This window comes from Treponema maltophilum ATCC 51939 (assembly GCF_000413055.1).
Lineage (GTDB): Bacteria > Spirochaetota > Spirochaetia > Treponematales > Treponemataceae > Treponema_C > Treponema_C maltophilum.
This window is the reverse complement of the sequence record NZ_KE332518.1, coordinates 1424656-1655341: the sequence shown is the minus strand read 5'-3', so window position 1 is coordinate 1655341 and position 230686 is coordinate 1424656. Positions and strand designations below refer to the sequence as shown.

Genomic DNA, 230686 nt, shown 5'->3' with positions numbered 1-230686 from the left:
ATCTGTTTTATTTTTATAATACGACATTTTGTGATCCGATGTAAAAGGTCCTTTAAAAGAAATTGAGTACAATACCTCTGGCTCGAATTTTTCCCATCCTTCTTTTTTAGGCTCAAACTTACATGAACTGAAAATCGTCATTAAAATTAATGCCGACAATAATAAAACTCTTTTCATAAAATCCTCCTGTATTCAATCTAATTTATCTGCGCTGTACTGTCAATACAAAATTTTCATATGGATGGATAGAACACGGCGGTCTTTGAATTTATGAGGATGATTTTGTAATTGCGCGCAGTTGGAAAACCGGAAAATTAATCAGAGGTCATTTAACAAAGAGGAATTAAGGGACATTCCGATAATAAATCGAATCGTCAACTTTGATTTTCCGATTTTCATCCGTATCTTGTTATTTTCTCTTTACAATGTTATAATCAACGTGTTGAAAATATATAAAAGTACCGATTCTTTTCCGGGATTTTAAACTTGGAGTCGATATGCTTAAAACAAAACAGATTTCCGTGAAAATCGGATTATTTATCGGCGCATGCGTTTCTTTTGCGGTTGTCGCTTTCTTTTTAACGTGGAACAGCGGTATCCTCTTTTCGTTTGTCGCGGCCTCTCTTATTGTGTGCATATTTTTTATCGCTCGCAACGCCGCAGACATTTTTTTTTCCGAACGCATTGAACGAAAGGGCTTGTACGACGGCGAAACGGGATTGCTTTCGCGGTTTATCGAACGCCTCCGTTTTTCGTATACGCTCGACGATTTTATACAAGCCGTGCGAGACGTTTGCGAAGATCGGGGCGGCATTTCCGTTTTATACGTCGATAAGGACGAAAACAGAATTTTGTACAACAGTCCGTCGCATATTGCGTCCGCCGGAGAGACGATCGAAAAACTTGCTTTAAATTTCGGGGCGGATTGGGAGGAAGGCTGTTACTTCTTTGACGGAGAATTGGGGCTTGTTTCGGATCCCGCAGCTTCCCGCGGCTTTTTCATTGCCGCCGACCGCCGCCATGCGTACTTTTTTTGCCGATACACGCGTCTGTTCGATCCGATTATTTTTCCCAAGTTGGTTGACGAATTCAAGCGTTTTCAGCTGTGCGAAAAAACCATCGCAAAGATGTCTGAAATCAGTTCCCTGTCCAAAGAATGGGCGCTTTTAGCCGATACACAAAAAACTTTTTTGCCGCAGACAATGCCGAAAATAAAACGGCTCGATATCGCTTCTTTTTACCGGCCGCTGGTAAACGTGTCCGGCGACTATTATACGGTGCTTCCCGTTACGAACGAAAAAACGCTGGTTATGCTCGGCGACGTATCCGGTAAGGGCTTGTCGGCCGCCCTCATCATGGGGTTGGTTATGAATACCGTTAAAACCATTAAAAACAAAGAGAACTTGAGCCTGCTCGTATCGTCGGTCGATAAAGCCATAAAAAGTATGAGCCTCGAAGATAAGTATACGGTTTTGTTCGTCGCGATTATCGATACGCGTCAGATGACACTGGAATACGTAAACGCATCGATGGCCGATCCCGTTTTAATTTCGCGTTCGCCCGACGGAGGCAGGCTGCGCGCTTTAAAGTCGAACGCAAGCCTCGTCGGTATTATCGATATGGAAGAAATAAAACCGAACGTGCAAAAACTGTATACCGGCGACATGCTGTTTATCGCTTCCGACGGCGTTTCCGAAGCGATGAACGAAACGGGCGTCGAGCTGGGAAATACGGAACAATACGAGCGGCTCTTAAAAAAGAGCTTTGTAAAGTCGGCGCGCGCATTTATAACCGATGTGTCCGATTTGGTGTTTGCATTCAGCGGCGAGGGGCGCATACGCGACGATATAACAATGCTTGCGATTAAAGTGGGAGAAGCCGTATGATTTTTTTTATATTGAACCTTTTGTGCGCGATTGCGGTTTTTTCGCTTTCGTTTTTAATGGATCTTTCTCTTACCGACAGCAGAACACGGTCTTTTGTCAACATGCTTTTGCTGCAGGCTCTATCTTCTCTGGTCGGGGCATTGTGCGTTTTGTTTTTGCTTTTGAATCAGCAGGGGCTCACCGCCGCTTTCAGCCGCTTTTTTCTTTGGCTGCCTTCCGTAGAGTCCGCGCTGATTTTTGTATGGTGCTGTCGTTTTCCCGATTTTAAGCGTGATGCGTTGTGGCGCATCGTTATATTGGCGGCAACGGTGCTTTCTTTTTATGTCGTATTCTTTTTGTTCGATTCTTTTTCGTTTAATGCCGACCGCAATATCGTCGTTGTCAGTAAGTCGATTTGGTTTTTGCCGATAACGTGGTTTTCGTTCTATAAGGCGGTGGTTATCTACGTGCTTCCCTTCGCATCGATTCTCGTGCTGCTTTTTAAGTACGAACTGTTTGCACGCCGCATATTGCGCCAGCAAGCGCTCCTTTTTGCCGCTTCGCTGCTTGCAGGACAGCTGTTCTTTCTTCTCATTTATAGAGCGAATACGATCCCGGGGCACGGTTTGTTTATCATGTTGCTGCCGTTTGCCTATGCGCTCGTGCTCTTTTTGTTTTACCGCATACAGCGGAACTCCGTGCTGCTTAACGCTTCCGCCGCTTTTCGTGACGCCGGAATGTTTACGTTAATGTATATTCTTCCGTCCGTGGGAACGGGTTTTGCTTTTACGCTGCTTTTGCCGTTTATAAAAAACAATCGCCCCGCTTTTTTTCTGTTCGCGATAGCTTCCGCGGCGGTGCTGTTTTTTATCGCGTACAGTATACGTATTTTGCTGTTTCAGTCGGAACGATACGGCGTTTCGTCCTATGCCGATCGAATGGAAGCGGAATTCGCGGCTTTGGACTTCGGCGATATCGACATGCAGATCGACATGCGCTTTGCTCATATTCTGCAAAAGAATTTGAATGCGACCAGTGTTGCCATCTTAACCGAAAACGACGAACACAAGCTTATAACGCGTTATTCGTCAAACGGCAATAAAATCGAACTGGATGTAAACAATTCCGTTTTTTCGTCTTTGCTGAACATTCAGCGGCGCGTCGTATTCAAAACGCACTGCGACACCGTCCACGCGATTTCTCCCTTTGCGGCCAAGCTGTACGACATATTCGAACAAACCGGCAGCGAAGTTATGATTTTGCTGAATGAAGGCGCGTACCTGTTCGGCATGGTGCTGCTCGGCCCCAAAAAACTGGAGCAGCCGTACACCGATTACGATTACGAAACCTTCAACGCCCTCTATTCGCGCTTTTTTTTAACCGGTTATTATCTGAAAAACATCGCGAACGAAGAGCTTATAAACCTTGTCGGCCGCGAAATTCGCTTTTCGTCGCAGGTTATTGAATCGCTGCATAAAAAAACGGACGTTCCTTCGCTGGGCGGCTGCGACGCCGATTCTTTTTCGCTGAGCGCCCGTTCTTTGGGAAGCGGATTTACCGATTTTATAAAACTCGACGCGCACCGGTATATCGGCGTTATCGGCGATTTGAGCGGCAAGGGACTTAACGCCAGTATGCTTATGGCGATCTTAAAAACCATGATTCCCGTGTTTTTGGCCGAAACAAAGGATTTTAAAGCGCTGATACAAAAGGTAAATTCGTTTATCAGAGAAAATCTGCCGCGCGGCACGTATTTTGCCGGCATGTTTTGCCTTATCGACATGCAGTCGAAAATTGTGTATTACGCGAACTGCGCACTTGCCGCACTGTTTATGTACAATAAAACATACAACAATATGATCGAAATTCAGGGAGAAGGAAGGGTTTTAGGCTTTGCCGAAGAGATTTCTTCACTCATAAAGGTTAAAAAAGTGCAGCTGTCTTCCGGCGACCTTCTGGTCGGCGTTACGAACGGCCTTCTCGAAACAAAATCGCTGCGCGGCGATTCGTTCGGCAAGGTCCGTGTTCAGCGCGTGGTGCTGGATAATATCAAACAGCCTGCCGAAAAACTCTGCGGTCTTTTGCGCACGGCTGTGCGTGAATTCGCCGATAAAGAAATGGAAGAAGACGCAAGCGCTCTTATTATAAAGATTGCATAATAAATTGAGGATGATGTATGGAACAACTGATTATTCAGGAAAAAAACGCGCCGAACTATATTTTGCTCGAATTGACCGGCCCCGTGAACTCGTATACCTTTGCCGAATTCGAAAAGCGGGCGTATGAAATTATTAAAGAAACGCACTTGGTGTTGGATATGTCGAAGGTGAGCGCGATCGATTCGTGCGGCTTAAGCGTGCTGTTCGGCTGTTTTAACGACGGAAAGCCCAAAAGTCATACCGTTTTTTTGCTTAAACCGTCGGCCGCCGTTACGGACGCGTTGGCTGCAACCGGCTTTGACGATACGTTCAGGCGCATTCATTCGGTAACGGAGATTGCATGATGAAAGTTTTCGGTTCTTATTCCCCTATTTTTTCCCGTTATGCGGGATTTTCCGGTACGCTTTTAAGCGCGTGTGCACTGTTGCTGTGTTTTTCCGCCTGTTCGCCGCGCAAAAGCGGCGCCGCCGCTTTTGCGCAAACGCCCGCGCAAACGCCCGCGCAAAGTTCCCCGCAAAGTTCCGACGAACAAAAACTTACAAAGATTTTAACGGCAGGCAATCTTCCGTTTTCCGATGCGAAAGGGGAAGCCTCAACGCTTGCCGAGCGTATTCTTGCGAACCGTTCGCTGTTTTTAGCCGATTTACGCGCCGTGCTTGACGCCGATACAGACAATCTGTTGATCCGCGTGGATAAAACGGTGCTGCTCGACGAAAACTTTGTGCCGCCGTCTCTTGTGCCGCTTACCGCCGAAAGTGCCCGCGCGGGCGCCTACGTTATAAACCGTAACGACCTTTCTTTGCGTTCGGACGTTGAAAAAGCGCTTTCGCACATGGCGCATGCCGCCCGCGATCAGGGAATAACGCTTGTGGTCAGTTCAACTTACCGCTCTTACGCTTATCAAAAAAGGCTGTACGAACGGAACGTTGCGCAAATGGGAAAAGAAGCCGCCGACCGCGAATCGGCTCGGCCCGGTGCGAGCCAGCACCAATTGGGAACGGTTATCGATTTCGGTTCGATTACCGACGAGTACGCAAAAACGAACGCGGGAAAATGGCTTACCGCCAATGCGGGAAAATACGGCTGGTCGCTTTCGTTTCCCGACGGCTACGAGTTTATTACCGGCTACCGCTGGGAGTGCTGGCACTACCGCTATCTGGGGCCGCTTGCCGTGCGCTTTCAGCAAAAGTGGTTTAACGACGTGCAGCAGTACATGATCGAATTTATCCACGCGTGGAACGCGGCCGAAAACTCATAGCAAAAAGAAACGGCGGCTAAGGCGGAACCGGACGATAGCGGCTTAGGGGCGTACGACAATGTTTACAAGCTTGTTCGGTACGACGATAACCTTTGCGGGCGTTTTGCCTTCAAGATAGCGCTTGGCGCCTTCGGTTGCCAAAGCCGTCTTTTCAAGATTTTCTTTGCTTTCGTTCACGTCCGCTTCGAATTTATCGCGGATCTTGCCGTTTACCTGCACAACGACGGTGCATGTATCGTCTTTACACAGTTCTTCGTTCCATTTCGGCCAGATCGCGCGCGAAACGCTTTCCTTTCCGCCTGCTTTTTGCCACAATTCTTCGCCCAAGTGCGGCGCATACGCGGACAGCATAACGACAAAGTCTTTCCACGCCGCTTCCGGCAGTTCGTTCAACTTCGAAAGTTCATTGACGAATATCATCATTTGGCTTATTGCCGTGTTGAAGTTGAGCGATGCGGTGTCGGCGCTTACCTTTTTGATTGTTTTGTGCAGGAGCTTGGTTAAGTCGGCACCCGCTTCGTTTTTCGACAGCGGTTTTTCGCCGAGCGCCCACACTTTTTCCAAAAAGCGGTGAATGCCGATAAGGCCCTGCGTACTCCACGGTTTTGAAACTTCCAGCGGGCCCATGAACATTTCGTACATGCGCACCGAATCGGCCCCGTATTCTTTTATAACCTCATCGGGATTTATGACGTTTTTAAGCGACTTCGACATTTTTGCAATGACGCGTTCGAGTATTTCGCCCGTTGCGATTTCTTCAAATACGCCGCTTTTGCCCGGAACCTCGCGCACTTCGTCGGTCGGGACGAGGGTTTTGTTTTTCCGCTGAAACGCGTAGGACGTTATCATTCCCTGATTGATAAGGCGCCGGAAGGGTTCGGTTGTGTTTACCAAGCCCAAATCGTACAGCACTTTGTGCCAAAAGCGCGCATACAGCAAGTGCAAAACCGCGTGTTCGGCGCCGCCCACATATAAGTCTACGGGCATCCAGTATTCTATTTTGTCCTTTGCGGCAAACTCTTTTGTATTGTGCGGATCCAAATAGCGAAGATAGTACCAGCATGAACCGGCCCACTGCGGCATCGTATTCGTTTCGCGCTTTGCGTTTCCGCCGCAGCGGGGGCACGTGCAGTTCACCCATTCGCTTACGTGGGCGAGGGGACTTTCACCGGTGCCGGTCGGCTGATACGACTGTACTTCCGGCTGCACGAGCGGAAGGTCTTTTTCGTCCAAGGGTACGCAGCCGCATTCGGGGCAGTGCACGAGCGGAATCGGTTCGCCCCAATAGCGCTGGCGGCTGAAGATCCAGTCGCGCAGTTTGTAATTCACCGCTTTTTTGCCCAATCCTTTTTGCGTAAGCCGTTCGGTTATGGTTTCTTTACTTTTTTGCGTCGGAAGTCCGGTGAGCATGCCGCTGTTTATACTGTAGCCGTCGGCGGCGGTGCAACGATCGGGTGTCGAAAAAATCTCGGGAAAGCGCTTTTTTAAATCCTCGTACGAGGCGCTCTCTCCCGCTTCGGCTTTTTGACCGGCTTCGCGCAGTATAGCGGCGCCCCGCGCTTCGTCGCCGTCTCCGATACGGGCGACTTCTTCGGTTGACGCGACCGTTTTGATAATCGGCAAATGGAACGCTTTTGCAAAATCCCAGTCGCGTTCATCGTGGGCGGGAACTGCCATAACCGCGCCGGTTCCGTAGGAAATCAAAACGTAATCCGACACCCATACCGGGATTTTTTCGCCGTTTACGGGGTTTATAACGTAAGAGCCGGTAAAAACGCCGGTTTTGGTTTTTGCCAAATCGGTGCGTTCCAAGTCGCTTTTTTTTGCCGCTTGGTCAACGTAGGTTTCGACGGCTTTTTTTTGCGCGCTTGAAGTGAGTTTTTCCACCAGTTTATGCTCCGGCGCGATAACCATGTACGTCGCGCCGAAAAGGGTGTCGGCCCGCGTGGTGTAGACGGTAATCGTATCGTTTTCGCTGCCGTCGATTTTAAAGTCGACTTCGGCGCCTTCGCTTTTTCCTATCCAGTTTCTTTGCATAGCCTTGACGGATTCCGGCCAATCCAAACCGTCCAAATCCTGCAAAAGGCGTTCGGCGTATGCGGTGATTTTAAGAATCCACTGGCGTATCGTTTTGCGCGTAACGGGCGTTCCGCAGCGCTCGCATTTGCCGTCTTTTACTTCTTCGTTTGCAAGCCCCGTTAAACAGCTCGGGCACCAATTGATCGGCGCTTCGGCTTCGTATGCGAGTCCTTTTTTATACAGCTGCAAAAAAATCCACTGCGTCCACTTGTAATAGTCGGGACTGCAGGTTGAAACGCAGCGCTCCCAATCGTACGAAAAACCGAAGGCTTTGATTTGCCGCGTAAAATGCTCGATATTGGCATTGGTTGTAATGCTCGGATGCGTGCCGGTTTTTATCGCGTAGTTTTCGGCGGGAAGACCGAAAGCATCGAAGCCCATCGGGTGGAGCACGTTGCAGCCGTTCATGCGCAAATAACGGCAGTAAATGTCGGTAGCCGTATAGCCTTCCGGGTGCCCGACGTGCAGCCCTTGAGCGGAAGGGTAGGGAAACATGTCCAGCACGTAGGCGCGTTTGTCTTCGGGAACGGCCGGGTCTTCGGTTACGCGGAAAGTTTTATTTTCTTCCCAATAGCGCTGCCATTTGGGTTCAATCGTTTCAAAGGGATATTTTGCCATACAAACCTCGAAGAATGCAATTTACCGAAATTATAACGCAATACGCAAATGTGGGCAAGCGCACGGCGCTACACAAGCGTACTGCATTAAAACACTCCGTAAACATTCCGCAATACTTGACAAAAAAGCGTAAAATATGCAAAATAATACAAGTATATCCGTCGAAATGCAAAAGGAGTTTCCGGTGGAAGATGATATTCTTACTATTGAAGAAGTAGCAAGGTATTTGCGTGTTTCGGAGCGCACCGTGTACGATTGGGCGCAAAAAGGTGAGATTCCGTCGGGAAAAATCGGTACCGTATGGCGCTTTAAAAAGACGGAAATCGAAAAATGGGTAAACGAGCGCCTTTCTTCCGGGAACAGAGGCGTTCCGCCCGGAAACCGGATACAGGTAAAGAATATTTTGTCGCCGGACAGAATCGTATTTCTTAATCATTCCACAAAACACGACGCCCTGCTTGAATTGGCAAAGAATTTGAGTACGGCGCCCCAAATAAAGCACGGCGACGAACTTGCCGACGAAATTCTCAAGCGCGAAGAACTGATGTCCACCGCTATCGGGCGCGGCATAGCGATTCCGCACGTGCGTTTGACTTCGGTAACCGATCTTGTAATGTCCGTCGGCATAAGCAAGGTGGATATTATCGATTTTCAAACGATCGACGACACGCCCGTGCGCCTTTTGTTTATGATCGCCGCCGCCTACAACCAGCATGCATACTACCTGCAAGCGCTTTCGTTTTTCAGTTCAAAACTGAAAAAAAACGATTTGCGCACCGGGCTCTTGGCCGTAAAATCCGCCGCGGAAGCCTACGAACTGCTTATAAAAGAAGACTGACGGTTTACTTTCCCAATCCCGCAATACCGAACCACTTGGTAAGATCGCTCATTTCCCGAGCGACAAGGCCGATGTCCACGCGTGCGGTCGTTTCGCCCAGTAAATACTTTGTGCCGTCCTGTTCAAGATGAGCGCCTGAACTTTCTATGTCTATGCCGAAAAGGGCGTGGCTGTACTGCGGCGAAATAAACAGCATTGTTTTGTAATTCATGTGCGCCATAAGAACGGCGAGCAAAAGGGAGCGGCTGTCGCAATCGGAACCGCTTCCCGTCAGCGTGTCGATAAGACCGGTAAAATCGCTTGCATTGCGCTCCCGCTCGTAGGGAAAAAGCTGCACCCAGCTCAAGAGCGTTTGCGCCAATTTTTTGTCGAAATCCTCTCCGGCTTTAAGTTCCGTTTTAAGCTCGGTTTCGAGCGCATTGTAAACCGAAAAGGAGGTTTTTTCCAAACGCCTGTATGCGTCGCGGTAAATCATGCGGTAATAGCGCTGCCACGCTTCTTTCCACAGCGGCGTGTCGGCAAAGCGGATGAGGACGTCGTATTCGATATCGATAAGCGCATTGTGCGCTTCACTGTCGCTTTTGTCCAATTCAACGGGAATTTCGGTTTTTCCGATTTTTACATTCGTTTGAAAGGATCCCGTTTTCGGGTAGCCGTAATCGGTTAAAATGCCGCTTATATTGCGGTTATTGCTTTGCGGCGAAAAAGAATTCAATGCTGAAACGATAAGCGTTTGAAACTGCTCGAATTGTTGTTCGGGGGTATAAGCTAAAACGAGGGTCAATCCCTTGTCTTCGTCGGCGGGAACGATAACTGCCCGGCCGCGGTTCGTTCGGTTTTGCAAATTCATGCTGAAAAAAGAAAGGGCGCAATTCCGAGAATGCCAGACAAACTCTTGAGTTTGGCCCGAAGCGTTCAGTTTTGCAAGTACCTCTTTCATCTTTTCGCCTGCGGAAATCGTTTGCGGCCATGAACGCACAATCAATGTAAGCGGGAACAATTCGTGTTCAAACTGATAACTGTCGGCGCCTTCTTTATAGCCGAGCCTGAAGCCTTCGGGTATGTCGAGAACATAGCCCCAAGTCGGCGAATACATTTGTTCGGCTGCGAGGCGACAAACGCCGGCGGCCAAAAACAGCGTACAAATGAAAAAAAATGCCCTTTGTTTTGCACGGTTGTAATTCATACGGAGATTATAGAATGAAACGGACGAAAAAACAATCGGAAAACACAGGGATTCAGCATGAACAAAAACCGGTAAAAGAAACTATCCGCTTCCGAATAGACGCGTGAAAAAAAGAGACCGTTCAGGCAATTCACTTCGTTCATAAGCCGTTCTCGGTCTCTTTTTTCACACCTTTTTCATAAACGTGCTTTCTTTTACGGCCTTTAGTCATGTCGAAGCCCTGTCTTCTTAATAAGGGAAAGAAGAATTTCTCATTCAAAATCCACGCAATTCAGACTCAAAAAGTTCTATCCTTTTGTCTTACGCTATACTAAACTTTTCATGCTGAATCCCTGTCGGAAAACACGGCGGGACTTCACTGAAAGCGGTAAATATTCTATTATGTGATACAAATGAAAATTCCCGTTATATTCGAAAACGATGATATTTGCGTCATAAACAAGCCGTCGGGTCTTGCGGTGCAGGGCGGTTCCGGGGTAAGCACTTCGGTGGATACGCTGCTTGCCGAACAGCGGGGCGCCAAGGTCTACCTTGTACACCGCTTGGATAAGGATACTGCGGGGCTTTTGATAACGGCAAAAAATCCCGCTGCCGCAGCCGTATGGACAAAGCTCATCGGTTCTCACTCGGTAAGCAAACGGTACTGCGCTTTGTGTACCGGAATGTTCGCCTCGCAAAAGGGGCGCATCGACGATCCCGTTGTGCATAAGGGGAACGTAAAAGAAGCCGAAACTTTTTTCCGTGTCCGTCGGCAAGCCGATATCGAAGAGGGCGGAATGCGCCTTTGTTTTTCGCTCGTTGATTTGACGCTCGGCACGGGGCGCATGCACCAAATACGCATTCATCTTGCGGGGCAAAAAACGCCGATTGCCGGCGACGATAAATACGGTGATTTTAAATTAAACCGTTTTTTGCGCAAAACTTTCGGCATAAAAAGACTGCACCTCGCAGCGATCCGCCTCGACTTTTCCGAACAGTGCGTAAACGAGGCGGATGTGCCGCCGTATCTTGAAGCGCCGTTTCCCGGCTTTATGAGCGAAACTCTCGCACGTTTGGGCTTCGGCACTTGATAGAATCGTCAAAAATAGATAACATGTGGCGCTATGGAGAGAGCTGATATAACAAGATCGTATCTTGAAACTTTATCTTCGGCCGATTTGAACGATTTGGCCGAAGAATACGGTATCGACATCCCCGAAGATTTAACGCGGCGTTTTGTTATCGCCGAATTGCTTGAAGCGGCGGTCGAAGACGAACGGGCGCGAGCCTCCGATCTGCGCGACATACCGGGCGCCGCAGCGGAAAGCGTTTCAAACAAGGCGCTCGATTTGCCGTCGTCGTACAATGAAAACAGAATAACGGCCGTTTTGCGCAACCCCGCCTGGTGCTATGTATATTGGGACATAAATCGTTCCGATTTTTCGGCCGCGACAAAGGAAAGTTCGTTTAAATCCTTTGTGCTGCGCATTTCGTATTTTAAAAAAGAAAGCGATAAAAGCCCCTGCGACGTGTTCGACATATCGGTCGAAGACGAAGACCGCGAGCAGTTTGTACTGCTGTCTTCCGGAAGCTGCATGCTCAGGGCAGATTTGATTGCCGAATTTTCCGAGCGCCGCCCCATGGAGCTGTGTCAATCCGGGCGTATCCCGATTCCGTACCGTCATCCCGATATCAGTTCGATTTCGTTGCGTAAAAACTTTCCGGCCGTTTTGGCTTTATCCGGTTTGCCGGATTTAATCCGCTCGCAATACAATGAGCACAGACAGTCTTTTTCTTCGGATGATTAAATATGCGGCATAATAAAACAAAAAAACAGCTTGTCATAACTTTGGTTGCAAATCAGGCTTATACGCGCTGCATGCAAAAAGATATTCCCGCTATTTGGCAAAATACGCTTTTTCCGGCGATTACCGACACGTACATTCCGCTTTTAAAAATGATGGAACGCCTCGCAAAAGACAAGGTTCCGTTTGCGCTGTCGCTCGTTTTAAGTCCGACTCTGTGCGCCCTTTGGGACGATCCGGCCGTGCAGGAAGAATACGGTTTATGGCTCGAACGCTTAATCGCTCTGGGCGAACGGGAAATTGAGCGCACAAAACATACGGCCGGTTTTTCGTCTTTGTCAAAATCCTATCTTAAACGGCTGAAGCAAACGAAAAGCTTTTTTGCCGACGAATGCGGCGGCCTCTTGCTGCCCAAATTTGCCGCTTTTGCCGCATCGGGCAATGTGGAATTTTTGGCGACGGCCGCAACTTCATGCTTTTTACCGCATTACCGCGAATTAAACGAAGCCGTCGACGCCCAAATTGAAGCGGGTCTTATATCGCACCGCACTTACTTCGGTTCCGTGCCCGAAGGCTTTTGGCTTCCGGCGATGGGCTATACCGACGGTCTTGAAAAAAATATCCGCAAATACGGTTTTTCGTATACCGTGCTCGACACCCACGGCTTTTTGTTTTCCGAACCACTTCCGCAAAACGGCATCTTTTCGCCCGCTCTCGTGCGCAACGGTCTTGCCGTATTTGCCCGCGACCCGAAAACGCGCTCGGCGGTCAGCGGCGGCTTTGCCAAAAACGAAGTATACCGCAACCAAAACCGCGACATCGGTTTTGAGTTTCCCGCGGACGATTTGGATGTTTTATTGCAGGGACAAAAAGAGCGCTGCGCAACCGGCTTTAAATATTGGTCGCAAAAAGATACGGAAACCGTGTACAGCTCATCCGCCGCCGCAAAGCAAACCGTCCTCGACGCCGAAACGTTTTTAAATACAAAGGCCGAATGCCTCGATCAGGCTTTTTCCGAACTCGGCAAAAAACCGGTTTCTCTTGCCTGCATCTTCGACGCGCGCGATTTGGGGCAAATCTGGTACGAAGGCGTCGATTGGCTCGAACAGGTTTTCCGTCAGGCGGCAAGCCGCACCGATATTGCGTGCGCGTCTTATTCGCGCATCCTTCCCGAACAAAGCGACATGCAAAAAATAACGCCCTTTATGAGTGCCGCCGAAGGTTCCGGCTATGCCGAAAATCTGCTGGACAAATCGAACGGGTGGATTCTCCGCTACGCGCTGAAAGCCGCCGAACGCATGGTCGATCTTGCCGAACGCTTTTCCGCCGACAGCGGGTTAAAAGAACGCTGTTTGAACCTTGCGGCAAAACAAGTGCTTGTCGCGCAAAGCGCCGACTGGCCGCGCATGCTGAATGCCGGAGTGAACGCCGATTACGCCGCCGAGATTTTCAAATACTGCATTCACGGATTTTCCGTTGTCTACGATTCGCTCGGTTCGAACAGTATAAGCACCGAATGGCTTACGCGTACCGAAAAAGATTTTCCGCTTTTTCCGTGGATGAATTACCGGATATTCGGCAAAAAACGATAAAAATATTTTATTTTCGCACGTTCAGTCGAATTCGACCGAAGAAATAATTTGTATGTTATCGCTTTCGCCGTTGTGCGGTTTTACTGATTCGCCAATTTTCGGTTTATTTTATCCCGCCGCGAATTCATGTTGTAGTCGAAAAGCGAATAGCCGAGTGCGTTTATGCGTCTTAGAAATTTTACATATCGTGTTCCCGAAAGAATTTTTTCCGCCTCATCCATAAGCCTGTCGCATTCGGCCGTATTTTTTTCTTCAAAATAAAACTGCGCCAAATTGATGTTCCCGTAGAACTTGTCGTAGCCGCTTTTTGCATGTGTAAGCGCGGCGATAAAAAAATCTTTTGAAAGTTTTTTGCTTCCGCCGCCGACTGCGGGGGCGTAATAATACCACCAGCCGGAAAGCGTGTAGGCGAAACTCATATCGGGATTTTTTGCAATAATGTCGGCGTAGTCCTTTTTTTCCTGCAGCCCGATTTTTACGGATTCCGCTTGCGGCAAAAACTGCATCATAGAATTCAGCACGTCCGCCGAAGTGAGGATGAACCACGGATTCAAATCGGTACCTTCGTTTGCCCGGGTGAATTGCGTAATTTTTTCGTACTGGGGGCGCAGAATTTTTTCCATGTTCGGGGATTTCATGTCTTTGGCATATTCGCAGTTGTAGTGCGCCGTTGCAAGCATGTTGGTGCAGGTGAGCCGCGCTTCTTCGGAAAAGGCTTTTATTTCGTCGGAGATTGAAGTGCGGTATGCGATGATTTTTTCGATGCATTCGTCTTCGGTATCCGATGTTCTGAGGCTGAGCCTGAAGTCGAATATTTTTTGAACAAGCGCATTTTCTTCGGAGCGGAATTCTTTTGCCGACGCCTGAAACACCAAAAGGGCGGAAAGCAGCACCGCCGATATTTTTGCCGATTTTTTCACTGCTGCAGAATACACAAATTTTCGATTTATTTAAAGAGGGGAAGAATACCCGGCTAATGTATGCGGGAAGCACCAGGTCTTCAGCATGAAAAGATTGGTATAGCGTAAGACAAAAAAGATGAAATATATTGAGCCTAAATTGTGCGGATTGTGAATGATTCAAGTAGAGTTCAGCTCGGAAATTCTTCCTTCGCGATTTACGCGGACAGAACTTTGGCGGACTAAAGAGCCTAAAAGAAAATATGCTTATGAGAAATGCGTGAAAAAAGAGGACGTGAATGGCTTATGAGCGAAGCGAATTGCCTGAGCGCCCTCTTTTTTCACGTATCCTTTCGTGAGTAGGTAGTTTCTTTTATTGATTTTAGTTCACGCTGAAGCTCTGACAGAAGTACATCCGTCTATTGCACAGATTTCACAATTCGTGGTAGACTTAATGGATTATGCACAACAACACAGCTGGCAAAAAAGAAATTCCGGTGTTCTTCGCTACGGACAACAACTACGCGCCGTTCATGGCGGTTGCTTTGGCGTCAATGCTGGAACATGCTTCAACAGCGCATTTCTATAAAGTCTATGTTTTAACGACGAACCTTCATCATGAATATACCGAACGGATAAAAAATATCTGCCGCGACACGATGAGCGGTAACGCATCCGTCGAATTCGTTTCTTTGCGCGAAGAAATGGAAAAGACGCCCGGCACCTTTCATTTGCGCGATTATTATTCAAGGGAAACCTACTGCCGAATATTCATTCCGCGTTTTTTTCCTCAGTACGACAAAGTGATTTACCTCGACAGCGACCTTGTGGTGACAGGCGATATTTCCGAACTTTATAATATCGATGTGGGCGACAATCTTGTCGGGGCTGCGATCGAAGAGGTTATGCAGTCTTTCGATGTATTCGGAACGTATGTGGAAAAGGCGCTCGGCATTCGGCGGGAAAAGTACTTCAGTGCGGGGGTGCTTCTTATAAATGCAAAAAAATACCGCGAAGAAAATATTGAAGAAAAATTCATCTCGCTTATGAACCGCTTTACGTTCAGAGTTACTCAGGACGAGGATTATCTGAATGTGCTGTGCAAGGACAAGATTACATGGCTCGATGTGGGCTGGAACAAGTCCGCTTATAAAACCGAAGGCTTTGATGAAAAGAACTTAAAGATAATTCACTACAAAATAGACTGGAAACCGTGGCACTACGACAACGTTCTGTACGCGGACTGTTTTTGGAAATGCGCCGAACGAACTCCCTTTTATGAGGAAATCTTAAAAGTTAAAGCTTCCTACGGTGCCGAACAAAAAAAACGCGACGCCGAAGCGTTTGAAAAACTCAAACGGATGGCGATTGAAGACACGAACGATCCCGACAATTATCGGAACACGGTAAACCGGGCGAACGCCGGACGGAATCCCGAGCGCCTTGCGATCGTAGAAAAGATAAAAGCCTACGAAAGGGAGGGTCGTTTTGCCGAGGACGTCGAGCCGGATCCGCCGACCGTTCCGCTCCGCCCCGAAATGGTCGACTATCTGAATAAAAAGATTTCCAGCAAACTGTGGATGAAGTTTGCGAATATGCTCGCGCGCCGCCATATTAACCGCCTTATGAAATCGGGGCAAATGGTTATAAAAGAAGTTCGCGGGCTTGAAAACTATATTCCGCTGAAAAGAACCGGCGCGATAATCACGTGCAACCACTTCAATCCCATGGACAATTTTGCCGTATACAAGGCGATAGAAAAGCACGTCTATCATCGGGAATTGGTAAAGGTGTGCCGTGAGGGAAACTATACGAATTTTCCGGGATTTTACGGTTTTTTGTTTAAGCACTGCAACACCATGCCTTTAAGCAGTCTGCCTTCGACGATGAAAAACTTTATGGCGGCGGTAAAAACCTATCTTTCGCAAGGAAGGCAAATTCTCATCTATCCCGAGCAGGCGATGTGGTGGAACTACAAAAAGCCGCGCCCGCTTACGCCCGGCGCATACCGTTTCGCCGCCGAAAACAACTCTCCCGTCATTCCGATGTTCATAACTATGGAAGATTCCGACCGCTTGGACGGCTTCGGTTTCCCGGTGCAGGAGTATACGGTTCACATTTTGCCGCCGATCTATCCGAAGGCCGGCCTTTCCGTAAAACAAAATGTCGAGTATATGAAGGACAGAAATTATGAAGTCTGGAAAGAAGTGTATGAATCCGTATACGGCAAACCGCTTTCCTATGCGGAATGATACCTGTGTTTTTTGACTTATGGCAGAGATAAAAAAGATCGTCTATTATTCCGACGAACTCCGCGATGAATTTTCAACCGCTGTTATACAGCCCCGCCCGATTGACGAACACTACGACTACGGCGGGAAAACTTTTTTATGGAAAGCAAAGCGCTTTTTCCTTCACCGAATTATCGCCCAGCCCATCGCCGTTCTCTATCTTAAACTCGCATTCCGCCACCGAATACTGAACCGTTCCGTCTTAAAAAAATACAAAAAAGGGCCCATGTTCGTATACGGAAACCACACGAATGTGTTTGCCGATCCGCTTGTGCCGACCTTTGTGAGTTTTCCGCAGCAGGCTTTTGTAATTGTTCACCCGAACAATGTTTCAATGCCGGTATGGGGAAAGATAATGCCCTATCTCGGAGCACTCCCTTTGCCCGATAATTTTTCTGCGATGAAAAATTTCATCGAAACCGTAAAATATCATGTCGAACACAACAAAAGCATTTACATATATCCTGAAGCTCATATTTGGCCGTTTTATACGAAAATCCGCCCGTTTACGGACGTTTCGTTTAAGTATCCGGTCGACTACGGCTGCCCGGTGTTTTGCTTTACGAACGTCTATAAAAAGCGCCGCTTTTCCGAAAATCCGAAAATGCTCACCTATGTCGACGGTCCTTTTTTTGCCGACGAACATCTTTCGCCGAAGGAACGCCGGCGCAAACTGCGGGACGAAGTGTACAACGCGATGTGCCGAAGAAGCGCTCTTAACGATGTTGAAATCGTTACGTACATCAAAAAAGAAAAGCCTGAACGTACAGGCATATAGGAGCAATCATGAAAAGCATACTGTTTTGCGGAAACGCTAAGGTTTTTGACGGCATGATGACGACGATGCTTTCAATATTCAAAAGAAGCGCTTCGAAGGAAGGGATACGCTTTTACATATTCACGATGAACCTTACCCGGCTCAAGGCGGACTACACGGCGCTCGGCGATGCACAGGCGGAGTTTCTTGACGGACTTGCAAAGTCATACAATCCCGAACATTCCGTCGTAAAAATCGATGTTACCGAAACATACGAAAAAGAATTCGCCTTATGCCCGAACGAAGGCTGCTATTGTTCGCCGTACACGCTCATACGGCTTTTTGCGGACATGGAACCGCGGATTCCCGAAAAATTCCTGTACCTCGACATCGACCTTCTTTTTAACCGCGACATAGACCTCCTGTGGAACACGGACATTGAAGGTTACGAGTACGCGGCTTCACGAGATCACTACGGAAAGTTTCTTGTACATCCGAATTTTATAAACGCGGGCGTGTTGCTGTTCAATATGAAAAAATGCCGCGAAACCGGACTCTTTGAAAAAAGCCGAAAACTCATAAAAACAAAAAAACTGACATTTGCCGACGAAAGCGCGATTATACGCAGCACGGTCAGAAAAAAAATACTTTCGCAGCGGTTCAACGATCAAAAATTCCTTTACAAAAACACCGTAATCCGCCATTTTTCACAGCGCCTTTTTTGGCTTCCGTATCCCCACATCGAAAACATAAAGCAGTGGCACATCACGAAAGTTCATAAAAAATTCGGCTACGAAAATTTCGACGATATCCTCTATGAATACGTATATCAAAAAACGAGGTTCGAGCGCGATTTTAAATAGGCCGCTCGGAAGGTTCTTCTGCGGGCGAAAACTTCGAGCTTAAAAACGCCATGGCTCCTCCGAGAGCCAATGCCGCCGCCGAAGATACGATCGACGGAACGCTTGCAAAACCGGAAAGGGACTGTAAAAAGCCGCCGGTAAATATATGTTTTGTGAGCGGGCAGATGTTCAAAGCCGAGCCGCACAAAAGTCCGAGGATCACGGCATAGGTGTGGTTCGGCGCTTTTTCCAAAAGTTTTTTTACCGCGTTCGCGCCGATTAAAAGTCCTGAAAGCACGCCGACTCCGTTCGGAAGAAGCAGAACAAGCGCGTGCAAAAAAGTTTCCGGTACGAAAAGCGCGGGTATGCTTTTTATGACGATCGGATACACGCCCATAATGAGCATTAAAAGCGAGCCGGAAATACCCGGCACGATCATCGCCACCGCACCCAAAAGACCTGCGATAAAAATCAATAAGGCGAGTTTTACCGAAAAAGCGGGAAGCGGCCCGCCTATGCTTTGTGAAGTGCCGAACGACGATTCGATTACGGAAAACAAAATCATCACGGCGATTCCGATAATCGCGCAGAATACAATGGAGGCGACTGCGGATTTTTCGATTTTCGCGCCCGTTTTCGTTTTTGTCGCAAGGACTGTAAGCATCGGAATGCTGCCGATAATCAAACCCGTAAAGAAAAAATTCGTCTGTACGGGAAATCTTTCATACAGCACGGTTATGATCTTGCTGAAAATCAGCACGCCCGATGCCATGCCCGCAACGATCGGCAGCACGAAGCGTTTGTTGTGCAGCAGTTTTTTTACGTTCAGCGTTATCGCGTTAATAAATTTACCGTAAATGCCGAAAACCACCGCGATGGTGCTTCCCGAAACGCCGGGAATCACGTTTGCCATGCCGATTACAATACCGATTGCAAGAGTCCGAAAAATATCCATGGCGCGATTCTATCACAAAAGGCGGGGAATGTCCCGGCCCGTATGAAAAAAAATTGCATGTTACCGCTTTCGCCGTTTTCTCAAAAATATACAGTGCAGGTACTGAAGGTTTTACAAACGGGTTTTACCGCGCTTTTTTTTGTGCGGCACTTAATTCAGCGTTTGAATGTCGCGTATTCTTTTGTGTAAATCGAGGGTGTTTTGCGCGGTTGCGATTCCTTTTTTTGCCGGGTCGAAGCGGGGGTATAGTTTCAACACTTGGCGCCATTTTTCGATCGCCTGTTCGAATTCGCCCTGCGCGTACAAGCGCATGCCTTCGGTGTACAGCTTGTCGGCAGCCTCTTCTTTTTTTTGTCTGCCGCCGTCGCCCAAATCCATTTTAACGGCCAAGCTGATTTTATTGATCGGACTCAAAGACGAGGTAAGATCGAAAGAATAGGCCGCGTTGAAAATCATCTTTTGCCACGCAAGGGACGAACCGATGCTTATTTTCGGATTGACGCCTTTGAGCAAAAAGCCGGCCTGCACGGCAAAAAAATCGGTTACAAAAAGTTCGGCACCTATGGCCGCGCTCGCACGTTCCGATTTCGAAAAATCCGTCATGTTCAGCGGTTTGCGGAACTCGAAGGCGAGCGTAACCGGTTTTATCATTTTATACGAAACGCCGGCCGACGCATACGAAGGAAGCGGAGCATCCGCGCTCGTGTTTTTGCCGAACCCCGTCCATGCAAAGCCCGCGTTGTGCAGGCTCAGACCGATGTTGAAGTTCGGGTCGCGCGACGCGTAAAATTTTGCCAAATTGAAACGCAACAGCATGCCCGCATCGGCGCTGAGCGCAACGCCCGATTGGCTCAGTCCGCTTTTCGGTATAACCCGCCCCGAAATATTGTCGCTGTAATCGGGGATGCTTCTGAAAGACGTTTTGAGGTTTGTGCCGAGCGCGATGCCTTTGAACGTGTACCCTGCGAAAAAATTGTACGAAATATTGAACGCGGCGGTCGTTTCCGAATAATAGCCGGTTGATGTGCGCTCGCCGAAAATATTGTATTCGGTAAAGGGAATGTAAAAACTTTTTAATGCGCCGCCGTATCCCAAATTGTTCGTACGGCGCGTAAATATGAGCGTATCGACCGCCGAATCGGCTATCCAAAAATTGTGGAATAAAGCAAGTTCGGTTTGTTTAAGCACGGAACTTGCGGCCGGATTGTATTCGAAAAAAGAAACGTCGTCGGTCATTGCGCTGAAGGCGGTTCCCATCGCTTCGGATCGGCCGCCGACGGGTATGTTCAGCGAGCGGAACGAGGTGAGTCCCGCATTGCCGTCTTTTAAAAATCCGAATGCACTCAAAAGCGATTCGTACGGTTTTGCCGTATCCGCCGCCCGTATAAGGGAGGCGCTGCATAAAAAGAGAAGGGCTGCCAGATGTTTTTTCAATTCGGCTTTCAGCGTTTTTCCGCGCATGTTTCCTCAACCGTCATATTATTGAGTATACTCTATTTTCGGTCTTTTTTCATTATTATTTACCGTTAAAACACCGAAAATAATAACGAAAATGGATACTTTTACATATTTCTTTTCTGTGCTACAGTAGTAATCGGGAGCGTACTATCAGTAAAAGGTTTTTGTCCGTCATATGCATTCTTCTCGCCGTATCCGGTCTTTTTGCTTCCGGCCGAAAAGATGCGAATTTAAGTGCGGCCGACGACCTTATTGCGCAGGGAAAACTGAATGAAGCGATACTGTTTCTTGAAGAATACATCAAACGCCGGCCGGAGAACTTTGACGGTGCGCAGCGCCGAATCGATAGAATTTTCGCTTTACGCAATAAATACACCGACGCGGCAAACGAATTGATTGACGTTATCATCGAAGAGCCGTTGAACGATGAAAAAAAGCTGGCTCTTGTTGACCGGCTCGAAAGGCAGGAAAGCGACCCGACCGAAACCGAACGCGCCTTTGTAGCCGAAACGAAAATCGCTTCGCAGTTTACGTATTACCGCGCCGTATTCGATTCCATTATGAAAGAGGGTGCCGCGCTTTTAAACGGCAGGCGCTTTACCGGAGCGGCACGGCGCTTTGCCGACGGGCTTACCTTATACCGCAGCGATTTTTATGAAGATTTTGCCGGTACGGAATTGCTTGAAAAAACCGACGCGCATTTAACCGAAGTATCGAAAGCGCTCGATTCGTACGAAGCGCTGCAAAACACCCTTGCCTCTGCGGCCGAAAGATTCAACGCCGCTTTGGCCGAATACGACACCGACCGCGTCTTGGAATCCTATCGCTCTTACGACGGCGTTTTGCGCGAATATGCCGCGGTGCGCAACGTGTTTATGCGTGCGGGGCTTTATTTTCAAACGAGTTTTGCGCAAATGAAAAAGGACAATCCCGAATTGACCGAAGCCTCCTTTTTGCCCTTTGCTTACCGCTTTTTGCTCGGGCGCACGTCCAATCCCGATACGGGAATCGTGCGCGTATTGGATCGGCAGTGGGAAATCCTGTGTTCTCAATCGCGCGAGTTGTTGACCGCCTTTATCGAAAAAAAATCGACCGACATTGCCGCTCGATTGCCTGATGCCGCGCAAAGCACAACTGCCGACTCGCAAAAACTGACGCGGATCGCCGATATCGGAAAAGAATTTATTTCCTTATATACGCTTTTTGAAGGCGAGGACGCTCCTTCGGTTCCTTCGTTTTATGCATCCTATGATTCGGCACTGGATTACAATAAAGTTCTTACGGCGTACGTGCAAAAATTCATTGCACAAAAGGAGACCTTCGATTCCGAAAAAAAAGCGCATGACGATATATCCAGCCCGCCGCTTCGCGAACTGCAAAAAAATCTGGGCGTTATTTCCTATGCGGATACGCTTACCTCTTATGCCGCCCAAAAAGTTGCTGTCATTCAAACATGCGCCGCCGATATACGCGCTTTGGATGCCGCGCGCAGCCGATTTTCCGCTCCGCCGTGGGAAAGTTTATATACGGCTTTAAGCCGCTCTCTTGCCCGGTTTGCCGGCGAAAACGATGCGGAGACGCTGCGCACATGGGAAAAGCTAAGCTCGTTTGTCGTACGCTCTTCAAGCTTTGTGCGCGAACGATACGAAACGTCTTACGGCGAAGCCCGCGCCCTTATAAACGAAGGTTCGGATCCTTCCGTTTCGTCGCAGCCGGAAGAAGCGTTGACCGCGCTGCAAAAGATACAAAAAGATTTGGCCGAAGACGTAAAGGCCGCGACCGTCCGCTTCGATTTGCTTTCCGGTGCGCCGGCGGAACCGGTATTGCAAAATCCCGGCTCACAGTTGTACGCGGCGAATTTGCGCAGTGCGCGCTCGGATCTTGAGTATTTTAATAACCTTGTGCAGCGCATTGCCGAATCTTCACGGCTCGCTCAAAACAGAATACGCTTGGCGCTGCAGGCGCAAAACGAAGCCGATTTCAGGTACTCGCAGGCGCTTGCCGCTTTGCAGCGTGAAGATTTCGATGCCAGCCGCGAGTCTTTGCAGCAAGCGCGCAATAAGTACAACGAATCTTTGTCGTACCGCGATTCGCAAACGCTTCGTGCACAAACCGATAAAAAGCTGGATGCGCTCGGCGCCGACATCGTCCGGCTTGAAAACAGCAAGGTTGTGCGGGACGTGCGTCTTCTCATTACGAGCGCGCGCAGTTTGTATTACAACGGTGATTTTGAGCAGGCCGAACGGCTCATTTTGCAGGCGGAAGACCGCTGGGCAGTTACAAACGTCGAGCAAAATCCCGAGGTCGTAAACCTTAAAGCGCTTATCGGCAATGCACTTTCCATACGGACGGGGCGCTCCGTGCCGGTTACCGATCCGCTGTACCCGGAAATAAGTCAAACGCTTAACGCCGCCTATCAGTACTTCGAAGAAGGACGACAAAAAATCAATTCGGGTTCCCGAAGTGCCGGCATGGAACTGCTCAATACCGCACGCGAAAAAATAAAAGACGTGCAAGTGCTGTATCCGCTCAATCAGGAAGCGAACCTTTTGGCGCTCCGCATAGCGAAGTTTATCGATCCTGCCGGATTTGAAGAATTGTTCCGCCAGCGTTACAATACGGCGCGCAGCGAATACCGGAACCCCGCTACGGTAAACAGAGCCTATGCGGACTTAAAAGACTTATATGAAATCAATCCCAAATATCCCGGCTTAAAGAAGCTTATTTACGATATGGAAGTCGAATTGGGAATTATCGTACCGCCGCCCGATCCGCAAAAAATCGCGCGTGCCGCCCGATTGGTAAACGAAGCGCGGCGCCAATACGAAGCGAATCCGCGAAACGAAATCGTTCTTAACGGCGTTTTAAGCAAGCTGGACGAAGCGCTGACGCTTAATCCTGAAAACAGCGAAGCCGCTATTCTTGTAGACCGCATAAAAACCGGTATGGGCGGGCAATCGCTGGTCGTTTTAACCGCCGATGATGAACTGCTGTACCAAAAGGCCGTCCAAGAGCTTTCGAAGGGAAATACGATTACGGCTGCCGCCCTTGTCGCCGAACTGTGGCGGAATACAAAGCTGCGTAAGTCGGCAAAGGTTATCGATTTGAAAAATAAGGTGGATTCGCTGTTATGATGCGCTTAAAAATTGCTTGTGCCTGTATCCTTATTTTTTCCGTTTTTGCATCGGCTTTAGCCGCCGTCGATCTGTATTGGGAAAAACCCGTAACGCTTACCGACGGCGAAAGCCGTTTTCCCGCCTCCTCATACGGTAAAGATACCTCGATTGTCGTATGGCAGGACATAGAAAAAACCTCCGATCAACAGGGACGAATCTGGCTTTCGGCTCAGGTTATGTCTTCCGAAACCGGCAAAAACTGGGTTGCAAAAAGGCGATTTGCCGGCCCGTATGCGTATTCGGGCGAAGTACCGAACCTGTTTTCAGTCGCCGTCAATTCGGCCGGCGTTATCAGCGTATGCGCCCTTGCCGATGCGCAAACGATCGCCGTATTTACGTCCGATAACGGCGGAACATCCTTTACCGAAACAAAGCTGAATCAGGGCGGTATGTCCGTTGTCGCGCCGCGCGTTTTCCGCAGCTATGACGGCGGTTTTGTGCTTTTTGCGACTCAGGGAAACAGTCAAAGTTTTTCTTTAAAGTTTACGCGCTCGCCCGACGGAAAACGCTGGCAGGATTTCCGCGATTTTCCGCCTTCGCAAAAACTGGCCAATTCTTTTGTGCCCGATTTTATCGCGTTGCCGAACGGACGCGAAATGGTTGTTTTTCAGTCCACGTACATCGCGAATAACCGTATTACCTATCAGCTTTATTCGTCGTATTCGGACGACAGGGGCGGAAGATGGTCGGAGCCGGTTCTCGTTACCGACCGAATCGACGGAACCGGACTTGTAACCGACTATACAAACCAGCGGCCTCTTTTGTATCTTTTTGAAAATACGCTCTACCTTGCATGGGAGCGCTCCCGCACGTCGTCCGCCAGATCCGCAGTCGTTGTCGCGCCGTTGGGCGAAAACGACGGCAGAATAAAAGGCGCGATGGAACAGATTTCGCCGCGTCAAGTCGCCGCGTACCAGCCGGTGCTGTTTACGTATGAAGGAAACCTTGCGGCGCTGTGGACCGACACGCGGCGCGGTATCGAAAATATTTATTTCGCGTCGAAAAAAGGCATGCTGTGGGACGAAAGCCGCATTTCCGTCAGCGGTTCATCTTCCGTGTACGGCTCTCCGCTGTTTACCGCCGGCGACAAAGATTTGCACATTTTTTGGGAACAAAAAAGCGGCAAAAGCTACCGCGTAATCCGCCTTTCGGCCGACCGCTCCGTTTCTCCGCCCGTTTTAAAACCCGCATCGTTTAAAGACGGCGAGCGTTCAAACGGCGGAAAACTTTCCGTGCGTTTGCAAATTCCGCAGGATTCGTCGGGAATTGCCGGATATTCGTGGATTTTAACAAAAAACGCCGACGAAGAGCCGCCGGAAACGTTTATGGAATTCCCGTCAAAAACGACCTTTTCGGCTTTTCCCGACAGCGACGGCTTATGGTATTTAAAAGTGCGGGTTACGGATCATGCGGGAAACTGGTCTGAAAGCGCAAGCGTTTCATATTATCGGGATACGACGCCGCCTCAAAAACCGGAGATTGTAAGTCCGCCTTTGGACGATGCAGGCTTTATGACTTCAAATACGTTCCGCATACAGTGGCGCACCCCCGCTTCCGACGACGACCTTATTGCAGGCTATACCTATTCGCTGCAGTATATCGGCTCGCTTCGCGATTACCGGAAAAATCCCGCAGCCTACGGTACGCAAAGTGCGGCGTTTTTAAAAACGAGTGTGCCTGCAAAAATCGTTACCGGCAATTCTTTTGCTTCGTGGACGAATTGGGACAACGGCGTATACGCGTTTTCCGTTTCCGCCGTTGACGTTGCGGGCAATATCGGCGAAAAAGCCGTCATCCCCGTCTATTTAAATAAATACATCCCGTACACGGCCGTAACCGCCGTATATCCGCAAACCGACGTGTACGGCAATGTGTCGTTGAGCATTTTCGGCAAGGGTTTCAGTTCCGACGGCGCGATTTCCGCCGTGTATTTGGACAAAGACGGCAAAGCGCCCTACGATGCGGTATTCGAATATGCAAGCGGCGATTTTAAAATCGTCTCGGACACGAAAATAGGCGGCATAGAATTTGCCGGCTTGGAAAGCGGAACGTACCGCATCGGTATTTTGCATCCGAAGCGCGGTTTATACATGACGCAGCCGATTTTATCGGTAAACGAATTCGGTACGGTAAAAACGGGCGACTATGCCTATCGTTTTGAGCCGCCGTGGAAAGCATACAGCGCACCGTCCCGGTATGCGGTTCAAATAAGCGATATTTTATTGTGGACGATATTTATTTTGGCTGCCGCGGGGCTTTTTTTCGTGTCGCGGCAAATGCTCGTAACGGTGCAGGATGCGATTACGGTAAGGCGTGAAGTGCGCGCTTTTATTTCAGGAGAAGGTATGGTATCGGAACGGAAACAAAAAGAAAAAGAATTGCGCCAGCGCGGAATGAGTTTAAGATACAAGATGATGTTTTTTACGTCGATTTTGGTATTGCTGCTCACGCTGCTCGTATCGGTTCCTTTAGGCTTTATCTTTGTGCGGACGCAGGAAAGCACCCTTGCCAAAGGCTTGGAAGACCGCATTTCGGTTTTGACGGAAAGTCTTGCTTCCGGCGTAAAAAACTATATGCCCGGACAAAACCTGCTCGAACTCGGTTTGCTGCTCAATCAAAGCGAATCGATGAGCGAAATTCAATACGGTACGATTTTGGGTTTGCCCGCCGACGGCAGCAATACGCATGTCGATTATGTGTGGGCGTCCAACGATCCGAATATAGCGAATAAAATAAACAGTCAAACGCTCGTTCTCGGATCTTCGCGCTTTATTCATGAAGAGGCGGCACTTATAGGCGACAGAATCGCTTTATTGAATCGGGAAGCCGAAAACCAAATCGGCGGCATTTCTTCCGATTTGGTTTCTTTAACTGCCGAAGGAATGTCGCTTGCTTTGAAAACGGACGCCGCATCGGTTGAGCGGCGCAACGATATTCAGCAGGCGAGTACGCAGCTTACCCAAACGCTTAATCGCGCTTTAAACGATCTGTCGAAAGCCGGTTCGGGTTCTCTTCCCGAATTCAACAGCGGGCGCCTGTCGCGCGGCGTTACCGACTATCTTTTTTACAAACCCGTTTTGTATCGGCGCGGTACCGAACAGATTTACGTGCGTGCGGTAATCTTGCTTAAAGTCAGCACCGAAGAACTGATCAATACCGTAAACCGGGCGACGCTGACCGTTGTGCTTACCGCTTCAATCATCGCTCTTGTCGCCGTCATCATCGGTATTTCGGGTTCGCTTGTTTTGGCGTCGATTATTATCCGGCCGATCAGGCGCCTTGCGTCCCACGTGGCAATGATCCGCGATACGGGCGACAAAGCCGAACTTGCCGGTAAAGATCTTCCCGTAGATACGGGCGACGAAATCGGACTTTTGAGCGAAAACGTCAACGACATGACCCGCGCACTGGTTGAAGCCGCGGTCAACGAAAATATGCTGCTCGGCGGTAAGGAAGTACAGCGTGCGTTTTTGCCGCTTGACGAAGTCAGTATCGAAGGTAAAAAAGTCAAGCAATCGGTCGGCAGACTCGATACGCCGTATGCGCAGTTTTTCGGCTATTACGAAGGCGCAAAGGGCGTTTCCGGCGACTATTTCGATTATAAAAAACTCGACGAGCGCCGCTTTGCCGTTATAAAGGTCGACGTATCGGGCAAGGGCTCGCCTGCCGCCCTTATTATGGCCGAAGTCGCCGCCCTGTTCACCGAATATTTTACAAACTGGAACATACAAAAAAACGGCGTCGATTTATCGCCCTTGGTGTATAAAATAAACGACCACTTAGTAAACAGAAATCTGTTCGGAAAATTCGCCGCGTTTACCTTGGCTATTTTCGATTCCGTTGCGGGCGACTTTTACTTTTGTAATGCCGGCGACAATTTGATTCACCTATACGATGCGTCCGCCGGACAAAAAAGAACGATTACGTTAAAGGAAACGCCTACGGCCGGCGCCTTTCCGTCCGACCTCGTGGAAATGCGCGGCGGCTATCCGGTCGAAAAAGTCCATGTGGATTCGGGCGACGTACTGTTTTTATACACCGACGGTATTGAAGAAGCGAAGCGGCTTTACCGCGACAATGAAGGCCGCGCTTTAAAATTCCGCGACGAAACGGATATTCCCGTTACCGATGAAGAGCAAAAGGGCTACGAAGAATATTTAAACCTCTATGCCGACGGACAAAAACTGAAAGCGGATAAAGCCTTCCGCGATTTTGAACAAACGCTGCCGGAACCTTTGCGTGTCTTTTTACAAAAAAAGTCGGCCGATATTTCCGATCCGAAAAAATATCTTCAGGGCGTGCGCTCTTGCGACCCGTGGGCACGGGAATACGCCGCTTTTGAAGCCGATTCGGTTCCGCAAGAACAGCGTATCGGCAAAGCGCAAGTGCGCGCGTACATAAAGCGCTACAACCGGCTTACGGTTTCCAAAAAGTTTTTAAACTTTATTGCACGCATGAAAGACGATGTGTATGCTTACATCGTTTATATGAGTAAAAAAGGTTCAAGTGTCGTTGACGGCGAAGAAATGTCCGCCACGCGCGTGCACGATATTATCGAAGCGGTATTCAAACGCAAAACGTATTCGCTTATAAAACGGAGCAACCCGCGCACCTTTGCGTCCGATCAAAGTTTCGACTTCGACTTTTCCGATTGTGCCGGAACGCCCGAAGATGCCGTTATGGCTCTCGTTTCCGTCGAAAAAGTGTTCCGCATGTATAAGTCTCCCGAAGCAAATGCCTACGATCATGCCGTCATCGATAAAAAAGTCGATGCATTTTTGAAAAAGCATTTTGTGCAATATTCGGTATACTGCGCGCAGCGGGCGGAGCACTTTCAAAGTTCTTTGCGCGACGAATACATGTTTTATACGCATATAAAAGAAGACGAACAATTTGACGATCTTACGCTGGTCGGAATTAAAAAAAAGTAGTATATTTGAAGTAGCTTTTATAAAAGAGGAGCAGACTATGAATGATTTTATGAACAAGATGAAAGAACTGATCGACCAGGGGTTCGACGCTTCGCAAAAAGCGCTGGCAAAGGCCGGAAACAAAATTCAGGAATTGGGCGATAAGGGCATAACAAAGATTGAACTGACCCGGCTCGAAAGTCAAAGCCGCAAATGCTTTGCCAAACTCGGACTGTTGGTGTACGATGCCTTTGTATGCGAAGGGAAAGCGTCGATAACGGCAAAAAACGCGGAGGTTGCCGCCGTATTGGACGAAATCGAACGCTTAAAACATGAAATGGAAGTACGTTCCAAAGCGTCCGCTTCTTCCGGAACCGCTAAAAAGGGCTAAAAAGCCGTAAAGAAGCGTAGGAAGAGTAAAAAAAAGCTAAAAAAAGGTAAAAAAAAGCTGTAGAGTGCTTGACACGAAATAGCCGGCTGTGATATATTCAACACACTCGCCGCTTGAGTAAAACGCTCGCGCGGCACATATTTTTTGCCGCCGTAGACGGCAAAAAAAGAGCAACTTGAAATACAAGGGAAGGAAAAGAAAGCTGCAGTAACGTGACGGTTACTGCAAATGCTACAAAGCCGGAAACGGTTTTGTAAGACAGCAAGAGGTTCAATAGTGCGGGTACGAAAGTATCCGGGTTGAAATAAACAAGGGCAGCCGTCTAAAGGACGGCACAGTCAATGCATCGGAAGTATTCTGCATAAAGCGGGGTACGGAAGGTGCAATCCTTGAAATAAAAGCAAGGGACGATTTGAAATGAAATCATTGGTCGCAAGACCTATGAATACAATCATGGAGAGTTTGATCCTGGCTCAGAACGAACGCTGGCGGCGCGTCTTAAACATGCAAGTCGAACGGCAAAAGAGGGGCTTGCCCCTTTTTGAGAGTGGCGGACTGGTGAGTAACACGTGGGTGACATACCTTTTAGTTGGGGATAGCTATTAGAAATAGTAGGTAATACCGAATGTGACCGTATTTATTAGAAGGATACGAGGAAAGGAGCTAAGGCTTCGCTAAAAGAATGGCTCGCGGCCCATTATGCTTGTTGGTGAGGTAACGGCCCACCAAGGCGATGATGGGTATCCGGCCTGAGAGGGTGAACGGACACATTGGGACTGAGATACGGCCCAGACTTCTACGGGAGGCAGCAGTTAAGAATATTCCGCAATGGACGAAAGTCTGACGGAGCGACGCCGCGTGGATGAAGAATGCCGAAAGGTTGTAAAATCCTTTTAAGCCTGATGAATAAGCACAATAGGGAATGATTGTGCGGTGACCGTAGGGCTTGAATAAGCACCGGCTAATTACGTGCCAGCAGCCGCGGTAACACGTAAGGTGCGAGCGTTGTTCGGAATTATTGGGCGTAAAGGGCATGTAGGCGGATAGGCAAGCTTGGTGTGAAATGTTACAGCTTAACTGTGAGACAGCATTGAGAACTGCCGATCTTGAATTACTGAAGGGTAACCAGAATTCCACGTGTAGGGGTGAAATCTGTAGATATGTGGAAGAATACCAATGGCGAAGGCAGGTTACCGGCAGATAATTGACGCTGAGGTGCGAAAGTGCGGGGAGCGAACAGGATTAGATACCCTGGTAGTCCGCACCGTAAACGATGTACACTAGGTGTCTGGCATAACAGCTGGGTGCCAAAGCAAACGTGATAAGTGTACCGCCTGGGGAGTATGCCCGCAAGGGTGAAACTCAAAGGAATTGACGGGGGCCCGCACAAGCGGTGGAGCATGTGGTTTAATTCGATGGTACGCGAGGAACCTTACCTGGGTTTGACATAGTATCTGATGCCGTAGAGATACGGCAGCGTAGCAATACGAGGTACAACAGGTGCTGCATGGCTGTCGTCAGCTCGTGCCGTGAGGTGTTGGGTTAAGTCCCGCAACGAGCGCAACCCCTACTGCCAGTTACTAACAGGTAAAGCTGAGGACTCTGGCGGAACTGCCGGTGACAAACCGGAGGAAGGTGGGGATGACGTCAAGTCATCATGGCCCTTATGTCCAGGGCTACACACGTGCTACAATGGTAGGAACAAAGTGAAGCGAAGCTGTAAAGCGGAGCAAAACGCAAAAAAGCTATCGTAGTTCGGATTGGAGTCTGAAACTCGACTCCATGAAGTTGGAATCGCTAGTAATCGCATATCAGCACGATGCGGTGAATACGTTCCCGGGCCTTGTACACACCGCCCGTCACACCATCCGAGTAGAGGGTACCCGAAGTCGGTAGTCTAACCGCAAGGAGGACGCTGCCGAAGGTATGCTTTGTAAGGAGGGTGAAGTCGTAACAAGGTAGTCGTACCGGAAGGTGCGGCTGGATCACCTCCTTTCTAAGAGAAAGGTAAAAAAACACTGCGTGTTTTTTTACTGCCGGTTTGCCGAAGGCAAACCGGGGTAGAAATACAGCGTGTTTATAAAGTGTCAGATGTACAACACGGGCCTTTGTTTATAAAGCCTCTTGTGCTTTCTTTTCCTCCCTTTTATTTATATGACGGGGATATAGCTCAGCTGGCTAGAGCATCGGCTTTGCAAGCCGAGGGTCAGGGGTTCGAATCCCCTTATCTCCAGTAAAATCAATCATTCGGCGGTTTCGGCCGTAGAATGGTTTTTCATAGATGAAATCCGCATTGAAGCGGAAAGTAATCAGCGCACATTGACAATGAAGGGAAGGAAGAAACGAAGGCGTATGGCGCGGAGCGGAAGGAAGAAAGCCGAGGAAGCTTGACCTGATCCTGAAGCGATGAGGCGTTATACGGAAAGCAAAAAAGATAATATGGTCAAGCGACAGAGGTTTATGGCGGATGCCTGGGAGCTGTGAGGCGAAGAAGGCCGTGGTAAGCTGCGAAAAGCCGGGAGGAGAAGCACACATTCCGTGATTCCCGGATAGCCGAATGGGGTAACCCGGCGACAGAGATGTCGTCATTACGATACCTGAATAAAATAGGGTAGTAAAGCCAGACTAAGTGAAGTGAACCATCTAAGTAACTTAAGGAAAAGAAATCAAGAAGAGGAGCGATCCTCCGGAGATTCCGAAAGTAGCGGCGAGCGAAATCGGAGGAGCCCAAACCCGGTTAAACGGGGGTTGTAGGGCCGCATGGGGATGACCCGAAGAGTTGGTGAGAAAACTTATTTATAGTGGAAAGGTTTGGGAAGGCCTGACAGAGAGGGTGAAATCCCCGTACACGAAATGAATAAGACTCTTTGATGCGGTACCTGAGTACGGCGGGGCACGAGGAACCTTGCCGGAAGCGGGGTCGACCACGATCCAAGGCTAAATACTCCACAGCTACCGATAGTGCAGCAGTACCGTGAGGGAAAGGCGAAAAGAACCCCTGCAAGGGGAGTGAAATAGAACCTGAAACCATAAACTAACAAGATGTTACGGCGCGAAAGCGTTGTAGCGTGCCTTTTGTAGAATGAACCTGCGAGTTATCTTATGCAGCGAGGTTAAGGGATGGGAGTCCCGGAGCCGAAGGGAAACCGAGTCTTAACAGGGCGAAATAAAGTTGCATGAGGTAGACCCGAAGCCAAGGTGATCTAGTCATGAGCAGGTTGAAGCAAGGGTAAAACCTTGTGGAGGACCGAACTATAATCTGTTAAAAAAGGTATGGATGACTTGTGACTCGGAGTGAAAGGCTAAACAAACCTGGAAATAGCTGGCTCTCCCCGAAATGCCTTTAGGGACAGCCTTATACAAATTTAGCGGAGGTAAAGCACTGGATGGACTAGGGGGCGTCACTGCCTACCAAACCCAATCAAACTCAGAATGCCGCAAAACAACGTATAGGAGTGAGACTGCGTGCGACAAGGTTCGTAGTCGAAAGGGAAACAGCCCGGACCAACAACTAAGGTCCCGAAATACCGCTAAGTGTAAAATGAAGTTTGGATGCACAGACAGCCAGGAGGTTGGCTTAGAAGCAGCCATTCCTTAAAAGAGTGCGTAATAGCTCACTGGTCGAGCATACAAGCGCAGATAATGTAACGGGGCTAAGCGGTATACCGAAGTTTTGGATCTAACACGTTTTGTGTTAGGTGGTAGGGGAGCATTCCATGAGCTGAAGAAGCAATACCCGTGAGGGGTTGTGGAGGTAGTGGAAGAGAGAATGCAGGCATAAGTAACGCAAAGACGGGTGAGATTCCCGTCCGCCGAAAACCTAAGGTTTCCTGGGTAAAGGCAATCTGCCCAGGGTAAGTCGGCCCCTAAGGCGAGGACGAAAGTCGTAGTCGATGGGAAATCGGTTCAAAATCCGATACCTCTATCAGTTTCGAGGGCAAGACGCATGAGGTGAAACCCGGCCGGAGAATGGTAGTTCCGGTCGAAGCAACGAGCTTTTGAGAGCGACAGGCAAATCCGTCGTTTGAGGTAAGTTGTGACAGCCAACGGAGAGAAAGTCGAAGTGAAGCGGGTGTAATCAAGGTGCCGGGAAATATTGTCTAAGGCTAGGCTGATAAAGACCGTACCGTAAACCGACACAGGTAGGAAGGATGAGAAATCTAAGGCGCACGAGAGAACTCGCGTTAAGGAACTCGGCAAAATGCACACGTAACTTCGGAAGAAGTGTGGCCCGATTCGGTAAAAGAAGAGGGTGGCACAGAGCAGGCCCAGGCGACTGTTTATCAAAAACACAGCCATCTGCTAATCAGCAATGAAACGTATAGGTGGTGACACCTGCCCGGTGCCGGAAGGTTAAGAGGAGATGTGAGGGGAGCCCCAAAGCATTGAATTGAAGCCCCGGTAAACGGCGGCCGTAACTATAACGGTCCTAAGGTAGCGAAATTCCTTGTCGGGTAAGTTCCGACCCGCACGAATGGTGTAACGATTCTGGGCACTGTCTCAACGCGAGACTCGGTGAAATTTATATACCGGTAAAGAAGCCGGTTACCCACAGTTAGACGGAAAGACCCCGTGAACCTTCACCGTAACTTACTATTGGGATTTTATTTATCATGTGTAGAATAGGTGGGAGACAATGAGGCGTGGTCGTTAGGCTGCGCGGAGTCGCAAAGTGAAATACCACTCTTGATGAATGAAATTTCTAACCTGTGCCGTGAAGCCGGTATAGGGACAATGGTAGGCAGGCGGTTTGACTGGGGCGGTCGCCTCCTAAAGAGTAACGGAGGTGCGCGAAGGTCTCCTCACTCTGGTTGGAAATCAGAGCGCGAGTGTAAAGGCACAAGGAGGCTTGACTGCGAGAGTGACAGCTCGAGCAGGTACGAAAGTAGGTCTTAGTGATCTGGCGGTAGCGAGTGGAAGCGCCGTCACTTAACGGATAAAAGGTACTCCGGGGATAACAGGCTGATCTTCCCCAAGAGTTCACATCGACGGGAAGGTTTGGCACCTCGATGTCGGCTCATCGCATCCTGGGGCTGGAGCAGGTCCCAAGGGTTTGGCTGTTCGCCAATTAAAGCGGTACGTGAGCTGGGTTCAGAACGTCGCGAGACAGTTCGGTCCCTATCTGCTGTGGGCGTTGGATGATTGAGAGGAGCTGCATTTAGTACGAGAGGACCGATGTGGACGAACCTCTGGTGTATCTGTTATTCTGCCAAGAGTAAGTGCAGAGTAGCTATGTTCGGAAGGGATAACCGCTGAAAGCATCTAAGTGGGAAGCCCACCTCAAGATAAATCATCCCTGAGGGTTTAACCCTCCTAAAGACTCCGGAGACACTATCCGGTCGATAGGTTGCAGGTGTAAGTACAGCAATGTATTCAGCCGAGCAATACTAATCAGTCGTGAGGCTTGACCATATTATCTTTTTTACTTACCAAACTATTCGTTTTTTCCTTTTCTTTTGTTTATTATGCCTGGTGGCCATAGTGGAGAGGTCATACCCGTTCCCATCCCGAACACGGAAGTCAAGCTCTCTTACGCCGATGATACTGCTTACGCGGGAAAGTAGGTTGCTGCCAGGCTTTTTTTATGCCCTGAGGCGCACGCAATGCGCCTCAGGGCATAAAATACAGCCTAAAGAAACCTAGCAAGTTTGCTTAACCTCACCTACAAAACCCAACAGCCTTCCCGTGCAAACTTGGTGAGCACGCGCCTCGCGTGCGTCGGTTGCTGCCCGACCTTAGTCGGTATGTCGGGCTTTTTTATTTTAAAGTGCTCCGGCGAAGACAGTCCCCTTTAAAATAAATTATGGCCTAAAGAAAGCTATCAGTTTGCCCCTAAGAAATATCAAACGCATACTTCCTTTGCGCGGGCAAACTGCTGTTAAAACAGCCGTGAAAAACTTCAGCTTTTCACGGCTTTGCATGTATGCGAGTTTGACGCCTTGCGACAAACTCGATGCGTAACGGCAAAATGAATCGACTTTTGCCGTTACGCAGAGTGCTGCCAGGCTTTTTTTTTATTTTGAGCCGCGTATGGCGGCTCAAAATAAAAATACAGTCTAAAGAAGCCTATCAAGTTTGCTTAACCTCACCTACAAAACCCAACAGCCTTCTCTTGCAAACTTGGTGAGCACGCGCCTCGCGTGCGTCGGTTGCTGCCCGACCTTAGTCGGTATGCCGGGCTTTTTTATTTTAAAGGGCTCCGGCGAAGACAGTCCCCTTTAAAATAAACCATGGTCTAAAGAAGCCTATCAAGTTTGCTTAACCTTACCTACAAAACCCAACAGCCTTCTCTTGCAAACTTGGTGAGCACGCTTGCGTGCGACGTGGGCAGGCGGGGGGGCTCAAAAGTTTGTTACTTTTTCGCCGTCCCCGACGAGTTTTAAATTAAGTCTTGGTATACCGTCAGGCGTTAGCGGGTGGCAGCAGTACCCCGCAGAAAGCACGGGAAAATGAGCGGGTGCTTTCGAGGAGTACTGCAGAACACGCGGCCGCAAAAAACGATTTTCTTTTAGCGCTCTCGTTAAATCTTCGTTTTTTGCGGCAACGCCCATATAAACATGTCGTATGAAATTAAGGAAAATGCAGAGAAGGAATTGTTTAAACGGCCGCAAATATTTATAATACGGCAACTGAATTATAAACGGAGGGTAATCAATGAATAAAATTCCGATCCTTACATATCTGGAAAAAAAGATAGGTGAAAACAGAGAGTGAACATGGAAATACTGTAATTATATGCTTTACTATAACTTATTGGCCGCCGGTATCTATAAAATCTTTGCCGTTCCACAAATAGCCTCCGGATTCTCTTTCGGATACCGAAGGCGTGCCGTTTTCCCAGCTTTTAGATATATGCATGACTGTTATCGTGTTTCTATTGCTAAATTCAAAATATTCGACAAACCCGTAATGCATTTTAGATTCAACGTCTGAAAGTGTAGTAAGATATTTCAGTGTGCCGTCCGTAAAATAAAAATACCGCTTTGTATACCAGCCGCCCTCTTCGTCTTTAGAACCGCTGCGGGCAACGCGAAAAGATACTTCCGGTGTCAAATATTCGCATTCCCATATTGAATAGAAGGTATCTCGCGAGATTTTATTTTCATCGAATTCTTCCAAATAGAGTTTCTCCAAGTCGATATTTTTAACCTGTGAGTCTTTTATGAGCACGTGATGTGTGTTTATGTTATAAAAGCTGCTCATATATCTGAAATTTCCGGAAATCGGCGCTCCCTTAGATTCACTGACGCAAAGGCATGCAAAAACCTCATCTTCTCCGTCGTTGTCGAGGTCCCCTACAGCCTCTTTGCAGGAAATATACCGGCCGCATATGTAGCCGGTACCTTTGGCGCAAGAGATTTTGTACCACGGCGCATAGTAGCCTTCCGCCCAAAGCCATTCCCCATCTTCATTCCACTCGAGTATCCTGACTTTATCACCCGCATTCAGCCGGAACAGTTTTTCACCGGAAATGTTCGGCGCCGAGCGGACATTTACTCTGTTATCAATAACATAATGATCACTGTCTTTGTGATAATCGATGGCGACATAATGGCAGCCGGCAATTGCCGAATCGTGTGATAATCGGTACAATAAATAGCCGTGTGCAGCTTTATTTTTCATCTGCACGGTTCGGCAGATTCGGCGGGTATGTAAAAAAAGGATGGCGCAAATGTCGGAACGTAAGCGGTTTTTTACAGACGATACGCAAAGCGGCTTGTACGGCGGAACAGGTCCGGCGAATACGGCTCGGATAGAGAAGACGTGCGCTGCAGGTACCGTTTTTGTTTTTTTTGTTGTAATAACCGCAGTGCGTTTTTTTATGCTGAATACTTCCGAGCATCCTACGGGATTGGACGGCTATTTTTATGCGCTGCAAGCCAAATCGTTTATGCTTACGGGATCGCTCGAAAACCCCGATACGAAAATCGGGTACTATCTGTGCGGACTTTGTTCGCTGATATGCGGTGATGCGATTATCGGTTGTAAACTGTGGGCGGCCGTTTCGAATGCGTTGCTGTCGGTCGGTATTTTTGTCTTTGTGCGGATGCTGTGTTTTCGCGGAAATCGGCAAAACGGCTTATATGCCGCCGGGGCAGCCATGCTGCTGAGCGCTGTATCGCCTGCCGTAACGATTCTGTGCATAAATTATATAAACAATCAAACCGGGGTGGTCTTTTTCTTTTTGTACGGCGCGAGTGCGGTACATGTGCTGCGTATGTCCGCTGCAAAAAATCGCGCCTCGTATGCTTTATATGCGGTACATATAGGTTTGACTTTTGCCTTATGTATTCTGTGCATGATGAGCCATTTGGTTTCGGCATGTTACGCGCTTATCTTTACCGGCATATTGATGGTAAAAAAACTTTCTTTTAAGCTGCGCCCGATTGTCGCTGTCGTCGCAGCCGCAGGCTTTGTCTGTGTCTGCGCGATTCTTTTTACTCAGCTTGCGCGTTTTAAAAACGTTTTCGCGCTTACGCCTGTCCTTCCGCTTTTTTCTCCGTTTATGATACGTTCCTGCGGTTTTGCGTTGTGTTTTGAAATATCCGTTTATTTTGCCGCAACGTGGGTTTTATCCGTTGTGTATGTTTTTCGTACAAAGCGTTTCGACTGCGCTCTTTTGTTCACGCCCGTTCTGTTTTTCCCTTTTTGGCGGCTGGATGTTTTGGACATGGGCTACCGAATGCTTTTGAATGCCGTTCCCGCGGCAATCGTTTTTATCGCATATATGCTTAATGTGATGTTCATGCAGCCGAATGCTCGGCCCGGCGAAAAAATAAACGCCGGCGAAGGAAGGGGCAAACGCGGATTACCCGTTGTGAAGGCCGTCTATTGTGTGCCGTGCGCCGTCTTATGTGTGCTTTTGTTTTGTACGCCCCGATTATACAAAAAAGAACGCGATCCGCCCTACGGCTATTACAGGCGCATAATCGAAAATATTGAACTTGATGACGATTCGCTTTTGATTGCGCATTTGGGCTTAAACCACGTGTATACATATTACAAAAACCTGCGTGACAGCTTGAATTATATTCCCGATTTTTACGTTCCGACGGAAAAACTGTGGCGTTTGGCATACGGCGTACATATGATTTCTTTAGAGCAAAATATACACGCAAGCGGACGGGATTTTGCCGAAAACGTCCGCCGAATCGATTCGCACTATGTTTTAATCCGCGAAGATTATTGGCGTGAATATCTTGCAAACGAAGAAGAAGAAATTGCCGAAACGTATAACAATTGGTTCAATCCGTACACCGTCCGTCCCGCGTTTATCAGGAAAAAGGCAAAGTCTTTTTGATTTCGGCGGGATTTCCCGCGCACAGTACGTTCGGCGGGACATCTTTTAAAACGAGCGACGCCGCTCCGATAACCGCACCCGAACCGATTTGGGAACACAGAACGGTTGAGCGCATACCGATCCATACCCCGCTTCCGATTTTTATATCGTGCGCGCTGCACGTACCCGCCCGATGTTCCGGCGTTCCCGTTTTGTGGCTTTGACAATTAAAACAGGTTTCCGGTCCTATATCGCAGTTTTTTCCGAAGGCGACGGTACAGCCGGGCATTGTGTACAGCGTACAGTTTTTGCCTATCCACGCATTGTCGCCGATATCGACATTGCCCCGGCCGTACACGCGAAACCCTTCGTTAATTTTGGCGGTTTTTGCAATATGTACGCCGGCAAACCGCAAAATAAATCTTCGATATGCAAAGCACGACGACGGAAGCAAATCCGACAGTTTGTTGACTAAAAATCTTTTTAAAGAAATCGGCATACAGACACAATACACTACTTGTGATATAATTTCTACAAATGATGCAAAAGTTTTTATGAGAGGTTTTTATGGAAAAACGATGTATCGAAAAATTCATATTGAGCGCCGTGTTGTGTTTTTTTGCGGCCGGTTTAAGTTTTGCCCAGTCCGATTGGTTTATGGCGCAGACGCGGAAGGCTGATGCAAAATCGGTACTTGCGACCAGCGAGTTGGTGGAAGCGCAGTTTGCCGGAAAATATCTGTATCCGCCGATCAACGTTTTGGACGGCGACTTTGCGACGGTGTGGTGCGAGGCCGAAAAAGACGGGCCGGGAATCGGCGAATCGATCACGATTGAATTTGCAGAGCCGGTCAGTTTTGACGAAATACAAATCGTAAACGGTTTTGCTTACAAAGATTATTACACAAAAAATAACCGCGTAAAATCGATTTTGCTTACACAGACTGCGGGTAAACACTTTCAGCAAAGAGAATACGTTCTTGCCGACGGAGTACAAAACTGGCAGTCGATATGTTTCGGTTTGCCTCAAACGGCACAAACGCTTACGATAAAAATTACGGGCGTATATAAAGGCGCCAAATACGACGACACCTGTATCGGTGATATACGTTTACTCTACAAGGGAAAGGTTATTCCGTTTGAAAATGTTGCGCCGCTCAAAGCCGCGCAGGAAGAAAATTCAAAGCTGATGCTTAAAAACAAAGCCGGCGATTTTGAAAAGGAATTTTTCGCCCTATTCGGAAACGGAAACGAATTGTATTTACGGAATGAGCGGGGCGGCGGTTTTATCATTACAAAAAGCGGGTCTCGTATATCCGACATGGATAATTGCGTTATTTTGGAAGCGCAGTCAAATGAAGCGATTGTCCGGTATTATAAAGAAAAATACGGTGACTACGGTGCCGATACCGTTCAGGAGCAACTGGAAAAGCATAACCGGAAAGATTATGACTATGTTATAATTAGCCGATCACGGGTATGGGAGGAGAGACCTCGGTATAAGCTCGGGAATTATCGGATTCTAAAATACGAAACGATACAGTATGTTGAAACCGTTACGGCAACATTGATAAAACTTGACGGAAAGACCGTGTACGTAAACGGCATAAAATATACCGTTCTCAATCCGAATCGGGTAATAGATGTGAGCTTTGATGCCGGACCCTAACATTCCGTTCCGTTTTATACCGCACAAGCGTCGGTCAAAGTTGCGCCTCTTGTGCGGTATGCTGGTTTTCCGCCTTATGCGCGGCGCGTATTGGGCGCTACACCGCTCCCGCTTTGCAAAGCAGACGAAAATTCCCCTCGAACAAGTAAAACGGGATTTTCCGTACATTGCCGCCTCACATTCCTCACCGATTTTCAGGAATTTGAGTAAAGAAGATGCGGCGCTGCAAAACGGAAAAGCCGAAAACCTTGCGCTTGCGGCGCAGCGAGTAAACGGAACGCTTGTAAAAAGCGGAGAGGTGTTTTCATTTTGGCGCCTGATCGGCAACCCGACAAAGCGGCGCGGCTTTAAGAGCGGCATGATGCTTGTAAACGGAAAACCTTCGGCGCGCATCGGCGGGGGCTTATGTGCGCTTTCAAATCTTATTTACTGGATGACGCTCCATACGCCGCTTACGGTAACGGAACGCTTCCGCCACAGTTACGACGTTTTCCCCGATTCAAACAGAACCGTGCCCTTCGGAAGCGGCGCTACCTGCGTGTACAACTACCGCGATTTAATGATTCAAAACAACACTGCTGCCGATTTTGCGCTTTTTGTGTGGCTGGAAAACGGAATGCTCTGCGGACAGTGGCGGAGTAACGCTCCAATCGGAGACAAGTATGAAGTCTACCAAAAATCGCACGCTATCACCTGCGAAGGTGCCGGCATTTACGTGCGGCACAACACGCTGTACCGCAAACATTTTGCCGTACATTCCGGCGCGCGTACGTTAATCGCCGATGAAAAAATCACCGAAAACCACGCTCTTATGATGTACGAGCCGCTTTTGGAACGCGGTACTGAAAAAGAGCCGTAATATTCGAATGAAGCGCGTCTGCCGCGTTTTTGTCTGTTCCGCCCCCTTTTCCCGTCCGCTGCATTTCGGTATACTTAACGGTATGAATACGCAAAACGCAAAACAACTTATCGATTTTATAGACGCAAGTCCTTCCGCATTCCATGCGGTACACAACGCCGCTTCTCTTTTGGAAAAACACGGGTTTAAGCGCTTAAAGCGCGAAGACGACTTTGCCTTGGAAAAAGGCGGTGCTTACTATACGGAATACAATGGGAGCGCTCTTGTCGCTTGGCGGATGAGCCGCACGGGCGGCATCGAAAACGGCTTCAGAATTATCGCAAGCCACAGCGATTCTCCCGGTTTTAAAATAAAACCGCGACCGGAAATCGCCGTCCAAAATCACTACGTAAAACTGAACACGGAAGTGTACGGCGGCCCGATTTTATCGACGTGGTTCGACCGTCCGCTGTCGGCCGCAGGCCGCGTCGTTTTAAAAAATAAAAACAACGGCGAAAGCATTTTGGGCTGCGAAAGCGTACTGTTCGACTTTGAAAAACCGGTGCTGACGATTCCGAACCTTGCGATCCATATGAACCGCGAAATAAACGAAGGCTTTGCGATCAATAAGCAAAAAGATACGCTGCCGCTTTTAGGCATACTGAACGATGCCTGCGAAGCCGATAATTTTTTGCTTACGCTCATTGCCGAAAAACTGGGCGTTCCCGCCGAGCGCATTTCCGACTTCGACTTGTATCTGTACGATACGCACAAGGGCTGCTTTGCGGGAGCGGGCGGCGAGTTTTTTTCGTGCGGCAAAATCGACAATCTCGGCATGCTGTATCCGTCGGTAGAAGCGCTCGCGCTTGCAAAACCCTGCGATTGCATACAGGTTGCGGTTGTCTTCGATAATGAAGAAGTCGGCTCTGCAAGCGCCCAGGGAGCCGGAAGTCCCTTTTTCCACGACACGTTGAACCGTATCGCTGCTGCCGTGTGCAAGGACAATACGTATGAACGCATGCAGCGCTCGCTTGCAAAATCCTTTATGATTTCCGCCGATCAGGCGCACGCCCTTCATCCGAATTATCCGGAAAAAAACGATGTAACCAATTTTCCGCTTATAAACAAGGGACCGGTTATAAAAAGCGCCGCGTCGATGAGCTATACGTCGGATGCCGTTTCATCGGCCGTGTTCAAAGAAGTGTGCCGCCGCGCAAACGTTCCCTGTCAAATATTCGTAAACCGCTCCGATATAAAAGGCGGCTCGACAATAGGCCCCATTTCAAGTGCTCACGTACACATACGCAGCGTCGATATCGGGAACCCCATCCTGGCCATGCATTCCGTGCGTGAACTCGGCGGCACGCAAGACCAGAAGTATATATCGAAAGCCTTTGCCGAATTTTATACCTGCAGCTGAGGCAGAATTCGGCATGAACGGGAAAGCGTTACGCTTTGGCTTTTTTTACGCCGCCTGAAGCAAGTTCGGCAACGGAGGTAACGATCCCGGCGAGGTTTTGGATGTCCGACGGAATGATAATCTTTGTTGCCTGACCGTCGGCGGCTTTTTCGAGCGCTTCCAAACTGCGCAGCCGGATAACCGCTTCGTCGGCACATACGTCCTTAATCATCGCAAGACCGTCGGCGGTTGCCTTTTGCACTTCGCGGATCGCCTGCGCTTCGCCTTCGGCTTTGCGTATGGCCGCTTCTTTTGCTGCTTCGGCTTCCAAAATAAGCGAGGCCTTTTTACCTTCGGCGACGAGGATGGCGGACTGCTTTTGACCTTCGGCAATTAAAATGGATTCGCGGCGCTCGCGTTCGGCCCGCATTTGCTTTTCCATCGCTTCCTGAATGGAATCCGGCGGAATGATGTTTTTTACTTCAACGCGATTTACTTTGATGCCCCACGGGTCGGTCGCTTCGTCCAAAATGCTGCGCATTCTCGTGTTGATGACGTCGCGGCTCGTAAGCGTACCGTCCAATTCAAGCTCGCCGATAATATTGCGCAGCGTCGTTGCCGACAAATTTTCGATGGCATTCATCGGATTTTCGACGCCGTAGGTAAACAGTTTCGGGTCGGTTATTTGAAAATAAATAACGGTGTCGATCATCATCGTAACGTTGTCTTTGGTGATAACCGGCTGCGGCTTAAAATCGAGCACGCGCTCTTTGAGCGATACCCGGTTTGCAATGCGGTCGATAAACGGAATTTTTACGTGAAGTCCCACCGACCACGTGCACATATAGCCGCCCAAGCGTTCAACGATAAAGGCTTTTGACTGCGGGACGATTCTGATATTCGGAATGATGACAATCAAAATCAACAGAGCGACGGCAATGAATGCGTATAACGACATAGTTCCTCCAAAATATAAACGGTTAAAATATTACTGTACCTTGCGCACGACGCAGGTAACGCCTTCAATTTTTTCGATGAGGCATTCGCTGCCTTTTTCGATACCGGTGCCCGATGCGCTTTTTGCCGACCACCGTTTGCCTTCGATTTTTATTTCGCCTTTTTCAAGCTCGCCTATGGTTTGTGTTACGAGGGCTTTTTGTCCGATAAGCGCGTCGGCATTTGTTTTCGTTTTGTTTGCTTTCAGTTTTTTCAGCGCAAAGGGGCGGGTTAAAATCAGCAGCGCGCAGGCAAGAATTAAAAACAGGCATATTTGGTACACGGCCGCTATGGGCAAAAGCGACACGAACACCATAAAGAGAGCGGCGATCGCAAACCAAATGGTTGTAAGCTGCATTGTCATGCCTTCGGCCGCAAAGCACACTACGGCGAGAACGAACCACACCCACGGAAGATGCTGCGTCAACATTTCTTTCATGCCGCCACTATAACGCTTTTTCGGCTTTTATGCTAGATGCCTTCCTACACCGGCAAAACCTATTACAAGAAGCAGTTCCGGGCGTATTCCGACAGTGCATAAACTAAGCCGATAATTTGAAATTCTTCCGTGTGTAAATCAAATAATACACCGTAAAGGCAAGCGAATGCAAAAACCATGAAAGAGGATAACATACTATAATCCTCATAAAGTCAGCTCCTGTGGCGGCTATATACAGCATCCATAAAACACGCGATCCGCATATTGTAAGCAGCGACACAAGCATTGCCGTAAAGGTTTTTCCCGACCCCCGTATTGAAGCGGAAAATAAATCGCCGAATACATAAAACACATAAAAGGGGGCTATAAAATGCATTATACGCACGGTAATGGCAATCACATCATAATCGTTTGCGCTTATGAACAATTTCGCAAAAGTGTCGCTGTACAAATACAATAGGGCGCTGATAATCAACACGGTGAGCGTACCCGCAAAAATACCGAATAAGGTTCCTTTTTTAACCCGGTCGATTTTTCCCGCACCGTAATTTTGCGCCGCACAAACGGAAACGCCGTCGGCAACCGCCCCGACGGAAAACCATATTAAAAAATCAAGTTTTCCGCACAGTGCCCATGCGGCTATATTGTCGGTACCCGAAGCGTTTATGCCCGATTGAATAAGTATGTTTGCTATAGGATAAAATGCCGATTGAATCCCTATCGGTACGCCGGTTATAAGGATGCGCTTTAATGTTTGGCTGTGAAAGCGCAGTTTTTTCGGGTACAATCTGCCCTCGGTTTTCGATTGTATCAATGCCGCAAAGGCAAAAACCGCACTTATACATTGGGCGATTGAGGTTGCAATGGCCGCTCCGGCGGTACTCCATTTAAAGTACCCTATAAAGAGTATGTCCAAAGCGATATTCGTAAAGCAGGATATTATTAAAATGTACAGGGGTGTTTTTGAATCGCCCAAAGCACGAAGAATTCCTGCACAAATGTTATACAGCATCATAAACACAAAGCCCGCAAAATATATTTGTACGTATGATAAAGCGTAATCGTAGATTTCGGCGGGAACCGCGATAAGATTTAAAATATAAGGGGAGCCGACGATGCCCGCCGCCGATAAAGCAATTCCACCTGTAAGGGCAAATAAAACCGCCGTATGAACGGCAGTGCCGAGCTTTTTAAAGTCTTTTGCTCCGTAGGAATAGGAAACGATGATGGAAGCGCCTGCGGAAATGCCGGCAAAAAACAATACGGGAAGCCGAATCAGGGCATATACGGAATCTATGGCGGCCAAGCCGATTTTTCCCGTATATTTTCCGATAATGACGGCATCGGCAGTAACGTAAAGCTGCTGTAAAACGGTACCTGCAAGTATGGGCAGTACAAAAAGTAAGAGTTTTTTCCGAAGCGCTCCTTCAGTGAAGTCTATGCTTTTTTGTACTGCCGCATTCATTATCCTTCCTTACAATTTTTTGCGGACTATTTCCCGAACTTTTCTATATAACCGAGAATAAAAATCGCGAATACGATTGCCGGCAAAATCCACGTGATGTAAAAACGCAGTTTTGTCGGAAAGCGCAAGCCCTTGCCCGCATCCGCTTCGGCGATAAAGTTGTTCCAGCCCCAGCCGTTTTTGCGGCAGCAAAAAAGCAAAAATACCATTGAACCGAGCGGCAAAAGGTTGTTGCTGACGATAAAGTCTTCCAAATCCAAAAAGCTGGTGCCGCTTCCCATGGGCTGTATGTGCGAAAGCACGTTAAAGCCTAAGGCGCACGGAAGCGACAAAATACTTATCGCAACGGCGTTGACGATGACGGCTTTTTTGCGGCTCCAATGCAGAATGTCTATCGCATACGAAACGATGTTTTCAAAAACCGCTATAACGGTCGTCATTGCCGCAAAACTCATAAATACGAAAAAGAGGCTGCCCCAGAGTCTTCCGAGCGGAAGCGCGTTGAAAATATTGGGCAGGGTTACGAACACGAGTCCGGGACCCGCTCCGGCATCGACGCCGAAAGCCGCGCTTGTCGGAAAGATAATCATGCCGGCCATAAAAGCCGCCAAGGTATCCAAGCCTAAAATACTTAAGGATTCGCCGGTTAAGCTGCGTTCTTTTTCAATGTAACTTCCGAAAATGGTCATTGCGCCGATACCGAGGCTGAGCGTAAAAAAAGCTTGCCCCATGGCGGCGTAAACGGCACTCCAAAAACCGTTCGCAATCATGCGGTTAAAATCGGGTTTCAGATAAAAGGCGATCCCCTTCGATGCTCCCGGCAGCGTTACCGCGCGGATGACAAGCAGCAGCATAATCACAAATAAAAACGACATCATTATTTTTGCGACTTTTTCAACGCTGTTGCGGAGGCCCCCCGCGCATACGAGAAAACCGATCGCGACCGTGATAAGCATCCATACGACGTTTACGGAAGGATTTGCGAGCATCGAACCGAAAAACGATCCGGTCTGTTCGGGGGAAAGTCCTTTTAAATCGCCCTTTGCCATTGCGTAAAAATAGTACAGCATCCAGCCCGCAACCGTCGTATAAAACATCATTAAAAGATAGTTGCCGGCGATGGCAACGTAACCGAACACGTGCCACTTGGTGCCTGCGGGTTCGAGCTTGCGGAAAGCGCCGCCGATGTTTTGCCGCGATGCGCGCCCGACCGAGAATTCCATAATAATGACGGGAAGTCCGAGGATAATTAAAAAAATCAAATACATAATAACAAAGGCGCCGCCGCCGTAAACGCCCGTTATGTACGGAAAGCGCCATACGTTTCCCAATCCGATTGCGCACCCTGCCGACAAAAATAAAAAGCCCAGTCTGCTTGCCAACGTTTCTCTTTGCATGCTCCGTTCTCCTCCGAATCATAAAAAAAGTTGAAAACAGTATACAGGAGTTTGCATAAATATGTAAATACGGAAGTACGGGAATTGCACGCGATGAGGTACAATTCCCGCAGATTGCCGGATGCTTCGGTAGGAAGGTGCTTATCTTGCAGGCGGCGGGAAGGCGAATCCCTTTTGATTACGTCCGCCTTTTATACCGCCCGAACCTCTCTGCATACCGCCGCCGGTTGTAATCGAAGAAAGCGTTACCGATACGCTTTCGTTTCCGGCTTTTACCGTGTACGTTTCGCCGACTTTTAAGTCTTTCGAGCTTACGACAACTGAGCGGAAGCTTTTGCCGCTGTTCGTTTGTACGATTATTTTTCCGGTCTTATCGGTTACGCTTATGTTGCCGCTTACCGTTTTTGAAAAGGTTGCGACAAACGATGCCTGCGTCGATTCTTCGGAAAAACCCTGAGCCATGCCGGCGCTTCCCGAAGCGATAAATTCGCCGCCGGTGATTACCGCCGTCACGTCATAGTCGAGCGCGGCATCATTGTCGGAAGCAGGTCCGAGTATGCGCACGGTACCGCCCGAAACGTACACCGAACCGTTCGAATCGATTCCGTCGGCTTGCGAATCGATGGTGATTTCTCCGCCGGCAATATTCAAATAAGTGCGCATTGCCTGTTCGCTTATGTTTTGCATTCCTCCCTTGTTCCGAGCCGAAGATGATATGGAAGAAGCCGATGCAGCGGTTCCCGCCGATTTTTCGGCTATTTCTTCCTTATCGCTGTATGAAGCATTTATGCCGTCGTCAGACGAAACAAGCGTGATTTTTCCGCCGTTTATATCGATTGTCGTCGCTTCAATGCCTTCGTCGGATTGTACGACGTCGATGTTTCCGCCGTCGATTTTGATATTGTTGATTGCGTCGAGTGCTTCGCCTTCGGCACTGATGACAAAGGTACCGCCTTTAATGTAGATATTGCCCGATTCGGCGTTGTCGTCGTTTTCGCTGTGAATACCGTCTTTGCCGGATGTGAGCGTAAAGCTGCCGTCCGCGATGTTCACATTGTCCTTGCCTTTAAGCGCATGGGAAGAAGCACTGATGCTGAAGGTACCGCCGGTAATTGCCAAATTCTTTTTCGACGCGATACCGCTTCCGTTTTGAGCCGCCGCGTTCAGTGTGCCCGAACCGTTCAGTGTTAAGTCCGATTGCGCAAAGATAACCGCTTCTGCTTTTGCGCCGTCGATTTTTACAAACTCGCCGTTCACCGACAGCGTATTTGTGCTGTTTTCGGCAAGAGTAACATACACCTTGGCGGCGTTTTTTACGTATACGGGTGCCGCCGAAGAATTGCTTATGCTCAAATTGTCGAGTACCAATCGTACTTCGGCGTCCGGCGCATCGACGCTTATGCACACATCGTTTGCACTTCCGGAAAGAATGTATGTTCCCGCAGCGCTTATCGTTGCCGTTTTTCCGCTTACGCGCACGCCGCTTGCCGAAATGTTTGCAAGCGAGGCGATGTTTATCTTCGCGCTTGATGCATTATAGGCCGCATCGAAGTCGTCCCTTGTAAACGCCTGCGACGTGTCCCGCTGTTCGACGGCCGTTTGCGCTTGTACCGTACTTTGTTTTGCCGCCGCTTGGCAGCCCAATATCGCCGTAATCAATAAGACGATTCCGAATGTCCGTACTTTGTTTTTTAACGTTTTCATATTCAACCTCCGGATTTTTTATGTACGATATCGTATCAATTTGCAAAGGCAATCATAATGAATTTTTTTGCGGGCGCATCGACGGTTTCTTTGATTTTAAACCCGACTTTTTCGTAAAGCTGTTTTGCATGCGCGTTGGTATCCGATACGGTTAAGGTTATCGAATGTATGTTTTTGTCGCTGAAGATTGTTTTCATAAATTGCAATAAAGCTTCTTTACCGAATCCTTTGCCCGTTTGTTCCGGATCTATAATAAAGCGGCCGATATGCACGTTGTTATTTTCCGTTTTGATTTTTTGAATCATGCCGATAAAGGCGCCGTCATGAAAAACGGAATACAGGTTTTCCATTTGTTCGAACTGTTCCTGCGTTAACGGAAATGCAAGTTTCGGCCCCGCCCATTGCGCCAAAAAGTCCGCGCCGCGGCTATTGGTCCACTCGATGACACGCTCTTTGTTTTTGCCGCTTATGCCGTTGGTTACTGTAATGTCGTTCATACGTTTTCCCCCGTTTTCTGTATTTTTTTTGTTTCCTTTAGACATTATATAAATACTTTGATATACTGTACATCAAAGCCGTCTTAAAAAAAGATTATAATTTTTTAAGCTGTATTTTTTTATTCGGAGGTTTTGATGAGTACGCATATTGGGGCAAAAGAAGGTCAAATTGCACAAACGGTGCTGCTGCCGGGGGATCCGCTCCGCGCGCAGTTTATAGCGGAAACGTTTTTGGAAGGCGCCGAATGCTACAACAAAGTGCGCGGCATGTTCGGTTTTACGGGAACGTATAAAGGAAAGCGCATTTCCGTTCAGGGAACGGGTATGGGGCAGCCGTCGCTGTCGATTTACGTGAACGAACTGTTTCAGTTTTACGGTGTACAAAACGCAATCCGCGTGGGAACCTGCGGCGCCGTTCATACGAGTACAAAGGTGCGCGACGTTATTCTCGCTTCGAGTGCATGCACCGATTCATCTTTGATGACGCAGCGCTTCGGTTCTTTGCACTTTGCGCCGACGGCGAATTTTGAACTGCTCGAAAAAGCGCGCTCGGTTGCGCTCGAAAAAAAAGTTGCGCATCACGTAGGCTCGGTCGCTTCGAGCGATTTGTTTTATGACGAAAACGAAAACTGGAAGCTGTGGGCGCGCTACGGCGTTTTGGGTATCGAAATGGAAGCCGCCGAACTGTACACGCTTGCGGCAAAATTCGGCAAAAAAGCGCTTGCAATCCTTACCGTGTCCGACCACATCGCAACCGGCGAAAGCACATCTTCCGAAGAACGCCAGCTGACGTTTAAACAGATGATGGAAATCGCGTTGGAAACCGCCGCGGCAGTAACAAACTGATCGGCGTCGGCATAAGTAAGCGTTTTTTACTTGACAATATCCTTTTTCACGCCTTATCATTAAAAGAATAAGGAATAGGAATAAAGGAGCGTTCTCATGGATTTTACAACGAGTCAAATTCGCAATATTACTCTTGCAGGGCACGGCCAAACCGGAAAAACTGCCTTTTTCGAACACTTGCTGTATGCCGGCGGAAGCATTGCCAAGCCGGAAAGCACCGAATCGGGAAAGACGGTCAGCGACAATTCTCCCGAAGAAATTGAACGGAAGATTTCGATATACGCGTCCCTTGCTCATATTACATGGAAAAACATCAATATAAACGTGTGGGATACGCCCGGTTCTTCGGACTTTGCAGGCGAAGTTATCGCGGCGTTCCGCTCGACCGAATCGGCTCTTATGCTCATAGACGGAAGAAGCGGTGCTCAAATAGAAACGATAAAATTATGGCGCGATTTGGATAGGCGCAATAAGCCCCGCATGATTTTTATCAACCGCTGCGAAGAAGACAGAACCGATACGGCCGCCGTTTTAAAAGATATCCGTGAAAAGTTTAAAGTCGAAGTGTGCCCCGTTACGATCCCGATGGGCAAAGGCGCATCCTATAAGGGCGTTATCGACGTCATGCAGGGAAAGGCATACCTTGTTCCGGCGGCCGGCCAAAAAGAAAGCGCTTCCGATATTCCCGATGCCTACATGGCCGATTACGAAGATGCGCGCGCCGTGCTTGCCGGAGCCGCCGCCGAAGGCGACGAAGAGCTTTTGGTAAAATTCATAGACGACGGCGTATTGACGAATGAGGAAATCGAGCGCGGTTTAAAAATTGCTTTGCTGAATAACCGCGTCGTTCCGGCCTTTGTCGGAAGCACGCTGCAGGATTCGGGCTTTGTCCCGCTGCTCGATTTTATCGCCGACATTGCTCCCGATCCGGCGCAGGCGATAGAAACGGCCGTCGGCCCCGACGGTAAAACCGCAGCGGTAAAGGTTTCTCCCGACGGCTCGATGAGCGCGTTGATAATCAAAACCTCAAGCGATCAGTTTTCGGGGCGCTTGTCCTATATTAAAGTTATAACCGGAACTTTTAACGCCGACAGTGAAGTGTTCAATATCGGCGAAAACCGTAAGGAAAAGGTCGGCAAACTGTACCGCTGCACGGGCAAAAAACTTGAAGAAATAAAATCGCTGTGCGCGGGCGATATCGGCATTGCGGTAAAACTGCCTTCGGCACGTACGAGCGATACGCTCGCCTCGGATGCCGCTTGTCTTCCGTTTGTACGTCTTCGCCATCCGGAGCCGGTGTATTCGATGGCGGTTTCGGCAAAAGAAAAACGCGACGAAGACAAGATGAGCGAAATGCTTGCCCGCATTGCCGAAGACGACAGAACGCTTTTTTATAAATACAATCCGGAAACAAAGCAAAATGTCGTTTCGGGCATGGGCGAACTGCACATCAATATTACGCTCGATAAAATCAAAAGTCAAACAAAAATCAATATAGAAACGGCCGTGCCGCGCGTTGCCTACCGCGAAACGGTGCAGCGAAAAGCGCAAGCCGAATACACACACAAAAAACAATCCGGCGGACACGGCCAATATGCGCGCGTCGTGCTTTCGGTCGAAGCGTTGCCGCGCGGCGAAACGTATAAATTTACAAACGCCGTATTCGGCGGCGCCATATCCAAGGGGTATATTCCCGGCGTCGAAAAGGGCGTAAAAGAAGCGATGGAAAACGGTGTGCTTGCCGGTTATCCCGTCGTCGATACGGGCGTTACCGTCCTTGACGGTAAAGAGCACCCCGTCGATTCGTCCGAAATGGCGTTTAAAATCGCCGCACGCAACGCATTCCGCGACGCGATGAGATCGGCCGGACCCATCCTGCTCGAACCGATTATGAACATTACCGTGTGGGTCGAATCGAAGTATTTGGGCGATATTATGTCCGATATGTCGTCAAAGCGCGGGCGTATTTTGGGTCAAAGCCCCTTGGGCGGCGGCATAGAAGAAATCCGCGCTCAGGCGCCGCAAGCCGAACTTTTAAAATACGCGATCGATTTGCGCTCGATGACCAGCGGCACGGGCAGTTTTGAAACCTCGTTCGACCATTACGATCCGATAAGCGGCAAAATCGCCGACGAGGTTATCGCGGCCGCAAAAGAATTCATCACGGTGGCGTCGGGCGAAGATTAAAGCGCTTACACCAGCGTTTGCGCTTTACGCAGCCATTCGGCGCCGATCGAGCGGCTGAAGTTTTTGTACGTTTTAAGAATTTTGCGCATCTCGTCAGTTACGGTACGGGCTTGTTCCGTCTCTCCGTTTTGTGCGAGTACCTGCACGCAATAAAAGCCGGCTTCAAAGTTTTTCGATTCGTTCCACAGCGAAACGAACTCGCCGAGAAGCGGCTTTTCGGCAAGGGAGGAGCGCACCCGCAAATCGAACAGTTTTTCGTCGGTCGACAAAAAAGCTTGCTTTTGCTGCAGCTTTTGCAGGATTTCGGCGGCCGTGCGGACTCCGGAAGAGCCTTGCGCGGCGGTGTTTTGTCCGTCGGCGAAAAGCGCGCGGGCAAGCAGAAAAAGGGTGGGGCGGTCGTCGGCAAAGGGGCCTGTTAAGCACGACTGCAAAAGCGGCACGGCCTTGTCATACTGTTGCGCCTCGATATACGCTTGGGCAAGGGCGGTGCGGTTGCTTACGGTATCCTGATTTTCAAGCTGTTCTTGCAGTTTTTTTATCGCAAGCGAGGGATTGAAGGTGTGTACAATGCTTTGCCCCGTTTGCCGCAATTGCCGGCTGTTTAAAAGCGCCGGCAAAAGCTCTACTATAAGATAGGCAACGCCCCCGACGTACGGAATAAAAATAATCAGATAAATCCAATAAAAGGGCTTGTTCGTTTTTATGCAGTGAATGATGAGCGCAAGCTGCAAAATGTACGGCACGAGGGCAAAAATCATATCAGCCGATCTCCATTATCGACAGGGCAGAATCGGGCATTACGGTGATTTTTTCTTCCGTGCGCAGCATAATGCAGTCTTCGGCTTTTACCGTAAGCGATTCTCCCGCGCTCGATTCAAGCGTGCCCGAACCGGACAGTATAACCAAGCATGCCCAGCCGGATTTTGCCGCCGGCGTGTCGAAGGCGGCTCTTTGTTCTTTCGTCAATTCTTTTTCAAAGCAAATACGGCCCTTTGCCGTATAGTCTTTTTTTTCGAGCGTAAAGTAGGGGCAGGTAAAGCGGCCGGGAAAAGGTTCAAACGCCGGAACGCGTTTATTGCATTCGGGCTTTATGACGTCCAAGCCTTTTTCGATATGCACTTCGCGCCCGCGTCCCCAATCGTAGAGGCGGTAGGTTATGTCGCTCGATTCCTGTATTTCCAAAAGGCGCAAACCGCCCGTAATTGCGTGTACCGTTCCTGCGGGAATAAAAACAAAGTCGCCTTTTTTAACCTGTACACTCTGCAGATAGCCGTCCAGCGAATTGTTTTCGATTGCGTTTCGCAACTCTTCGCGGCCATATTCCCCGTTCAAACCGTATATGAGCGAAGCGCCGGGCTTTGCGTCAAGAATATACCAGCATTCGGTTTTGCCGGCGCTGTTTTCGTGAATGCGGGCATAATCGTCGTCCGGATGCACTTGCACCGACAGCACTTCGTTTGCCTGAATGATCTTTATCAAAAGCGGGTACGAATCACCGATGACGGACGAAAGGTTTTTGCCGCCGATAAATTCGGTCGCCGCGTCTACGGTCGCCTGTCCCGCCGGATGAACCGAGGCGATCCAACGCTCATAGCCCCACACCCGTTCCGAAATAAAAGCCTTTGTTTTAAACATCAATTTTTTTCCCATAATTGTTCGGGATAATAACCTTCGGCTATTTTAGCGGCTATTTCCGATTTTACGATCGCCCTGTCTTCGGGATAGGTCATGCCGAACCAGCGTTCATGTGTCGAATAAAATTTGATTTTTCCCTTGCCCGACGAAACGATGTCGCCTGCGGCCGACGGAAGCAGGGCTTCGGCTTTTTCGGCACTGTTATTTTTTGCGATAAAGTCGTCCCAATAGGCGTGAAAAACTTCAAAGGCCGCCTTTGTAAAGCCGAACAAGTTCATCGACACCCATTCTTTTCCGGTCAGGTTGAATGTGCCGTTTTCAAGTTCGGTTACAATGCCGTTTCCCTTATAGCTTATTTTTGTGTTTTCTTTTATCGATGTAAGATAGCCGTTTTCGACGGTACATACTCCGCGCGACACGGAACCGGAACGGCTCATCGTGTTTTCAAGCACGTAGCCGACCATGGCGTGTTCGGTTGATTTTTCGCTTTGTGCGGCCAAATGGCCGTGTATCGTGCGGAACGCTTCGCGTCCGTAATAGTCGTCGGCATTGATAACGGCGAAGGGCTCTTTTACCGCGTCTTCCGCACACAATACGGCGTGAACCGTCCCCCACGGTTTTTTGCGTTCGGGAGAAATCTTTGCAAGCTGTGCGCTCGTAAACAGCGAATCGGGATTTTGAAACACGTATTCGGCGTTGAAGTTTTTTGCAATACGATCGAACAGGCGCGACCTGAAATCCTTTTCGATATCTTTTCTGATTATATACACGACTTTTGCAAAGCCCGTTTTTTTTGCGTCGTAAGTTGCAAAGTCCAATAAAGTTTCGTTGTGCAGGCCGACCGCGTCGAGCTGTTTAACGCCGCCGTAACGGCTCCCTATTCCCGCAGCCAAAACCAATAATGTAGGATTCATATAAAACATTCTCCTTATTTATAACTGTTCCGATTTATTCTACCAAAATCCGCGCGGAAAATCCAGTGAATTCTTTAGCTGTCAGGGCTTCAGCATGAACTAAAATCAATAAAAGAAACTACCTACTCCCGAAAAGATACGTGAAAAAAGAGGGCGCTCAGGCATGAATTTTGCACCTACTGTACCGAACGGCGTTTTTTGTATATAATGCCCCATAAATACGAAAACCGAATATGAGGAAAAAATGGGCGATTTTGTTTCATGGGATTCAAGCTACGATGTAAAAATCGAAATAGTCGACAAACAGCACAGGCATTTGGTTGCCTTGATGAATGAATTGTATGATGCCTGCCTCGGCGAAAGGGGTGCGCTGGAGCAAAAATTCAAAGACGTTATGAAAGAATTGGTCGACTATGTACTCGTGCATTTTAAAGACGAAGAAAGAATAATGGAATCGATCAAATATCCCCGAATTCAAGAACACCGGCAAAAGCACCAGAATTTTGTAAAGGCGATGCTCGGTTCCGTAAACGCATATACAAGCGGCAAACAATTTGTACCGAATACCTTTGTGCGCTTTTTACGCGATTGGCTTTTTAATCATATTTTGATTGAAGACAAAGAGCTGTCGCGCTATTATTTTTCGGTGAAATCGTAAAGCAGAGTCTAAAGGCGCGCAAGAAATATTTGACGTATCGATATTTTATGAAGTATAATCACTCAAAACATAGCTGAAAAACGGAGGTTGTTATGAACAAAAAAACGTTAAGCGTTTTTGCCGCGCTGCTGTTTTTGATTCCCGTCTTTGCCGCAGGAAACAAGGACGGCAAGACCGCTTCAAAAGAATTGGTTATTTATGCAAGTGTCGATGAAGAAAACACTCAAAAAATTCTGGAGGCTTTTACCGCCGATACGGGCATAAAGGTACAGTCGGTGCATTTGTCTTCGGGACCCGCCCTTGCGCGTATTCAGGCTGAAGCCGGCCGCCCTCAAGCCGATGTGTGGCTCGGAGCGCCCAGCGACAACCACATCAGCGCAAAAGAACAGGGACTGACGATTCCGTATAAAAGCGATGCGTACAATCACTTGAACGCGATGTTTAAAGATCCCGATGGATATTGGCGCTGTTTTTATATGAATCCGCTGTGCTTCGGCGTAAATACGGCCGCGCTCCAAAAAGCCGGCGCGCCCATGCCGACTTCTTGGGCCGACATTTTAAAACCCGAATACAAGGGCATTATTCAAGCGCCCACGCCGCAAAGCGCCGGAACCGCAAAGGTGATGGTGTACTCGCTTATTGAAATAATGGGAGAAGACGCCGCTTACAAGTACATGGCTTCGCTCAGTAAAAACATTCAAACCTATACGTCGTCGGGAACCGGGCCTTCCAAAGGCGTCGGAGTGGGCGACTGTGCGATCGGCATACAGTTTACTCCTGCGTTTTTCAACTTTATTCAGCAAGGCTACCCTGTAAAGGTCGTATTTCCCTCCGAGGGCGTAGGCTTTGAAGCGCCCGCCGTTTCCATTCTTAAAGGCGTTAAAAATCTGGAAGCCGCTCAAACGTTTGTAGACTGGCTGGTCAGCAAAAAGGGACAGGACGCCTTAAGCGAAAAGCAAACCTTTTTTTATCCCGTTATTCCCGAGGCCGCGCTCGGAGCCGGCATGCCGCCTTTCAGCAGCTTAAAGGTTGTTTCCTACAATACCAAATACTACGCCGAGAACACAACCCGCCTTGTAGAGCGCTGGGTAAACGAAGTTCTAACGGCAAAATAAAAACCGTACTTAAACCCGCCGTTTCCGCATCTTTTTAAACCGGGCTGCAGTAAAGCCTGAATTCGCGAAACGGCGGACAAAGCCGGTAGTGCTTGTTCGGCGTCTGCCGGTTTTTATAATCACCCTGCGGCGGCCGCGTGTTGTCGCGGACAAGAGGCCGTATGAAACGTGAAGGTTTGAGCGCAAGCATAAAAGAGCTTAAAAAGCTTGGCAAAGACCCGCTTTTGCTTGCCGTTATTGTCATCTTGATTGCAAGTCTCAGCTTGTTTATCTTGTACCCGCTCGTAAAAGTATGTCTGGTAAGTTTTCAGTCGAAAGGGAAGTTTTCGCTCGAAAACTTTAAAGCCGCTTTCAGCTTTTGGTATTACCGGCAAGCGCTGTGGAATTCTTTACTTATGGGCGTATTAACGGCGGCGCTGGGTACCGTAACGGGCTTTGTGTTCGCCTATGCGCTTGTGCGCGCGAACGTTCCGTGGAAAAAGTTTTTTAACATTATAGCGACGATTCCCATCATAAGCCCGCCTTTTATCGGTGCGTTGGCTATAATCATGCTTTTCGGCAATAACGGTTTTATTTCATCTTCGCTTTTAAAATTGCAGCAGGCGAATATTTACGGTTTTAAAGGTTTGCTTTTTGCGCAAGTACTCACTTTTTTCCCCGTTTCTTTTATTACCGTCCGCGGGGTTTTGGAATCGATTAATCCTACGCTGGAAGACGCGGCTATGGATTTGGGCGGGAACAGGCTTAAAATATTTTTGCGGGTAACGCTGCCGCTTGCCGTGCCGGGGATCGCTTCGTCGTTTTTACTGCTGTTTGTCGAATCCCTGGCGGATTTCGGTAATCCGCTCATTCTTGCAGGCAGCAATTTTCCGATTCTTTCCGTGCAGGCCTATCTTGAAATAACCGGCATGTACAACCTGCCCAAAGGAGCCGCGCTTGCCTTTGTGCTGCTTATTCCTTCGGTGAGCGCTTACATGCTCCAAAAATATTGGATAAGCAAAAAACAGTACATAACGGTTACGGGAAAGCCGGCAAGTTCCACAAACAATGTTGTAAGTCCTGCCGCCCGGTACATCCTTTTTGCCGTGCTCTGTCTTATTGCGCTGACGGTTATTACCGTGTATGCGACGATTATCTGGGGTGCATGCGCAAAAACCTGGGGCCACGACAATTCTTTTACGCTTAATAATTTTATCTATGTTTTCAAAGTCGGATATAAATCCGTTGCGGACACGATAACGATTGCGGGTATCGCCACTCCCGTAAGCGGAATTTTGGGTATGGTGATCGCCTTTCTTGTGGTACGCAAGCGCTTTTTCGGCAGGCGCTACATGGAATTTACGAGCATGCTCAGCTTTGCCGTTCCCGGAACGGTCATCGGTATCGGCTACATTCTTGCGTTTAACAGCGCTCCTTTTTATTTGACGGGTACGCTTGCAATTATAGTTTTGAATTTTATTTTCAGATATCTTCCGGTCGGTATTCAAGGCGGAGTTGCCGTTTTAAAACAGATAGATCCGAGTATTGAAGAAGCGGCAATCGATTTGGGAGCCGACAGTAACCGCACTTTCAGAAAAATCACGCTGCCGTTAATGGTGCCGGCTTTTTTCAGCGGACTTATTTTTGCCTTTGTGCGCAGCATGACTGCGGTAAGCGCGGCGATATTTCTCGTATCCGCCCGCTGGAATTTTATGACGGTTCAGATTATGAGCCAAGTGGAGAGTGGACGTATCGGTGCTGCCGCGGCGTTCAGCGTTATTTTGGTGTGCATTATCCTTGCGGCTATGGCGCTTATTCAAACGGTGCTCAGATTGCGCTATCATACTTCAGGCTCGATCCTTTCGCGCTGACGGTTGGGGAATGGGAGAAAAATATGAGCGTACAACTGGTAAATATTACCAAGATTTTTGCCGACCACGACGATAAGTCGAAGGAATTCGTTGCGGTCGATTCGGTCAACATTACGATAAACGAAGGTGAAATGGTAACCTTCCTCGGCCCTTCGGGCTGCGGCAAAACGACTACTTTGCGCATTATCAGCGGTTTCGAAAATCAAAGTGCCGGAGATGTATACATCGGCGGACAGCTGGTTAACGATCTCCCCGCAAACAAGCGCGATACTTCCATGGTTTTTCAATCTTATGCAATTTTCCCGCATCTGACGGTCGGACAAAATATCGGCTTCGGTCTTGAACTTAAAGGGATGAAAAAAAACGATATCCGCGACGAAGTTCAAAATATAATGGAAATAATGGGACTTACGTCGTTAATAAACCGCCAGCCGAACCAGCTTTCCGGCGGCCAACAGCAGCGCGTTGCTCTTGCGCGCGCTATCGTAAACAAACCGAAGGTGCTGCTCTTCGACGAACCTTTATCGAATTTGGACGCGAAACTGCGCGAACAAATGCGTACGGAAATCCGGAAAATACAAAAACAATTCGGTATTACAAGCATTTACGTTACCCACGATCAAAGTGAAGCGATGACGGTAAGCGACCGCATTATGATAATGAATAAGGGGCGTATAATGCAGATCGGTACTCCGTTTGAGATCTATTCGCGCCCGCAAAATTATTTTGTCGCGGATTTTATCGGCAGGGCAAACTTTATTGACGGCGAAGCCGAAGCGGGCATTTCCGGCGAGCAGGTCAGTGTTACGGTGAACGGAAAAACGGCATTGTATCCGTGCGCTCGGGAAGATATACAAAAGGGCGATAAGGTTTTTATCGTAATACGTCCGGAAGGGTTGCAGCTTTCTTCGAAAGAAACTCCCGGCAGCCTTTTTGAAGCAAAGGTCGCGCACACCGTCTATCTGGGCGCTACAATGGAATATGAACTCGACATAGCAGGCAATGCAAAACCGATTCTCGCCGTGTCGCACAATCCTATACGAGAGGGATTTTACAAAGAAGGCGAGCGTGTATTTCTTTCATTTGATCCGGTCAGCGCATATGTTATTCCGCAACGTCCGTAACGGGCTTACTGCAAAAAAGCGGCATGGTAACGAGCGAATAGAATTGTCTGAACACGCCCTTTTTTTTACGCGTCTATTCGGAAGCAGATAGTTTCTTTTGCAGATTTTTGTTCATGCTGAATCCCTGTTTTTTTCATGCGTACTGTCTATTGACCAAAATATTTGTTTATGATATAGTCTGTTGCGTTATGGGGGCGTAGCGAAGCTGGTTATCGCGTCGGCCTGTCAAGCCGAAGATCGCGGGTTCAAGCCCCGTCGCTCCCGCTAGTCCATCGCCGCTGATGGACTTTTTTTTGCACCGCAATCAGGATTTGAATCGGTGCCGTGTTAAAACCGCCGGAAGATGCGCGACTTATGTTTGCCGTCGGCCTTGCGGTTTTATATAAATCCTGTTTTTATACAGGCCGGAAAACGCATCGCGTTTGAAAGCCGCTTCGGGCAGTAGCGCAGGGGGAGCGCGCCTCGTTCGGGACGAGGAGGCCGTGGGTTCAAATCCCACCTGCCCGACTTTCGGAAGCGCCGATACTGTTATGAAAACAATATCGGCGCTTCCTTGCTTCCCTCGTGGGATTTGAACCGAAGGAGCGCCGAGCGGGAGCGAGGAAAGCCGCCACGGATGGCGGCGCCGGCGACTGAGGCGGCTCGGAGAAAGGTTCAGGAAGAACCTTTCGGAGGGAAATCCCACCTGCCCGACTTTCGGAAGCGCCGAATCTTTTACGTATTGCGGCTATCGTATATCGGTATTACACGACCTTCCCAAGGTTGATAGGTGGGTTCGACTCCCATTAGCCGCTTTTTTCCGCATAATTATGTAAGGATACCATATGTCAGCTGATCAGAGTCCGCAGCCCTTTCCCGCGGAGCATTCCCCCGGCAAAAAGGTTGCTTCGTCATTTTTTAAAAACGATTTACACGGCGCTCACATACATTTTACGGGCATTAAGGGAACCGGTATGGCGGCCCTGGTCGAAATTTGCGCGTACCGCGGAGCGCGCATAAGCGGCAGCGATGTTGCCGAACGTTTTTATACGGACGAAGTGCTCGAACGTTTGGGCATAAAGCCGACCCTTTTCGACGCGGCACACATAAGCGCCGATATCGATGTATTGATTTATTCGTCGGCATACAGTCCCGATACGAATCCCGAACTTATCGCCGCGCGCAAAGCCGGTATTCCGATGCTTTTGTATACCGAAGCGCTCGGCCTTGTGTCCGAAACGGCGTACAGCTGCGGCATTGCGGGCGTTCACGGCAAAACGACGACGACCGGCATGTGCGGTTTACTGCTCAAAGCGCTTGACGTTCCTGCCCAAGTGCTTGCCGGAAGCGTTATTCCCGCGTTCGGCGGCTGCACGCTGAATGTGGGCCGGCGTTTTTTTGTCGCCGAAACCTGCGAATACCGGCGGCATTTTATGTCGTTCCGTCCCCGAAAAATAATTTTAACCAGCGTTGAAAGCGATCATCAGGATTATTATCCTACATACGAAAGCATACGCGACGCCTTTGTCGATTATTGCCTTTTGCTGCCGCATAACGGAGAACTGATTTATTGTGCCGATGATAAAGGCGCCGAAGAGGTTATGCGCATCGTACAATCAAAACGCGCCGATATCCGTCTTACGCCCTACGGCGTAAATGCTTCAGGCGATTACCGAATCATTTTCGGCAACACGGGCGAAGGCGTTCAGCATTTTTCGCTTGCAGCCTTCGATACCGATTTTTGCGTTAGCGTGCCGGGAAAGCATATTGTGCTGAACGGCGCGGCAGCCTGCGCTTTGGCAGTGTCGCTGTATGCCGAATCTTCAGGCGAGGTTTTGAGCGAACGGAATAAAGCGCTCATAGCAAAAAAACTGCAAGCGGGACTTTCCCGTTTCGGCGGTGCAAAGCGGCGCAGCGAAACGGTTGCGCGCTGCAAAGCGGCAAACGGCAAAGATATTTTGATTGTCGACGATTACGCCCACCATCCGACGGCCATAAAAACCACGATAGCCGGTTTCCGCTCTTTTTATCCGGGGTACCGCATCATTGTCGATTTTATGTCGCACACATATACGCGCACCGCCGCCCTTTTGGATGATTTTGCCTCCGCTTTTTCCGATGCGGATGAAATTATTTTGCACAAGATTTATGCGTCCGCACGCGAGCATTATGACGGCTCGGTCAGCGGAAAAGATTTGTACGAAAAAGTCCGTGCGCGGCACGACAATGTGCATTATTTTGAAGAAGTTGAAGATGCGCTTCCCTTTACGCTCGAGCGCCTGTCGGAGCCTTCTTCTCCCGTTCTGTTTATGACGATGGGGGCCGGCGATAACTGGAAGCTCGGAAAATTGATTGCCGAAAAATTGAACGCGTAAAATCGGCGGTTTACGGTAAAGGAAGATCTATGACAAGCATGACGTCTTACGCATACAAAGAAGTGTCGACCGAGCGGATGTTCATTTCGGTTGAAATAAAATCGGTCAATTCGCGCTTTTTGGATTTGAACATTGCGCTGCCGCCGTTTTTGGGTCGATTGGAACAGGATATCCGTGCGCGCTGCGCAAACCGCATGCTGCGCGGCAAGGTTGACGTGTATATACGCGTTAAAGATTTTTCGCCCGACACAAAGGTCGACGTCGATCTTCAGGCTGCAAAAAACTATGCGGAAGCGTTAAAAAAAATTGCCGAAATTTCGAGTCCCGGCTGCGAGATTCCCCTTTCGCTCATCGCATCTCAGGAAGGCGTTCTTTCCGTCCGCCAAAACTGCGATGCCGATATGTACCGCTCGTTTATCGAACCGGTGTTTGCCGACGCGCTTGAAGAGTTTTGTGCGGGAAGAAAACGCGAAGGGGAAAATCTTAAAAAAGATATACTTTTTCAGCTTTCGTCGCTTGAATCCTGCGCCTTGATTTTTAAACAAGCGGTTCCCGAAGCCGAAGCGTTTTTTAAAAATTTGATAGTTTCGCGTTTTAACGAACTCTTGGGCGACAAGGCCGACGAGCAGCGCATTATGAGCGAAACCGCGGCAATGCTTGTAAAGTATACGATAAACGAAGAGGTTGTCCGGCTGTTCAGTCATTTGGAAGCGCTCAAAGCCGAAATCGAACACAACGAAGCACCGGGCCGCAAAATCGATTTTTTGTGTCAGGAATTGAACAGAGAAATCAATACGATCGGCTCCAAAAATCAAACGGCAAAACTCGGTAAAACCGTTATCGACGCAAAAAACGCCCTCGAAAATATCCGCGAACAAAGCAGAAATATCGAATAATGCGGCCGTTCGGGGCAGCCGCAAACAAGTGCGCCGCTTGCACTCCGTCTTTTTTTTCGTTACACTGTGTGCCATGAATACAGCACTTACTACGCTGAAAGAACGCGGTTTTTTTCAGCAATGCACCGACGCCGAAAGGCTTTCCGACCTTATGGATCAGGGGCCGGTTACTTTTTATGTGGGAAGCGATCCGACCGCCGGCAGTTTGCATATCGGGCACTTGGTTCCGCAGTTTGCCTTGCGCCATTTGCGCAAAGCGGGCCATATCGGCATTGCGCTCATCGGCGGAGGTACCGGCCGTATCGGCGATCCTTCGGGCAAAACCGAAATGCGCAAAATGCTCAGCTACGAGCAGCTCGACGAAAACGTCGAGAAAATCAGCGCCCAGCTCGACCGCTTTATCGGCTTCGACGGAAAAACCGCCTTTCCCGAAAACAACAAAAAATGGCTCTGCGATCTCAATTATATAGATTTTTTGCGCGATATAGGTTCCTGTTTTTCCGTGAATAAAATGCTCACCTACGAAGCGTATAAAAAACGCATGGAAACGGGACTTTCGTTTCTTGAATTCAATTATCAGCTTTTGCAAAGCTACGATTTTTTAATGCTGTACCAGCGGCACAACTGCCGCCTGCAAATCGGCGGCGACGATCAATGGGGAAACATCGTTGCGGGCGTCGATTTGATTCGCCGCAAAACGGGCGCCGAAGTGTTCGGTCTTACCTTTCCGTTGGTAACGCGCAGCGACGGCAAAAAGATGGGTAAAAGCGAAAAGGGCGCGCTCTTTTTGGATAAGAATTTAACGAGCGTTTTCGACTTTTTCCAATATTGGCGAAACGTTGCCGATGCCGACGTGCGTAAATTCTTTTTGCTTTTTACCTTCCTTTCGATCGAAGAAATCGACCGCATATGCGCCGGCGACATAAACGCCGCAAAAGAAAAACTTGCGTGGGAAGTTACAAAGGAAATTCACGGCAAAGAAGAAGCCGACAATGCACTCGCCGGCGCAAAAGCCGCGTTTTCCGGCGGCGGCGATAAAGAAGCGATGCCGACCGTATCGTTGGAGCGTTCGGCTTTAGAGGCGGGAATCGGCGTTGTCGATCTGTTCGCTTCGGCCTGCTTGGGCGGATCGAAAAGCGATATCCGCCGCCTCATCGAGCAGGGCGGGGCGGTTGTAAACGGGAAAACCGTAACCGACCTTAAAGCCGTTATCGGCATAAAAGACGCCGATGAAGCGGGTGAATTTGTTCTTCGTGCGGGCAAAAAAAAGTTCGTGCGCGTTGTGCTCGGTTAGCTTCAGTTGCGCCCTTTAGTTTCGGTTTTTAATTTTCTTCGCGGTCGGGTTGAGAAAACTTTTTTTTGCTACCGGCCGTAAAGCGGATAAAAAAGAACAAGCCGTATAAAAAGGCGGCGGCCGATACGACGTTTAAAATCGTGAGCAAAACGTAACTGATGTAGCCGCCTTTGTGCAGTACGCCCGAAAGGATTGCCAGCGCAATGCCGAACAGGGCCGTAAGCGACAGCAGCGCGTTTTTACGCCGTTTGTCGGCGCGGCTTTGCCTTCCGGCTTCAAAAATCACCGCAAAAAAGTTTTTTATCTTGCGTCCGATGCGGCGCAATAAGCCCGGATTTTTCAATTTTTCAAGGGCGGCGTATCCTTCAAGCAATTCTTCTTCGGTAAAATTTGCGCGCTGGACGTTTTCTTCCAATTCGATTTCCATGCGGCCGATTTTATCGCTTGCATCGACAACGGTTGCCGGAATCGACGTCCAGCCCAATCGCTTTGCCGCCTGCAGCCTTCTGTAGCCTGCAAGCAGCACATAATCGTCGTCGAGAATAATCGGCGTTAAAAGGCCGTATTTGCGGATGCTGTCGGCAAGTTCGTCGATGCCTGAAACGTCTTTTCGTATGCGCTTTTTTACCGTAATATCGGAAATATGTACAAGCATCGATCCTCCGATTATTCGAAAAATTTATTGAAGTCGGGAAGCGTTTCTTCTTCGTTCGGCGCGGTGTCCGTTTGCGGCTCGGAATCGGCGCCGTTCAGGAACGATAAATCGAGTTTTAATCCGTCGTCGTCGGACACCTTCGGCCGGGTAACGCCGGACATATAGTATTCGGAAGAAAGCCGTTGCGTGCCGAGCAATTCCGCTCTCTCGCGATCCGTGTGCAATTCGCAAATGCCGGTCGGCTGCGTGCCGTCCAAGTAGTATTTTGTCGTGCGGTTGTTGCCGCATGCGGGCGATAGTATGCCGCCCGATACGGAACACACGGTCGCTTCGGTTATACCGCTTGACGGTTTGGCGAAAGCTTTGTACGGCAGCCCTTCGTTGGCGACTTTCATAAAATCGCCCCATGCCGGGCCGGGAAGGCTGGAGCCGTTAAGGTCGGTTCCCATGGATTCCCCCTTCGCGTCGAAGCCGAACCAAAACGCCGCGGTGTAATAGGGCGTAAAGCCGATTGCCCACGTGTCCGACCAGTTTTGCGTCGTGCCGGTTTTACCCGCTGCAGGAATCGTATACAGTCTGCCGTTCGCATCCTTGTACTGCATTTTTTTGCCCCAGTTTGAACCGTAGCCTAAAGTGCCTTTGGGGTTTGTTATCGTATTCGTTAAAAGGTCGGTCATAATGTAGGCCGTTTGCGGGCTGATAATTTGCGCGGCTTCTCCCTTTGCCTGCTGGGCAACTCGGATGTCGCGTTCGGGATTCAAAATGACTTTGCCGTTCCGGTCTTCAACCGATCGGATCGCCATCGGAACGACTTCTTTTCCCTGATTCGCAAAAATTGCAAAAGCGCGCGCCATTTCTATCGGCCGCACGGAACACACGCCCAAGCCGATCGGGTATACTTTTTCGAGCTTGCGCTCGGCGTATTCTTCGGGCTTTAAGCCCAGCAGTGCTCCCGCCTGATTTATCGCCGCATCGAAACCGATTTCGCGCAGGATTTTTAACGACGGAACGTTCATCGACCTCGTAAGCGCGTACCACAACTGCACCGGACCGTACCATTCGCCCTTGTTGTTTTGCGGAATGTACAAAGTACCGTCATCTTTTTTGAATATGGTCGGCACGTCGTAAATAACGCTGGTGGCGGTAAACTTTTTCGACGCGATTGCCGCCGTGTAATACAGCGGTTTAAAGGAACTTCCCGGCTGCACCCGAGCCTGCACGGCGCGTATAAACTGATTATCCTGTCCGTATTCGCTTCCGCCGACGAGGGCGGTAATATAGCCGGTAGCGTTTTCAAGGGCGATCATCGTGCCTTCGATTTTATTCTTTTTGCGCGTTTCGGTCGTTTGTGCGTTCACGCGGTTTACGACGTCGATTTTCAATTCTTCTATGCCGAACATAAGCGACAAAACGTCGAGCGTCGGGTTTACGGTATTTTTAAAAGCCGCCATCGTAACGACTTCGTTGCGCTGTTCGGAGATTTTCAGCTGCGGAATGTCGAACACGAGCGACAAAAGCTCGGTCATCGGAATATAAGTCGAAACGGCGCTCGATTTTCTGGATGAGCGCGTTCGATTGTAGGAATTGTTTGCCCACGCAATATAACGCTGCATAATGTCCTGTGCTGCGAGTTGTTGCTTCATGTTCATGGTCGTGTGAACGGTGTAACCGCCCGTGTATACGTCCATCGTGCCGTACATCATCTTTTCAAGCTCTTTGCGCACAAATTCGCTGAACCACGGCGCCTTGTCTTCCCGCATAAAATAAGCCGAAGAATTGATTCGGGTATAGTCGAAGTTGAGCCAAAAATCGTCGAAACTTTGTTCCGCTTCATCCTTGGTTAAAAAACCCGTTTTAGCCATTTCGTCCAAAACGTATTTTTGCCGCTCCATTGCGCGGTTCGGATATTCAAAAGGATTGTAATAAACCGGATTCGAAAGCTGAATAACCAAAATCGCCGCTTCGGCCGGAGTGATTTCGCGCGCGCTGTGCCCGAAGTAGTATTTTGACGCGGCATTGACGCCGTAGGTGCCGCCGCCCAAGTATACCTTGTTCAAATACAGTTCCAGAATTTCCTGCTTCGAGTAGCGGCGCTCCATTTGAATCGCCCACCACAGCTCCTTTATTTTGCGCGTATACGTAATTGCGGTACGGTCCGTGTAAAGCGTTCCGGCGATTTGTTGTGTAAGCGTACTGCCGCCGCCCATCTGACGGTGTAAGAGTTTTCCGGCAAAGGCGCGCACAATCGACTTTATGCTGAAACCCGCGTGCTTAAAAAAGATATTGTCTTCGCGCGTTATAAGCGCGTCGATTAAATGCTGCGGCAATTCGTTTAAAGTAATCATTTCGCGCTTTTCGTCCGACGCGAATTCGGTAATGAGTTCGCCGTTTATATCCAAAAGCCGCGTGGGCAGCGCGTTTGTGAATTCGGTAAAGTGTTCGTTATTTTTTATATTTTGAGTCATGCCGAGCAGCGCTCCCAAACCCGCCCCGAACAAAACGGGAAGGACGACGGACAGCGCGCACAAAAGAATTATCACAACTTTATTTTTTCGCATATGCATACGGTATTAGAGTAGTAAACAGGCCGATTTTTGTCAAGGCAGCTGCGCAACCCGGTCATACGAATGGTATGACCGGGTTGCGCGCCGAGTTTAGACCGGCTCGCGCCGTTCTAAACATCGCATACATAAAGCTTTAGGTTCGCAGTTCTGAAGAACCGCTCATAGCCGAAAAAGGGACTAAGGACGTACAATTCTAATTGCTTCGCTCATAAGCCGTTCGCGGACTCTTTTTTTCACGCCGCACCCATGAGCATGTGTTTTTTTAGCTATTTATATATGCAGACTTCCTTTTCCCTCTAAAGGGTGGGGAGACGGCTTTTTATTATCGTTAAATATTTTGTAGCTTGTATTTTCCGGTGCGGTTGCTTTGTCGGGCGGGGTAAATAAAAAAGGCCGGCTTGTGTGCCGGCCATGCCATCAAGGCAATCGAATGAACAATGGGTGGGAGGGGATTTGCTCATCCGACATTTAAAGTATCGGCGGTATCCGGCAAATCTTTAATTTATTCCTCCGTTATATTCACGTCGAAAAGAACCGCTATTTTATATGTGCGCCCGTTTACCGCTTCCAAAACGCGCACGAGTTCATAATCGCCGAGCGAAAAACGCAGCTGGCGGCTGCCCGGCTTTATAACCAGCGGTTTTGAATAATCTTTAATTTCGATATTATCCATAAAAAAGCGCGTGCGCTGCGGGGCCGATACGTACAAAAGCGGCGCGATGTCCGTAAGCTGAATTTCCAGCGCCGAAGTTTTAGCCTGATCGATCGTAAAGCTGCGCACTTCGTTCCGGTACGCTTCGGAAACGATATTCAGCCGGTGCATGCCGACAGGCAAAAGCACATTTTTTTTCACGGCATCGGGACGCGGCACTTCATCTATAAACACCGAAAATTCTTTGTGTTCTTCTTTTTTTTGCTCGCTCGGATACAGTACGGTAAGGGCAAGCAAGCCCTGATCCGTAAGCACGGGTTTTATGTCGATCGAATAAATGGCGTCGAACAGTTCCGGCGGGACACCCTTCATAACCAGCTGAAAGCGCAAAAAAATCGATTTGGGCGGCTTTGAAAACAACAGAGGCATAACAATCGTATACGGACTTTCCTTCATCGTATGTTCTTTGATGAGCGGAATGCGGATATTGCAGCGCAGTTTTCCGGGGAAGGTTGCGATGTTCAAGCGTTTTCCCGTATAATCGATGGTACTTTCGGCGGGTTCCGGGGCAATGTCGGCATACAGCGCATAGGCAACGGCGTCGCGGTGTTCGGCGGCGATTGCGGGAATCTGTATTTCCAAATCGATGCCCTGCAAAAAAAGCGCGTTTTCCGGCAGTTTGATTACGAGCGCATCGTTTATGCCCAAATCCGCATGGACGGAAGACGTTTTTTCGGAAACGGTGCGGACGACGGTTTTATGCACCCTGAATGTTTCGGTAAAACCGAACACGCACATATGAATTGCGAATAATACTGTTATAATCCGTTTGGTTTTCATACGCTTTCAGTATTCCTGCAAAAACTTTCTGATTAAAGATGAAGGATCTTTAGCCCTGCCTCCGACTCGGATTTCAAAATGCAAATGGGGCCCGGTCGACATACCGCTGCTTCCCACCGTTCCTATCTGCTTGCCCTTAACCGCCGGCTGTCCTTTTTGCACAAGGACGGTTTGCAAATGGGCGTACAAACTTTGCGTATTGTTTTCGTGTTGCAAAATAACGTAGTTGCCGTAGCGATCGTCCTTGCCCGTAAAAGCGACAATGCCCGACTTGCACGCAAAAACGGGGCTCCCCGGTGCGGCCGCAATATCTATGCCGCCGTGGAAAGTTTTGCGTCCCGTAATCGGGCTTATGCGCGTTCCGAACGAAGACGAAATAACTCCCTTTGCCAAAGGAGAGGTCATGCTCGAATCGGCAAAGAAAAAACGCTCCGTGGGATTTAACCGCTCGTCGGGTACAAAAAAATAAGAAGAGCCGTTTACGGTATACGTCCCATACTGCTTACTTTCAGGATAGCGCGTTTTTAAAATAAACTCAAGCGGTGTAATCGGTTTTTCGGCGATGAACAAACCGGGGCAGGTCGAAAGATAGAGCATCTTGTCCGCAAGGGAAGAATCCATAAATGCCAGATTGTTTACGAGTGCTATTGTTTCGTACGGAATATTGCATCTGGCCGCTATGTTTAAAAGGTCGTCGTCTTTTTTTGCCGCGTATGTATAGAAAGAAGTTTGAAGCGCTTCGCCTTGCACAATCATGCGGTAATTTTCCTGCACTTCCTGACTGTATTGTTTAAAGAGGGGATCAGACGAATTGAGCGTCTGTATGTGCGGATAAAACGATTCTTGCGCCGCAAACCGTACCGCCGCGAAAAGCAAAGCGGCGGCGCACTGTAAAACTTTTTTGTTCATTGTTTGCCGCGCGGTCGCCGGTTAAAAATAAGGGCTGCCGCGATAAAAAGCGCGCACAAAATAAGCACACAGGTGGAAAATACATTCGGTTTTTTTACGGCGAAAAGCCACAGCGGGTATACAAAGGCAAAAGCGAAAACGGCGCAAAAAAGAATGAGGGCAAGCACTTTTGCAAAAAACAGGGCAATCGAACGCAGCGTCCGCAAAACATTTTTTTTCATTTGTACAGCCATAGGTAATGCGACAATAGCACAAAAATGCAAAAAAGAAAAGGCTTGAAAACCGTACATCCTTGCCGGATTTTTGAAATGTGTTTTTGTAAAGATTAAGATTTTGCAAAAACATCGTAGGACAGAACCGCCGCCATCCGCGGCGGAAAACACGCCGTGCGATCGGTTTCTGCTCAGGGAATTGCATCGTCCCGGACAATTCCCCGGGCAGATTTTTTAGTTATCCCTGAATGATCGCTTCGGTCGGGCAAACGCTTGCGCAGGAACCGCAGTCCACGCAGGCCGCCGCGTCGATTACGCGTGCCGATTCGGCTTCGGATATTGCGCTTACGGGACATTCCCCTTCGCAAGCTCCGCAGTTTACACACGCTTCGGTGATTTTGTATGCCATAATGTACCCCCATAAAAGTGTGATATGCAATAGTAACACCTGAATTTCAGTTAGCGCAAGTTAACAGGAAATTTTTATAAAAACTTTTTGTCGAGTCATTGCAGAAATACGGAATATACCGGATAATATCGATTATCGTATGTTAGTGTTCAACGCGCGGTCGGCAATCGGAAAGCAAAGCGTACTCGGCGAACTTCCTTCCGACAAGGTTTTGTTTGCCGACACCTTGCGCATGGCATGGCCGGCCATAGTCGAATCGTTTTTATCCGCTTTGATTTCCCTTGTCGATACCGTTATGGTAAGCGCGCTCGGAAGCTATGCCATCGCGGCCGTCGGGCTTACTTCCCAGCCGCGATATTTGTGTCTCACGGTGTTTTTTTCGATAAGCATTGCGGTAAGCGCTTTAACCGCGCGGCGCAAAGGCGAGGGCAATCGGGATGAAGCGAACCGCGTACTCGTGCAGTCGCTGGTGATTACATTTTTTGTATCGGCCGCGGTAACGGTTCTTGCCTTTGTGTTTACCGAACCGATTTTGCGCTTTGCCGGAAGCCAAAAAGACACGCACGACTATTCAACCGAATATTTTCGCATAATCATCGCCTCCCTTGTGCTGCAAGCTTTTACCTTTGTCGTCAACGCGGCGCAAAGAGGGGCGGGCAATACGAAGATTGCGATGAAAACGAATTTGCTTTCGAACGGCGTCAATATCGTGTTTAACTTTTTGCTGATTGAGGGGCGCTTCGGCTTTCCCGCCCTCGGCGTAAAGGGGGCGGCGATCGCTTCGGTTATCGGCTTCGGTGCGGGCTTTGTTCTTTCGGCGGCTTCGGTCCTTAAATCGCAGGGCTATCTTTTTTTGTTTTACCGGAACAACAGCCTGCGCTTCGACAGCCGCATTTTATCGGGTTTGTACAAGGTCGGCTCGGGCGCTTTGATCGAGCAGGCGTTTTTGCGCATCGGCTTTTTTTTATACGCAATCGTCGTCGCCAATTTGGGAACGGCCGCCTTTGCCGCGCATCAAATCGGCATGAATATTTTAAGCATATCGTTTGCAATCGGCGACGGACTTTCGGTTGCCGGCGTCGCCCTTGTCGGACAAAGCTTGGGAAAAAAGAGAGCCGACCTTGCAAAAATATATGCAAGCTTTTGCCGGCGCATGGGCTTATTGTGTTCGCTATGTATTGCGCTTATCTACAGCACGCTCGGGCGCGACATATACCGGATTTTTTCATCGGACGCCGACATTCTGTTTTACGGCAGCATTATCATGAAAATTATCGCCGTTACCGTCGTTTTGCAGGTTGCGCAGGTTATCAATTTGGGCTGCCTACGCGGTGCCGGCGACACGCGCTATACCGCGGTCGTTTCGCTTATAAGCGTTGCGATAATCCGTCCGCTTTCCGGCTGGCTTTTAGTGTACCCGCTGCACTTCGGCCTTACCGGCGCATGGCTGGGCCTTTTACTCGATCAGTTTGTGCGCTTTTTCCTCACATGGCTGCGTTTCAAAAGCGGCAAGTGGCAAAAGATTGAGATATAAAAACGGGTGCCTCAAGAGTACGTTCAGTTCTTTTTGCCCGCCTGCACTAAGGTAACGGCCGAGGTGATGACGATGTCTTCGACCGAGCAGCCGCGCGACAGGTCGCTGATCGGAGAAGCAAAGCCCTGCAAAATCGGGCCGAACGCGTCGGCTCCGGCCAAGCGCTGTACCAATTTGTAGCCGATGTTTCCCGCGCCCAAATCGGGGAAGATGAGCGTATTGACTTTGCCGGTAATGGGGCTTCCCGGCGCTTTTTTTTCGGTAACCGAGGGGATGAGGGCTGCGTCGGCTTGGATTTCTCCGTCGAGGCACAATGAAGGGAACTTTTCTTTTGCGATGCGCACGCCTTCCTGCACGCGCAAAACGTTTTCGTCTTTGCCGCCGGAGCCCTTGGTGCTGAACGACATCATGGCGACAACCGGTTCAACGCCGAGCATGGTGCGGCACGATTCGGCCGCAGCGCCCGCTATATCGGCAAGCTGTTCGGACGTGGGGCAGGGGACGACCGCACAGTCGGAAAAAATCATAATACCGTCGGCGCCCCATTTGGGATTGTGCATGTCCATAACAAAGCATGAGGACGCGGTTTTCATGCCCGGCGCCGTTCCGATAATCGTGAGGCCCGCGCGCAGAACGTCGGCGGTTGCCGAAAGCGCACCGGCTACCATCGCATCGGCTTTGTTTTTACGCACCATCATGGCGCCGAAACGGAGCGCGTTTTTCATATCGACGTGCGCTTGTTCCATCGTCATGCCTTTTTTTGCGCGCAGTTCGCAGTATACGGCGGCAAAATCGTCGTGCCATTCGGAGTTTTCGGGGTCTATGATATTTATGCCCGCAAGCGAAACGCCTTTTGCTGCGGCGACTTTTTCTATGTCCGCTTTATTTCCGAGAAGCGTTACCGAAGCGGCAAGTTTTTCTTTTATAATTTGAGCGGCGGCCGCGACCGTGCGCTCTTCAGTGCCTTCGGGCAATACGAGCCGGTTTTGCAGTGCACCGGCTTTCTTTTTCATAACTTCGACAAAATTCATATCGGCATCCTTTATAACAGAGTTTTATCTATCATAATGCCGCACGCCGATTTGTGCAAGGGGCGTTTTTCGTCCTCTTGCGCTTTTGCGGTAAAACCTGTTATACTTCAAACAGGCGTTTGCGTAGAGCGGCGCCGTAATTTTGCCGCGTGCGTCCGAACGGCCGGCGGCCTAAGGAGAATCGTTATGAGAAAATACTATATCGCCGGAAACTGGAAGATGAACAAAACCAAACCGGAAGCGGTAGCCCTTGCCGAAGGCTTGGTAAAGGCGCTTAAAGACGGAAAAAACAAATATATGATAGCACCGTCGTTTACGAACCTTGACGCCGTCGCTCAGGTTGTAAAAGGTACAAATATTTTACTCGGTGCGCAAAACATGTCTACCGAAGAATCGGGCGCTCATACCGGAGAAGTTTCCGTATTGATGCTGAAAGACTTGGGCGTGCAGGCCGTTATTTTGGGGCACTCCGAACGCCGTCATATCTATAAAGAAGACGATGAAATGATCAATAAAAAAGTCAAACTCGCTTTAAAGCACGGTTTGGAAGTGATTTTGTGCATCGGCGAATTACTCGAAGAGCGTCAGGCAGGCAAAGCCGAAAAGGTGTGCGAAGAACAAACGCGCAAGGGGCTTGCCGGCGTAAGCGCGGACGAGCTTAAAAAGGTTACGATTGCGTACGAGCCGGTATGGGCGATCGGTACGGGAAAAACCGCAACCGCCGACGATGCCGAAGCAATCCACTTGTATGTGCGCAACATTATCGCCGATATGTACGGCAAAGCAGCCGCCGATGAAATCATTATTCAATACGGCGGTTCAATGAAAGCGGAAAACGCTGCAGGGCTTTTGGCAAAACCGGATGTCGACGGCGGCCTTATCGGCGGTGCGTCCCTTAAAGTTGAAACGTTCGAGCCTATCTGCAAAACATATTAAATGCAAAATCAAATTGTAAAAACGGACAGCACGACGTATCTTCCCGCAAAGCGCCGCTTCGGAGATCGAGCCGAAGGCCGGCGCATACGGTCTATAGACCCTATGGCGATCGTCGCGCCGTTTATTATGTCGAGCAGGGTCGGCTCGCAAAACCTGTTTCAAGACAGCGTAAATCTTGCCGCCATGGAACGCTTTGTGCATAAAAAAAGGGAAGAAGGCCTTGCCGGTTTCGGCGCGATGCATGTTCTTATCGCCGCCTATGTGCGCACGATTTCTCAGCGGCCGGGCATAAACCGCTTTTTAAGCGGGCTTCGGCTCTATGCGCGCCACAATATCGAAATTGTTATGGCGATTAAAAAGGCGATGAATTTGGAAGCCGAAGAAACGATGATGAAATTCTTTTTCGATCATCGTGCAACGGTAACCGACGTCTTTCTTCAAATGAATAAAAAAATCGAAGAATACCAAACTAAAAAAGAAGAGAAAGAAAGTGCGTTCGATAAGGTTGCGCGTCTGCTCGGTTATATGCCGCGCTTCCAATTAAAAGCCGCGATTGCGTTTTTTAACTGGCTCGACTTTCACAACTGGCTGCCCGAACCCTTGCGCCGCGTAAGTCCGTTCCATTGTTCGGCGGTCTTTTCGTCTATGGGCTCGCTGGGCATTCAGCCCGTTTTTCACCATCTGTATGATTTCGGCAACGCTCCCGTTTTTATTACGTTCAGCACGATGCGCAAATCGACGGAATTCGACCGCGACGGAACCTTGCACCGCATACGCCACCTCGATTTGGCCGTTACGACCGACGAGCGCATTTGCGACGGCTTTTATTACGCATCGGCCTTTCACGAATTGCGCAAATACTTAAAGAATCCCGAATTGCTCGATGAACCGCCCGAGCAGGTTATCTGCGACGTTGATTGATCCGAGCCGGCAGGAGTGAAGGAAAGCATGAACGCTATTCAGATTTTAGGCTATGCCGCCTCGCTGATTGTTTTTATTTCGCTTATGATGAAGTCGCTGGCAAAACTGCGCGTTTTGAACGCGGCCGGCAGCTTGCTTTTTGTCGTTTTTGCGCTCGCGACCGATTCGCTCCCGACGGCTTTTTTAAACATGGGAATTGTCGTCATCGATGTCTTCTATTTTATCCGCATGACGCGCGTAAAAGATAATTTTGAAATTATGACCGTGCAAAAAGACAACGAAATCGTCCGGCGCTTTTACCGTACAAACAAAAAAGAACTTGACGCGCTGTTCGGTGAAGCTTCATTTGTAAAAAGCGAAAAGATTGCGCTGTTTTTCAGAAACGACGACATAGCCGGTCTTTTGGCTTATTCGTCGGTTGTTTTGCCGCCGCAAGCCGATTCTTCCGTGCCGGAAAGCGCCGCCGAAATTCTTATAGACTTTGTCGTTCCCAAATACCGCGACTTTGCCGTCGGCCGGCATTTTTTTGTAAAAGACGTAAGCTTTTGGAAAGAGCAGGGGTATACCTGCCTTTTATCGAACGTTCCCGACAAAAGGCATATTCCCTATCTTGAAAGGCTCGGCTTTGAACGGCAAAACGACTTTACCGTATGGAAAAAATCCTTATAGGCGATCGACTGACGGGTTTTGCGAATTATTTAAGCAAATGTTGAAATTTACCCTCTTTTCGCCAGGGCTTTCATCGACGTCATATAGGCGCGGAGTTTTTTGCCGACTATTTCAACCGGATGTTCCTGAATTTCCGCATTGACCGCCGTCAATTCCGCATTGTCCACTTCGGTATCGACGAGGTCGAGCCCTTTGCCGATAACGTCGAGTTTTTGGCGCGACATAAAATCGGCAAGCAGCGGACGGCACCTGTTGTCGAACAGATAGCAGCCGTATTCGGCCGTGTCCGAAATCACCTTATTCATTTCGTACAGCTTTTTGCGGCTGATAAGGTTCGCGATAAGCGGAACTTCGTGCAGGCTCTCGTAGTAAGCGCTTTCGGCCTTTATGCCCGCATCGGTCATCGTTTCAAAGGCAAGCTCGACGCCGGCTTTAAGAATTGCCGCCATCAATATGCCTTTGTCGAAATATTCCTGCTCGCGGATCGGTGTTTGGCAGGCATCCGTGCGCTCGAATGCGGTTTTTCCCGTTTCTTCGCGCCACTTTAAAAGATAGGCGTCGTTATCGGCCCAGTCTTGCATCATCGTTGCGCTGAAAACGCCGCTTATAATATCGTCCATTTGCTTTTTATACAAATCGGACATAATCGTCTTTAATTCTTTGCTCAGCGCGTGAGCTTTAAGTTTTGCCGGATTCGAAAGCCGGTTCATCATGCCGGTAACGCCGCCCCACTTCATCGCTTCGGAAAGGGTTTCCCAGCCGTACTGCACTAATTTTGCCGCATAGCCGGGTTCGATTCCTTCTTTTACCATTTTATCGAAGCACAAAAGGCTGCCCGATTGCAGCACGCCGCACAAAATGGTTTGCTCGCCCATTAAATCCGACTTTACTTCGGCGATAAACGACGATTCCAAAACGCCCGCGCGGCTTGCTCCGGTTGCAAAGGCGAGGGCTTTTGCGTTTTCCAAGCCCTTGTGTTCCGGATCGTTTTCGGCGTGCACGGCGATGAGCGTCGGAATGCCGAAGCCTCTGACGTATTCCGTGCGCAGTTCCGAACCGGGGCCCTTGGGCGCCATCATAACGACGGTAATGTCGGGCCGTATGCGCATGCCTTCTTCAACAATATTGAAGCCGTGACTGTACCACAAAACCGACCCCTTTTTCATAAGGGGAAGAACTTTGGCGAGCACGGACGAATGCTGTTTGTCCGGCGTTAAGTTGCCGACGACATCCGCATCGGGAATCAGTTCTTCGTAGGTTCCGACCGTAAAGCCGTTGTCCGTTGCGTTTTTCCAACTTGCCCGCTTTTCGGCAATGGCTTCTTTGCGCAGCGCATAGCTTATGTTCAAGCCGCTGTCGCGCAGGTTAAGTCCTTGGTTCAGTCCCTGAGCGCCGCAGCCGACAATAACGATTTTTTTATTTTGTAAAACGTCCGCACCCTTTTCGAACTCGCTTCGTTCCATAAAACGGCAGTGTCCCAATTGCAGCAAAGCTTCCCGCCACGGAAGCGCATTAAAATAATTCTTTTTTTCCATAACAGACTCCTCATAAAAAGTTTCCGCATCAAAGCGGGAAAGCTCGGTTAAAATGCATATGCGTATGATAGCGAAAATGCATTTTATGGTAAAGGGGAAAACGGCTGTTTTTACATAAATACTGTAATAATTTCAGTAATATTAAAATTTTTATGCCTTTTATCTTGACCCTGCGCCCGCTAATCACTAGAATACGAAAAATAGCCTCTTATAACGGATGATAATACGGGAGTTTTTTAATGAAAAGCGATAATGTAACGAAGGGACGCGACCGCGCTCCTCACCGCTCGCTCTTTTGGGCGATGGGATATACCGAAGAAGAATTGAACAGGCCGCTTGTCGGCGTATGCTGCGCAAAAAACGAAATTATTCCCGGGCACATATATTTGGATAAAATCGCCGAAGCGGTAAAAGCGGGCGTGCGCATGGCCGGCGGTACTCCCATTGAATTTCCCGTTATCGGCGTATGCGACGGCATCGCGATGGGGCATGAAGGAATGCGCTATTCGCTGGTTACGCGCGAAATCATAGCCGATTCGGTCGAATGCGTTGCGCGCGCCCATCAATTCGACGCGCTCGTTATGATTCCCAACTGCGATAAGGTTGTGCCGGGCATGCTCATGGCCGCAGGCAGGCTTGATTTACCGACGGTTTTTTGTTCGGGCGGCGCGATGCTTCCCGGAAAAATTTCCGGCTCGGCCGATCAATGCGGTGCGAATCCCTATGCGGGAAAAGGTTTGAGCCTGTCCGATGTTTTTGAAGCCGTAGGGGCTGCCGCATCGGGAACGATAGACGACGCTCAGCTGCGCGAAGTTGAACAAAGCGCTTGTCCCGGCTGCGGTTCGTGTTCGGGCATGTTTACGGCAAACAGCATGAACTGCGTTACCGAAGTTTTGGGTTTGGCGCTTCCGGGAAACGGTACGATTCCGGCCGTCAGCGGAAGACGCATCGCTTTGGCAAAACATGCCGGCATGGCGGTTATGGATATGTTTTTTAAAAACATCAATGCGCGCAAAATCTTAACCGAAAACGCTTTCCGCAACGCCCTCGTCGCCGATATGGCGCTGGGCTGCAGTTCCAACACCGTTTTGCATTTGCCCGCCGTTGCCCGCGAAGCCGGAGTGCGCATCGACTTAAAAAGCATCAATGAAATATCGGAACGCACGCCTAATTTGTGCCGTCTTGCGCCGGCCGGGCACAGTTTTATAAGCGACTTGGACGACGCCGGCGGCATCGGCGCCGTTTTAGCCGAATTGAATAAAAAGAAACTTATCGATACTTCTTTAATAACCGTAACGGGAAAAACGATTGCGGAAAATATCGCCGGCGCGGTAAACCGCAATCCTCGGGTTATCCGCCCTATAGAAAATCCCTATTCCGAAGAAGGCGGCATTGCCGTTCTTTTCGGCAACCTTGCGCCTAAGGGAACGGTCGTAAAGCGTTCGGCATGCGCACGCGAGCTTATGAAGTACACGGGAACGGCGAAGGTTTTCGATTCCGAAGAAGAGTGCTATAAGGCCGTTCAGGAACGAAAAATTCAAAAAGGCGACGTCGTCGTTATCCGCTACGAAGGACCTAAGGGCGGGCCGGGCATGCGCGAAATGCTTGCCGTTACCGCCGCTCTTGCGGGGCAGGGCTTGGATAAATACGTCGCGCTCATTACCGACGGACGTTTTTCCGGCGCCACGCGCGGCGCTTCTTTCGGTCACTGTTCTCCCGAAGCGGCAAGCGGCGGGCCCATCGGCTTGGTAAAAAACGGCGACAAAATTTCATTCGATATACCGAATTATGCAATAAAGCTTGAAGTAAGCGACGAAGAACTCGAAAAACGCCGCTCTGAATGGAAGGCTCCCGAACCGAAGGTATCCGGCTGTTTACGGCGTTATGCACAATCCGTTTCGGGAGCGGATGAAGGAGCCGTGCTGCAATGAAATTAAGCGGAGCGCAAATCGTTATTGAATGTTTGGCCGAGCAGGGCGTCGATACCGTTTTCGGGTATCCGGGCGGAGCGGCCCTGTATATTTACGATGAACTGTATAAAAACGCCCATCGTATCCGCCACATTTTAACGTCGCACGAACAGTCGGCCGCTCACGCCGCGGACGGCTACAGCCGTTCGACCGGAAAAACCGGCGTCGTTATTGCGACCAGCGGGCCGGGCGCCACCAATTTGGTTACGGGTATCGCGACCGCTTACATGGATTCGGTTCCTCTGGTTGCGATAACGTGCAACGTCGCAACGAACCTGATCGGCAAAGACAGTTTTCAGGAAGTCGATATAACCGGCATTACGATGCCGATTACAAAACACAGCTATATTGTCCGCAGCGTCGATCAAGTTGCCGCCGCCGTGCGCGAAGCCTTTGTGCTTGCCGCCTCCGGACGGAACGGTCCGGTTTTAATCGATATTCCCCGCGACGTAACGGTTGCGCTGACCGATTACGAACCAATGGATAAAAAAACGTCGGCAGATATAAACGCATGCATCCATAAAGCCGGCGCACTTAAGCGCGCGCTGCAGCCGCTTCCTGTAAGCGACGATAATGTTGAAAAAGCCGCGCGCATGATAAACGAAGCGCAGCGTCCGGTTATCTGCGCCGGAGGCGGCATCTTGAGCGCCCGTGCATGGGACGAACTGCGCGCTTTGGCCGAAAAAGCATCGATTCCGGTCTGCCAAACCCTCATGGGCATAACGTCATTTCCGTCCAAGCATCCGCTGTGTACGGGGATGGTCGGCATGCACGGAACCAAGGCTTCAAACGCCGCGATAAGCCGCTCCGACCTTATCATTGCGCTGGGTATGCGCTTTTCCGACCGCGTTATTTCCAATCCGGCAACCTTTGCGCCGCACAGCGCCGTTTTGCATGTCGATATCGACAGCGCCGAAATAAACAAAAATGTTCGGGCCGACTGCGCCCTTGTGGGCAACGTAAAAGATATTTTAACGCGTATTATTCCGCTTGTACATAAAAAAGAAGAATCGGAATGGAATGTTCAAGTGAAGGGGTGGAAAAACCATGTTCCCTCCATGTACGCGAAAAAAACGAAACTTCATCCGAAATTCGCGTTCGAATACATGCACGACAAAATCGGCGATAAAGCGATTATTACGACCGAAGTAGGCCAGCACCAAATGTGGACTTCGTTGTTTTATCCTTTTTCGGTGCCGCGCTCTTTTTTAACTTCCGGCGGCTTGGGCACGATGGGCTACGGAACGGGGGCCGCAATCGGCGCCCAATTGGGAAATCCCGATAAAATCGTCGTGCATATTGCCGGCGACGGTTCGTTCAGAATGAACTGCAACGAACTTGCGACTATCGAACATTACAAGCTGCCGATTATCATTATCGTTGTCAACAACGGTACGCTGGGAATGGTCCGTCAATGGCAAAAATTATTCTACGGCGGGCGCTATTCGAATACGACGCTCGACCGGGGTCCCGACTTTGTAAAACTTGCCGCGGCATACGGAATTAAAGCCGCCGCTGCCCGCACGGAAGCCGAATTCGCTTCGGCCTTCGACACGGCGCTTGAATGCGCATCCCGTGCGGAAAACAGCGAACCCTTTTTAATCGACTCTTATATCGATATTGACGAATTGGTGCTTCCGATGGTTCCTGCGGGAAAATCAATAGACGACACGATGCTGGAGGTATAATGGTTTCACGGAATAAGGCATTTGCACATTTAAGCGCGGGATATTTATTCCCCGAAATCGCACAGCGTCGTAAAGCCTTTGAAGCGTCTCATCCCGGATCGCGCGTTATCAGTTTGGGAATCGGAAACACAACCGAACCTTTGACGCCCCACATCAGCGAAGCGATGGCCGATTATGCGAAAGCTTTGTCTACGAGGGAAGGCTATTCCGGCTACGGGGACGAGCAGGGCATGAAAGAACTCAGAAAGCGCATTGCCGATGTTTTATACCCGAATACGGCCGAAGAATCCGAAATTTTTATTTCCGACGGAGCCAAATGCGACATCGGACGTATCCAGTTGCTTTTCGGGCCGGATGTGCGCGTTGCCGTGCAGGATCCCGCCTATCCGGTGTATGTAGACGGTTCGGTGATTGCGGGCGCCGCCGGAGGTCAAAAAGCGGACGGGAGCGGCTATGAGGGCATTACCTACATGCCCTGCACGGCCGAAAACGGTTTTTCCCCCGATTTGTCCCGTGTTGCGCGCGACAGCGTCATTTACTTTTGTTCGCCGAACAATCCGACCGGAGCCGCTTGTACAAAAGAGCAGCTTGCAAAACTGGTCGGTTTTGCGCGCGAAAACGGCTGCATTATCGTTTACGATGCCGCATACGCTTCGTATATACGAAGCGAAGAGCTGCCCAAATCGATTTACGAAATAGACGGCGCGCGTTTTTGCGCGATAGAAATCAATTCGTTTTCAAAACCGGCCGGTTTTACGGGCGTGCGCCTCGGCTGGTCGGTTGTGCCGCACACGCTTGCGTTCGGCGACGGAACGCCGGTTATAAACGATTGGAACCGCATCATGACGACAATCTTTAACGGCGCCTCGAATATAGCCCAACGCGGCGGCTTTGCCGCCCTCGACGAAACCGGTTTGCGGGAAATGCGCGGCCTTACCGATTTTTATCTTGAAAACGCGCGTCTTATAAAAAAAGCTTTGGAAGGCGATAATTTTCGCGCCTTGGGCGTGCGCATATTCGGCGCCGATAACGCGCCGTATTTATGGGTGCAATTTCCCGGCAAAAAAAGTTGGGACGTGTTCGACGATATTTTAAACCGCTGCCGAATCGTTACGACACCCGGGGCCGGCTTCGGGCCTGCGGGCGAAAGCTTTATTCGCTTCAGCGCTTTCGGGTCGCGCGAAAACGTACTCGAAGCCTGTTCGCGCTTACAAGCATTTTAAGCGTAAAAAAACTTAATTTTAAACTCGCCGGCTCGCATTGTGCTTAAAACTGCACCTTGTACGACGCCGTAATCGAAAACATCTTTTTCCAATCGGCATATGCAAGCGGTTTTACGGGAACTTTTACTTTAAATACACCTTGCGGTGCGGTAAATTCGGCAAAAGGCACAACCTGCGCCGAAAGTTTTTGCATACTGAATGCCGACACCAGCGGATTGACGGTTGAAGCGGCAAAAATACAGCCGAATACGCCCTGCGCCGACTTAAAGCCGATCGGAATCGACTTTATCATAAAAGCCGCGCCCAACGGATAATCTATATACGGAATATTTTCGTATACGCTGAGCGGCAAATGAAAGGCGCTGAGCGAAAACACCGCCGCGCGCGTCGAAAAGCGCGGTTCGAAAAACGCGTATAAGTCCGAAAGCGAAAAAACGCTGTCGCCCGGATCGGGGTTGGTTTGTATGCGTGTAACGCCTGCCTGCATAAAAAGGTTTACGAAGGGATTGCCGCCGATCAGCAGCGAAATTCCGGCATGAAAATCGGCGCGGCGTATAAGCAGAATAACATTGTTGCCGTTTGCATCCTTATTTTCAAACGGAAGGCTCGTTCCGAACATAAAATCGGCTATCAGCGCATTGGAGACGCCCGCGATGCGGATGTCCGTGTTCAGGCGGTTTTTCCCGAATTGTTCGTTGTAGTATACATACAAAGCGTTCGCAGCCGGCACGGCATATTTTACCGTAAAAGAGCCGCCCGCGCCGCCGACGGGAATAATCGCCGGCGTTTTAAATCCTATTTCTTTTTCCAATAAATACGAAGCAAAGGCTTTTGTTCCCAAATAGCGCTGCGTAAACGTGTCGCTTCCGCCCGTTTCGTATTCTCCGGCAAAAAGGGCGAATTGCGATGCCGTTTTTTCTATTTTGAAGCGGTACATAAGCGACAGTTCGTCTATATTGAAAAGCGAAGGAATGTCGCGCAGCTTTATGTCGCCGAAAACGTTACCGGTTTTGAGCGAAAACGCCGTGTTCGCCAAAAAACGTTCGCCGATTTGTACCTGCGTGCGGTAAAATCCGCGAAACTGAACTTCGGGGTTGCCCGAAGCTGCGGAAGGCAAAAAGTCGATCGCGCCGCCGCTTGCCGTGTCGGAAAAAATGTCCGCCGAAAAAATCGGCGCAAATGCAAAAACGGAAAAAATAATAAAACCGAAACGTTTTGCGGATTTTAATACATTCATAATCGATTCTCCTGACGGCGCCGGCAATGCGGTATCCCCTCCTATATATCGGCAGAATTCCGCTCAAACTGAACCTAAAATCTCCAAAAAAAATAAAAATAAAAATCCGCCGATGCGGGATTTTCCCCTTGACTTATCCGCATATATGACTAGAATATATCAATATGAGTGATTATCTTGATATTAATAACGAGGAACTGTTAAAGGATTTTTTCAGCGAAGCCGAACAGCAGGTTGAAAATCTTGAAAGCAACATTCTGGTTATTGAGAATGATCCTGCAAATCATGAAGCCATCGACGAGATTTTTCGTGCCGCTCATACATTAAAAGGCGGTTCGGCGACGGTTGAAATGACCGAATTGTCCACGTTCACCCATGCGGTTGAAGACGTGCTTGACGAACTGCGTTCGGACGCGATTCCCGTTACCGAAGATGTAGTCGACGTGCTTTTATCTTCCATCGATGTTATCAAGGCAATGCTCGAAGCCCGTCAAAACGGTTCCGTATATGAAGAAGACGTCGAACCTTTAAAAACAAAGCTTCACTCGTTTACCGCATCCACCGGCTTAAAAAAAGATAAGGGCGCTTCGAAGGCGGCTGCAAAAGAAGCCGCAAAACTGGCGTTCGGACCCGCACTTTCGGGCGATTCCGTTGCAAGCGCCCCGAACGTCCCTGCCTCGGCAGGCGGTGTGCCGGAAAGTCTTCCGTCTCCCGCTTCTTATTTGTCCGAATACGATGTGCTTGAATTAAAGCAGCTGTGCACCGCGGGACAAAAGCTGTGGGGCGTAACGGTCGTGTTCGACGAAGCCAATCCCATGAATTCGGTCGGCGGCATACAGGTGTTTACGGCCCTTAAAGAAAAGGGTTCCGTGCTCAAAACGATTCCCGAATTCGAAGAGTTATATGAAGATACGTTCCATCCTCAAGTTGTCTATTATATTTCGACGGCGCTGACCGGCGATGAAATAGAAGACGCGGCTTTTTTACCCGACGTCGTCCTTGCTGTGGACGCACAGAATATAGGTGAAGGTGCTGCCGGCAGTGCCGCTCCGGCAAAAGGCTCATCGTCTGCAAAGACGGTATCGAGTGCGGCGCAATCGGCTCCCGTTCAGCCGGCGCCTGAAAAAGCGGAAACGGCGTCCGCCCCTTCCGTTCAGCCGGCTCCCCGGAGTGCCGCTCCGGCCGCCGCTTCCGGCTCGTCAGCCGCACAACCCGATGCGGGAAAAGCCGCGCCTAAAAAAAGCCCTCAGCCGGCTGCAAACCATGCCGCCTCTTCGGGCAGTATTTTGCGCGTCGACTCCAAGCGCATCGATTACCTTTTGAACCTCGTCAGCGAAACCGTTATTGCAAAGGCGGCTTTTAACCAAACCGCCGTGCAGGTAAACGAACTGCAGGCCGAACTGCAGGGTATCGAAGGCGCTTATAAAGAACGGCTCCGCTCGCTGTTCGAGCAAATTCCGAATTATTTCGAAAATATCCAGAACGGCAAAAATATGAAGGATATCAAAACGTTGCTGACGCAGGATTTCGGTTCTTTATACACGCTGTTCGACGGCTTCGATTCCGAATTTAAAAACTTTGCGGGGAAATTCCGTTCATATACGCAAAACCTCGGCCGTATCGCCGGCGAATTGCAGGAAGGTGTTATGAAAATTCGCATGGTGCCCATAAGCCAGATTTTCTCCCGCTTTCCGCGCGTTGTGCGCGACCTTTCGCGCGACTTGAATAAAAAAGTCGATTTGGTTATCGAAGGAGAGGACACCGAATTGGATAAATCGGTTGTCGAAGATTTGCTCGATCCGATTATGCACTGTGTGCGCAATTCGCTCGATCACGGCATCGAGCCGCCCGACGTACGGCTTGCCGCGGGTAAAAACGAAACGGGAACCGTTTTGCTTAAAGCCCGCAACGAAGGCAATATGATCGTCATCGAAATATCCGACGACGGAAAAGGAATCGACGTAAAAGCCGTGCACGATAAAGCCATAGAGCGCGGGCTTATTCACCCCGATAAAATCATTACGGATCAGGAAGCCTTTCAGTTTATTTTCGACGCGGGGTTTTCGACGTCGAAAACCATCAGCAATGTTTCCGGCCGCGGCGTCGGACTTGACGTGGTTAAAACGCAAATCGAAAAACTGAACGGCACCGTTATCGTAACGTCCGAAGCGGGCAAGGGCAGTACCTTTACGATTAAACTGCCGCTTACCTTGGCAATCATTCAGGGACTTTTGGTGCGCGTCGGAAACGAAGTGTACTCTATCCCCATCGCGTCGGTCATCGAAAGTCAGCGCATAAAGATGTCCGAAATCAACCGCATCGATAATTACGAAGTGCTGAACGTGCGCAACGAAGTTATCAGTGTACTGCGGCTCGGACGGCTGTTCGGCATACGCAATTCGCAGGAATCGGATACGGCCTTTATCGTTATCGTCGGAACTGCCGATAAAAAATTAGGCATTATGGTCGATTCTCTTATAGGAGAAGAAGATATCGTTATAAAGCCGCTGAAAGATCAGTTCGCCAATTCACCGGGCATTGCCGGCGCTTCGATTTTGGGCGACGGTTCCGTTTCGCTTATTATCGATGTTGCTCAGCTTTTGAATTTGGGCGTCAAGCAGGAATTAAGCGCGCGCGAAAAACAGGCGATTTAAACGGCCGGCTGTAACTATTGCATAGTGGGGTTGTACATGGAAAAGGTGCTGGATAACGTACTTGAAACACAAACGGCGGAAGGCGCGGAAGCAGATAAAAAAGAACAGATTGTCAATATAGATTTTAAGATGGTTACGTTTTCTCTCGCGGGAAAAGATTATGCCATCGACATTCTCAAAATAAAAGAAATTGCAAAAGCGGGGCGCTTTACCTATGTGCCGAACAGCGCGCCGTTTGTTATCGGCGTATACAATCTGCGCGGCGAAATAATTCCCATTATAGATTTGCGCCTGTTTTTTAACATTCCCGTTCCCGAACGCACGGGAGAAGAGCAGGAAAGCATTATCATTATCAGCTTCGGCGAGCAAAAATACGGCGTTGTCGTTGACGGCATAGACCGTGTTATCGGCATTCAAAGTTCGTCGATACAGCCGCCGCATCCTTTGTTCGGCGACATAAACATTAAGTATATTTACGGCGTTGTCGAAACCGGAGACCGCTTGTATATTTTGCTCGATGTCGACCGTATTTTCGGCGTTAAGGGCGCGGAAAAATACGAAGTGCAGGATGTATCGCACGCACAGCTTCCGCCGCAATCGACGTCTTCGGCGGCACAAACGAATAAAGCGCAAAGACCCGCTCCCGTTTCTTTGGAAGAAGCCCTTGCCGCAAATGCGTTGCGCGCTCAAACTTCAGCTAGTGCAACCGCTGCCGGGCCGGCAGCAAAAGCCGCGCCTTCTTCCGCAAGTCCTGCGCCGGCGGCTGCGGCTATATCCGGCAGCGCAAGTGCGAACGGCGAGCCCGAATTTTCATTTATAGCCGACAGCTTGGCGTCGTTCGAGAAATTTTACGTGTCCGATGTGAACGAACAGTGGGCGCGCAAACGCTATACCGAATGGAAAAAGGAACGCTCCGGCGCAAACCTTCAGATTTTAAATAAAGACGATGCGGCAGCTTTCTTAAAGCCGTTTTTTTCGCGCTGTTCCGGCGCTTTATGGACAAACGAATACGCCGATGCGGTGTACGCCGCTTTGCCTGAAACCGGTGCGAAGCAGCTTTTTGTATGGAACCCCGGCTGCGGCACGGGCTATGAATCCTATTCGCTTGCCTGTGTTTTGCGTAAGCGCTATCCCGATGCGAAAATCCGCATTTATGCGCAGGACACCGATTTGCTTGCCGTTTCGAATGCACCGCTTATGACCGTTCAAAAAACGAAGGCGGCAAGCTGGTGCGATTCCTATCTTACGCAAACGGTTTCCGGCGAATGGACTTTTTCGTCCGACATAAAAGACATCGTTTTGTTCGAGTATCACGATTGTACGCACGCAAATCCTATTGCACAAGTGGATATCGTGTTTGCGCGCGACTTTTTGTCCTTTGTGCCGCCGGCAAGCAAGGCGAACGTACTCGAAGATTTTTACGAAAAAATACGCGGCAGCGGTTTTGCTATTCTCGGCGATAACGAAATTCTTGCCGACCGCAATAACTGGTTTGAGGTTATGAAAAATTCGATAATAACATATACAAAGCAATAGTTTTAGGAGGACAATTTGCGTGTAGAATACATCAATCCTTTTGTCGAAACTGCGTACAGTGTTTTAAAAGAGGTGTTAAACGGCGAAGTCAAGCGCGGCGATTTGTATCTTAAATCGACGTCTATGCCGGTTATGGGCGTGGTTGCTCTTGTCGGACTTGCCGGAGATGTTGAAGGCCGTGTTCTTTTCGATATGACGATGGAAACGGCTATGAAAATAGCTTCCCGTATGAACATGGAAGAGCTGACTGCCTTTGACGAATTGGCAAAAGCGACCATTACGGAATTGGCTAACCTGATAACGGCGCAAGCGGTAACAAAACTGCACGATTTGGGTTTTAAATTCGACTTAACCCCGCCGGCGCTTTTTACCGGTGAAAAGATGGAAATCGCCAATCAGGAAGTTGAAGCCTTAATCGTTCCCATGATTACCGAGCAGGGAAAAATCGAAGTCAACGTTGCTATCCGCGAAAAAGCATAAGGAAATCAGAGGAGAAAACAGATGAAAACAAAGCAGGATTTTCCGTCGATAAATGAAAGGCCGCCGGAGGGAGTTAAAGAAGACGGATCGAAGGTTCGTGTGTTAGTCGTGGACGATTCGATGTTCGTTGCAAAACAGCTCGGACAGATTTTGACCAGTGAAGGATATGAAGTTGTCGCGACGGCCGGTGACGGACAGGAAGGCGTCGATAAATATAAAGAATTGTGCCCGAACGTAGATATCGTAACCATGGATATTACCATGCCCAAAATGGACGGTATTACGGCGCTCGAGCAGATTATGGCTTTCGATAAAAATGCCCGCGTCGTTATGATCAGCGCGCTCGGAAAAGAAGAATTGGTAAAAAAATCCCTTCTGTTGGGCGCAAAAAACTATATCGTAAAGCCCCTTGATCGTAAAAAAGTTCTCGAGCGCATTGCCGCTTCCTTAAAATAGATCGAAAGATGCAACGGAAGGCCGATTGGTCTTTATCGCGGTTAATCGGCGTCTTCCGTGCTTTCGAGCGTCAGTTTGTAACATCCCTTTTTTGTTTTTTTGAGCGATTCCGGTCTGGAACCGTTTTTTCCCAAAACGCGGTTTATTCTGTGTATGTATGAATAAAGCGTTTTTATGTGTGCGTCGGTATGTGTACCCCACAGCGCAAAGCTCATTTCCCGTAGCGACAAATCCTCTTCCGCACGATGCTTTAAAAGACTGTACAGCTTTTTTTCGGCGGGGCGGAAATCTTTCGGTATTTCCTTTAAACGTTCCAGCTTTTGTGCCGCGGTATACAGCAGGCGCTGCGCGGCGCTTTTTACGGCTCTATTGCAATAAATGCCCTGAAAGACGGAGCGGCACAGATTATGCAGGTTACCTTTGTCGTATAAAAAGACCGTAAAGTCGAATTTATCGAAAAAAAGAATGGCGCGTATATAGGTTTCGATGCTTGCCTGCGAATCGCCCGGTGCAAACGAAAAAAAGTCTTTGTCCAAAACAATGGCGGCGGGCATCCTCAATCGGATTTCGGTAAATAAATCGCTTAGATTCCGCACGGCTTTGTACGTGCAATTCTCTCCGCTCAGCGCGTATCGCAAAAGGTTTTGTGTTTCCTCATTGCCGGTTAATATAAGAAAATGCATGTGCACCCCGCCGCGGGCGAATTTGCCGTGTCGACCAAAGCGGCGTTTAAGAGGGTAAAATCTGCAGGATATCCGTTTTACCCGCAGAAAATTACCCGCTTGACCAAAATACCGCTATATGTTATGGTAACCGGCATAGGGGCGATTAGCTCAGCTGGTTAGAGTACTACCTTGACATGGTAGGGGTCACTGGTTCGATCCCAGTATCGCCCATCCCGTTGTTTACAGTATAGCACATAAGTTGCAGTTAGACTACAAGTTTTTTATTTTCCGGAAAGCTTTATTTATTCACACGCTCGACGTAATCGTTCGTTTCGGTATTGACTAAAATCTTTTCGTCCTGCTTTATAAACAGCGGAACGCGGACGGTCAATCCCGTTTCGGTTATAATCGGTTTCGTTGCTCCCGACACCGTATCGCCTTTTACGTAGTTTTCGCTTTCGGCAACGGTAAACACCATTTTTTGCGGAATCTTTACGTCGATCGGCTCGTCATCCCAAAGCACGATCGGATACACTTCGCCCTCTTTTAAATAATACTTTAAAGTTTCATTTAAACTTTCGGGAACGTTGATGCTGTCGAACGTTACGGTATTCATAAAAACATGGCTTTCGCCGTCCGAATACTGATACTGGCCGTCTACCGTTTCGACGGTCGCGTCTTCGACAAGGTCGGGCGTTTTAATGGTTTGGGTCAGTACCGAACCGTCTTTTAAGTTTTTCATCTTTACGCGGGCAAAGGCCGTTCCTTTACCGGGATTTACAAATTCGCGCTCCACCACTAAAAAGGGAGCGTTTTTTATTAAAAGAACCGTACCTTTGGCAATGTCTCCGCCTCTAATCATATTATCCTCTCAAAAAAAATATGGGAACATCTCTAAAAAACTCGTCTTGAGCGATTTTTCCGAGATCTTGCTGAAAGCCCCAGTATAATGAATTCTCGCCTTCGTGACAAGGCGCCGCATTACATCACGTTTCTATGAGCCAGCAGCGGTGAATGCGTTTGTTGCGGAAGTCTTCGGGGATCGTTTGCGCGCTTATGTCGGAAACGCCGATTTTCGGTATTCCGGAAGCGCCGCTTTCTTGCAGGATTTTGTTTTCATCGAAGTGCAGGGTTTTGCTGTTTGTCGAAAAATACAGTTTGCCGCCCCTTTCCAAACGGTTCAGGCACAGGCTGCATAAAAGCGGCCAGTCCCGGTTTATGTCGAGCACGGTGCCGGTTTTTTTCGAATTGGAAAAAGTCGGCGGGTCCAAAACGATGATGTCCCATTTTTTTTGCGGCGCGGACAGTGAAGCGTTTTTTAAAAACGTCAGGGCGTCGCTTCTGATAAACGAAAAGCGCGCCTCATCGGCAAATCCGTTCAGCGCCATATTTTTTTGCGCCCGGTTTAAATAAGGCGCCGACAGGTCGACCGAATCGACTTGCCGTGCGTTTCCCGCCGCGGCATATACGCTGAAAGCGCCCGTATAGCAAAAAAGATTTAAAACGCGTTTGTGTTCGGCGCCGGCGCGCACTTTTTCCCGCAATATGCGGTGGTCGAAAAACAAGCCGGTATCGAGATAGGCCGAAAGATTGACCGAAAAGCGCAAGCCGTTTTCGCTTACCGTAATAAAGAAATCTTTTTCGTTTTGTTTTTCGTATTGTGCGGCTTGATTTTGCCTGTTTTTTTGCCGGTGCCTGATTTTCGTAAAAACATTGTTGTACGGAATTTGCAAAACGTCGCAACAGGTGCGCACCGCTTCGTCAAGCCAAAGTTTTTCTTCTTCGGCCGGTTTTTCGTACGGGCGCTCGTACAAATATAACACAAGATACCGTATGCTTTGCGTGTCTTCGTAGAAGTCGATGCACAGCGGAATTTCGGGAATGTCGCGGTCGTAGAGACGGTAACAAAAAATGCCGTTTCTGCGCGCCCATTTTTTTAAGTGAGCTTTTCGTTTAACGAGCCGGTTTTCCAACAGCCGCATTTGGGCGGCTGTTTTTTCGTCCACGCGCTTACCTTTTTACGCGGTGCGGCTTCAGATTGTTCAGCATGATGCTGAGCATGGCGTAGCCGGAAGTTAAATCTTCGCGCTGGCAGACAATGCCTTTCGGTGCTTTTAATTTTACGTTTGTAAAATTCCAAATGGCTTTTATGTCGGTTTCGGCAATTTTATCGGCGGTTTCCTGCGCGTGTGCGGACGGAACGGTAAGGATTGCAATTGTCGCTTTTAAAGCGTGTACCTGTTCTTTAAGCGTGTCGAGCGAAAAGACCGGAACTCCGTGAATGCTGCTGCCGACTTTGCGCCGGTCGGTGTCGAACGCCGCTACGAAATTCAAACCGTGGAATTTAAATTCCTGATAGCCCGTAAGAGCCGTTGCCAAATTTCCCGCTCCGATTATAACGGCGTTTCTCTTTGTGTCCCAGCCCAAAAAATGTTCTATTGCGGCGATGAGCGCGGCAACGGGATAACCTTTTTTCGGCTTTCCGACAATGCCGGTAATCGCCAAATCTTTGCGCACTTGAATCGGTTCCAAATCGAGTTCCTGTGCAATAACCGTGCCCGAAATGAATTCATAGCCTTCGCTTTGAACGTTCTTAATGATATGCAGGTAAAAAGGCAGGCGTCGGATTGACGGCGTCGCCGGTATCTTTTGTCTTAACAAAATAAACTCCGTATTTAAAATAGTATCGTTCAAATATTATATAATAAAAAAAAAGAATTGTGAAGAGAAAACTTTTCTTATTTGCAAAAATATTTAAATATCGGCTGCCGCGAAAGCATTCTGTTTTTATCGATTTTCATTCAATCTTTCAATCGACGAGGCGTTTCCGTATTGACACTACGTATAAAATCGGTTTATATTAAAATAGGTGACGTCATCGTCATCTATTTTAATATTTTTTATACCGGTTTTTCGGGAACGGAAGTTTTCCCGAAACTGTTTATCGGGAGGTTGTTGAAATGACTGATGAGAGAGAAGAGCTTACTTCGGGAAATATGTTTAAGCTCATGCTGAAGTTGGGCATTCCGGGAATTATCGGCATGCTCGTTATAAGTTTGTACAGTTTTGTCGACGCGATTTTCGTGGGACGGTATGTGGGTGATAAAGCGCTGGGCGCTATAAGCATTGCATATGCGTTTACGCTTATCAATAACGGAATCGCCGTTTTGGTCGGTATCGGTTCGGCTTCGGTGTTGTCGCGCGCCGTCGGCAGAAAAGACCAAAAAACAATCGATTCGGTTATGGGAAACGTTTTTGTATTGACGCTGCTTATGTCGTCGGTCGTTACGGTGCTGGGTTATATTTTTGCGCCGCAGCTTTTGCATGTGGTGCGCGCGGAAGGCGAAATGCACGAATTGGGCGTTAAGTATTTACGGATTGTGTATTTGGGTTCGATTTTCGTCAACTTCGGCCAAGCGGCGAATATGGTTATGCGCGGCGAAGGAAAGATGGCGCTTGCGATGGCCATTATGGGTTCCGGCGCCGTTTTGAATATCGTTTTGGATGCGCTTTTTATCATTGTGTTTAAACAGGGAATAGAAGGGGCGGCGATCGCGACGGTTATTTCGCAGGCGGTATTTGCGCTCGCAACCTTTTTTTATTTTTTGTGCTTCAGCAAAAACATTAAATTCAAAAGTTTTAAATTGGAAAAAAGTTTGGTCGGCGAAACCTTTGCGGTCGGCATGTCGGCAATGTTTATGCAAGTACTGTCGCTTGTACAGCAAACGGTTATGTATTCCACTTTGAAAAAATACGGCGGAGAAGACCAAGTGATTTTAATGGGTGCCTTTTTCCGCTACATGATGCTCGCGTTTATTCCGCTGTGGGGGCTGAGTCAGGGTTTTCAACCTTTTGCGGGAACCAATTTCGGCGCGGGACTGTTCGAGCGCGTAAAAAAAGGAACCTTTTTGTTTTACGGTTTCGGCGTTGTGCTCGCGGCGGTTTTTTGGATTGTGTTTTTGGCATCTCCCGAAAGCGTTTTATCGCTGTTCATTAAAGACAATCCCGCTCTTGTTGCCGCGGGAAAAACAAATGCGACCCTTGCTTTTTTGATTTTTCCCCTTATGCCGATTATGATTTTAAACATTACACTGTTCCAAGCGCTGGGCAAGGCGAAACCCGCCGGTTTTTTGGCAATATCGCGGCAGCTGGTGCTCTTTGTGCCGGCCGTGCTCATTTTACCCCACTTTTTAGGCGTCAGGGGCGTGTGGGCCGCGGGCCTTTTTGTAGACGGTCTTTTGGTTATCATATCGATTATTATAACCGCGCGCATTTTTGCGAAAGATTTATCCGCAAAAGCACATTGATTTTGTTCTAAACTCCCGCCGGAAAAATTCCGAAATTTAAAAGGACGGAACCGAGCGAAAACTTCTGTTTTTGAACGGTTTTCGCCCAAATAAGCGAATCAACGGAGGGGAGCTTATGATGAACGGTTTTTCGCGCACGGTCGATATTCTTCACCGTGCGCTCGACGTAAACTCGATGCGCTATCAAGTATCGGCGGATAATCTTGCAAACGCCGAAGTGCCGAATTTTAAACGCACGGAAGTCAATTTCGAAAGCGCGCTTAAAAGAGCTTTCGAATCCGAAACGACGGCTGCCGATCAGGTGCGTTTAATTACAACCGATCCCCGTCACATACATAACGATACGTTTATAGATTACCGCACGGTTGAGCCCCGCCGCGTAACCGATTATTTGAGTACGGTAAAGGCAAACGGCAATAATGTAGACGCCGAACAGGAAGCTATGAATATTTTGAAAATTCAGATGAATTACCAATTGCTGAGCCAATTGGAGAATTTTCAATTTTCGCAGGCAAAGGTTATCTTAAAGTAAACGGCGGCATAAAACAGCCGGAAAATCGGCTTAAAGCAGAGAGGTAGAATTATGGGACTTTTTTCAAGTATAAACATTGCGGCAACCGGTTTGAGCGCTCAAAGGCTCAGAACCGATGTCATATCTGACAATATTGCAAACGCATCGACGACGAGAACGCAGTCGGGCGGGCCCTTTAAAAGGTCGCGCGTTATTTTGGCTTCGGCGCAAAAAAAGCCGACGTTCCGCAGCCCCTTTGTTCCCGAAGACTTGGATAAGGGCATGGGAAAGGGCGTGCGCGTTATGGAAATAAAAAAAGACGACAGCGAAGGCCCCTTGGTGTACATGCCCGATCACCCCGACGCGATAAAAACGGGACCGAACGCCGGCTATGTCGAATATCCGAACGTGAACATCGTAAACGAAATGGTCGACCTTATTTCGGCGTCGCGCGCATACGAAGCCAATACGACGGTTATTCAGGGCGCAAAAGAGATGTTCCAGCAAGCGCTTGTAATAGGGCAGTAAAACGGGGTAGAATAAGGTATGACAATAGATTCTTTGGCTTTAATACGAACGAATCCCGCTCACGCAGGAAGCGGCCCGATGATACGGCCGACGGGTAAACAAACGGAAAATCTTTCCGCAGAAAACCCCGGCATAGCAAAACGGACGACGTTCGACCGCTATTTGCTCGATGCGGTAAATTACGTCAACCAAAAACAAATCGACGTTTCGAATCTTGCGCAGCAGGCGGTAACCGATCCCGATTCGGTCGACCCGCACGATATAACCGTCGCGATGGCAAAGGCGAATCTTTCGCTCAGCATTGCGCAAAACGTTATAAGCCGCCTTACTCAGGCATGGAACGAAATTACTTCCAACAGGTAGACAAATTCCGTAAACCGTGCTATGATAACACATTAGTACAGCGGTAGATTCGTTCACGGAAGCGGAATCCGTTTCCGACGGGAGGGTGCATGAACGAATGGCTCAAAAAGCTTTTTCTTCAGGTAAAAGAATTATGGTCTAAGTGGACCGTAATACAAAAGGTTATTCTTATCGGAATCGTTGCGGCGGTTATCGTCGCCTTGATTCTCGTTTCCGTATTTTCGTCGCGTCCGACAACGGTTCCTTTATTCAGCGTGCCGGTTACCGATCAGGCGATGCGCGATAAAATCGTCTATCGGCTCGAGCAGGAAAACGTAAAAGTATACGTTACCGACGCGGGGATGATTTCCGTCGATAACGAAGCGACCGCGCGGCGCTTGCGGGCCATCCTCGTGCGCGAAGACTTGGTTCCCGGCAATGTGGATCCCTGGGCGCTGTTCGACGTGGAGCGCTGGACCGTCAACGATTTTCAGCAAAACGTCAATTTGCAGCGTTCGATTACGGCGCAGATAACCCAGCATATAGAATCGCTCGACGAAATCGACCGCGCCGAAGTGGTCCTCGGTATGCCCGAAAAAGCTTTGTTTACCGCCGATCAAAAGCCGGTAACGGCGAGCGTTATTTTAACGATAAAGCCCGGAAGCGATTTTGCATCTCCTTCGCAGCGCAAAAAGGTTGAAGGCGTACAAAAGCTGCTTATAAAAGCCATACCCGGTTTAAAGGCCGAAAACATTACGATAGCCGATTCGGCGGGCAATGTTTTAAATGATTTTGACGGCATGGCGGAGATAGACCGGGTTAATATTGTCGCCAAAGAGCAAAAACTTATCGAAAATCTTGAAAACGCGTACCGCGAAAAAATCCTTGCAACCTTGCAGCAAAACTTCGACAAAGACCGCGTGCGCAATTTGAACATAAAAATCGACATGGACATGTCGAAAAAAGAAGTCAATTCCACCGAATATTTTCCGTTTACCAAGCGCCCGGACAACAAGGATACGCCCTACGACGATTCGGAAATTCTCGAATCGGTAACCGTGTCTTCGCAGATTATCGACAAAACATTTAAAGGTACCGCTTATAATCCCGAAGGGCCTGCCGGCGTCGAGGGACAAAATCCTCCCGTGTATTCGGATATGTCGAATTTATACGGCGTTCATCAGGAAAAATCCGAAACGAAAAATCAGGCGATCAATACAAAGCAAACGCAGGAAATAAAAAGTCCGTCGATTGACCGCGTAACCGTTTCGGTCAACATAGACGGTTTGTGGCGGCGCAAAACCGACCCGCAAACCGGGCAGCTGCTTGTAACGCCTGCGAACAGCATCGAGCGCGAGTATATTCCCGTTTCGGCCGAAGATCTTGAAAAAGCGAAAGCGTTGGTGCAGGATGCAATCGGGTATAACCGCGACCGCGGAGATTCGGTTACGGTTACGAATATCGCGGTCGACCGCAGCGCTCAGTTTGCCGCCGAAGACCTCGCGTACATACGCTCGGAACAAACGCGGCGTACAATCCTTTTGTCTATAATAGCGGTTATCGCCGTTTTGATAGCCTTTATTCTGTTCCGCATTATTTCGCGCGAAATGGAACGCCGGCGCCGTCTGCGCGAAGAAGAGCTTTTGCGCAAACATCAGCTCGAGCGCGAAAAAACGCTGTGGGAAGCCGAACAGGCCGGAATGGAAGTTACGATGTCCGTCGAAGAGCGCGAGCGGGCGGAGCTTCAGGAAAGCGTTATGTCTATCGCGCGCGAGCACCCCGAAGACGTGGCGATGCTTATCCGTACATGGCTGATGGAGGAATAAAATGGCAGGACCTCAAACAAAATCTTCCGCATCGCTCGGCGGCGGCAACAAAAAAGGCAAGGATTTCAAAAGTCTCAACGGCCGCCAAAAAGCCGCCATTTTTATGGTTTCTTTGGGCGCCGACATTTCGGCCGAAATTTTTAAGCATTTGCGCGAAGACGAAGTTGAAACGCTTACGTTCGAAATCGCGCGCTTCGATACGATCGACGCCGAATTAAAAGATGCGGTTTTGCGCGAATTTCAGGATTTGATTAAAGCGCAGAATTTTATAACGTCCGGCGGTATCGATTTTGCACGCGAGCTTTTGGAAAAATCGCTCGGCAGCCAAAAAGCCATAGATATTATCAACCGGCTCACCAGTTCGCTGCAAGTGCGTCCCTTCGATTTTATCCGCCGCACGGATCCGGCGCACCTTTTGAACTTTATCCAGCAGGAACACCCGCAAACGATTGCGCTTATTTTGGCGTATTTGGAACCGAACAAAGCTTCCATTATTTTGCAAAACCTGCCCGACGAAATACAAAGCGACGTTGCGCGACGCATCGCGACGATGGACCGGACTTCGCCGGACGTTTTGCGCGAAGTTGAACGCGTACTCGAAAAGAAGCTTTCAACCCTGTCCAGCGAAGACTACACGGCTGCAGGCGGTGTCGAAAGTATTGTCGAAATATTGAACCTCGTAGACCGTTCGTCCGAAAAATCGATTATCGAATCTTTGGAAGAAGACGATCCGGATTTGGCCGAAGAAATCAAAAAACGCATGTTCGTTTTCGAAGATATCGTTATGCTCGACGACCGCGCCATTCAAAAGGTTATGCGCGAAGTCGATACGCAGGAGCTCGCAAAAGCGCTTAAAGCCGTCGATACGGAAGTGCAGGATAAGATTTTCCGCAATATGTCCAAACGCGCGGCAAGCATGTTAAAAGAAGATATGGAATTTATGGGGCCGGTGCGTTTGAAAGACGTCGAAGAAGCTCAGCAAAAAATCGTATCGACAATCCGGCGCCTCGAAGACAGCGGCGAAATCGTTATTGCCCGCTCCGGAGAAGATGAACTTGTAGTGTAGGAGTTGCGTTATGGCAAAAACGGTTTTCCGTCCGACGGAAATAACGAAATCCGATAAAAAAGTTATGCTGCAATTGAATCATAACTTTGTCGTCGAACCCGAAGTGCCCGAAGTCGAACAAGTGCCCGAATATACCGGGCCGACCGCCGACGACCTTCGCCGCGAAGCCGAAGCTTTTAAAAAAGACTGGGAGCAGGAAAAACAAAAACTGTTGTCGGACGCCGAAGCCGAAGCGCAGCAAATCATTAAAAATGCCGAACAAGCCGCCTTTGACGAAGTAAAGCGCAAAAGCGATCTGGCCTCCGTTACGAAAAAACAGGCCGAAGAAGAAGCCGAACGCATCATTAAAGACGCGGAAAAGCGCTCGCAGGACATTATTCAGGAAGCCGAACTAAGCCGCGATAAAAATATCGCCGATGCGCGAAAAGAAGGTTTTGAAAAAGGACACGAAGACGGCTACCAAAACGGGCATCAGGAAGCGCTGCGCCTTATAAACCGCCTGCACGTTATCGTCGAGCGCACGATGGACAGGCGCAAAAATATTTTGGAAGAAACCGAACAGCAGATTGTCGATTTGGTGCTGCTCATAGCGCGCAAGGTTGTTAAAATCATATCGGAAAATCAGCGCAACGTTATTATGTCGAATGTGCTGCACGCGCTGCGCAAGGTAAAAGGCCGCGGCGACGTTACGATCCGCGTCAATCTTGCCGACATGGACCTGACGAGCGAGCACGTTAAGGATTTTATCGAATCGGTGGAAAGCGTAAAGAATATAACGATCGCCGAAGATTCTACGGTAGATAAGGGCGGCTGTATCGTCGAAACCGACTTCGGTTCCATCGACGCGCGCATTTCGAGCCAACTTGCCGAACTTGAGCAAAAAATACTTGAAATTTCTCCGATTAAAAACGTTTCGGGCGCTTCCGTCGTCGAGCGCGAATAAGAGGCCCTTTGCCGATGGAAACGATTTTTACCAAATACATGGAAAGAGTTGAACAAACCGAAACCGTGCATTACATCGGTTCGGTTATCCGCGTGCGCGGTATGCTTGTGGAAAGCCGCGGCCCGCAGGCGGTTATCGGCGAAATCTGTAAAATAGCGATTCCGTCCGCCGGCACGCACGTGCTTGCCGAAGTGGTCGGTTTATACGATACGACCGTTCAGCTTATGGCCTACGGAGATACGAAGGGCATAGAAATCGGCTGTACGGTAACCGCTTCCGGCTCCGTGCTGCAAGTGGCGGTCGGCCGGCAGCTGCTCGGACGCGTACTCGATGCGGTCGGCAAAGCCTACGATAAAAAAGGCGAGATTGCCGCGTCGACATTTTATCCTGCAATCGCGTCTCCCCCCGATCCGCTCGACCGCACCCCGGTCAATAAAAGGATTGTTACCGGTGTGCGCGCAATCGATTCGCTTTTAGCCGTCGGAAAAGGACAGCGGCTCGGTATTTTTTCCGGCTCCGGTGTGGGAAAATCCACGCTCTTGGGAATGATTGCGCGCAACACAAACGCCGACGTCAACGTTATTGCGCTCATAGGCGAGCGCGGACGCGAAGTGGTCGACTTTTTGCAGCGCGACTTGGGCGAAGACGGCTTAAAGCGTTCCGTGGTTGTCGTCGCAACTTCTGACCAATCTCCGATCGCGCGCTTACGCGGCGCGTATACGGCGACCGCCGTCGCCGAGTATTTCCGCGACCAGGGAAAAGACGTTATGCTTATGTTCGATTCGGTTACGCGTTTTGCGCGCGCTCAACGCGAAATCGGCTTGGCCATAGGCGAACCGCCCGCCCAGCGCGGGTATACGCCCAGCGTATTCGAAACGCTGCCCAAACTGCTTGAGCGCAGCGGCACTTCGCAAAAGGGAAGCATTACCGGCTTTTATACGGTGCTGGTTGACGGCGACGATATGGACGAACCCGTGTCGGATACCGTGCGCGGTATTTTGGACGGGCACATCGTACTGAACCGCAAACTTGCGCAAGCCTATCATTTTCCCGCAATCGACGTGCTTGCGAGCATAAGCCGGCTTTCCAAGCGGGTAACGGGGCCGCAAACGCAAAAAGCCGTCGCCGCGATCCGCCGTTCGATGGCGGCCTATGCGCAGTCCGAAGACATGATAACCGTCGGCGCTTATCAAAAAGGTTCCAACGCCGAAGTCGATGCGGCGATAGAACTGCACCCGGCGATCGAAAACTTTTTAATGCAGGAAGAAGCCGAAAAAACGACCATTGAAAAAACCTTAACCGATTTCGGAAAATTGGCCGGCATAGAAATTCCCGCCGAAGAATGGCAAACCGCATGAAGCGCTTTTCGTTCAATTTGCAAAAACTGCTTCAGCTTCGCGAATTTGAAGAAAAGAATGCAAAAACCGCTTTAGCGGCGGCCGTCTCCGAAGCGGAGCGCATAAAAAATGAATTAAAGTCGGTTGCCCTCGAGCGCGTTCGCGTAAATAAAACCCGCAACGAAAATGTTGACACGCTTTTTCTTATAACGCTTGAGCATTATGTAAACCGCCTCGACGTGCGCAAAGAAGAACTGCTGGAAAATCTTGCCGAAGCGGAACTGCTCATCGAACAGCGCCGAGCCGTTTTTGCCGCCGCCATGCAAAAGCGCAGCGTTTTGGATAAACTCAAAGAAAAACAATATGCTGCGTGGCGCAAAGAAAACGCAAAAGCCGAAGAAAGCGCATTGGAAGACGCTTTCCGCAAAAACTGAACCCCAAAATGCGGCAAGCCGGCACTTAATACTTAAATTCGCTGCCGCCTATGAATTCGCGTATAATCGATTGACCCGGAACGAAGTTTGCGGGAATGGGCGAAAAGTTGCTTAAAAAACGCAGCAGGCGGCCGGCTTCGGCATATTCGCGCTGCAAGGGCGTTACGCAGCGCAAAAGCGGCTCCGCGTACACCTTGAGTACGGAAAGCTCGTAGTCGAGGGCCGTGTTCAGCATGGCGTTCGCATTGTCCTGAAACGGAAATATGTGGAGCCTCTCGCCCTTTTGCACGTTCGGCCACATTTTTATCGTTTCCGAGGCCGACTTGCCCCTAAACTGCGAATCGCGCACAATGCGGCGGATGAGCCGGTTGTCGCTGGTCGGAATACGGTTGTGGTCGTCCAAATTGAGTTGGGTGAGCGCCGAAAGATATATTTTGAATTTTTGTTCTTTCGGCACCGAGGGCGTCAGCTTATCGTTCAAGCCGTGGATGCCTTCCATAATCAAAATATTGCGCTTTTCAAGCTGCATGGTTTTGCCGCTGTAATAACGCTTGCCTTCCACAAAGTTGTAGGAAGGAATGCGTATTTCCTTGCCGTCGAACAAGTCCTGCAAATCGCGGTTAAGCTGTTCGACGTCGAGGGCTTCGAGCGCTTCGTAATCGTACTCGCCGTTTTCGTCCAGCGGGGTCGATTCGCGCCCCACATAGTACGAATCCAATTCGATGACCTTAGGCTGATAGCCGAGCACTTGCAGCTGCATCGTGAGCTTTTTTGACGTGGTTGTTTTGCCCGAACTTGAAGGACCGGCGATGAGGACGGTTTTTACGTCGCCCGAATCTTTTATTTGGTCGGCGATATCGGCAATGCATTTGTTTTGCAGGGTTTCCGTAACGTTTACAAAATCGCTTACCTTGCGCTTCGAAATCAATTCGTTTAAATCGGCGGCGGACGTAACGCCGAGCAGTTTGCCCCAATCCTTGTACTGTTTGTACACATTAAAAAGCTGCGGGATGTCTTCGAATTTGCCGATGCGGTCGGGTTCGGACGTTTTCGGATAACGCAGCAAAAAACCTTCGCGATAGGGCATAACATCGAAAAGCGTCAGATAGCCGGTCGAGGGCAAAAGGGGACCGAAGTACAAATCCGAAAAACCGTTGAGCGTATTGATTTTAAAATGCGGCGGGCAGATAAAGTTCAGCTGTTTGCGCGTTTCCCGCAAATTCAGTTTTTCAAACAGCACAATCGCTTCTTCATATGAAATAAAACTTTGGCGGATCGGATAATCTTTTGCGACAAGATCTTCCATTTTTGCTTTAAGCATTTTGACGGATTCGGTCGATATGGGAGCGTCCGTGTCGAGCGTGTAGTAATAGCCGTAACCCAAACTGTGGCCGACCGCCAAGCGTTTGCCCGGGAACAGTTCGTTTGCGGCGGCGGCAAGCAAAAAGCACAGCGAGCGCCGGTATATTGCCGACCCCTCGGAAGAGCCCGTGCACACCGCCTCGAGTGTTCCGCTGTTTTGAAGCGGCTGGATTAAAGAACATATTTCGTTGTTAAAGCGCACGGCGATAATCGAAGATGCCGGTTCTTCAAAAAAGTCCAACAAATCGGACGCCTTGCAACCGGCTGCGGCTTGCATCTTTTTTCCGCCCGAAAGCGTCAAAGTAATCGTATTCATACAGGGCATTGTAAAAGAAGACGGAACTTTTGTATAGAGCGGGCGCGGAGTTCATACGAGCGTATTCTTTGAAAAATATTGACTGTCCGCCGCTTACGCTATATACTTCATTGCGAAACGAAAATTCAGCTTGCAGCCGTTGAGCGGCATCCGGCACCGAGGAAAATAAAACAGGATTTTATATGGAAAATCAAATAATGAGGCTGGATGAGCCCGCTTCCGTATGGGAAGAAGCCTTTCCCGTCGGCAACGGCAGTATGGGCGGCATGATTTTCGGCGGCACGGACACGGAACGCATTGCGCTTAATACCGACACCTTATGGTCGGGTACCGGCGAGCAAAAACTGCGCCTGCATTCGGACGGCGTGTTCCGTAAAGCGCAAAAGGCCGCGCTTGAAGGCGATTATGCACAAGCCGAGCGCATCTTGGCCGGAGGTTTTCTTAACGATTGGAACGAATCGTTTTTGCCCTTGGGATCCTTATGTTTTGAATTTACCGGATTAACGGGGAATATCTCGAATTATACACGAACCCTCGATTTTACTAACGGAATATGCCGCGTGTCCTACGATACGGCGGATAGGCATATCGAAAGGCACGTGTATTGTTCCTATCCGCATAATATACTGATAGTAAAAATCAAGTGTACGGGCAAACCGCTTGACCTTTCCGCCCGTTTTGAAAGTTCCATGCCGTGGGAAGGGAAAAATAAAAACGGGTGTTTTTTTATTTCAGGCAATGCGCCGTCAAAAGTGTATCCCAATTATTACGAATGCGATGCTCCCGTTCAATATTATAAAGATAATCCGGGAATGGCTTTTTGCATCGCAGCCGGCGCCGCGGCCGACGGAAACATCACGCAAGGCGAAGACGGAATGTGCCGAATCCGCAATTTTAAAAATGCCGTATTCTATGTGTCGGGTATCTCCGGCTATAATGCCGCAAAGAACCGGCCTATTGTTCAAACAAAAAAAATTGTCGAACGTTGCGTAACGCGTGTATGGGAATGTCTGCGCATCGGCGAAAAGGAGATTTTAAAAAAACATAAAGAAGATTTTTCTTCATTGTTTAACCGCGTGCAGCTTGATTTGGGCGGCGGCTTTGATGCTTCCGTAAAAGACAGGCTCATGCATATGCAAAACGGCGGGGCCGACAACGCTCTGTTTTCTCTATGGTTCCAATTCGGAAGATATTTATTGATAAGCTGCGCACGCGAAGGTACGCTGCCTGCCAATCTGCAGGGAATTTGGAATAATTCCATGCGGCCGCCCTGGAGCGCAAACTATACAACGAATATCAATGTACAGATGAATTATTGGCCCGCCGAAACGGCAAATTTGAGCGAATGTCATATGTCCTTGCTTTCGTTTATTAAAGACTGCGTGAGCGGCGGGACAAAAACCGCAAAAGAACAATTCGGATGCAGGGGCTGGACGGCAAATCACAATATCGATCTGTGGAAGCAAACCTCTCCGGTAGGCGCGCTTGCGAAACGTCCGCCGGTAAAATACGGCTATTTCCCCGCCGCATCGGGTTGGCTGTGCCGGCACATATGGGAACATTATGCGTTCACTGCGGACTATTCGTTTTTGGAAAAGTATTATCCGGTTATGCGCAAAGCGGCGCTTTTTTACCTCGATTATCTGATTGAATCGGACGGGCAGCTTGTAACCGCGCCGTCGACTTCCCCCGAAAACGTATTTATCGATAAAGACGGCAATAGCTGCGCGGTATCCGTCGCTTCGACCGTTGACATTGCAATCATCCGTACGCTGTTTCGGGACTGTATAGCGGCCGCTTCGGTATTAAACCGCGATGAGGCCTTTGTAAAAAAATTGGCATACTGCATAAACAAAATGCCGCCGTATGGACTTTCGCATGACGGTTCTCTTATGGAATGGTCGCGGGATTTCCGGGAAGCGGACAGTAGACACCGCCATCTTTCCCATCTTTACGGACTGTACCCGGCCGACGATTTATGCCGGACGGAAGATCCCGCCCTGTTTGTCGCATGCAAAAAAACGCTGGAAAAACGCGGGGACGAAGGACCGGGATGGAGCAAGGCGTGGAAAGCTTGCCTGCATGCCCGGCTCAAAGACGGAAATAAAGCGTTATCTTTGTTAAAAGATCTTTTGCATCCCGTTTCCGCTTCGGATGTAAGTTATGTCGGCGGCGGAAGCTATATAAATCTTTTGTGCGCCCACCCTCCGTTTCAAATCGACGGAAATTTCGGCGCGGCTGCCGCCGTTGCCGAAATGCTGATTCAAAGTCACGGCGGCCATATCGAGCTGCTGCCCGCTCTGCCCGACGAATGGCCGAACGGGAGCGTAAAGGGGCTTTGCGCGCGCGGCGGTTTTATACTCGATTTCAAATGGAAGGATCGCGCGATTACCGAACTGCGGATTTATTCAAAACAGGACGCGTTGTGCAAACTGTTTTTTAACGGCGCACATACGGAATATTTTTGCAAAAAAGGCAAAACAAAAATGATTGAATAATCAACAAATGTACCGAATTGCCGCATTGACTTTAGAGAAATTCGATTGTAGCCTGTATTTGTCTTTGTTTTGCGAAAAAGCAAAACGGGATAAATACAGGAGGACATATGAAAAAAATTACGGGAATCATTATTGCAGGACTCCTCGCGCTGCTTATGGCGGGCTGTTCCGGAAAACAGGCAGCCGATAAGGCGGCAGCGGGAAATTCAAAAAATCTGGTTGTATATTCGCCTGCGCCTGAAAAACTTTTAAACATGATTATTCAGGAATTCCAGGATAAAACCGGGATAAAAATCGAACTGGTGCAAGCCGGCTCGGGAGAACTTTTAACGAGAATCAAATCCGAAAGCGCAAATCCCCTCGCCGATATCATGTTTGCCGGCGGCGCCGAATCCATGGAAGCCTTTAAGGAATTTTTTCAAGTGTACAAGTCGCCCGAAACGGAATTTGTCAATAAAGAATATATCAGTTCCGAAAACTTATGGACGGGCGTTTTCGTTTCGCCGACCGTTATTATGTACAATAAAAACCTTGTAGCCGAAAAAGATGCGCCGAAGGGTTGGGCAACTTTTGCCGACAGCAAATGGAAAGGTCATTTGGCTTTTGCCGATCCGACTTCTTCCGGTTCGGCTTATACGACTTTGTCGATATTGTTGGCCGCAATGGATAAGGGCGACGGCGGTTGGGGCTTTGTCAGAACCTATGTGAAAGCCTTGGACGGAAATATTTTGTCGAGCTCTTCGGCTCCCCATAAGGGCGTTTCGGACGGTGAATACTATATGTGCATTACGCCCGAAGAGTCCGTTTTGCAGTATTTAAGAGCGGGAGCGCAACATATCGGCATAATCTACGCCGAAGAGGGGACCGGTGCCGTTCCGTCTGCAGTCGGTGTCGTAAAAAATTGCCCGAATGCCGAAAACGCAAAAAAGTTTGTCGATTTTGTTTTGGGAAAAGACGTACAGGGAAAAATTCCCGAGCACTTGTATCGGCACGTTCGCACCGATTTGGCATCTTCGGACGGCTTTAAACCCTTATCCGACATATTAATGAACAACTATGATTTTTTGGCGGCGTCTAAAAACAAAGCCGCAAATATAAAACAGTGGAACGACATTGTAGTCGGAAAATAATTTTTCGGTTTTATAAGATTCGGAAAGCGCCGGTTAGTCCGCACGACGGATGCGCGGCGCTCTTCCGCTTTTACGATAAAAGGAAAACGTTTTGAGTCATAATGTTCATATTTCCGATGCGGTAAAAACGTACGGTAATTTTAACGCCGTAGATCATGTTACTATCGATATAAAAAGCGGCGAATTGTTTACCCTGCTCGGGCCTTCCGGCTGCGGTAAAACCACCCTGCTCAGAATGATAGCCGGCTTTAATTCCATCGAGGGCGGCATCATCTCTTTTGATGAAAAAGTAATCAACGGTATTCCCGCCCATAAGCGGAACATCGGAATGGTTTTTCAAAATTATGCCATTTTTCCGCATTTATCGGTGTTTGAAAATGTCGCATACGGACTTAAAGCGCGAAAACTCAAAAAGGACGAAATAAGGGAACGCGTTCTCGAAGCCCTGCGGATGGTGCAAATTGAAGAGCTTAAAGACCGCTCTCCGGCAAATATGTCGGGCGGGCAACAGCAGCGGGTTGCGTTGGCGCGCTCGATTGTCATTCATCCCGATATATTGCTGATGGACGAACCGCTGTCGAATCTTGACGCAAAGCTGCGCATTCAAATGCGTCTTACGATAAAAAAAGTTCAAAAAAAACTGGGTATTACGACGATTTACGTTACGCATGATCAGGAAGAAGCTTTGGCGATTTCCGACCGGATCGCGGTAATGAAAAACGGAAAAATTCAGCAAATCGGCACGCCGAAAGAAATTTATACCAAACCGGCGAATAAATTTGTTGCATGTTTTATCGGAACATCGAATATTTTGGACGGCCGTGTTGACGAAAATCGCGGCGGCAATGCGAAAATCTCGATAGCCGATAAAATCGTTCTTTCGGCAAAACTCAAAACCGATTATACCGGACCCGTAAAAATTTCGGTACGTCCGGAAGAATTTCAAATAAACAAAGAAAAAAACTCCGCGATTGCCGCGGACGGTATTGCTGCCCGCGTTTCGTTAAAAACCTTTTTGGGCGATTTTATCAATTATGAAGTCGTTTCGGAAAGCGGCGAAACCGTTGAAGTCAACCAATATCTTAAAGATATCGAAAAAGAATTCGAAATCGATGAGACCGTTTCTTTGAATATAGCGGAACATAAATTCAATGTTTTCGATATCTCGGCGGACGGATGGCTGCTTAATGAATAAGGACATAACCGTGAAAAAATTTCATTGGGATATTTGGAAGATAATTTCTTTGTTTTTTTTGGTTTTGCTTTGTGTTTTTTTGCTGTATCCGCTTATAACGATTGCATATAAAAGTTTGTTGAATACGGAAGGACGATTTACTTTAAGCAATTATAAAGACTTTTTTACTTTAAAATACTATACGTCCGCTTTGTGGCACAGCTTTTTAGTTTGTACCGTCGCAACGGTTTTTGCGGCTCTTATCAGCGTGCCGATCGCGTATATTTCGTCGCGCTATAATATTGCCGGTAAAAAAGCGCTTAATATGATTATCATTATGTCCATGATTTCTCCGCCGTTTATCGGTGCGTATTCATGGATCTTGTTGTTCGGCAGAAGCGGCGTTATAACGGTTTTTTTTAAAAGCATAGGAATTACCGTTCCGTCCATATACGGTTTTCCCGGCATTATTTTGGTTTTTACGGTTAAGTTTTTTCCGCTGATTTATCTGTATGTGTGCGGCTCTCTTTCGTCGATCGATGTTTCGCTGGAAGAAGCGGCCGAAAATTTGGGAATGCCCCGCTTAAAACGGATATGGACGATAACCCTGCCGTTAATACTGCCGACGATATCCGCCGCTATGCTCATGACTTTTATGGCCGCTCTTGCCGATTTCGGAACGCCCATGCTGATCGGGGAAGGCTATAAGGTGCTGCCGGTACTTATATACCAGCAATATTTAAGCGAAACCGGCGGAGACGCAACGATGGCCAGCACTTTAAGCGTCATTATTATTTTGTGCGCTCTGCTTGTTTTATTGATACAAAAGTTTATCGTAAACCGCAAAAACTACAACATGAGTATGCTCAGACCGCCTGAGGTAATAAAAATAAGCGGGTGGAAGCGTTTCCTTGCAACGGGAGTTTGTTATGCGGTCGCCTTTATCGGCATTCTTCCGCAGATAACCGTTTTCGTTACCTCTTTTTTAAAAACAAGCGGTCCCCTCTTCGTAAAAGGATTCAGTTTGGCAAGCTATCAAACGGTTTTCGGTAAGCTTGCCCGCGCGCTCACAAACACGTTCAGCTTTTCGCTTATTGCCATTGCGATTATGATCGTTTCCGGCCTGCTCATCGCGTATTTGTCGGTGCGCAAAAAAAACGGTATAAATACCGTTTTGGACGTTTTGGTTATGTTTCCCTATGTTATTCCGGGCGCCGTTTTGGGTATTTCTCTGCTTCTTTCGTTCAATCAAAAACCGCTGTTTTTTACCGGAACGTGGATTATAATGGTTTTGGCCTATGTAATCCGGAAACTGCCGTATACGGTACGCTCGTCGTCTGCGATTTTATACCAAATAGACCCGTCCATTGAGGAAGCTTCGATAAATCTGGGAGTTTCGCCCGTACGCACCTTTTTTAAAACCACCGCACTATTGATGATGCCGGGCGTTTTTTCAGGCGCGATTATGAGCTGGATTACGACAATCAACGAGTTAAGCTCGAGCATTATGCTGTACACCTCAAAAACGGCCACTATTTCGGTTGCGGTATATACGGAAGTACTCCGCGGCAATTTCGGAACCGCAGCGGCTTTGGCGGTTGTCTTGTCGTTTACAAGTATTCTTTCGGTACTCGTATTCAATAAGCTTTCAGGCGGAAAAACCATAAGCTTATAGGCCGTCGAGTCTACTCTATGCTGAATTGCTTTTCTCTGAATTGTTTCGGGGTTAAGCCGGTATATTTTTTGAACAAGACGCTGAAGTACCGTTGATCCGAATACCCGACGCGCTCGGCAACGGCGTAAATTTTTATACCTTCGGTGTTGAGCAGTTCGCAGGCTTTTTTCATGCGCCAATAGGTAAGATATTCGATAAAGGAATATCCGGTGTATTCTTTAAACAGCTTCGTTAAATAGCTTTCGCTTATGACTAAATGCTTGCATGCGTCGCGCATTGTAATGTTGCCGCCATAATTTTGCTGAATGAAACGAATCGCGTTTGAAATGTATTTATTTTTTCGGCCGGCGCTTTGCGGAACGAATTCTTTAAAATGTGCCAAAAGCAGCTTGTTCCCCGCGATAATTTTTACCGGCATGTTTTGCAAGGCTTGGGCTTGTTTACCGGCGATTTTTTTGCAAACTTCGGTTACGGCCGCCGTTAATTCTTTTTCATCGATAGGTTTGCACAAGTAATCGGCCGCTCCCAACCGTATGGCTTTTTTTGCATAGGCAAAGTCGTTATAGCCCGATATGATGATGAATTCCGGCCGATACTGTTCGAGTGTTTTTTCGATTAAAGAAAGTCCGTCCAATACGGGCATCCGTATGTCCGTTATAATTAAATCGGGCTTCAGTTTTTGTATCAAGTCCAAAGCTTGCGCGCCGTTTTCGGCTTCGCCTATAATCCTGCAGCCCAAGGCATTCCAGTCGATCGTCAGCGTTAAACCGCGGCGTAAAATCTGTTCATCTTCGGCAATAAAACAATCGATCATAGCCGCTCCGGAGCATACGGAAGCGTAAGCGTAACCAGGGTTCCTTTCCTTTCGGTGCTTGCGATTTTTATTCCGTAGGATTGTCCGTAATACAGACGGATCCTTTTATGTACATTTATTAACCCGATGTGTTCTTCCGTACCTTCCGATGCAAGCGACGCATGCAGTTTTTTCAGTTCGGTTTTGCTTATGCCGATACCGTCGTCTTCAACCTCAAAAACGACGGTGTTTTCTTTTCGAAAACCCCTGAGCGACAACAGCCCCTTGCCGGGCTTTTGCTCCAAACCGTGTACCATTGCGTTTTCCACCAAAGGCTGAAGTATAAGCGCGGGAATTGTATAATCGAACAGCGCTTGTTCCACATCGATGCGGATCGAAAATTTATCCGCAAAGCGTATTTTTTGTATTGCCGTATAGGCGTTCAAATTTTCCAGATTTTCCCGCACGGTCGAAAATTCGTTTGACATGCGGATCCCGTTTCGCAGTAAAAGACTCAGGTTTGCGGTCATTACGTAAATTTCATCCTGACCGTTTAATTTTGCGAGCCACTTTATCGAATCCAGCGTATTGTAAAAAAAATGCGGATGTATTTGGGCTTGCAGGTTTTTGATTTCGGAACGGCGCAATAATTCCTGTTTTTCGTGATCTTTTTTGAATAATTCGCTCAGTTCGCGGCACATGGTATTGAATTGTTTTGCCACATAGCCGAATTCGTCGTTGTCAAAAACCTTTGCCCGCTTATTAAAATCTCCCGATTCCACAATCCGCATGGCGTCGACAATTTCCTGAAGCGGCGTATTGATGCGCTTGGAAACGATAAGCGAAATGCAAATACAAATGAATACCGCGATTAAAACGGTTGCGGCAAGTATGTACAAGCCTGCGGAAATATTTCCGATGATGAGGTTTATGTTAAGGCCGCCTATGATAATCAATTTATATGCGGACGAAGGCCTGAAGGTGTACAAAAGTTCTTTTCCGTCCGCGCTTTCTATAAAATAGCCTTTGCGGTTTGTAAGGGCGCGATGCGGCCAGCTTATAAATTGACTTCGGCTGTTCAAATCCGCATCGTTAAATAAAAAATAGTAGTTATCCGTCATCAGCGTAAAATTCATCGGCAGCGTATCGTAGGTATTGATGAGTTGGTCTTTCAATCTTTCCAAGGGAATATCAAACGCGGCATAGCCTGCGATCGATCCGTTTTGCCGGACTGCCGAAATTACCGAAGATGCCATTTTGGTGCCGTCGGAGTTTACAAAAAGCGTAGGGTAGACGGCAGCCGCATTGCTTTCGTTTGCCGCTCTGAACGGTCCCCAATTCGCTTCGGTTTTTAAGTTGTAAACGGACGGCGTACCTTTTAAAGACGTTATATATGCGGAATCGAAATCGATGAGATGAATGTCGCCGCTTCCGCCCAGGGCTGCCAGGGTTTTATACATTTTTTCGTATAGTTGAGGCAGAAGTTCTGCATCGTTTTCCGTAAAAAAATCGGCAAGCATTTTATCCGCGCAAAAAATATCCAGCGCGGCCGCATATGCGCCGATGAGCGAATCTATCGAGTTCATCGCGCTATCCGTTGCTTTTGCCGATTCGTTCATAAGGCGCCGGCGGATAACGGTATCGACCAGGGTGCCCGAAAATATTCCTATGAATAAGGAAGGAATAACGCTGATTGTTAAAAAAATTGTAAGGAGCTTTTTATAAAATTTTTTATTTCCCGATTTTCCGGATAACCGCATCTTTCCGTCCGCTTGCAAAACGTGAAATTGTTCAAAATAAATTTCCAAAATAAAAAAGGGATTTTCAAAATAATATTTGAAAATCCCTTTTGAGCCATGCCGGCTTCGAACCAGCGACCCACAGATTAAGAGTCTGTTGCTCTACCAGCTGAGCTAATGGCCCTTGCATATCCGTCTTTCTTCGATACGGCGGTTTTTCGCTGCGTCCGACACGATTCGAACGTGCGACCTACGGATTCGAAGTCCGTTGCTCTATCCGGCTGAGCTACGAACGCATTAAACGGATTTTTCGGGTGCCTGAAGGGATTTGAACCCTCGACAACCAGATCCACAATCTGGCGCTCTACCCCTGAACTACAGGCACCATAATTGTAACGGATACGGATTATCCCACCCGATACGTTGTTTACTATATCAAAAAAAACTTGCCTTAGTCAAGCACCCGTCCGCTCTTTCGGATCGGATTTTACCGCTTATACAGTATTTATCGCCCCATATTTCAATGAACTGAAAAAAATAAATTTGACAATACTCCTGCCTTGCAGTATTATTAATACGTGATCAAATCGTTTAAGGATGAGTGTGCTTATAATATCTATCACGGTATGCGCTCTTTAAAGTTTCCTATCGATATGCAAAATGTTTGCCGCCGGAAACTTCGCATGATTGACAATGCACATCAATTAAACGATTTAAAAATACCTCCGGAAAATCGCTTGGAAGCGCTTAAAGGAAAGTTAAAAGATTATTACAGCATAAGAATAAATGATCAATGGCGGCTGATTTTTAAATGGTTGCAGGGAGATGCCTATGAACTCGAAATTGTCGATTATCACTGATGATAAATTACCGAATATTCACCCCGGGGAAATATTGTCGGAAGAATTTTTGAAGCCGATGAATATTTCCGCCTATCGGCTGGCAAAGGCGGTACGTATCCCTCAAACAAGAATATCGGATATTATACACGGAAAAAGAAGAATATCGGCAGATACGGCATTGCGGTTTGCCGCTTTTTTCGGAACAAGTACCCGATTTTGGCTCGGTTTGCAAAATGCCTACGATGTAGAAGAAGAAATAAAAAAACAGGCCGATGAATTGCAAAAAATTGAAAGTTTAAATATACCGGAATCCGAACTTGTTCAAACTTCCCAAGCGATTCCGGCCTATTAAACCGTTTATGTAACCGGCGTTCCCGGTTCGACGTCTTTTTCCGGCTTTAAAAGAACGCAGGTTGCACCGTCTTCGCTTTCGCTGCACAAAAGCATGCCCTGCGATTCGATGCCGCGCATTTTCCGCGGCTTTAAATTGACCAAAACGATAATGCGCTTGCCGACCAGTTCTTCGGCCGTGTAATAATCGACCAGGCTCGACACGATTTGTCGCGGGTTTTCTTCGCCGACATCCACCATTATTTTGTACAGCTTTTCGGCGTTTTCAACCTTTTCGCAGGACACAATCGTTCCCGCCCTCATATCAAGCTTTGCAAAGTCGTCATATTCGATAATTTCTTTCATAATCGCAGTCCTTTATTTTTTGAATTTTTTATTCCCAGCCGAAGGTTGCCGGCGGTTTGTTGGTTATGTCGTAGTAGAGCGCATCGACAAAGTCGAAATTCAATATGCGCTCGACGGCGGCAAGCAGTATTGCGCTTTCCATATGCGCAAAGCGCGCGGTCATAACGTCTTCCGATACGACGGGGCGCAGTACGAGGGCGCAATGTCCGCTTTGTGCCGCATAGGGCAGATTGATTGTCAAATGCTGAAAGATGCTGCCGTAACGGCCGGCTTTCCGCAATTCGTCGAGCATAACCGCATCGGCTTCGCGTATTTGGTCGAGGCGTTCTTTTGTGCAGTATGCTTCGTGCAGGCTGCAGCCGGCTTTTTCGTACAGGGCAAGCACCGTCCGGTTTACCGAAGCGCAGGCGTTTGTAATTGCGGCGGACGATTTTTCAAGTGCGTCCCATGCGGCTTCTTCATGCGCCCGCGAAGAAGCGGCCGATTGTGCGCCGAAGAGTTTTTCGAGCGTGCGAATGCACGCCTTTTTGTCGCCGTATGAGGCAGCGTCGTTTGCGTACAGTACCGCGGGAAAGCGGTAGGTTCTGAAGTCGCCCTGCACGCCGACCGACTTTACCGGAAGCACGCCGATTTTTTGCACGGCGCCGCAGATTTTTTGTACGTTAGGCAAAATCTTTTCGATTTCGTGCAAAGCCGCTTTAAATTCTTTTTCGTCGGTTTTACCGCTGCTTCCCAATACGTTTATCGAAAGGCCGGGGCCGGGGAAGGGGTGGCGCATAATCAATTCGTCGCTTAAGCCCAGTTTTTTGCCGAGCAGACGCACTTCGTCTTTGTATAAATCTTTTAAAGGCTCGATAATCAAGCCTTTGTCGATAAGCGATTGAATGCCGGCGACCCTGTTGTGGTGGGTTTTTATCGTATGCGAATTTTCGGTTCCGCCCGATTCGATTATATCGGGGTAGAGGGTGCCTTGAGCCAAAAGCCATTCGTCTTCGTTTAAGCCGAGTTTTTTAACGACTTCGTCGCGCACGTGTATAAAGGTTTCGCCGACCGCCCGGCGTTTTTTTTGCGGGTCGGTTTCGCCCGCAACGGCTTTTAAAAAGGTTTTTGACGCGTCTTCGGCGATAAAATTGGTAAAGCCGAAACCGCGGTAGCGCTCGGCAACTGAAGCGCTTTCGTTTTTGCGCATAAACCCGTTGTCTATGTGCAGACCCTTTACGCGATCCTGCCCCAACGCTTTATTTAAAAGCGCGAACGCGACGGTGGAATCCACGCCGCCGGATAAAAACAACAAAACGCTGCGATCCTTCGCTCTTTCGCGTATGTCGTCCAAAATTCCTTCAAGCACGGCGTCTTGGTTCCAGTTTTTGTCCATGCCGCACAATTGCGCGAAATTTTGCAAAACCGCATTTCCTTCGGCCGTATCTTTTACTTCCGTATGAAACTGCAAGCCGAATCGCTTTCGTTTTCCGTCCTGCACGGCCGCGTATGCGCAGTCCTTTGTAAACGCCGTACATTCAAAGCCGTCGGGAAGCAGCGTAACTTCATCCTGATGGCTCATCCACACGCGGGTCGGGAACGACAGTCCTTTAAAAAGCGGACAGTCGGCGCCTTTTTTTTGCTCAAGGGAGGCAATGCCGAATTCGGCCGTACGCGCCTTTTCGACGGTTCCGCCGTAGTGCCGGCACATAAGCTGGTGTCCGTAGCAAAGCCCCAAAACGGGAATGTCCAAGCCGAAAATTGCTTCATTGAATTCGGGAATATTTTTTTCGTACACGGACGACGGTCCGCCCGACAGGATAATTCCCTTTGTGTGTTTGAAAACGTCCGTGCCGGAAGAGGGGGAGCGTATCTCCGAATAATATCCCATAAGGCGCAGCCTTTTTGCGATAAGGTGCGCATATTGACTGCCGAAATCGAGAACGGCGATGTTTTCCCGCATGCGTTTACTCCTGAGTACCGGCGTTCGCAAGACTTGCGCCGATAAAATCCCTGAAAAGCGGGTGCGGTCTGTTCGGCCGCGATTTAAATTCGGGATGGAACTGCACTGCGAGCATCCACGGGTGCACGGCCTTGTCGAATTCGACTATTTCGACCAAATTGCGTTCGGGGTTTACGCCGCTTAATTTTAAATCGCCCTTATCGAACAGGGTACGGAATTCGTTGTTGAATTCGTAGCGGTGGCGGTGGCGCTCCCAAATCGTTTTTTCGCCGTAGGCTTTATGCGCAAGTGTGCCGCTTGTGAGCGCGCATTCGTATTTTCCGAGGCGGAGCGTACCGCCGATCGGGCAACCGGCTTTATCCGGCATAAGCGATATAATCGGGTAGGGCGTTTTTTCGTCCATTTCGGTCGAATTCGCGCCTGCCATTTTCATAACGTTGCGCGCATATTCTATAACGCACATTTGCATGCCCAAACAAATGCCGAAAAACGGAATCTTGTGTTCGCGCGCGTAGCGGACGGTTGCGATCATGCCGTCGATTCCACGCGTTCCGAATCCCCCGGGCAAAATAATTCCGTGACAACTTCCGAGTTTTTTACGCAGGCTTGCCGTATCGGTAAGATCTTCCGAATTTACCCATTCGATTTCGACCGCCGCGTTGTGATGGATTCCCGCGTGAGTTAAGGCTTCGGCAACCGATAAGTACGCGTCGTGAAGTTCCACGTATTTTCCTACGAGCGCGATGCGCACCGTAGTCGCGGGGTTGTGCAGCCGTTCAACCGTTTTTTTCCATTCGGTAAGGCGGCTTTCGCCGCTTTCTATATGAAGCGCTTTGCAAATCGCATTGCCCAAGCCTTCTTCTTCGAGCTTGAGCGGCACTTCGTAAATCGATTTTACGTTCAGGTTTTGAATAATGGCTTCGGTCGGAACATTGCAAAACAGCGCGAGTTTTTCTTTTGTTGCAAAATCGATGGGCATTTCGCTTCTGAGAATGATAACGTCCGGCTGAATCCCCAAACCCTGCAAATCTTTTACGCTGTGCTGGGTCGGCTTTGTTTTAAGTTCCTGTGCCTTTTTCATATACGGCATAAGGGTTAAATGAACGTAGGCGCAATTTTCGAATCCGACTTCGTATTTTATTTGGCGGATCGCTTCTATAAAGGGCAACGATTCAATATCGCCGACGGTGCCGCCGACTTCGGTAATGATAACGTCGGCTTCGGTTTCTTTTGCGGCAAGCATCATGCGCCGCCGTATTTCGTCGGTAACGTTCGGAATAACCTGAACGGTTTTTCCGTGGTAGCCGCCTTCGCGTTCGGTATTCAATACGGAAAGGTACACCTTGCCGGCGCTCGTGCTGCTGTTTTTGGAAAGGCTGACGTCGGTAAAGCGCTCGTAATGACCCAAGTCCAAATCGGTTTCGGCTCCGTCATCGGTAACGAAGACTTCGCCGTGTTCATACGGATTCAAAGTTCCCGGATCGATATTCAAATACGGATCGAATTTTTGATTTACGACTTTTAAGCCTCTGCTTTTTAAAATCAATCCGATAGAAGCCGCCGAAATTCCTTTTCCCAAGCCCGAAACGACGCCGCCGGTAATAAAAATGTATTTGCTCATACCCCTCTCCGTAAAAACACGCTGCGCATAATTATAGCATAAAAACAGAGCACTGACAATATTTGAACGTAACCGTACCGAAAAATATAAGGTATAAAAATATGTAATTGTATAAAAAGCCGCCTCCCGGCAGCGTCCTGCCGTTTAACGCGGCTGACCGTAATAGGTATCGGACTGCGCAAAATTTCTGTGAAATTTTGCTTGCCAGCAGAAATTATTACGGTATAGTTCTGTATGATATGAAATAAAAGTTGTGTATCGGTAAGACCTTGACCGCATGCGGGCAGAGGTCTTGCTGTACTCATCAATTTTTGTTGATTTTTCTTTATGCTGAATTGTCGTTACAGACCCACGTTTTCGGTCAAATTGATGTTTCGCGCAAAATACGAAGAAATCAGCGATAAGGTTTTGCGCACGGCTTCGGGGCTGCTGTTTAAAAGTTCGGTGAAGCGCCGTTCGCTTATTTTAATAAGCTGAATGTCCGTGGCCGCGCGCGCGGTCGCATTGCGCGGTTCATTAAGCAAAACGTTCAATTCGCCGAAAAAACTTCCGCGGTCAAGATAGGCAATATTGTTTTCGCGCAGCAGTTCGACCGAACCTTGTGCCAAATAATAGACGTTCGTATCCGTATCGCCCTTTGAAAAAATGAGACTCCCGGCTTTTTTCTTTTCCAACACGGGACGGTCGCCGTTATGCTCGCACGATTCGCCTTGCGCCGCCGCTTTTAAAAACCGGTCGGGCCGAATGAACAGCATGCGCCGTATGCCCAAAAAAATATCGGTTTCGCCGCGATCGGGCAAAAGGTAGAGTTCGGCAAGCAATAGAGAATCGAAAAACTGCGACACGTACACGTATTGGGCGAAAAACAAAAACAGCGAAAAAAATACCGATACCTTAAGCAGCATAACCATCAGAGTGCCCAAAAAACCGTAAATCAGGTTGTATTTCACCGTATCGGTAAAAAGGGTGAATACATAACCGACGAGCGCAAAAATAAGGGCGCACAGCAAAGCCGAAAAGGCGCATGTTTTGAATTCGGGTTTCGTGCCCGATGCGAAGCGGAAGGTGAGCGCGGCAAAAATCCAAATCAATAGGTAGGGAACGGTGTTGAATAAAAGCGGCAGTATTTTTGCAAAACCGCTTCCGATAAACGGTAAAAAAAATGCAAAGTTTTCGGTACTGCGCCTGATCGTATAAAAAAACGGTTTTGCCGCACTTATTACAAAAACGACCGCAGCTGCGATTACAACCAAAAGCACTTCGCCCGCAACGGCGATAAGCTGTGCCAAAAGCGGCCGCGGGTCTATGGGCCCGTGAAAAATTCTGCGCACGGATTGCATAACCGTATAAAAAAAACGGCGTGCAAAGAAAAAAATCGTAATACCGATAATGATTTCAAACAACGTCGGGCGCCGCTGCGCCAAGAGGTAGTTTGCCATCGCATGCAGATTTGCGGTATCGATCCATTTTTTCGCGCTTTCCAAAAATCCGTATAAAAGTTCGGGAGAGGTGTGCAAAAAGCGTATAAGAACCGCCGCAATCATAATGACTATGGGAATAAGCGAAAACAAAAAACCGAACGCGCACGACAAAGCGTACAAGTATAAATTATTTTGAAAATATAAAGTAAAGGCAAAAAAGAACGACTGCGCCGCCGTAACCGGCGAAATTTTTTTCGGTTTCACTCTTTAAAGTATACTTCAGCCGCGCCGATTGTCAAGCGGGGGGGGGAAAAAAAGGCGGATACAAAGTTTTTCCCCGTTTTGCCTCGGAACTCCAAGCAAAACGGGAATAAGACTGCCGTGCTTATTTAAAATTTACGTATCAAACCCAGACCGATATTAAATTTTAAAGTGCCCGCAGACAGTTTTCCTCCGAGAGCTTCCGCTTGCTTTTTTTGCTGTTTTACGGATGCGGGAGTATTCAGTTGAATGCCGAAGATTCCCTGCGGCCGTAAATACAGGGCGCCCGAGCCGAGGGGAATATCCGCGCCGACGCCGAGGTCGAGCCAAAGCGCATTGAATTCTTCTCTTGCGGCGCTGTCGATTTTGTAGTTTGTATTATTCTTTTGATAAGAGATAATGATATCCCAGTCCACACCGACAAGAGGGAATATCTGAATGCTTCCCAGCTCAATCGGATATTTTGCCAAAAGTCCGATATTGAAGTAGCGTATGGTAAGGTCCGTAAGGGTGCTGGTAGAGCCTGATGTTATTTTTTGCTTGGTAATATTCGTATTGATTCCGAAACTCGCCACCGCATATTGGGCGTCAAAAAAGCCTTTAAATCCTATCAGCGATATATCGCCTGAGGATGTCGTTGTCACGGGACCCAATGTTGCCTTGGCATACGCATGTTCATGGGTAAAATCAAACATACCTCCCGCACCGAAATCCAGCGCAAAAACGCTTGCGCACGTCATGCACACAACAAGCACCAGTGCCGCAATCTTTTTCATAGTAAAACTCCTCATTTATTTTTAGACATCTTAATATTCGGCCGGTTCCGAAAGGTCTCCTCGCGGAGATTTGCCGAATATAAAGTTCTTTCTATTATATCCCCCCCCTAAAAAAAGTCAAGTTATAACTTTTTCGTGTGTAATTTTCCGTCTTGACCAAGGCGCTCTTTTATGATAAAAATAAAGTTCGTGCTTTTATTTCATTGACAGGAGGTTTTATGGTACGGATCAGACTTAAAAAGTTCGGAACGAAAAAGCGACCCTTTTTCCGCATTGTCGTACAGGATTCGCGCAAACCGCGCGACGGAACGACCATCGAAGAAATCGGCTTGTATCATCCTATCGAAGTCGAAGACAAGCAGATTGTGTTCGATGCCGACAGAGTGCGCTACTGGCTCGGTGTAGGCGCTCAGCCTTCCGATACTGTCCGCAAAATTTTGAACAAAAAAAACTTTACGAAATAAGTGCCGGAGGTTCGGGAATTGGAAAAAGACCTGATTGAATATATTGCAAAATCCCTGGTCGACGATCCCGCTGCGGTTTCCGTGCAGGAAACGGAAGGCGAACGCGGTCCGGTTATTCAATTGCAAGTAGCCGAAAGCGATATAGGTAAAGTGATCGGCAAATACGGGCGCATTGCAAAAGCTTTGCGGACCGTTTTAAGCGCATCGGGCGGCAGATCCGGCAAACGGTACAGTCTTGACATTCTGGACCGATGAGGACGGATTTTGTTATCGGAATTATCAGAGGGCCCCACGGGCTTTCCGGTAAGGTTAAAGTGGAAAGTACATCCGGTGAGTTTGAACATTTTTTGAACTTGACCGATGTAACTTTGAGGAAGGGTGAAAAAGCCGTAAAGGCGGCGGTCGAATCGGCCGAAATCGGAACATCCTGCCTTTTTATAAAATTCAAGGGTATCGACTGCCCCGAAGAAGCAAAAGAGTTTTCTTCTTGGCATATTGTCGTACCCCGAAACATGGCTTGTCCGCTCGGTTCAGGCGAGTTTTACGCGGAGGACTTAAAAGGGTGCGCTCTGCTGTATAACGGCGACGGGATCGGAAAAGCGGAAAAAGAGCCGGTAAGGGTCGGAATCGTTACGGATGTAGTGGAAGGCGGGAGCGGTAACCTTTTGGAGGTTGCGCTGTCCGAAAGCGCGGACGCTGCGATTGCCCGTACGGATAAAGTAAAACCGTCCGCTAAAGGCGGCAAAACGGTTTTGATTCCTTTTAATAAGGAATTTATCGGTACGGTTGATATTAAAAACGCAGCCGTTCAGCTTATGCACCTCTGGATTTTAGAGTAAAACGTTTTAGGTAAAACGATGAAATTTCATGTGCTGACCTTATTTCCCGAAATCGTGCAAAGCTTTTTCGAAACTTCGATTATGGCTAAGGCGGTGCAAAAGGGAATTATCGCTTACGAATTGGTAAATATCAGAGATTTTGCCTTCGATAAGCACAAAACCTGTGACGACACTCCTTACGGAGGAGGCGCGGGAATGCTGATGATGCCCGCTCCCCTCGACGCGGCTTTGGAATCGGTGTCGGGTAAAAATAACACCGGCAAAAAAGCGGCGAAAAAGCGGAAAAAGGATACTCCGCGCGTAATTTACGTTACGCCGTCGGGCAAGCCCTTTAACCAAAAAACGGCGGTCGAACTGAGCCGCGAAAAAGATTTGGTGATTATCTGCGGAAGGTATGAAGGTATCGATCAGCGGATAATCGACAAATGGGTTGACGACGAAATTTCCGTAGGAGATTTTGTGCTGTCTTCCGGAGAAATAGCGGCTCAGGTTGTTATCGATGCCGTGTACCGTTTGGTCGACGGAGTTATATCCGCCGAGAGCCTTACGGAAGAAAGTCATTGCGGCGGTTTGCTGGAATATCCCCAGTATACCAAGCCGGAAGTGTTTGACGGCATGAAGGTGCCGGACGTTTTGCTGTCCGGCAATCACGAGCGCATCCGCCGCTGGCGGCTGCAAAAACGCGTGGCAAAAACGCTGGCCGTCCGCCCCGATATGATTTGGGCTTCCCGCGAAGCGGGCTTGCTCGGAAAGGAAGCGGAAGACTGCATTGCCGACATAACACGGATACAAGGAGATTGCAATGGATGTGATTAAAACTATTGAAGAATCCCAAAAGCGGGAAGTTACGCCTTTTAATGTGGGCGATACGGTAAAAGTTCACTTTAAAATCATCGAAGGAAAAACCGAGCGCGTGCAGGTCTACGAAGGTTTGGTGCTTTGCTTTAAAAACGCGGGCGTGCGCCGCACCTTTACCGTACGCAAGAATTCTTACGGAGTCGGCGTGGAAAGGGTATTCCCCCTGTATTCGCCGCGTATCGCAAAAGTTGAAGTGCTGCGCCCCGGTAAGGTCCGCCGCTCCAAGCTGTACTATATCCGCGGCAAGGTCGGTAAAGGAAGCAAGATCCGCGAGCTTATCGTAAAAAAATCGGATCAAGCCGCCGCGCAAAACGCATCCGCTCAAGCCGCACAAAGTGCCGCACCGAGCGCACCGCAAGCGTAAATCATTTTTTTAACCTTATAAAATCGCACAAGTGTACGGGCTGTTCGAAAAAGCCTTTTTACACTTGCTGCGGTTTTTTATTTTTCCCCTTTAACACGTATTGACACCTGTAAAAAAGTTTCGATATAATAACATATGACTGCAAATATTGTAAAAACGACAGTATTTGTTTTCGTTTGTGTCGGTATTGCATGTGCAGGACTGTGGCTGTATCGTAAAACGGTAAAAAACCGCGAAGCGCAGGTTCCGTCTTCCGCAGAGGCCCAAAATTATGCAGACCCCTCCGAGCCTTTCCCCGCAAAAGATACACCGAAAACCGAAGTTGCTCTAAAACCGCCTCCTGTAAAAAAGATTTCCCCGGTAAAAAGTCCGGAAGTGAAAAATACGGCCGTAAAGCAAAGTAAACCGGCCGAAGATTCCGAAAAAAGTACCGAAACCGAAAATATAAAAACAATGCCGGAGCAAAAAGACTTTCCCGAAATCGCATCGGCTGCAGAGCAGGTTAAGCCGGCAGACAGTTCCGAACACAGCGCCCCCGTCCGGTCCGATAAAATCGTTCAAGACGCTCCCGCCTTTTTTTTGCCCGGCGGTAAACCGAAGGATTTGACATGGTCGCTTGCTTTTTTTACCGAAGCGAATATGAACAGTCCCGTAAATCCCGCATTCGGAACGGGCTTATACGCCCTTTTTGTATTGCCGTTTGACATAAAGATCGGAAGCTTTTCCGCGGGGGCAAAGGCGCTGTATTCGTACGATTTTAACAAACATCACTTGTACGATGCCGCCCTGTTGTTCCGTTGGACCTTTTACGATCTTGCGGCAAAACCGCGTAAAGATTCGGGCTTTTTTATTCAAGCCGAGGGCGGCGCCGTTTTCGGACAAAACAATAAAAGGGCAGACTCAAAACTTTGGATATTCGGTTTGGGGCAAGCCTCTTTCGGATACCGCCTGATGATAAACAACTTTTTTATAGAACCCTATATTCGGGGCGGCTATCCGATAGCGTGGGCTGTAGGCCTTACAGGAGGAATTAGAATATGAAAAAAATAGTAACCTTTGTTTTTTTGGCTGCGGTTTTTACAACGATTTCCTGTAAAAATCCGTTTTTGCAAAGTATGTTGGAGGGGGAAAATGCCTCTCCCGGTTTCCATACCCCAATCCCGTCCCCGGGAGGCGCCCCCTTTGTCGAAGGGGGCGCCTCGCTCATCTTAAGTCCCGATAAGCGCACCATCTGGGTTAATGCAATAACCTCAGACGGCACCTCCGTAATGGTAGAAGGCTGCATCGAAACGGAGCTTCAAAGCAACAGGGAAACGTATCTGCACGCAAAAGGTACAAAGGTAGTTCTTAAAGGTTCAGGAAACATTATCTCACTGAATTGTGGTAATCGCGGTGTTTCTCCCGCCAGAAATAAACTGGTTGCACTTAACGTACAAGGCTTAAGAAATTTGCAACGGCTGGAATGTGCCTTAACCCAGCTTTCCTCCCTTAACGTACAAGGCTTAAGTGCTTTGCAATGGCTGGACTGCGGCTGGAATCAGCTAACCGCTCTTAATGTGCAGGGCTTAAATGCTTTGCAATGGCTGCACTGTGGTGGCAACCGGCTTACCACCCTTAATGTACAAGGCTTAAACTCTTTGCAAGAACTGTGGTGCTACCACAACAATCAATTAACCGCCCTTGACGTACAAGGCTGCAGCGCTTTAAAAGAGCTGTACTGCAGCTATAACCGCCTTACCGCTCTTAACGTACAGGGCTTAACCTCTTTGCGAAGGATAGAGTGCGAAACCAATCAGCTTACCGCCGACGCATTTAAAAAGCTCTTTACCGATTTACCGGTCCGGGTGGATAGTGATTATACGCACTGTACTCTTTATGGAACGCTTTCTCACATCGAACAACAAACCGGCGTTACCGAAGGCAATCACACAGACTTTAGTACTCCGTCCGACTTAGCCGCAGCCTTTAATAATGCTAAACATAACAAGAAGTGGAAGATGTATAAGCGACTTCGAGTCGGGGGGTTGGTTGAGATTTAACGCCCTGCCCGAGCGCTCACCATGATAGACTGCACCCTTATGGGTAACGAGGCGTAAAAGAACTGCGTGAATAGCGAGAAGTAAATACGCGAAATCGTCTACGGATGCCTGTGTAAAGCAAAAATATAAATAGATATGATACGGCTGTCAAAGACCTTTTGATAGGATTATCAAAGCCTCTTTGTACGCCGTATCAAAGGGCCTTTGCTCGCTGTATCAAAGACCCTCTGATCGCTCGGGCGGGTACCCGGCACTAAGGAACAGAACCGCCCTTAAGAACCGAACGAGGCGTTTACTTCCCGTATAGCGTTTAAAAGATTATCTATATCCTCATCGCAGGTGTGCGCGCCGAACGAAAAACGTACCGAACACAAAGCGCTTTCTTTGTCGATTCCCATAGCCTCCAAAACGGGCCTGCCGGCGTTCGTCCCGCTTTTATGTGAGGAGCATGCCGAGCCGGTTGAAATATAAAAGCCCCGTGCGCTCAAGGCGCGCACCATAACTTCGCCGGGAATGCCTTTAAAACTTGCCTGTACGATCCACGGCGAATAGAGTTCCGGTTCGCGTATGCGGTTTTGCGGTATGATTGTGCATGAGCCGACGGTGCTCAAGCTGCCGATAAAGCGCGCACATCGTTTTTTTTGATTTTCCGCAATGTGTTCGAAGTTTTGCCGCGCGGCGTATTTTTCGAGGCACAATGTTAAAGCCCAAATGCCGAAAAGGTTTTCGGTGCCGCTTCTGATGCCGCCTTCCTGGCCGCCTCCGCGCAAAAAGGGTTCTTGCCGCGCGGCACTGTACAAAAGGCCGGTTCCGCGCATGCCGTAAATTTTGTGCGCGCTTATCGCAGCCGTATCTATTCCCGCGTGCGATAAGTCGAGCGGTATTTTCCCGCATGCCTGTACCGCATCAACGTGGAGTTTCGGCCGTTTTTTCCCCGTGCGCGCACTTAATGCATCGGCGATTTCGTATATCGGCTGGATTGCGCCCGTTTCGTTGTTTACGGCCATAACGCACACGAGGGCGGTGTCGTCACGCAGTTTTTTGAGCACTTCGTCGGGGCCTATGATCCCGCTTTTTGTGCAGCCGGCGGTAAGAACAGTCCAGCCGGCATGTTTGAGCGCGTAGGCCTGTTCGCGCACGGCGGCGTGCTCGGTGCTGCCGATAAGAATACTTCCTGCCGAAGGCCGCGTTAAAAGCGATAAGATCGGTATGTGGTTCGATTCGGTTCCGCCGGACGTAAAAATCAGCGTATCGGCGCGGACATTAAGCACGCGGGCGCAGCGTTTGCGCGCTTCTTCGATTTTTGCATGCGCATCGATTCCGGCTTTATGGACGCTCGAAGGGTTCGCATAGAACTCCTGCGATACGTTCAGGGCTTCAAGCGCTATGCCGCGGTCGGCGGGCGATGTTGCCGCCCAATCAAAGTACTGCGAGTATGTCTTCATCGTTTACTTCTTTTATAAGGGTTGAGCATAAACCGCTTTGGAGTATTAAGCGGATGCGCGCGTCCGAATTTTTTTTATCCTGTTTCATCGCCTGTAAAAGCAGGTCGGCCGCGCAGGTCTTTGCGGAAAGGGCGGGGTGAAGGCAAGCGGTACACCAGCCGTATTGTTCGAGCAGGGCGAATACGCGCTCTTTGTATGCGGCCGCGCAGCAGCCCAAATTTACGCTTACTTGCAGCGCGCGGGAAATGCCCCATGCAACCGCTTCGCCGTGGCTGAGTTTTCCGAATCCCGCGATGCTTTCAAGCGCGTGGGCAAAGGTGTGCCCCAAATTCAATTCCATACGCTTTCCGCGCTCGCTTAAATCCTCTTCCGTAACGGCCGCTTTTGCTTTTGCGCACGAGCGGATTATGTCGGCGAGCACGGCTTTTTCTCTTTTGCAAACGGCGTCTTTTTGTTTTTCGAATACGCCGAAGATATCTTTGTCGTACAGCATGGCGGTTTTAACGGCTTCGGCCAAACCCGAAAAGAATTCGCGCTCGCTTAAAGTCTGTACAAAATCGGGCGCGATGCGGATGGTGCGCGCAGGATAAAAGGTGCCGAGCATGTTTTTGTAGCTTCCGAAATCGCAGCCGGTTTTTCCGCCGATTGCGGCGTCGGTCATTGCGAGCAGTGTGGTCGGAACCAGTTCCAAAAGCGCGCCGCGCTTGAATATTGAACAGGCAAAGGCGCACAGATCGCAGACAACGCCGCCTCCTATGCCGACAAACACCGAAGAGCGATTCAAGTTCGCTTTAAGGGCGCTTTCGCATATGCGCAGCACGGTTTCGGCCGTTTTGTGCGTTTCGCCGGATTCGAGAATAAAAACCGTTTGTTTTTTTTCTTTTTCGGCTTGTAAAAAATCGCGCACGGCCGGAATGGCGGCGACGGCCGTATCTGTTATATACATGCGTTTGCCGCCCGAAGGCGCCCGCTCGGCGCCGGACGTACCGTCGCCGGCGCTTGTTTTTTCGGTACCGAGCGCCTCCTCGGAGGTGAGCGCGGCAAAAAGAGAAGCGGCTCCCGAATAAAATTCAATATCGGTATGCGCCGTTCCGGGATGCACCGGTTCATAATTTATACGGAATGAGGTATTGTCCATACCCCTATTTTAATAGGTATTTTCATCCATTGCAAGGAATGTTTCTTTTACTTTTTGCAAACGCGCAAGTTCGCGGTTTAAAATCGTTTCGTAATTAAGTTCGCCGCGGTCGATCCGCCAGCATTCGTCTTCCCAATTTTGTATGTCTTTTAAGCATAAAAAACGGAATTTTTGCTGGTTTGCTTTTTCCGCCCACAATCGCGCTTCCGTCCAATAATAGAGACCCGCGCGGTAGCAGCGTTCGGCCGTTTCCAAATTCCGCAAGTATTCTTCTTTCCACGGTGCGTCGTAAAAATAGGCGATTTTTTTATCCCATGTGCGTCCGAGGCGCATGTGCTGTTCTATGAGTTTTAAATTGACGTGCATCATAAAAAGATAGCGGTATTTTTCCCAATCCGTTTTGTCGGTAATGCGGGCAAGGGCATATTGCGGATTGGCAAAGTCCGCGGCGACGGCGCGTTCGAGCCAGTAAATGTTTTCCATAACGTCGTCGGGATATTGCTGATAGTGAATGTGGTACAGCTTGTAGTACTGTTCTTTGTAAGAGATCGCATAGGAGCTGAAAAGCAGGGCGCAGGCAACGCACAGCAAGGCCGCTCCCGCGATTTTAAAAAACTTCTTCACGATTCAAATATCGGAAGTTTTTGCAAAGCGCTCCATATGATTTTTTCGATTTCGGCCGCATCCAGCGAAGCGTCTATGCGGATGATGTTCATGCCCGTATTTTTTTTATCAAAGGCGGCGAATATTTTGTCGTAGGCGGCAGCCGTTTTTTGTAAAAAATCAAGCTTTTCGTAAATCTCGACGACGCTTCGGTTTTGAATCCGTTTGAGTGCTATTTCAGGATCTATGCGGAAATAAAAAACCGTTTGCGGCAGCGGAAAATCTTCGTTGAGCTTTGCCGGCAGTTTTTCGCCGCATTCTATACTTTGGTAGGCAAGGCTCGAAAAAAGATAGCGGTCGCAAATACACGCTTCTTTTTTACCGCAGCGTTCGGCTATGCCGCCTTTTCCGTATACGTGCTCGCATCTGTCCGCCGCAAAAAGATAGGCCGCCGTTTGCGCCGCTACGGCAATCTCTCCTTTTAAAACCTTGCGCAAAAATTTACCCGTTTCACGATCGGTCGGTTCGCACGTAAAAAAAACTTTTTTCCCTTCCAAGCGCTTTTTGAGCGCCGCAATCTGCGTGGAAGTTCCCGAACCGTCGATCCCTTCAAAAACAACAAACTCCGATACCGTCATTACTCTCTACCACAATCTTATATTTTTTGCTATTATACCGTAATAAGCGGATGAAAAAAAAGACCTTGTCGCGCACACTCAGTATAATTATTCTCTTGGGCATAACCTTTGCCGCGGCAGCCGCGGTGGTTCCCTCACTTTCCGCTTCGTCGGCGGCATTTAAGCGGATCCGAAGCGACTTTCTTACCTTCGTGCGCGACAAAACCGGCTTGACCCTTTCGTATAAGGCGCTTTCTCCTTCGGTTTTATCGGGCATCCGCATGTCCGACATTACCGTCAGCGATATCGAAACGGACGCGCCGGTGCTGCAAATACGCTCGATAAAACTGCGCTGGAACATTTTGAAGGTATTGACCGGCCGTATGTCCGATGCGTTCGGCGAACTGATTATTTCGGGCGTACAGGCGGATTACGACGATTTGACGCAGTATTCCGTCCGCGATCGCCTTTTCGCGTTGCTGCAAGCATCCGGTGCCGGCAAAGAGCAGGGCGGCAGCGGAAAGGGGCGGTATAGCGGAGGGGAAACCGGACAAGGCGGCGGGAAAAACCAAACTGACGAGGGGGCTTTTGAAGACGTTTTGTTTTCACTTCCTTTGCGGATCCGCGTAAAAAATGCGTCGTTTGTATATGCCGACGCTTCGATCGAAAACGAACTGAAAATTTCAAATCTTAAAATAAACCGTCCGGCGAAAAACGACGCGATTCAATTGCAGCTCTCGGGAAAAAACAGCCTCCGCGCGACCACCAAAAATCCCGTTCAATTCGGTAAGCTCGCGTTGGATTTTTCCGTTCAGGCAAAAATCACCGCCGATACGGAAAACAGTTTTGCCCAGCTGCGCTTTTCGTCGCTCAGAGAATCGGATTACCTTGTGCCCGCGCTGAACCTGTACGCTTCTTATGCGGATCGCACATTCCGCGCATCGGTTATGCAAAACGTTTTGCCCTTTGTGCTGACTTTAAACGCCGATACCGCTTCCGAACATGCGCGCCTTGCGCTCCAAGCACAGCACGTAAACCTTTTCGATTTATGCAAGCCGAAAAAATCGAGCGGTTTTTTGGATACGGTTTCGCGCCTTTTTGTTTCCGGCGAATACGAAGCTTTGTGGAATTGGAAAACGAACGAACTGAGCTATAAGGCCGACGGTTCGCTTGCACTTGAGCGGAGCGCAAAACGGGATGCGGCCAATATATCGTTCCGCTTTTCCGGCAGCGAAGAAAATGCGGATATCGACTTTGTGAAAGTGTCGGCGCCGTTTTTGTCGGCCGATTATACGGGCAGCTTGGACATACGCAACCTTCGTCCTCAGGGAACGGCGCGCATTCATTCGGCCGTGCTGCCGAACGGAAACGCCGTATCGGCGGACGTATATATGGAATCGTTCGGGAATGAAAGTTTGTTTTTCGTACCTCAGCTGTATTTCGGCGAAAACAGCTTAACCGCCTTACAGCTGCGTTTGATCGGTTCCGGCCTTTCGCGCGATTTTACCTTTGAAGCTTTCGATTATTCCAAAGCCGATACGGCAGGAGCCGGCGCTTTACGCGTAAACGGCAGCTTTTCGCTTGCCGAACAAAAAGAACTGCAAATGCAGCTTTCGACGGAAAATCTGTTTTTGGATTCGATCGGCATCGCCGCGCTGTGGTGCGCTCCGAAAAAAAGCTCCGCGGGACTTTCGGCCGTGCTGCCGTTTTTAAGTCCGTACATATGTTCGGCCGATTTGTTTTTTTCGACGGATTTTAAAACCTTCACCTACAACAGCCCGTATGTCGTCGTCGCCAATACGCAAAAGGACGACCAAGTGCTTTTACTGTCGGTCGACGGTACCGAATCGGCTTTTCAGATTTCGCGCTTCGATATGACCGGTTCGGGGCAGTCGGTACGGCTTCAGGCAAACGCCGATCTTTCGTCCGCAAGCGACGAAGTGCTTTTTTCGGCATCGCTTTTTATAAATTCGCTGCCCTATACTTTTTCCGGCGCTTTCGTTCCCTCGCGCTTTTTAAACATCAGCGGCGATTATAATTTCAGCGCGTCGGCTTATGCCGACAAAGACGGCTCTTTAAGCGGCTCGCTGTCGTTCACCTCTCTTCCGCTTGAACTGCGTGATGTGCTGTTTTCGTCATCTTTTTCCGTACAATTCGATGTTCGAACCGCAAGCGATTGGAACGTGCGCATAGAACAGATTGAAATTGCCGAAGTGTCCAAGCGCTCGCGTATATCGCCGCGCATCAGTCTTTCGGGGTCGGCCGACCCTTCGGGACTGTATTTGAACAGAGCCGTGTACGCCGACGAGTTATCGACGCTCAACGGAAACCTCAATGCTTTGTGGAATTTTTCTGACGGCATTTTCGATTCGCTTACGCTGAACGCGGCATTTGCGGATTCATTTTCCGACGAAAAATATTCGGCGGTTTTGCAGCTGCACAATCCGGAACGCATACCGAACGGGCAAATCGATTTTTTTGAGCACATTTATTTTTCGCTTGAAGCCGAAATCCGCTCGCTGCCTGCGGGGCGCTTTATCGCTTTGCAAAACGAAGGTAATACGGTAAGCGGAAGCTTAAGCGCTTTGGGCACGATTTCAAATCCGTCGCTCAGACTGAGTTTGGAGCGGGCGTCTTTTTCCGCGGGGACGACGGGCGTGCTCGTGCGGGGAAATGCGAGCCTCGAAGATAAAAACCTTATTTTTTCCGATTGCGACCTCCGGTACGGAACGCTCAATGCCCGGTCTTTTTCGGGAAATTTTTCGCTTAAAAATTTTTCCGGTAAAGCCGAAGGCCGTCTTGAAGGAAGAGTCGGCAGCGATCAATTTTTCCGCACCAAAACCTTTGCGAGTCCTTTTACCTTTGTTTTTATTCCTTCGCCAAACGAAGAGAAGGTGCCACTGAAGGAAAAATCGTTCCGTGCGGAATTGATGCTCGCAAAACTTGAAGGTTCGTTTTTTGAGCCGCGCAGAAATTATACAATCGCCCTTGAGCGCACTTCCGGCCGCTTCGATTTTACGGCGGGCTCTTCCGAAGGTCTAACGGCCGTGCTGTTCGACGACGGAGAAATATCGGTAAACGCCGGCCGCGATTTTCCCGTGCGTTTTTCCGCTGCGGGCACGGTACAAAAAGGCGAACTCTTTTTAGCGGTCGACACGATAGCGGCCGATGCAAAAACTTTTTCGCGCCTTGTGGATCTACCCGCCTTTTCGCTTTATTCGGGAAGCGCCGAAGGAAGCGGAACGATAACCGGTACTCTCGCGGATCCCGTTATCAATGCCGAGTTTATCGGAAAAGACATGACGATCGGCGTTCCCGATTATATCGGCGAAAAAATGACTTGCAGCGATTTTCGCGTAAAAACGACCGACAGCGTTTTTTCCGCCGCCGACAGCCTCTTTATCGGCGAAAAAAGCGGCGCGCGCCTTAATTTAAGCGTAGACTTGGCCTTAAAAAAACTGCTTATAGACAACCTTTCATTAAAAGTACATACGCTCGACGATACGCGCGCCGAAGTACGGTATGCGATGCCCAACGGCGTGTTTACGGGCAAGGGCAAGGCCGACATCGCCGTTCAGCTCGATAAAGATCTTGTCGATGTGAGCGGTTCGGTTGAAGTTGCCGATCTTGAAGCGGTTATTATACTGGCTGCCGAGCGCGCCCGGGCGCAAAGCGAAAGCGAAACCGATGTAGCCCTCGATTTAACGATAACAACCGATACGAAGGCCCGTCTTTTTATTCCGTCAAAAGTCAATCCGCTTTTGCGCGGGCTGGTAACGCAAACAAGCCCGCTTCGTTTACAAATGGATACGCGCTACGGAACATCTTCTTTTACGGGAGCCTTTTCGATGAAGGGCGGCGAAATTCTGTATTTGAACCGAACCTTTTATATCCGCGAAGCGTCGGCGGTTTTAAACGAAAGCACCGAATCGTTCGACCCGCGCCTGAGCGCCAAAGCCGAAATCCGCGAGCGCGACAAAGACGGGAACCCGGTGCGCATTATGCTTACCGTTGCCGACCAGCCGCTCAGCCGATTAAATCCCTCATTTTCGTCGGTGCCGGTAAAAACGCAGCAGGAAATAATGACCCTTTTGGGACAAATCTTTTTGGGCGACGTAACCGACACGAACCCGCTCGCCCTGATCGGCGGTTTGGCCGACTACGGCGCGCAGATAGCCGTTTTCAGCACCATCGAAAACCGATTGCGCGATTTGCTCAAATTTGATATATTTTCCATACGGACTATGTTTTTGCAGAATGCCTTTGCAAGCGCTTTGAATCTGAATACCGGCAATCAGATGTCGGCCGGTAACTTTTTGGATAACACGACTGTTTATATAGGTAAGTATTTCGGGGATACGCTGTATGCCGATGCCATGATGCATTTGTCCTACGACGATAACCTTAAAAAACGAAACGGAAGCACGGGCGGCTTGGTTTTTCAGCCGGAAATCGGTTTTGAATTGCCGACTCCCTTTGCCGCCATACGTTGGAGTATTGCTCCGGAACTGAATTCGGATTGGAAACTGCTTGTGCCGCATACTTCAATCAGTTTTTCGTGGAAATTTAATTTTTAAGCCGGGAGGTTGTATGTACGGCAAGCGGCGTTTTTTAGCATTGCTTTTTCTCTTTGCGCTCGGCGCATCGGCTGTGATTTTGTCGGCGCAAAGCGACAATAACTGGTATTACGGAAAAGAAATCCGTGCCGTCAAATTCAACGGTGTGAAATTCGTCAAAATGTCCGACTTGAACGCCGTTACCGATTCCTTTATCGGAAAGTCTTTTTCCGACGAACTGTACGCCGACCTGCTCAACAGAATCTACGCGCTTGAATATTTTGAAGATATCGAACCGCTCGCGCTTCCCGCCGACGGTGAAAAAACCGCGGTTATTTTGCAGTTTAACGTGGTCGAGCGGCCGGTTGTGCGCTCTTTGATTTTTAAAGGCAATAGGCGGCTTAAAACGTCGGAACTGCGCGATGCGGCAACCGTTAAAGAAAGCGACGTGTACATCGCCTCAAAGGTGCTGCTCGACGAGCGAAAACTGCAAACCCTGTATCTTGAAAACGGATATACGAATGCGCGCGTCGCTTCCGAAATTAAAGAAGATGACGGCGGCGTGGACGTTGTCTTTAATATAGACGAAGGCCGGCAGACGGTCATCGCGGCTATCCGCTTTCAGGGCAATTCGGCCGTCAGCGAAAAAAACTTAAAAAAAGATATGAAGCTCAAAGAAGCCGGCTTATTCAGCAAGGGCGCTTTTCAGGAAAGCTCCCTCGAACTCGATAAGCAAAGCGTTTTGCTTTACTATCAAACGCGCGGCTACATGGATGCCGCCGTTTCGGACGTCGTGCGCGAAACTTCCTATAACGAAGAAAAAAAGCGTGACGAGCTTACGCTGACTTATATCGTAAAAGAAGGCGTTCAATACGTTTTTAACGGTATTACGCTGCAAGGCAACCTTATCTTTTCGACCGAAGAACTGCTCGCTCTGGTTAAGCTTAAAAAAGGCGCGATTTTCAATCAAACGCGCTTTCAGGAAGGATTGGCGGCAATCGCCGATTTATACTACGAAAACGGCTATACGTCGAACAGTTTTTATCCGGATATAAAAAAAGACGGCGAAAACCGGCTTATTTCGTGCGTTCTGTATATAACCGAAAAAAGCAGAAGCCACATCGAGCGCATCAGCGTTGCGGGAAACACGAAAACGAAGGACTATGTCGTTTTGCGCGAAATTCCGCTGGAAAGCGGCGACATCTTTTCAAAGAAAAAAATAGAAACGGGTTTGCGCAGCTTGTACAATCTCGGCTTTTTTTCGGCGATAGTGCCGCAGATAGTGCAGGGTTCCGACGAAAATCTTATCGATTTGGTTATAAATGTCGAAGAACAGTCAACCACGTCGATAGAATTCGGCATTACCTTTTCGGGCATAACCGAAGCGAATTCGTGGCCGGTTTCTCTTTTTGCAAACTGGAAAGATTCGAACTTTTTAGGTACCGGAAAGGCTATCGGCGCCAACATAACCGGCTCGAACGACGAGCAGGCTTTGTCGTTTTCGTACAACGATCCGTGGTTTTTAAACCGCCTGCTCAACTTCAATACAAGCCTCAACTTTAAGCACCGCGCGGCGAAAACCCTGTATTACAATTATTATCCGGGCGGAGTGAATAAAACCGATTATTATATGAATTACAATGAACTGTCGTTCGGAGCCGACGCGGCGCTGGGTAAGCGTTGGATATGGGATTTTGCCGCGTTTACGCTTACCGGCGGCATAAAAAACAGCTTTAAACGGAATTTTTACGATGCGTCTTTGTATGAGCCGGTCGATACGACGATCAGCGACAAACACGGTAAATTCGGCGTGGAAAATGCGGTGTGGATAAAGGGCGCTTTTAACGCGCGCGATACGCTCTATGATCCTTCGAAGGGTTGGTTTTTCAGTCAACAGTTTTCGTGGACGGGGCTTTTACCCAAGATCGAATCGGAATATTATCTGCGGACCGACACAAAGGCGGAAAAATACTTTACCCTTTTGGATAAGCCGGTTTCCGAAACGTGGAATTTAAAGTTTGTTCTTGCAGGATACACGGGCTTTTCCTTTTTGGTGCCGGCGCCCGGTTCCGTTATCGGTCAGTCGAATCTGTTGATTATTGACGGCATGTTTAACGGCCGCGGCTGGGCTGCAGGCGGAGACCAATCTTCGTCGATTAAAGGGATGGCAATGTGGTCTTCTTCGCTCGAACTGCGTATGCCGCTTGCGCCGGGAATCTTTTCTCTCGACTTTTTTGCCGACATGATTGCGGTAAAGAATTTGCCCCACGAGCTGTTTACGGACTTTTCGGCAAACGATTTGTTTTTCAGTTTCGGCCCCGGATTGCGTTTTTCGCTTCCGCAATTTCCTTTGCGCTTAATGTGGGCGTGGTCGTTTAAAAATACAAACGGTAATTTTGAATGGAATTCGTCGACCAAAAATGCCGGAAGATTCGTTCTTTCGTTCAATTTGGTCAATCAATAATCGATAACGGAGTGATTATGAAACATACAAAAACAGCGCTTTTTATCGGCATTTTTGCCGCTCTTTTCGGTGCAGGCCTTGCCGCCCAGCAAATTACGAACGTCGGCGTCGTCGACACCGGCCGCGTGTATACAACCTATTTTCGCGAATCGGCCGCCGTGCGTAACTATGACAGCAAAAAGGCCGAATTTCAGGCGGAAATCGACCGGCGTACCGCAACTTTAAAAAGCTTGCAGGACAAAAAGCTCGAATACGAAAAAAACGGCAATTCGGCCGCCGCCGTCCGTACCGAAGCGGAAATTGCAAAAGAAGCCGACTATTTGGAAGCGTATACGACTTCAAAAAACGCGGAATTGGAAAAACTGCGCAAAAATCTTTCTTCTTCAAATGCATTTTATCAGCAGTTGTATAAGGTTATAAGCCGCGTCGCCGAAACCGGCGGTTATACCATTATTTTGAGTTTGCAGCAGGCAAACGGCATTTTGTGGTACAGTCCGACGGTCGACATTACGGACAAAGTTATAGCGGAATTGGGCAACCAATAGCCGCCGTATCGGTAAAAAGGCGATGGATGCGCAAAACGGTTCGAACATAACGCCCTTGATGGCGCAGTACCGGAAGATAAAAGCACAGTATGCGGCGGAAGTGCTGTTTTTCAGGCTGGGCGATTTTTACGAAATGTTCGACAGCGATGCGATTGAAGTATCCCGCCTTTTGAATCTTACCTTAACGCATCGCGGCGAAAGCCCGATGTGCGGCATTCCCTATCATGCTTCGCGCGTATATATCGCGCGCCTTTTGCGGTTGGGTAAAAAAATCGCCATTTGCGAACAGATTGCGCTGCCTGAAAACGGCAAGGGGCTTGCCGAACGCAAAGTTATCGAAGTTATTACGCCCGGCACCGCGCTCGAAGAAGAATATTTGGAACAAAGCACGAACAACTTTTTGGCCTCGGTATGCTTTGCTCCCGCCGATTCCGCTTCCGGCGCGCAAAAACCGTCCCGAAACATCGGCGCAAAAAATCTTTCGGTTTCATTCGCGTACATCGATATTTCGACGGGAACCTTTTGCGCGACAAGCTGGAAGTCTTCCGATACCGAAGAAGAGCTCGCAAAAGAATTGGGACGTATTAAACCGCGCGAAATTTTAGTGTCGCGCTCCTTTTCCGAGTCTAAAAAAACGTCTTCCGTGTTTGCGCAGTTTTCAAATTTGTACGTCAACGTCGAAGACGATTGGCGTTTCGACCGCGACAGCTCATACAAACAGCTTTTGCGCCAGTTCGGCACGGTAAATCTTCAGTCGTTTTCGCTGACCGCCTTTTCGCCGGAAATCCTTGCCGCAGGTTCGTTGCTTGCCTACGTGCTGCGAACTTCGGCTTTTTCGCGTTCCGACGGCGTTTTGCCGCAAGTTGCGAACCTTTCCGTGTATTCCGACAGCCAGTATGTTATTTTGGACAACTCGTCGCGGCGCAATTTGGAAATCACCGAAAACCTGCACGACGGTTCCGTACAGTACAGTCTGCTTGAAACCGTGCAGTACACGCAAACGGCTATGGGCTCGCGCCTCTTGCGCAGTTTTTTTGCCCATCCGCTGCGGTCGGCCGAAGCCATACGGCGCAGGCAGGTTCACATAGGACTTTTTGTAAAGGCCGAACAAACGCTCGCCTCCGTGCGCGCCGTGCTGTCGAAGATGTCGGATATAGAGCGGCTTGCAAGCCGCATTGCGCTTGAAAAGGCCCATGCAAAAGATTTGCAGGCTTTGCGTACGGGGCTTGAACAGTGGCTTTCGATCCGTACATTGTGCGAATGTTTTGCGCCGGGCGATTTTTCGGACGCGTTGTACGTATTCGAAACCGACAGTGCTTTGCGCATTATCGATACAATCCGCTCGGCCCTGCTCGGCGATCCTTCAACATCGCTTACCGAAGGCGGTATGATTAAAGACGGCTGGTCGGAAGAATTGGATCATTACCGGGCGCTGCAAACGAATTTTACGCAAATACTCGATGAGTATCTTGACGAAGAAAAACGGCGCACCGGCATAGCGAATCTTAAAATCCGCTTTAACCGGAATATCGGCTATTACATGGAAGTAACGAAGGGCAAGCTCGACGCGGTGCCCGAGCATTTTATTTTGCGCCGCGCGCTCGTAAACGGCGACCGTTATACCTCGGAACGCTTGCAGGAATTGGAACGCGAACTGACCGGCGCGGGAGAAAAAATCGTCGAAATCGAAAAGCGCTTGTTTTTGGAAATCAGAACAAAGCTTGCTTCCGACATCCGTTATTTATTGAGCGTTGCCGCGGAAACCGCGTATATCGACACGATCGCCTCGTTTGCAAAAGCGGCCGTTTTGCACAATTGGGTGTGCCCCGACGTTGAAGAAGGCGAGGCTTTTGAGATTGTCGGCGGCAGACACCCTGTCGTCGAACTGCACTTGCCGGCGGGAGAGTTTGTACCCAACGATGCATCTTTTTCCGAAAAAAACTTTGCCGTCGTTACCGGGCCGAACATGGCCGGTAAAAGTACCTACCTTCGCCAAAACGCCCTCATTGTTTTTTTGGCGCAAACCGGTTCGTTTGTCCCCGCCGACAAAGCGCGTATCGGTTTGGTTGACCGCATTTTTTGCCGCGTCGGCGCATCGGATAACCTTGCACGCGGGGAGTCCACTTTTTTGGTCGAAATGGCCGAAACCGCCCTCATCCTGCGCTCGGCAACCGTCCGAAGCCTGGTGATTATGGACGAAGTGGGGCGGGGTACTTCCACCGAAGACGGCCTTTCCATTGCCTGGGCCGTGTGCGAATATGTGCTGAACGTGCTCAAATCGCGCACCTTTTTTGCAACCCACTACCACGAGCTTACGCGCATTCAGCATAACCGCTTGCAGCTTTTATGTCTCGATGTTCAGGAACGTGAAGGGCAAATCGTGTTTACAAAAAAAATACGACGCGGCGCAAGCGAAAACTCGTACGGCCTGCACGTCGCCCGTTTGGCCGGCATTCCGCAAGCGGTTATAGAGCGCGCTCAGGTTATTTTGGAAAGTTTACAAAAGAAAACGCCGTGGACGCAAACCGACGATTCCCGGTTTATTGAGCCCCTTCCGGCAGCAGCCGGCTCCGCTGCGGTATCGAGGGCAGACTTGCCTGCCGATTGTGCGGGCGGCGCATCCCGCGCCGTTCAAAGTCCCGGTCTTTTCAGCGACGAAGAGCTCATACTCGACGAAATCCTCTCCGCCGAGCCGGATAACCTTACCCCGCTTGAAGCCTTGCAGCTCGTCGCCCGCTGGAAAAAACACCTTTCGGGAAAATAAGCGCTCATCCGCGGTATTCGCGGTTTTTTACTTTGAGCAAAAAATATAAGAAACGCCGATTTTAATTCATACTTGACGCAAAGGTTTAAAATATAGTAAAATGACATTCGGTTTCCGGCCGTCCCCGTTTGCGCCGGATGGAGCGGCAGTTTCCCGCCGCTTGTAAAACCGGTAGTAAAACAGGAAATAGAGGTGTAAATATGTACGCGCTGGTTGAGTATAAGGGCAAGCAGTATAAAGCCGAAAAAGACGGTATTCTTCAAGTCGATAAACTCGACGCCGAAAAAGGGCAAACCGTCGATATCGATACGGTTATAATGCTGAGCGACGGTAAAAAAGTGCAGATCGGAACTCCCTATGTAAAAGGGGCGAAGGTTTCGGCGGTTGTGGAAGATTCGTTCCGCGATAAAAAGATTCTTGTATTGAAATACAAAAGCAAAAAAGATTATCACCGGACTATCGGACACCGCCAGCACTATACGAATATCCGCGTTACCGGCATTACGGCGGGTGCTTCGGCAAAAGAATCCGAATAAAGCGTGATACGGGCCGAGCTTACCCGGGCGCAAAACGGAGAACTGCATTCCTGTATTATACGCGGTCATGCAGGCTTTGCGCCTAAGGGCAAAGACATTGTGTGTGCGGCGGTCAGCATTTTGGCACGTACGGCGCTCGATGTTTTGCACGAACACGGCGGGCTCGAATTGAAAACCGATAGTGCCGAACGCGGAATGCTGTCCTTTACGGTACGGCGCAAAGCGCGTTCTTCGCCGGATCCGCAGTCGACGCGCAATGACGGGGAACTTTCGGCACTGTTGTCGTATACGGCGGATTTTTTGCAAAAAGGTTTTGATTCTTTGCAAAAAGAATATCCGGCGTATGTGTCGGCGGAATTTGTTCTTGCCGACGAAAAAGATATACAATTAACTGGAGGCATATAATGGGACGTAAAAAAGGCGGAAGCGGTGCCAAAAACGGCCGCGATTCAAACCCCAAATATTTAGGTGTAAAGGCTTCCGGCGGAACGTTTGTCCCTGCCGGTTCTATTCTCGTGCGTCAGCGGGGAACGAAAATCCATCCGGGCGATAATGTCGGCCGCGGTAAAGACGATACCCTTTTTGCAACCCAAACGGGCGTGGTGTCTTACCACGAACGCAAGGGCAGAAGACTGGCCTCGATAATTCCCGAACAAGCCTAGTGATCCGGTTTGCCGACGAAGCGCTCATAGAAGTTCGATCCGGTAAGGGCGGCAACGGCTGTATCGCTTTCCGCAGGGAAAAGTACGTTCCCCTGGGTGGTCCGGCCGGAGGCGACGGCGGCCGCGGGGGCGACGTTATTTTTTGTGTAAAGCATAATCTGCGTACTCTTGCCCATTTGCGCAAACAACAGGTTTTTAAAGCGCAAAACGGAGCCGACGGTGAGGGCCGCAAGCGGTTCGGCGCCGACGGAAACGATATCGTTATACCGCTGCCCCCGGGAACAAAGGTAACCGATGCCGAAACGGGCGTTCTTGTCTGCGATTTTACGGGTAAAGAAAACGCGGAACCCTTTGTTTATTTAAAAGGCGGCAAAGGCGGCTGGGGAAACGTTCACTTTAAAAGTTCCGTCAATCAGGCGCCGCGCTATGCACACGAAGGAAAAAGCGGCGAAGTAAAAAAACTGCGTGTCGAACTGAATATCATGGCCGACATCGGCCTTGTCGGTTTCCCGAACGCGGGGAAATCTTCTTTACTCGATTATTTTACAAATGCGCGGCCTAAAATCGCTCCGTATCCGTTTACGACAAAAATTCCGAACCTCGGCGTTTTGCGCATCGATGAAGAACAGGACATCGTTATCGCCGATATTCCCGGCATTATAGAAGGCGCGTCCGAAGGGGCGGGGTTGGGAATCCGTTTTTTAAAGCACATATCGCGTACGGCGGGGCTCGCTTTTATTATCGATTGCTCCGACGACACTTATATCGACGCCTACGAAAAATTGAATGCCGAATTGAATGCCTTTTCGCCGGAACTTGCGGCAAAAAAACGCATTATTTTGTGCAATAAAATCGACGTTGCCGACGCGGCTTTCCGTGCGGCGGAGCTTGCCGAAAAATACAAGGATACGGTAACCGTTCCGCTTTCGCTTCATACGCACGAAGGTCTCGATACAGTAAAAAAAGAACTCATTGCGCTTGTGTACGGCGCTTCGGATACGGGCGCGCAAAACACCGCGAAGAGTGAAAGCGCTTTTCTTGCAAGCCGCGCCTCGGTGGACGAGGTTGACGTGCAGTATCCCGGATCCGAGCGATGAAAATTGCACTGCTGGGCGGTTCTTTTAATCCCGTACACAACGGGCATCTTCTTTTGGCCCTGCAGGCCGCAAACGAATACGGTTATGAGCGCGTGTTGTTTATTCCGGCAAAGGATCCGCCCCATAAATTCATCGCGTCCGGCGCCCGTGAAGAGGAGCGCTGGGCAATGCTCAACTTGGCGCTCGACGAGTTTAACGACGCACGGTTTGCCGCCGATGACTGCGAGCTTCGACGCGAGGGCGTTTCTTACACGATAGACACGGTGCGTGCCCTTGAGCGGCGCTATAAAACGCGGCCGGAAGAAAAGTTCGGTTTAATAATCGGAAGCGACCTGTGCGCCGATTTCGGAAAATGGAAAGAAGCCGACTTTTTGGCCGAAATAACCGACATTCTGCTCGGCAGGCGGCCGCCGCTCGGAGATGAAGACGTTTCCGGAAGTGAAAAAAGCGGGTGGTCGGCGCAGGCGGGAGCGGCAAGTGCGGCATCTTTTGCAGGTGCGGCCGGCACGAGCGCGACAAGCTTGAGTGCAGACGACAGGATCGCGGGCGATGCGGGTTTCCCGTGGCCGCACAAAGATTTGCATAACGATTTTTATGTCGCATCGTCGGCGAAAATCCGGCGCATGATTGCCGAAAAAAAAGACTGGAAAAGCCTTGTTCCTTCGAGCGTTTACAGGTATATTGTTGAAAGGAAATTGTATGGCTTTAACTGACGCCGATATACACGAAGCAACGGCTCTGCTCGACCGCTATGTGTCGGCAATGGTGCATAAAGCGCGCTATGAGCATTCGGTGCGCACCGCTCAAACCGCCGGGGATTTGTGCCGCCGTTACGGTTTACCCTGCGAGCGCGGCTATTTTGCCGGCTTGACGCACGATATGTGCAAAGACATGAACGAAGAAGTGATTTTTTTACTTGCCGTACAGGACAATTTGCCCGTATCGGATTTGGAAGCGCAAAAAAAATCGCTGCTTCACGGGCGGGCGGCGGCGACAGTCCTTAAAAAAGATTTCGGCATCGACGATGCGGATATTTTGGAAGCGGTGCGCTTTCATACTTTCGGTTGTGCGCGCATGGGAAATTTGGCGAAGATTTTGTACATCGCCGATAAAATAGAGCCGGGGCGTCCTCACAGCAGTCCGTCTTACGTGGCGGAATGCATGAAAAAGGACTTGAACACTTTGCTTTTATCCGTCGCGGAAGACAACGCGCGCTATTTAAAAACGCAGGGCAAAACGCTCGCGCCCGAAACGGCGGATTTGATACAATCCTTACAAAAGGAATTATAAAAGAGGCTGCAATGACAAAATATATGCCCAAACTCGGTACGCAAACGCATGTTATTTTTTTGCTGCTTATTGTCGCCGTTTTAGCGGTTTCGGTTTCTTTATTGATAACGTCGCTTAAAACCAATCCCGTAGATAAGGTATTGGAAAGCGATCAAATTATCAAAGCGGTTATTGTGCTTGAAGATGACGGAAACGCGCTTGCTACGATGATTATGGCATATTATCCGGTGTCGCATAAGGGCGCCCTTATCGATATACTCGGCAATACGGGCGCCATATATGCAAGTTTGGGCAGGGTAGACCGCATAGACGCCGTTTACAAAGAAAAGGGGATAGACGCCTACCGCGGCGAAATAGAAAAACTGGTCGGCATGTCGATTCCGTTTTCGCTCGAAATTTCTTTAAAGCATTTTTCGGAATTGACCGACCTTTTGGGCGGGCTTCGCGTTTTTGTGCCCTATCCGGTGGACGATAAAATAGACGATGTGTCGTACCTGCTGCCTTCCGGTTCGGTTACCCTGGACGGCGATAAAATACGCACGTACGTATTGTATGAAAACAAAGAGGCGGCCGCAGCCGATCGTCAAGACCGCCTGCAAAACGCCGTTGTCGCCTTTTTGTCGGCGATCAATGCGCGCAAAACCGACATCTTTAAAAAGAACGTCTTTCCGCTTTACGCTTCGCGCATCAAGGCGAATATCGACTATGACGGCTTATACACCCTTTTGGAAAAGATTTCCCTGATCGACGCCGAACGGCTTTTTCCCCAAGCGATTACCGGCTCGCAGCGCATGGTAGACGGCAAAATGCTTTTGTTTCCGTATTACGACGGCCAACTTATAAAAGACGTTCTTAAACAAACGGTTTCGGCCCTCGTGTCCGAAACGGAAGTCGTTCACAGCCGCATTTATGTTTTGGAAATTCAAAACGGAACGGCCGTTCAGGGGCTCGCAAAAAATACGGCCGCATTGCTGCAAAGTGCCGGTTACGACATTCTTACGATATCCAACGCCGACCGCAACGACTACGATAAAACGTTTATCATCGACCATATCGGCAACGAAGAGATCGCAAAAAATGTCGGCGATTTTATACGCTGTACCGATATCAAAACAGCGGAAGTAAAAAAAGACGACAGCGCCCTTGAAGCCGATACGCTTGTAGACTTTACGATTGTGCTCGGAAAAGATTTTGACGGACGCTATGTACGTTGATTATAACGTACAAAAAAGGATAAAAAGGATTGTCTATGAAAACCGATAAAGAAAAAGCGCTTGAAATAGCGGATATTTTAACCGATTATAAGGGCGCCGATACCGTCGTGCTCGACGTTTCCGAATTAAGCAGTTGGACCGATTTTTTTGTGATTACGACCGTAAACAGCAGCGCTCATTGGAAAGGCTTATACCGGCAGGTAAAGGATTACGCAAAAGAAAACGATCTTGCGATCCGTATTCCCGACAAAAAGCTTCCGTCAGGCGACGATTGGAATTTAATCGATATGGGCACCGTCGTCGTTCACCTTATGACGGCCGAAGCGCGTAGTTTTTACGATTTGGAAAAACTGTGGCACGGAGGCAAAAAGCTTTTATAAGCTTTCATCTCCGGCCGGGGCCTTTATTCGTCTAAATCGTCGTCGTACTGAAAGTCGTCGTCATCATCGTAGTCGAAATCGCCCTCGTCGTCATACTCATCCAAATCGTCGTCCATAAATTCGTCGTCGTCAAAGTCGTCGAGATTGTCGTCGTCTTCAAAGTCGTCGTTGTACGAATCCTCGATTGTATAGCCGGCGGCCGACGAATAATCCTGCAATTCGCTGTCACTGAGCATTTGAGCACTTCCTTAATTTCAGAACTCGATAAACGCGTGCCGGGACCGAATGCACCGGCATCGCTTACCATAAACATAGATGAAGAGTTGTCTTTGTGTCAACTGTTTTTTTTAAAAATGTGATAAAATACGCGGAAAAAAAACTCATTTCCCGCGCGGCAAAGCGCGGCAAACCGTTTGACAAAAAGATATTTTTCTGTATAATAGGCCTATGCCGAATAAAATGCGTATTCGCGCTCCCGCAAAGCTTAACCTGCATTTGCGGGTGCTTTCTTCCGAAGAGTCGGCAAGAGAGGACGGATACCATAGTATTGAAAGCGTGTTTCAAGCGGTCGATTTATGCGATGAATTGACGGTTGAAAAAAAAGCGGGCGGACCGCTGTGCCGGATAAAAACGGACATTGTTCTTCCCGCCGAAAACACTCTTACGACGGCATACGGCGAATTTTGTAATCTTACCGGCATTAAAGAAGGCGTACAAGTCGACTTGGTTAAGCGCATTCCTTCGGGTGCCGGTTTGGGCGGCGGGTCTTCGGATGCGGCGTCCCTGCTGATTGTTTTGGACAAATTGTTTGAAACCGATTTGAGCTTGGAACAAATGATGCAGGCGGCGTGCCGGGTCGGAAGCGACGTTGCTTTTTTCCTGTCGCGCGGCTGTGCCGTGGTGACGGGACGTGGCGAGTTTATCAGGGAAATCGGCTCCCGCAACGACCTTTACTTTGTACTTGTGCATCCTGCGGTTCACAGTTCTACAAAAGAAGCGTATGCGCTTTTGGATGAACGGCTGAACGGGTCGATTCCGGCTGAATTTCCCGGGGTCGCGGAACTGGAAAGCATATACCGAAAGCCGGCTGCTCAATGGACTTTCGGCAACAGTTTTACGGAACCGCTTGCAGAGACCTATCCGGTTATTGCCGCCGCACTGGAAAGTTTAAAAGCTGTCGGTGCCGATTTTGTTCAGATGACCGGTTCCGGTTCTGCTGTGTACGGCGTTTTTCCTTCCGAAAAAGAAGCGAAGAGCGCCTGCTCTCGGCTATTCGGCAGGTGGAAATGTCGGGTTGTGCAAGCCTGCAATCTGCCTGTGTAGTGTGTGCTTCAAGCGCATAGGTTCTGACCAGGAGAGGAGTGGTTATGCAGATTACCGAAATTCGTATCCGTAAAGTGACGGCCGAAGGAAAATTAAAAGCATACGTTACGGTTACGTTTGACAACTGTTTCGTTGTGCACAACGTTAAGATTATTGAGGGCAAAACAGGGCTTTTTATCGCGATGCCCAGCCGTAAAACAAGCAGCGGCGACTATAAGGACGTAGCCCATCCTATAAGCTTGGAATTCCGCACTCAGCTGCAGGATCGCATCCTGGCCGAGTACGAAGCGGGGCATATCGAAGAAGGGCCCGCTTCCGCGGACGACGACTGAACCGGTCGGCCTTGCAGGCTCAGCCGGTCGGCAGCAAACTTTTTTATCTTCTTTGGACCGTCGGCAAGTGGTAAGCCACCGGTTTTTGGTACCGGTATTCCGCTGGTTCGAATCCAGCCGGTCCAGCTATAAGGAAAACTCTGGCGTGATGAACGATGGGGTGTATTCTCTTTCGCTTTTAAAAAGCGGCACCGGTTTTTCGCCGCGGTTTTCCTGAAAATATTTGTGCCATCGCATAAGGAGTTCCGCTATGGAAAATTTGGTATTGAATGCCGTTACGCGCACCGCTACGGGAAAGGGTGCCGCAAAAAAACTTCGTTCGGAAGGAAAACTTCCCGCCGTTATGTACAATTCGAAAGGCGAAGCTTTTCCGCTTACCGTCAATGAAAGCGAATTTACAAAAGTATGGAAGGTCGCAACGCCTACGACACTTGTGTCGCTCAGCGTCGACGGAAAAGAAAATACTTCCGTGCTGATTAAAGCGACCGATTACGATATCATCACCGATAAAAACCGCCATGTCGATTTTCATGCCGTGGATCCGGAAAAACATCTGACGACCGAAATCAATATTTCGCTGACCGGAAATCCCGTCGGAGTCCGCGCGGGCGGCCTTTTGGAGCGCGGTGTACGCCGTATTGCCATTAAATGTTTGCCCAAGGATTTACCCGTGCGCATAGTCGTCGACGTGGGCAATCTTAATTTGAATGAAAAGATTTGCGTTAAAGATATCGTTGCCGGATCGGGCGTAACCGTTCTTACTCCGGGAGATGAAATGGTGGCCGCGGTAAAACCGCTGCGCTGATTACGTGCATCCTTTTTTGCAAAAAGTATCGGCCGGCCTGCAGCAATGCGGGATCGGCCGAGTTCAAGCCGCAAGTGCGCAGGACGTTTGCGAGCCGCTGTCTTTACTGTTGGCCGTATCGGGCGGCATCGACTCTATGGTTATGCTGCATGCGCTGCGCGCGCTGAACACGCTGCCGCACCCGAATGCACCGGAGGGCGGTTCGCTCGGAAGCGCAATTCCGATTCCGAGCGATTTTTCGGGGCGTCTGCGCCTTTCGGTTGTAACGGTAAACCATAACATTCGTCCCGCAAGCGAAACGGAGGCCGACGCTTTATTCGTAAAAGAACAGTGCGCTCTTTGGAATATTCCCTGTACGATTAAAACGATTCCCGAGGGGGCCGTTGCGTCGGCCGCTTTGAGCCGCGGCGGCGGAACGGAAGAAGCAGCCCGGTTTTTGCGTTACGCTTTGCTGCAAAAACAATCCGAAGCCGAACACTGCGATTTTGTGCTTCTTGCACATAACCGCGACGATCAGCTGGAAACGCTTTTGCAGCGTTTTTTTCAGGGCGCTTCGGCAGGGATTTCGGGGTTCGCCGCCGCGGGTATTGCAAAAAGGCGCGGTATTTTTTGCCGCCCGCTGCTCGACATACCGCGATGCGACATAGAAGAATACGCCCGCTTTTTTTCGGTCTCTTTCCGCGAAGACAAAACAAACGGCGATCCGTCGTACTACCGCAACAATCTTCGTCTGCACCTTATTCCGCTTTTAAATGAACACATCCGCGGCTGGGATACGGGCGTGCTTTCCGGCGCACAAAAAGCCGAACGGGAAGCGCTTTTTATCGAAGAACTTGCGTCCCTCATCGAATGGGAGTACGTGCCGGGTTTTCCCGGCTGCAGCTCGGATTTCACTTCCGACTTTGCGTCCGGTGCCGTGCGTACCGCATCCGTTCCGTTTTTTCAAGCGGGTTTTCCCGTGCGGATCAGGGCGCTGTATAAGGCTGCGCAAAAAATCGGCATAGAGCGCCGTATTCCGTACGCGCTTTTTAAAGACTGCGCATCGGGCAAGAGGCGAGTGAGAGGCTGCGGAATCGAGTGCGTAAAGACAAAAAAGTTTTTAACCGTAACGAATCTTCGTTCGGGCACGACTTTGTGCTCAAGCGCTCCGGAAGAAGGAGTCGGCGGACATTCCGATTTTTGCATATCGGTCGATAAAGCCGGCTCCTACGAAGCGCCCTTCGGCCGCTTTGAAGTTCTCGGTGCAAACGAAGCTCACGTGCGGAAAACGCAAAAGCGTGCCGACAATAAATACGGGGAAGTGTGCGCGGGGCCTTTTTCGCTTCCCTTCACAATAAGGAACCGCCGTGCGGGCGACCGCATACAAACGGCCCAAGGCACCCATAAGGCCTTAAAAAAAATATGGAACGAATGGGGCATAGAAAGCCGCTTGTCGCCCCTTGTACCGGTTGTCGAATACGGGGGAAATCCCGTGTGCGTATGGGGCGCCCCTTTCGGATACCCCGACTGGTATGTTAAAGGCTGCGCGCAAAACGGGGGCTGCGTTTTTTTGTTTTACCCGACCGTGCGCACCGTTGCGGTATTTGAGGAATAAAGATGGATCAAAATCGACATTTTCAAAAAAATACGTCCAAAAAAAATGAAAACGAACGGAATAACTTCAATATGCGTCCCGCAGGAAACCGCATCGGTTTACTCGTTTTGTTTTTGCTCGGAGCCTTTTTTATCGTCATGGCTATGATGAATAAAGAAACGAATGTGTATCCGGTTATATCGTACAGCGATTTTTTGACGGCTGTCGGGCAACATCAAGTGAGCGACGTTCAAATACAGGACCAAAAAATCATTTTGGGTACCATGCGCTCGGCGAACATTTCCGACGGTGCGCAATCGCGCTTTCAAACTGTCATTCCCTACAACGATACGTCGCTGATGTCTTTTTTGGAGCAAAACGGCGTGCAGGTTTCGGGGAAGGCGACTAAGCCGAATGTTCTTGCCGAAGTGTTGGACTTTTTGCCGCTTTTTATAATGCTGATTTTTTTGTTCGTTTTTATGCGGCAAATGTCCATGCAGAATTCGCGCGGAATGCAGTTCGGGCGAAGCCGCGCGCGGCTTTTCGATACCAATAAAAAAAAGGTAACATTCGCCGATGTTGCGGGGCAGGAAGAAGCGAAAAAAGAATTGTCCGAAATCGTCGATTTTTTGAAAAATCCGAAAAAATACCGCGAAATCGGCGCGAAAATTCCCGGAGGCGTGCTTTTGGTCGGAAGTCCCGGAACGGGAAAAACGCTTTTGGCGCGCGCCGTTGCGGGCGAAGCGAACGTTTCGTTTTTACATATTTCGGGAAGCGATTTTGTCGAAATGTTTGTCGGTGTGGGGGCAAGCCGTGTACGCGATTTGTTCGAACAGGGAAGAAAGCGCGCACCGGCCATTATCTTTATAGACGAACTTGACGCCGTTGGGCGCGCCCGCGGAGCCGGCTTCGGCGGCGGACACGACGAGCGCGAGCAAACGCTCAACCAAATGCTTGTCGAAATGGACGGCTTCGACGGCAAAGAAGGCGTTATCGTGCTTGCCGCGACCAACCGCCCGGACGTTTTGGATCCCGCGCTTTTGCGCCCCGGCCGCTTCGACCGGCAAGTGCACGTGTCGCTTCCGGACATAAAAGAGCGCGAAGCCATTTTGATCGTTCATGCGAAAAAAATAAAGCTTGACGACGACGTGGACTTTAAACATTTTGCGCGGGCGACGTCGGGCATGAGCGGCGCCGATTTGTCGAACATGATTAACGAGGGCGCTTTGTTTGCCGCGCGTAAAAATAAAGAAAAGGTTTCGTTTACCGAATTGGAACAGGCGCGCGACAAAATCCTTATGGGCGTTGCCCGCGAATCGATGGTTATGCCCGAAAAAGAACGCGTTATGACCGCGTGCCACGAGGCCGGACACGCGCTTCCGTATTATTATTTGAAAAACGCGTCTCCTTTGCACAAGGTAACGATAATTCCGCGCGGCCGCGCGCTCGGCCTTACGGTCGGACTCCCCAAAGAAGATTCGTATTCGCACACAAAAAGCTGGCTTGAAGATCAGCTGGTTATTTTGTTCGGCGGTTATGCGGCCGAATCGATTGTCTACGGCGATACGACGACAGGTACCCAAAACGATATAGAGCGGGCTACCGATATTGCGCGCCGCATGGTGTGCGAGTGGGGTATGTCGGAAGATGTGGGAGCGGTCAGTTACGGCCGCGAAGACGAACCCATATTTATGGGAAAAGAAATCGAGCGGCGCAAAGGCTATTCGGAAGAAAGCGCGCAAAAAATAGACCGCGCCGTAGAAAAACTTTTAAACGAAGCGCGTAAGCGCACGCTTAAAATACTCACCGAACACCGCGATCAGTTGGATAAACTGACGCAGGCTTTGGTGGAAAAAGAAACTTTGGATGATAAAGAAGTGCGCGAATTGCTCGGTTTTAAGCCGTCCGAAGCGCTTGCCGAAAACGAGGCGGAAAAAAGCGCGGGCTTGGAAGGGCCTCATGTCGATTTGCGCCGCCGGACATAGGGGCGGAATAAAAAGTTCCGTCTGATGCCGTACAGTCGATGTTCGATGCAGTGCCGTCTGCTGCAGTGCCGGCGTTTTTATTAAGAGAGGTGTGTATGAAAAAAAACCGTTTCATTTTGCGGCGTCTTTGCATTGCCGCAAGCCTTTGCACCTTTGCCGCTTTTGCGTTTTCTCAAACTCCCGCACCGTATACCGAAACGGCCGTGCGTTGTATCGATATTGCAAAAAAACTTCTCGCAAACGAAGAATATGAAGCTTCTTATTCGCGCGCCGCGCTCGGTTTAACCTATGACAATACGGTTGCCGACCTGTATTATATTCAAGCGCTCGGTATGTCGCAGCGCGGCCTTCCACCGTATAAGATTGAGCCGCTTTTAAAATCCGCTTTGCAAAACAAATGGTACGAATACAACAAAGACGCGGCACGCCTTTTGCTTGCGTCTGTATATACAAAAACGGCGAGGGCCGCCGAAGCCCTTTCCCTTTTGAATGAACGCCCTTTACTTTCTGGAAAAGACGCACTGTACATACGCGCAAATGCGCTCTACCTTTTAGGCAATATCGGCGATGCGCGCAAAACGGTCAGGCAGGGGGCGCTGCGGTTTCCCGAAGATCCGCGCTTTGCACTTTTGTTTTTCGAACGTGAACGGGAACCGTCGCGGGAAAACGGCGGCAATGACGCACAAACTGCCGGCGAAATCGCTGATGCTACCGACAGTGCCCAAACGGCCGGTAGCGCCGATAACGCGGAAACTCCCGGCGGCAATACGGCGCTCAACGGCGGCGATGAATCCGATAAAACCTTTGCGGAACTTTCATCTCTTTTTGTGTCGCGCGCGTATGATTTGCAGGATGCGGATCCCGACGTGTTGCTGAAAGCTTCTGTGTTCGCTTTTTCCGAAGAAGACGGGCGACGTCTTCTTAAAGCGTGGAACGCCTACGGCAAAACCGATCCGCGCTATGCCGTGTACGCGCTTAAAGCGGGACTTATGAGCGAAGAAAAAGCCTTCGATTACGTAGCGCCTTTTTTCAGCGGTACCTCCGATTACACCCTTGTAAAAAGTTTTGTGTCGCTTGTTTCCGGTGAAAAAACAAAAGAGCGCGTACGAAAACTGTATGCCGTCTTTGCCGGTACGCTCCGTTTCGATACGAACGGCGACGGCATTTCCGATATGACGGTGAATTATCGTTCCGGCCGTCCCTCGTTTATCGAATACGACGCAAATCGGGACGGCATTATCGATTGGACGGTCGACTGCGATTACGGCGTTCCGGTAAAAGTGAACCTTGTACGGGAAGATGCCGTGCTGTGGTACGGTACGTGGCCTTCTCTTTCGCGCGTCATATGGTCGGGCGGCACGTATACGCTCAATGAAGATCGATTGTTTGCAAGTCCCGTCAACATGATTAAAGACCCCGTTATGGAAGAGCGCGCCTCCCTCTCTTTTTATCTTCCCGTTTTGCGCGATGACGTGCGGTCCGTGCTTAATGCGGACGATTTGTTTGCGCTTTCGCATACGGTCGAGCGCAAAAGCGCCGAAGGTGAAAACGCCCTTGTACGCTTCAGCCTGTTTGACGGCAAAGCGCAAAACGCGGTCTATACCGACAACGGAACGCCTTATGCCTACGCTTTTTTTGAAAACGGTGCGCTGCGTTTTCGAAACGTCGACCGCGACAAAAACGGCACATACGAACTGACCGAAATATATGCATACGCGGACGAAAACACTGACAAAAACACAGGCGAAAACGCGCTCTTGCACCGGAGTGCCGAAGAAGCGCGTGAACTTTCTTTGCGTTTGTTCGGAGTCGACAATGCGGCAAAGGGTTTGTATTTGCAAAAAGTCGTATCTGATGCCGACGCCAACGGCATAATCGAATTCAGTGAAGAATACAGACCGAACGGAAAAACGACCGCACAATGGAACGATAATGAAACGGGAAGCATGATAATCCGCTATGTGAAAAACGGCGATTCTGAAGAAACCGAATACGTTCATCCGGTAAGCGGCAGGCATGTAAGGCTGATTATACAAAAAGGTATTCCCGTATCGGCGGACGGCATTCCGGTTGAGCGCGATGCGGCCGCACCGTTTTTTTGGATAGGCGTTTCTCCCGGCGGAAATTATGCACAAAAAGTTATAAAAGAGCTTAACCAAAAGGGCTCTTCGGGTGTTATATGTACCGTAACGAATTTGATTTGGCTTAAAGACAAAGACAGGTTTGCAAGAATTTTTGCCGTAAAAAACGGAGATACGTATTTTGGTGAATTGTTGTACGAATAAAATCAAAAACATAAAAACGCACAGTGCCCGGCTGCCGGCGCTTTGTGCGCTGCTTTCGGTGCTTTTATGCGTAATACCCGCGCTTTTTATTTCCTGCGCTTCTTCACATAAAATCGCTTATGTCAAACCGGATTTTACCGACGAGCAGGTGTTCAATAAAGAACTGGAGCGCATCCGGGACAAAAAAAAAGAAAAGCCCGTGTACGCTTTATGGCGCGCCGCTTTGCTTATCGAAGAATGCCGCACCGCTCCCTTTTTAAACCGCGCCGAAACTCTGTTCAAAGAGTGCGCCGCGCATACCGAAGAAGCCTTTTACGATGCGTTCAAAAATGAAAATTGGGCTCAAGCGGCGCGTTTGGGAAAAAGCCTGCAAACCGTGTATGCGGCGACGAGCTTTCCGTTTGAAAATGCCGGAAGTTTTGCCGCCGATTGCGCCGCCGCGCAGGATAAGTTTAACGGTCTTGCCCGGCTTTCGCCGCGGGAAAAAGTTTCGGAGCAAAAGCAAAGGGAAGCGGAGGCAAACACTGTCCGCGATTTTATTCAAGGCTGCGTAACCGTGTGGGTCGATTTGGGCGTAAAAGTCCAAAAGGGTATGGGCTTTGCCTCGCGCGTCATCGGTTCGGGGTTTTTTATCGATGAGCGCGGCTACATCGTAACGAACCATCACGTTATCGCGGATTTGGTCGACCCGACCTACGAAGGCTACGGCAAATTGTATATAAAACTCGCCTCGGATCCGGATACGCGCATTCCCGCGAGGGTTGTCGGCTGGGACAAAACCCTCGACTTGGCTTTGCTCAAAACCGAAATAAAACCGCCCTACGTATTTACGCTCGGCTCTTCCGAAAACCTTTCCATCGGCGAGCGCATTTACGCTATAGGCTCTCCGGCCGGTTTGGAAAGTACCATTACCTCGGGCATCGTGTCGTCGTTCGACCGCAACCTTTTGTCTACGGTGTCGGTTATACAGATCGACGCCGCGGTCAATTCGGGGAACTCCGGCGGCCCGCTTGTAAACGCTGAAGGCGAAGTACAGGGCGTCGTGTTTGCCGGCTTACTCAATTATCAGGGATTGAATTTTGCCGTTCCGGTCGAATATCTTAAAACCGTTTTAAACCGGCTGTATGCTTCGGGCGAAACAAAACATGCGTGGATCGGCGCCTACGGGCGTACGTACAAAAAAAATCCTTCAGACACCGAAGGGCAGGGCGTTCAAATCCTTTACGCAGCCCCCGGCGGTTCGGCCGATTATGCGGGGCTTTGCGCGAACGACATTGTTACGGCCGTAAACGGCAAAGCCGTGCGCTCGATTGAAGAACTGCAACAGTACCTTATCGGCTGCGCGCCGTTTTCTCTTGCGCGCGTTTCGTACCGCAGACCCTTGCTGAAAAAAGATGGCACTGCGCGCGATTCCGTCGCAGCCGCCGATAGCACACGATATTCGGACGGAAACGTTTTGGTGTATTGTGACGAGCGGCCCGAATATCCGGGAAAATACATTTACGAGCGCGAAAGCGAATACCGCATGTTTTATCCGCTGTTCGGCATGGAACTCGTTCCTGCTTCGGTCGGCAATAAACGCAGGTTTTCGGTACAATCGATTATAAAAGGCAGCAGTGCCGACGAATCGGGTTTTTCGGTGCACGATCCGGTGGAAATACTTAAAACGCGGCTCTTTGAAGAGGACCGCGCCCTGTATGCCGAACTGTACACAAAAAAGCGCAAAAGCGGCTATCTTGAAGTCGGCCTTGCCCTGTATGCGCCTCTGGACAGTCTTTATTTTTTCTAATAGAATGGCGCAATGATCGATTTGCAGCAAAAACGCAACTTTTGTATCGTTGCGCACATAGATCACGGTAAATCAACCCTTTCCGACCGCCTTATTCAAAAAGCGCGAATAATCGACGATCGGCAGTTCCAAAATCAAATACTCGACAACATGGACATAGAACGCGAGCGCGGCATCACGATAAAAAGCCAGGCGGTAACCATTCCGTATACGGCAAAAGACGGCAAAACCTATGAACTGAATTTTGTCGATACGCCGGGACATGTGGATTTTTCGTATGAAGTGTCGCGCGCGATTGCTTCGTGCGAAGGCGCCCTGCTTTTGGTCGATGCGTCGCAGGGCGTCGAATCGCAAACGCTTTCCAATATGTATTTGGCGCTTGAGCACAACCTCGAAATAGTTCCCGTCATCAATAAAATCGATTTGCCGGCAGCCGACATTCCTTCGGTTAAAAAGCAAATAGAACATGATTTGGGGCTCGATGCCGAATCGGCCGTTCTTGTGTCGGCAAAAACGGGACAGGGCGTAGACGATTTGTTCGAAGCGATTGTACAGCGCATTCCGTCTCCCGTTCACGATCCGAGCGGAAAAACGCGCGCTTTGGTATTCGACTGCCGCTACGATCCGTACCGCGGTGTTGTCGTTCATCTTCGCATATTCGGCGGATCAATAAAGCCGGGACAGACAATCCGCTTTATGGCTTCGCGCTCCGAATACAAGGTGGAAAGCACCGGCATCTTTAAAATCAAATTGGAAGAAACCGACGGTTTGTACGAGGGCGATGTCGGTTATATAATTGCCGGCATAAAAACCGTTTCCGACGTGCGCGTAGGCGATACGGTAACCTTAGCCGACAATCCGGCCGACACGGTGCTTCCCGGTTTTAAAGAAGTAAAGCCCGTTGTTTTTTCGTCGATATATCCGGTGGACACGAACGATTACGAAGAACTGCGCGACAGCATGGAAAAGCTTAAACTGAACGATGCGAGTTTAACCTACGAAAAAGATTCGTCGCTCGCTTTGGGGCACGGCTTCCGCTGCGGCTTTTTGGGCTTGCTGCATTTGGAAGTAGTGCAGGAGCGTTTGGAGCGCGACTTCGGCCAGTCGGTCATCTTTACCGCGCCTTCCGTGCGCTACAAGGTAAGCTTGTCGAACGGGAGCGAGGTTTTTGTAGACAATCCGGCCGATTATCCGGATGCGGGCACCATCCGCGGTGCGCAGGAACCGTACATAAAAGCGTCGATTATAACGCCTGCCGAATTCCTCGGTTCGATTATGGCGCTGTGCACGGAAAAACGCGGCGTGCAGACGAACATGCAGTATTTGGACGAAAAGCGCGTGGAAATCATCTACGAAATGCCCCTTGCCGAAGTGCTGTTCGACTTTTACGACCGTTTAAAAAGCTACAGCCGCGGCTACGCATCGTTCGACTACGAAGTTACGAACTACAAAGATACGGACTTGGTAAAGGTCGACATATTGATTAACGGCAATAAGGTGGACGCCCTGTCGCTTCTCGTGTTTAAGGGAAGCGCCATTGAGCGTGCGCGTACCGTGTGCGAACAGCTGAAAGAAGAAATCAGCCGCCGCCAATTCAAAATCGCGATTCAGGGTGCAATCGGCGGGCAAATCATCGCGCGCGAAACGGTGAACGCCTTGCGCAAAGACGTGCTTGCAAAATGCTACGGCGGAGATGTTACGCGCAAGCGCAAACTGCTCGAAAAGCAAAAAGAAGGTAAAAAGCGCATGAAAATGGTCGGCGATGTGGAACTGCCGCAAAGCGCCTTTTTAGCCGTTTTGAAAACAAAGTCGGACTGAACTCAAACAGGTAAATCCGGAAAACTCAATATTCAACTAAAAAATTTGTTTTTTGCTCAAAGGTACATTATAATGTATATCAGGTACGGTATCTCGCCGTATGAACTATGAGGAGGTTTTTATGGAACTGTTTGAGACTGTGTACAAAAGTGTACGGGGGGGGGGGGTAAGACAAACCTCCTCTAAGTCGGCTGCGTGTTCCGCAAAGCCGAAAAACCCTGTCGTCGCCGCGCTTACAGTACTTGTCGTTCTTGCGGCATCGTTACTTTTTACTACCTGCTCGAACAATGCGGGCGGAAGTAAGCCGACACCGCCAGTGCCCACTCCGAAACATGCCGTAACGTTCAGAGTGGACGGCACGGGCGGCACGCTCAAAGCGACAGTCGACGGCACCGAAATCCACACGGGAGACTTGGTGGAAGAGGGTAAAACAGTTGAGTTTACCGCAACGCCCGCAAACGAATACTACGCGGTGGAAAAATGGACGGCAGGCGGTACCGATATTGCCGCGGCAGGAACGAACGCAACGTACAGCCACGCGGTAGCGGCGGACGCAACTATCGCCGTGTATTTTAAAACCGCCCCGGTCGACGTGTATGTGTGCGGAACAAGCAATGACGAAGCCTATGTGTGGAAAAACGGCATGCGCACTCAACTGAACGCATACGAAGCTGCGCCCAATACAGTCTATCCGGAGGCAATATGCGCGCAAGGAAAAGACGTGTACGTTGCAGGCTACGAATTTGCCAATGGTGCACCCCGTCCGCTCGCATGGAAAAAAGACGGCACCTTGTACTGGATCAGTGCAATCCGTGACAGCGATGCGTTTGATATTGCCTCTCATAACGGAAAGCTTTTTGCCGTCGGCTACACATATAAGGATTACAACAATAAAGGTGCAAGCCTTACCGACATCAGCGATCCTGCAAATCCCGTCCAAATCTTTTTGTGCGAAATGAATTCCACAATAACCTATGCGGTCGCCCTGTCTCTGTGCCCCGGTACAGGAGAATTGTACGTAGCAGGTATTAAACGGATAGGCAGCAACGATACCGTTTGTTTGTGGACAAAGCCCGATACGGGCACGGTAAGCGAAACGGAATTGGGACTTGAAGGAGCCGACGCTTCTTACGGTGTGTGTACGGCGGGTACTTCGGTCTATGTTGCAGGGGGAAATCTTTGGAAAGTAGACGGTGCAACCTTTACCCCCATTACCGTGCCGGGCTTCAAAGAGGGCTATAAATTGTGCGCTTCGGAAGGTACAGTCTATGCTGCGGGAATAACGACGGCCGGCAAAGCCGCCGTATGGAAGATTGAAGGGACAAACGCCTTTCTGCATAAAGAACTTTCCGCCGATACGAGTGAAGTGTTCGCACTCTGTGCTGCAGGGAACGATCTTTTTGCGGCAGGCACAGTATTCGACGGCGACGAAAAACCCGTGTGGTGGCATATTACCGCAGACGGCACCGTTATCGAGCACAAACTCAGCACAGACAAGGGGAAAGCTCGCGGCATTTGCGTTACCCCACGGTAATAATGGTTTGAACACGGCATACGATAAGGTTCGGCTGCTACGGGTTGAAAAGAGCACCTCCTGAGTGCACTTTTCAATCCGAGTTTGCTCCGCAAACTCGCAAGACTTACAGCGTTCCGGGCATCCGTACCGGGAATTAAATTAGTCTGACTGTCCCAAGCCGGACAAAGCTCCGGCTCTGAAGGCGGTCTTTTTGTGTGCGGGTGGATATCTTTACAAGTTCTACGGTACGTGTAATATAATCTTATTTTCTGTTTTTTCATCAGTCGGCACCTATAATAAGGGTGGAGGTGCATATGAGAAAACACTTTGACGACTTAACCATTGCCGATGACTTTATGTTTTGTAAAATTATGCAGGATGAAAGTATTTGCAAGCAATTTCTCGAAATGATCTTGTCAGATAAAATCGGGAAAATTGTCTACCTGTCGCCGCAAAACAGCGTGACAACCGGCATTGAAGCAAAATCGGTACGTTTGGATATTCTGGTCAAAGACGAAGCCGGTAAATCTTACGATATAGAAATGCAAGTAAGCAATGAGTATAATCTTCCGAAACGCATGAGGTATTATCAGGCGACAATTGACATCGCATTCTTAGACAAGGGTGCCCACTACAAAGCATTAAACGACAGTTATATCATCTTTATGTGCTTATTCGATGCTATCGGGAACGACAAGCCCCTTTACACATTTGAAAATATTTGCCTTGAAGACCGGCAAACACCCTTACGCGACGGGACAAAAAAGGTTATAATAAATGCACAAGCCTTTAGAAAAGCCGAAGACGCGGAACTGAAAGGTTTTTTGGAGTATGTCAAGAAGGGAACGGTGAATACCGAATACACAGGGAGGATAGAAACGATGATACAGGCAGTAAAACACAACGAACAGGCACGGCAAGAATACCGCTTTATGTCGGGGTTCGAAATGGACGCGCGGGAAGAGGGCCGAAACGAAGGCATTGCACAAGGAATCCAACAAGGCTTTGCCGACGGCGCATACCAAACAAAACTTGAAACGGCAAAATTGATGCGTGCTCATAATTACTCGATTACTGAAATTTGTGAAATGACCGGCCTTTCCAAAGAAGAGGTGGAAGCGATTAATTAATTGGTTTCGATAATTACAAGTTTCATCCATAATGTCGAATCCCCGCCTGTCGAATCCCTATCTTGACAAAGCCGAGTCCTTGTTATACCGTAAAAGCCGATATGCGTAACACGATAGAAGAATTCAATCCCAAAAAACTTATTCCGCTGTACCGCCGAAGCCTTACCGATTCCGTGTTGCCGTTTTGGCTCAAATACGGTATGGATCCGGTTCACGGCGGCATATACACCGGTTTGGACCGGGACGGAAACATTTTGGAAACCGATAAATCGGTGTGGTTTCAAGGGCGCGCGTTGTGGACATTCGCGCAAGCCTATATGGCGACAAGTTCATACGGCGAAAAACATCCGGAATATTTGGACGCCTGCCGTTCGCTTGCCGATTTTATCGAAAAATACTGTACCGACGGATCCGACGGCAGAATGTATTTTCGCCTTACAAAGGACGGAAAGCCCGTTATCAAACGTCTGCGCTATTTTTTCAGTGAAGCATTCGCCGTCATCGGCTTTGCCTCATACGGACGGGCATCCGGTAAAAAAGAATACGTGCAAAAAGCCTTCGACTTGTTGAAAAAAATCGAGCGTATCCGCACGCAGCCGGGCTTACTTATTCCCAAATTCGATCAAACGAATGCACGTTCGCGCGGCTTCGGGGTTCCGATGATTTTATTGAACACCGCCGCCGAATTGCGCGCCGCCGTTCGGCACTTCAATATGGACGGGGAAGCCTTTTGTACCGAATACATGGACGCGCTGTTGAACGAAATTAAAACCTATTTTATCCGTCCCGACTTAAAGGCCGTACTCGAACAGTGCGCGAGCGACGGTTCCGTTCAGCGCGATCATTTTGAAGGGCGTCTTTTAAATCCGGGCCATGCGATAGAAGGCGCGTGGTTTATGATGAAAGAAGGACTCGAACGCGGCGACACGGAACTGCAAAAACTGGGCGTCGATATGTTCGACTGGATGTGGGAGCGCGGCTGGGATAAAAAATACGGCGGCATTATCTACTTCCGCGACATCGACAACAAAAGCCTCAGCGAATACTGGCAGGATATGAAATTCTGGTGGCCGCAAAACGAAGCGGTTATCGCCTCGCTGTACGCATATACAATAACCGGCCGCAAAAAATATAAAGACCGCTTTGTATGCGCCCACAACTATTTTCACGAGCGCTTCCCCGACGCAAAATACGGCGAATGCTACGGCTATTTTCACCGCGACGGCACGCTTGCAACGCCGCTTAAGGGCAATATGTATAAGGGCCCCTTTCATATTCCCCGCATGTACATGGAAGGGGCGGCTCTGCTCGAAAAACTGAATAAAAAAACGGAGAAACAGTCTGTATGAAACGTTTTGAAATTGCGCTTAAAATACTGCCCCTTCTTTTACTCTTCTCAGCCGCCTGCGCATTTGCCGCAGGAGCAAAAGGAACTGTTATGCAAACTAAAAATACTTTTTATACCATCAGCGCTCAGGAAGCAAAAAAGCGCATGGACAGCGGCCGGCCGGTCGTCATTGTCGACGTGCGCACGAAAAGCGAATACGACGAAGACCATATTCCGAACGCCGTTCTTATTCCGAACGAAACGATCGGCTCCGAACGTCCCGCAGCTCTTCCCGATTTAAATGCCGAAATCTTGGTGTACTGCCGTTCGGGAGCGCGAAGCCGCGCCGCATCGCAAAAGCTTGCAAACCTCGGCTATACCGCAATTTACAACTTCGGCGGCATCACGGATTGGCCGTACGAAACGGTTAAAACGGCCCGATAAGAAGCTCGAGGTATAATGTTCAGCGATACGCACTGTCATCTGAGCTATCTTGAAAAGCGCGGCATCGATCCTGCGGCGGTTGTGCGCGGTATTGCCCTCAAGGGTATGCCCTTTGTGCTCGACGCCGGCGTCGAAGCGGACGATGTATCGCGCCGCATAGGTTTTGTCGACGAGCGGTGCACCTGCGCCCAATCGCGTTCTTTGTTCCGTTTTGCCGCAGGCATATGGCCCGACTCTCAAGCGGTCGAAAACCGTGCGGAACAGGTCGAAACGCTGCGTTCGCACCTTGCAGATTGCGATGACGGCCGACTGTGCGCAATCGGCGAATGCGGCTTTGACCGCCACCGCCTGCCCGACGATGAAGTCGACGAAGAAGGAGAGCGCGAACTGTTCGACATGCAGCTTGAGCTTGCGCGGGAAAAAGATTTTCCCGTCGTCGTGCATTCGCGCGACGCCTTTGAACCGACCATCGCCGCGCTGCGCGACAATCCCGACTCTACGGGCGTCATTCACTGCTATTCGTACGGTATTGAAGAAGCGCGCGCTTTTTTGGACGCGGGCTGGTACATTTCGCTTGCAGGCTCGGTTACCTACGCCAAAAAAACGCAGATACACGAAACCGAACTCTTAGTGCGTTTTATCCCTTCCGATCGCCTGCTTTTGGAAACCGACGCTCCCTACCTTGCGCCCGTTCCCTTCCGCGGCAAACCGAATACGCCCCTTCTTATTGAACACACCTACCGCTTTGTCGCTCCGCTCCGCTCCGTGAGCGCCGAAGACCTCGCCCGAACCGTTCTGCTCAACGCCCGCCGCCTCTTCGGCTGAATGTAATCGGTATGATAAAAAAAATAGTAAAGAAAGCAGTACAGGTTCTGTTGATTCTCTTGGCCGCATGCATCGGATTATTTTTGATTATGGTGGCGTATGTAGTTATTGACGATAAAAAGCAAGCGGAAGAAGAGCGGGTTGCAGAAAAGACATATACGTATGAGCAGCTGCAGAAATTTACGGACGTTCTGAATCCGCTAGGGACGTATTTTTGGGATGAGTTTCCGGAATTAAAAGCAAAATATAATTTATCTAACGAAGAATCGAGAGTGTTAGGACGTTGGACCGGACTAGAACAGCCCAGTGCTGCAACATATTGGTTTTTCCCGAATAAGCTTTTTTACATGTTGCGTGAGGTATACTATCCTCATGGCAAAAAAAAATATATGGGTGCACTTATAGGTATTTGGTTCATTAATAACGGTATATTAAATGTTAAAATTATTGGAAATCTATATTGGGAAAAAGAAAGTATTTACAAATTTTGCGAACCGACAGAGTCACAGTTAATTAAAGTTGAAGGTATTGATCCGATAGGATATACAAAGACACCTATGGCACTGGCGGCAATCCCGGAAAACATAAAAAAGCAGTTGAGTAAAAAAACACTTAAACAGAAACCTGTTCGGATGGCACGTTCGCTTGTTTCTTATAATCCTTTAAAAGAAGGCGATTTTTCATACGGCTATTTCAAATATGTTGAAGAGATGGCACGAGAGAATCTGAGCGGAGAACAAATAGCGAATAGTCCTGAACTGGTACATCGTTTTTTCGATAACCCGCCGTTTTAATCTTGTCATGATTTATTAGGAGGACACCTTGCGTATACCGGAGGAGATTGGGAGAGAGCCTATGACAACATGGGCGACGCCGATCCCCCGCTGCGTTCGCGTGCAATACGTTCCGCGATGTCCTCGTTATGCTTTGTCGTTTCCGGCGCTTTGATTTCGGCAATGCATTCCCCGTCGGAAGCACCGTTCAGCCTGTACGCTCTTAAAAATACTTTCCAAGTATAATTCATATCGACCTCCGTAACGGCTTCAGGAACAGTATATATCGGTTTTATGCGAAAAACAACTTTACGTGCGGTAGCCGCTATTTTTATATCGCCTGCGCCTATAATAAGGGGCGGGGGTACAGTATGAAAAAACACAATCGCCGCTATAAGGATTCGGTCTTCGTCGATTTATTCGGCGAAGACAAGTGTCCAACAAGGTACGTCCTTGTACCTTGTTGGACGACGAGTTTTTTACAAAAACTCGCTTCCCTATAGCTTACACCGACATCCTGTCGGAACAGATATAAATGCACGGCACACATTTGGACAGCTCGACCGAAATTACCCCCTTACGCCTTGAACATGTCATGTACATGAGTTTTTGTAACGATGTATCCTGCCTCATCGATAATAAAATCATTGTGCTGGTTGAACACCAATCTACGGTCAATGCCAATATGCCCTCGCAAACACCGTACGTCCGTGTACCGTGTTTGCGGCGAGTTTTTGCGCTGCAAAAACATCTCATTCAATGTGTTTTATCGCCAACCTTGGCGACATTAATAAGAAAGCAAATCCAAAACCCGCGCGATCGTTATTTGCGTAAACTCAAACAGATTCCGACGCCCGAATTCTACGTCTTCTACACCGGTGAAGAAAAATACCCGGTACGGACGGAACTCAAGCTCTCCGATGCATTCTCAGTGAAATCCGTAAAACCGAGTCTTGAATTGCTTGTAAAAGTGATAAACATCAATTACAATAAAGACAACAAGCTTTTGGAAAACTGTAAGCCGCTTGAAGAAAACACGCAGTTTGTTGAAGCGGTGCGCCGGCATATTAGGCTCGATGCTGAAAACGGCTTTAGGAATGCGATAAAGGAGTGCATTCAGAATGATATTTTGCGGGATTACTTGGAGCGAAAATCACGGGAAGTGCGATAAAAAGCATCGGCTGAAATAGCGCCTCCGCTTTTTATCTCGAGTTTGCGTCGCAAACTCGATTTTATAGTACGGGTGCGCCATCGCGCACAGAAAAAACTTTTACGTGAAGTTGCAACTTCCCGTAAAAGTTTTTTTGAAAGGAATGAACATGTTGATAGCCGAATATGATTACGATACCGATATTGCAGTTCAACGGGAAGAAGAGAGAGAAACAGCGTTTGCCGAGGGGGAAGAAAAAGGGGCTCATCGCAAAGCGCTTGAAACGGCAAAGGCAATGAAAGTTGAAGGTTTTGCTTCCGGCTTGATTGCAAAAATTACCGGCTTGGATGAAGAAACAATAAACAGAGTATAAAACGCTTGAAGCTTATTGCGCGCCGCGGGCAGTGAAAATCAAAGTTCCCACTCATCAATAAAGCGCTCGTAGGCGGCGATGGTTGCCGCCAGTGTAAGGTCGGCGACGGCTCCGCGGCCCGCGTAGTCGTTGCCCTGACTTATATACAGCGATTCGAGCATATATTTCAATTCTTCGACTGATAAGTTCGGGTCGTAAGCTCTTCGCCGCTCAAGACCCCGCATTTCCTGTTCGAATACGTATCTATATGTTGTATCTTCCCATTCGGTTGTTTCTGCCATGGTTAAAATATACTGTCTTTTTTTTGCAAATACAAGTATAATTGCTTTATGAGCGATACGGAAAAATGCAAAGAAGTTCATACGGACACCGATGTGGTGCGCATCCGCGACGAGGGCTTGCACGAATTGTGTGCGACTATCGCCGGCATGACAAGTGCCCGGGACGTTGAAGATTTTTTCGGTTGCCTGTTTACCGAAGCCGAACGCGAGGATTTGGCAAAGCGCTGGCTTTTGGTGCGCGAAATAGATCGGGGAACCACGCAGCGCGAAATTGCGCGCATGTTTAAAATGAGTTTGTGTAAAATTACGCGCGGCGCAAAGGAACTTAAAAAAGACGGCAGCGCATTCCGCAAAGTGCTGGATTTGCTCAAATCCGATTCGCTTAAAAAGGAGCGTTTGAATGGAACAAAGTAAAAAGACAATCGGCAAAATTTTTTCTCAATATCCTCTGCGAGTATGCATAGCACTGTACCTTTTGTGCTATGCGTTCCGCTTGTGGGAATATTTGGTACTCAAGACGGACGAAAGCGTTATCGGTGAAAACTTTATTCATAAAGTCTGCGGCGTCGTTGTGATTTTCGCCGCGCTTTTCGCATCGGGCTTGCATTGGCGCGACATAGGTTTTTCGCGCGCCGGGCGGCTTAAAAACATCGGCTTGGGCTTGGCTTTGGGCGTCGGCTTTTACACAATCGCCTATGCGGCCGAGTGTATCGCGTTGTACGTTCAGGGCGCCTCTCCTTCTTTGACGATAGCGTCCGGCGGTTTTTCGCTGGTAAACACTACCGAGTTTGTAAGCGTGGGAATCGGTTTTATTCTTTTATTCAATGTGCTTAACGTATGGATGGAAGAAGGTTTGTTCCGCGGACTTTTTACGCGGCTTTTGCGCGAACGGTATGAATTCAAAACGGTTATTTTTATTACCGCGTTATTGTTCGGACTGTGGCATTTGGCAATGCCCGTACGCTCGTTTTTCGAAGGGCAGATGAAGTTCGTCCCGATGCTGCTTTTGGGCGCGGGCTATGTAGTACTCTCATTCGTCTACGGTTTAAAGATGAGCTTGTTATACAGGATAACCGGCTCTTTGTGGGCGGGCATGGCCGACCACTTTTTTAACAACAGCGTTATCAATATAGTACACGTTGTGTCGAGCATGGGAAGCGATCATCTGCAAGTTGTACGGATTGTGACGGCACAGCTGTTGTCCTTTGTTTTTGTATTGATTCTCTATCTGCGCAAAAAGAAAAGAGGGTTCTAAGAAGAAAAACTTTCCCCTTTGACTGAAAAGCCTCGAAAGCGTATACTGCATTAAGAGGTGTATCATGAAAATATCATCGAAACTGATTGCGGCAGCGGCGGGGCTCTTGCTCTGTTTTGCCGGCTGCGCGCAAAAGTCCGCGCTTTCGTTTAAAGCGGGAACCTACCGCGCCGAAGCGCAGGGAAACGGCGGGCCTGTTCCCGTAAGCGTTACGTTTACGAATAAGGCCGTTAAGTCGATTATCGTGGAAGCGAATAAGGAAACGCCCGGCATTGCCGATCCTGCGATCCAAAAGATTCCCGAAGCCATCGTAAAAGGGCAAACGCTTGCCGTCGATACGATAAGCGGATGTACCGTAACATGCAACGCGATTATTGCGGCCGTTACCGATTGCGTTGTGCAGGCGGGCGGCGATGTTGCAGCGATGCAGGTAAAAAAAATCGCCAAAGCGAAAGCCGGAAAACCGATTGAACGCAATGTGGACGTTGTCGTTATCGGAGGCGGCGGAGCGGGACTTGCCGCAGCGGGAAGCGCGGCTCAGGAAGGCGCCAAAGTCGTCCTGATCGAAAAGGCTGCGGCACTCGGCGGAAACACCATCCGCGCAGGCGGTGCGTACAATGCGGTCGACCCCGAGCGACAGGCAAATGTCCCGACGGATGCTTCGCTTAAAAAATCGCTCGAAGATATCCAAAAACTTTCCGCCGATTCGGTCGATCCGGAATACCGCGAAACGCTTGCAACTTTGCAAAAGCAGATCGCGGATTATCTTGCGCGCAATTCGGATAGCCTGTTCGACAGCGTTGAACTGCACACCTACCAAACTTACAAGGGCGGAAAACGCACGGGACTCGACGGCACTCCCATCTACGGAAATTATAAGCTGGTAAACCTGCTTACCTCGCAGTCGCTCGATGCGCTGAATTGGCTTGCGTCAAACGATGAATCGGTGCACATCAACGATAACATCTACACGGTTCTCGGCGGTTTATGGCCCCGCGCACACAAACTGAGTTTGCCTGTCGGCCGCGGGTTTATCGAACCGCTGCAAAAACTTAACGAAAAGTACGGCACTGAAATTATGCTTGAAACGAAGGCGACCGAACTGATTGTTAAAAACGGCCGCGTTGTCGGCGTAAAAGCGGAAAAGAGCGACGGAACAAAGGTAACGCTGAATGCGAAAAAAGCCGTTATTATGGCTGCCGGCGGTTACGGCGCAAACCCGAAGATGGCGATCGAATATGACGATTACTGGGGATGCTTAACCGAAGACATGCCGACTACCAATACGCAGCTTACAACGGGCGACGGCATCGTCATGGGTAAAGCGGCCGGCGCGAATCTTGTGGGCATGGGATTCATTCAGCTTATGCCCAGCTCTCATCCGGTTACCGGTTCCCTCGGCGGCGGTTTGTGGACAAGCGCCGAAAATCAGGTTTTTGTAAATAAGGAAGGCAAGCGCTTTGTGTCCGAATACGAAAGCCGCGACGTTATGGCAAAGGCCGCGCTGCAGCAGCCGGACGGAATGTTTTGGATTATCTGCGATCAGTCAACTGCGGGAAATCCTCAACACGGCGGCCAAAACGGCTGGGGCAACGACATCGACGAACTGATTAAGGACGGCAGCGTTCTTACGTCGGATACGCTTGAAGGCCTTGCCGCGCAGATCGGCTGCGATCCCAAAACGCTTACGGCCGAAATCGCCAAATACAACCGTTTTTGCGAAACGGGCGAAGATACCGACTTCCATAAAACAAAGCTCGGCGAAAAAATAGACGTGGGTCCGTTTTGGGCAACGCCGCGCAAACCGTCGATTCACCATACGATGGGCGGTCTTGAAATCAATGAAAACGCTCAAGTACTCGACGCAAACGGCGCTCCTATTCCCAGTTTTTATGCTGCGGGCGAAGTTACCGGCGGCATCCATGCGGGTAACCGCGTCGGCGGCAATGCGCTCGTAGACATTATGGTGTTCGGCCGCATCGCAGGCAAGAACGCCGCTGCCGAAAAATAATGCAGCTTCAATGTAAGAAATAGGCTATAGTCTAAGACAGTCGTAGATTATAGCCTTCGACTGTCATAGATTACAATCTACGGCTGCCGTAGACCATGTGCTGCGACACACCTAGGGCACGGCAACCGCTGTTTACGGAGGGTAACCGGACGTGCCGAATAAAACCGATAAAGAAATATTCACAGAAATAAGAGCGATAACGAAAGACAAAGCACAGTGGAACACGGCAATCGATGATGTTGCAGCAAAACTCGGCGACCGGTATTCGACGGCTGTAAAAGCAAAAGCGTTGTGGCTTCTCGGTGAAATGGGATTACAGTATCCGTTATCGGTGCAGCCGTATATTGAACAAATCGCCGGTTATTTGCAAAACGATAATCCGAAACTGCGGGAGCGCTCGGTAAACGCATTGGGACGGATAGGCAGGGCAAACAAGGATTTGATTCTCCCTTATTTTGACACAATGATGAATATGCGCTCCGACACAGCAGAAGCGGTACGGCTTGCGTTTGTGTGGGCTTGTGAAAATATTGCAACGAATGCGTCGGAGCTTTTTTGTGATAAATTGGAAATGTTCTATGAATTGATATCGGATAAGGGAGAGCGCGTACGAATTGAGGCGCCTGAAATGTTTCGGGTAATGGGAAAACGGCTGCCGCATTCCGTAGAACCGTATTTGAAAAAATTGGAGCGGTTCGCGGAATATGACGTACACCCTGTTGTCCGTATTCACACGAGCGGTGCAATCCGCATAACGAAAAGAGCGTTGGAGGAAAGTAAAAATGCCGCAAATGAGTAAGGGCGGAAAATATATTTTCGGTTCTTTAAAATTCGACAAACGAAAAGATTATCAAATCTTGAAGATTGTCGAATTCACTGTTTCGTAACGGAGTGAGAAACAGCATATTATAAGCGATGTTTGCGCTTGCGCAAACTCGGCGTTTAACGAGAGCGCGCTATTCCAGCGCTCGAAGTTAAACCTTGGTCAATTAATACGCGAAAACGGAAAAATAACTCTTCCGACACCGGCGGTAGAAGAATATAAGCTGCAAAAAGAACAATATATTTACATCGTTTCCGGCAGCAAGCAAACAGGCGGATTTTGCGTAATGAGCGAACCGCTGCTTTTCCGCTCAAAACTGAATCACATCCTAAAAGAAAATTCCGATTTGGCGGACAGGACCCTAAAAGAAGGTGAGCTGATTTCATACAAGGGAAGAAAATACGGCTGGCTTACTCTGAAAGATAATGGAGTTCACCTTTCGCCGTCTTTAATGCAAATGCTGGATATAAAAGTCGGGGACAAATTGTTGGCAATCCGAAGCAGCGATATTGCCTTTACCTTGGGTGCCAAGGGCGCATTGATACAAAAAGCACATGAATATACGGGAGAAATCGAAGTTTTTTGACGGAGAAGCACGATTTATAAGGTGTTCATATGCCGGACAAATACATCGAACGATAATGCGACATGACAAAGAGCTTAAAAAAGCGAATGTTTATGAAAACAACGTGAAAAAAGGGGACGCGAACGGCTTATGAGCGCAGCGAATTGCCTGAACGTTCCCTTTTTTCATGGTATATTATCAGAAAGAATCGTTTTTTACCGTTTCTTGTCCATGCTGCATTATCGAGGTACTTACGATTGAATTTACCGCTTTTTTCCTGTATACTTTCGGTATGTCTGCAAGCGATACATTGATTGTGAAGGGTGCGCGCGAGCACAACTTAAAAAATATAGATGTCGAACTGCCGCGCAACAAGCTGGTGGTTATTTCGGGTCTGTCCGGTTCGGGAAAAAGTTCTTTAGCCTTCGATACGATATTTGCCGAAGGTCAGCGCCGTTATGTGGAAAGTCTTTCGGCTTATGCCCGTCAATTTTTAGGCAGAATGGATAAGCCCGACATCGATTACATTGAAGGACTGTCGCCTGCAATTTCAATCGAACAAAAAACGACTCACCGCAACCCGCGCTCGACCGTGGGAACGGTAACCGAAATTTACGATTATTACCGTTTGCTGTATGCGCGCATCGGCATTCCGCACTGTCCGATATGCGGGCGCAAAATTCAGGAACAATCGATCGATCAAATCATCGATACGATTATGAGCTGGCCGGAAGGAAGCCGCATTCAGATTTTGGCGCCCGTTATACGCGGGAAAAAGGGCGAACACCAAAAAATTATCGACGATGCGAAGGCGGCCGGTTTTGTGCGAGCGCGCATAGACGGCGTCATGACTTCGCTCGACGAACCGATTAAACTCGACAAGCAAAAAAAACATACGATCGAATTGGTTATCGACCGCATCGTCATCGGCGCCGGTGTACGCCGCCGTTTGGCCGACTCGGTTGAAACGGCACTGAACAGCGCAAACGGCATTTTGGTTGTTGCGCGCAGTCTTCCGGGTGAAAAAGCGGCGGAAAGCGAACACTTTTTTTCGCAAAAGAGCGCGTGCCCCGACTGCGGCGTTTCGTTCCCCGAAATGCAGCCGCGGCTTTTTTCATTTAACAATCCGTTCGGCGCTTGCCCGGAATGTACGGGCTTGGGCGAAAAGATGGAATTCGATGAAGATTTGATTATTCCCGACAAAAGCCTTTCGTTCAATGAGGGCGGCATTGCAGGCTACAATCCCGATTCCGCGTGGAACCGCTGCCGGCTTGAAGCGCTCGCGTCTTATGCGGGATTTTCGCTCGACGAGCCCTTGGGAAAATTGACGAAAAAACAAACGGATATTCTTTTTAACGGTTCGAAGGATTCAATAAAATTCGTGTACGAAAAACAGGACGGCTCCGGCTATTCGTCCTACGATCAAAAATGGCCGGGACTGTATGCCGACTTGCGCCGCCGCTACCGCGAAACGTATTCGGAAGCTCAGCGCGTGAGCTTGGAGCGGCTTATGGCGCACCGCGAATGTCAAAGTTGCGGCGGCCGACGCTTAAAGCCGGAAGCCCTCGCCGTAACCGTCGGCGGCAAAAACATATACGACTTGTGCCGGCTTTCGGTCGGTGAATCGTTGGACTTTTTTGCCGCGCTTAAGCTGTCCGAAACCGAAAAAAAAATTGCCGCCCAAATCGAAAAAGAAATCGTCAACCGCTTAACGTTTTTAAAAAACGTCGGTTTGGATTATTTAACGCTCGACCGTCAGGCGGCGACCTTAAGCGGCGGCGAAGCGCAGCGCATCCGCCTCGCGACGCAAATCGGTTCGAGCCTGGTCGGCGTTTTGTATATTTTGGATGAACCGTCAATCGGCTTGCACCAAAGGGACAATCAAAAACTTATCGACACGCTCGTGTATTTGCGCGACTTGGGCAATACGCTGATTGTCGTCGAACACGACGAACAAACGCTGCGCACGGCCGATTGGATTATCGACTTGGGCCCCGGTGCCGGCGTACACGGCGGCTACGTAACGGCTTCCGGTACGCCCGAAAAAGTCGCGCAGTGCAAAGAAAGCCTGACCGGTCAGTATTTGGCCGGCACCTTGACCATGGCGATTCCCGAAAAGCGCCGCAAAGGAAATTCGCACAGCCTGCGCATAAGCGGTGTAAGCGAGCACAACTTAAAAAATATCGCGGTGTCGATTCCGCTCGGAACATTCACCTGCGTTACGGGCGTATCCGGTTCGGGAAAATCGACCCTCATAAGCGACGTGCTGTTTCCGCTTTTATCCAACAAACTCATGCGCACTTCGCTGCAAGTGGGCGCATATAAATCGATCGAAGGCTTGGAGTTTATCGATAAGGTTATCCACATCGATCAAAGTCCCATCGGGCGCACGCCGCGTTCGAATCCCGCAACCTATGTGGGCGTGTTTAACGGCATACGCGACTTGTACGCCTCTCTTCCCGAAGCCAAGGCGAAAGGTTATAAGCCCGGCCGTTTCAGCTTTAACGTAAAAGGCGGAAGATGCGAAAACTGCGAAGGTGCCGGCACGATTACGATCGAAATGAACTTTTTGTCGGACGTGTACATTACCTGCGACGTGTGCCGCGGCAAACGGTTTAATCAGGAAACGCTCGAAGTGCGTTATAAGGGAAAAAACATTGCCGACGTTTTGGATATGACGATAGAAGAAGCCGCCGATTTTTTTGCCCACATTCCGCACATTGCGCGTAAAATGCAAACCCTGCTCAGCGTCGGGCTCGGCTACATAAAGTTGGGACAGTCGGCTTTAACGCTTTCGGGCGGCGAAGCGCAGCGGGTAAAGCTTGCGAACGAGCTCGCCCGACCGTCTACGGGAAAAACGCTGTACATCCTCGACGAGCCGACAACCGGCCTGCATTTTGCCGACGTAAAGCAGCTTATGGAAGTCATTCACCGGCTGGTCGATCAAGGCAATACCGTCGTTATGATCGAACACAATTTGGATGTGATTTTGCAAGCCGACAATATTATCGATTTGGGGCCGGAAGGCGGCTTTGCAGGCGGTAACGTACTTGCGTGCGGAACGCCCGAAGAAGTTGCGCGCTGCGAAAAGTCCTATACCGGTTTTTATATAAAGGAAATGCTCGAGCGCAAAAGAAGGCCGCGGTGAAACCTTGCTTCGTTACGGGAATTTGTATAAGTATTTTTATCGCGTGTTTTTTTCCGGCATTTTCGCAGGGAGATCAAAATTCCGTCGTAACGATAGAGCAGGCGCTTAAAACCTCGTATGTAAAAGACGAAAAGCAAAATACCGAAATCATTAAGTTTTCGGGCAACGTCGTCGTTTCGGTCGTAAAGGGCGGCAAAAAAACGATTATCCGTGCCGATACAATCAACTTCGACCGCAAACGCAATGAACTGTATGCCGAAGGCGGCGTCGTTTTGGAACAGTTTGAATCGGGGAATTCGACGCAAACGCTGACGGCACAATCCGTTTTGTTTAATACGGCGACGCTCGAAGGAATTTTTTACGACAGCAAAGCGGTACAGCGCCGGCAGGAATCGGTAAAGCTGCCGGAAGGTTCCACCCTCATCGTATTTTCGGATTACTTTGCGAAAGACCGTTCGGATGTCATCACGTTCAAAAACGGACAGCTGACCTTTTGCGACGACGAAAATCCGCATTGGAAAATCAAAGCGAGCCGCATTTGGCTGCTGCCCGGCAACGAGTTTGCATTTGCGAACGCGCTTTTGTACGTGGGCGCCGTGCCGCTTATGTATTTTCCGTTTTTTTATTATCCGAAGGACGAACTTTTTTTTAATCCGTCGTTCGGTTACCGCGCGCGCGAAGGCTACTTTGTGCAGACGACCACGTATTTTATGGGCCGCAAAGCGCTGACTCAGGGAACCGACAGCGGCAAGGGCTTTAATTTTATGCAGCCTTCTTCGCTGTACGAACAGGAATTGGACGGTTTGGTACTGCACAATTTGAATACCGAAGCGTCTATGCCGCCGTATTTTTTAAAGTTTATGGCCGACTATTACAGCACGCTCGGTGGTATGACCGGCATCGCCGGGGACTTTAAATTCAATACATTTTTTAAATCGCTTTCGTTCGACGTACGTTTGGGCTTTTCGAATACGATATATCCGGTGCCCGGCTACACTCAATACATATCGTACAGTTCGCAAAACCGAAAGCATGCGGACTTCGGCCTGTTTTTCGGCATGCGGCTTCCGTTCCGCTATGCGGCGTCTTTTAAAACCGCCGCGCAAGCCGGCGGCTTTTCGCTTTCGGTTGCGCTTCCCCTGTATTCCGACCCGAAATTCGCACGCGACTTTTCCGACCGCAAAGAATCGATGGACTGGATAGACTTTTTTTTAAAGGGCGCTTTTTCGGGGGCGGGAAGGGTAGAAGACGTCGCATCTTCGTCGAGTTCCTCATCCGTTTCTACGATATCGTCGTACACGTGGGACATCGCAGGCTCGTACACGCCTTCTCTCGGCTCCCTGCGCCCTTTGCTCGATTCGTTTTCGATTTCGTCGTTCAATTCGTCGGTGCTGTTTTCGTCGTATAAGATACCCAAAAATACCATGCTCGACAGCGTATTCGCAGGCGACGGCGAGTGGTACGACAACAGCCCGAATCAGGATTTTTTTTATCCGATACAGATAAAGCCGCTTGCGTTTTCAGTGTCGGCGTCGGGTACGCTTTTCGAATGGCCGCCGAAAGAACGGAAAAAGAAAGAACCGTCGGAGCGTGGGCAAGCCGCACAAAAGCTTATGAGCGTGCCGGAGACGTTCGCTTCCGGAAATACCGCCGACGCTGCCGATGCACAAACGGAACAAAACGCACAAACCGCCGGCAGCGTCGTTGCAAAAACCGACTCGCTTTTTGCCGACGCGACGCTTCCGAATATCGATATTCTCAAACCCGCTTCGGCGCAACATGAAGCGCTCACGTACAAACTTTCCTACACGTTCAGGCCGAATTTTTCGTCGCTGCTTACTTTCAGCCCCATTAAAACCGCAGGCGGTTCGAGCGTTGAGAGTACCGATTTTTCTTTGGCCGCGCCGAAGTCTTCGGAAGTGTCGATAAAAGCGCCGCTCGACATAACCGGCAGTCTTGCATGGTACGGCAGCGTGCTTTCGCTTACGAACGCCTTATCTTTTGCGCCCCAGTACCAAACGCACCCGATTCTTTCGGGCACGCAGTACACGGCAAGCGAGCGCGAAAAAATCGTGTTGAACGATTACGCTTCGCGTAAAACCGACATTACGAACACGAACGCTCTGACCGTAAAGCCCCTTGTGTTTTCCCCCGTGTTTAAGAATTCTTCCGTAAGCTGGAACACCGGCGTAAAATTGCTGCAAAGCTCCTTTACCGGCACCGCGGACAATCCCGAATGGACGTATTATGCGCCCAAGTGGGACGAAAAAACGCTTACGAGCCACAACGTGAATGTAACTTTAGCCACGCAGGAAGACGCCTTTTCGCAAACTTTCAGCATTCAGGCAAACCTTCCGCCGCTGGTCGATTCGTATACGGGCAAGCTCGAATTCGCGTTTCCGGCAGGACGCACTTCGCTGGAAGCCGGCTACAAAAAGCGCGACCTGTCGTCGGGTGTATGGTACTTTGCGCCTTGGGTGCAGTCTTCGTCGTGGTCGCTTTTTCAAAAAACGCGCGACGGCAAAGACAACAAAAACAAACTGAATTTTGCGCAGCGCTTCGAGTACAATATAAACGACAAACATTCCGAACGCTTCGATGCCGCTTTGTCATGGCGCAATTTCCGCGTTTCGTACGAAATGCTGTACACGTATTCGTACACGCTGAACACGACAACCGGCTGGGTTTCTTCGTCGGAAAAGAAGTTTTTGCCGTATGCACTGAGCGCTTCGCTCAATACCTCGTCCGCCGAATTTACGAACAAAGCGAAAACAATCAGCGTAAAGCCCTCCGTATCGAGCGCGCTGTCGTGGAACATCGTAAAACCGACCGACAGTTATTTTAACTTCAGCCCGTCGCTTGCGCTTAAAATAAACGATTTTCTTACGCTGACTTTCAGCGCGGAAAGCCGCAACAAAGAATTGCTCCGCTACATGCAAAAGGCGATCGGCTTTACGCCGGAGATTCCCGGCGAGCGCAACGTCTTTGTCGACCTGTGGAATTCGTTCGCCTTTTGGGACGAATCGAAGCGCGCTTCGTCAGGCTTTAAATTGAAGCACATCAATATAAAACTCGAACACGATTTGCACGATTGGACTTTAAAGTCCGAATTCAAAGTGGAGCCGCGCATTATACAGGTTTCGCCCGGCGTGCAAAAATACGATTACAAACCCTATTTTACGCTCTCGGTGCAGTGGAAGCCCATGCAGGGCATACGCACGGTTATCAAAGACGAATACGGCAACTTTATACTGAACCCTGCAAGTTGAATGCGGTTTTGAACTTGCCGAATTTATGTGCATATGCTATAGTATGCGCATGAACAGAGTACTTGACACGCACCGGCGTACCGTACAAAATTCACCGCTTCACCGCTTCACCGCTTCACCGCTTCACCGCTTCGGGCGAACTGTATCTAAAAACAAACATACAATCCTTTCGCACAACAAGCGCACGAAGGACACATCGTCCTTCGTGCGCTTGTTTATTTTTGTCGCAAAAGGAGGTAAACAGAACATAAAAACACAGGTAAACCGTTTGCGCAGCATTGCTCTTCTTCGGGTTTGAAAATCGGGGTTCAGCCACAAATAATTTGGAAGAATTATCATGGCTGAAAGATAAAAACCGCCCGCGTTCTATTCTGCACTGTTTTAATGTACGAAGGAAAGTTGCTTGTTCTCAGTGTGGGAAGAGAGTAGGAGGGTTTGGGAGGAAGAGAGAAACCTTGCTCTGAACAAGGTGTCTCTCTTCCTCCCAAAGGAGAATGCTATGTTAAAGTACGCTCTTCGTGAAAACTTACTGACGGCTGCGCCGGACGACTTTATGGCGCAGGTAACCGATGTGCGTTCGTACACGCTTGACGAAATCATCGACCTTATGATGCAAAAAGGTTCGACGCTTACGAAAGCCGACGTAAAAGCCGTGCTGCAAATCTTCGGCGAAGTGTGTGCCTCACTCATCGCCGACGGCAGCGCGCTCAACACGCCGCTTATGAACACTTCGATGAGCGTTGCAGGCGTTTTTAACGGGGCGAACGATGTCTTCGATAAAAAACGGCACACCGTCAATTTGAACTTGAGCGCAGGCATGCTTTTGCGCAAAGCCGCCGAGCGCGTACGCTGCGAAAAGACGGGTACCGTGAGCACCGATCCGTACATAGGCGAAGTTAAAGACATCGTTACGGGCACCGCGAACGACGTTTTAACCGCCGGCGGTGTCGTACAACTGACCGGCTCGCGTTTGAAGTTTAAGGCGGACGACACTGCGCAGGGCATCTTCTTTGTGCCCGAAACGGGAGAAGCCGTGCGCTGTTCGGTCATTGCCGAAAACAAACCCGCCCGCCTGATGGCAATCATTCCGCAAGACCTTGCCGCCGGCACCTATTACGCGGAAGTGCGCACCAAAATCGCCGAAGGGGGTAAAGCGATTAAGATCTTAAAAACGGGACGGTTCGCCAAACCGCTTACGGTAACGGCATAAAGCGGATTATACCGCCGCGTGTAGGATGCATACACACATACGTGTAGCCATCCTACACCGCTGTGTGTAGACGCCCTACACGCATACGTGTAGACAGCTTACACGGCTGTGTGTAGATCGTTTAATACCGATTAATTTAAGGAGATTTTAGAATGAGTACAAAACAAACGCAAAAAACAAAGCGCTGCTGTTCGGCGGTGCTTATAGGTATTGTGCTTGCCGCTTTATCGGCAGGCTGTTCAAATCCTGCAGGCGGCAATAGCCTTCCGGCGGCAGTGCGGGCGGAGGCGGCACACCGGGCGGAGGCGGTTCGGGAACACCGCCCGCAGCTCCCTTTGTCGAAGGCGGCGCCTCGCTTATCTTAAGCCCCGATAAGCTCGACATCAAAGTTACGGTAACAACTGCCGGCAGTACCCCCGTTACAGTTGAAGGCTGTACCGAAACAATGCTTACAAGCGGCACCGAAACTACACTGCATGCAAAGGGCGCTGTCGTTATCTTTAAAGGCAAGATCATCAAGCTGAACTGCTGGAACAATCAGCTTACCGCTCTTAACGTGCGGGGCTGTACCTCTTTGGAAGGGCTGAACTGCGTGTATAATCAGCTTACCGCACTTAATGTGCAAGGCTTAAACGCTTTGCAATGGCTGCAGTGCGACTTGAATAAACTGACCGAACTTAATGTGCAGGGCTGCACTGCTTTGCAATTTCTGCAGTGCAACCGTAATCAGCTTACTGCACTTAATGTGCAGGGCTTAACCGCTTTGCGAGGTCTGAACTGCAACGGCAATTGGCTTACTGTTCTTAACATGCAGGGTTTAACCGCTTTGCAAAGGCTGAGCTGCTACGGCAATAAGCTTACCGCTCTTGACGTGCAAGGCTTAACCGCATTGCAAGAGCTTGAGTGTTTCAAAAATCAGCTCGCCGAGCTTAACGTGCAGGGCTGCACCGCTTTGAAAACGCTGCAGTGCAACCACAATCAGCTTACCGCAGATGCATTCAAAACGCTTTTTGACAATTTACCGGTTCGAGCGGAAGGCGATCGTGCGAAGTGTTATCTTTACACCGAACAAACCGGTGAAAGCAATCATACGAACTTTAGCGCTCCGCCGGATTTAGCCGCAGGCTTTACTGATGCTAAAAATAACAAGAAGTGGAAGATGTATAAGTTTAATGCAAGCGGGCTTGCGGTTGAGATTTAACGCTGCGTTCGGGCGTTTCGAGCCGCTCTGTTCGAACCGCTCGTACCGCCTTATACGAGAGGCTCGTATCGCTCGGATCGAAGATCTCGTATCGGGCGGAACGAAGGTGTCCGCCCGCTCGGGCAGGTACCTCACACTAAGGGACATGATAAACCCCATCTTATGAGCAACGAGGCGTAAAAGAACTGCGTGAATAGCGAAAAGTAAATACGCGAAATCGTCTACGGCTGCCTGTGTAAAGCAAAAATATAAATAGATATGATACGGCGTACAAAGGACCTTTGATCGCTCGGGTGAGTACCTCACACTAATGCAGAGTACTGGTAATGTCGGGGTGTCCGTCAGCATAGGGACGGAAAACGAGTCTATTTGAAGGAGTGAAAGCGGGCAGGACGTATATTTTTCAGCGACTTTTCCCTTTTGTTCCTATTTTTATACTGTCTTCGCCTATAATAAAAGCGGAGGTGCAGTATGGCAAAACATAACCGCCGCTATAAAGATTCCGTGTTCGTCGATTTATTCGGCGAGGACAAAGACGCAAAGAAGAATTTTTTGTCGTTATATAACGCGCTTCACGGCACTCATTTGGACAGTTCGGCAGAACTTAAACCTTTGCGCCTTGACAACGTCATGTACATGAGTTTTTGCAATGATGTGTCCTGCCTTATCGATAACAAAATCATCGTGTTGGCAGAACACCAATCTACCGTCAATGCCAATATGCCGGTGCGCTTTTTGGAATATATCGCCCGCCTGTACGAGCAAATCCAAAACCCGCGCGACCGCTATTTGCGTAAACTCAAACAGATTCCGACACCCGAATTCTATGTCTTTTACAACGGAGAAGAAAAATACCCCTCCCAGGCGGAACTGAGGCTGTCGGACGCATTTACGGTAAAATCCGCAAAACCGAGCCTAGAATTGCTTGTAAAAGTGATAAACATCAATTACAATAAAGACAATAAGCTCTTGGAAAGCTGTAAGCCGCTTGAAGAATACACGCTGTTTGTAGAAGCCGTGCGCCGTCATATCAAACTGGATAGAAAGAACGGCTTTAAGAATGCCGTCAAAGAGTGTATACAAAACGATATTTTGAAAGACTACTTAGAGCGAAAATCACGGGAGGTTATGAACATGTTGATAGCCGAATATGATTACGATACCGATATTGCAGTGCAAAGAGAAGAAGAACGCGAAACAGCCTTTGCCGAAGGTGAAGAAAAAGGGTCTCATCGCAAAGCACTCGAAACGGCAAAGCTGATGCGTACGCATAATTACTCCATTGCCGAAATTTGTGAAATGACCGGCCTTTCCAAAGAAGAAGTGGAAAATTTATAATTCGTTTTGTTGCCGGCGACGGACATTCCCTTATTCAGATATCTCTTGACTGAATACGCATATTAAGGTTACTATTTATACAGTGGAATCTGCATTTACGATTGTCGTTCCGGACACCGATGTGTTATCGCGCTTGTGCGGCACGAACGACTGCAATTTACGACTCATAGAAGAACATTTGGGCGTTCCCGTTTTTACGAGGGGCAACGAATTGTCGGTTTCCGAAACGGATCCGGACGTGCACCGCCGTTTTAAATATATTATCGACCGCATTGTCGATGAAGTCGCGAACGGAAACGAAGCCGACGACCAAATGGTTTACTCCATTTTGAACGTATCTCCGGCGGACTCGGCGGATTCTTCTCTTTCGGCCCGAGATATGCACGATTTTTTTGTGCGCACGAGCATTTCGGTTCCCGGCACGGTGCATCGCGTATATCCGAAAAGCAAAAATCAGGCCGAACTGGTGAACGCAATGCGCAGCGCCGATATGGTGTTTTGTTTGGGACCTGCCGGTTCGGGCAAAACCTACATCATGGTTGCCGAAGCGCTTAATTTGCTTTTATCGCGCAAAAAATCGAAAATTATTTTAACTCGTCCCGTTGTGGAAGCCGGTGAAAGTTTGGGCTATCTTCCCGGCGATTTGGAACAAAAGATAAGTCCGTACCTGCGGCCCCTGTACGATGCGATGGAATCTTTTATTTCAAAAGACGTGGTGCGAAAATTCATTGAAGCGGGCGTTATCGAAATCGCGCCGCTTGCCTATATGCGGGGCAGAACGCTGTCGGATGCGGTCGTCATTTTGGACGAGGCGCAAAATACGACGTGCCGGCAAATGAAAATGTTTTTAACGCGAATGGGCGAAGGATCGAAGGTTTTTATTACCGGCGATATAACTCAAATAGATTTGCCGAAGCACACACAATCGGGTTTGGTGCATGCGGTCGAAATTCTGAAAAATATCGACGGCATACGCATTATTCAAACCGAAGCCTCCGATGTCGTGCGCAACGCGCTCGTAAAAAAGATTATACAAGCTTATGAAAAATACGAATAATGCCGGAACTTCCGGCGAAAAAATCGGCACACGTGTAAGGCTGTTTTTAAAAACGAACTATTCTTTTTTGATTGTATTCTTTGCGGTATTTTGCTCGCTGATTGCGGTTTCGTTTTTCGACGTCGCGACATCCGAAACGTTTTTTGCATTTTCGCTTTCCGAATACCAAGTCGATCAAATATCCGACCGCACCGTCGTGGCGAAAAAATCCTACGCGCCGACCGAATTGAATCCGGTTGAAGTGCAAAAGGGCGAAGAAGTTATAAAAAAAGGTTTTCCGATCACGCAGGAGCGCTACGATAAGTTAAAAAAAATGGCCGAATCTCCCGGCTATATCGACAGCCGCGCTTTGGGGAACGCCTTTTTGTATTTTATGCTTTTAAGCGCACTTATGTTTTTTTTGTTTTCGCCCGCATTTTTAAAGCGCGCTCTTGAGCTTAAAGAAGCCGTCTTTTTAGGCGTCATGTTCGTAATCGTATACGCCGCGGTCGTCTTTGCACGAAAGGTTCCCTCGTTTTCCGATCCGTTTACGCTCCCGTTTGTGATTCCGGCATCGCTGTTCGTTATGCTGACCGCCATGCTGTTCGAAGAGCGCCTTGCCGTATATTTTTCGTTTTTATTGTTTTTTGCCGTGCTCTACGGTGCGGCGTTCAATACCGTTCCCGCGCTTTTTGTACTGTGCTCGTCATTGTCGGCGGCGCGGATTGTGCGTAAATTGGACAAGCGCATCAATTTGATTTTCGCTTCGGTACTGCTGAGTTTGCTGAACTGGGTGTTTTTATTTACGCTCGAAATTATTTACGACAAAGGCGTTTTTGCGCTGAACGGACTTGCCGTCGCCTTTAACGGATTTTTGTCGGGTATTTTGGCACTCGCCTTATTGACGCCTCTGGAACTTTTGCTGAATACGGCGTCGGTGTTCCGCCTGATGGATTTGTCCGATTTGAACAATCCGCTTATGAAACGTATGCTTTTGGCGGCGCCCGGAACTTACAACCATTCCATGCTCGTTGCAACTCTGGCGGAAAACGCGTGTACGGCGATCGGCGCAAACGGACTTTTGGCGCGCGTCGGCGCGTATTATCACGATGCGGGAAAACTCGAACAACCCGAATATTTTGTCGAAAACCAAAAAGAAGGCAATAAACACAACGACATAAATCCGCGCCTTTCCGTGTCGATAATCCGCAACCACGTAAAAAAAGGGGTCGAACGGGCGCACCAAATGCATTTTCCGCAGCCGGTTATCGACATCATCGCCCAGCACCACGGCAACGGCCTTATCGCATACTTTTACAACGAAGCGAAGAAAAAAGACCCGTCGGTTTCCGAAGAAGAATTTTCGTATTGGGGAACCCCACCGACTTCAAAAGAAGCGGCCGTCGTTATGCTTGCCGACACAGTCGAGGCTGCGTGCCGCACGCTCGAAAATCCGTCGGTTCCCCGCCTTGAGAAATTCATCCGGCAGCTTGTTACGGCAAAATACGAAGACGGCCAACTCGATAAAGCCGACCTTACCTTTGCCGATTTGGATACTATACGCAGTTCGTTTGTAAACATTCTTGCAGGCTATTATCATTCCCGCATTGAATACCCGAACCAAAAAGATCCCGACAGCGGCGAAAAAACGGCACAAAGCGAAAAGACTGCACAAAACGAAAAACAAAGCGACAAGAGCACGCAAAACGAAAAACCGAGCGGTAAGTCTGCACAAAGTGACAAGAAAAATGAAAAGTAAGCTGCTCGTTTCGGTTGAAGGTATAGAAGAACCCGCATGGCTTTCGCGCGCCGAGGATTTTTTAAGCGCCGTTTTGGAAAAGCGCAATCACGGCGATTGGGAATTGTCCGTGCTCTTTTGTTCCGACGACAAAATACGCGCGCTCAACCGCGATTTCCGCGGAAAAGACAGCGCAACCGACGTCCTGTCTTTTGAGCTGGGAACCGTGTACGAAGACGAAGACGGCAACAGTCGGTACGCTGCAGGCGATATAGCGGTCAGTGTCGATTTTCTTTTTAAAAACGCGGCCGATTTTAAGGTTTCTCCCGACGAAGAATTGAAACGCCTGCTGATTCATGGTATCCTGCATTTGGAGGGCATGGATCACGGAGAAAACCATATAGGAGACGCCGTGTACTGCGACATGATTTCTTTGCAGGAAAGGCTGCTGGCGGACTTTGCTTCCTTCAGCATTATTGAGGAAAACTGAAATGGCTTTATTGGAACGATTATTTAAAAAAAAGGACGACGCGTCCGATATTTCGCATCAAACCGATAAGGGCGCAAACGAAGATCAGGAACAGCAGGAACTTCTGAACGAAGAAAAACGCGATATGATACGCGGTATCGAAGAGCTTGCCGAAACCTCGGTAAAAGAAGTTATGATTCCGCGTATCGATGTGGACTTTTTATCGCTTACGACTCCCGAAGACGAATTGATGCAAAAAATAGCCGAAAGCGGACACTCGCGTTTTCCCGTGTACACGGATTCAATCGACAATGTCGTCGGCGTATTGTACGTAAAAGACTTGATAATGGCGTTCGCAAAAAAAGAAGCGGTCGATTTGGAAAAAATTATTCGCAAGCCTTTTTTTGTTCCCGAATCGAAGCGCATCGATTCTTTGCTGCGCGAGTTTAAAAGGCGGCACGTTCATATAGCGATTGCGATCGACGAATACGGCGGTATATCCGGCGTTGTCTGCATGGAAGATATTATCGAGGAAATCGTCGGCGATATTCAGGATGAATTCGACAACGAATGCGAAGATATTTTGCAGCTGGGCGAAAACGTGTGGCTGTGCGATGCGCGTATCAATTTGGACGATTTGAACGAAAGCATCGGTTCGGTTTTTCCGAATGAAGAATTCGATACATTGGGCGGTTTTGTGTTCGACCTTTTCGGTAAAATTCCCGTAAAATACGAAAAAGCGTCGTGGAACAATTACGATTTTATCGTTCAGGATATGGACGGCCATCGGGTTAATCAAATAAAAATCGTAAAACACGCCGAGGAAGCACCGGTATGAAAAAACTGTGTATTTGTATTGCGCTTGTACTTTCAGCGCTTTTTTTAAGCGCGCAGCGCGCTTCTTCCGCGCTCGATTTTTACAATCAGGCAAAAGAGCGGCAAAACAAAAGGGATTGGTATGCCGCCGTCGAATTGTATCAGGAAGCTTTAAAGCTGAATCCTTCGTACGGCGAAGCGTGGTTTTCGCTCGGCGAATGTTCGTACGAATTGGGACAATACGATTTGGCCGTGCAATACTGCGACACGGCTGCAAAATATATTAAAAACCGAACGGATGTTCCGAACTTAAAAGGCTTTGCTCTTATCGGTTTGGAAAGACTTACCGAAGCGCGCGCCGTTTTTTCCAAAACCTTGTCGGCATTCCCGAACGATGTGGAAGCGCGTTTCGGTCTTGCGCAGTTGGATATTTTCGACGGCAAATTTTTAACCGCCGAACAGTACTATCTGGATGCGCTTAAACGTCAGGCGCAAAATAAAAAAGCGCTTATTTCTTTGGCGCTGCTTGCCGACCGCGACGGAAAACATGATAAGGCGCGTACTTACATACGCGAGGCTTTGCGTACGTACAGTGCGAACGCCGAAGTGTATTATTTTGCAGGTTATTTGGCCGCAAAAGAAAACAGACTTTCCGAAGCCGAATCCTACATGCGCACGGCCGTCCTTCTCGACGACGGTTACGATAAAGCCTATAAGCTGCTTGCCGATATTTTATTCGCGCAAAAGCGCTATGCGGAAACCGTCGACATCTGCGATTACCGCATTTCCAAAAACCGTTCGGCCGTGTCGGCGTGGTATTTAAAAGGCCTTGCCGCTTCGGCGCTCGGACAAAACGAAAAAGCCTTGGCCGCATGGCAAACCGGTTCGGACATCGACACCGAAGACGAAATAATGCGCGCCGCATTCGAACTTTTAATCTTCGATGCGACTCAAATAGAAGATTCGCGCCGCCAAAAGTGGGCTTCGTATCACATTGAAAAAGCTCAAGCGCATATGGAAAAATTCATGGCGCCCCAGGCCTTGTACGAGTATCAACGGGCGCTGCGAATCGACCCGCTGAATGTTCCGGCGCGCCTTGCTTTGGCACGCATTTTGCTGAATGACGGGTACCCCGAATCCTACCTTTCGCAGCTGCAGTTTTTAAAAGACAGGGGAAAATCAGATACGGCTACAAACGACACAATCGAGTCCTATACCTCTCTTTTGCAGAATTCACTGCCGCTCCAATGGGGCGTGCAGCCTTTTTATCTGAATAAAACGCGCTGGACAATCGGTTTGTACGGCATGACCGAGCCTTTTTCGCTGCACCACCAAAACGCCGTTCCCGTATGTGCCGGCATGCTTTCGGATATTTTCAATTCAAACTCTTCAGTGTCGCTTGTGAATGCGTCTTTTTCGACGGATTCGTATGCGCAGGCTTTCCGCGACGCCCGTTCAAAAAAGTACGAGTTTTTTGCACTGCTTTCCGTAACGGAAGGTGAGCGGAATATAACGCTGCATTTCGATTTGTATTCGTCTGCAAGCGGCAACAAACTTGCCTCGTTCGACGTGTACCGGACGGGAAACGACCGGCTTGCTTCGGCTATGCAAAAAATACGCGACGACGTGTGCACTGTTTTGCCGCAAAAGGCGAAGATTATCCGCCGCAGAGGTTCGACCGTTTTAATCGATTTCGGAAGTAAAGACGGCGCCGCACCGGAACAAACGTTTGCCGTCTATAAAAAAGACGATGTGCAGCTTGCCGGAAACGGAATCGCTTTAAAATACGACGAAAAAAAATCCGTCGGAGAAGTAAAGCTTAACGGCGTCGGCGAAGATATTTCGCAGGGCGAATTCAAACAAAAAGGTTTTTACGATTTGCTCGCCGTCGGCGACGAACTTATTCCGCTGCAAAAAATCGAAGCCCCGCCGCAGCCGGAAGACCGAAAAGTAAAGAAAAAAGGCGCGGAAAGCGCACCCGTCGCGGTCGAAAAAAGAAAGTCGGTGCTGTACGAGCTTATTCAGTCTATACGGTAAGCGTCGAGTACCCGCGTACTCCAGCGTTTGGACTGTACGGGGTACAATCGGCGCGCGTTTTGAAAGCAGTTGAGCGCTTCGCGGTATTTGCCGCTAAAATAATACGATTGTCCCAAATAAAAGTTTGCGCGCGCGGTCGTTTCGTCGGTTCTGTTTATTTGTAAAAATTGTATCAATTCTTTTTCGGCGGCCTTCCAGTTTTTTGTTTTAACATAGGCGTCTACGATTGCAAATAGGCTGTAATCGTCGCCCGTGGATTCGGCATCGGTTTTTTCTTGAGGCAAAATGTCGGCCGCCCGCTTTTGCGTAAAATCGCGCGGCGCATCAAAGCCTGCGGAAAAATCGTCCGTCGTTTTTTCGGCGAGCGGATCGCTTTCGGTTTGCGAAAAAAGCCTGAGCGTCGGAAGCGGCTGCTCTCTGATTCCGCTGCGCGCTGCCGCATCGGTTTCTTTGTGCGGTGCTTGCGGCACATCTTCGCTCAAAAGGGTTTGCGGATTATCCGTGTCGGCTGCGTCCGCGGGAAGCGCGATCGGAGAAATCGTTGTGTTCGCTGCGGGAATAAGCAAATCGTATACTGCGCCTTTTTCGTCGCGCGCAAGAACGGCATAATAATAATCGGTGCCTTTTTGTATGTTGAAATCGGCGTACGAGCGATCTTCGGGCGAAAGTACCGCTATGTTTTCCGCATCGAGCGAATCGATTCGGGAACTGGTACTGCGGTAGAGGAGCAATTCTTTTATTTCTTTTCGAACTTTTTCGCCGAGTTTCCAGCTTACAAGGATTGCACCGTTTTCAGCGAGCGCCGTTTGTATATCGGTAACGACGGGGCGGGCATCCTGCGCGAAGACAGTCAAAACGCTCAACACGGCAATGCTTAAAAGAACCGTTCTTTTCATACCTATATAATGCTTTAAAAATTACTGTTTGACAAGATGCGAACTTTCAATTATGCTGTATTCATGTTCGTTTCCGTCATTTTGGATCCGGGCGGCGTCGATTCTTCGCGCTCTCTTGCATTGCTTCTTTCTCAATACGGTTTTACGCGCATACAGCGCGCGTGCTGGGAACATACGGCCGTATCCGAAAAACGTCTGCATTCGCTTAAAAAAGACGTGGACAGGGTAACCGATTATTACGACAGGGTGCGCATGTATCAATATCCGGTAAAGGGTTTTATGGCGATTACCGAATTGAGCAAAAAAAAGTGGCGGCGCTGTCTGCTGCGACCTCCTGCCGACGAAATACCTCGGAACGAATCTTTTTCAAAATAATTTGAAAACTTATTGGAGAGTAATATGATTGAAGATTTTAAAATTCCCGTTGCCGAGTTAAAAAAAGACATCCTCGACGTTTGGGGGCGTCTTTGACCCCGAAGCCGTAGAAAAGCGTATCGCGGCAAAGGAAGAGCTCACCGCGCAAAGCGATTTTTGGAACGATCCCGCAAAAGCCGAAAAAATCGTGTCCGAAATAAAAATGCTTAAAAATAAAATTACGCCCTGGCGCGATTTGATGCGCGCCGCGGAAGATTTGGAAACCTTATACGAATTGGCCGAAGAATCGGGCGATGCGAGTTTGGAAAGCGAAATCGGCGATTTATACGATAAAACAAAGGCCGGCTTTGAAAAACAAAGCATATTGAATTTGCTGTCGGACGAAGTCGATAAAAACAACGCCTTTTTAAGCATTCATGCGGGGGCGGGCGGAACCGAAGCATGCGATTGGGCGCAAATGCTGTGCCGCATGTATATCCGCTGGGCCGAACGGCGCGGCTATAAGGTCGAAACTCTCGACCGCCTCGAAGCCGAAGGCGGCTTAAAATCCGTTACGCTGCAAATCAACGGCGATTACGTATACGGCTATTTGAAATCGGAAGCAGGCGTGCACCGTTTGGTACGCATAAGCCCCTTCGATTCGAACGCGCGCCGCCATACGTCTTTTTCGTCGGTATACGTGTTTCCCGTTCTCGACGACAGCATTGAAGTCGAAGTGCGCCCCGAAGATTTGCGCGTGGATACCTACCGTTCAGGCGGCGCCGGGGGCCAGCACGTCAACAAAACCGATTCGGCGGTCCGCTTTACGCACATTCCCACGGGAATTGTCGTTTCGTGCCAAACCGAGCGCAGTCAAACAATGAACCGCGCAACCGCAATGAATATGCTCAAAGCCCGTTTGTACGAGCACTACCGGCAGGAAAAAGAAAAAGAAAACGCAAAGTTCGCTCAGGAAAAAAAAGATATAGCGTGGGGCAGCCAAATCCGTTCGTATGTATTCCAGCCGTACACGATGGTAAAAGATTTGCGCACCCGCCACGAAACGGGCAACATTCAAGCCGTTATGGACGGCGACATAGATCAGTTTATCGAATCGTATTTGGCGGCAAAGTGGAAGGGCTTGCCGCTTGACGACGGAGAAGACGCGCAGTGAATAAGCCGACGGTGCTTACTTTTGCGCCGATGCTCGCATTCGTTTTATTGCATGCGCATTTATTGAATGCGCAAAGTTCGCCGCAAAGCGACGGGCGGGAAGTTTTTGCCGAGTGGACGCTTGCCGCCTGCGCTTTTACCGTAGACGAAGCTTCTTCGAATTTTGAAAACGCCGCTTCGGATCACGCTTACAAGGCGGCTTCTCTTCTTCCCCAATTGATTTTGGAAAAAACGCTCGATGCGGGCATGCGTACGGTTCCCGCCGAAGAGCTGTGCCGGCGCGAAAAGAAAAAACTGAACGAACAAAGGCGCGCCTTATACGCGGATATCGGGCAAAAAACCGCCGAGCGCGATAAACTTGTCGTATCCGAAGCGGACGAAAAAAAACTTTCGCGCGAAATCGTCGCACGGGAAAAAACAATCCGCTTATTAAAGGCCGATGCGGAAAAAATTACCGAAAAAGAAACGTCGCTTTCGCCTTCCGATTTTTCCCCGGTAAAAGAGCACATCGTGCTGTGGAAAAAAACAAGCACCGAAGCGTACCCGCCTTTAAAAACCGCTGCGCCGTTTCGGGAAACGCTTGAAGAACCTAAGGACATCCGCGGTCTTATTACCGGCAGCATACGAAGGCTCGGCGACTATATGCAAGTGCAGGTAATGCTTACGCTGTATCCGGGCTCGGTTGAAGTTTTGCATTTGAGCGAAACCGACCGTATGGATAATCTTGAAGCGTTTTCGCAGCGCTTTGCCGAAAAAATCATCGTTGCGCTGCGCAACGGCAAAGAAGCGCGACTTACCTTCGACATTCAGCCTGCGGACGCCGCGCAAAAAGCGTCCGTACGGCTTGACGGGCGGCTTTTGCATTCTCTTTCGTCGGTTCTTATTGCGGACGGCATTCACGAACTGTATGCCGAAGCCGAGGGCTTTGAAGCGGCTTCTTTTGTCTACGATTTTTCGGGCAAAAGCGATTTTTACGTGCGCGTGCGTTTTCAAAAGCGGAACGAAACGCCGATACGGGTTGTGCCGAAAGCGGGCGGGCCGTATACGCTTTTTTTTAACGGTCTTGCGGCCGTGCCGTACGAAAGCAAAGAGCATACGTTTACCGTAAACGGTTTTCCCGTTTTGGCCGAAGCGGTCGAAGGCGATACGGTCAGGCGCTTTATTCTTGAACGCGGATCTCGCAAAAAAGGCGTTTTGTCGGAAAAACCCGGCGAATATATTGCCGAGTATACGCTTCCGCCGCCGGGCGCCTCGCTTGCCTCTTCCATTGAAAAAAAACGCCGAATAATGTACAATTCGTACGCCGCATTGATTTTATCGCTGCCGGCCGCTTTTATCTTGGTGGGTAAACAGGTCGACGAATATAATTCCCGCGTTTTGGGCAGAAACGGAGGCGACGATCTGCAAAATTGGCAAATTGCCGCCTATGCGGCGTCGGGCGTTTCAATCGGCTTGGGTATTAATTTTTTGGTTCAGTTGGGACTTTATTTGCATTCGGTCAATTCATTGCTGCCGGAGCGCATAAAGGCCGACAAACCCCGTTAGGATTTTTTATGGCGTCGCAGTTTGTTTTAAAAATAAAGAATTTGTTTTCCGCCAAAAGCGGAATGGATGAAGAATTTTTTGACGATTTAACCGACACCCTCGTTGAAGGCGATATGGGCGCAAAGACGGCTTACCGCTTAACCGACGAACTGCAAAAACGCTGCAAAGCGCTGAAGCTTACCGAACCGGAGGCCGTGCGAAAAGAGCTGTGTTCAATGCTGGAAGGAGCTGCAAAGTCGATCGAACTTGTGCCCGATCCGAATACCGTCAATATCTATTTGGTGCTCGGCGTCAACGGCGCGGGCAAAACCACATCGGCTGCCAAAATGGCCGCTTTTTATAAAAATCGGGGTTTCCCGAACATCGTTATGGCTGCGGCGGATACCTTCCGCGCGGCCGCTATAGAGCAGCTGTGTCTTCACGGCGAAAAGCTCGGCGTGCGCGTTGTGGCGCACCGGCACGGAAGCGATCCTTCTGCCGTTGTCTTCGATGCGGCCGACGCCGTTGCCGCAAAAGGCGGCGGCTTGGTCATTGCCGACACTGCCGGGCGCCTTCACAATAAAGAAAACCTCGTGCATGAACTGCAAAAAATCGACCGTGTTGCCGCCGCAAAGGCCGCAAGCGGTGCGTATAAAAAAATTCTCGTGCTCGACGGCACAACCGGCCAAAACGCGCTGCGCCAAGCCGAAGTGTTCCACGAAGCGGTCGGAATAGACGCCGTTTTTTTAAGCAAATGCGATTCGTCCGCAAAAGGCGGAACGGCCTTTTCACTGGGCTTGGAACTGGGCCTTCCGATAGTCTTTATCGGTTCGGGAGAGGCGTATGCCGACATACTGCCCTTTGAGCCGCAGCGGTATGCGCGCAACTTTTTAGGCGATTAAGGTGAAAGTTTTTTCGTGTTTTTTTTTCTGTGTGCTGTGTTTTTTCTTTTGCGCCCTTTTTGCGCAAGAGCGGATGAAAGGCGAATTGTCCGAGACGGCACGGAACAAAAGCGCCCAAGCGGGAAATGCTTCCGTGTTTTTTCAAGACGGCCGTGTGCCGATTAACGAAGGCGCCGCTCTTTTCCCCGACGGATCGCTTCGCCGCTATTTTGACGGTTCGGAGCGCCTGCTTTTAGATAATCGCGCTTCATCTTCGCTTCGCTGTTCGGACGATAAGCTCGTGCAAAAAAAACTCGATTCGTCTTACCGGCTCGTACAAACGACGGTGTGGAAGCCTTCGTCTTCTTCTCCGGTTATGCAAACCGATTATTTTTATAAGGGTGATTCTCCTTTTCCCGAGCGTTCCGTAACGCGCGACGAAGAAAACCTGCAAACCGTGTACGAATTTTACGGCGAAAAAGGACTGTGGCTGAAAAAAGAAACCTATGCGGCCGCTCCCGAAAGGACCGCCGCCGATGGAAAAAATGCCGCTGCTTTAAAAACCGCCGCCGGATCGCCGGTGAGCACGGCAAAAAGTTCCGATGCAAAAAAAGAAAAACTTTTGTACCGCGAAACGGCTTCCTACGACGATCAATTCAGAATGACCGAATACCAAATCGCCTATGAGCCGGAAGCATCGCCGGGAAAAAATAAAGCGCGCAGCGAAAAAACCGAATATCGGTACCGCAAAGGCGGCGACAAAGCCGACGTTTTCTATTCGGTAAACGGCGAGCGCATAAAACAAAAAATATATACGGATGCAAAAGATTGGGAAGAAACGCTCTTTTTCCCCGGCAATGTGCGCATCGTTACCGTCTATAAAAACGAAAATCGCAGCGCCGAAATCGTGTACGAAAACGGCGTAAAAAAACGGGAGCGTGCGCTGTGAAAACGACGAATAAAGCCGCGTGGATTTTGTTTATTTCGCGCCGTTTTGCGCGCGTCGATACGGGCGGACGCAACGCCGCAGCCGCCATTCTTTCTTCTTTGGGAATCGCGTTCGGCGTTATGACCCTGATTGTCGTTATCGCCGTGATGAACGGTTTTCAAACGGGGAAAATCGAAAGTATTTTGGAAATACAATCCTTTCATTTGCGCGCTTACCCTCAAAACGCGGAGCAGCAAATTGTGCTCGAAAGCGAACTGCAAAAAAATCCGCTTGTACGCACTTTTATACCTTTTATGGAAGCGCAGGCTTTAAGCGTCGGCAAAAACGGGCGGCAGGCGGCGGCCTTTATCCGCTTTGTGCCTGAAGATATCCGTAAAACGGACGAAGGTTTCAGAAAGGAAATTACGATGTACGAAGGCCGCTTCGACCTCTCCGATAATCAGGCGGTTTTAGGCATCACGCTCGCGCGCGCTTTACGCGTGCATCCGGGTGATACGGTAAATCTTTTGGCGATGTCCGGCTCTTCCGACGTCGACCTTTTGTCCGCCGATCGCGTGTTTACGGTAGCCGGAATTTTTTCGTGCGAACACGCGGAAATTAACGAAAGCTTTATGTTTTTTTCGCTCGATACGGGGAAAAAACTGCTCGGACAATCCGCGCCGACCGTATACGGTATTAAGCTGTATAAAACCTCGCAGGACGGCCGCGTTTTAAAATATCTCGAAGATAAAACATCGGTGCCGGTCGAATCGTGGCGCACGTACAATAAATCGTTTTTCGGCGCTTTAAAAGTCGAAAAAAACGTGCTTATGCTGCTGGTTTTTATCATCTTTATCGTTGTCGGCGTCAATATTTTTAACGGTATGCGCCGCATGATTTTCGAGCGCCGCGAAGAAATCGCCGTGCTTTCGGCCCTCGGCTCTCCGCCGTTTTTTATTCAAACCGTCTTCCTTATGCAGGGGCTTCTTATCGGCTTGAGCGGCGCGATTCCCGGATTGCTTTTTGGCATGCTTATAAGCGTGCGCATGGACGCCGTTTTTTTGATTATTTCAAAAACGGTGTATTACGTTCAGTATTTTTTTACGCTGCTGTTCAATCCCGCCGCTTTGATGTACGTAAGCGAAAACCCGATGTTTATGTTTTACGCGCAAATCCCTGCGCGCATGTTTTTCGGCGAAACCGCACTCATAACAATCTTCGGCATTTTGTCCGCCTTAAGCGCTTCGTACTTCGCGAGCAAAAACATATTAAAACTTTCAATAGCGGAGGTGCTGCGTTATGAATGATACGGCCGAAAACAACCTCATACGGATCGAAAATCTTACCAAAATATACAGCGGGGCGGGCGAAAAACTGACCGTTTTTTCCGATGTAAACGTGAATTTAAAACGCGGAAGCAAAACCGTTATCTTGGGCGAAAGCGGGAGCGGCAAAAGCACCCTGCTCAATATTATCGGCGCCTTGGACAACGCATCGGGCGGAAAAGTGCAAGTCGGTCCCTACGAAGTTACGTCTTTGGATGAAGAAAACGCGGCGCTTTACCGCGCCGACTTTTTGGGATTGATATTTCAGTTTCATTATCTTTTAAAAGATTTTACGGCTTTGGAAAACGTCTTTTTGCCGCTCTACATGAAAGGCGTTCCGAAAAAAGAAGCGCGGCTTCGCGCCGAACGGCTTTTGTGCGACGTCGGCTTGGAAAAACGCATGCACCATCTGCCCTCGGAGCTTTCGGGCGGCGAACGTCAGCGGGCCGCCGTCGCACGCTCTCTTATCGCAGATCCCGAGCTTATTTTGGCCGACGAGCCGACCGGAAATTTGGATCCGGAAAACGCGCATTTGGTGGGCAAACTGCTTTTTTCGGTGGTCGAAAAATACGGCAAAACGCTCATCATGGCAACCCACGATCTGTCTTTAACTTCCGGCGCGGATCAATGTCTGCGCATAAAACAGGGCAGGCTCGTATATGACCTTTAAATCTTCGCTTTTATATGCGCTCCGTATTATAAAACCGAACATACACAGCGTTTCGAACGGACGCAAAAGCCTTTTCGGGGCGGTGTTCGGTATTGCGCTCAGCTTAGTGCCGCTCATCGTCGTTATGGTCGTAGCCGACGGCATGATAGAAGGCATTACCGATCGCATGATAGGACTTTCCAGCTATCATCTGCGGGTTTTGTGTCCGGCCGATTTTTCACCGGATGGCGAAAGCCGAATCGGGTACCTTGAAGAATTGGCGCACAAAATTGAAAAAGATGCCGGCGGCAAAGCCTTTATTGAAAAACAGGGAATTGCGTTGGCTGCGGGAAAACAAAACCGCACCGGAGCCGCAATACGCGCCGTTGACGGCGATATTTTTAAAAACAACGGCGCCTTTAAAACCTATATCGAAGTGCTTGCAGGCGACGCCGCCTTCCCCGATTCCAAAAGCGCCGTTATCGGAAAGGGCATCGCCGAAAAGCTCGGCGTACAAGTCGGCGACAACATCCGTCTTATTGCGGCGGACGCTTCTCTTTCGCGCGTGCGGCCGAAAATACTTTCGTGCAAGGTTGCGGGCATCGTATCTTCCGGCTACGAAGAAATAGATGCGCTGTGGGTATTTTTACCGCTTGAAACGGGTTTTAATTTTTTACCCGAAAGTTCATCGGAAACCGGAATCGGAATAGAAACGGACTTTCCGTTTTCGGATAAATTGAACGTTTTGTACCGCGCGGTCGATTCTCTGCTGCCCGCAGGATTTGAGGTGCGCCGCTGGAGCGACGTAAACACCGCGCAATATGAAAACTACGCGTCGACCAAAATGCTTTTAATGCTTATTATGTTTTTAATCCTGCTCATCGCGTCGGTTAATATTTCTTCGGCCCTTATTATGGTCGCAATGGAACGCAAAAAAGAAATCGCCATACTAAAGAGTATCGGCGCGGATTCCGCCGGGATAGGCGCGGCTTTTTTGGTAACCGGCATGCTTTGCGGCGCGGCGGGCCTTTGTCTCGGGCTTCCTCTGGGCCTTGTCTGCGCCGTAAACTGCAACGAAATTATCCGATTTATGGAACATGCGGTTAACCTTATTTTAAATTTGTGGTATCTTATAAGCGAGGGTTCGGCGCATGCGTCGGTCAGTTTTTTGAATCCCGAATACTACTTGCAAACGATACCGGTGCATATTCCGTTTTGGAAGATTTTTTTTATTGCGGGGCAAACGCTTTGTTTGTCTGCACTGGTTTCCGTTTTTCCGGCCGTCCGTGCGGGTAAGGAAAAACCCCTGCATATTCTCAGAAAAATCTGAGAAAACGAGGTGAATGATGATTTGTGATGTATGCCGCAAACGCGAAGCCGTAATCTTTGTTCAGCAATTGAGCATGCAGGGAAAAAAAGAAATTCACTTGTGCGAAGAATGTGCGAGAGAGCAGGGGATTGACGCTTCATCGGAAAAAATCGCTATGAATATTGAAAATCTTATAAACGGCTTTACCGCCGAAAAAAAAGTGTGTTCCGTTTGCGGACGGAGCCTCGACGATATACGCAAAACGCGGCAGGTCGGCTGTCCCGAATGCTATTCGGCTTTTAAAACCGAAGTGCAGGACATGCTCGGCAAAAAGGGTATCGATTTGCCGTACACCGGATCCATGCCGAAAAAGCTCGCGTATTTCCGTTCGCTGCTTACCGACCGCATGGCCATACAAACAAAACTGAAAGCCTCCCTTGCGAACGAAGAATACGAAAAAGCCGCCATGTACCGCGATTTTTTAAAGACGCTCGAATCGCCTGCCGTAACCGGTGCGGACGATCATTCCGGGGAACCCTTTTATGAATGAGCCGGGCGAGGCATGGTATAACGAAGCGGGTGCCGAAAACGACGTTGTGCTTTCCACACGGATCCGTCTTGCGCGGAATTTCGTGAACTTTCCGTTTCCATCGTGCTTCAGCCGCGACGACGGCGAGCGCGTGCAAACGCTCGTATTCGACGCCTTTTCGCGCATCGAGCATCCGGAGCGCTATCAGGCGCTGAGCGTAAAAAAACTGGATGCTCTCGGCTGCCGCATTTTGTCCGAACGGGGCGTTTTATCGCCCTTTCAACTGAGCAATCCCGTTGCGGGCATTGTCGTGCGTACCGACGGAAAACTGGTGTGTTCGGTAAACGACGAAGACCATGTGCGCCTTATCTGTTTCGGTGCGGGTTTAGACACCGATGAAGTGTATTCGATTATAAAAAACGTGGACGATGCGCTGCAAAACATAGTTCAGTTTGCCGCGTCGGTGGAATTCGGCTATTTGAACGCTTCCGTGGACAATGTGGGAACGGGTATGAAATTGTCCTGTTTTGTGCATTTGCCCTCGCTGACTTTTTTTAACCGCGAAACAAAGGGCCTTACCGCTTTGTGCGCCGACCTCGAAGACAAGGGCTTTTCCGTTTCGCCCTGCTTCGGCTATACGTCATCTTCAGACGACGGCTTTTCTCCCGCGCTCGGAAGCTGCTACAAAATAAGTACCGGGCGCTGCTTTACGGGCGGCGAAAAAGACCAAATCGCCTCTTTAAACGAAGCCGTGCGCGCCGTTTCCGAATCCGAGCGAATGTTTCGGAAGAAAACTGCCGATACTAAACCGACGGCATTGCGCGATTTTGTGTATAAGGCGCTTTCCTGCGTAAAATACAGCCGCTTTTTAACCGAACGCGAATGTATCGACGCTCTGTTCCGTATAAAATGGGGAAAAGATACCGGCATTTTAACCTGTATCGAAGAGAGCGATTTATTCGCCCTGTCTTACCGCACGCGCGAAGCCCATATCGAATTCGTAAACCGCAACGAGCGATTTAAATTCGAAAACGACGTCAATACGCCCGAAATGCAGCATGCACGATTGCGTTCGCTCATTATGCAGGAAGCGCTCGAAAACGTACAGATTTATGCGTAGCTAAAGGAGTGTGCAATGATAAAAGGTCTTTCGCCCAGGGCGCAAAAAGTGCTGACGGTTTTTGCGCAGGATGAAGGTAAAAAAACGGGAGCCGCAGAACTTTTGCCCGAACACATGCTGCTTGCGCTTACAAAAAGCGCTTCGGGTTTGGGTTATGCCGTTTTACAGTTTTTAAAAATAAATATTTTGGCTTTTCAGCTTGCCCTCGAACAGGGCATACCGATGCATGCTTCGTTTTCGGTATTTTCCGAAATTCCGGCTTCGCGCCGCCTGCGCACGGTAGTCGATATGGCGGCTATAGAATCGCGCTCGCTGCGCCGCGATTATGTGGGTACCGAACATCTTTTGCTCGGTGCGATCCGCGAAGAACAAAGCATTTGCGCCCAGTTTTTTCAAAAAGCAGGCATCACGCCGGATACGGTGCGCCGTGCGGTTGAAGCCGCCGCAGTGCAAATTCCTTCGTCGGCGTACGAAAAAGTTTTTGCCGGAGCGAACGTGCGTCCGGCCCATTTTGCACAGGGAAAATCGCAGCAGCCCTCGCTGCTCAAAGAATTCGGGCGCGACTTAACCGAACTTGCGAAAAACGGCGCTTTGGATCCGGTTGTCGGCCGTTCCGCGGAAATCCGCCGGGTAATTCAAATATTGTCGCGCCGCGGCAAAAACAATCCCGTTCTCGTCGGGGAACCGGGAGTCGGCAAAACGGCAATCGTCGAAGGTTTGGCATCCTGCATTGCCGAAGAGCGCGTTCCTTCCGGTTTGGTCGGCAAGCGCCTTTTAACGCTCGATTTGGCTTTGGTCGTCGCCGGCACAAAGTACCGCGGCGAATTTGAAGAGCGCTTAAAACGCATAATGAAGGAAATCTACGAAGCCAAAAACATTATTTTGTTTATAGACGAACTGCATACGGTAATCGGCGCCGGCGGAGCCGAAGGCGCAATGGACGCGGCGAACATGATAAAACCCGCCCTGTCGCGCGGAGAATTGCAGTGCATCGGGGCGACGACGCTTAAAGAATACCGCAAATATTTTGAACGGGATGCCGCGCTTGAGCGGCGCTTTCAAATCGTTCACGTTTCCGAGCCTTCCGACGAAGAAACGCGGGCGATTTTAACCGGCATAAAAGGCCGCTACGAACAGTTTCACGGCGTAACCTATGCCGACGACGTTATCGAATCGATAGTGCGTTTTTCGAAACGCTATATTACCGACCGCTTTTTGCCCGACAAAGCGATAGATCTTTTGGACGAAAGCGGCGCAATGAAAAAAATACAGGACGATTCGCGTCCGTCCGAACTTGCCGAAATCGAAAAACGCATCCAAACGCTTACGCGGGAAAAACAGCTTATGGTGCAGGAACAGGATTACGAAGGAGCCGCGAAAGTCCGCGATCAAGTGCACGAACTCCGCATCGAACTCGACTTGCTCGGCAAACAGCGCAAATCGGATTCCGAACAAAATACGGTACGCGTCGAAGACGTCTGTTCGGTCGTTGCCGGCATGACCGGAATTCCGGTCGAACAGCTTGATTCTTCGGAAACCGCGCGCTTGATGAATATGGAAGCCGAACTGCACAAATACGTTATCGGGCAGGACGAAGCGATCGGGACGGTCTGTTCGGCCGTGCGCCGCTCGCGTTCGGGCGTATCGTCGGCAAAACGCCCCCTGGGTTCATTCATCTTTTTGGGCCCGACCGGCGTCGGTAAAACCCTTTTGGCAAAAAGCCTTGCGCGTTTTTTATTCGGCTCGGAAGACGCCCTAATCCGTGTCGATATGAGCGACTATATGGAAAAACACAATTCAAGCCGGCTTACCGGGGCTCCTCCGGGATATGTGGGCTACGAAGAAGGCGGCGTTTTAACCGAACACGTGCGTAAAAATCCGTATTCGATTGTGCTGCTCGACGAAATCGAAAAGGCGCATCCGGATATATTCAATTTGCTTTTGCAAGTGCTTGAAGAAGGCGAGCTGCGCGATAATTTGGGACACGTCGTCAATTTCAGAAATACGCTTATCATTATGACCAGTAACGCGGGCGTGCGCCGTATTTCAAACGAAAACCGTCTCGGCTTTTCCGTTTCGGACGAAGCGATTATGGATTACGCGAATATAAAAGCGGACGCCCTCAACGAACTTAAGCGGATTTTAAGCCCGGAACTTTTGAACCGCATAGACGATACGGTGGTTTTTACGCCCTTAAGCGAAAAGGAAGTTGCGGCGGTTTTGGAACTTCAAATAAACGAATTGAGCGCCCGCTTGGACGAACGACATGTACATATAAGCCTGTCGGCAAAAGCGCGTTCATTTTTAACCGCTCACGGCTATGAGCCTGCTTTCGGTGCGCGCCCGATGCGCCGTTTAATTCAGCGCGAGATAGAAGATCCGCTTGCACTCAAAATAATCTCGGGCGAATGCGCACGCGGCGATACGGCGCTTATCGATGCGAAAAAAATCAAAGGCGCCGACGCGCTGTTCATCCGCATAAAAAAAGGCATACCGCAGATTGCGTCAGTCCTCCCCGCGGAAACCCTTTCCGAACCGGAACCCGTGCGAAGATAGGAGCGGCCGCGGTGGCAGATAAAACAAACAAAACATTATACGCCGCGTGGGAGCCGACAAAAATGGCAAATGGGAACTTACGGGAAGCTTTTCTATCAAACCTAAGTTCGGAGAAAAAAGATGAAGTATCGAATTTTAATTCTTGTAACAGTGTGTTTGGCGCTGTTGTATTCTTGCAGCAGAAAGCGGATTACCGATGCGGAAAATGTAAATACCGGCGTAGTCGAAGAGAGCGATAAAGCGGAGTCAACAGTTGTTCTTGAAGAACCTGTAAAAGAAAAACTCGTACTGCGGGCACTGGAAGGTTCTTTTGAACCGGAAATGGTATATGTTGCAGGCGGGAGTTTTATAATGGGAGCGGAATCTGAAGAAGATAATTTACCGCATGAGGTTGAATTATCTTCGTTTTATATGGCCAAGTATTTAATAACGGTAGCTCAATGGAGACTGTTTTTGCAGGAAGTACCGCTTGTCTATGATTGGGATTGGGAAGAAGCGCATACGATAGGTAAGTTTAAGGATACCATACCGACGGAAGATTGTCCGATACAACAGATGAGTTGGTATTATGCGATAGTGTTTTGTAATTGGGCAAGTATGAAAGACGGATTGGAAGTGTGTTACAGTTTAGACCGTTTACCCGAGCATAAAAACGACGTAATAGAAGTAACGTGGAATAAAAGTGCGAACGGGTATAGATTGGCAACCGATGCCGAATGGGAATATGCTGCAAGAGGCGGGCAAGAATCAAAAGGATACCTGTATGCCGGAAGCAATGATATTACCGAAGTTGCCGCGTTCGGAAAGGCATCGTATCCTGTGGGGCAGATGAAACCGAATGAGTTGGGAATATATGATATGGCAGGTAATGCTGATGAATGGTGTTGGGATTGGTACGATAAAGTGATGTTTGAATGGCTTCCTAAAGAGAACCCTTCGGTGGATACGATAGATCAGATACGGATGCCGCCTTTCGGAACAAAAAATAAACGAGATTATAAAGTAGTTAGAGGTGCAAATTGGTGGGGGAAACCTCATATTTGTATGGTGCGGGATCACTATCCTGCAAAACATCTATATGTGACGGGGATACGCTTAGTTAGGAACGGTAACGAAGGGGGAGTGAACAAAGATCACATATCGGCTGATATTCAGTTCGGCACCTTATAATCGGCATAATATCTTGCAGGTCGGACAAATTCACTTTTGAAAAGTGAATTTGTCCGTATCTCCCCTTATTCGGCAAGGGCTTTAACCGTTTTGTACGCCTGCAAATCGGTATACAACTCGGCTTTGTACGGATTGCGTTTTGTAAATCATGTATACAAAAACGGCGGCGTTTATAAGCAGCGCCAAGCCGCAGTACCACGAGTGGCCGGGAAGGCAGTTGTACGTGTAGGCGAAATTCCATACGTCGTATGCGATAATCCAAAACCACAGCATATCGGGCCACAGCATGTCTTTGCTGCCGTCGCTCTTTGTTTTTTTGCGGTACCCATGTTAAAACCCGTCAAGTTTTTTAAGTGATTTTTTTAACGATATTTTTTTACAGGTATTTGACAAAACAAAAAAATGAGCGTACAATAGGTCAAGTAAAAATTTCCGTGAACGGACGAATATCTACGGAGACTCTCATGCAACAATTCAAAGTTATCGAAATTAAAAAAAGCGTGTACGAAAGCAACGAAAAACGCGCGGATGCGCTGCGTGCCGATTTAAAAAAAGATAAAATCTTTTTGCTGAATTTAATGTCGTCGCCCGGTTCGGGAAAGACTACGACATTGATGCGTACAATAGAAACGCTTAAAAATGAAATAAAAATCGGCATTATCGAAGCGGATTTGGATTCCGACGTGGACGCTCATACCATCGCGTCGACGGGGGCAAAGGTTATTCAAGTGCATTCGGGCGGCATGTGCCATTTAACCGCCGATATGACGCGTCAGGGCTTGGACGAGCTGGGCGCTTCGGGACTGGATTTGGTTGTGTTGGAAAATATAGGCAACCTTATCTGTACCGCCGAATTCGATACGGGTGCATCAAAAAACGCAATGATTTTAAGCGTGCCCGAAGGCGATGACAAGCCGCTGAAGTATCCGCTTATGTTTAAAGTCGTCGATGTTATCCTCGTCAATAAAATCGATGCAGCGGAATTCTTTAATTTCAATTTGGATGTCTTTAAAGAGCATATCAAAAAATTGAACCCGAATGCAAAAATCATTCCGATTTCGGCAAAAACGGGCGAGGGTATTGAGCGATGGGCGGATTATTTACGGACGGAAATCCGCGCATGGAAAAACGCATAAAGCAAAACACATAAAGAAAACACGGCAGTACAGGAGAAACACAATTATGGTAAAAGAGCGGGTGTTGGACTTTGCCAACCACATCAATAGGACGAAACGGGGAACGAAGGGCGCCATTACGGAAACGGATCCCGAATACAGAATCCTTGAACCGGTCGTATCGGACGAAATGGCCGATTTGGGAATGTTCCTTGAATTACGCAAGCCGAAAAGCGCCGACGAGGTTGCCGCGCTTGCGGGTAAGCCGGTCGAACAGGTGTCAAAATTGCTGGCCGAACTCGCCGACACCGGCGCGTGCTTTGTAAACACGATCGACGGTACGGATAAGTATTGGCTCGATTTGTGGATTCCCGGCGTTATGGAAATGATGGTGAACCACAAAGAAAACGCCAAAAAATACCCGCAAATAGCCGAAGCATTCGAAGCTTATGGCCGCGTGCGCGGGCCGAAAACCGCCGGTTTGTTTCCGGTCGGCATGGGTTTAATGCGCGTTATTCCGATTGAACGGACCGTTTCCGGTGAAACGCGGCGTGCTTCTTACGAAGAAATTTCCACCTACCTTACCGAAAACGATTTGTTTTCGGTATCGAATTGCTCGTGCCGCACCGCGCGCGAAATTATGGGCGAAGGCTGCGGCCACTTAAAAGAAGATATGTGCATTCAAATGGGGCACGCCGCGGAATATTACATACGCACGGGACGCGGCCGCCAAATCACGCGCGAAGAAGCCTTCGACATTATCCGCCGCGCCGAGGACAACGGCTTGATGCACCAAATCCCGAATACCGACGGGCCGGGCAAAACCCACGCTATCTGTAACTGCTGCGGCTGTTCGTGCTTTTCGCTGCGCACGGCGACTATGTTTTACAATAATGATATGGTGCGCTCGAACTATGTGTCGCACGTGGATAAAGACAAGTGCGTTGCCTGCGGCGAATGCGTCGAACATTGTCCCGTAAACGCGCTTAAGGTCGGACAAAAACTGTGCGCCGTTCATCCGATTAAAACGAAAAAAACGCCGACGCCGCGCGACCGCGAATGGGGCCCGGCCGACTGGAACGCCGATTACCGTACAAACGCCAAGGTTGCCGCGGACAGCGGTTCGAGCCCGTGCAAGGCCGAATGCCCTGCTCACATCGGCATTCAAGGCTATATAAAACTTGCATCGCAGGGCAAATATAAAGAAGCGCTGGAATTGATTAAATTCGAAAATCCCTTTCCCGCCGTGTGCGGCCGCGTGTGTCCGCGCTATTGCGAATCGGCATGTACCCGAGGCGACATAGACGAACCGATCGCGATAGACGACATTAAAAAGTTTATCGCCGAGCAGGACTTAAACGATGCGCACCGTTTTGTGCCGAGAATCAAACACGACTACAAAGATAAAAAAATCGCCGTTATCGGCGCAGGCCCTGCGGGTCTTTCATGTGCGTACTATCTTGCCGTCGAAGGCTATTCGGTAACCGTTTTTGAAAAGCAGCAAAAACTCGGCGGTATGCTTACGCTCGGCATTCCCGCCTTTCGCCTCGAAAAAAAAGTCGTCGAAGCCGAAATCGACATTTTGCGCGATTTGGGCGTCGAGTTTAAAACGGGCACCGAAGTCGGCAAAGACGTGAGTTTGGACGAACTGCGTTCTCAAGGCTATAAAGCATTTTTCCTCGGCATCGGCGCACAAGCCGGACGCAAACTCAATATCGAAGGCGAAGACGCTCAAGGCGTTATAACCGGCGTCGACTTTTTGCGCTCGGTCAATCTCGGTTCCGACACAAAGCTTAGCGGAAAGGTTATCGTTATCGGCGGGGGCAACGTCGCCATCGACGTTGCGCGCACGGCGGTCCGCTTCGGCGCCGAACAAACCGACATGTTCTGCCTCGAAAGCCGCAAAGAAATGCCCGCACTTGAAGAAGAAATCGAAGAAGCGCTCGAAGAAAAAATCGGCATAAATAATTCGTGGGGACCCAAACGTATCATCGTCGAAAACGGACGCGTCAGCGCGGTCGAATTTAAAAAATGCGTTTCGGTATTCGATAAAGACAAGCGTTTCAATCCCGTATTCGACGAAAGCGAAACGAAAACCGTTAAAGCCGATTTTGTGCTTTTGTCGGTCGGGCAGGCGATAGAGTGGGGCGATTTACTCAAAGGCAGCAAGGTTGAATTGAACCGCAATAATACCGCAAAGGCCGACCCGCAAACCTTTCAAACCGCTCAAAGCGATATCTTTGCAGGCGGCGATATTTTAACCGGCCCGAAGTTTGCGATAGATGCGATTGCAGTCGGAAAAGAAGGCGCAATTTCGATTCACCGTTTTGTGCAGCCCGGACAAAGTTTGGTGCTCGGCCGCATTAAACGCGATTACCGACCGCTCGATAAAGAAAACTTAAAACTTGAAGGCTACGACCGTTTGCCGCGCCAACGCGCGGGCGTAAAAAACGCCGAGGCGGCTTCGTCAAACAAGTTCAAGGATACGCGCGGCGTATTCACCGAAGAACAAATCAAAAAAGAAACCGAGCGCTGTCTCGGCTGCGGCGCAACCCTTACCGACGAATACATTTGCGTCGGTTGCGGTCAGTGCGTAACGCGCTGTAAATTCGACGCGATTTCTTTGGTGCGAAAATACGACAAGGCGGCCGTCGAATTGAAAAACCTGCGGCCTTCGGTTATCAAGCACGCGTTAACGCGCAAGCTGAAAATTACCGTAAAAAAGCCGCTGCATATGCTCGAGTCGGCTTTATCCGGCGATAAGGGCAAAAACCAAAAGAAAACTCAAAAGCCGGAAGCTTAAAAAATATACCCTGCCCGGTGAACGCTTTGTTTGCCGAGCAGTGAAGGGGGCTGTCTAAAAATCGGTTGTTTTTTGACAGCTCGACGATTTTACGCAAAGTTGATTTTTAGCTGTTTTTTCTTTTGAACACAGTCTTTCAAGTAGAGGTTTATCAGATTTTGATACGGCATGCCCGTTTCTTCCGCTATTTTTTTAAAATAAACGATGATATCATCATCCAACCGTATCGTTATTTGCTTTTTCAATTTATCGACATAGGGATTTTTGATTGCATGTGAAAAATCATACTCTTCTTTCATAATTGCCCTCCGTATTGTTTCCCTTCAGTCTTCGTCGCTTTTCTTGCTGAAATAATTCTGATAATATCTCCCTCACGATAACAATGGCATACAACTAAAAGTCGAAGATTAAAACTGAGCCCCAGCATAACGAAGCGATTGTCGTTTTTATTCGAATGTTCCGGATCAGCTATCAATAAAGCATTATTATCATAAAACACGGTTTGAGCTTCTTCAAAACTTATACCGTGTTTTACTTTATATGGCATTCATAATTATATTATAATTATATTTCTGTTATGCATGCTTGTCAACTTTCCCGTTAAAACTGTACCGCGGTAATGCGCTTGACAACGTATGCGTAATTTTGTTCGTTGATTTCAAAATTAAGCTCGTCGCCTTCCTTTGCGTTCATCAGCGCATTGCCGAACGGCGACATGTACGAAATGACTTTGTTGTCCGGATCGGATTCCCACGGGCCCAAAATCGTGTATTCTTCTTCTTTGCCGCTTTCTTTATTGAACAGCAAAACGGTGGTACCGAAAGATACGCGGGCGGTCGTAACGGTTGACGGATCGAATATCTGTACGCGGTCGATTTCGTCCTGCAGGCGCGACGCCGTCGTATTCAGCTGCTGCTGGCGTTCCTTTGCCGCCTTGTATTCGGCGTTTTCCCTCAAGTCGCCCTGAGCGAGCGCTTCGCCGATTTCTTTTGCGTTGTCCGGAATTTCCACCGAAATGATGTGTTCGAGCTGCTGCTTTTTTTGCTCGAGCATTTTTGCCGTAACGATGAGGCCGCGCGTAACGACGGTTTTTTCTTCCATTCCGTAAAACTTAAAGCCCGGATGTTTTTCCAAAATGCGGTTGCGCATATTCATTTTGATTGCCGGATCCAAATCGCGCACGTCGTTTACGAGCGTGTACAAGCGCGTAATCGTATCTTCGTCGTTTTCGAGCATATAATTGAGCAGGGTATTTTCCTTAAACAACAGCTGCTGTATGTGCCGATTGATTTTGCGGTTTTCAGTCGTGTCGCGGTGGTTTACGATTTCGCGGAACGTCAAATCCAAAATATGTATGAGCGTGATAAGCTGTTTTTCAAAGCCGATACCGGTTTCTTTAAACCAGTCTTCGTTTTGGCAGTCGCGGAAAAAGAAGATAACCGCCTCGCGGTAATCGCGGTAGTTTTCAAACGAATTGACGGCAAGCTGCTTGACCAAATCGACACGGCCGTTATTCAAAAGGGCGGTCAGCATGTCTTCCTGTAATACGGTCGGAAACAGGCGCACGTACTGCTGCGGCCAATCGGCGAGCAGGGTACGGATGCAGCTGAGAAAGTCCTTGCGCAAATACGTGTTTTTCGTATCCTTGAGCGCAAGATAGGTTGCGTTCGGGTTTTCCAATTCTTTATACAGCTGTTCGAAGGTGTACGAAATAGTGGGATTCATGTGCGGAAAACGCGTAACGATTCTTTTTATAACCAAAAAGGCCGCGATGGTTTGTTCGTTTACTGACGAAAATGCGCGCAGATAGCCGGTAAAGTACGAGAAGATGTCGGCGAACAATTCGGATTCCGGATCGGCGTCTTCGGCAAAGCGCATTAAAATATCGATGCGCATAAAAAACTGCTTTTGGGCTTTAAACTCGTTTGAAAGTTTTTCTTCCTGCGAGATTGCCCTGTCGCGCACGGTGTACATTGAAATATCGTTCGGGTTGACGCCGAAGGTCGGATCGTTTTCGAGCACTTTGCGCGCTCCGGTATTCCAGCTTGTCCATTCACCCGGCGTAAGAATCGTCGGCACCAGTTCGGCTTTTATGCGCTTAAAGTCGCAGTTGTTGCCGAAGCTTTTGATGATGACTTTTAAAGCCCAGGCTTTGTCGGCCTTAATCATTTTGGCCAATTCTTCTTTCGATTTGGTCGCCTTTAAAACCCAAATGTGGTCTTTTTGCAAAGGCTGCAGCGCATTGACGGCCATTTTAAGCGACATGCTGCGTATACCGAATTTTTTTCCGAAGTTGATTGAAATCTCGTCATCTTTTACTTTGCGGATAAGGCCGACGCCCCACGAGCGGTGAAACACGAAGTTCTTTGCATCGAAGGCGATGTGCTTTTCAAAGTCGCTTATCGCTTCGAAAACGTTCCGCCAGCTTTGCGTTAAGTTCGAAATGCGGATGTAATCTTCAAGCTGGCTGTGGTCGGCGTATTTGCCGCGGAAGCAGTCTACCAAGTCTTTGCGCGCCGCCGAATCTTTTTCGTCTATCGATAAAATAAGTTTTAAAATATCGATTGCCGTATCCCAATCCTGCTTGTTTTTGTAGTAGACGAACAGTTCCTGCATTAAGGCGGCGCTGCGCACGTCGCTGATGGTTTTGGCGATTTTGCGCTGTACCAAATAGAAAAAGTCTATTTCTTCGGGAATAAGCGATACGAGCTTTGTCCATATTTCTTTTATTTGATTGACGGTTTTGCGGTTGACGTAGCGCAAAAGCGCTTTTTTGTAATAGTCCACCGCGTCTTCTTTTTTGCCGTCTTTTTCGTATTTTTCGGCTAAAAGTTTTGCGATGTCGGCTTCTTCGTAGTCGAGTTTTACCAAGCTTTCGTATACGTCCCAGATTTTATCGCTGTTTTCTTCGCGGTACGCGTTTGCGAGCGTGCGCAGGGCGAATTTATTGCTTTCGTCTTCGTCCAAAATGCTTTCGCACAAATAGATGACGATGGGATTTTTATGATTGTCCTGAAAAATCGTTACGAGCGATATGAGGGCGGAATTATCGAGCGTCTTTTTCTTTAAGGCGAGCATACCGGAAATGTACAAAGCGATAATGCTGTTTTTTGTGTGCGCGAGGTGTTCGTTGCATGCATTTTGAACTTCGTCCATGCAGTTTTCGGCACGGGCTTTTTCCACAACGGCGGCAAGTTCGATAAAATGATTTTTTGTATAACTTCCGATAGTTGCCCGCGTCCATTTTTCTTCAGTCAGCATGCTCTGAACCGACTTTATCAATGTTTCCGACATAACCTTCTCCAATAAAAACTTTTGCAGGAAGTTGCAACTTTCTACAAAAGTTTTTAGCCGTGCGCGTTTGAGCGCACATACAATATGCGAGTTTGCAAAGCAAACTCGAGATAAAAAGCGGCGGCACTGTTTTGCCGGTGCTTTTTATCATCTCCCACAACTATTTGAGTCTGCCGTTTTATACCGTATACATATCGTATATCGAACTGTCGAGCAGTTTGATTTTCAGCAGTATTTCATTTATCCGCGCGCGCTCTCCGTTTGTTGTCATATAATGGTCTATAAGCCAAAAATAACGATTTATAAGGCGCGGGACAAGCAGTTCCGGCTCCTTGTCGCTTTCTTTTAATTCGTTTTCAAGTGCAAAAACCGCTTGCTTTAGTTTTCCCGCTTCGAGCGCCCGCAATTCCCGCTTTATGTTGAATACGCCGTACAGCACGCCGTACACCGGTATCCATTCCTGCAGCGCCTGTCCGCCGTACCCCGCTTGAGCGGTACGCTCGGCAAGGCGGCAAAACAGCTCGGATTCCAAAAACGAATTGTCGACCTTTTGCGGATCGATAAAAAACGCTTCTCGGAACAGCACCTTTGCGGTTTTTTCCTGGCCGCACAACGCGTAGCAATCCGCCATTTCGGCGAGAATATCCGCGCAGTTCGGGCTCAGCGTATTTGCGTCCTGAAAAAAACGTATGCCTGCTTCATAGTCGCCCAACAGCTTATTGCATAAACCGGCTTTCGACAGTATTTCGGCTTTTAACGTTTTGTTTTTTTCATTCAGCATGGAACAATAACTTTCCAATGCCGACGTACATACGGCCTTCCGTACCGCATACAGGGATTGTTCGTACGTTTCACCGCTTTCCCGTATGTACGCGGTAAAGCGTTTCCACTGATCCAGCAAAAGTTCCGCACGCCGGTACGCATCGGTCATTCGCTGCGCGCTTTCGATTATATCGCACCAAAAATTCACGCATTTAAGCGCGAACAGCAGTTCCCGATTTTCAAGATCGTTCGAAAGCGCGTGTTCCAGTACCGCTTTTGCTTTGCGGGGATCTCCCTCCGTGAGCGCGTTAAAAGCCGCGGTTAGTCCTGTCTCAGACGGAATACCCATAATACTTTTTCTATTATCGCAGATTCGGCATTTTTAGTCAATGCAGCGTTTTTTTTTGCCGCATTTTTTTAAATTTTTCTTTCCATAGGATATCTTTGGTGATATACTGTATATAACTCTATAATATGGGAGAGTTGCAATGAAACAAAAACGTTTTTCCATTCGCTACAAACTTATCCTTGTCTTCGGATTATTGATTTTGGCGGCGGGTTTTACCTTATCCGTTCTTGCCATACTTTCGTCGCGCAAAGCGGTTATCGAAAAAGTGGAGACGCACCTTATCGACAAGGCGACCGATGTTTCGAGAATAATAGACGGGCGTATCGGTTCGTTTTGGCAATTTCTTGAAGATATAGCGCGTATGCCCATGTTTACGGATCCCTCCGTTTCAAACGCGGAAAAAATCAAACTGCTCAAGGAACAGGCCGCGTTTAATACGTCCATTCAGGAATTGGATTTCAGTGAACTTAACGGTACGCTTCATAGCGTTGACGGGAATGCTCAGGTCGGCGATCGGGAGTGGTTTCAATCGGCACGGAGCGGGAAAACGTTTCTTTCCGAACCGCTTGTTTCAAAAACAACGCAAAAACTTATTCAAGTTATTGCCGTTCCGATCTACGACGGCAATCGCCGGATTATCGGTGTTTTGAGCGCCGATATTGACGGACTGTGGCTTTCCGAGCAGATTAAGGACCTTGTTGTCGGTAAAACGGGCAATTGCTATATTATGGGCAACAGCGGTATTATTATCGCCGATAAAAATGCCGAGCTGGTTAAAGGCCAGGCAAACATTATCGAGCAGGCGAAAACAAACGAAGCGCTTGCTTCGCCGGCCGCTTTTTTGGAACATGTTTTGGACACCGACGAAAGCGAAATCGGTTACTACACATACGAAGATGAATCGTACATCGCTTCTTTTGCGACAATGCAGACAACCGATTGGTCGATTATTATCCGCGCTCCCGTAAACGAATTTTTGGGGACGGTAAACACCCTGCGTCTTTCGCTGATAGGTCTTACCGGGATCATTTTGGTTATCGCGTTTGCCGTCATCTACTTTGTCGCGCGCACGATAGTAAAACCGATTCAAACCGCCGTCGATGCGTTGCAGGATATTGCGCACGGTGACGGAGATCTTACGGTACGTCTGCCCGTACACGGCAACGATGAAATTACCGATATGGCCGAATATTTCAACGAAACGATTGAAAAGATAGGCACATCGATAAAGGCCGTCGGAAACAGTTCCGGATCAATGGCGGTTATCGGCAACGAGCTTGCCTCGAATATGACGCAAACGGCAAGTGCCGTACACGAAATAAGCTCCAACATCGACGGCGTAAAACAACAGGCGCTCACGCAAGCGGCAAGCGTTACCGAAACGGCGGCAACGGTTGAACAGATTGTGCGCACAATCAATCAGCTTAACGAGAGTATCGAAACGCAGGCATCAAGCGTTACCGAGTCGTCCGCCGCTATTGAGCAGATGGTTGCAAACATCGGCTCGATCGGACAAACGCTTGAAAAAACCGACGAAGTGATCAAAACGCTTGCGGATGCGACCGGTGACGGCAAAGAAACCGTCGTCACTGCCAACAGCGTAACTCAAAAAATAGCCGAAGAATCGGGCGGTCTTTTGGAAGCCTCGAACGTCATTCAGCACATTGCGAGTCAAACCAATTTGCTTGCGATGAACGCCGCAATCGAAGCCGCCCATGCGGGCGAAGCGGGTAAGGGCTTTGCCGTTGTTGCCGATGAAATACGCAAACTTGCCGAAGATTCGGCTGAACAGGGTAAAACGATAACGAATACGCTTAAAACGCTGTCCGGCGAAATAGAAGCGCTGTCGGCTTCTTCGAAAACGGCGGAGGAAAAATTCAACGTTATTTTCAGTTTGGCCGAGCAGGTAAAAAATATGAGCGACCGTCTGACCGAAGCGATGAGGGAACAGGAAAACGGCAGCAAAGAAGTACTCTCAGCCATTAAAAGTATCAATGCGGTAACGGTTGAGGTAAAGGCGGGGTCCGAGGAAATGCTCAAAGGCGGCGAAGGAGTTGCCGAGGAGATGCGTAAGCTGGACGATCTTACCCGGATCATTACCGACAGTATGAACGAAATGGCTACCGGTGCCGTTCAAATAAATAACGCCATACAGGAAGTAAATGAAATTACGCAAAAAAATAAGGCGAGTATAGACAGCTTAACCGATGAGGTAAAGAAGTTCAAAGTGTAATTTGGCGGCGGATGTACCCATTTACACAATTCAACTTGTTTGTTACTATGATATGTATGAAAAAGCCTTTACTCGCGCCGTCGATTTTGTCGGCCGATTTTACCGACCTTGCTTCGTCCTTTAAAAAAATGGAAAAGGACGGAGCCGACTGGATTCACATCGACGTGATGGACGGTTCCTTTGTGCCGAATATTTCGTTCGGACAAGTTGTCGTGCGTGCGCTGCGGCCATTGAGCCCGCTGCCTTTTGACGTTCATCTTATGATAAATAATCCGGAACAGCATGTCGAAAGCTTTGCCGAAGCGGGGGCCGATTCTTTGACCTTCCATTGGGAAAACGTTATCCACTGTCACCGCTTGATCGAGCGGATTCATGCGATGGGAAAAAAGGCCGGCATCAGCCTGGTGCCTTCCACTCCCGTGAGCGCGCTGGAAGCCGTGTTGCCCTATGTCGACATTGTGCTCGTCATGACCGTTAATCCCGGTTTCGGCGGGCAAAAACTGATACCGCTTTGTTTGGAAAAAATCAAAGAGCTTGTGCGCTTGCGCGAAAAGCACGGTTATGCTTATGCGGTTTCGGTTGACGGCGGCGTAAACGGACGCAATGTGCGCACCGTAGCCGAAACGGGAGTAGACGTTATCGTTTCGGGCTCGTCGTTTTTCGACGGTACCTTGCAGTGGGAGAGCGTAAAAAATGAAAGCATCGGGTAAAACTTTTTTTGCCGTGTGCTGTGCGCTTTTTTTGTGCGCAGCATCTTTTGCGCAAACGCAAGACGCTTCCCGATATGCGTACGGCGAAGACTTGGTGTACGGGCTCGAAGCGTATAAAAATAAAGATTGGTCGAACGCTTTGTTCTTTTTGCGGAAAGCCGCAGGCGTAAAAGAGTCTTCTTCCGAAGAAGTATGGCTTTTGATGATTTTAACCGAAATGCACGTGGGCGATTATTACGCGGTTTTGCGCGATGCCGATGTTTTTTCGCGCCGCTTTCCTTCAAGTCCGTACATTCCGAATATAAAATATCAAATTCAGCTTGCGCGCTTCGGACTGGGGCTGTACGAAGAATCGGCCGAAGGTTTTTCCGCTTTTGTTTCAAACTATCCGGATCACCCCTTGCTGCCGTCGGCTTTGTTTTGGGCGGGTGAATCTTTATACCGGCAGTACGAATACGCGCGCGCACTTCCGCTATACAAGCGTGTTATCGACGAGTATCCGGAAAGTCCCAAATATGCCGAAAGCGTGTACCGCATCGATCTTTTAAAACAGCGCGAACGCGAAGAAAAACTTTTGTATTTGCTGCGCGTTACCGGCGAAGAAGCCGCCTCCGCGCGCGAGGATTATGAACGTCAGGTTAAATTGCTGCAGGGCGAAGAGGCGCTGAGTTTAAAGCGCAATATGCAAAAACTTGAAGAAAAACTTGCCGCTTTGCAGGCTTCGTATGAAGAAAGCCGGCAGCAAAACGAAGCGCTTAATGCGCGCGTAAACGAATTGATTTCCGAAAATGCGCAGCTGACGAGCGATGTCGCAAGGGCGTCGCAAAGTGCTCAAGCGGCCGAAAATGCCCGAAAAGCGGCGGAAAACGCGTCATCTTCCCGGCAGCCTGCCGAGGATACAATGCTTATCGAATTGAAAAAAAAGGCGAAAGCGCTTGAAAAGCTGCTCGGAGCTCAGGGAGAATTATAATATGAAACGTTATCTGATTATCGCCGCGCTCGTATCCGTTTTATCCGCCCTGTCCGCCGATGTCGATATAAAAAGCGGTAAATTGCGCCTTGTTATAGAAGATTACGACGGCACGGTTTTTTTGTATCGGCAAAACGAGCAGGGCTCCTATGTGTCTCTGCTCGATTCAAAGCGCTACAGCGTCAATTCGGGGTTGTATGTGCTGTACGGAAAAAACGTACAAAAGCTTTCGCGAAGCGGCGGCATGCGCATAGCGTCTTCGGCAACGGAAGACGGAGCACGGCTTACATTCACCCTTAAAGATAAATTCGAATGCACCGTTTTATTCACTTTTATGGCTTCCGACGGAAAAGAAAACGACAGCATCCGCGTCGATATTTCCCTTTCGAATGAGAGTGACAAAAAGCAGATCGAAGGCGTGCGCCTGTTTTTGGATACCTGGCTCGGAGAAAACTCCGGCAGACATTTTTCGACTGCGCTGCGCAATTCGCTCGCCGTCGAATGTTTTTTTACCGATATGAGCCGCGAAAGGTGGATTCAGTCTTCGAACGGCGATGTGTCCATGCGCTTGCTCTTGTGGGGAAGCGGCATAACGAAGATTCAAACGCTTGCCGTTGCGAACAAAGACGTTTTGGGTATTCCCGTGTGGGCGCCGCGCTTTGTTCCCGACCGCAAATTCGATTCGATTCAATCGTATAATAATTCGGCGCTGTCGGTCGCATGGGAACCCGTCTACCTTGAGCCGCAAACCAAAACGGACATTTGCTTTTTTATTACGACCGGATCTTCGCGCACGCTTCCCGCAAACTTAAAGGAACTGCGGAATAAAACCGGCGGTGCTTCGTATTCTGACCGTTTTGCACTCGACGCTTCAACGTCGATATACGACACGCTTGTTCCGTACAAAAACGATGTTGCCGAAAGCGACGACGAATATATCCGCTCGTTAATCGAGCGCGTGCGCGAATTGGAAGCGGATCCCGATTCGATGAACCGCGAAGAGATTTTAAAACTGAATGCCGAAATAGACGCGGTGCTGTTAAAATCGGGGCGGTAACGATGAGCGCCGATGTTTTAAAAAAAGCCGAACGTTTGCTTGCAGCCCGGCGCTTTCCCGAAACGATAAGCCTTTTGGAGCCGCTTGTTATCGATTACCGCGAGTCTTTTTATTTTCATTATTTACTGGGAACCGCCTGCCTGTATGTCGGCGACATCGGCGGCGCCGAGCTGTATTATAAGCGGGCGCGCAACCTTAAAATGACCGACCCGCGCCTTATCAACGCGCAGGCCGTTTTGTTTTTGCGCCGCGGCGAAGTGAACAAAGCCGTGGAATATTACCTCGAAACGCAGGAGTACGACAGCGAAAACCGCATTGCAAAACGCGCGCTCGAATTTATAAAAAAAAATACGGGACCCGAAGCTTTAATTAATTTTGTGCGCAGCGGAAAAATCAAGCGCTTTTATCCGCCTTTGGGCCTGCGCCCTGCGTTTGTAGTCGGCGTATCGGCCTCCGTTTTAGCCGCATGCGCACTTGCGGCCGTAATCGTTTTCGCCGTAAAGCCTTCTTTATTGCCCAAAAAAGAGCGCGCCGACCTTTCGTCTTTTGTATTAACCTTGGACGAAAAGCAAAATCCGCTGGTGCAGGATACCGCTTCTTCCGTGTTCCGCTGCGTGCTTACGAAAAAAGAGCTTGAAAAAGCCTATGCCGACGCGCAAACGTATTTTCAAAAATACCGCGACAACGCCGCCCAAGTGGAAATAAACCGCATATTGAATTCGAACGCATCGGCATCGGTCAGGCAAAAAGCCCGCCTGCTCATGGACTATTTGGCGGAACCCGGATTCGACACTGTCAGCGATGCATACTCGTATGCGCAGATTCAAGCCGAACCCTGGCTGTACATGGATTGCTGGGTTGTATGGCCGGGGCGCATAACCAACACCGCCGAAACGGAAAGCGAATACCGCTGTGATTTTTTAGTCGGTTATGATACTATGGAGCGCATGGAAGGAATCGTTCCGCTTGTTCTTAAACAGCCGGTGTCCGTCGATACCGCATTGCCGGTTACCGTGCTTGCAAAGGTCGGAACCGAAAACGGCAGACTTGTTTTACGAGGTAAATCGGTGTATCAGCCGCTGCCCGAAAAAAAATAAAAAAAAGACTCATTTTTTGTAAATTGAAACCTATAATAGAGTGGGAGGCTATATAATGGCGAAAGTAATGAATGAAATACCCGCGGCGACGGATACGCAGGGAAAACTGCAGGCGCTCGAAGCGGCCCGGCTTCAAATCGAAAAACAATTCGGGCAAGGCTCTTTGATGAAGCTGGGGACGGCTGCAAATGCCGCCGGAATCGACGTTATTCCGAGCGGATCGATTTTGCTGGACGAAGCGCTGGGCATAGGCGGCTATCCCAAAGGGCGCGTCATTGAAGTGTACGGTCCCGAATCTTCGGGAAAAACGACGCTGACGCTTCACGCGATCGCCGAAGCGCAAAAGATGGGCGGCATTGCGGCTTTTATCGACGCCGAACACGCCCTCGATCCGGTGTACGCAAAAGGTTTGGGAGTTAATATCGACGAATTGTGGGTTTCTCAGCCGGATACCGGCGAGCAGGCTTTGGAAATAGCCGAAAGTTTGGTGCGCTCCGGCGCGGTTGACGTTATCGTTGTGGACTCCGTTGCCGCCCTTACTCCTCAAGCGGAAATCGAAGGCGATATGGGAGATTCCCACATGGGACTTCAGGCGCGCCTTATGAGCCAAGCGCTGCGTAAACTTACCGCAATTATCGGAAAGTCGAAAACCCTGCTTATATTCATAAACCAAATCCGTATGAAAATCGGCGTTATGTTCGGCAACCCCGAAACGACGACCGGAGGCAATGCGCTTAAATTCTATTCGTCCGTGCGCCTCGAAGTGCGCCGCATAGAATCGATCGACGCCAAGGGCGAAGACGATGCCGTAGGAAACCGTGTGCGTGTAAAAGTCGTAAAAAACAAGGTCGCGCCGCCTTTCAGAAAAGTCGAATTGGATATCATATTCGGCAAGGGTATTTCGTCCGTTTCGAGCCTGCTCGATTCGGCGGTTCGGCACGGATTTATCGATAAAAAAGGTGCGTGGTACACAAGCGGCGAAGAAAAACTCGGACAGGGGCGCGAAAATGCCGTTGCTTTTTTAACCCAAAACACGGATTTTGCCGCCGATTTGGAAAAGAAAATCCGCGAAAAACTTTTTCCGGGCCAGCGCTTAACCAAAAAAGAACCCTCGCCCGACGCGGCGAAAGCTGCCAAGGCTGCCGCGACCGCTCAAGCGGACGCACAGACCGCGCGGTCGACCGCTCAAGCGGCGGCCGCATCTGCTCAACCGGCGCCTTCGGCGCAGGAATCTGCTTCGGTCGGGCAGGCTGTGCCCGCTGCGGGTGCCGCTTCCGCACAAGCCGCACCTTCGGCGCAAAAAGCCGCCGATAAAACGATTCCGGGCGATTTATTCTGAGCCATGAAAAATGCGGTAGTGCTGGGACTCGGTTCGAACGCTTCTCTTTGCCGTAACGGCCGAATGCTTGAAAGCATGCACATCCTCGAAAAAGCCTGCCGCGCTTTGGCGCTTTTTATAGACGATATGCATGTGTCGTCCGTGTACGAAACGCCGCCCATGTACGTAAAAGAGCAAAAAAACTTTTACAATATGGCACTTTGCGGCTTTTTCGGCGGCGATCCTTTTGAGCTTTTACAATTGACTCAAAAAGTCGAAGCCGAATACGGACGCGACCGCCTGAACGAAATCCGCTTCGGGCCGCGCAGCTTGGATATCGATATCGAATTGTTCGGCGATATGCGTATACGCACCGATTCTTTGGAAATCCCGCACCCGCGATTGTGCGAGCGCGCCTTTGTACTCATACCCATGCTGGAGATTTTACCTCTTTGTGCCGATATTCAAAACGGAACGTTTTACGAAAACTGTTTAAAAAGTGCGGACGGTTCGGGCATAAAAAAGTTCTGCGGCCCTTTTAAAATCACATAAAAACACGGCGGCCGGCTCAGGAGGTTTGTGTGGAGGATGTACTGGAAGCGCGCGACAACGCCGCTATTTTCAAGCTGGAACAATTTGAAGGTCCTCTCGATTTATTGCTTTTTTTAATTAAAAAGAATGAAGTGAATATTTACGATATTCCGATCGGCGAAATAACCGAGCAGTTTTTGGAATATTTGGATTATGCCGTCAGCGCCGATCTTGAGCGCGTAACGGACTTTTACGCGACGGCGGCCGACCTTTTGTACATAAAGTCGCGCATGCTGCTTCCCGTCGAAACCGATTTTTCCGACGAAGATATCGAAGATCCGCGCAAAGAATTGGTCGAAAAACTTATCGAATATCAAAAGTTCAAAAAACTTTCCGAGCTTATGGAAGAAAAAGAGCAGGAATCCGAATGGACGCTCGAGCGCAAAAAAATTCAGCGCGTTCTGCCCTTTGAAGAAGACGAGTTGTGGGAAAAAATCGACACATGGGCGCTTATGAAAACCTTTTCGCGGCTGGTCGGCGCCTATTCGCACGAACAAATTATGACCATGTATGAAGAAATTTCGGTAAATGAAAAAATCGCCCTTATGAACGAATTTTTCGAAAACAAGGGTGAATGCTTTTTTACCGATTTGGTTGTGCGCAAGGGCAATATTATGGATATCGTGTGCGCCTTTATGGCGATTTTGGAAGCGGTTAAATTCAAAACGGCCTGCATTTATCAAAACCGCATGTTCGGCGATATAAAAATACGCCCCGTGCAAGCCGCATGAATATCGGAGTTGTGATGGATTTGGATAAAGAAACCGCCCTTGTCGAAGCAATTTTTTATCTCGAAGGCGAGCCGCTCAATGCGGAAGCTTTGGCGCGTATCTCGGATTTATCGAAAGAAGTGGTTGAATCGGCCGTTGAGCGTTTGCAAAAGCGCTATGCTTCGGATGACAGCGGAATCGAATTGTCGCAGATTTCCGGCGGCTGGGTTATTACGCCCAAAAAGAATTTATGGTCGTTTTTAAAAGAGCGCTACGGCAAAAAAAACGAAGGCAAACTTTCGCGGGCGGCAATGGAAACGCTTTCGATTATCGCATATTCGCAGCCGATAACGCGCGGCGAAATAGAAGCCATCCGCGGCGTAAGCGCCGACAATATGATCCGCCTTTTAAGCGAGCGCAATTTGATTAAAGAAGTCGGCAAAAAAGACATTCCCGGAAAGCCGGTTTTGTACGGCACCACAAAAGAATTTTTAAAGTTTTTCAGATTGAACAGCATAGCCGATTTGCCGAAACTCGACGAAACGGAAAGCGAGCGTTTTGAACTTGCACGATGAAAGCGTACGGCTGCAGTTGTATCTTGCGCGCTGCGGAATCGGGAGCCGTCGTTTTTGCGAAGAACTTATTCTTGCGCGCAGGGTCGTCGTAAACGGCGAGGTCGCCGATAAACTCGGCACCAAGGTTTCACCGAACGACGAAGTGCGCTTTGACGGTACAATCGTGCGTCCCGAAGAAAAACTGCGCTACGTTCTGTTGAATAAGCCTGCGGGCTTTGTATGCTCCATGTCCGACGACCGCGGACGAAAAACCGCATCTTCTCTTTTGCAGCCGCATTTTTCCGAACGGTTGTATAACGTCGGCCGCCTCGATATGTTTTCTTCGGGCCTTATTATTTTTACGAACGACGGCGATTTTGCAAAACGGCTTTCGCACCCCTCGTCGTGCATCGAAAAAGAATACGTCGTAACAACGAGCGTTCCCGTTCCGAAAGAACTTGCACCGCGTTTTGAAAAGGGGCTTCGTGTCGGCGGCGTTTTTTACAAGTGCATAAAGGCCGAGCTTTTGAGTGCGCGCACGGTGCGCATCGTACTTACGGAAGGCAAAAACCGCGAAATACGGCGCGTGTTCGAATATTTTGAAACGGGCATACGTTCCCTTGAACGCGTGCGCATAGGAAATATTTTTATCGAAGATTTAAAGGCCGGCGATTTTAAAGAACTGACCGCAGATCAGGTTCGTTCGCTGCGCACGCTCATAAAGGGGCAGGGGGAATAGATGGTTATAGCGATCGACGGTCCTGCGGGAACGGGAAAAAGTACCGTCGCAAAACGTATTGCAAAAAAACTCGGCATTGCGTTTTTAAATTCGGGCAGCTTTTACCGCGCCGTTACGCTTGAACTTTTGCGCCGCGGCATCGACATAAGCGACGAACAAGCGGTTCTTTCGTGCGCGCGCGCTTTGCAGCTCGATTACGTAAACGAGCACCTTATAGTAAACGGAGAAGATGTCGAATCTTTGCTGCATTCGGATGCGGTGGACGCGCATGCGGCCCAAGTGTCGTGTATCGTACCGCTTCGGCATATTGTCAACGAAAAACTGCGTTCGCTTACCGAAGCGCTCGATTTTGTGTGCGAAGGCAGGGACATGACTACCGTCGTGTTTCCTTCCGCCGATTATAAGTTTTACCTTGACGCGTCGATCGACGCTCAAGCCGAGCGCCGCTTTAAACAGGGCGTAAGCAATCTTTCGCTCGAACAAATAAAAGAAACCATCATACGGCGCGACGCCATCGATAAGGCTAAGGCCGAAGGTGCATTAAAAATCGCTCCCGACGCCCATTATATTGATACAACGCACTTGACCATTGAGCAGGTTTGTGAGATAATCATTAGCAAAATTAACGTATAAGGGTTTAATATGGATCAGACGGAAGTGGCAATGAATGAAGCCCAGAACTCCACGGAGAACATTCAGACACAATTACAGGAAGAGTATCTTAAAAGTCTCGAAACGCTTGAAGAAGGGCAACTTGTAGACGGTACCGTTATACAGGTTACTCCCGAGCAAGTGTTCATCGACGTAGGATACAAATCGGAAGGAAAAATCCCGACATCGGAGTTTTCGGAATTACCGAAAGTCGGCGACACGGTAAGTGTTGTTCTTATTGCAAAAGAGAACAAGCACGGTGAAGTTATTGTTTCAAAGCAAAAAGCCGACGTAAAACAGCTGTGGAAAAATCTGCGGCAGGCTTTCCAGGATAAAACGCCGGTTGAAGGTACTATAGAAAAAACCGTCAAAGGCGGTTTTGAAGTCAATTTGGGCAGCGACATACGCGCCTTTTTGCCGATCAGCCAGTCGGATTGCCAAAAGGTTGAAAATCCCGAAGAACTGCTGGGCAAAAAATGCGAATTTTATGTGGAACGTTTGTATTCCGACAACAAAGCGAATGTGGTCGTAAACAGACGCAAATATCTTGAAGAAACGATTGAAAAAAAACGCGACGCTTTTTTCAACAGCGTATCGATCGGCGACACGGTAACCGGCACGGTAAAAAGCTTTACAAGCTTCGGCGCCTTTATCGATTTGGGCGGTTTCGACGGATTGCTGCATATAAACGATATGAGCTGGGGTCACGTAACCCGGCCGAAGGATTTCGTCAAAAAAGGGCAGGAAATTACGCTTAAGGTCGTCCGTTTGGACCCGGCCGAAAAGCGTATCAATTTGTCGCTCAAGCACTTCGGCGAAGATCCGTGGTTGCATTTTGAAGAAAAATATCACGTAAACGATATCGTAAAAGGCCGCGTAACCAAACTGGCCGATTTCGGCGCCTTTATCGAACTGGAAGAAGGCATCGAAGGCCTCGTACACATAAGCGAATTTTCGTGGGTTAAAAAAATCAACAAACCGAGCGATGTCGTAAAAGTCGGCGACGAAGTCGAATGCATGATTTTGGGTTACGATATTCAAGCCGGCCGCGTATCTCTCGGCTTAAAACAGGTAACGAACAATCCTTGGGACAGCATCGCCGAAAATTATCCGGTCGGCAAGCGCTTAACGAGTAAGGTTGTAAAAATCACAAACGCGGGTGCCTTTGTCGAATTGGAAGAAGGTATCGACGGATTTTTACCCTCCGAAGATCTTTCGTGGAAAAAGAAGGTTAAACATCCGGGAAGCGAGTTGTCGGTCGGTCAGGAAATTGAAGTTATCGTTACCGAAAACGATCCGGAAAACCGCCGCATCCGTTTGAGCGTCAAGCACTTAACGGAAGATCCGTGGCAGCCCTTTGCCGAAGCGCATCCGGCGGGTTCGGTTATCGAAGGCGAAATCGTTTCGATTACCGATTTCGGTCTTTTTGTACGCGTCGAAGGCGGCATCGAAGGCTTGGTCAACAAGGCGAACCTTACCGACGACAAGGACGAATCCTACGAGGATGCACTCAAAAAGTACAATGTGGGCGATAAGATTTCCGTATACGTTGTGGAGATAAATCCCGAAAAACAAAAGGCCGCATTTTCGATTAAAGAATTCAAAAAGAAAATGCAGCGCGATGAAATTTCTCATTATATGTCGGCATCCGATGACGATGACGGAGATGCATTTACGCTGGGCGATTTGTTAAAAAATAAACAAAACTGATTTTTGCGGGTTATTGAGATGACGCCGAATGCTATTGATGTTGAAAAGCTCAATACTCTCGTGGAAATCAATACCCGTATAAACGCGAACTATTTCGATTTGGACGCATTGCTGGTTTATATTCTTGAAGCGGCAATGCGTCTTGTCAAATGCGAAGCGTCTTCGCTTTTGCTCGTTGAAAACGCCGATACGCTGAAATTTAGGGTGGCGTTGGGGCCGGCCGGGGTAAAGGCACTGGCGATTCCCGTTGCCGCAAAGGGCAGCATTGCAGGCTGGGTGGTCGAAAACAACGAATCGCTGATTATCAACGATGTGGCGCAGGATCCGCGTTTTTTCGGCGCCGTTCAGGAAAAAACCGGCTATGTGACAAAGTCGATGGTCGCCGTTCCTTTGCGTTTTGAAAAAAAATGCATCGGCGTTATCGAGCTTTTAAATAAAGACGCGTTGGTTCCGTTTAACCGCGACGATCTTGCAATTTTGGAACTTTTAAGCGTTCAGGCGGGAATCGCTTATCAAAATGCGTCCGCCTATCGGCAGGCGCGCACGGAAATCCGCGAATTGGAAACAGCCATTTCTTCGGGCGGAGAATTCCACCAATTTGTCGCCGCCGACGCGTCGGTTTTGGATTTGTTTAAGGTTATCGAACAGGTTGCCGAAACGAATTCTTCCGTGCTTATTTTGGGCGAAAGCGGCGTCGGAAAAGAATTGGTCGCCGAACGGATCCATTTAAAAAGCCCGCGCTGCTCAAAGCCCTTTGTGCGCGTAAACTGCGCGGCCTTATCCGAGCAGCTTTTGGAAAGCGAACTTTTCGGTCATGTGCGCGGCGCCTTTACCGACGCCGTATCCGATTCGACCGGCCGTTTTGAAAGCGCTAACGGCGGCACGATCTTTTTGGACGAAATAGGGGAGCTTCCGTATAATTTGCAGGCAAAATTGTTGCGTGTCATACAAACGCGCAGTTTCGAAAAAGTCGGTTCGAGCAAAACGATAACCGCCGATGTGCGCATTATTGCGGCGACAAACCGCGATTTGGAAGCGATGATAAAGCAGGGAACATTCCGTTCCGATTTGTTTTTCAGGCTGAACGTTTTACCGATAACCGTGCCGCCGCTCCGCCGCCGACAGGGCGACATTGAACCGCTTGCCGATTTTTTCAGAAAAAAATTCAGCGTCGAAACGAAAAAGAATTTTACCGGCTTTTCGGAAGAGGCTTTGCGTCTTTTGCACACGTATTCGTGGCCGGGAAACATACGCGAATTGGAAAATTCGATAGAACGCGCATGCGTGCTCGGAACGCCGCCGCTTATTGAGGCGGCAAATCTGCGTATCAATTCGGCGGAACTTGCCGAAGGTGTTCCGCTCTGCGTAAATACCGGAGGAAAGCCCGCGCCCTTAAAAGACGCGCTGTTCCGGTTTAAAAAGGAATATGTTACGAATGTGCTGGAGCAAACGGGATGGAATCAAACGGAAGCGGCAAAGCTGCTCGACGTTCAGCGCACCTACGTTTCGCGCTTGATGCATGAACTTTCAATACGGTAAATAAGGACTACAGGAGTTAGTGATGGAACAAACCGAAAAAAAGACTTTAACCGATTCTATCGGCGATTTTATTACGGCGTACCGCAAGGTTATCTTAGGACTGCTCGTGGTGATTTTTGCGGCGGCAGCCGCTTTCGGCATCGGAACGGCCGTTTTATCGGCACAAAAAAAGTCGGCACTTTCCGACTTGGATGCTTTGGAAGCCGAATATTCGAAGCTTGCGGCCGATGAGCACGCCGATGCACAAAAAAAGAGCGAAATAGCCGCTCAAGCAAAAGCGCTTGCCGAAAAATCGGGCGGAGTTGCGCGGACTCGTGCCGCGATGTTTGCCGCCGATATTGCGTTTGCGGACAAAAACTGGGAAGAATCGCGCACGTATTGGCTTATGGCCGCAAAAGCCCAAAGTAAAGCCTATACTGCTCCGATTTGTTTTTATAACGCGGCCGTGTGCAGTGAAGAAGCCGGCGACCTTGACGCGGCCGTTTCGTATTTTAATACCGCAGCGGAAAACAAAGACTTTCCGCTTGTTCCCCACGCTTTATTTAATGCCGGCCGCATTGAAGAAAGCCGCGGCAATTATGCGCAAGCCGCAGCCTTGTACGAAAAGCTGAACGCTTCGCACAGCGGAACCGATTGGGCGAATTTGGGTAAAAGCCGCATAATCGCGTTGCGCGCTTCCGGAAAAATTCAATAAAGCCGGGGTGTGCCATAAACCAGCGATTGTCGTGCGCCGCGCTTTTTTGTTCCGTACTGCTTATTTCCTGCGGTTTGGAAACTTTCTATAAAATAGAACCGCCCGATAACGCGGATCTCAAAAATCCGGCCGATGGAACGACTCTTTCCGTTACAACAACGGCGGAAACCCGTAAATATGAGTTTTCATCGAAAAATAACGGCGGTTTTATTGCGGCGGGCACCGAAGTGTATTACCGCATTTATAATTCCGTAGAAAAGCTTCAGCAGGATGCCCGTTCGATAAACGCCGTAAATACCGATATCGGCGGAAACGGTTTTGCCGGAATGGAAAGGCTCGGCTATAAAAAGCTTCGTGTTCATTCCGGCGGTAAAAATCAGGATTTGCTTATAAAAGATGTGCATCGGGTTGTGATACGGCTTGCGGACGACGGTATTCTTGTCGGAGGAGTTTTTTATGACGGAGCCGGTTCTCCGCTGTTTTCCCCTGTTTTGCGCGAAGGCGGTACGCAATTCTACTTTAAAACGGATAATCAGGAGTTAAAGCCCCCGTTGAGCGGTGATACCGATGTCGATTCCGATGAAGATACCGGCGCTTTAGCCGGAAAATATTGGTATGTAAACGCCTACGCCGTGTCGGTCGGGCTTGTTTCCGCCACATGGACGCGTTCGGTGAGTAAGCTTTTGCCGCTCGGTTTTTTAGCTTTCGAAAAAAATCGCAGTTGAGGAAATATCGGTTTTTGTGCCGGATTGTCGATAATTGCAGAAAGACGGCATTATAATCCGGTTGTGAAATCGATACGGAAAATATATAATTATCTCAAGGAGAAAACACACCATGGCGCAGACGCCCGCCGAATTTACCAAACGCACTCATTCAATCGGTACAAAACTTTTGCTCATTACGGCAGCCTTACTGCTTGTGCAATACGGTATTATTGCGTATAAAGATTGGCTCAGCATAAAACAATTTTCCGAAAATCAAATAAAGGCAATTGCCGACTTAAAGCATTCGGCCTTCAATAATGAACTTAACGGCTATGCACTCATCGGGCAGGTTATATTGGATAACGTCGCTTTTGATAAAAATGTGCTAAACGCTTTTGCCGCACGCGATCGAAACGGTCTCTTGGAATTGACGCTTCCGATTTTTAATAATATGAAGCAAAAATATCGGGCGCAGCAGTTTCACTTTCATGTTCCGCCTGCGGTTTCCTTTTTGCGCGTTCAAAATCCTTCAAAATTCGGCGACGATCTTTCTTCGTTCCGTGCAACCATTGTGGAAGCATCTAAAGAAAAAAAAGAGATTTTCGGTCTTGAAGTCGGCGTGAACGATTTGGGCTTCAGAGTCGTTAAACCGCTTTTTAATACGAACGGCTCTTTTATCGGAACGGTGGAGTACGGAGGCGCCGTAAACAATCGGTTTATAGAACAGCTCGTTGCCAATGCCACCGCTGAAGTGCTGAACGGCGGCATGGACGTAACCGTTTGCGTGCGCACGCTCGACAATGTGTATACCGTTATGGGCTCCAATTTTGAAAAAGAAGCGCAGGCCGATTCCGCCGAATTGACCGCTTCTCTCGGCGACGAAGGGCTTATCCGCATGGAGAACGCGAGCGCGCATGCGCTCGCCTATTTCCCGATTAAAGATTTTTCCGGTGCAAAGATCGGTTATGTAAAATTCCGCTATTCGATTGAAAGTATCCTCGCTGCCCGCAATGCTTTTTTTATAAAAACGACTGTTGTGCTGATTGTTATTCTGTGCCTTTTTGTGCTGGCGATTACCGTCTTTACGCGTATCGTCATCATAAAGCCGGTGAATACGGTTGTCGGCGCTTTGAAAAATATTGCCGAAGGCGATTTAAGTGTTCGGCTTCCCGTTTCGGGCAATGATGAAATAGCCGGCTTGGCAAAATATTTTGAACAAACCATCGAGAAAATCAAGCTTATGATTCGCTCGGTGTCGGAAAACAGCGAACGTATGCAGGCTGTCGGTGAAAGGCTTTTGAGCAATATGTCGCAAACCGCGGATGCCGTAAATCAAATAGGCCGGAATGTGGAATCGGTCCAAGCGGAAATTATAAATCAAAGCGCAAGCGTAACCGAAACGTCCGCAACGATTGAACAGGTTAATAAAAACCTGAAACAGCTTGACGGGAATATTGCAACGCAGGCTGCAAGCGTTTCCGAATCTTCGGCCGCCGTCGAAGAGATGGTTGCAAACATTGCTTCCGTTTCCAAGCGGTTGGCAAAAAACAATGAAGTGATTAAAGTTGTGTATGAACAGACGAAAAACGGCAAAGCCGGCGCAAAGGCCGCGAACGAAGTCGTCAATCAAATTGCCGAAAAGTCGGAAGCTTTGCTTGAAGCAAGTCAAATTATTCAGAATATCGCAAGTCAAACGAATCTTTTGGCAATGAACGCGGCCATAGAAGCCGCCCATGCGGGAGAAAGCGGCAAGGGATTTGCCGTTGTTGCCGACGAAATCCGCAAGCTTGCCGAGGAATCGAATACGCAGGGAAAACAAATCACCGACGTTATAAAAGATTCGATTCAGATTATCGACAACTTAACCGTTACGGGGGCGGCCGCCGAAAGAGCTTTTGCCGAAGTGTACGAATCGGTCAATCAAATCTCACAGCAGGAAGAGCTGATTGTCGGTGCGATGGATGAACAGGAAAACGCGAGCCGAGAAGTGTTGTCGGCTATACGGAACATCAATGAAATCACAACCGGCATACACGATGCGTCTACGGAAATGCTTCACGGCAGCGAAGAGGTTGCGCAGGAAATGCGTAAACTCGGCGAAGTAACGCAATCCATAGACAAACGTATGGGCGATATGGTGTCGGCTTCGGAGCAGATCGATAAAGCCGTGAGCGAGGTCAATGCCGTTGTGAAAGAAAATACGGAAAGTATCGAAAACCTCGTTTCCGAAGTCGGTAAATTTAAAATGTAAAAATATAACTTTACATTGCCGTTTATTTTTGCTATACTTTTACCGTTGCGGCGGAAACCTTTTATGCGGAAATTTTCGTTTTGAGTTTCCGCCGTTTTCAAAAATTCTTTGGGTTTGTAGCTCATCAGGATAGAGCAGCTGCCTTCTAAGCAGCAGGTAGGGGGTTCGAGCCCCTCCAGACCCGTTTCCCCCTTATTCCGGAACGTAGCGCAGTTGGTAGCGCGTCTGCTTTGGGAGCAGAATGTCGCAGGTTCAAATCCTGTCGTTCCGACTATGTTGTGCGTATAAACGCGTTCCGCGCGCTGTCAGCGCTTTGATTTTGCGAGTATCTTTTCGACTGCGGCGCTCAGTATAAAAACCGCAAAGGCGGGAATGAGCCAGCCGAGGCCCGATGAATACATCGGCAGTTTGCGCATGAGGGCGGTAACGAAGGGCAGCGTTACGGATGCCTGGTCGAGGGCGTTTACGACGCTTATAAGCGCGGTTGTGTATACGGTAAAGCGATACATAAAGGCGCCCGTACCGACAAAATGTTCGCACAGCGCTAAAACGATAAGCATAATCGAAATCGGATAAATCGCCGTTAAAACGGGAATATTGTATTTTAAAATTCCGTCAAGCCCGATGTTCGCGAGGATAAAGCTGATAAATGTCCATACAATAACCCAGCGGCGGTAATTTAAACGCGGAATCAGCGTCGAAAAATAGTGGCTGATTGAAGCCAACAATCCGACGCATGTCGTTAAGCAGGCGAGCGTAAAAATCAGCGCAATGATGACGGCGCCGAATTTACCGAACAGGGCGCCCGATACGTTTGCCAAAATTTGTGCGCCGTTTGTCGTATCGGGGAACAAAGCCGCGCTTTTGGCGCCGATGTCGGCGAGCATCAGGTAAATCAAAAAAAGAATGATTCCGGCGAGCAAGCTGATTTTTACATTGATGCCCCGAATTTTCTTTTGGTCGAATATACCGTGCGCTTCGATCGAAAGGGTAATCACCAACCCGAAATTGAGCGCGGCAAGCGTATCCATCGTCAGATAACCGTCTACAAAACCTTTGAGCAGGGGATGCAGCGCATAGGTACCTTGCGGCGCACGGTACGGAGGCATATCGGCAAAGAGGGACGCGACGAATATGGTTAAAAGCATGGTGAGGAGGGTCGGTGTAAGAATGTTGCCCATTAGCTTTTGCATTTTTTTGTCGTCCATAACGCTGATGGTGCCGGCGGCGGCGAAAAAGATTAGAGTATAGGCAAAAAGCGGCCAACGTCCCGAAAAGCTGGGCGGCAGATAGGGCGCGATCGCCATTTCAAAAGGAACGCTTCCCGCCCGCGGAATTGCAAGGCAGGGGCCGATGGACATGTAAATAACAATGGTAAATATAACCGAAAATTGTGCTCCGACACGCTTTCCCAAATTCGGAAGGCCGCGTGTTTTTGCCATCGCCATCATTCCCAACACGGGAAGCACCACCGCCGTGATGCCGAAAAAAAGCATTGCGCCGATAAGATTCGTTCCGGCGAGCTTGCCGACCATGGGCGGAAAAATCAAATTCCCCGCACCGAAAAACATTGAAAATAAAACCAACGCGAGAAGGATAAAATCCCTTTTGGAAAAAGTGCCGTTCACTCAAGTACTCCGAAACAGACGTATTAAAGGCTGTGTGTTTTAAATAAATACAAATCCTGAATTTTTACGGGATCGATCGTATTGGGTTCGGTTACGACGTGCTCCGAACTGGTAACGGGAATATCCAAAACGTATATCGTTTTTTCAAAGCCGTCGGCCGTGATTTCAATTTTGAATTGAAATTGTTTCGTCTCGCCTAAAACGCGGGCTTTTTGCGGTTTGACCCAAAAAGTATATTTTCCTCTTGTATGGGAAGTCAGGGTCATCGGGTTTGTCCATGTGTGGTCGATCATGGAACAGGGGGCGCCGTTTCGGCTTAAAGTGATCCGTGCGGACGGTATGGCATCGAAGGTCGCTCCGTCGTATACGGTGCCGACGAAAAGCGGAAAGTTAAAAACGGGATCTTCCGATTCTTCCGACGAATCGCTTTTTTCGACGGCGTGAAAGGGCCGCGCATTCGCGGCGACCTTTTTCATTCCTTCGACTATTAAAGAATCAATATCCACCGACATTTGCGTATCGACCGTGGCCAACATATGCGTTAATCCTCGTCCGGACACGATATAGCGCGGCGGAAGTTTATTTAAAACATAGGCGGTCGTATCGAGTCGGCATTGTTCGCAATTACAAGTGAACCAAGCCGGTTTCATTTTGCCGATGCGCTTGTACATGTCGTTTACTCGAATAATAACCTGATCTTCAAGGATATTATGTATATTCATTATTTCCGCCTCTTTGCATATTAGTATGCTCTATGCATATGATATATTAAATTTCCATAATATGCAATATCATTAATATGCATATCATTCTTTTTACTTTTTTGCGTGCATGTTTATGTGCCGGGTGCGTTTATTGTCCGCCGCTTTTCGTATATGAACCGAGCCCGCCTTTTGCAAGGATTTTCCTCGATCGTTCGTCAAAATCGTTGGGGGATGTAAAGGAGAATTTGTTGTTTCCGGCTTTATCCGCGCACCGTATCACAAAATCGGAACCGTTTGCCAAAGCCGCTTCTATGCCGGTAATGGTTAATACATCGCCTTTTGTAAGGGCATCGTAATCGGCGGGATCGGCAAATACGAGCGGCAGTATACCGTAATTTATGAGATTGGCGCGGTGAATGCGCGCAAAAGATTTTGCCAAAATGACCCGCACGCCCAAATACATCGGAGCCAAAGCCGCGTGTTCGCGCGAGGAACCTTGTCCGTAATTTTCGCCGCCCGCAATAAGGCAGCCCTGCCTGCCGCTGTCCAAAATCGATTTTGCTTCGGCGTAAAAAGCGGGATCTATGCGCTCAAGCGTAAATTTTGCGATTTCGGGAATGTTCGAACGCAAAGGCAGCATTTTCGCTCCGGCAGGTAAAATGTCGTCGGTGGAAACGTTGTCCGGCGCTTTAAGAACGAGCGGCAAAACAAGCGTGTCTTCGCACGGAGGAGAGGCGGGGCAGCTTTTAATGTTCGGCCCGCGCACGATTTCGACGCGCTGCGCTTTTTCAAGCGGAAGCGGCGCTATAAACATTTTTTCGTCCGATGCCGTTTGTATGATATCTTTTTCGGAAAGCGCGTACGGATTTTCTGCAGCCGCCGCAGCGTTTGTTCCGGCGGCGCCGTCTTTGCCGGCGGTATTTTCGCCGCGTAAAAGACTTGTCCGTTTTCCGGCACCGGATACGGGATTCGTTATGCAGCCGTTGATCGCGGTTACGGCAGCCGTTTCCGGCGAAACAAGATATATGAGCGCATCGGCGGTACCGCTTCTGCCTTTAAAATTCCGGTTAAAGGTGCGCACGCTGACTCCTCCCGAAGACGGGGCAAAACCTTGCCCCAAACAGGGACCGCATGCGCTTTCCAAAATGCGGAATCCCGCGTCTATCAAATCGCTTAAAATGCCCGCTTTAGCGGCCATTAAAAGCGTTGCACGGCTTCCCGGCGCAATGCCGGCTTCAATATCGGGTGCAATCCGTTTGCCTTTTACAATGGCCGCAACGGCCGCCAAATCGTCCAGCGAAGAATTGGTGCATGAACCGATGACGACTTGTTGCACTTTCATGCCTTCCAAATCGGCAATCGGCTTTACCGCGTCGGGCGAATGAGGGCACGATGCAAGGGGAGAAAGCGTGTCGAGGTTTATGTCAAGTACCTTGTAATATTCGGCGCCCTTGTCGGCGGAAAGGGGAACCCAGCTTTTTTCGCGTCCCATCAGGCGAAGGTATTGTTTTGTCGATTCGTCCGATTCAAAAAGACTTGAAGTCGCTCCGAGTTCGGCTCCCATATTCGTAACGGTGGCGCGCTGGGGAACGCTCAGCGATGCGGCTCCTTCGCCGAAATATTCGTATACGGCGCCGACTCCGCCTTTTACGGTTTCGTGCCGCAGTACTTCCAAAATAATATCTTTAGCGCTTACGCCCGGCCGCAGTCTGCCGGTAAGATGTACGCCGATAACTTTCGGCATCGCAAGATGAAAGGCTCCGCCCGCCATTGCAACCGCCACGTCCAAACCGCCGGCGCCGATGGCAAGCATGCCCAAACCGCCTCCGGTCGGCGTGTGGGAGTCGGAACCCAAAAGCGTTTTGCCGGGAGCGCCGAATTTTTCCAAATGCACTTGATGGCATATACCGTTTCCCGCGCGGGAAAACCACAAACCGTATTTTGCGGCGACGCTTTGCAGATAGCGGTGATCGTCCATGTTTTTAAAATCGGTTTGCAGCGTATTATGGTCGACATACGAAACGGACAATTCCGTTTTTACCCGCGGAACGCCGATGGTTTCGAACTGCAAATACGTCATCGTGCCGGTCGCGTCCTGCGTAAGCGTTTGATCGATTTTTATTGCAATATGCGAGCCGCTCGGTATCGGTGTATCGGCGGTAAGATCGATGTCCGCTCCCGCATCGCGCACAATATGCCGCCGTATGATTTTTTCGGTTAAGGTAAGCGCCATTAAGTTCCCTCCGTAGGACCGAATTGTAGCGCTTTATATGAAAAAAGTCTATGACGGCTTGTACCTTCGTCCGCACGGTGCTATACTGCATATTAAGAAAGGAACTTTAAAATAAAGGAACTCTAAAATGAAAAAACTATTGCGCTTTATCGGCGTGCTGTTTGCTTTGAGCGCTCTGTGCGCCTGTTCGACGACAAAAAATGCCGGCTCGGCTTCCGGTACGCCTTCTTCGGATGCGGCACAGCTGACAAAAAGACCCGACTTCATCGTGCGAGGGGCGGACGAAAACCCTGAAAAACTCGAAAAAAACGATGTTATGTCGGTAACCGAAAACACGGATGCTCCCGTTTATTTCGAATTCGGCAGCTGGTCGAAAATCCGTATAATAGGGGATGTGTTCGACGCATTGCAATTACACGCCGAACTGACGAACGAACAAAAGTATAAGTTTATGTCGTATTTGTTCGATGAGTTGCCCAAAAACGCGGAAGACGGCATTGTGCGCGAAGTGCGGCTCGGCCGATTTTTCAGCGAAGGGAAGGGCGACGCTGCGAATCTTGTTATCCGCGTCGGTGTTTTTACTCCGGGCCCGGGAGCGACGGTAAAAAACGAGAAGGTTATCGTTATATATTCCAATGCCGTAAAATCGGGCAATGAAATAATGCGCGGTTCCGGCGAGTTTATCAATCTCGATACAAACGCAACCGTCATTGCCGCATACAACAATAAGCTTTTAACCAACATAAACGATATACGCGCCGCGGAAAATGCAAAAGTCGATGCCGGAACGCTGGCAGGATTCGATAAAATTTTATATGCGCAGTCGCTGCTCAAAGATGAAGATTTGAATAATGACGTAAAGGCTCACGATTTGTGTGCGCCGATAATCGATGATGAAAGCAGTCCCGCGCTTAAAATAATGGCAATGCTCATGGAATACAATTACCGTATTTCTCGCGAAGATATCGAAGGTGCGCAAGCCGTATGGAACGATATTCTCGCATATTGCGTCAACGTTCCCGGCGATATGACGCCCGAAAATCTGGAAGCCGTCAACGGCGAATCCTTACACCTTTTGCGCATGCTGAAAAAATAACGGAAAAGCGGTACGCAATGAACGCCGGAAAAAAACAAAGTCATTGTTTTTTCTCTTTTGCGCTGATTGCCTGTGCGGCCTTTTCGGCTGCAAGCTGTTCTCAAAGTACGGGCGCCGCGCAGGATTTTCCTGCGGAAAAAACGCTGCGCGCTTCCGTTTCCGAGTCGGCAGCCTCCGTTCAGTGGACGTTAAACGATGCCCATACGCCGCAAACCGAAGCGGAGCATGCGGCCGGCACGCAAGATCAAACGGCTTCGGGCGTTCATGCGTCGGCGGATACTTACACGGCGGCGGAGGTCCGCTTGCCTTCGGGAAGTTCTCAAAACGCCGAAAGCATTTTTGCTTCTCTTTTGGCGCTCGAAAAACCCGTCTATCCGTTTTTGGAAGGATTTACCGTATTGGATTCGAGCGTGCTGCCGCGTGCTGCCCGGCCTCTTTTGAACCGAGTGTTGGAAGGCTGCAAATCAAAAAAGCTGGATGAAGCTTTTTTTGCTTCGGGCTTGGGTTTTTTAAAGACGGTTGCCGAATACGAATTGCAATCTCTGCCCGAAGCCGATTCGTGGATAGTCGGCTATGCGCAAAAGAGCGGCGGTTCGGTATACGAAGTTTCCGTCCGTTTTTTCGGCGCGCGCGGCTTTTTCGACGCATATGTGTATATTGCCGAGGACGGTTCCGGAGAATATAAGGTCGAACAGCTGTTTTTCGGGAAAGCGGAAAAATGAATGCACCGCTTACGGGAATTGCGCGCGACGTCGTTGCGGATTTTTTATTTTCGGAAAAACCGCCGCTTGAGCTGCATACAGTATCCGGAGCGCACACGGACGGAGAGCCGCTCACTCTTTCAAGCGCGCAATATGCGGCCGTATCGAACCGCCTGCTGTTTTTCCCCTTTGCCGCAGTACCCGAATTTTTTTTTGAAGCCGCGCGCATCGATGTCCGTTTTTTTTATAAGGGCAGGGGGGTGCGTTTTTTCGGGGAGCTTAAACGCGTAAAAAACGGTTTTGCGCTTATCGTTCCGCAAACGATTTTAAAATCGGACGATGTCCCGCCGGTTTATTTAAAAGATATAAGCGCGTCGATATACATTCCCGGCTTTACAAGCGCGCAAGCCCGGTGCCGCCTCGCAGACGGTTTCGAACCTTTCAACAATCGGCAATGGCTGTGTTTTTCAAAAAAAGAAGCGCTCCGGTCGCAGGGCTTCTTTGAAACGGTTTCTTCGTTGAGGAGCGTTGAACTCCCGCCCCTGTGCCGTGCCGTGGTAGACCGAACAAAAAGAATTTTGTACCTGCCCGGTAAAAAAATTCCTTTAAGAAATTTTTTCCCGTTTCCCGTTTCCGTTACGGCCGACGATATAGCGGAGGACGAAAAGTCCCGCATCGAAGCCGAAGTGTCGGCTCTTCCCTACGATGTGTATATTCCGCTTGCACCCGGCGACCGGCACAGCGTTCATACGGTACTTGCTTTTAAATCCTACAAACCGACGATCAGCCCCGTCGATATAGAAGAAAAATTACTCTTGCTTCCCGTTTGCCGATTTTTAGCTATGCCGCATAAAGACGGCGGTGCGATCTGGCACCGGCTGCAGCCGCTTTCGATTTTAAGCCTGAATCATTCATCGCTTATTTTGGGCGGTTCCGGTTTTTCGCACGGAACGGGTTCGAGTTTTGTCGGAGCGGGCTTTCCCGGTGCGGCGGAAAGCAGGGGGATGCCCTTTCCCCTAAGCGAAGGCGGCGAATACCGCATACGCATACGGATTTTTATAGGTCCCGTGTGCCGCGTGCTTGATGCAACTTTTTTTGTTTCCAAGCTGTATAAAAACGGCGAAGGGGCTTTGTGCGCTTTCTGTTCCTTTTCGCGCATTCAGGAAGAAGACCGGCGTTTTTTGTATGAAAAATACTACGGAGTCCTCTATAAATAAGCGGGCGAATCTGCTATACTTCCGGCATGAAAGAAAGACAATCGGACGCGCAGCTGCGCCGCGAATTTTTTACCGAAATGGGCGAACGCTTCGGCGATGAAGTATTGTCGGTTGAAATGGTATGCCTCGAAGCCGACAACGATGTATTCGCCGCTTTGGAACTCAAACCCGTACAAAAAGAAATCGGTTTATGGGGCTTGCTTGTTTTGTGCAAAAAAAGTTTGCATTTTTACGCCCATCCTACCGAATCCCCGCTTTTGGGACTTTTTCGTGCCGCCTCAAACCGCAAACCGCCGGCCGAACAAACCCTGTCGTTCAACACGTTTACAAATTTTAATATACGCAGCGTCGAAAAGAAAACGCTGTTCGGCACGTCCCGTGAAAAATAC

General features: G+C 49.1%; 189 protein-coding genes, 11 tRNA genes, 3 rRNA genes and 3 pseudogenes (2 of these 206 running past the window's edge). 149 read left to right on the top strand and 57 right to left on the bottom strand.

From position 1 onward, the window contains the following. A protein-coding gene (locus HMPREF9194_RS07530; RefSeq protein WP_016525773.1) for a hypothetical protein crosses the window boundary here: on the bottom strand, window positions 1–177 show its beginning. It extends 321 nt beyond the left edge of the window; only the first 177 of its 498 coding nucleotides appear in the window; it begins with the start codon at window positions 175–177; the stop codon falls past the left edge of the window. Window positions 178–497: 320 nt separating this feature from the next. Here HMPREF9194_RS07530 and HMPREF9194_RS07520 point away from each other — a divergent pair, with 320 nt between their 5' ends. Genes HMPREF9194_RS07520 through HMPREF9194_RS07505 form a run of 4 tightly spaced genes read left to right on the top strand, consistent with a single transcriptional unit; the run spans window position 498 to window position 5282 of the window. Next, the gene (locus tag HMPREF9194_RS07520) at window positions 498–1886 is read left to right on the top strand and encodes a PP2C family protein-serine/threonine phosphatase (RefSeq protein WP_016525772.1); all 1389 of its coding nucleotides are present in this window, start codon (window positions 498–500) and stop codon (window positions 1884–1886) included. Continuing rightward, window positions 1883–4024: a SpoIIE family protein phosphatase gene (locus HMPREF9194_RS11920; protein WP_016525771.1), complete on the top strand. Its 2142-nt coding sequence runs from the start codon at window positions 1883–1885 to the stop codon at window positions 4022–4024. Before HMPREF9194_RS07520 ends, HMPREF9194_RS11920 begins: the two co-directional genes overlap by 4 nt. Window positions 4025–4041: 17 nt before the next feature. After that, window positions 4042–4368 carry an STAS domain-containing protein gene (locus HMPREF9194_RS07510; RefSeq protein ID WP_016525770.1) on the top strand — a complete coding sequence of 109 codons (327 nt, stop codon included), beginning with the start codon at window positions 4042–4044 and terminating at the stop codon, window positions 4366–4368. Further along, window positions 4365–5282 (top strand): M15 family metallopeptidase, encoded by a 918-nt coding sequence (locus HMPREF9194_RS07505; protein ID WP_016525769.1) that lies wholly within the window; start codon window positions 4365–4367, stop codon window positions 5280–5282. Before HMPREF9194_RS07510 ends, HMPREF9194_RS07505 begins: the two co-directional genes overlap by 4 nt. A 42-nt stretch (window positions 5283–5324) precedes the next feature. On the opposite strand, the gene leuS is transcribed toward HMPREF9194_RS07505, so the two are convergent. Next, on the bottom strand, window positions 5325–7979 hold the full coding sequence (gene leuS / locus HMPREF9194_RS07500) for a leucine--tRNA ligase (protein ID WP_016525768.1): 2655 nt from the start codon (window positions 7977–7979) through the stop codon (window positions 5325–5327). 184 nt (window positions 7980–8163) lie between these two features. On the opposite strand from leuS, the gene HMPREF9194_RS07495 reads away from it, so the two are divergent. Beyond that, complete coding sequence (locus HMPREF9194_RS07495) at window positions 8164–8817, top strand: PTS sugar transporter subunit IIA (protein WP_016525767.1); 654 nt, start codon at window positions 8164–8166, stop codon at window positions 8815–8817. Between the two features lie 4 nt (window positions 8818–8821). Here HMPREF9194_RS07495 and HMPREF9194_RS07490 read toward each other — a convergent pair whose 3' ends face one another. Continuing rightward, complete coding sequence (locus HMPREF9194_RS07490) at window positions 8822–10003, bottom strand: hypothetical protein (protein ID WP_016525766.1); 1182 nt, start codon at window positions 10001–10003, stop codon at window positions 8822–8824. Between the two features lie 392 nt (window positions 10004–10395). Between HMPREF9194_RS07490 and HMPREF9194_RS07485 the strand changes: the two genes are divergently transcribed. From HMPREF9194_RS07485 to HMPREF9194_RS07475, 3 genes are read left to right on the top strand one after another with little or no spacing between them, the layout of a single operon-like run. After that, complete coding sequence (locus tag HMPREF9194_RS07485) at window positions 10396–11073, top strand: RluA family pseudouridine synthase (protein ID WP_016525765.1); 678 nt, start codon at window positions 10396–10398, stop codon at window positions 11071–11073. Between the two features lie 33 nt (window positions 11074–11106). After that, the gene (locus HMPREF9194_RS07480; RefSeq protein WP_016525764.1) at window positions 11107–11790 is read left to right on the top strand and encodes a DUF4912 domain-containing protein; all 684 of its coding nucleotides are present in this window, start codon (window positions 11107–11109) and stop codon (window positions 11788–11790) included. A gap of 2 nt (window positions 11791–11792) precedes the next feature. Beyond that, window positions 11793–13379, top strand: a complete 1587-nt coding sequence (locus HMPREF9194_RS07475; protein WP_016525763.1) for a 1,4-alpha-glucan branching protein domain-containing protein — start codon at window positions 11793–11795, stop codon at window positions 13377–13379. A gap of 80 nt (window positions 13380–13459) precedes the next feature. Here HMPREF9194_RS07475 and HMPREF9194_RS07470 read toward each other — a convergent pair whose 3' ends face one another. After that, a complete protein-coding gene (locus tag HMPREF9194_RS07470; protein ID WP_016525762.1) occupies window positions 13460–14299 on the bottom strand; it encodes a hypothetical protein in 840 nt (279 codons plus the stop codon). 440 nt (window positions 14300–14739) lie between these two features. On the opposite strand from HMPREF9194_RS07470, the gene HMPREF9194_RS12115 reads away from it, so the two are divergent. Genes HMPREF9194_RS12115 through HMPREF9194_RS07455 form a run of 3 tightly spaced genes read left to right on the top strand, consistent with a single transcriptional unit; the run spans window position 14740 to window position 18189 of the window. Then, the gene (locus HMPREF9194_RS12115; protein WP_016525761.1) at window positions 14740–16530 is read left to right on the top strand and encodes a glycosyltransferase; all 1791 of its coding nucleotides are present in this window, start codon (window positions 14740–14742) and stop codon (window positions 16528–16530) included. A gap of 19 nt (window positions 16531–16549) precedes the next feature. After that, on the top strand, window positions 16550–17347 hold the full coding sequence (locus HMPREF9194_RS07460) for a 1-acyl-sn-glycerol-3-phosphate acyltransferase (RefSeq protein WP_016525760.1): 798 nt from the start codon (window positions 16550–16552) through the stop codon (window positions 17345–17347). A gap of 8 nt (window positions 17348–17355) precedes the next feature. Next, on the top strand, window positions 17356–18189 hold the full coding sequence (locus HMPREF9194_RS07455) for a glycosyltransferase (RefSeq protein WP_016525759.1): 834 nt from the start codon (window positions 17356–17358) through the stop codon (window positions 18187–18189). Here HMPREF9194_RS07455 and HMPREF9194_RS07450 read toward each other — a convergent pair. Continuing rightward, window positions 18182–19123 carry a DUF368 domain-containing protein gene (locus HMPREF9194_RS07450; RefSeq protein WP_016525758.1) on the bottom strand — a complete coding sequence of 314 codons (942 nt, stop codon included), beginning with the start codon at window positions 19121–19123 and terminating at the stop codon, window positions 18182–18184. The two genes, HMPREF9194_RS07455 and HMPREF9194_RS07450, sit on opposite strands and share 8 nt — an antisense overlap. 150 nt (window positions 19124–19273) lie before the next feature. Next, window positions 19274–20584, bottom strand: coding sequence for a UPF0164 family protein (locus HMPREF9194_RS07445; RefSeq protein ID WP_016525757.1), 1311 nt, complete (start codon window positions 20582–20584; stop codon window positions 19274–19276). A 161-nt stretch (window positions 20585–20745) separates the two neighbouring features. Here HMPREF9194_RS07445 and HMPREF9194_RS11915 point away from each other — a divergent pair, with 161 nt between their 5' ends. The 7 genes from HMPREF9194_RS11915 to rrf all read left to right on the top strand — a co-directional run bounded on the left by HMPREF9194_RS11915 (window position 20746) and on the right by rrf (window position 34635). Then, window positions 20746–23715: a hypothetical protein gene (locus HMPREF9194_RS11915; RefSeq protein WP_016525756.1), complete on the top strand. Its 2970-nt coding sequence runs from the start codon at window positions 20746–20748 to the stop codon at window positions 23713–23715. Then, window positions 23712–28688: a SpoIIE family protein phosphatase gene (locus tag HMPREF9194_RS07435; RefSeq protein ID WP_016525755.1), complete on the top strand. Its 4977-nt coding sequence runs from the start codon at window positions 23712–23714 to the stop codon at window positions 28686–28688. The genes HMPREF9194_RS11915 and HMPREF9194_RS07435 overlap by 4 nt, the downstream gene beginning before the upstream one ends. 37 nt (window positions 28689–28725) lie before the next feature. Then, a complete protein-coding gene (locus tag HMPREF9194_RS07430) occupies window positions 28726–29058 on the top strand; it encodes a hypothetical protein (protein WP_016525754.1) in 333 nt (110 codons plus the stop codon). A 450-nt stretch (window positions 29059–29508) separates the two neighbouring features. After that, a 16S ribosomal RNA gene (locus HMPREF9194_RS07425) occupies window positions 29509–31054 on the top strand. Between the two features lie 163 nt (window positions 31055–31217). Then, window positions 31218–31291, top strand: a tRNA-Ala gene (locus tag HMPREF9194_RS07420). Window positions 31292–31499: 208 nt separating this feature from the next. Next, window positions 31500–34470 (top strand): 23S ribosomal RNA (locus HMPREF9194_RS07415). A gap of 56 nt (window positions 34471–34526) precedes the next feature. Further along, window positions 34527–34635 (top strand): 5S ribosomal RNA (gene rrf / locus HMPREF9194_RS07410). The 16S, 23S and 5S rRNA genes sit together here with 1 tRNA gene alongside, the layout of an rRNA operon. Before the next feature lie 1173 nt (window positions 34636–35808). Here the strand turns inward: rrf and HMPREF9194_RS07400 are convergent. Continuing rightward, on the bottom strand, window positions 35809–36681 hold the full coding sequence (locus HMPREF9194_RS07400) for an SH3 domain-containing protein (protein ID WP_016525752.1): 873 nt from the start codon (window positions 36679–36681) through the stop codon (window positions 35809–35811). Window positions 36682–36730: 49 nt separating this feature from the next. On the opposite strand from HMPREF9194_RS07400, the gene HMPREF9194_RS07395 reads away from it, so the two are divergent. Then, complete coding sequence (locus tag HMPREF9194_RS07395; protein ID WP_016525751.1) at window positions 36731–38359, top strand: hypothetical protein; 1629 nt, start codon at window positions 36731–36733, stop codon at window positions 38357–38359. Here the strand turns inward: HMPREF9194_RS07395 and HMPREF9194_RS07390 are convergent. Then, window positions 38334–38837: an acyltransferase gene (locus HMPREF9194_RS07390; protein ID WP_016525750.1), complete on the bottom strand. Its 504-nt coding sequence runs from the start codon at window positions 38835–38837 to the stop codon at window positions 38334–38336. The two genes, HMPREF9194_RS07395 and HMPREF9194_RS07390, sit on opposite strands and share 26 nt — an antisense overlap. A 68-nt stretch (window positions 38838–38905) precedes the next feature. Here HMPREF9194_RS07390 and HMPREF9194_RS07385 point away from each other — a divergent pair, with 68 nt between their 5' ends. From HMPREF9194_RS07385 to HMPREF9194_RS07375, 3 genes are all read left to right on the top strand, one after another. Further along, window positions 38906–40006 (top strand): discoidin domain-containing protein, encoded by a 1101-nt coding sequence (locus HMPREF9194_RS07385; protein ID WP_016525749.1) that lies wholly within the window; start codon window positions 38906–38908, stop codon window positions 40004–40006. Between the two features lie 76 nt (window positions 40007–40082). After that, window positions 40083–40865 (top strand): VanW family protein, encoded by a 783-nt coding sequence (locus HMPREF9194_RS07380; protein ID WP_245540734.1) that lies wholly within the window; start codon window positions 40083–40085, stop codon window positions 40863–40865. 82 nt (window positions 40866–40947) lie between these two features. Further along, entirely contained in the window at window positions 40948–42264 is a 1317-nt protein-coding gene (locus HMPREF9194_RS07375; RefSeq protein WP_040846784.1) for a M18 family aminopeptidase, read from the top strand. Between the two features lie 28 nt (window positions 42265–42292). On the opposite strand, the gene HMPREF9194_RS07370 is transcribed toward HMPREF9194_RS07375, so the two are convergent. The 6 genes from HMPREF9194_RS07370 to HMPREF9194_RS07345 all read right to left on the bottom strand — a co-directional run bounded on the left by HMPREF9194_RS07370 (window position 42293) and on the right by HMPREF9194_RS07345 (window position 48741). Then, on the bottom strand, window positions 42293–43201 hold the full coding sequence (locus HMPREF9194_RS07370; protein WP_016525746.1) for an SPFH domain-containing protein: 909 nt from the start codon (window positions 43199–43201) through the stop codon (window positions 42293–42295). A gap of 30 nt (window positions 43202–43231) precedes the next feature. Next, the gene (locus HMPREF9194_RS07365; protein WP_040846258.1) at window positions 43232–43678 is read right to left on the bottom strand and encodes an NfeD family protein; all 447 of its coding nucleotides are present in this window, start codon (window positions 43676–43678) and stop codon (window positions 43232–43234) included. A gap of 103 nt (window positions 43679–43781) precedes the next feature. Continuing rightward, entirely contained in the window at window positions 43782–45143 is a 1362-nt protein-coding gene (locus tag HMPREF9194_RS07360; RefSeq protein ID WP_016525744.1) for an MATE family efflux transporter, read from the bottom strand. A gap of 26 nt (window positions 45144–45169) precedes the next feature. Next, window positions 45170–46540, bottom strand: coding sequence for a sodium-dependent transporter (locus HMPREF9194_RS07355; protein WP_016525743.1), 1371 nt, complete (start codon window positions 46538–46540; stop codon window positions 45170–45172). A gap of 141 nt (window positions 46541–46681) precedes the next feature. Next, window positions 46682–48244, bottom strand: coding sequence for a carbohydrate-binding domain-containing protein (locus HMPREF9194_RS07350; RefSeq protein ID WP_016525742.1), 1563 nt, complete (start codon window positions 48242–48244; stop codon window positions 46682–46684). Between the two features lie 35 nt (window positions 48245–48279). Next, a complete protein-coding gene (locus HMPREF9194_RS07345) occupies window positions 48280–48741 on the bottom strand; it encodes a GNAT family N-acetyltransferase (RefSeq protein ID WP_016525741.1) in 462 nt (153 codons plus the stop codon). 135 nt (window positions 48742–48876) lie between these two features. On the opposite strand from HMPREF9194_RS07345, the gene deoD reads away from it, so the two are divergent. Both deoD and fusA read left to right on the top strand, forming a co-directional pair. Further along, the gene (gene deoD / locus HMPREF9194_RS07340; RefSeq protein ID WP_016525740.1) at window positions 48877–49587 is read left to right on the top strand and encodes a purine-nucleoside phosphorylase; all 711 of its coding nucleotides are present in this window, start codon (window positions 48877–48879) and stop codon (window positions 49585–49587) included. A 96-nt stretch (window positions 49588–49683) separates the two neighbouring features. Further along, window positions 49684–51774 carry an elongation factor G gene (gene fusA / locus HMPREF9194_RS07335; protein WP_016525739.1) on the top strand — a complete coding sequence of 697 codons (2091 nt, stop codon included), beginning with the start codon at window positions 49684–49686 and terminating at the stop codon, window positions 51772–51774. Window positions 51775–51779: 5 nt separating this feature from the next. Here fusA and HMPREF9194_RS07330 read toward each other — a convergent pair whose 3' ends face one another. From HMPREF9194_RS07330 to HMPREF9194_RS07320, 3 genes are read right to left on the bottom strand one after another with little or no spacing between them, the layout of a single operon-like run. Continuing rightward, complete coding sequence (locus tag HMPREF9194_RS07330) at window positions 51780–52532, bottom strand: hypothetical protein (protein WP_016525738.1); 753 nt, start codon at window positions 52530–52532, stop codon at window positions 51780–51782. 1 nt (window position 52533) lies between these two features. Further along, window positions 52534–53424: a type I phosphomannose isomerase catalytic subunit gene (locus HMPREF9194_RS07325; RefSeq protein WP_040846257.1), complete on the bottom strand. Its 891-nt coding sequence runs from the start codon at window positions 53422–53424 to the stop codon at window positions 52534–52536. Next, window positions 53409–54323 carry a nucleotidyltransferase family protein gene (locus HMPREF9194_RS07320; protein ID WP_016525736.1) on the bottom strand — a complete coding sequence of 305 codons (915 nt, stop codon included), beginning with the start codon at window positions 54321–54323 and terminating at the stop codon, window positions 53409–53411. Before HMPREF9194_RS07320 ends, HMPREF9194_RS07325 begins: the two co-directional genes overlap by 16 nt. Before the next feature lie 244 nt (window positions 54324–54567). Between HMPREF9194_RS07320 and HMPREF9194_RS07315 the strand changes: the two genes are divergently transcribed. The 10 genes from HMPREF9194_RS07315 to tyrS all read left to right on the top strand — a co-directional run bounded on the left by HMPREF9194_RS07315 (window position 54568) and on the right by tyrS (window position 63614). After that, complete coding sequence (locus HMPREF9194_RS07315; RefSeq protein ID WP_016525735.1) at window positions 54568–54981, top strand: bacteriohemerythrin; 414 nt, start codon at window positions 54568–54570, stop codon at window positions 54979–54981. A gap of 92 nt (window positions 54982–55073) precedes the next feature. Beyond that, window positions 55074–56096 (top strand): ABC transporter substrate-binding protein, encoded by a 1023-nt coding sequence (locus HMPREF9194_RS07310; RefSeq protein WP_016525734.1) that lies wholly within the window; start codon window positions 55074–55076, stop codon window positions 56094–56096. A 161-nt stretch (window positions 56097–56257) separates the two neighbouring features. Further along, on the top strand, window positions 56258–57946 hold the full coding sequence (locus HMPREF9194_RS07305; protein ID WP_016525733.1) for an ABC transporter permease: 1689 nt from the start codon (window positions 56258–56260) through the stop codon (window positions 57944–57946). A gap of 23 nt (window positions 57947–57969) precedes the next feature. Next, window positions 57970–59070: an ABC transporter ATP-binding protein gene (locus HMPREF9194_RS07300; RefSeq protein WP_016525732.1), complete on the top strand. Its 1101-nt coding sequence runs from the start codon at window positions 57970–57972 to the stop codon at window positions 59068–59070. A gap of 190 nt (window positions 59071–59260) precedes the next feature. After that, window positions 59261–59334, top strand: a tRNA-Asp gene (locus HMPREF9194_RS07295). A gap of 171 nt (window positions 59335–59505) precedes the next feature. Further along, window positions 59506–59577: transfer RNA gene (locus HMPREF9194_RS07290), tRNA-Pro, on the top strand. Between the two features lie 216 nt (window positions 59578–59793). Next, a tRNA-Gly gene (locus HMPREF9194_RS07285) sits at window positions 59794–59864 on the top strand. Between the two features lie 30 nt (window positions 59865–59894). Then, complete coding sequence (gene murC / locus HMPREF9194_RS07280) at window positions 59895–61424, top strand: UDP-N-acetylmuramate--L-alanine ligase (protein WP_016525731.1); 1530 nt, start codon at window positions 59895–59897, stop codon at window positions 61422–61424. 29 nt (window positions 61425–61453) lie between these two features. After that, entirely contained in the window at window positions 61454–62320 is an 867-nt protein-coding gene (locus HMPREF9194_RS07275) for a YicC/YloC family endoribonuclease (protein WP_016525730.1), read from the top strand. 73 nt (window positions 62321–62393) lie between these two features. Next, window positions 62394–63614, top strand: a complete 1221-nt coding sequence (gene tyrS / locus HMPREF9194_RS07270) for a tyrosine--tRNA ligase (RefSeq protein WP_016525729.1) — start codon at window positions 62394–62396, stop codon at window positions 63612–63614. A 28-nt stretch (window positions 63615–63642) separates the two neighbouring features. Here tyrS and HMPREF9194_RS12110 read toward each other — a convergent pair whose 3' ends face one another. The 6 genes from HMPREF9194_RS12110 to HMPREF9194_RS07240 form a co-directional block, all read right to left on the bottom strand. Further along, the gene (locus HMPREF9194_RS12110; RefSeq protein WP_016525728.1) at window positions 63643–64269 is read right to left on the bottom strand and encodes a ParB N-terminal domain-containing protein; all 627 of its coding nucleotides are present in this window, start codon (window positions 64267–64269) and stop codon (window positions 63643–63645) included. Window positions 64270–64280: 11 nt separating this feature from the next. Continuing rightward, window positions 64281–66827: a penicillin-binding protein 1A gene (locus HMPREF9194_RS07260; protein WP_156828011.1), complete on the bottom strand. Its 2547-nt coding sequence runs from the start codon at window positions 66825–66827 to the stop codon at window positions 64281–64283. A gap of 508 nt (window positions 66828–67335) precedes the next feature. Continuing rightward, window positions 67336–68325, bottom strand: coding sequence for a hypothetical protein (locus HMPREF9194_RS07255; RefSeq protein ID WP_016525726.1), 990 nt, complete (start codon window positions 68323–68325; stop codon window positions 67336–67338). 6 nt (window positions 68326–68331) lie between these two features. Continuing rightward, window positions 68332–69234, bottom strand: coding sequence for a M23 family metallopeptidase (locus HMPREF9194_RS07250; protein WP_016525725.1), 903 nt, complete (start codon window positions 69232–69234; stop codon window positions 68332–68334). After that, a complete protein-coding gene (locus HMPREF9194_RS07245; RefSeq protein WP_156828010.1) occupies window positions 69231–69455 on the bottom strand; it encodes a hypothetical protein in 225 nt (74 codons plus the stop codon). The genes HMPREF9194_RS07250 and HMPREF9194_RS07245 overlap by 4 nt, the downstream gene beginning before the upstream one ends. Before the next feature lie 229 nt (window positions 69456–69684). Next, window positions 69685–69855, bottom strand: coding sequence for a DUF362 domain-containing protein (locus HMPREF9194_RS07240; RefSeq protein WP_016525723.1), 171 nt, complete (start codon window positions 69853–69855; stop codon window positions 69685–69687). Between the two features lie 139 nt (window positions 69856–69994). Here HMPREF9194_RS07240 and HMPREF9194_RS07235 point away from each other — a divergent pair, with 139 nt between their 5' ends. Beyond that, on the top strand, window positions 69995–71389 hold the full coding sequence (locus HMPREF9194_RS07235) for an MATE family efflux transporter (protein ID WP_016525722.1): 1395 nt from the start codon (window positions 69995–69997) through the stop codon (window positions 71387–71389). A 23-nt stretch (window positions 71390–71412) separates the two neighbouring features. Here the strand turns inward: HMPREF9194_RS07235 and pta are convergent, their stop codons facing one another. Further along, on the bottom strand, window positions 71413–72420 hold the full coding sequence (pta, locus tag HMPREF9194_RS07230) for a phosphate acetyltransferase (RefSeq protein ID WP_016525721.1): 1008 nt from the start codon (window positions 72418–72420) through the stop codon (window positions 71413–71415). 186 nt (window positions 72421–72606) lie between these two features. Between pta and tpiA the strand changes: the two genes are divergently transcribed. From tpiA to HMPREF9194_RS07215, 3 genes are read left to right on the top strand one after another with little or no spacing between them, the layout of a single operon-like run. Beyond that, window positions 72607–73356 carry a triose-phosphate isomerase gene (gene tpiA, locus HMPREF9194_RS07225; RefSeq protein ID WP_016525720.1) on the top strand — a complete coding sequence of 250 codons (750 nt, stop codon included), beginning with the start codon at window positions 72607–72609 and terminating at the stop codon, window positions 73354–73356. Then, a complete protein-coding gene (locus HMPREF9194_RS07220) occupies window positions 73357–74277 on the top strand; it encodes a hypothetical protein (RefSeq protein ID WP_016525719.1) in 921 nt (306 codons plus the stop codon). Window positions 74278–74304: 27 nt separating this feature from the next. Beyond that, window positions 74305–74946: a hypothetical protein gene (locus HMPREF9194_RS07215; RefSeq protein WP_016525718.1), complete on the top strand. Its 642-nt coding sequence runs from the start codon at window positions 74305–74307 to the stop codon at window positions 74944–74946. A 47-nt stretch (window positions 74947–74993) separates the two neighbouring features. On the opposite strand, the gene ilvC is transcribed toward HMPREF9194_RS07215, so the two are convergent. Next, the gene (gene ilvC / locus HMPREF9194_RS07210; RefSeq protein WP_016525717.1) at window positions 74994–76481 is read right to left on the bottom strand and encodes a ketol-acid reductoisomerase; all 1488 of its coding nucleotides are present in this window, start codon (window positions 76479–76481) and stop codon (window positions 74994–74996) included. Between the two features lie 239 nt (window positions 76482–76720). Between ilvC and ilvD the strand changes: the two genes are divergently transcribed. Genes ilvD through HMPREF9194_RS07195 form a run of 3 tightly spaced genes read left to right on the top strand, consistent with a single transcriptional unit; the run spans window position 76721 to window position 81362 of the window. Next, window positions 76721–78412, top strand: coding sequence for a dihydroxy-acid dehydratase (ilvD, locus tag HMPREF9194_RS07205; RefSeq protein WP_016525716.1), 1692 nt, complete (start codon window positions 76721–76723; stop codon window positions 78410–78412). Then, complete coding sequence (gene ilvB, locus HMPREF9194_RS07200) at window positions 78409–80139, top strand: biosynthetic-type acetolactate synthase large subunit (protein WP_016525715.1); 1731 nt, start codon at window positions 78409–78411, stop codon at window positions 80137–80139. The genes ilvD and ilvB overlap by 4 nt, the downstream gene beginning before the upstream one ends. Continuing rightward, a complete protein-coding gene (locus HMPREF9194_RS07195) occupies window positions 80139–81362 on the top strand; it encodes an LL-diaminopimelate aminotransferase (protein WP_016525714.1) in 1224 nt (407 codons plus the stop codon). The genes ilvB and HMPREF9194_RS07195 overlap by 1 nt, the downstream gene beginning before the upstream one ends. 43 nt (window positions 81363–81405) lie before the next feature. Here HMPREF9194_RS07195 and HMPREF9194_RS07190 read toward each other — a convergent pair whose 3' ends face one another. After that, window positions 81406–82599, bottom strand: coding sequence for a hypothetical protein (locus HMPREF9194_RS07190; RefSeq protein ID WP_040846255.1), 1194 nt, complete (start codon window positions 82597–82599; stop codon window positions 81406–81408). A gap of 164 nt (window positions 82600–82763) precedes the next feature. Between HMPREF9194_RS07190 and HMPREF9194_RS07185 the strand changes: the two genes are divergently transcribed. The 4 genes from HMPREF9194_RS07185 to HMPREF9194_RS07170 are packed head-to-tail and all read left to right on the top strand — an operon-like array spanning window position 82764 to window position 87725. Beyond that, the gene (locus HMPREF9194_RS07185) at window positions 82764–85253 is read left to right on the top strand and encodes a chemotaxis protein CheA (protein ID WP_016525712.1); all 2490 of its coding nucleotides are present in this window, start codon (window positions 82764–82766) and stop codon (window positions 85251–85253) included. Between the two features lie 36 nt (window positions 85254–85289). Continuing rightward, window positions 85290–86789 (top strand): CheR family methyltransferase, encoded by a 1500-nt coding sequence (locus HMPREF9194_RS07180; RefSeq protein WP_016525711.1) that lies wholly within the window; start codon window positions 85290–85292, stop codon window positions 86787–86789. Window positions 86790–86804: 15 nt separating this feature from the next. Next, window positions 86805–87269, top strand: coding sequence for a chemotaxis protein CheX (locus tag HMPREF9194_RS07175; RefSeq protein ID WP_016525710.1), 465 nt, complete (start codon window positions 86805–86807; stop codon window positions 87267–87269). Window positions 87270–87290: 21 nt separating this feature from the next. Next, window positions 87291–87725 (top strand): response regulator, encoded by a 435-nt coding sequence (locus HMPREF9194_RS07170; protein ID WP_016525709.1) that lies wholly within the window; start codon window positions 87291–87293, stop codon window positions 87723–87725. Between the two features lie 41 nt (window positions 87726–87766). On the opposite strand, the gene HMPREF9194_RS07165 is transcribed toward HMPREF9194_RS07170, so the two are convergent. Continuing rightward, window positions 87767–88408 carry a hypothetical protein gene (locus HMPREF9194_RS07165; protein WP_016525708.1) on the bottom strand — a complete coding sequence of 214 codons (642 nt, stop codon included), beginning with the start codon at window positions 88406–88408 and terminating at the stop codon, window positions 87767–87769. A 139-nt stretch (window positions 88409–88547) separates the two neighbouring features. Between HMPREF9194_RS07165 and HMPREF9194_RS07160 the strand changes: the two genes are divergently transcribed. Then, window positions 88548–88621 (top strand) — tRNA-Val (locus HMPREF9194_RS07160). 67 nt (window positions 88622–88688) lie between these two features. Here HMPREF9194_RS07160 and efp read toward each other — a convergent pair. The 3 genes from efp to HMPREF9194_RS07145 form a co-directional block, all read right to left on the bottom strand. Beyond that, window positions 88689–89252, bottom strand: coding sequence for an elongation factor P (gene efp / locus HMPREF9194_RS07155; protein ID WP_016525707.1), 564 nt, complete (start codon window positions 89250–89252; stop codon window positions 88689–88691). Between the two features lie 124 nt (window positions 89253–89376). Beyond that, window positions 89377–90396 carry a class I SAM-dependent methyltransferase gene (locus HMPREF9194_RS07150; RefSeq protein ID WP_016525706.1) on the bottom strand — a complete coding sequence of 340 codons (1020 nt, stop codon included), beginning with the start codon at window positions 90394–90396 and terminating at the stop codon, window positions 89377–89379. A gap of 4 nt (window positions 90397–90400) precedes the next feature. Continuing rightward, complete coding sequence (locus HMPREF9194_RS07145) at window positions 90401–91051, bottom strand: redox-sensing transcriptional repressor Rex (protein WP_016525705.1); 651 nt, start codon at window positions 91049–91051, stop codon at window positions 90401–90403. Window positions 91052–91350: 299 nt separating this feature from the next. On the opposite strand from HMPREF9194_RS07145, the gene HMPREF9194_RS07135 reads away from it, so the two are divergent. The 9 genes from HMPREF9194_RS07135 to fliJ all read left to right on the top strand — a co-directional run bounded on the left by HMPREF9194_RS07135 (window position 91351) and on the right by fliJ (window position 99684). Beyond that, complete coding sequence (locus HMPREF9194_RS07135) at window positions 91351–92697, top strand: MATE family efflux transporter (RefSeq protein ID WP_016525704.1); 1347 nt, start codon at window positions 91351–91353, stop codon at window positions 92695–92697. A gap of 118 nt (window positions 92698–92815) precedes the next feature. After that, a complete protein-coding gene (gene flgB, locus HMPREF9194_RS07130; RefSeq protein WP_040846769.1) occupies window positions 92816–93229 on the top strand; it encodes a flagellar basal body rod protein FlgB in 414 nt (137 codons plus the stop codon). 51 nt (window positions 93230–93280) lie between these two features. Next, window positions 93281–93736, top strand: a complete 456-nt coding sequence (gene flgC / locus HMPREF9194_RS07125; protein ID WP_016525702.1) for a flagellar basal body rod protein FlgC — start codon at window positions 93281–93283, stop codon at window positions 93734–93736. Between the two features lie 18 nt (window positions 93737–93754). After that, on the top strand, window positions 93755–94099 hold the full coding sequence (gene fliE, locus HMPREF9194_RS07120) for a flagellar hook-basal body complex protein FliE (protein WP_040846250.1): 345 nt from the start codon (window positions 93755–93757) through the stop codon (window positions 94097–94099). 89 nt (window positions 94100–94188) lie between these two features. Continuing rightward, the gene (gene fliF / locus HMPREF9194_RS07115; protein WP_016525700.1) at window positions 94189–95904 is read left to right on the top strand and encodes a flagellar basal-body MS-ring/collar protein FliF; all 1716 of its coding nucleotides are present in this window, start codon (window positions 94189–94191) and stop codon (window positions 95902–95904) included. 1 nt (window position 95905) lies between these two features. Continuing rightward, window positions 95906–96970, top strand: coding sequence for a flagellar motor switch protein FliG (fliG, locus tag HMPREF9194_RS07110; protein WP_016525699.1), 1065 nt, complete (start codon window positions 95906–95908; stop codon window positions 96968–96970). Window positions 96971–96980: 10 nt separating this feature from the next. Then, on the top strand, window positions 96981–97913 hold the full coding sequence (gene fliH, locus HMPREF9194_RS07105) for a flagellar assembly protein FliH (RefSeq protein WP_016525698.1): 933 nt from the start codon (window positions 96981–96983) through the stop codon (window positions 97911–97913). A 14-nt stretch (window positions 97914–97927) separates the two neighbouring features. Continuing rightward, complete coding sequence (locus tag HMPREF9194_RS07100) at window positions 97928–99271, top strand: FliI/YscN family ATPase (RefSeq protein WP_016525697.1); 1344 nt, start codon at window positions 97928–97930, stop codon at window positions 99269–99271. Further along, a complete protein-coding gene (gene fliJ / locus HMPREF9194_RS07095) occupies window positions 99256–99684 on the top strand; it encodes a flagellar export protein FliJ (protein ID WP_051127866.1) in 429 nt (142 codons plus the stop codon). The genes HMPREF9194_RS07100 and fliJ overlap by 16 nt, the downstream gene beginning before the upstream one ends. A 25-nt stretch (window positions 99685–99709) precedes the next feature. Here the strand turns inward: fliJ and HMPREF9194_RS07090 are convergent, their stop codons facing one another. Beyond that, entirely contained in the window at window positions 99710–101362 is a 1653-nt protein-coding gene (locus HMPREF9194_RS07090; protein WP_016525695.1) for a nucleoside kinase, read from the bottom strand. A gap of 182 nt (window positions 101363–101544) precedes the next feature. On the opposite strand from HMPREF9194_RS07090, the gene HMPREF9194_RS07085 reads away from it, so the two are divergent. The 4 genes from HMPREF9194_RS07085 (at window position 101545) to HMPREF9194_RS07070 (ending at window position 107839) form a co-directional block, all read left to right on the top strand. Next, a complete protein-coding gene (locus tag HMPREF9194_RS07085) occupies window positions 101545–103860 on the top strand; it encodes a glycoside hydrolase family 95 protein (RefSeq protein ID WP_016525694.1) in 2316 nt (771 codons plus the stop codon). 107 nt (window positions 103861–103967) lie between these two features. Further along, window positions 103968–104990, top strand: a complete 1023-nt coding sequence (locus tag HMPREF9194_RS07080) for an extracellular solute-binding protein (protein ID WP_016525693.1) — start codon at window positions 103968–103970, stop codon at window positions 104988–104990. 91 nt (window positions 104991–105081) lie between these two features. Then, on the top strand, window positions 105082–106185 hold the full coding sequence (locus HMPREF9194_RS07075) for an ABC transporter ATP-binding protein (RefSeq protein WP_016525692.1): 1104 nt from the start codon (window positions 105082–105084) through the stop codon (window positions 106183–106185). A 10-nt stretch (window positions 106186–106195) separates the two neighbouring features. Then, window positions 106196–107839 (top strand): ABC transporter permease, encoded by a 1644-nt coding sequence (locus HMPREF9194_RS07070; RefSeq protein ID WP_245540733.1) that lies wholly within the window; start codon window positions 106196–106198, stop codon window positions 107837–107839. 10 nt (window positions 107840–107849) lie between these two features. On the opposite strand, the gene HMPREF9194_RS07065 is transcribed toward HMPREF9194_RS07070, so the two are convergent. From HMPREF9194_RS07065 to HMPREF9194_RS07045, 5 genes are all read right to left on the bottom strand, one after another. Next, complete coding sequence (locus HMPREF9194_RS07065) at window positions 107850–108653, bottom strand: response regulator transcription factor (protein WP_016525690.1); 804 nt, start codon at window positions 108651–108653, stop codon at window positions 107850–107852. Next, window positions 108650–110392 (bottom strand): sensor histidine kinase, encoded by a 1743-nt coding sequence (locus HMPREF9194_RS12105; RefSeq protein WP_016525689.1) that lies wholly within the window; start codon window positions 110390–110392, stop codon window positions 108650–108652. Before HMPREF9194_RS12105 ends, HMPREF9194_RS07065 begins: the two co-directional genes overlap by 4 nt. Window positions 110393–110482: 90 nt before the next feature. Beyond that, window positions 110483–110555, bottom strand: a tRNA-Lys gene (locus HMPREF9194_RS07055). A gap of 38 nt (window positions 110556–110593) precedes the next feature. Then, window positions 110594–110667, bottom strand: a tRNA-Arg gene (locus HMPREF9194_RS07050). 17 nt (window positions 110668–110684) lie between these two features. Beyond that, window positions 110685–110756 (bottom strand) — tRNA-His (locus HMPREF9194_RS07045). Window positions 110757–110949: 193 nt separating this feature from the next. Between HMPREF9194_RS07045 and HMPREF9194_RS07040 the strand changes: the two genes are divergently transcribed. Next, complete coding sequence (locus tag HMPREF9194_RS07040; protein ID WP_040846246.1) at window positions 110950–111231, top strand: type II toxin-antitoxin system RelE/ParE family toxin; 282 nt, start codon at window positions 110950–110952, stop codon at window positions 111229–111231. Then, window positions 111203–111565 carry a HigA family addiction module antitoxin gene (locus tag HMPREF9194_RS07035; RefSeq protein ID WP_016525687.1) on the top strand — a complete coding sequence of 121 codons (363 nt, stop codon included), beginning with the start codon at window positions 111203–111205 and terminating at the stop codon, window positions 111563–111565. The genes HMPREF9194_RS07040 and HMPREF9194_RS07035 overlap by 29 nt, the downstream gene beginning before the upstream one ends. A gap of 5 nt (window positions 111566–111570) precedes the next feature. Here HMPREF9194_RS07035 and metG read toward each other — a convergent pair whose 3' ends face one another. The 5 genes from metG to HMPREF9194_RS07010 all read right to left on the bottom strand — a co-directional run bounded on the left by metG (window position 111571) and on the right by HMPREF9194_RS07010 (window position 117930). Next, window positions 111571–111909 (bottom strand): methionine--tRNA ligase subunit beta, encoded by a 339-nt coding sequence (gene metG, locus HMPREF9194_RS07030; RefSeq protein WP_016525686.1) that lies wholly within the window; start codon window positions 111907–111909, stop codon window positions 111571–111573. Between the two features lie 28 nt (window positions 111910–111937). Then, window positions 111938–113851: a glutamine-hydrolyzing GMP synthase gene (gene guaA, locus HMPREF9194_RS07025; protein ID WP_016525685.1), complete on the bottom strand. Its 1914-nt coding sequence runs from the start codon at window positions 113849–113851 to the stop codon at window positions 111938–111940. A gap of 4 nt (window positions 113852–113855) precedes the next feature. Beyond that, window positions 113856–115472: a CTP synthase gene (locus HMPREF9194_RS07020; protein ID WP_016525684.1), complete on the bottom strand. Its 1617-nt coding sequence runs from the start codon at window positions 115470–115472 to the stop codon at window positions 113856–113858. A 341-nt stretch (window positions 115473–115813) separates the two neighbouring features. Then, on the bottom strand, window positions 115814–117157 hold the full coding sequence (locus tag HMPREF9194_RS07015) for a YhjD/YihY/BrkB family envelope integrity protein (protein WP_016525683.1): 1344 nt from the start codon (window positions 117155–117157) through the stop codon (window positions 115814–115816). A gap of 125 nt (window positions 117158–117282) precedes the next feature. Further along, window positions 117283–117930 (bottom strand): TDE1717 family outer membrane beta-barrel protein, encoded by a 648-nt coding sequence (locus tag HMPREF9194_RS07010; protein ID WP_016525682.1) that lies wholly within the window; start codon window positions 117928–117930, stop codon window positions 117283–117285. 218 nt (window positions 117931–118148) lie between these two features. On the opposite strand from HMPREF9194_RS07010, the gene rpsP reads away from it, so the two are divergent. The 7 genes from rpsP to HMPREF9194_RS06975 all read left to right on the top strand — a co-directional run bounded on the left by rpsP (window position 118149) and on the right by HMPREF9194_RS06975 (window position 122494). After that, window positions 118149–118394 (top strand): 30S ribosomal protein S16, encoded by a 246-nt coding sequence (rpsP, locus tag HMPREF9194_RS07005; RefSeq protein ID WP_016525681.1) that lies wholly within the window; start codon window positions 118149–118151, stop codon window positions 118392–118394. Between the two features lie 18 nt (window positions 118395–118412). Then, complete coding sequence (locus HMPREF9194_RS07000; RefSeq protein WP_016525680.1) at window positions 118413–118649, top strand: KH domain-containing protein; 237 nt, start codon at window positions 118413–118415, stop codon at window positions 118647–118649. Beyond that, window positions 118646–119233, top strand: a complete 588-nt coding sequence (rimM, locus tag HMPREF9194_RS06995) for a ribosome maturation factor RimM (protein WP_016525679.1) — start codon at window positions 118646–118648, stop codon at window positions 119231–119233. Before HMPREF9194_RS07000 ends, rimM begins: the two co-directional genes overlap by 4 nt. 18 nt (window positions 119234–119251) lie before the next feature. Next, complete coding sequence (gene trmD, locus HMPREF9194_RS06990; protein ID WP_016525678.1) at window positions 119252–120049, top strand: tRNA (guanosine(37)-N1)-methyltransferase TrmD; 798 nt, start codon at window positions 119252–119254, stop codon at window positions 120047–120049. After that, the gene (gene rplS, locus HMPREF9194_RS06985) at window positions 120036–120455 is read left to right on the top strand and encodes a 50S ribosomal protein L19 (protein WP_016525677.1); all 420 of its coding nucleotides are present in this window, start codon (window positions 120036–120038) and stop codon (window positions 120453–120455) included. Before trmD ends, rplS begins: the two co-directional genes overlap by 14 nt. A 135-nt stretch (window positions 120456–120590) precedes the next feature. Continuing rightward, entirely contained in the window at window positions 120591–121496 is a 906-nt protein-coding gene (locus HMPREF9194_RS06980) for a hypothetical protein (protein ID WP_016525676.1), read from the top strand. Beyond that, window positions 121493–122494, top strand: coding sequence for a leucine-rich repeat domain-containing protein (locus tag HMPREF9194_RS06975; RefSeq protein ID WP_016525675.1), 1002 nt, complete (start codon window positions 121493–121495; stop codon window positions 122492–122494). Before HMPREF9194_RS06980 ends, HMPREF9194_RS06975 begins: the two co-directional genes overlap by 4 nt. Before the next feature lie 272 nt (window positions 122495–122766). Here the strand turns inward: HMPREF9194_RS06975 and HMPREF9194_RS06970 are convergent, their stop codons facing one another. The 4 genes from HMPREF9194_RS06970 to tmk are packed head-to-tail and all read right to left on the bottom strand — an operon-like array spanning window position 122767 to window position 126318. After that, entirely contained in the window at window positions 122767–123939 is a 1173-nt protein-coding gene (locus tag HMPREF9194_RS06970) for a cysteine desulfurase family protein (RefSeq protein WP_016525674.1), read from the bottom strand. Next, on the bottom strand, window positions 123914–125077 hold the full coding sequence (locus tag HMPREF9194_RS06965) for a 3-dehydroquinate synthase (RefSeq protein WP_016525673.1): 1164 nt from the start codon (window positions 125075–125077) through the stop codon (window positions 123914–123916). The genes HMPREF9194_RS06970 and HMPREF9194_RS06965 overlap by 26 nt, the downstream gene beginning before the upstream one ends. Window positions 125078–125086: 9 nt before the next feature. Continuing rightward, window positions 125087–125701, bottom strand: a complete 615-nt coding sequence (locus HMPREF9194_RS06960) for a hypothetical protein (RefSeq protein ID WP_016525672.1) — start codon at window positions 125699–125701, stop codon at window positions 125087–125089. Next, a complete protein-coding gene (gene tmk, locus HMPREF9194_RS06955; RefSeq protein WP_016525671.1) occupies window positions 125698–126318 on the bottom strand; it encodes a dTMP kinase in 621 nt (206 codons plus the stop codon). Before tmk ends, HMPREF9194_RS06960 begins: the two co-directional genes overlap by 4 nt. Before the next feature lie 50 nt (window positions 126319–126368). Between tmk and HMPREF9194_RS06950 the strand changes: the two genes are divergently transcribed. The 12 genes from HMPREF9194_RS06950 to rsfS all read left to right on the top strand — a co-directional run bounded on the left by HMPREF9194_RS06950 (window position 126369) and on the right by rsfS (window position 141805). Beyond that, window positions 126369–130874 (top strand): translocation/assembly module TamB domain-containing protein, encoded by a 4506-nt coding sequence (locus HMPREF9194_RS06950; protein WP_016525670.1) that lies wholly within the window; start codon window positions 126369–126371, stop codon window positions 130872–130874. Window positions 130875–130887: 13 nt separating this feature from the next. Next, on the top strand, window positions 130888–133317 hold the full coding sequence (gene bamA, locus HMPREF9194_RS06945; protein WP_016525669.1) for an outer membrane protein assembly factor BamA: 2430 nt from the start codon (window positions 130888–130890) through the stop codon (window positions 133315–133317). 17 nt (window positions 133318–133334) lie between these two features. After that, window positions 133335–133862, top strand: a complete 528-nt coding sequence (locus HMPREF9194_RS06940) for an OmpH/Skp family outer membrane protein (protein WP_016525668.1) — start codon at window positions 133335–133337, stop codon at window positions 133860–133862. Window positions 133863–133884: 22 nt separating this feature from the next. After that, window positions 133885–136626: a DNA mismatch repair protein MutS gene (gene mutS / locus HMPREF9194_RS06935; protein WP_016525667.1), complete on the top strand. Its 2742-nt coding sequence runs from the start codon at window positions 133885–133887 to the stop codon at window positions 136624–136626. Window positions 136627–136826: 200 nt separating this feature from the next. Beyond that, window positions 136827–137162, top strand: a complete 336-nt coding sequence (rplU, locus tag HMPREF9194_RS06930) for a 50S ribosomal protein L21 (RefSeq protein ID WP_016525666.1) — start codon at window positions 136827–136829, stop codon at window positions 137160–137162. A 3-nt stretch (window positions 137163–137165) separates the two neighbouring features. Beyond that, on the top strand, window positions 137166–137567 hold the full coding sequence (locus tag HMPREF9194_RS06925; protein ID WP_016525665.1) for a ribosomal-processing cysteine protease Prp: 402 nt from the start codon (window positions 137166–137168) through the stop codon (window positions 137565–137567). Further along, window positions 137567–137824 (top strand): 50S ribosomal protein L27, encoded by a 258-nt coding sequence (gene rpmA / locus HMPREF9194_RS06920; protein WP_016525664.1) that lies wholly within the window; start codon window positions 137567–137569, stop codon window positions 137822–137824. Before HMPREF9194_RS06925 ends, rpmA begins: the two co-directional genes overlap by 1 nt. Further along, window positions 137824–138921 carry a GTPase ObgE gene (gene obgE / locus HMPREF9194_RS06915; RefSeq protein WP_016525663.1) on the top strand — a complete coding sequence of 366 codons (1098 nt, stop codon included), beginning with the start codon at window positions 137824–137826 and terminating at the stop codon, window positions 138919–138921. The genes rpmA and obgE overlap by 1 nt, the downstream gene beginning before the upstream one ends. After that, window positions 138918–139634, top strand: a complete 717-nt coding sequence (gene nadD / locus HMPREF9194_RS11910; protein WP_016525662.1) for a nicotinate (nicotinamide) nucleotide adenylyltransferase — start codon at window positions 138918–138920, stop codon at window positions 139632–139634. Before obgE ends, nadD begins: the two co-directional genes overlap by 4 nt. Next, window positions 139621–140211, top strand: coding sequence for a bis(5'-nucleosyl)-tetraphosphatase (symmetrical) YqeK (yqeK, locus tag HMPREF9194_RS06905; protein WP_016525661.1), 591 nt, complete (start codon window positions 139621–139623; stop codon window positions 140209–140211). Before nadD ends, yqeK begins: the two co-directional genes overlap by 14 nt. 11 nt (window positions 140212–140222) lie before the next feature. Beyond that, window positions 140223–141425, top strand: coding sequence for an LCP family protein (locus tag HMPREF9194_RS06900; RefSeq protein WP_016525660.1), 1203 nt, complete (start codon window positions 140223–140225; stop codon window positions 141423–141425). A 35-nt stretch (window positions 141426–141460) separates the two neighbouring features. Further along, on the top strand, window positions 141461–141805 hold the full coding sequence (gene rsfS / locus HMPREF9194_RS06895) for a ribosome silencing factor (protein ID WP_016525659.1): 345 nt from the start codon (window positions 141461–141463) through the stop codon (window positions 141803–141805). A gap of 23 nt (window positions 141806–141828) precedes the next feature. Here the strand turns inward: rsfS and HMPREF9194_RS06890 are convergent, their stop codons facing one another. Beyond that, a complete protein-coding gene (locus HMPREF9194_RS06890) occupies window positions 141829–142041 on the bottom strand; it encodes a hypothetical protein (protein WP_016525658.1) in 213 nt (70 codons plus the stop codon). Between the two features lie 211 nt (window positions 142042–142252). On the opposite strand from HMPREF9194_RS06890, the gene ispE reads away from it, so the two are divergent. From ispE to HMPREF9194_RS06815, 15 genes are all read left to right on the top strand, one after another. Then, entirely contained in the window at window positions 142253–143128 is an 876-nt protein-coding gene (gene ispE, locus HMPREF9194_RS06885; RefSeq protein WP_040846243.1) for a 4-(cytidine 5'-diphospho)-2-C-methyl-D-erythritol kinase, read from the top strand. Window positions 143129–143172: 44 nt separating this feature from the next. Beyond that, window positions 143173–143460 carry a septation regulator SpoVG gene (gene spoVG, locus HMPREF9194_RS06880; RefSeq protein WP_016525656.1) on the top strand — a complete coding sequence of 96 codons (288 nt, stop codon included), beginning with the start codon at window positions 143173–143175 and terminating at the stop codon, window positions 143458–143460. 53 nt (window positions 143461–143513) lie between these two features. Continuing rightward, window positions 143514–143586, top strand: a tRNA-Gln gene (locus HMPREF9194_RS06875). Between the two features lie 124 nt (window positions 143587–143710). After that, entirely contained in the window at window positions 143711–144265 is a 555-nt protein-coding gene (locus HMPREF9194_RS06870) for a 50S ribosomal protein L25 (protein WP_016525655.1), read from the top strand. A 16-nt stretch (window positions 144266–144281) separates the two neighbouring features. Continuing rightward, window positions 144282–145859 (top strand): tRNA lysidine(34) synthetase TilS, encoded by a 1578-nt coding sequence (tilS, locus tag HMPREF9194_RS06865; protein ID WP_156828009.1) that lies wholly within the window; start codon window positions 144282–144284, stop codon window positions 145857–145859. 2 nt (window positions 145860–145861) lie between these two features. Beyond that, window positions 145862–147823 carry an ATP-dependent zinc metalloprotease FtsH gene (gene ftsH / locus HMPREF9194_RS06860; RefSeq protein ID WP_016525653.1) on the top strand — a complete coding sequence of 654 codons (1962 nt, stop codon included), beginning with the start codon at window positions 145862–145864 and terminating at the stop codon, window positions 147821–147823. Window positions 147824–147918: 95 nt separating this feature from the next. Next, window positions 147919–150108 carry a hypothetical protein gene (locus HMPREF9194_RS06855; protein WP_016525652.1) on the top strand — a complete coding sequence of 730 codons (2190 nt, stop codon included), beginning with the start codon at window positions 147919–147921 and terminating at the stop codon, window positions 150106–150108. Beyond that, complete coding sequence (locus HMPREF9194_RS06850) at window positions 150089–151897, top strand: S1C family serine protease (RefSeq protein ID WP_051127864.1); 1809 nt, start codon at window positions 150089–150091, stop codon at window positions 151895–151897. The genes HMPREF9194_RS06855 and HMPREF9194_RS06850 overlap by 20 nt, the downstream gene beginning before the upstream one ends. Window positions 151898–151909: 12 nt before the next feature. Further along, window positions 151910–153715 (top strand): translation elongation factor 4, encoded by a 1806-nt coding sequence (gene lepA / locus HMPREF9194_RS06845; RefSeq protein WP_016525650.1) that lies wholly within the window; start codon window positions 151910–151912, stop codon window positions 153713–153715. Between the two features lie 316 nt (window positions 153716–154031). Beyond that, window positions 154032–155249, top strand: a complete 1218-nt coding sequence (locus HMPREF9194_RS06840; protein WP_156828008.1) for a hypothetical protein — start codon at window positions 154032–154034, stop codon at window positions 155247–155249. A gap of 296 nt (window positions 155250–155545) precedes the next feature. Beyond that, window positions 155546–156361 carry an Rpn family recombination-promoting nuclease/putative transposase gene (locus tag HMPREF9194_RS06835; RefSeq protein ID WP_016525648.1) on the top strand — a complete coding sequence of 272 codons (816 nt, stop codon included), beginning with the start codon at window positions 155546–155548 and terminating at the stop codon, window positions 156359–156361. 101 nt (window positions 156362–156462) lie between these two features. After that, window positions 156463–157710, top strand: coding sequence for an AGE family epimerase/isomerase (locus HMPREF9194_RS06830; RefSeq protein WP_016525647.1), 1248 nt, complete (start codon window positions 156463–156465; stop codon window positions 157708–157710). Continuing rightward, entirely contained in the window at window positions 157707–158132 is a 426-nt protein-coding gene (locus tag HMPREF9194_RS06825; RefSeq protein WP_016525646.1) for a rhodanese-like domain-containing protein, read from the top strand. Before HMPREF9194_RS06830 ends, HMPREF9194_RS06825 begins: the two co-directional genes overlap by 4 nt. 15 nt (window positions 158133–158147) lie before the next feature. After that, window positions 158148–158957, top strand: coding sequence for a TatD family hydrolase (locus HMPREF9194_RS06820; RefSeq protein WP_016525645.1), 810 nt, complete (start codon window positions 158148–158150; stop codon window positions 158955–158957). An 11-nt stretch (window positions 158958–158968) separates the two neighbouring features. Beyond that, window positions 158969–159751: a hypothetical protein gene (locus tag HMPREF9194_RS06815; protein WP_016525644.1), complete on the top strand. Its 783-nt coding sequence runs from the start codon at window positions 158969–158971 to the stop codon at window positions 159749–159751. A 59-nt stretch (window positions 159752–159810) separates the two neighbouring features. Here the strand turns inward: HMPREF9194_RS06815 and HMPREF9194_RS12310 are convergent, their stop codons facing one another. After that, window positions 159811–159981: a hypothetical protein gene (locus tag HMPREF9194_RS12310; RefSeq protein WP_016525643.1), complete on the bottom strand. Its 171-nt coding sequence runs from the start codon at window positions 159979–159981 to the stop codon at window positions 159811–159813. 120 nt (window positions 159982–160101) lie between these two features. Here HMPREF9194_RS12310 and HMPREF9194_RS06805 point away from each other — a divergent pair. Both HMPREF9194_RS06805 and HMPREF9194_RS06800 read left to right on the top strand, forming a co-directional pair. Then, window positions 160102–160901 (top strand): annotated as a pseudogene (locus HMPREF9194_RS06805) (hypothetical protein). 142 nt (window positions 160902–161043) lie between these two features. Next, window positions 161044–161253, top strand: a pseudogene (locus tag HMPREF9194_RS06800) (hypothetical protein); the annotation flags it as partial. Between the two features lie 38 nt (window positions 161254–161291). Here the strand turns inward: HMPREF9194_RS06800 and HMPREF9194_RS06795 are convergent. Beyond that, window positions 161292–161534 (bottom strand): hypothetical protein, encoded by a 243-nt coding sequence (locus HMPREF9194_RS06795; protein ID WP_016525640.1) that lies wholly within the window; start codon window positions 161532–161534, stop codon window positions 161292–161294. Between the two features lie 48 nt (window positions 161535–161582). Here HMPREF9194_RS06795 and HMPREF9194_RS06790 point away from each other — a divergent pair, with 48 nt between their 5' ends. From HMPREF9194_RS06790 to HMPREF9194_RS06710, 17 genes are all read left to right on the top strand, one after another. Continuing rightward, window positions 161583–161948, top strand: a complete 366-nt coding sequence (locus tag HMPREF9194_RS06790) for a Trp family transcriptional regulator (protein WP_016525639.1) — start codon at window positions 161583–161585, stop codon at window positions 161946–161948. Then, complete coding sequence (locus HMPREF9194_RS06785) at window positions 161935–162789, top strand: CPBP family intramembrane glutamic endopeptidase (protein ID WP_016525638.1); 855 nt, start codon at window positions 161935–161937, stop codon at window positions 162787–162789. The genes HMPREF9194_RS06790 and HMPREF9194_RS06785 overlap by 14 nt, the downstream gene beginning before the upstream one ends. Before the next feature lie 64 nt (window positions 162790–162853). Then, window positions 162854–164800 carry a flavocytochrome c gene (locus HMPREF9194_RS06780; RefSeq protein WP_016525637.1) on the top strand — a complete coding sequence of 649 codons (1947 nt, stop codon included), beginning with the start codon at window positions 162854–162856 and terminating at the stop codon, window positions 164798–164800. 151 nt (window positions 164801–164951) lie between these two features. After that, entirely contained in the window at window positions 164952–165599 is a 648-nt protein-coding gene (locus HMPREF9194_RS06775) for a sister chromatid cohesion protein PDS5 (RefSeq protein ID WP_016525636.1), read from the top strand. 310 nt (window positions 165600–165909) lie between these two features. Beyond that, window positions 165910–166209 (top strand): hypothetical protein, encoded by a 300-nt coding sequence (locus HMPREF9194_RS11905; RefSeq protein WP_016525634.1) that lies wholly within the window; start codon window positions 165910–165912, stop codon window positions 166207–166209. 271 nt (window positions 166210–166480) lie between these two features. Beyond that, entirely contained in the window at window positions 166481–169336 is a 2856-nt protein-coding gene (gene uvrA, locus HMPREF9194_RS06765; protein WP_040846751.1) for an excinuclease ABC subunit UvrA, read from the top strand. After that, window positions 169333–172605 (top strand): LPS-assembly protein LptD, encoded by a 3273-nt coding sequence (locus HMPREF9194_RS06760; protein WP_016525632.1) that lies wholly within the window; start codon window positions 169333–169335, stop codon window positions 172603–172605. The genes uvrA and HMPREF9194_RS06760 overlap by 4 nt, the downstream gene beginning before the upstream one ends. A gap of 49 nt (window positions 172606–172654) precedes the next feature. Further along, window positions 172655–172903, top strand: a complete 249-nt coding sequence (locus HMPREF9194_RS06755; protein WP_156828007.1) for a hypothetical protein — start codon at window positions 172655–172657, stop codon at window positions 172901–172903. Window positions 172904–173104: 201 nt separating this feature from the next. Next, complete coding sequence (locus HMPREF9194_RS06750) at window positions 173105–173815, top strand: DNA-binding domain-containing protein (protein WP_016525631.1); 711 nt, start codon at window positions 173105–173107, stop codon at window positions 173813–173815. A 152-nt stretch (window positions 173816–173967) separates the two neighbouring features. Then, window positions 173968–174180 carry a hypothetical protein gene (locus HMPREF9194_RS06745; RefSeq protein ID WP_016525630.1) on the top strand — a complete coding sequence of 71 codons (213 nt, stop codon included), beginning with the start codon at window positions 173968–173970 and terminating at the stop codon, window positions 174178–174180. A gap of 80 nt (window positions 174181–174260) precedes the next feature. Next, window positions 174261–175016, top strand: a complete 756-nt coding sequence (locus HMPREF9194_RS06740; protein WP_016525629.1) for a leucine-rich repeat domain-containing protein — start codon at window positions 174261–174263, stop codon at window positions 175014–175016. 471 nt (window positions 175017–175487) lie between these two features. Continuing rightward, window positions 175488–176354: an Rpn family recombination-promoting nuclease/putative transposase gene (locus HMPREF9194_RS06735; RefSeq protein WP_016525627.1), complete on the top strand. Its 867-nt coding sequence runs from the start codon at window positions 175488–175490 to the stop codon at window positions 176352–176354. Between the two features lie 82 nt (window positions 176355–176436). Then, a complete protein-coding gene (locus HMPREF9194_RS06730; RefSeq protein WP_016525626.1) occupies window positions 176437–177411 on the top strand; it encodes a PhoH family protein in 975 nt (324 codons plus the stop codon). Beyond that, window positions 177395–179149: an HD family phosphohydrolase gene (locus tag HMPREF9194_RS06725; RefSeq protein WP_016525625.1), complete on the top strand. Its 1755-nt coding sequence runs from the start codon at window positions 177395–177397 to the stop codon at window positions 179147–179149. Before HMPREF9194_RS06730 ends, HMPREF9194_RS06725 begins: the two co-directional genes overlap by 17 nt. Continuing rightward, window positions 179139–179618 carry an rRNA maturation RNase YbeY gene (gene ybeY, locus HMPREF9194_RS06720; protein ID WP_016525624.1) on the top strand — a complete coding sequence of 160 codons (480 nt, stop codon included), beginning with the start codon at window positions 179139–179141 and terminating at the stop codon, window positions 179616–179618. The genes HMPREF9194_RS06725 and ybeY overlap by 11 nt, the downstream gene beginning before the upstream one ends. Window position 179619: 1 nt before the next feature. Next, window positions 179620–180435: a hemolysin family protein gene (locus tag HMPREF9194_RS06715; RefSeq protein ID WP_016525623.1), complete on the top strand. Its 816-nt coding sequence runs from the start codon at window positions 179620–179622 to the stop codon at window positions 180433–180435. Then, window positions 180432–182450, top strand: coding sequence for a tetratricopeptide repeat protein (locus HMPREF9194_RS06710; protein WP_016525622.1), 2019 nt, complete (start codon window positions 180432–180434; stop codon window positions 182448–182450). Before HMPREF9194_RS06715 ends, HMPREF9194_RS06710 begins: the two co-directional genes overlap by 4 nt. On the opposite strand, the gene HMPREF9194_RS06705 is transcribed toward HMPREF9194_RS06710, so the two are convergent. Then, on the bottom strand, window positions 182435–183346 hold the full coding sequence (locus HMPREF9194_RS06705; protein ID WP_016525621.1) for a tetratricopeptide repeat protein: 912 nt from the start codon (window positions 183344–183346) through the stop codon (window positions 182435–182437). The two genes, HMPREF9194_RS06710 and HMPREF9194_RS06705, sit on opposite strands and share 16 nt — an antisense overlap. A gap of 63 nt (window positions 183347–183409) precedes the next feature. Here HMPREF9194_RS06705 and cas2 point away from each other — a divergent pair, with 63 nt between their 5' ends. The 12 genes from cas2 (at window position 183410) to HMPREF9194_RS11900 (ending at window position 196864) form a co-directional block, all read left to right on the top strand. Further along, complete coding sequence (gene cas2 / locus HMPREF9194_RS06700; RefSeq protein ID WP_016525620.1) at window positions 183410–183721, top strand: CRISPR-associated endonuclease Cas2; 312 nt, start codon at window positions 183410–183412, stop codon at window positions 183719–183721. A 24-nt stretch (window positions 183722–183745) separates the two neighbouring features. Beyond that, window positions 183746–184874, top strand: a protein-coding gene (gene prfB / locus HMPREF9194_RS06695) for a peptide chain release factor 2 (RefSeq protein WP_156828006.1) whose coding sequence is annotated in 2 segments (ribosomal slippage) — window positions 183746–183814 and window positions 183816–184874 — 1128 coding nt in all. Because the reading frame shifts where the segments join, the coding sequence is not laid out codon by codon here. After that, a complete protein-coding gene (locus tag HMPREF9194_RS06690) occupies window positions 184871–186418 on the top strand; it encodes a hypothetical protein (protein ID WP_016525618.1) in 1548 nt (515 codons plus the stop codon). The genes prfB and HMPREF9194_RS06690 overlap by 4 nt, the downstream gene beginning before the upstream one ends. Window positions 186419–186426: 8 nt before the next feature. After that, window positions 186427–187299, top strand: coding sequence for a signal recognition particle-docking protein FtsY (gene ftsY / locus HMPREF9194_RS06685; RefSeq protein WP_016525617.1), 873 nt, complete (start codon window positions 186427–186429; stop codon window positions 187297–187299). Window position 187300: 1 nt separating this feature from the next. Then, entirely contained in the window at window positions 187301–188227 is a 927-nt protein-coding gene (locus tag HMPREF9194_RS06680) for a hypothetical protein (protein WP_040846237.1), read from the top strand. Beyond that, window positions 188224–189513: an ABC transporter permease gene (locus tag HMPREF9194_RS06675; RefSeq protein WP_016525615.1), complete on the top strand. Its 1290-nt coding sequence runs from the start codon at window positions 188224–188226 to the stop codon at window positions 189511–189513. The genes HMPREF9194_RS06680 and HMPREF9194_RS06675 overlap by 4 nt, the downstream gene beginning before the upstream one ends. Next, entirely contained in the window at window positions 189506–190201 is a 696-nt protein-coding gene (locus HMPREF9194_RS06670; protein WP_016525614.1) for an ABC transporter ATP-binding protein, read from the top strand. Before HMPREF9194_RS06675 ends, HMPREF9194_RS06670 begins: the two co-directional genes overlap by 8 nt. After that, window positions 190191–191510, top strand: coding sequence for an ABC transporter permease (locus tag HMPREF9194_RS06665; protein WP_016525613.1), 1320 nt, complete (start codon window positions 190191–190193; stop codon window positions 191508–191510). The genes HMPREF9194_RS06670 and HMPREF9194_RS06665 overlap by 11 nt, the downstream gene beginning before the upstream one ends. Before the next feature lie 13 nt (window positions 191511–191523). Then, window positions 191524–192039, top strand: coding sequence for a DNA helicase UvrBC (locus tag HMPREF9194_RS06660; protein ID WP_156828005.1), 516 nt, complete (start codon window positions 191524–191526; stop codon window positions 192037–192039). Continuing rightward, complete coding sequence (locus tag HMPREF9194_RS06655; RefSeq protein WP_016525611.1) at window positions 192032–193138, top strand: hypothetical protein; 1107 nt, start codon at window positions 192032–192034, stop codon at window positions 193136–193138. The genes HMPREF9194_RS06660 and HMPREF9194_RS06655 overlap by 8 nt, the downstream gene beginning before the upstream one ends. Window positions 193139–193153: 15 nt before the next feature. Further along, window positions 193154–195694, top strand: coding sequence for an ATP-dependent Clp protease ATP-binding subunit (locus HMPREF9194_RS06650; protein WP_016525610.1), 2541 nt, complete (start codon window positions 193154–193156; stop codon window positions 195692–195694). 120 nt (window positions 195695–195814) lie between these two features. After that, window positions 195815–196864 carry a formylglycine-generating enzyme family protein gene (locus HMPREF9194_RS11900; protein ID WP_016525609.1) on the top strand — a complete coding sequence of 350 codons (1050 nt, stop codon included), beginning with the start codon at window positions 195815–195817 and terminating at the stop codon, window positions 196862–196864. Window positions 196865–196945: 81 nt separating this feature from the next. On the opposite strand, the gene HMPREF9194_RS06640 is transcribed toward HMPREF9194_RS11900, so the two are convergent. Further along, window positions 196946–197152, bottom strand: coding sequence for a DUF5692 family protein (locus HMPREF9194_RS06640; RefSeq protein ID WP_016525608.1), 207 nt, complete (start codon window positions 197150–197152; stop codon window positions 196946–196948). Between the two features lie 176 nt (window positions 197153–197328). On the opposite strand from HMPREF9194_RS06640, the gene hypB reads away from it, so the two are divergent. Together hypB and HMPREF9194_RS06630 are read left to right on the top strand one after the other, a co-directional pair. Then, a complete protein-coding gene (hypB, locus tag HMPREF9194_RS06635; protein ID WP_016525607.1) occupies window positions 197329–198000 on the top strand; it encodes a hydrogenase nickel incorporation protein HypB in 672 nt (223 codons plus the stop codon). 46 nt (window positions 198001–198046) lie between these two features. Further along, window positions 198047–200782 (top strand): FAD-dependent oxidoreductase, encoded by a 2736-nt coding sequence (locus HMPREF9194_RS06630; RefSeq protein ID WP_016525606.1) that lies wholly within the window; start codon window positions 198047–198049, stop codon window positions 200780–200782. A gap of 89 nt (window positions 200783–200871) precedes the next feature. On the opposite strand, the gene HMPREF9194_RS06625 is transcribed toward HMPREF9194_RS06630, so the two are convergent. The 4 genes from HMPREF9194_RS06625 to HMPREF9194_RS06610 all read right to left on the bottom strand — a co-directional run bounded on the left by HMPREF9194_RS06625 (window position 200872) and on the right by HMPREF9194_RS06610 (window position 205187). Further along, on the bottom strand, window positions 200872–201081 hold the full coding sequence (locus HMPREF9194_RS06625; RefSeq protein WP_016525605.1) for a CopG family antitoxin: 210 nt from the start codon (window positions 201079–201081) through the stop codon (window positions 200872–200874). After that, window positions 201078–201329: a BrnT family toxin gene (locus HMPREF9194_RS06620; RefSeq protein ID WP_016525604.1), complete on the bottom strand. Its 252-nt coding sequence runs from the start codon at window positions 201327–201329 to the stop codon at window positions 201078–201080. Before HMPREF9194_RS06620 ends, HMPREF9194_RS06625 begins: the two co-directional genes overlap by 4 nt. 53 nt (window positions 201330–201382) lie before the next feature. Continuing rightward, window positions 201383–204076, bottom strand: coding sequence for a transcription elongation factor GreA (gene greA / locus HMPREF9194_RS06615; RefSeq protein WP_016525603.1), 2694 nt, complete (start codon window positions 204074–204076; stop codon window positions 201383–201385). 178 nt (window positions 204077–204254) lie between these two features. Then, window positions 204255–205187: a tetratricopeptide repeat protein gene (locus tag HMPREF9194_RS06610; RefSeq protein ID WP_016525602.1), complete on the bottom strand. Its 933-nt coding sequence runs from the start codon at window positions 205185–205187 to the stop codon at window positions 204255–204257. 139 nt (window positions 205188–205326) lie between these two features. On the opposite strand from HMPREF9194_RS06610, the gene HMPREF9194_RS06605 reads away from it, so the two are divergent. The 17 genes and pseudogenes from HMPREF9194_RS06605 (at window position 205327) to HMPREF9194_RS06520 (ending at window position 222989) form a co-directional block, all read left to right on the top strand. Further along, complete coding sequence (locus tag HMPREF9194_RS06605; RefSeq protein ID WP_016525601.1) at window positions 205327–207420, top strand: methyl-accepting chemotaxis protein; 2094 nt, start codon at window positions 205327–205329, stop codon at window positions 207418–207420. A gap of 56 nt (window positions 207421–207476) precedes the next feature. Continuing rightward, the gene (rpe, locus tag HMPREF9194_RS06600; protein WP_016525600.1) at window positions 207477–208130 is read left to right on the top strand and encodes a ribulose-phosphate 3-epimerase; all 654 of its coding nucleotides are present in this window, start codon (window positions 207477–207479) and stop codon (window positions 208128–208130) included. Continuing rightward, window positions 208114–209100, top strand: coding sequence for a tetratricopeptide repeat protein (locus tag HMPREF9194_RS06595; protein WP_016525599.1), 987 nt, complete (start codon window positions 208114–208116; stop codon window positions 209098–209100). Before rpe ends, HMPREF9194_RS06595 begins: the two co-directional genes overlap by 17 nt. A gap of 1 nt (window position 209101) precedes the next feature. Continuing rightward, entirely contained in the window at window positions 209102–210157 is a 1056-nt protein-coding gene (locus tag HMPREF9194_RS06590) for a hypothetical protein (RefSeq protein WP_016525598.1), read from the top strand. Window positions 210158–210159: 2 nt separating this feature from the next. Then, window positions 210160–211254, top strand: coding sequence for a tetratricopeptide repeat protein (locus HMPREF9194_RS06585; RefSeq protein WP_016525597.1), 1095 nt, complete (start codon window positions 210160–210162; stop codon window positions 211252–211254). Between the two features lie 55 nt (window positions 211255–211309). Next, a complete protein-coding gene (recA, locus tag HMPREF9194_RS06580; RefSeq protein WP_016525596.1) occupies window positions 211310–212593 on the top strand; it encodes a recombinase RecA in 1284 nt (427 codons plus the stop codon). A gap of 3 nt (window positions 212594–212596) precedes the next feature. After that, window positions 212597–213124, top strand: a complete 528-nt coding sequence (gene folK, locus HMPREF9194_RS06575) for a 2-amino-4-hydroxy-6-hydroxymethyldihydropteridine diphosphokinase (RefSeq protein ID WP_016525595.1) — start codon at window positions 212597–212599, stop codon at window positions 213122–213124. Between the two features lie 29 nt (window positions 213125–213153). Then, window positions 213154–213894, top strand: coding sequence for a segregation and condensation protein A (locus tag HMPREF9194_RS06570; protein WP_016525594.1), 741 nt, complete (start codon window positions 213154–213156; stop codon window positions 213892–213894). 14 nt (window positions 213895–213908) lie between these two features. Further along, entirely contained in the window at window positions 213909–214448 is a 540-nt protein-coding gene (gene scpB / locus HMPREF9194_RS06565) for an SMC-Scp complex subunit ScpB (RefSeq protein ID WP_016525593.1), read from the top strand. Further along, window positions 214438–215166 carry a pseudouridine synthase gene (locus tag HMPREF9194_RS06560; protein ID WP_016525592.1) on the top strand — a complete coding sequence of 243 codons (729 nt, stop codon included), beginning with the start codon at window positions 214438–214440 and terminating at the stop codon, window positions 215164–215166. The genes scpB and HMPREF9194_RS06560 overlap by 11 nt, the downstream gene beginning before the upstream one ends. After that, window positions 215167–217527, top strand: a pseudogene (gene rpsA, locus HMPREF9194_RS06550) (30S ribosomal protein S1). A gap of 18 nt (window positions 217528–217545) precedes the next feature. Further along, window positions 217546–219066 carry a sigma-54-dependent Fis family transcriptional regulator gene (locus HMPREF9194_RS06545; protein WP_016525589.1) on the top strand — a complete coding sequence of 507 codons (1521 nt, stop codon included), beginning with the start codon at window positions 217546–217548 and terminating at the stop codon, window positions 219064–219066. 22 nt (window positions 219067–219088) lie between these two features. Next, complete coding sequence (locus HMPREF9194_RS11895; protein ID WP_016525588.1) at window positions 219089–219760, top strand: tetratricopeptide repeat protein; 672 nt, start codon at window positions 219089–219091, stop codon at window positions 219758–219760. A 26-nt stretch (window positions 219761–219786) separates the two neighbouring features. Next, window positions 219787–220485, top strand: coding sequence for a hypothetical protein (locus tag HMPREF9194_RS06535; RefSeq protein ID WP_016525587.1), 699 nt, complete (start codon window positions 219787–219789; stop codon window positions 220483–220485). Between the two features lie 112 nt (window positions 220486–220597). Beyond that, on the top strand, window positions 220598–222718 hold the full coding sequence (locus HMPREF9194_RS06530) for a methyl-accepting chemotaxis protein (protein WP_016525586.1): 2121 nt from the start codon (window positions 220598–220600) through the stop codon (window positions 222716–222718). 110 nt (window positions 222719–222828) lie between these two features. After that, a tRNA-Arg gene (locus HMPREF9194_RS06525) sits at window positions 222829–222902 on the top strand. 14 nt (window positions 222903–222916) lie between these two features. Continuing rightward, window positions 222917–222989: transfer RNA gene (locus HMPREF9194_RS06520), tRNA-Pro, on the top strand. A gap of 34 nt (window positions 222990–223023) precedes the next feature. Here HMPREF9194_RS06520 and brnQ read toward each other — a convergent pair. The 3 genes from brnQ to HMPREF9194_RS06505 all read right to left on the bottom strand — a co-directional run bounded on the left by brnQ (window position 223024) and on the right by HMPREF9194_RS06505 (window position 227283). Then, window positions 223024–224346 carry a branched-chain amino acid transport system II carrier protein gene (brnQ, locus tag HMPREF9194_RS06515; RefSeq protein WP_016525585.1) on the bottom strand — a complete coding sequence of 441 codons (1323 nt, stop codon included), beginning with the start codon at window positions 224344–224346 and terminating at the stop codon, window positions 223024–223026. 23 nt (window positions 224347–224369) lie between these two features. Then, window positions 224370–225068, bottom strand: a complete 699-nt coding sequence (locus HMPREF9194_RS06510; protein ID WP_016525584.1) for a late competence development ComFB family protein — start codon at window positions 225066–225068, stop codon at window positions 224370–224372. Between the two features lie 130 nt (window positions 225069–225198). Beyond that, on the bottom strand, window positions 225199–227283 hold the full coding sequence (locus tag HMPREF9194_RS06505) for an aconitate hydratase (protein ID WP_016525583.1): 2085 nt from the start codon (window positions 227281–227283) through the stop codon (window positions 225199–225201). Window positions 227284–227410: 127 nt separating this feature from the next. Between HMPREF9194_RS06505 and HMPREF9194_RS06500 the strand changes: the two genes are divergently transcribed. The 4 genes in view from HMPREF9194_RS06500 to HMPREF9194_RS06485 are tightly spaced (at most 26 nt apart) and all read left to right on the top strand, a layout consistent with a single transcriptional unit that may run on beyond the window. Then, a complete protein-coding gene (locus HMPREF9194_RS06500; protein WP_016525582.1) occupies window positions 227411–228379 on the top strand; it encodes a hypothetical protein in 969 nt (322 codons plus the stop codon). Between the two features lie 17 nt (window positions 228380–228396). Further along, window positions 228397–229101 (top strand): hypothetical protein, encoded by a 705-nt coding sequence (locus HMPREF9194_RS06495; protein WP_016525581.1) that lies wholly within the window; start codon window positions 228397–228399, stop codon window positions 229099–229101. Further along, entirely contained in the window at window positions 229098–230297 is a 1200-nt protein-coding gene (locus HMPREF9194_RS06490) for a hypothetical protein (RefSeq protein ID WP_016525580.1), read from the top strand. Before HMPREF9194_RS06495 ends, HMPREF9194_RS06490 begins: the two co-directional genes overlap by 4 nt. Before the next feature lie 26 nt (window positions 230298–230323). Further along, window positions 230324–230686, top strand: the 5' portion of a protein-coding gene (locus tag HMPREF9194_RS06485) for a hypothetical protein (protein WP_016525579.1). The gene runs 123 nt beyond the window's last position; 363 of the gene's 486 nt are visible here — the first part of the coding sequence; its start codon is at window positions 230324–230326; the stop codon falls past the right edge of the window.

Excerpts from the sequence above, each read along its gene's own strand:
- HMPREF9194_RS06830 (WP_016525647.1), top strand. The coding sequence starts at position 156,463 with ATGCGTAACACGATAGAAGAATTCAATCCCAAAAAACTTATTCCGCTG.
- ybeY (WP_016525624.1), top strand. The coding sequence starts at position 179,139 with ATGAAAAGTAAGCTGCTCGTTTCGGTTGAAGGTATAGAAGAACCCGCA.
- HMPREF9194_RS07395 (WP_016525751.1), top strand. The coding sequence starts at position 36,731 with ATGTCGGAACGTAAGCGGTTTTTTACAGACGATACGCAAAGCGGCTTG.
- HMPREF9194_RS06490 (WP_016525580.1), top strand. The coding sequence starts at position 229,098 with ATGAATGCACCGCTTACGGGAATTGCGCGCGACGTCGTTGCGGATTTT.
- uvrA (WP_040846751.1), top strand. The coding sequence starts at position 166,481 with ATGTCTGCAAGCGATACATTGATTGTGAAGGGTGCGCGCGAGCACAAC.
- HMPREF9194_RS07370 (WP_016525746.1), bottom strand. The coding sequence starts at position 43,201 with ATGTCGTTATACGCATTCATTGCCGTCGCTCTGTTGATTTTGATTGTC.
- HMPREF9194_RS07195 (WP_016525714.1), top strand. The coding sequence starts at position 80,139 with ATGGTTTCACGGAATAAGGCATTTGCACATTTAAGCGCGGGATATTTA.
- HMPREF9194_RS06505 (WP_016525583.1), bottom strand. The coding sequence starts at position 227,283 with ATGGCGCTTACCTTAACCGAAAAAATCATACGGCGGCATATTGTGCGC.
- HMPREF9194_RS07300 (WP_016525732.1), top strand. The coding sequence starts at position 57,970 with ATGAGCGTACAACTGGTAAATATTACCAAGATTTTTGCCGACCACGAC.
- HMPREF9194_RS06825 (WP_016525646.1), top strand. The coding sequence starts at position 157,707 with ATGAAACGTTTTGAAATTGCGCTTAAAATACTGCCCCTTCTTTTACTC.
- HMPREF9194_RS07360 (WP_016525744.1), bottom strand. The coding sequence starts at position 45,143 with ATGAATGCGGCAGTACAAAAAAGCATAGACTTCACTGAAGGAGCGCTT.
- rplS (WP_016525677.1), top strand. The coding sequence starts at position 120,036 with ATGGATGTGATTAAAACTATTGAAGAATCCCAAAAGCGGGAAGTTACG.
- HMPREF9194_RS07020 (WP_016525684.1), bottom strand. The coding sequence starts at position 115,472 with ATGAGCAAATACATTTTTATTACCGGCGGCGTCGTTTCGGGCTTGGGA.
- ilvD (WP_016525716.1), top strand. The coding sequence starts at position 76,721 with ATGAAAAGCGATAATGTAACGAAGGGACGCGACCGCGCTCCTCACCGC.
- HMPREF9194_RS06660 (WP_156828005.1), top strand. The coding sequence starts at position 191,524 with ATGATGATTTGTGATGTATGCCGCAAACGCGAAGCCGTAATCTTTGTT.
- HMPREF9194_RS07035 (WP_016525687.1), top strand. The coding sequence starts at position 111,203 with ATGAACTCGAAATTGTCGATTATCACTGATGATAAATTACCGAATATT.
- HMPREF9194_RS07430 (WP_016525754.1), top strand. The coding sequence starts at position 28,726 with ATGAATGATTTTATGAACAAGATGAAAGAACTGATCGACCAGGGGTTC.
- HMPREF9194_RS07235 (WP_016525722.1), top strand. The coding sequence starts at position 69,995 with ATGTTAGTGTTCAACGCGCGGTCGGCAATCGGAAAGCAAAGCGTACTC.
- pta (WP_016525721.1), bottom strand. The coding sequence starts at position 72,420 with ATGAATTTTGTCGAAGTTATGAAAAAGAAAGCCGGTGCACTGCAAAAC.
- HMPREF9194_RS07255 (WP_016525726.1), bottom strand. The coding sequence starts at position 68,325 with ATGAAAACCAAACGGATTATAACAGTATTATTCGCAATTCATATGTGC.
- ftsH (WP_016525653.1), top strand. The coding sequence starts at position 145,862 with ATGGATCAAAATCGACATTTTCAAAAAAATACGTCCAAAAAAAATGAA.
- HMPREF9194_RS07215 (WP_016525718.1), top strand. The coding sequence starts at position 74,305 with ATGAACGCTATTCAGATTTTAGGCTATGCCGCCTCGCTGATTGTTTTT.
- mutS (WP_016525667.1), top strand. The coding sequence starts at position 133,885 with ATGGATGCGCAAAACGGTTCGAACATAACGCCCTTGATGGCGCAGTAC.
- HMPREF9194_RS07475 (WP_016525763.1), top strand. The coding sequence starts at position 11,793 with ATGCGGCATAATAAAACAAAAAAACAGCTTGTCATAACTTTGGTTGCA.
- HMPREF9194_RS06940 (WP_016525668.1), top strand. The coding sequence starts at position 133,335 with ATGAAACATACAAAAACAGCGCTTTTTATCGGCATTTTTGCCGCTCTT.
- trmD (WP_016525678.1), top strand. The coding sequence starts at position 119,252 with ATGAAATTTCATGTGCTGACCTTATTTCCCGAAATCGTGCAAAGCTTT.
- HMPREF9194_RS06670 (WP_016525614.1), top strand. The coding sequence starts at position 189,506 with ATGAATGATACGGCCGAAAACAACCTCATACGGATCGAAAATCTTACC.
- HMPREF9194_RS06655 (WP_016525611.1), top strand. The coding sequence starts at position 192,032 with ATGAATGAGCCGGGCGAGGCATGGTATAACGAAGCGGGTGCCGAAAAC.
- HMPREF9194_RS06610 (WP_016525602.1), bottom strand. The coding sequence starts at position 205,187 with ATGGGTATTCCGTCTGAGACAGGACTAACCGCGGCTTTTAACGCGCTC.
- HMPREF9194_RS06530 (WP_016525586.1), top strand. The coding sequence starts at position 220,598 with ATGGCGCAGACGCCCGCCGAATTTACCAAACGCACTCATTCAATCGGT.
- HMPREF9194_RS07245 (WP_156828010.1), bottom strand. The coding sequence starts at position 69,455 with ATGAAAAAAAATGTTTTGCGGACGCTGCGTTCGATTGCCCTGTTTTTT.
- HMPREF9194_RS12110 (WP_016525728.1), bottom strand. The coding sequence starts at position 64,269 with ATGCTTGTACATATTTCCGATATTACGGTAAAAAAGCGCATACGAAAA.
- rpmA (WP_016525664.1), top strand. The coding sequence starts at position 137,567 with ATGGGACGTAAAAAAGGCGGAAGCGGTGCCAAAAACGGCCGCGATTCA.
- HMPREF9194_RS06510 (WP_016525584.1), bottom strand. The coding sequence starts at position 225,068 with ATGAATATACATAATATCCTTGAAGATCAGGTTATTATTCGAGTAAAC.
- HMPREF9194_RS07400 (WP_016525752.1), bottom strand. The coding sequence starts at position 36,681 with ATGAAAAATAAAGCTGCACACGGCTATTTATTGTACCGATTATCACAC.
- leuS (WP_016525768.1), bottom strand. The coding sequence starts at position 7,979 with ATGGCAAAATATCCCTTTGAAACGATTGAACCCAAATGGCAGCGCTAT.
- HMPREF9194_RS11920 (WP_016525771.1), top strand. The coding sequence starts at position 1,883 with ATGATTTTTTTTATATTGAACCTTTTGTGCGCGATTGCGGTTTTTTCG.
- HMPREF9194_RS11905 (WP_016525634.1), top strand. The coding sequence starts at position 165,910 with ATGAGCGAACCGCTGCTTTTCCGCTCAAAACTGAATCACATCCTAAAA.
- HMPREF9194_RS07090 (WP_016525695.1), bottom strand. The coding sequence starts at position 101,362 with ATGAATACGATTACTTTGACGCTTTCGGGCGGAAAAAAGATGCAAGCC.
- yqeK (WP_016525661.1), top strand. The coding sequence starts at position 139,621 with ATGGCTTTAACTGACGCCGATATACACGAAGCAACGGCTCTGCTCGAC.
- ilvB (WP_016525715.1), top strand. The coding sequence starts at position 78,409 with ATGAAATTAAGCGGAGCGCAAATCGTTATTGAATGTTTGGCCGAGCAG.
- HMPREF9194_RS07460 (WP_016525760.1), top strand. The coding sequence starts at position 16,550 with ATGGCAGAGATAAAAAAGATCGTCTATTATTCCGACGAACTCCGCGAT.
- HMPREF9194_RS06790 (WP_016525639.1), top strand. The coding sequence starts at position 161,583 with ATGAGCGATACGGAAAAATGCAAAGAAGTTCATACGGACACCGATGTG.
- HMPREF9194_RS06965 (WP_016525673.1), bottom strand. The coding sequence starts at position 125,077 with ATGGACAATACCTCATTCCGTATAAATTATGAACCGGTGCATCCCGGA.
- HMPREF9194_RS06705 (WP_016525621.1), bottom strand. The coding sequence starts at position 183,346 with ATGAAAAGAACGGTTCTTTTAAGCATTGCCGTGTTGAGCGTTTTGACT.
- HMPREF9194_RS06735 (WP_016525627.1), top strand. The coding sequence starts at position 175,488 with ATGGCAAAACATAACCGCCGCTATAAAGATTCCGTGTTCGTCGATTTA.
- cas2 (WP_016525620.1), top strand. The coding sequence starts at position 183,410 with ATGTTCGTTTCCGTCATTTTGGATCCGGGCGGCGTCGATTCTTCGCGC.
- HMPREF9194_RS06605 (WP_016525601.1), top strand. The coding sequence starts at position 205,327 with ATGAAACAAAAACGTTTTTCCATTCGCTACAAACTTATCCTTGTCTTC.
- HMPREF9194_RS07240 (WP_016525723.1), bottom strand. The coding sequence starts at position 69,855 with ATGGCATACAAAATCACCGAAGCGTGTGTAAACTGCGGAGCTTGCGAA.
- ispE (WP_040846243.1), top strand. The coding sequence starts at position 142,253 with ATGCCGAATAAAATGCGTATTCGCGCTCCCGCAAAGCTTAACCTGCAT.
- HMPREF9194_RS07100 (WP_016525697.1), top strand. The coding sequence starts at position 97,928 with ATGGAAACGATTTTTACCAAATACATGGAAAGAGTTGAACAAACCGAA.
- greA (WP_016525603.1), bottom strand. The coding sequence starts at position 204,076 with ATGTCGGAAACATTGATAAAGTCGGTTCAGAGCATGCTGACTGAAGAA.
- HMPREF9194_RS07320 (WP_016525736.1), bottom strand. The coding sequence starts at position 54,323 with ATGAATCCTACATTATTGGTTTTGGCTGCGGGAATAGGGAGCCGTTAC.
- folK (WP_016525595.1), top strand. The coding sequence starts at position 212,597 with ATGAAAAATGCGGTAGTGCTGGGACTCGGTTCGAACGCTTCTCTTTGC.
- flgB (WP_040846769.1), top strand. The coding sequence starts at position 92,816 with ATGAACGGTTTTTCGCGCACGGTCGATATTCTTCACCGTGCGCTCGAC.
- spoVG (WP_016525656.1), top strand. The coding sequence starts at position 143,173 with ATGCAGATTACCGAAATTCGTATCCGTAAAGTGACGGCCGAAGGAAAA.
- fliJ (WP_051127866.1), top strand. The coding sequence starts at position 99,256 with ATGGCAAACCGCATGAAGCGCTTTTCGTTCAATTTGCAAAAACTGCTT.
- HMPREF9194_RS06745 (WP_016525630.1), top strand. The coding sequence starts at position 173,968 with ATGAGTACAAAACAAACGCAAAAAACAAAGCGCTGCTGTTCGGCGGTG.
- HMPREF9194_RS06870 (WP_016525655.1), top strand. The coding sequence starts at position 143,711 with ATGGAAAATTTGGTATTGAATGCCGTTACGCGCACCGCTACGGGAAAG.
- efp (WP_016525707.1), bottom strand. The coding sequence starts at position 89,252 with ATGATTAGAGGCGGAGACATTGCCAAAGGTACGGTTCTTTTAATAAAA.
- HMPREF9194_RS06630 (WP_016525606.1), top strand. The coding sequence starts at position 198,047 with ATGGTAAAAGAGCGGGTGTTGGACTTTGCCAACCACATCAATAGGACG.
- HMPREF9194_RS06900 (WP_016525660.1), top strand. The coding sequence starts at position 140,223 with ATGACAAAATATATGCCCAAACTCGGTACGCAAACGCATGTTATTTTT.
- HMPREF9194_RS07250 (WP_016525725.1), bottom strand. The coding sequence starts at position 69,234 with ATGAACAAAAAAGTTTTACAGTGCGCCGCCGCTTTGCTTTTCGCGGCG.
- HMPREF9194_RS07490 (WP_016525766.1), bottom strand. The coding sequence starts at position 10,003 with ATGAATTACAACCGTGCAAAACAAAGGGCATTTTTTTTCATTTGTACG.
- HMPREF9194_RS06650 (WP_016525610.1), top strand. The coding sequence starts at position 193,154 with ATGATAAAAGGTCTTTCGCCCAGGGCGCAAAAAGTGCTGACGGTTTTT.
- rsfS (WP_016525659.1), top strand. The coding sequence starts at position 141,461 with ATGAAAACCGATAAAGAAAAAGCGCTTGAAATAGCGGATATTTTAACC.
- HMPREF9194_RS06835 (WP_016525648.1), top strand. The coding sequence starts at position 155,546 with ATGAGAAAACACTTTGACGACTTAACCATTGCCGATGACTTTATGTTT.
- HMPREF9194_RS06665 (WP_016525613.1), top strand. The coding sequence starts at position 190,191 with ATGACCTTTAAATCTTCGCTTTTATATGCGCTCCGTATTATAAAACCG.
- fliH (WP_016525698.1), top strand. The coding sequence starts at position 96,981 with ATGGCAAAAACGGTTTTCCGTCCGACGGAAATAACGAAATCCGATAAA.
- HMPREF9194_RS06795 (WP_016525640.1), bottom strand. The coding sequence starts at position 161,534 with ATGGCAGAAACAACCGAATGGGAAGATACAACATATAGATACGTATTC.
- HMPREF9194_RS06725 (WP_016525625.1), top strand. The coding sequence starts at position 177,395 with ATGAAAAATACGAATAATGCCGGAACTTCCGGCGAAAAAATCGGCACA.
- HMPREF9194_RS06500 (WP_016525582.1), top strand. The coding sequence starts at position 227,411 with ATGAAAAAACTATTGCGCTTTATCGGCGTGCTGTTTGCTTTGAGCGCT.
- HMPREF9194_RS07065 (WP_016525690.1), bottom strand. The coding sequence starts at position 108,653 with ATGATCGATTGTTTTATTGCCGAAGATGAACAGATTTTACGCCGCGGT.
- fusA (WP_016525739.1), top strand. The coding sequence starts at position 49,684 with ATGGATTTTACAACGAGTCAAATTCGCAATATTACTCTTGCAGGGCAC.
- HMPREF9194_RS06585 (WP_016525597.1), top strand. The coding sequence starts at position 210,160 with ATGAGCGCCGATGTTTTAAAAAAAGCCGAACGTTTGCTTGCAGCCCGG.
- HMPREF9194_RS06785 (WP_016525638.1), top strand. The coding sequence starts at position 161,935 with ATGGAACAAAGTAAAAAGACAATCGGCAAAATTTTTTCTCAATATCCT.
- HMPREF9194_RS07165 (WP_016525708.1), bottom strand. The coding sequence starts at position 88,408 with ATGCATTTTCTTATATTAACCGGCAATGAGGAAACACAAAACCTTTTG.
- HMPREF9194_RS06970 (WP_016525674.1), bottom strand. The coding sequence starts at position 123,939 with ATGAAGACATACTCGCAGTACTTTGATTGGGCGGCAACATCGCCCGCC.
- guaA (WP_016525685.1), bottom strand. The coding sequence starts at position 113,851 with ATGCGGGAAAACATCGCCGTTCTCGATTTCGGCAGTCAATATGCGCAC.
- flgC (WP_016525702.1), top strand. The coding sequence starts at position 93,281 with ATGGGACTTTTTTCAAGTATAAACATTGCGGCAACCGGTTTGAGCGCT.
- HMPREF9194_RS07385 (WP_016525749.1), top strand. The coding sequence starts at position 38,906 with ATGGAAAAACGATGTATCGAAAAATTCATATTGAGCGCCGTGTTGTGT.
- scpB (WP_016525593.1), top strand. The coding sequence starts at position 213,909 with ATGGATTTGGATAAAGAAACCGCCCTTGTCGAAGCAATTTTTTATCTC.
- HMPREF9194_RS06715 (WP_016525623.1), top strand. The coding sequence starts at position 179,620 with ATGGCTTTATTGGAACGATTATTTAAAAAAAAGGACGACGCGTCCGAT.
- HMPREF9194_RS06595 (WP_016525599.1), top strand. The coding sequence starts at position 208,114 with ATGAAAGCATCGGGTAAAACTTTTTTTGCCGTGTGCTGTGCGCTTTTT.
- HMPREF9194_RS06625 (WP_016525605.1), bottom strand. The coding sequence starts at position 201,081 with ATGAAAGAAGAGTATGATTTTTCACATGCAATCAAAAATCCCTATGTC.
- metG (WP_016525686.1), bottom strand. The coding sequence starts at position 111,909 with ATGAAAGAAATTATCGAATATGACGACTTTGCAAAGCTTGATATGAGG.
- HMPREF9194_RS06750 (WP_016525631.1), top strand. The coding sequence starts at position 173,105 with ATGTTAAAGTACGCTCTTCGTGAAAACTTACTGACGGCTGCGCCGGAC.
- HMPREF9194_RS07355 (WP_016525743.1), bottom strand. The coding sequence starts at position 46,540 with ATGCAAAGAGAAACGTTGGCAAGCAGACTGGGCTTTTTATTTTTGTCG.
- fliG (WP_016525699.1), top strand. The coding sequence starts at position 95,906 with ATGGCAGGACCTCAAACAAAATCTTCCGCATCGCTCGGCGGCGGCAAC.
- HMPREF9194_RS07520 (WP_016525772.1), top strand. The coding sequence starts at position 498 with ATGCTTAAAACAAAACAGATTTCCGTGAAAATCGGATTATTTATCGGC.
- HMPREF9194_RS12310 (WP_016525643.1), bottom strand. The coding sequence starts at position 159,981 with ATGAATTATACTTGGAAAGTATTTTTAAGAGCGTACAGGCTGAACGGT.
- HMPREF9194_RS12115 (WP_016525761.1), top strand. The coding sequence starts at position 14,740 with ATGCACAACAACACAGCTGGCAAAAAAGAAATTCCGGTGTTCTTCGCT.
- bamA (WP_016525669.1), top strand. The coding sequence starts at position 130,888 with ATGTACGGCAAGCGGCGTTTTTTAGCATTGCTTTTTCTCTTTGCGCTC.
- HMPREF9194_RS07345 (WP_016525741.1), bottom strand. The coding sequence starts at position 48,741 with ATGAACGACATTACAGTAACCAACGGCATAAGCGGCAAAAACAAAGAG.
- recA (WP_016525596.1), top strand. The coding sequence starts at position 211,310 with ATGGCGAAAGTAATGAATGAAATACCCGCGGCGACGGATACGCAGGGA.
- HMPREF9194_RS06640 (WP_016525608.1), bottom strand. The coding sequence starts at position 197,152 with ATGCTGTGGCCCGATATGCTGTGGTTTTGGATTATCGCATACGACGTA.
- HMPREF9194_RS11895 (WP_016525588.1), top strand. The coding sequence starts at position 219,089 with ATGGAACAAACCGAAAAAAAGACTTTAACCGATTCTATCGGCGATTTT.
- HMPREF9194_RS06620 (WP_016525604.1), bottom strand. The coding sequence starts at position 201,329 with ATGCCATATAAAGTAAAACACGGTATAAGTTTTGAAGAAGCTCAAACC.
- HMPREF9194_RS07375 (WP_040846784.1), top strand. The coding sequence starts at position 40,948 with ATGAATACGCAAAACGCAAAACAACTTATCGATTTTATAGACGCAAGT.
- HMPREF9194_RS06820 (WP_016525645.1), top strand. The coding sequence starts at position 158,148 with ATGTTCAGCGATACGCACTGTCATCTGAGCTATCTTGAAAAGCGCGGC.
- HMPREF9194_RS07310 (WP_016525734.1), top strand. The coding sequence starts at position 55,074 with ATGAACAAAAAAACGTTAAGCGTTTTTGCCGCGCTGCTGTTTTTGATT.
- HMPREF9194_RS07350 (WP_016525742.1), bottom strand. The coding sequence starts at position 48,244 with ATGAAAACGTTAAAAAACAAAGTACGGACATTCGGAATCGTCTTATTG.
- hypB (WP_016525607.1), top strand. The coding sequence starts at position 197,329 with ATGCAACAATTCAAAGTTATCGAAATTAAAAAAAGCGTGTACGAAAGC.
- HMPREF9194_RS07455 (WP_016525759.1), top strand. The coding sequence starts at position 17,356 with ATGAAAAGCATACTGTTTTGCGGAAACGCTAAGGTTTTTGACGGCATG.
- HMPREF9194_RS06590 (WP_016525598.1), top strand. The coding sequence starts at position 209,102 with ATGAAACGTTATCTGATTATCGCCGCGCTCGTATCCGTTTTATCCGCC.
- HMPREF9194_RS06975 (WP_016525675.1), top strand. The coding sequence starts at position 121,493 with ATGAAAAAAATAGTAACCTTTGTTTTTTTGGCTGCGGTTTTTACAACG.
- HMPREF9194_RS06710 (WP_016525622.1), top strand. The coding sequence starts at position 180,432 with ATGAAAAAACTGTGTATTTGTATTGCGCTTGTACTTTCAGCGCTTTTT.
- HMPREF9194_RS12105 (WP_016525689.1), bottom strand. The coding sequence starts at position 110,392 with ATGCGGTTATCCGGAAAATCGGGAAATAAAAAATTTTATAAAAAGCTC.
- HMPREF9194_RS07305 (WP_016525733.1), top strand. The coding sequence starts at position 56,258 with ATGAAACGTGAAGGTTTGAGCGCAAGCATAAAAGAGCTTAAAAAGCTT.
- HMPREF9194_RS07365 (WP_040846258.1), bottom strand. The coding sequence starts at position 43,678 with ATGAAAGAAATGTTGACGCAGCATCTTCCGTGGGTGTGGTTCGTTCTC.
- HMPREF9194_RS06740 (WP_016525629.1), top strand. The coding sequence starts at position 174,261 with ATGCTTACAAGCGGCACCGAAACTACACTGCATGCAAAGGGCGCTGTC.
- HMPREF9194_RS07485 (WP_016525765.1), top strand. The coding sequence starts at position 10,396 with ATGAAAATTCCCGTTATATTCGAAAACGATGATATTTGCGTCATAAAC.
- HMPREF9194_RS07185 (WP_016525712.1), top strand. The coding sequence starts at position 82,764 with ATGAGTGATTATCTTGATATTAATAACGAGGAACTGTTAAAGGATTTT.
- murC (WP_016525731.1), top strand. The coding sequence starts at position 59,895 with ATGTCAGCTGATCAGAGTCCGCAGCCCTTTCCCGCGGAGCATTCCCCC.
- HMPREF9194_RS07275 (WP_016525730.1), top strand. The coding sequence starts at position 61,454 with ATGACAAGCATGACGTCTTACGCATACAAAGAAGTGTCGACCGAGCGG.
- HMPREF9194_RS07325 (WP_040846257.1), bottom strand. The coding sequence starts at position 53,424 with ATGGGAAAAAAATTGATGTTTAAAACAAAGGCTTTTATTTCGGAACGG.
- HMPREF9194_RS06495 (WP_016525581.1), top strand. The coding sequence starts at position 228,397 with ATGAACGCCGGAAAAAAACAAAGTCATTGTTTTTTCTCTTTTGCGCTG.
- HMPREF9194_RS07170 (WP_016525709.1), top strand. The coding sequence starts at position 87,291 with ATGAAAACAAAGCAGGATTTTCCGTCGATAAATGAAAGGCCGCCGGAG.
- HMPREF9194_RS07080 (WP_016525693.1), top strand. The coding sequence starts at position 103,968 with ATGAAAAAAATTACGGGAATCATTATTGCAGGACTCCTCGCGCTGCTT.
- HMPREF9194_RS07135 (WP_016525704.1), top strand. The coding sequence starts at position 91,351 with ATGACTGATGAGAGAGAAGAGCTTACTTCGGGAAATATGTTTAAGCTC.
- HMPREF9194_RS07315 (WP_016525735.1), top strand. The coding sequence starts at position 54,568 with ATGGGCGATTTTGTTTCATGGGATTCAAGCTACGATGTAAAAATCGAA.
- HMPREF9194_RS07510 (WP_016525770.1), top strand. The coding sequence starts at position 4,042 with ATGGAACAACTGATTATTCAGGAAAAAAACGCGCCGAACTATATTTTG.
- HMPREF9194_RS06545 (WP_016525589.1), top strand. The coding sequence starts at position 217,546 with ATGACGCCGAATGCTATTGATGTTGAAAAGCTCAATACTCTCGTGGAA.
- HMPREF9194_RS07445 (WP_016525757.1), bottom strand. The coding sequence starts at position 20,584 with ATGCGCGGAAAAACGCTGAAAGCCGAATTGAAAAAACATCTGGCAGCC.
- ftsY (WP_016525617.1), top strand. The coding sequence starts at position 186,427 with ATGGCGTCGCAGTTTGTTTTAAAAATAAAGAATTTGTTTTCCGCCAAA.
- tyrS (WP_016525729.1), top strand. The coding sequence starts at position 62,394 with ATGAATACAGCACTTACTACGCTGAAAGAACGCGGTTTTTTTCAGCAA.
- nadD (WP_016525662.1), top strand. The coding sequence starts at position 138,918 with ATGAAAATTGCACTGCTGGGCGGTTCTTTTAATCCCGTACACAACGGG.
- HMPREF9194_RS06980 (WP_016525676.1), top strand. The coding sequence starts at position 120,591 with ATGACTGCAAATATTGTAAAAACGACAGTATTTGTTTTCGTTTGTGTC.
- ilvC (WP_016525717.1), bottom strand. The coding sequence starts at position 76,481 with ATGGAAAAAAAGAATTATTTTAATGCGCTTCCGTGGCGGGAAGCTTTG.
- HMPREF9194_RS06855 (WP_016525652.1), top strand. The coding sequence starts at position 147,919 with ATGAAAAAAAACCGTTTCATTTTGCGGCGTCTTTGCATTGCCGCAAGC.
- HMPREF9194_RS07330 (WP_016525738.1), bottom strand. The coding sequence starts at position 52,532 with ATGATTTTTGCCCTCGTGCCGTACATTTTGCAGCTTGCGCTCATCATT.
- HMPREF9194_RS07085 (WP_016525694.1), top strand. The coding sequence starts at position 101,545 with ATGGAAAATCAAATAATGAGGCTGGATGAGCCCGCTTCCGTATGGGAA.
- HMPREF9194_RS07180 (WP_016525711.1), top strand. The coding sequence starts at position 85,290 with ATGGAAAAGGTGCTGGATAACGTACTTGAAACACAAACGGCGGAAGGC.
- rplU (WP_016525666.1), top strand. The coding sequence starts at position 136,827 with ATGTACGCGCTGGTTGAGTATAAGGGCAAGCAGTATAAAGCCGAAAAA.
- HMPREF9194_RS06950 (WP_016525670.1), top strand. The coding sequence starts at position 126,369 with ATGAAAAAAAAGACCTTGTCGCGCACACTCAGTATAATTATTCTCTTG.
- rimM (WP_016525679.1), top strand. The coding sequence starts at position 118,646 with ATGAGGACGGATTTTGTTATCGGAATTATCAGAGGGCCCCACGGGCTT.
- HMPREF9194_RS07505 (WP_016525769.1), top strand. The coding sequence starts at position 4,365 with ATGATGAAAGTTTTCGGTTCTTATTCCCCTATTTTTTCCCGTTATGCG.
- fliF (WP_016525700.1), top strand. The coding sequence starts at position 94,189 with ATGAACGAATGGCTCAAAAAGCTTTTTCTTCAGGTAAAAGAATTATGG.
- HMPREF9194_RS07480 (WP_016525764.1), top strand. The coding sequence starts at position 11,107 with ATGGAGAGAGCTGATATAACAAGATCGTATCTTGAAACTTTATCTTCG.
- HMPREF9194_RS07380 (WP_245540734.1), top strand. The coding sequence starts at position 40,083 with ATGCGCGGCGCGTATTGGGCGCTACACCGCTCCCGCTTTGCAAAGCAG.
- rpe (WP_016525600.1), top strand. The coding sequence starts at position 207,477 with ATGAAAAAGCCTTTACTCGCGCCGTCGATTTTGTCGGCCGATTTTACC.
- tpiA (WP_016525720.1), top strand. The coding sequence starts at position 72,607 with ATGAGAAAATACTATATCGCCGGAAACTGGAAGATGAACAAAACCAAA.
- HMPREF9194_RS07450 (WP_016525758.1), bottom strand. The coding sequence starts at position 19,123 with ATGGATATTTTTCGGACTCTTGCAATCGGTATTGTAATCGGCATGGCA.
- HMPREF9194_RS06890 (WP_016525658.1), bottom strand. The coding sequence starts at position 142,041 with ATGCTCAGTGACAGCGAATTGCAGGATTATTCGTCGGCCGCCGGCTAT.
- HMPREF9194_RS07010 (WP_016525682.1), bottom strand. The coding sequence starts at position 117,930 with ATGAAAAAGATTGCGGCACTGGTGCTTGTTGTGTGCATGACGTGCGCA.
- HMPREF9194_RS06780 (WP_016525637.1), top strand. The coding sequence starts at position 162,854 with ATGAAAATATCATCGAAACTGATTGCGGCAGCGGCGGGGCTCTTGCTC.
- fliE (WP_040846250.1), top strand. The coding sequence starts at position 93,755 with ATGACAATAGATTCTTTGGCTTTAATACGAACGAATCCCGCTCACGCA.
- tmk (WP_016525671.1), bottom strand. The coding sequence starts at position 126,318 with ATGACGGTATCGGAGTTTGTTGTTTTTGAAGGGATCGACGGTTCGGGA.
- HMPREF9194_RS06815 (WP_016525644.1), top strand. The coding sequence starts at position 158,969 with ATGATAAAAAAAATAGTAAAGAAAGCAGTACAGGTTCTGTTGATTCTC.
- HMPREF9194_RS07220 (WP_016525719.1), top strand. The coding sequence starts at position 73,357 with ATGCAAAATCAAATTGTAAAAACGGACAGCACGACGTATCTTCCCGCA.
- deoD (WP_016525740.1), top strand. The coding sequence starts at position 48,877 with ATGAGTACGCATATTGGGGCAAAAGAAGGTCAAATTGCACAAACGGTG.
- rpsP (WP_016525681.1), top strand. The coding sequence starts at position 118,149 with ATGGTACGGATCAGACTTAAAAAGTTCGGAACGAAAAAGCGACCCTTT.
- HMPREF9194_RS07190 (WP_040846255.1), bottom strand. The coding sequence starts at position 82,599 with ATGAATGTATTAAAATCCGCAAAACGTTTCGGTTTTATTATTTTTTCC.
- HMPREF9194_RS07260 (WP_156828011.1), bottom strand. The coding sequence starts at position 66,827 with ATGCGAAAAAATAAAGTTGTGATAATTCTTTTGTGCGCGCTGTCCGTC.
- HMPREF9194_RS11900 (WP_016525609.1), top strand. The coding sequence starts at position 195,815 with ATGAAGTATCGAATTTTAATTCTTGTAACAGTGTGTTTGGCGCTGTTG.
- lepA (WP_016525650.1), top strand. The coding sequence starts at position 151,910 with ATGATCGATTTGCAGCAAAAACGCAACTTTTGTATCGTTGCGCACATA.
- HMPREF9194_RS06755 (WP_156828007.1), top strand. The coding sequence starts at position 172,655 with ATGAACAGAGTACTTGACACGCACCGGCGTACCGTACAAAATTCACCG.
- HMPREF9194_RS07435 (WP_016525755.1), top strand. The coding sequence starts at position 23,712 with ATGATGCGCTTAAAAATTGCTTGTGCCTGTATCCTTATTTTTTCCGTT.
- HMPREF9194_RS07390 (WP_016525750.1), bottom strand. The coding sequence starts at position 38,837 with ATGCCGATTTCTTTAAAAAGATTTTTAGTCAACAAACTGTCGGATTTG.